This is a genomic window from Ruminococcus difficilis (assembly GCF_016680995.1).
The window spans coordinates 1-170,761 of record NZ_JAEQMG010000035.1 but is presented as its reverse complement, the minus strand read 5'-3'; the positions used below and the strand labels follow the sequence as shown (position 1 = coordinate 170,761).

Annotated in this window: 143 protein-coding genes, 2 tRNA genes, 1 rRNA gene and 1 pseudogene; 71 read left to right on the top strand and 76 right to left on the bottom strand. The window is 50.3% G+C overall.

Translation table 11 applies throughout. The features are described 5' to 3' along the window. The first annotated feature begins 91 nt into the window (after positions 1-91). The 13 genes from JKK62_RS02470 to JKK62_RS02410 all read left to right on the top strand — a co-directional run bounded on the left by JKK62_RS02470 (position 92) and on the right by JKK62_RS02410 (position 10,382). A complete protein-coding gene (locus tag JKK62_RS02470) occupies positions 92-607 on the top strand; it encodes a flavodoxin (RefSeq protein WP_201426818.1) in 516 nt (171 codons plus the stop codon). Between the two features lie 29 nt (positions 608-636). Then, positions 637-1,479 (top strand): aldo/keto reductase, encoded by an 843-nt coding sequence (locus tag JKK62_RS02465; protein ID WP_201426817.1) that lies wholly within the window; start codon positions 637-639, stop codon positions 1,477-1,479. Between the two features lie 104 nt (positions 1,480-1,583). Further along, complete coding sequence (locus JKK62_RS02460) at positions 1,584-2,153, top strand: TetR/AcrR family transcriptional regulator (protein ID WP_201426816.1); 570 nt, start codon at positions 1,584-1,586, stop codon at positions 2,151-2,153. Between the two features lie 63 nt (positions 2,154-2,216). Then, positions 2,217-2,531 carry an aldo/keto reductase gene (locus JKK62_RS02455; protein WP_201426815.1) on the top strand — a complete coding sequence of 105 codons (315 nt, stop codon included), beginning with the start codon at positions 2,217-2,219 and terminating at the stop codon, positions 2,529-2,531. A 67-nt stretch (positions 2,532-2,598) separates the two neighbouring features. Continuing rightward, positions 2,599-3,255, top strand: coding sequence for a DUF4405 domain-containing protein (locus tag JKK62_RS02450; RefSeq protein ID WP_201426814.1), 657 nt, complete (start codon positions 2,599-2,601; stop codon positions 3,253-3,255). Between the two features lie 20 nt (positions 3,256-3,275). Further along, positions 3,276-3,659: a flavodoxin family protein gene (locus JKK62_RS02445; RefSeq protein ID WP_243411729.1), complete on the top strand. Its 384-nt coding sequence runs from the start codon at positions 3,276-3,278 to the stop codon at positions 3,657-3,659. A 165-nt stretch (positions 3,660-3,824) separates the two neighbouring features. Beyond that, complete coding sequence (locus JKK62_RS02440) at positions 3,825-4,376, top strand: DUF3793 family protein (protein ID WP_201426812.1); 552 nt, start codon at positions 3,825-3,827, stop codon at positions 4,374-4,376. A 9-nt stretch (positions 4,377-4,385) separates the two neighbouring features. Beyond that, a complete protein-coding gene (locus JKK62_RS02435) occupies positions 4,386-4,643 on the top strand; it encodes a heavy-metal-associated domain-containing protein (RefSeq protein WP_201426811.1) in 258 nt (85 codons plus the stop codon). A gap of 1 nt (position 4,644) precedes the next feature. Then, a complete protein-coding gene (locus JKK62_RS02430; RefSeq protein WP_201426810.1) occupies positions 4,645-5,346 on the top strand; it encodes an ABC transporter ATP-binding protein in 702 nt (233 codons plus the stop codon). Beyond that, the gene (locus JKK62_RS02425; protein WP_201426809.1) at positions 5,346-7,736 is read left to right on the top strand and encodes an ABC transporter permease; all 2,391 of its coding nucleotides are present in this window, start codon (positions 5,346-5,348) and stop codon (positions 7,734-7,736) included. The genes JKK62_RS02430 and JKK62_RS02425 overlap by 1 nt, the downstream gene beginning before the upstream one ends. A gap of 16 nt (positions 7,737-7,752) precedes the next feature. Next, entirely contained in the window at positions 7,753-8,175 is a 423-nt protein-coding gene (locus JKK62_RS02420; protein WP_201426808.1) for a flavodoxin, read from the top strand. A 338-nt stretch (positions 8,176-8,513) separates the two neighbouring features. Beyond that, entirely contained in the window at positions 8,514-8,756 is a 243-nt protein-coding gene (locus JKK62_RS02415) for a Veg family protein (RefSeq protein WP_201426807.1), read from the top strand. Between the two features lie 225 nt (positions 8,757-8,981). After that, positions 8,982-10,382 (top strand): MATE family efflux transporter, encoded by a 1,401-nt coding sequence (locus tag JKK62_RS02410; protein WP_201426806.1) that lies wholly within the window; start codon positions 8,982-8,984, stop codon positions 10,380-10,382. Positions 10,383-10,921: 539 nt separating this feature from the next. Here JKK62_RS02410 and JKK62_RS02405 read toward each other — a convergent pair. The 14 genes from JKK62_RS02405 to JKK62_RS02340 form a co-directional block, all read right to left on the bottom strand. After that, a complete protein-coding gene (locus tag JKK62_RS02405) occupies positions 10,922-11,698 on the bottom strand; it encodes a protein-ADP-ribose hydrolase (protein ID WP_201426805.1) in 777 nt (258 codons plus the stop codon). After that, positions 11,688-12,446 carry a helix-turn-helix domain-containing protein gene (locus JKK62_RS02400; RefSeq protein WP_201426804.1) on the bottom strand — a complete coding sequence of 253 codons (759 nt, stop codon included), beginning with the start codon at positions 12,444-12,446 and terminating at the stop codon, positions 11,688-11,690. The genes JKK62_RS02405 and JKK62_RS02400 overlap by 11 nt, the downstream gene beginning before the upstream one ends. Before the next feature lie 468 nt (positions 12,447-12,914). Beyond that, complete coding sequence (locus tag JKK62_RS17430; protein WP_243411728.1) at positions 12,915-13,418, bottom strand: cyclophilin-like fold protein; 504 nt, start codon at positions 13,416-13,418, stop codon at positions 12,915-12,917. A 137-nt stretch (positions 13,419-13,555) separates the two neighbouring features. Further along, positions 13,556-14,260: a gamma-glutamyl-gamma-aminobutyrate hydrolase family protein gene (locus JKK62_RS02390; RefSeq protein ID WP_201426803.1), complete on the bottom strand. Its 705-nt coding sequence runs from the start codon at positions 14,258-14,260 to the stop codon at positions 13,556-13,558. Then, complete coding sequence (locus JKK62_RS02385; protein ID WP_243411727.1) at positions 14,257-16,269, bottom strand: NAD(+) synthase; 2,013 nt, start codon at positions 16,267-16,269, stop codon at positions 14,257-14,259. The genes JKK62_RS02390 and JKK62_RS02385 overlap by 4 nt, the downstream gene beginning before the upstream one ends. Positions 16,270-17,009: 740 nt before the next feature. Beyond that, entirely contained in the window at positions 17,010-17,387 is a 378-nt protein-coding gene (locus JKK62_RS02380; RefSeq protein WP_201426827.1) for a TnpV protein, read from the bottom strand. Positions 17,388-17,670: 283 nt separating this feature from the next. After that, positions 17,671-18,177: a GNAT family N-acetyltransferase gene (locus tag JKK62_RS02375; RefSeq protein ID WP_201426802.1), complete on the bottom strand. Its 507-nt coding sequence runs from the start codon at positions 18,175-18,177 to the stop codon at positions 17,671-17,673. Between the two features lie 101 nt (positions 18,178-18,278). Then, on the bottom strand, positions 18,279-18,755 hold the full coding sequence (locus JKK62_RS02370; RefSeq protein WP_201426801.1) for a GNAT family N-acetyltransferase: 477 nt from the start codon (positions 18,753-18,755) through the stop codon (positions 18,279-18,281). Between the two features lie 243 nt (positions 18,756-18,998). Further along, positions 18,999-19,772, bottom strand: coding sequence for an SDR family oxidoreductase (locus JKK62_RS02365; RefSeq protein WP_201426800.1), 774 nt, complete (start codon positions 19,770-19,772; stop codon positions 18,999-19,001). A 5-nt stretch (positions 19,773-19,777) separates the two neighbouring features. After that, the gene (locus JKK62_RS02360) at positions 19,778-20,725 is read right to left on the bottom strand and encodes an L-lactate dehydrogenase (RefSeq protein ID WP_201426799.1); all 948 of its coding nucleotides are present in this window, start codon (positions 20,723-20,725) and stop codon (positions 19,778-19,780) included. 30 nt (positions 20,726-20,755) lie between these two features. Beyond that, positions 20,756-20,926 carry a ferredoxin gene (locus tag JKK62_RS02355; RefSeq protein ID WP_201426798.1) on the bottom strand — a complete coding sequence of 57 codons (171 nt, stop codon included), beginning with the start codon at positions 20,924-20,926 and terminating at the stop codon, positions 20,756-20,758. A gap of 17 nt (positions 20,927-20,943) precedes the next feature. Beyond that, positions 20,944-21,594 (bottom strand): cupin domain-containing protein, encoded by a 651-nt coding sequence (locus JKK62_RS02350; protein ID WP_201426797.1) that lies wholly within the window; start codon positions 21,592-21,594, stop codon positions 20,944-20,946. 1 nt (position 21,595) lies between these two features. Beyond that, positions 21,596-22,282 carry a DUF2249 domain-containing protein gene (locus JKK62_RS02345; protein WP_201426796.1) on the bottom strand — a complete coding sequence of 229 codons (687 nt, stop codon included), beginning with the start codon at positions 22,280-22,282 and terminating at the stop codon, positions 21,596-21,598. A gap of 10 nt (positions 22,283-22,292) precedes the next feature. Continuing rightward, complete coding sequence (locus JKK62_RS02340) at positions 22,293-23,000, bottom strand: 4Fe-4S dicluster domain-containing protein (RefSeq protein WP_201426795.1); 708 nt, start codon at positions 22,998-23,000, stop codon at positions 22,293-22,295. 96 nt (positions 23,001-23,096) lie between these two features. Between JKK62_RS02340 and JKK62_RS02335 the strand changes: the two genes are divergently transcribed. After that, positions 23,097-23,759 (top strand): Crp/Fnr family transcriptional regulator, encoded by a 663-nt coding sequence (locus tag JKK62_RS02335; RefSeq protein ID WP_201426794.1) that lies wholly within the window; start codon positions 23,097-23,099, stop codon positions 23,757-23,759. Between the two features lie 311 nt (positions 23,760-24,070). Next, on the top strand, positions 24,071-24,478 hold the full coding sequence (locus tag JKK62_RS02330; protein ID WP_316618532.1) for a LytR/AlgR family response regulator transcription factor: 408 nt from the start codon (positions 24,071-24,073) through the stop codon (positions 24,476-24,478). Positions 24,479-24,996: 518 nt separating this feature from the next. Here the strand turns inward: JKK62_RS02330 and JKK62_RS02325 are convergent. The 4 genes from JKK62_RS02325 to JKK62_RS02310 all read right to left on the bottom strand — a co-directional run bounded on the left by JKK62_RS02325 (position 24,997) and on the right by JKK62_RS02310 (position 31,589). Next, the gene (locus JKK62_RS02325) at positions 24,997-25,728 is read right to left on the bottom strand and encodes a cohesin domain-containing protein (RefSeq protein WP_201426793.1); all 732 of its coding nucleotides are present in this window, start codon (positions 25,726-25,728) and stop codon (positions 24,997-24,999) included. Further along, complete coding sequence (locus JKK62_RS02320; protein WP_201426792.1) at positions 25,725-30,527, bottom strand: leucine-rich repeat protein; 4,803 nt, start codon at positions 30,525-30,527, stop codon at positions 25,725-25,727. Before JKK62_RS02320 ends, JKK62_RS02325 begins: the two co-directional genes overlap by 4 nt. Positions 30,528-30,969: 442 nt before the next feature. Further along, positions 30,970-31,275 carry a type II toxin-antitoxin system RelE/ParE family toxin gene (locus JKK62_RS02315; RefSeq protein ID WP_201426791.1) on the bottom strand — a complete coding sequence of 102 codons (306 nt, stop codon included), beginning with the start codon at positions 31,273-31,275 and terminating at the stop codon, positions 30,970-30,972. After that, on the bottom strand, positions 31,272-31,589 hold the full coding sequence (locus JKK62_RS02310) for a type II toxin-antitoxin system RelB/DinJ family antitoxin (protein WP_201426790.1): 318 nt from the start codon (positions 31,587-31,589) through the stop codon (positions 31,272-31,274). Before JKK62_RS02310 ends, JKK62_RS02315 begins: the two co-directional genes overlap by 4 nt. 302 nt (positions 31,590-31,891) lie before the next feature. Between JKK62_RS02310 and JKK62_RS02305 the strand changes: the two are divergent. Then, positions 31,892-32,332, top strand: a pseudogene (locus JKK62_RS02305) (manganese catalase family protein); the annotation flags it as partial. A gap of 97 nt (positions 32,333-32,429) precedes the next feature. On the opposite strand, the gene JKK62_RS02300 reads toward JKK62_RS02305, so the two are convergent. After that, a complete protein-coding gene (locus JKK62_RS02300; protein ID WP_201426789.1) occupies positions 32,430-34,856 on the bottom strand; it encodes a dockerin type I repeat-containing protein in 2,427 nt (808 codons plus the stop codon). A gap of 317 nt (positions 34,857-35,173) precedes the next feature. Between JKK62_RS02300 and JKK62_RS02295 the strand changes: the two genes are divergently transcribed. Genes JKK62_RS02295 through JKK62_RS02275 form a run of 6 tightly spaced genes read left to right on the top strand, consistent with a single transcriptional unit; the run spans position 35,174 to position 38,844 of the window. Next, positions 35,174-35,785 carry a GTP pyrophosphokinase gene (locus tag JKK62_RS02295; RefSeq protein WP_243411726.1) on the top strand — a complete coding sequence of 204 codons (612 nt, stop codon included), beginning with the start codon at positions 35,174-35,176 and terminating at the stop codon, positions 35,783-35,785. Further along, a complete protein-coding gene (locus JKK62_RS02290) occupies positions 35,786-36,457 on the top strand; it encodes a response regulator transcription factor (protein ID WP_201426788.1) in 672 nt (223 codons plus the stop codon). Then, positions 36,454-37,704 (top strand): sensor histidine kinase, encoded by a 1,251-nt coding sequence (locus JKK62_RS02285; RefSeq protein ID WP_201426787.1) that lies wholly within the window; start codon positions 36,454-36,456, stop codon positions 37,702-37,704. The genes JKK62_RS02290 and JKK62_RS02285 overlap by 4 nt, the downstream gene beginning before the upstream one ends. After that, positions 37,701-38,186: a hypothetical protein gene (locus tag JKK62_RS02280; protein ID WP_201426786.1), complete on the top strand. Its 486-nt coding sequence runs from the start codon at positions 37,701-37,703 to the stop codon at positions 38,184-38,186. Before JKK62_RS02285 ends, JKK62_RS02280 begins: the two co-directional genes overlap by 4 nt. Next, the gene (locus JKK62_RS17715) at positions 38,183-38,305 is read left to right on the top strand and encodes a hypothetical protein (protein WP_279380591.1); all 123 of its coding nucleotides are present in this window, start codon (positions 38,183-38,185) and stop codon (positions 38,303-38,305) included. The genes JKK62_RS02280 and JKK62_RS17715 overlap by 4 nt, the downstream gene beginning before the upstream one ends. Then, positions 38,302-38,844: a DUF308 domain-containing protein gene (locus JKK62_RS02275; protein ID WP_201426785.1), complete on the top strand. Its 543-nt coding sequence runs from the start codon at positions 38,302-38,304 to the stop codon at positions 38,842-38,844. The genes JKK62_RS17715 and JKK62_RS02275 overlap by 4 nt, the downstream gene beginning before the upstream one ends. Before the next feature lie 49 nt (positions 38,845-38,893). On the opposite strand, the gene JKK62_RS02270 is transcribed toward JKK62_RS02275, so the two are convergent. From JKK62_RS02270 to JKK62_RS02235, 8 genes are all read right to left on the bottom strand, one after another. After that, positions 38,894-40,924, bottom strand: a complete 2,031-nt coding sequence (locus JKK62_RS02270; protein ID WP_201426784.1) for a SpoIIE family protein phosphatase — start codon at positions 40,922-40,924, stop codon at positions 38,894-38,896. Positions 40,925-40,939: 15 nt separating this feature from the next. Beyond that, positions 40,940-42,109 carry an anti-sigma factor antagonist gene (locus JKK62_RS02265; protein WP_201426783.1) on the bottom strand — a complete coding sequence of 390 codons (1,170 nt, stop codon included), beginning with the start codon at positions 42,107-42,109 and terminating at the stop codon, positions 40,940-40,942. Beyond that, positions 42,106-42,672, bottom strand: coding sequence for an HD domain-containing protein (locus tag JKK62_RS02260; RefSeq protein WP_201426782.1), 567 nt, complete (start codon positions 42,670-42,672; stop codon positions 42,106-42,108). The genes JKK62_RS02265 and JKK62_RS02260 overlap by 4 nt, the downstream gene beginning before the upstream one ends. A gap of 151 nt (positions 42,673-42,823) precedes the next feature. Beyond that, positions 42,824-47,029: a type I pullulanase gene (pulA, locus tag JKK62_RS02255; RefSeq protein WP_201426781.1), complete on the bottom strand. Its 4,206-nt coding sequence runs from the start codon at positions 47,027-47,029 to the stop codon at positions 42,824-42,826. Between the two features lie 485 nt (positions 47,030-47,514). Then, positions 47,515-48,606 (bottom strand): ROK family protein, encoded by a 1,092-nt coding sequence (locus JKK62_RS02250; protein WP_201426780.1) that lies wholly within the window; start codon positions 48,604-48,606, stop codon positions 47,515-47,517. A gap of 39 nt (positions 48,607-48,645) precedes the next feature. Beyond that, positions 48,646-49,437, bottom strand: a complete 792-nt coding sequence (locus JKK62_RS02245) for an ABC transporter permease (protein ID WP_201426779.1) — start codon at positions 49,435-49,437, stop codon at positions 48,646-48,648. A gap of 3 nt (positions 49,438-49,440) precedes the next feature. Beyond that, positions 49,441-50,268: an ABC transporter permease gene (locus JKK62_RS02240; protein WP_201426778.1), complete on the bottom strand. Its 828-nt coding sequence runs from the start codon at positions 50,266-50,268 to the stop codon at positions 49,441-49,443. Beyond that, positions 50,265-51,272, bottom strand: a complete 1,008-nt coding sequence (locus JKK62_RS02235; protein WP_201426824.1) for an ABC transporter ATP-binding protein — start codon at positions 51,270-51,272, stop codon at positions 50,265-50,267. Before JKK62_RS02235 ends, JKK62_RS02240 begins: the two co-directional genes overlap by 4 nt. Before the next feature lie 239 nt (positions 51,273-51,511). Between JKK62_RS02235 and JKK62_RS02230 the strand changes: the two genes are divergently transcribed. Together JKK62_RS02230 and JKK62_RS02225 are read left to right on the top strand one after the other, a co-directional pair. Further along, positions 51,512-51,742, top strand: a complete 231-nt coding sequence (locus JKK62_RS02230; RefSeq protein ID WP_201426777.1) for a DUF6514 family protein — start codon at positions 51,512-51,514, stop codon at positions 51,740-51,742. A 49-nt stretch (positions 51,743-51,791) separates the two neighbouring features. Continuing rightward, positions 51,792-52,688, top strand: a complete 897-nt coding sequence (locus tag JKK62_RS02225) for a radical SAM protein (RefSeq protein WP_201426776.1) — start codon at positions 51,792-51,794, stop codon at positions 52,686-52,688. A gap of 230 nt (positions 52,689-52,918) precedes the next feature. On the opposite strand, the gene rny is transcribed toward JKK62_RS02225, so the two are convergent. The 3 genes from rny to JKK62_RS02210 all read right to left on the bottom strand — a co-directional run bounded on the left by rny (position 52,919) and on the right by JKK62_RS02210 (position 57,409). Then, complete coding sequence (rny, locus tag JKK62_RS02220; RefSeq protein WP_201426775.1) at positions 52,919-54,469, bottom strand: ribonuclease Y; 1,551 nt, start codon at positions 54,467-54,469, stop codon at positions 52,919-52,921. A 578-nt stretch (positions 54,470-55,047) separates the two neighbouring features. Next, a complete protein-coding gene (locus JKK62_RS02215; RefSeq protein WP_207752121.1) occupies positions 55,048-56,286 on the bottom strand; it encodes a hypothetical protein in 1,239 nt (412 codons plus the stop codon). 157 nt (positions 56,287-56,443) lie between these two features. Then, complete coding sequence (locus JKK62_RS02210; protein WP_201426773.1) at positions 56,444-57,409, bottom strand: hypothetical protein; 966 nt, start codon at positions 57,407-57,409, stop codon at positions 56,444-56,446. 543 nt (positions 57,410-57,952) lie between these two features. Here JKK62_RS02210 and glgB point away from each other — a divergent pair. The 4 genes from glgB (at position 57,953) to JKK62_RS02190 (ending at position 64,205) form a co-directional block, all read left to right on the top strand. After that, on the top strand, positions 57,953-60,136 hold the full coding sequence (gene glgB, locus JKK62_RS02205; RefSeq protein WP_201426772.1) for a 1,4-alpha-glucan branching protein GlgB: 2,184 nt from the start codon (positions 57,953-57,955) through the stop codon (positions 60,134-60,136). A gap of 120 nt (positions 60,137-60,256) precedes the next feature. After that, positions 60,257-61,453, top strand: a complete 1,197-nt coding sequence (locus JKK62_RS02200; protein WP_201426771.1) for a glucose-1-phosphate adenylyltransferase — start codon at positions 60,257-60,259, stop codon at positions 61,451-61,453. Positions 61,454-61,455: 2 nt separating this feature from the next. Then, on the top strand, positions 61,456-62,568 hold the full coding sequence (gene glgD / locus JKK62_RS02195; RefSeq protein WP_201426770.1) for a glucose-1-phosphate adenylyltransferase subunit GlgD: 1,113 nt from the start codon (positions 61,456-61,458) through the stop codon (positions 62,566-62,568). 209 nt (positions 62,569-62,777) lie between these two features. Beyond that, positions 62,778-64,205: a glycogen synthase gene (locus JKK62_RS02190; RefSeq protein WP_201426769.1), complete on the top strand. Its 1,428-nt coding sequence runs from the start codon at positions 62,778-62,780 to the stop codon at positions 64,203-64,205. 325 nt (positions 64,206-64,530) lie between these two features. Here JKK62_RS02190 and JKK62_RS02185 read toward each other — a convergent pair whose 3' ends face one another. Then, complete coding sequence (locus JKK62_RS02185; RefSeq protein WP_201426768.1) at positions 64,531-65,175, bottom strand: HAD family hydrolase; 645 nt, start codon at positions 65,173-65,175, stop codon at positions 64,531-64,533. 254 nt (positions 65,176-65,429) lie between these two features. Between JKK62_RS02185 and JKK62_RS02180 the strand changes: the two genes are divergently transcribed. From JKK62_RS02180 to JKK62_RS02170, 3 genes are all read left to right on the top strand, one after another. Beyond that, positions 65,430-65,762 (top strand): ArsR/SmtB family transcription factor, encoded by a 333-nt coding sequence (locus JKK62_RS02180; protein ID WP_201426767.1) that lies wholly within the window; start codon positions 65,430-65,432, stop codon positions 65,760-65,762. A gap of 237 nt (positions 65,763-65,999) precedes the next feature. Further along, complete coding sequence (locus JKK62_RS02175) at positions 66,000-68,162, top strand: heavy metal translocating P-type ATPase (protein WP_201426766.1); 2,163 nt, start codon at positions 66,000-66,002, stop codon at positions 68,160-68,162. Between the two features lie 105 nt (positions 68,163-68,267). Continuing rightward, positions 68,268-69,884 (top strand): O-antigen ligase family protein, encoded by a 1,617-nt coding sequence (locus tag JKK62_RS02170; RefSeq protein ID WP_201426765.1) that lies wholly within the window; start codon positions 68,268-68,270, stop codon positions 69,882-69,884. A 410-nt stretch (positions 69,885-70,294) separates the two neighbouring features. On the opposite strand, the gene JKK62_RS02165 is transcribed toward JKK62_RS02170, so the two are convergent. From JKK62_RS02165 to JKK62_RS02120, 10 genes are all read right to left on the bottom strand, one after another. Next, a complete protein-coding gene (locus tag JKK62_RS02165; RefSeq protein WP_201426764.1) occupies positions 70,295-70,510 on the bottom strand; it encodes a DUF896 domain-containing protein in 216 nt (71 codons plus the stop codon). Positions 70,511-70,531: 21 nt separating this feature from the next. Next, positions 70,532-70,942, bottom strand: a complete 411-nt coding sequence (ruvX, locus tag JKK62_RS02160) for a Holliday junction resolvase RuvX (RefSeq protein WP_201426763.1) — start codon at positions 70,940-70,942, stop codon at positions 70,532-70,534. Between the two features lie 113 nt (positions 70,943-71,055). Beyond that, the gene (locus JKK62_RS02155; protein ID WP_201426762.1) at positions 71,056-72,360 is read right to left on the bottom strand and encodes a transglutaminase domain-containing protein; all 1,305 of its coding nucleotides are present in this window, start codon (positions 72,358-72,360) and stop codon (positions 71,056-71,058) included. 43 nt (positions 72,361-72,403) lie between these two features. Continuing rightward, positions 72,404-73,792, bottom strand: coding sequence for a transglutaminase domain-containing protein (locus tag JKK62_RS02150; RefSeq protein ID WP_201426761.1), 1,389 nt, complete (start codon positions 73,790-73,792; stop codon positions 72,404-72,406). Further along, positions 73,792-74,805, bottom strand: coding sequence for a tRNA (adenosine(37)-N6)-threonylcarbamoyltransferase complex transferase subunit TsaD (gene tsaD / locus JKK62_RS02145; RefSeq protein ID WP_201426760.1), 1,014 nt, complete (start codon positions 74,803-74,805; stop codon positions 73,792-73,794). Before tsaD ends, JKK62_RS02150 begins: the two co-directional genes overlap by 1 nt. Before the next feature lie 110 nt (positions 74,806-74,915). Beyond that, entirely contained in the window at positions 74,916-75,371 is a 456-nt protein-coding gene (gene rimI, locus JKK62_RS02140; protein ID WP_201426759.1) for a ribosomal protein S18-alanine N-acetyltransferase, read from the bottom strand. Beyond that, positions 75,368-75,823, bottom strand: a complete 456-nt coding sequence (locus tag JKK62_RS02135; protein ID WP_201426758.1) for an arsenate reductase/protein-tyrosine-phosphatase family protein — start codon at positions 75,821-75,823, stop codon at positions 75,368-75,370. The genes rimI and JKK62_RS02135 overlap by 4 nt, the downstream gene beginning before the upstream one ends. A gap of 200 nt (positions 75,824-76,023) precedes the next feature. Further along, the gene (polA, locus tag JKK62_RS02130; protein WP_201426757.1) at positions 76,024-78,618 is read right to left on the bottom strand and encodes a DNA polymerase I; all 2,595 of its coding nucleotides are present in this window, start codon (positions 78,616-78,618) and stop codon (positions 76,024-76,026) included. Between the two features lie 182 nt (positions 78,619-78,800). Further along, positions 78,801-80,009, bottom strand: a complete 1,209-nt coding sequence (gene alr / locus JKK62_RS02125) for an alanine racemase (RefSeq protein ID WP_243411725.1) — start codon at positions 80,007-80,009, stop codon at positions 78,801-78,803. A 154-nt stretch (positions 80,010-80,163) separates the two neighbouring features. Next, complete coding sequence (locus JKK62_RS02120) at positions 80,164-80,418, bottom strand: hypothetical protein (protein WP_201426756.1); 255 nt, start codon at positions 80,416-80,418, stop codon at positions 80,164-80,166. A gap of 403 nt (positions 80,419-80,821) precedes the next feature. On the opposite strand from JKK62_RS02120, the gene JKK62_RS02115 reads away from it, so the two are divergent. The 5 genes from JKK62_RS02115 (at position 80,822) to nrdG (ending at position 88,105) form a co-directional block, all read left to right on the top strand. Continuing rightward, on the top strand, positions 80,822-81,403 hold the full coding sequence (locus JKK62_RS02115) for a TetR/AcrR family transcriptional regulator (RefSeq protein WP_201426755.1): 582 nt from the start codon (positions 80,822-80,824) through the stop codon (positions 81,401-81,403). A 271-nt stretch (positions 81,404-81,674) separates the two neighbouring features. Continuing rightward, positions 81,675-83,255, top strand: coding sequence for a sodium/proline symporter PutP (gene putP, locus JKK62_RS02110; protein WP_201426754.1), 1,581 nt, complete (start codon positions 81,675-81,677; stop codon positions 83,253-83,255). A gap of 210 nt (positions 83,256-83,465) precedes the next feature. Next, entirely contained in the window at positions 83,466-83,921 is a 456-nt protein-coding gene (locus tag JKK62_RS02105; protein ID WP_201426753.1) for a hypothetical protein, read from the top strand. Positions 83,922-84,989: 1,068 nt separating this feature from the next. Then, positions 84,990-87,344, top strand: a complete 2,355-nt coding sequence (locus tag JKK62_RS02100) for an anaerobic ribonucleoside triphosphate reductase (protein ID WP_201426752.1) — start codon at positions 84,990-84,992, stop codon at positions 87,342-87,344. 239 nt (positions 87,345-87,583) lie between these two features. Further along, on the top strand, positions 87,584-88,105 hold the full coding sequence (gene nrdG, locus JKK62_RS02095) for an anaerobic ribonucleoside-triphosphate reductase activating protein (RefSeq protein WP_201426751.1): 522 nt from the start codon (positions 87,584-87,586) through the stop codon (positions 88,103-88,105). Between the two features lie 166 nt (positions 88,106-88,271). Here the strand turns inward: nrdG and JKK62_RS02090 are convergent, their stop codons facing one another. Then, complete coding sequence (locus tag JKK62_RS02090; protein ID WP_201426750.1) at positions 88,272-88,502, bottom strand: hypothetical protein; 231 nt, start codon at positions 88,500-88,502, stop codon at positions 88,272-88,274. Positions 88,503-88,737: 235 nt separating this feature from the next. Here JKK62_RS02090 and JKK62_RS02085 point away from each other — a divergent pair, with 235 nt between their 5' ends. The 11 genes from JKK62_RS02085 (at position 88,738) to JKK62_RS02035 (ending at position 99,071) form a co-directional block, all read left to right on the top strand. Beyond that, positions 88,738-89,085: a DRTGG domain-containing protein gene (locus JKK62_RS02085; RefSeq protein ID WP_201426749.1), complete on the top strand. Its 348-nt coding sequence runs from the start codon at positions 88,738-88,740 to the stop codon at positions 89,083-89,085. Beyond that, the gene (locus JKK62_RS02080) at positions 89,082-89,507 is read left to right on the top strand and encodes an ATP-binding protein (RefSeq protein ID WP_201426748.1); all 426 of its coding nucleotides are present in this window, start codon (positions 89,082-89,084) and stop codon (positions 89,505-89,507) included. Before JKK62_RS02085 ends, JKK62_RS02080 begins: the two co-directional genes overlap by 4 nt. Positions 89,508-89,779: 272 nt before the next feature. Then, positions 89,780-91,054, top strand: a complete 1,275-nt coding sequence (locus tag JKK62_RS02075) for a [Fe-Fe] hydrogenase large subunit C-terminal domain-containing protein (RefSeq protein WP_201426747.1) — start codon at positions 89,780-89,782, stop codon at positions 91,052-91,054. Further along, entirely contained in the window at positions 91,051-91,419 is a 369-nt protein-coding gene (locus JKK62_RS02070; RefSeq protein ID WP_201426746.1) for a hypothetical protein, read from the top strand. Before JKK62_RS02075 ends, JKK62_RS02070 begins: the two co-directional genes overlap by 4 nt. 233 nt (positions 91,420-91,652) lie before the next feature. Then, on the top strand, positions 91,653-91,985 hold the full coding sequence (locus JKK62_RS02065; RefSeq protein ID WP_201426745.1) for a DRTGG domain-containing protein: 333 nt from the start codon (positions 91,653-91,655) through the stop codon (positions 91,983-91,985). 5 nt (positions 91,986-91,990) lie between these two features. Continuing rightward, positions 91,991-92,710, top strand: coding sequence for a PHP domain-containing protein (locus JKK62_RS02060; protein WP_201426744.1), 720 nt, complete (start codon positions 91,991-91,993; stop codon positions 92,708-92,710). A 1,356-nt stretch (positions 92,711-94,066) separates the two neighbouring features. Beyond that, positions 94,067-94,567, top strand: a complete 501-nt coding sequence (locus JKK62_RS02055; RefSeq protein WP_201426743.1) for an NADH-quinone oxidoreductase subunit NuoE family protein — start codon at positions 94,067-94,069, stop codon at positions 94,565-94,567. Continuing rightward, positions 94,567-95,115, top strand: coding sequence for an ATP-binding protein (locus tag JKK62_RS02050; protein WP_201426742.1), 549 nt, complete (start codon positions 94,567-94,569; stop codon positions 95,113-95,115). The genes JKK62_RS02055 and JKK62_RS02050 overlap by 1 nt, the downstream gene beginning before the upstream one ends. Positions 95,116-95,117: 2 nt before the next feature. Beyond that, complete coding sequence (locus JKK62_RS02045; RefSeq protein ID WP_201426741.1) at positions 95,118-95,489, top strand: (2Fe-2S) ferredoxin domain-containing protein; 372 nt, start codon at positions 95,118-95,120, stop codon at positions 95,487-95,489. Positions 95,490-95,499: 10 nt separating this feature from the next. Next, a complete protein-coding gene (nuoF, locus tag JKK62_RS02040) occupies positions 95,500-97,308 on the top strand; it encodes an NADH-quinone oxidoreductase subunit NuoF (protein WP_201426740.1) in 1,809 nt (602 codons plus the stop codon). A gap of 17 nt (positions 97,309-97,325) precedes the next feature. Next, positions 97,326-99,071, top strand: a complete 1,746-nt coding sequence (locus tag JKK62_RS02035) for an NADH-dependent [FeFe] hydrogenase, group A6 (RefSeq protein WP_201426739.1) — start codon at positions 97,326-97,328, stop codon at positions 99,069-99,071. A gap of 250 nt (positions 99,072-99,321) precedes the next feature. Here JKK62_RS02035 and JKK62_RS02030 read toward each other — a convergent pair whose 3' ends face one another. From JKK62_RS02030 to JKK62_RS01980, 11 genes are all read right to left on the bottom strand, one after another. After that, positions 99,322-99,498, bottom strand: coding sequence for a hypothetical protein (locus JKK62_RS02030; protein ID WP_201426738.1), 177 nt, complete (start codon positions 99,496-99,498; stop codon positions 99,322-99,324). Between the two features lie 832 nt (positions 99,499-100,330). Continuing rightward, positions 100,331-100,702, bottom strand: a complete 372-nt coding sequence (locus JKK62_RS02025; RefSeq protein WP_201426737.1) for a hypothetical protein — start codon at positions 100,700-100,702, stop codon at positions 100,331-100,333. A 957-nt stretch (positions 100,703-101,659) separates the two neighbouring features. Continuing rightward, a complete protein-coding gene (rplL, locus tag JKK62_RS02020; protein ID WP_201426736.1) occupies positions 101,660-102,040 on the bottom strand; it encodes a 50S ribosomal protein L7/L12 in 381 nt (126 codons plus the stop codon). Between the two features lie 136 nt (positions 102,041-102,176). Beyond that, the gene (gene rplJ / locus JKK62_RS02015; protein ID WP_366502847.1) at positions 102,177-102,806 is read right to left on the bottom strand and encodes a 50S ribosomal protein L10; all 630 of its coding nucleotides are present in this window, start codon (positions 102,804-102,806) and stop codon (positions 102,177-102,179) included. Between the two features lie 789 nt (positions 102,807-103,595). Further along, positions 103,596-104,291: a 50S ribosomal protein L1 gene (gene rplA, locus JKK62_RS02010; protein ID WP_201426734.1), complete on the bottom strand. Its 696-nt coding sequence runs from the start codon at positions 104,289-104,291 to the stop codon at positions 103,596-103,598. A 174-nt stretch (positions 104,292-104,465) separates the two neighbouring features. After that, complete coding sequence (gene rplK, locus JKK62_RS02005) at positions 104,466-104,891, bottom strand: 50S ribosomal protein L11 (RefSeq protein WP_201426733.1); 426 nt, start codon at positions 104,889-104,891, stop codon at positions 104,466-104,468. A gap of 340 nt (positions 104,892-105,231) precedes the next feature. Next, complete coding sequence (gene nusG, locus JKK62_RS02000; protein ID WP_201426732.1) at positions 105,232-105,759, bottom strand: transcription termination/antitermination protein NusG; 528 nt, start codon at positions 105,757-105,759, stop codon at positions 105,232-105,234. A gap of 20 nt (positions 105,760-105,779) precedes the next feature. Beyond that, positions 105,780-106,004, bottom strand: coding sequence for a preprotein translocase subunit SecE (gene secE, locus JKK62_RS01995; RefSeq protein ID WP_201426731.1), 225 nt, complete (start codon positions 106,002-106,004; stop codon positions 105,780-105,782). A 12-nt stretch (positions 106,005-106,016) separates the two neighbouring features. Next, complete coding sequence (gene rpmG / locus JKK62_RS01990) at positions 106,017-106,166, bottom strand: 50S ribosomal protein L33 (protein WP_201426730.1); 150 nt, start codon at positions 106,164-106,166, stop codon at positions 106,017-106,019. A gap of 540 nt (positions 106,167-106,706) precedes the next feature. Next, positions 106,707-107,117, bottom strand: coding sequence for a DUF3592 domain-containing protein (locus tag JKK62_RS01985; protein WP_201426729.1), 411 nt, complete (start codon positions 107,115-107,117; stop codon positions 106,707-106,709). A 35-nt stretch (positions 107,118-107,152) separates the two neighbouring features. After that, positions 107,153-107,944, bottom strand: coding sequence for a DUF7674 family protein (locus tag JKK62_RS01980; protein WP_201426728.1), 792 nt, complete (start codon positions 107,942-107,944; stop codon positions 107,153-107,155). Between the two features lie 370 nt (positions 107,945-108,314). On the opposite strand from JKK62_RS01980, the gene murI reads away from it, so the two are divergent. The 6 genes from murI (at position 108,315) to JKK62_RS01950 (ending at position 114,589) form a co-directional block, all read left to right on the top strand. After that, complete coding sequence (murI, locus tag JKK62_RS01975; RefSeq protein WP_201426727.1) at positions 108,315-109,127, top strand: glutamate racemase; 813 nt, start codon at positions 108,315-108,317, stop codon at positions 109,125-109,127. Positions 109,128-109,196: 69 nt separating this feature from the next. Then, the gene (locus JKK62_RS01970; RefSeq protein ID WP_201426726.1) at positions 109,197-109,619 is read left to right on the top strand and encodes a YwiB family protein; all 423 of its coding nucleotides are present in this window, start codon (positions 109,197-109,199) and stop codon (positions 109,617-109,619) included. A 134-nt stretch (positions 109,620-109,753) separates the two neighbouring features. Next, positions 109,754-110,098 carry an endonuclease domain-containing protein gene (locus tag JKK62_RS01965; RefSeq protein WP_243411724.1) on the top strand — a complete coding sequence of 115 codons (345 nt, stop codon included), beginning with the start codon at positions 109,754-109,756 and terminating at the stop codon, positions 110,096-110,098. 159 nt (positions 110,099-110,257) lie between these two features. Next, positions 110,258-111,994, top strand: coding sequence for an arginine--tRNA ligase (argS, locus tag JKK62_RS01960; RefSeq protein WP_201426725.1), 1,737 nt, complete (start codon positions 110,258-110,260; stop codon positions 111,992-111,994). Positions 111,995-112,225: 231 nt separating this feature from the next. Beyond that, positions 112,226-113,005, top strand: a complete 780-nt coding sequence (locus tag JKK62_RS01955) for a lysophospholipid acyltransferase family protein (protein WP_201426724.1) — start codon at positions 112,226-112,228, stop codon at positions 113,003-113,005. A gap of 216 nt (positions 113,006-113,221) precedes the next feature. Beyond that, entirely contained in the window at positions 113,222-114,589 is a 1,368-nt protein-coding gene (locus JKK62_RS01950) for a sensor domain-containing diguanylate cyclase (protein WP_201426723.1), read from the top strand. 473 nt (positions 114,590-115,062) lie between these two features. Here JKK62_RS01950 and JKK62_RS01945 read toward each other — a convergent pair whose 3' ends face one another. Next, positions 115,063-115,581 carry a hypothetical protein gene (locus tag JKK62_RS01945; protein ID WP_201426722.1) on the bottom strand — a complete coding sequence of 173 codons (519 nt, stop codon included), beginning with the start codon at positions 115,579-115,581 and terminating at the stop codon, positions 115,063-115,065. 258 nt (positions 115,582-115,839) lie between these two features. Here JKK62_RS01945 and JKK62_RS01940 point away from each other — a divergent pair, with 258 nt between their 5' ends. The 7 genes from JKK62_RS01940 (at position 115,840) to JKK62_RS01910 (ending at position 126,573) form a co-directional block, all read left to right on the top strand. Beyond that, on the top strand, positions 115,840-116,295 hold the full coding sequence (locus JKK62_RS01940) for a hypothetical protein (protein ID WP_201426721.1): 456 nt from the start codon (positions 115,840-115,842) through the stop codon (positions 116,293-116,295). A 444-nt stretch (positions 116,296-116,739) separates the two neighbouring features. Further along, the gene (locus JKK62_RS01935) at positions 116,740-117,624 is read left to right on the top strand and encodes an AbiJ-NTD4 domain-containing protein (RefSeq protein ID WP_201426720.1); all 885 of its coding nucleotides are present in this window, start codon (positions 116,740-116,742) and stop codon (positions 117,622-117,624) included. Beyond that, positions 117,611-119,254: a site-specific DNA-methyltransferase gene (locus tag JKK62_RS01930; RefSeq protein ID WP_201426719.1), complete on the top strand. Its 1,644-nt coding sequence runs from the start codon at positions 117,611-117,613 to the stop codon at positions 119,252-119,254. The genes JKK62_RS01935 and JKK62_RS01930 overlap by 14 nt, the downstream gene beginning before the upstream one ends. 12 nt (positions 119,255-119,266) lie before the next feature. Continuing rightward, on the top strand, positions 119,267-120,889 hold the full coding sequence (locus JKK62_RS01925; protein WP_201426718.1) for a DUF4435 domain-containing protein: 1,623 nt from the start codon (positions 119,267-119,269) through the stop codon (positions 120,887-120,889). Positions 120,890-120,900: 11 nt separating this feature from the next. Continuing rightward, the gene (locus JKK62_RS01920; protein ID WP_201426717.1) at positions 120,901-123,510 is read left to right on the top strand and encodes a DEAD/DEAH box helicase; all 2,610 of its coding nucleotides are present in this window, start codon (positions 120,901-120,903) and stop codon (positions 123,508-123,510) included. A 589-nt stretch (positions 123,511-124,099) separates the two neighbouring features. Further along, positions 124,100-125,200 carry an AAA family ATPase gene (locus tag JKK62_RS01915; RefSeq protein ID WP_201426716.1) on the top strand — a complete coding sequence of 367 codons (1,101 nt, stop codon included), beginning with the start codon at positions 124,100-124,102 and terminating at the stop codon, positions 125,198-125,200. A 167-nt stretch (positions 125,201-125,367) separates the two neighbouring features. Beyond that, complete coding sequence (locus JKK62_RS01910) at positions 125,368-126,573, top strand: plasmid recombination protein (RefSeq protein WP_201426715.1); 1,206 nt, start codon at positions 125,368-125,370, stop codon at positions 126,571-126,573. Positions 126,574-126,615: 42 nt separating this feature from the next. On the opposite strand, the gene JKK62_RS01905 is transcribed toward JKK62_RS01910, so the two are convergent. Continuing rightward, a complete protein-coding gene (locus JKK62_RS01905; RefSeq protein WP_243411723.1) occupies positions 126,616-127,596 on the bottom strand; it encodes a Fic family protein in 981 nt (326 codons plus the stop codon). A gap of 797 nt (positions 127,597-128,393) precedes the next feature. Here JKK62_RS01905 and JKK62_RS17710 point away from each other — a divergent pair. Beyond that, entirely contained in the window at positions 128,394-128,522 is a 129-nt protein-coding gene (locus JKK62_RS17710; RefSeq protein ID WP_279380590.1) for a hypothetical protein, read from the top strand. A 192-nt stretch (positions 128,523-128,714) separates the two neighbouring features. Beyond that, entirely contained in the window at positions 128,715-129,953 is a 1,239-nt protein-coding gene (locus tag JKK62_RS01900; protein WP_201426714.1) for a tyrosine-type recombinase/integrase, read from the top strand. A 79-nt stretch (positions 129,954-130,032) separates the two neighbouring features. Here the strand turns inward: JKK62_RS01900 and JKK62_RS01895 are convergent. The 3 genes from JKK62_RS01895 to JKK62_RS01885 all read right to left on the bottom strand — a co-directional run bounded on the left by JKK62_RS01895 (position 130,033) and on the right by JKK62_RS01885 (position 131,526). Beyond that, positions 130,033-130,122, bottom strand: a tRNA-Ser gene (locus tag JKK62_RS01895). A gap of 32 nt (positions 130,123-130,154) precedes the next feature. Next, positions 130,155-130,243: transfer RNA gene (locus JKK62_RS01890), tRNA-Ser, on the bottom strand. A gap of 404 nt (positions 130,244-130,647) precedes the next feature. Then, entirely contained in the window at positions 130,648-131,526 is an 879-nt protein-coding gene (locus tag JKK62_RS01885) for a DegV family protein (RefSeq protein WP_201426713.1), read from the bottom strand. Between the two features lie 1,767 nt (positions 131,527-133,293). On the opposite strand from JKK62_RS01885, the gene JKK62_RS01880 reads away from it, so the two are divergent. Next, positions 133,294-134,877 (top strand): C40 family peptidase, encoded by a 1,584-nt coding sequence (locus JKK62_RS01880; protein ID WP_201426712.1) that lies wholly within the window; start codon positions 133,294-133,296, stop codon positions 134,875-134,877. Between the two features lie 1,129 nt (positions 134,878-136,006). Continuing rightward, positions 136,007-137,155 carry a lactaldehyde reductase gene (fucO, locus tag JKK62_RS01875; RefSeq protein ID WP_201426711.1) on the top strand — a complete coding sequence of 383 codons (1,149 nt, stop codon included), beginning with the start codon at positions 136,007-136,009 and terminating at the stop codon, positions 137,153-137,155. 350 nt (positions 137,156-137,505) lie between these two features. Here the strand turns inward: fucO and mscL are convergent, their stop codons facing one another. The 5 genes from mscL to JKK62_RS01850 all read right to left on the bottom strand — a co-directional run bounded on the left by mscL (position 137,506) and on the right by JKK62_RS01850 (position 144,688). Next, positions 137,506-137,928 (bottom strand): large conductance mechanosensitive channel protein MscL, encoded by a 423-nt coding sequence (gene mscL, locus JKK62_RS01870; protein WP_201426710.1) that lies wholly within the window; start codon positions 137,926-137,928, stop codon positions 137,506-137,508. A 226-nt stretch (positions 137,929-138,154) separates the two neighbouring features. After that, positions 138,155-139,378: a tyrosine--tRNA ligase gene (gene tyrS, locus JKK62_RS01865; RefSeq protein ID WP_201426709.1), complete on the bottom strand. Its 1,224-nt coding sequence runs from the start codon at positions 139,376-139,378 to the stop codon at positions 138,155-138,157. A gap of 427 nt (positions 139,379-139,805) precedes the next feature. Continuing rightward, complete coding sequence (locus JKK62_RS01860) at positions 139,806-142,571, bottom strand: FtsK/SpoIIIE family DNA translocase (RefSeq protein WP_243411722.1); 2,766 nt, start codon at positions 142,569-142,571, stop codon at positions 139,806-139,808. A 332-nt stretch (positions 142,572-142,903) separates the two neighbouring features. Continuing rightward, entirely contained in the window at positions 142,904-143,851 is a 948-nt protein-coding gene (locus JKK62_RS01855; protein WP_201426708.1) for an undecaprenyl-diphosphate phosphatase, read from the bottom strand. A gap of 135 nt (positions 143,852-143,986) precedes the next feature. Next, positions 143,987-144,688 (bottom strand): ClpP family protease, encoded by a 702-nt coding sequence (locus JKK62_RS01850; RefSeq protein ID WP_201426707.1) that lies wholly within the window; start codon positions 144,686-144,688, stop codon positions 143,987-143,989. 486 nt (positions 144,689-145,174) lie between these two features. Between JKK62_RS01850 and JKK62_RS01845 the strand changes: the two genes are divergently transcribed. Next, on the top strand, positions 145,175-146,428 hold the full coding sequence (locus tag JKK62_RS01845; protein WP_201426706.1) for a hemolysin family protein: 1,254 nt from the start codon (positions 145,175-145,177) through the stop codon (positions 146,426-146,428). A gap of 402 nt (positions 146,429-146,830) precedes the next feature. Here JKK62_RS01845 and JKK62_RS01840 read toward each other — a convergent pair whose 3' ends face one another. After that, on the bottom strand, positions 146,831-147,439 hold the full coding sequence (locus tag JKK62_RS01840) for a 4'-phosphopantetheinyl transferase family protein (RefSeq protein ID WP_201426705.1): 609 nt from the start codon (positions 147,437-147,439) through the stop codon (positions 146,831-146,833). Between the two features lie 296 nt (positions 147,440-147,735). Between JKK62_RS01840 and JKK62_RS01835 the strand changes: the two genes are divergently transcribed. Then, the gene (locus JKK62_RS01835; RefSeq protein ID WP_201426704.1) at positions 147,736-148,290 is read left to right on the top strand and encodes a DUF6935 domain-containing protein; all 555 of its coding nucleotides are present in this window, start codon (positions 147,736-147,738) and stop codon (positions 148,288-148,290) included. 380 nt (positions 148,291-148,670) lie between these two features. On the opposite strand, the gene JKK62_RS01830 is transcribed toward JKK62_RS01835, so the two are convergent. The 3 genes from JKK62_RS01830 to JKK62_RS01820 form a co-directional block, all read right to left on the bottom strand. Continuing rightward, positions 148,671-150,989, bottom strand: coding sequence for a starch-binding protein (locus JKK62_RS01830; RefSeq protein ID WP_201426703.1), 2,319 nt, complete (start codon positions 150,987-150,989; stop codon positions 148,671-148,673). 365 nt (positions 150,990-151,354) lie between these two features. After that, a complete protein-coding gene (locus JKK62_RS01825) occupies positions 151,355-152,026 on the bottom strand; it encodes a hypothetical protein (RefSeq protein WP_201426702.1) in 672 nt (223 codons plus the stop codon). Positions 152,027-152,201: 175 nt separating this feature from the next. After that, on the bottom strand, positions 152,202-152,879 hold the full coding sequence (locus tag JKK62_RS01820) for a hypothetical protein (protein ID WP_201426701.1): 678 nt from the start codon (positions 152,877-152,879) through the stop codon (positions 152,202-152,204). A gap of 285 nt (positions 152,880-153,164) precedes the next feature. Here JKK62_RS01820 and JKK62_RS01815 point away from each other — a divergent pair, with 285 nt between their 5' ends. Next, positions 153,165-155,519, top strand: coding sequence for an HAD-IC family P-type ATPase (locus JKK62_RS01815; RefSeq protein WP_201426700.1), 2,355 nt, complete (start codon positions 153,165-153,167; stop codon positions 155,517-155,519). Positions 155,520-155,986: 467 nt separating this feature from the next. After that, positions 155,987-156,850: a hypothetical protein gene (locus JKK62_RS01810; RefSeq protein WP_201426699.1), complete on the top strand. Its 864-nt coding sequence runs from the start codon at positions 155,987-155,989 to the stop codon at positions 156,848-156,850. A gap of 318 nt (positions 156,851-157,168) precedes the next feature. Here the strand turns inward: JKK62_RS01810 and JKK62_RS01805 are convergent, their stop codons facing one another. From JKK62_RS01805 to JKK62_RS01785, 5 genes are read right to left on the bottom strand one after another with little or no spacing between them, the layout of a single operon-like run. Continuing rightward, complete coding sequence (locus JKK62_RS01805; RefSeq protein ID WP_201426698.1) at positions 157,169-158,158, bottom strand: alpha/beta hydrolase; 990 nt, start codon at positions 158,156-158,158, stop codon at positions 157,169-157,171. A 40-nt stretch (positions 158,159-158,198) separates the two neighbouring features. Beyond that, complete coding sequence (locus JKK62_RS01800) at positions 158,199-158,894, bottom strand: cyclophilin-like fold protein (RefSeq protein WP_201426697.1); 696 nt, start codon at positions 158,892-158,894, stop codon at positions 158,199-158,201. Between the two features lie 16 nt (positions 158,895-158,910). After that, entirely contained in the window at positions 158,911-159,525 is a 615-nt protein-coding gene (locus JKK62_RS17425; RefSeq protein ID WP_243411721.1) for a cyclophilin-like fold protein, read from the bottom strand. After that, positions 159,461-160,105 carry a sugar O-acetyltransferase gene (locus tag JKK62_RS01790; RefSeq protein ID WP_201426696.1) on the bottom strand — a complete coding sequence of 215 codons (645 nt, stop codon included), beginning with the start codon at positions 160,103-160,105 and terminating at the stop codon, positions 159,461-159,463. Before JKK62_RS01790 ends, JKK62_RS17425 begins: the two co-directional genes overlap by 65 nt. Before the next feature lies 1 nt (position 160,106). Continuing rightward, positions 160,107-161,093, bottom strand: a complete 987-nt coding sequence (locus tag JKK62_RS01785) for an alpha/beta hydrolase (protein WP_366502873.1) — start codon at positions 161,091-161,093, stop codon at positions 160,107-160,109. Positions 161,094-161,286: 193 nt separating this feature from the next. Between JKK62_RS01785 and JKK62_RS01780 the strand changes: the two genes are divergently transcribed. Further along, positions 161,287-162,150: a LysR family transcriptional regulator gene (locus JKK62_RS01780; RefSeq protein WP_201426694.1), complete on the top strand. Its 864-nt coding sequence runs from the start codon at positions 161,287-161,289 to the stop codon at positions 162,148-162,150. 117 nt (positions 162,151-162,267) lie between these two features. Here the strand turns inward: JKK62_RS01780 and JKK62_RS01775 are convergent, their stop codons facing one another. Next, positions 162,268-163,518: a hypothetical protein gene (locus JKK62_RS01775; RefSeq protein ID WP_201426693.1), complete on the bottom strand. Its 1,251-nt coding sequence runs from the start codon at positions 163,516-163,518 to the stop codon at positions 162,268-162,270. Positions 163,519-163,807: 289 nt separating this feature from the next. Between JKK62_RS01775 and JKK62_RS01770 the strand changes: the two genes are divergently transcribed. Together JKK62_RS01770 and JKK62_RS01765 are read left to right on the top strand one after the other, a co-directional pair. Continuing rightward, positions 163,808-165,538 carry a PP2C family protein-serine/threonine phosphatase gene (locus JKK62_RS01770; RefSeq protein ID WP_201426692.1) on the top strand — a complete coding sequence of 577 codons (1,731 nt, stop codon included), beginning with the start codon at positions 163,808-163,810 and terminating at the stop codon, positions 165,536-165,538. 204 nt (positions 165,539-165,742) lie between these two features. Next, a complete protein-coding gene (locus JKK62_RS01765; protein ID WP_201426691.1) occupies positions 165,743-167,071 on the top strand; it encodes a S1C family serine protease in 1,329 nt (442 codons plus the stop codon). Positions 167,072-167,433: 362 nt separating this feature from the next. Here the strand turns inward: JKK62_RS01765 and JKK62_RS01760 are convergent, their stop codons facing one another. From JKK62_RS01760 to rrf, 3 genes are all read right to left on the bottom strand, one after another. Then, complete coding sequence (locus JKK62_RS01760; protein WP_201426690.1) at positions 167,434-168,114, bottom strand: hypothetical protein; 681 nt, start codon at positions 168,112-168,114, stop codon at positions 167,434-167,436. Between the two features lie 193 nt (positions 168,115-168,307). Then, positions 168,308-170,380, bottom strand: coding sequence for a hypothetical protein (locus tag JKK62_RS01755; RefSeq protein ID WP_201426689.1), 2,073 nt, complete (start codon positions 170,378-170,380; stop codon positions 168,308-168,310). A 263-nt stretch (positions 170,381-170,643) separates the two neighbouring features. Then, positions 170,644-170,760 (bottom strand): 5S ribosomal RNA (rrf, locus tag JKK62_RS01750). Position 170,761: the final 1 nt, after the last annotated feature.

Here is a 170,761-nt window from a genome sequence, read left to right as displayed (position 1 = left end):
TGTTGTTTTTTTCCGAAAACCGATTTATAATATAAGCAAGATAAGAAACTAAAGTTGCTAAAATTAATTTCAAGAAATACAGGAGGACAATATGAAGAGTTTAGTAATTTATTATTCCAGACGCGGACAGAACTATGTTAACGGTTCTGTCAAAAACCTTGTCAAAGGTAACGCCGAAATTATCACAGAATTTATTAAAGACGCCATTGACGCCGATGTGTTCGAGGTTGATACCGTCAAGCCGTATGACAAGGATTATATGGTTTGTATTGAGGAAGCAAAAGCGGAGCTGAGAGCAAAGGCTCGTCCCGAACTCAAAGAAATGCTCAACGATATTTCGGAGTACGACAACATCTTCATCGTCGGTCCCAACTGGTGGGGTATCTATCCGATGGCATTATACACCCAGCTCGAGGCCCTTGACTTCACCGGCAAGACCGTCCACTATGTCGTCACGCATGAGGGCTCGGCTCTCGGCGGCGTGCCGAAAACCATATCCGCATCCTGCAAGGGCGCGAAGATCGGCGCAAGCCTCGCCGTTCACGGCGGCAGCGCTTCCGGCTCGGAGAAACAGGTAACAGATTGGGCGACAAAAGCTGTTAGATAATTTGAAAAAAATATAAAGGAGAATGACCGATGGAAACTATTAAACTCAACAACGGAATCGAATGTCCCGTAATCGGGATCGGAACCTTTATGCTCAAGCCTGCGGACGCTCAAAACAGCGTGCGCGAGGCGCTGAAGATGGGCTACTCGCTGGTCGATACGGCGAACGCCTATGTCAACGAGCGTGCGGTGGGTCGCGGCATTAAAGAGAGCGGTCTCAAAAGAGAAGAAGTATTCATCTCCACCAAGCTTTGGCCCAGTGAATACGAGAACGAGAATGCGGTCGATGAAACGCTCGAACGCCTCGGCGTGGACTATGTAGATCTGCTCTATATCCACCAGCCGGCAGGCAACTGGCTCGCAGGCTACCGTCAGCTTGAAAAGGCGTACAAGGAGGGCAAGGCGAAGTCGATCGGTATCTCAAACTTTGAGGGCAAATACATCGACGAATTACAGCACAAATGGGAGATCGCACCCCAGTTCATCCAAGTGGAGGCGCATCCGTATTTTACTCAAAAGGAGCTCAGAAAAGCCCTTGACAAGTACGGCATCAAGCTGATGAGCTGGTATCCGCTCGGTCACGGCGACAAGAGCCTGATGGAAGAGCCGATCTTTGTCAAGCTCGGTGAAAAGTACGGCAAGTCACCCGCTCAGGTCATCCTCCGCTGGCACACGCAGATGGGTTTTGTCGTTATCCCCGGTAGTAAGAATGTTGCGCACATCAAAGATAACCTCGACATTCTCGACTTTACGCTCACCGATGATGAGATGAATGAGATCGCAAAGCTCGATAAGGATACGCGCTACTACCATCGCACCGACGAACAGCTAAACAGCTTCGCGGCATGGCGTCCCGAATTTGAAAGAGTATAACAACAAGGCGTGACGGAATTTCCGCCGCGCCTTTTTGAAAAACGCTTGAAAGATAATTCGGGATTTGTTATTATGTAACTATCGTTGCGATACGGAGGGCTGTTATGATATTAACCGGAAATGAAGATTTAAGAGTGATTAAAACGATCGAAGCCATCAAGAGCACGTTCGAAGCGCTGATCTGCGAAAAGGACTATGAGAAGATCACGGTCAAGGAGCTTTGCGACCGCGCGAAGATCAATAAAAAGACCTTTTATCATTACTATGAAACGCTGGATATGCTGCTTGCGGAAATGCAGGAGGAGCTGTCCGCGGGATTTCTTGAACGCGTGAAGGACTACGCGCTGCCCGACGACCTCGACAAGGTGAACCGCGAGTTCTTCCTCTACGCGTCCGAACAGGGGGTTGCCTACGAAAAAATCACCTGCGGCGGAACATATCACGCGATCCGCGACGAGATGACCGATCAGGTCAACGACGCGGCGTGGAGCAGATCGAAGAAGTATCAGAAGCTCAACGAATATGAAAAGAAGGTCTTGATGGGCTTTATCAACAACGCCGTGCTGAATGCTTACCGCGAGTGGGTGCAGGACGGAAAGAATATCCCGATGGACGAGGTGATCGAGATCACCAACAAGCTCGTTCTCGGCGGCGTAAGAGGATTTTTCAAGTGAGCCGAAACGCTTTTGTATAACGAAATCGGACAATAATCGTTTTTGGAATCGGGGTAGAAAGAAATGAAACTGACGATGTTGGCAGGCTCGGCGAGAGCGGAGACCTATAATCCCGTTCTCGATAAGATCGAGGTTCTGAACGCCGAGCTCAAAAAGCTCGCCGAAAAATACGGCGTTGCAATCGCACAGATTCCAGTTGCGTGGGCGATCGCAAAGGGCACGCTCCCGATCATCGGCGTGACTAAGGAAAAGCACGTGGAGGACGCTGTCAAGGCAGCGAATGTCACGCTGACCGCGGAAGAGGTCGCGCACCTTGAAAAGACAGCCGACACGCTGAACATCAACGCCATTCGCTTCTGGGAAAAGGAAATGAAATAATGATCGAAGAAAGCTCCGTGTTTCTGCACGGAGCTTGCGGTCTATCTTATGAGAAGGTGTGGATCGAATGAAAACGAAAACCATTGTCAAACGGGTCATTGATATAGCGTTAACGGTCACGCTACTGCTTTTGATGGCGTTTCAGGTAACGGAGCAGCTCGCGCACGAGTGGCTGGGCGTTTCGATGTTCGCGCTGACCGTTGTGCATCAAATCTTGAACCGAAGATTTTACACGACGATATTCAAGGGCAAATATAACGCACTGAGAGTATTTCAGCTGATTGTCAATACTCTGCTGTTGTTGTCCTTTGTGTGTACGGCATTATCGGGTATGATGATGAGCCGGTTCGCAACGCCGTTTTTAAACGGGATTTTGCCGTCGTCTATCGTCCGGCAGGGACATCTGGCGATGTCGCACTGGTCGTTCGTGCTGATGGGTCTGCACCTCGGACTGCACTTCGGCATTATGGTTTCAAAGCTGCAAAACAAAACGGCGAGGATCGTCCTCGGGATCGTGATGACGGGCATCTCCGTCTACGGCTTCTATCTGTTCTTCAAGTCTGATATATTGAACTATATGCTGTTCAAAAATCCCTTTGCCTTCCTCGACTATGAAAAGGCATGGTGGCTCGTACTCCTCGAGAATCTCGCAATGCTCCTCGCATGGGGATTCGCGGCGTATCTGCTCTCGCTTTTCCTCAGATCGGTCACAAAAAAAGGATAGGAGAAGATCGGCGCTGTTGTATGCGCTGCGGCTATGAGGGACCGTGCGTGCAGAAGGACGACAACGAGATCGTTCGCCGTACACTTTTGGACACCGATATGGTCGTATTTGCTACGCCGCTGTACTACTACGGTATGTCCGCGCAGCTCAAGACCGTGATCGACCGCTTCTGCGCGTACAATAGCAGCCTGAACAGCAGACATTTGAAGTCAGCGCTGTTGACAGTGGCGTGGAACGCCGACGACCGGACGTTCGATGCGCTCGAAGCGAATTATAAAACCTTAGTCAGATATATCAACTTCAATGACATGGGCATGGTGCTCGGCTGCGGCTGCGGCTCGCCGTCGATGACGAGGCGCAGCGGGTATCCTGAGAAGGCATATCAATTAGGGAGAAAGCTGTAATCGAAAAAAGTGAAAAACAATTGCCGAATCAGTTTGACATGATATTTTGATTGATAGGGCTTGACAAAACAAGAGAAATGTAATAAACTATTAGTTAGCGGCAACTAACCGCTAACTTTTACCGCATGCGGTTAGCGTAAGCTAACTAAGCTTATCGAGGTTCTTATGTCAGAGGAAACAATTGTAAAATACTGCTCGCCTACCTTGGCGGGAATCAAAACGGGCAGTCTGTTCAGCTGTTCCTATAACAGTAAAAACGAGGTATATGCGTTTTTAAGAGAGCTTAATATTTCTTTAAGAAACAAGGGAGTGCGCTTTATGCCGCTCCGTTTCAAAGACAGGAAGGTTCTGATCTACGCTTATCGCCCTTCGCGGTTATTGCCTGATGTTCAAAGCAAAGAAGCGGATGAGCTGCTCTCGCAGCGCGGTTATTGCACGCAGAAATGCGGAAGCTGCCTTGCGCGACTGATAAAGCGGCTCGGCGAGGGCGATGAGTTCCCTCACGAGATCGGGCTGTTTCTGGGGTATCCTGTCGATGACGTCAAAGGGTTTATCGAAAATAAAGCCTGCGGCGCAAAGTGCTCAGGCTGCTGGAAGGTCTACTCAGACGAGAAAAAAGCACAAAAGCTCTTTGAGCAATATAAAAAATGCACCGGTATTTATAAAAAGCAATGGTGCGCCGGCAAGCCGCTCGCAAAATTAGCGGTTGCCGATTAGGAGGTTATGATGATAAAAACAACGCTTATAATCGATGGGATGATGTGCGGTATGTGTGAGAGCCATATCAACGATACGATTCGTCAAAGCTTCAAAATCAAAAAGGTCGCTTCCTCACGCGCAAAGGGAACGACGGAGATCATCAGCGATGAGCCTCTTGACGAAAAGGCCTTGCGTGAAGCGATCGGCAAAACGGGCTATCGGGTTTTGGAGATGAGATCAGAGCCTTATGAGAAGAAGCGTTTTTCGCTCTTCGGGAGAAAATGATATGTCTATCGTACAATTTGAGAACGTAACCAGAACATACACAAGCGGCGACCACGAGCTCAAAGCGCTCGATCAGGTCAGCTTTTCACTGGATGAGGGAAAGTTCGTCGTCATTCTCGGTCCCTCGGGAGCCGGGAAAAGCACGCTGCTCAATCTGCTCGGCGGACTTGACAGCCCGACAGAAGGTAAGATCACCGTAAACGGCAGAGACATCAGCACCCTGTCCGACAACGAGCTTGCCGATTACCGCGCGGCGACGGTCGGGTTTGTCTTTCAGTTTTATAATCTGATCCCTACGCTGACCGTATATGAAAACGTAGAGCTTGTATCGATGATCACGAAGAACGCGCTTGACGCAAAGCAAATGATCGCCGAGGTAGGACTATCCGACCATCTTCACAATTTTCCGTCGGAGCTGTCCGGCGGAGAACAGCAGAGGATCTCTATCGCGCGTGCGCTTGCCAAAAATCCGAAGATCCTACTGTGCGACGAGCCTACGGGCGCTCTCGACTCCGAGACCGGCGTGATGATATTAAAGCTCCTGCTCGGCATGGCGAGAGATTACGGAAAAACGATCGTGATCGTGACGCATAATCAAAGCATCGCAAAAATGGCTGATGTGGTGATCCGTGTAAAAAACGGTAAAATACGCTCGATCAATGAACAGGAAAATCCGCTGAACGCCGACGAGGTGGAATGGTGATGCTGACGCGCAAATTATTTCGAACCGCATGGGGCTACAAGGCGCAGTTCATCTCGATGATCCTGATGATCACGCTCGGCATCGGAATGTTTCTCGGCTTCAATATGGAGTGGAAAACCATCGAGGCCGATACGGGCAAATTCTTTGAGCAGACCAAATATGCCGACTACCGCCTTTATTCGGAAAAAGGCTTTACAAAAGAGGACTTGGATAAGATAAGCGCCATTGAAGGCGTTGACGCGGCGACGCGCTATCTGTCCGTCAATCTTGATATAAAAGGCGAAAAGAATAAAAGTCTTGCGCTTGATGTAAGCGAGAATAACTCCGTCAGCACCTTCCTTGTAACGCAGGGCGCCGAGTATGATAAAAGCGGCGACGGCTTTTGGCTGAGCGATAAATTCGCAGCCGCAAATGATTACCAAATCGGAGACGAGCTTGTGCTCTCATTTCAGGGAACGGTAATCAGCGGCGAGATCGTCGGGCTGATCAAATCAGGCGAGCATATGATCTGCGTCGCAGACAAAAACCAGATGATGCCCGATTACAACACCTACGGCTACGCCTATATCTCCCCCAAAAAGCTGCGCTCGGTTTTAGAGGTAAAGATAAAAAGCGACTTTGCCGATGAGTTGAAACAATCGAATGTTCCCGAGGAATTCATTGACGACAGCCTGACAAAGCTATTTGTTACAGACGAAATGCTGAGCGATGCGGCTGACAAGGTGTTCGCGCAGGTCAATCTGCTCTCAGGCTTATCAAAGGAAGCGCTGGAGGACAAGATTAAAAATGCGCTCGGCAGAACGATCATGGTAACGCCGAAGGACGATCATGTCGTTTACAAGGAGGCTATGGGCGAAGCGGAGGAAGGAAAAACGATGGGCTCTGTATTGCCCGTGCTTTTCCTAGCCATTGCCATTCTCACGATGGTAACGACAATGCACCGCATCGCCACCAAGGAGAAAACACAAATCGGGACGCTGAAGGCTCTCGGCTTTAAAAACCGCAGAATACTTCGTCATTACACCTCTTACGGCTTGTTTATCGGCTTGGTCGGCGCGGGCTTGGGAATCGCGCTCGGCTACGGCGTATGTAAGCTGATTATGAGCGAGGACGGTATGATGGGCACCTACTTTGATATGCCCGATTGGAGCGCGGTAATACCGGGGTTTTGCTATCCGGTGTTGATCGGTACTGTATTACTGCTGACGCTGATCAGTTATCTTTCCGTCAGACAGCAGCTAAAAGGCACCGCCGCCGACGCGCTGCGCCCGTACTCGCCGAAAAAGATGCGTAAAATCTTTTTTGAGCGCTTCCGCTTTTGGAATAAGCTCTCTTTCGGAACAAAGTGGAATATCCGCGATCTCAGCCGTCACAAAAGCCGCTCGGCGATGACCTTGTTCGGCATTGTCGGCTGTATGGTGCTGATGGTAGGCGGCTTGGGGATGCGTGACACCATGTCCGGCTTTTTGGAGCTGCTTGACAAGGATATTTCCAACTACACCACAAAGGTCAATCTCATTGACGACGCTGATCTCAAAAAGTCAAAGGAGCTGTACGAGGAGCTTGGCGGCGACTGGGAAAGCCTGTGCGGAATCAGCATGGGCGGCGATACCGTTACGCTCGATATCATACATAATCCCAATCATATGCTCAACGTCATTGACGAGTACAACAACAGGATCGAGCTGAGCGACGAGGGCGTGTATCTCTGCCTGCGCTTGAAGGATAAAGCCGATATCGGGGATGAAATCGAATTTTCTCCCTATGGTTCAAAGGATACCTTTAAGGCGAAGGTGCTCGGATATAACCGCTCCGTTATGACCGAGAGCGTCACCATGACCGAAGCGCTTGCCGACCGGCTCGGGATCGAATACAGTATTTCCTCTATCTACACAGATAAGAAAACAGACGAGATCAAAAGCTCTGATCTGATTGCGGGCAAGCAGGACAAGACGCAGCTGATGGAGACCTTCAACAGCTTTGTTCAAATCATGGACAGCATGGTGATCATTCTTGTTGTCGCCGCCGTGATCCTCGGCGTGGTTGTTTTATACAATCTCGGTATTATGAGCTATGTAGAGCGTTCACGCGAGCTTGCCACGCTAAAAGTGCTGGGATTCCGAAACAGAACCATCGGAAAGCTCTTGATCTCACAGAACATTTGGCTGACTGTGATCGGTGTGATCATCGGTCTGCCCGCGGGCGTAGGCGTATTGCAGTGGCTGCTCACCGCGCTCGCCGGAGAATACGAGATGAAGCTGATGTTAGGCGCGCTTACTTACAGCGTTTCGATTCTCCTGACCTTCGGCGTGTCGCTGTTGGTCGGCTTAATGGTCGCCGGAAAGAATAAAAAAATAGATATGGTAGAAGCCCTTAAGGGTACAGAATAGAAAGGAAGATGTTTATATGAAAACAGCAATTGTATTTTGGAGCGGAACAGGCAACACCGAAGCGATGGCGCAGTCCGTAGCAGACGGCGCGAAAGCCGCCGGAGCGGAGGTCGCGGTATTCACCTGTGACAGCTTCAACGAAGCGATGATCGACGATTACGATTCCATCGCCTTCGGCTGTCCGTCAATGGGAGCGGAGCAGCTCGAAGAGGATGAATTTGAGCCGATGTTCGGCGCCTGTATTCCGAAGCTCAGCAGCAAGAAAATCGCCCTGTTTGGTTCATACGGCTGGGGCGACGGCGAATGGATGCGCAGCTGGAAAGAAGAATGCGAAAATGCGGGCGCGGTTTTGGTATCGGAACCGGTTATTTGCAACGAGGCTCCCGATGATGAAGCGATCGCCGCGTGCGAAGCACTCGGCAAATCGCTGACGGAATAAGCAAAAAAATTATCTTTTGAGATTTAGTTTTTCAGATAAAGGGAATCAATTGAGCTCTCCCTTCGTACTGTGTATCTTTTTCCTTCTGAGGAAAGCGCGGTCATCGTTATTTGATGATCGCGTTTTTCACAAGCCCATTCGTATGATGTCTGACGATAAATTATGACTGACTGAAAACCACCGGTTTTGGAGTAATTCTAAACCTTAGCGTTTGTAAATGGTTCAATCTTGCTTGAAAAATCCTTTCAAAAGTGCTATAATACTATTACAACGTGTAGCGTATGACCGCGTAAGTCCGGTTGGCGTTACACGTTTTCTGTATTTTTGGAGGAAATAAAATGACACAGCTTGATATGATTAAGAAAAAGGTAAATTATTTGTATTCCGTCTCTCCTCGGATTCGTATCAATGTCAGATTGAACCATCCGAGACTGGAGTTGAAAAATGACGAGGTAGAGATCAAGGGCGTCTATAAAAACATCTTTACCATTGAAGAATACACGACGGGCGTACCGAGGATTCACTCCCTGCAATATGTCGATATTCTGACCGGTAATATCGAAATCGTTGAGAAAAATTGAGCTGCCGTTTGCGTTCTTCTCCCAGCATCTTTTTATACAACCGATCGTCAGAAGAATCTTCAAATTACTGTTCCATAAGGATATGAAAAACAGAAAAGCAGAGTGGAATTAACCGCTTGATTTTTTGATAAACAAATGATATAATCCAGATCAATGTGAGTAGCAAAACTGCGTAAGTCCGACATTTCGGGCTTGCGCAGTTTTCGTTTTTACGGAGGTAATCATATGGAAAATCACTCTTATCTTGCCGAGGAAAAGATCGGCAAGCTCATGCGAAAGTACGCGGTACCGTGTATCATCTCGCTTTTGGTCGGCGCGCTGTATAATATCGTCGATCAAATCTTTATCGCCAACGCCGACTATCTCGGCTCCTACGGCAACGCCGCGAATACGGTCGTTTTTCCGCTGACGGTGATCGCGCTCGGTATCGCCGTGATGATTGGCGACGGCTGCTGTGCCTTTGTCAGCATCTCGCTCGGAGCAAAAAACAGCGGCGACGCAAAACGCAGCGTTGGTAATTCTATCGCGCTCTGTATCGCCGGAAGTCTGTTGTTGACGGCGGTATATCTGATTTTTGCACAGCCGATCCTGACCGCTTTCGGCGGCAGGGTCAACAACGAGACGTTCGAGCTGTCAAAGGAATACTTCTTCTGGATCACGCTCGGGATTCCCTTTTATATGTTCGGTCAGGCGATGAACCCGATCATCCGCGCGGACGGCAGTCCTCGGTTCGCCATGATCTCCACCTTGGCAGGCGCTGTCGCAAACATCATTCTTGATCCGATCTTCATCTTTGTGTTCAAGTGGGGCATGATGGGAGCGGCAGTCGCGACCGTCATCGGTCAGATTATTACCGCAATACTGGCGGTTGTTTATCTGTGCCGCGCAAAACTCATCAAGCCGACATTCGGCGATCTTCGTTTGAAGGGCAACATCGTCAAGCGTACTCTGTCGCTCGGCTTGTGCAGCTTTTTGGCGCAGATCTCACTGGTAGCGGCGATGATGGCAATCAATAATATGATCCGACAGTACGGTTCTATCGATCCGATCTTCTCTCAGGAGCAGTACGCGCAGATACCGATGGCGGTAGTCGGCATCGTCATGAAGTTCTTCCAGATCGTCATCTCCATCGTCATCGGAATGGCGGCGGGCTGTATTCCGATCGTCGGCTTCAATATGGGAGCAAAGCTCTATAGCCGCGTCAAGGCGCTGTTCATAAAGCTGCTGATCGCGGAGGCCTGCGTCGGAGCGGTTGCGCTTTTGATCGTAGAGCTTCTCCCCCATCTCCTGATACAGATATTCGGTGCCGCGAACGAAAGCGCTTACTATACCGAGTTTGCCGTCAAAGCGTTCCGCGTCTACCTGTGCATGATCGTGCTCGCCTGCGTGAACAAGGCGACGTTCATCTTCCTGCAGGCGATGGGCAAAGCGGTGGAATCCACCTTGCTATCCATGGTCCGTGAGATCGTGTTCGGCGTAGGCTTCGCGCTGCTGCTTCCGAGGTTTTTCGGGCTCGACGGCGTATTATATTCCATGCCCGTTTCTGACGTGTTGACTTTTATGATATCTTTGTATTTGATCATCAGAACATACAGACAGCTTGACCCGGATAGTGCTTCATCATGAGTGATATCAGAAGCTCAACAACTATGAAAAGAAGGTCCTGACGGGCTTCATCAACAACGCCGCGCTGAACGCCTACCGCGAATGGGTTCAGGACGGAAAGAAAATCCCGATGGACGAGGTGATCGACATCACCAACAAGCTCGTCCTCGGCTGCGTGAAAGAATTCTTTAAATGAGCTGAGAACCCGGTCAGCCAATTCCGCCTTTTTATGCGTTACATTCTACAGAAAACAACCTCAACAGCATAATAATATGTTAAGTATAAAACGCCGCTGATGTAGTCCAAAGCAGCTCTAAAACGTCCGGATTTCAGCCGTGTCGCGTTTTTGTGAGAAAGTAGGGTAATTTGTGACTTCCTTTTCGGATTTCAAGCAAAAAGTGTTGATAAATAGTGTGGTTTTAGCTCAGAAAGTCAGTGTTTAAGCCATTTTTCATTTAATAAGGCTGTTTGATAATTTCACTTGAAGCTAAACAAAAATGTTAGTCACCGTATCAGCGTTTCTTTATGCAAAAAGGAGCCGGGGTAACCGGCTCCGAAAATCAACAATTCAACAAGTTGCGATAAATCATCAAGTCATCATCCTTGAACACATTGAAGATTACCTTGATATCGCTGCTTGTTGTTTTTTTGTACTCTTTAACAGTTGATACGGCGATCTCAGCCGCCTTATGCTGCGGGAATCCGAACACGCCTGTGGAAATACAACAGAACGCGATGCTCTCACATCCGTTTTCTTCGGCGAGCTTCAAGCAAGAGAGGTAACAGCTTTTCAGCAACTCGCAGTGTTCCTCGGTGAGCCTACCGCTGACGATTGGCCCGACTGTGTGCAAAACATATTGACTCGGCAGGTTGTAGCCGGGCGTAATCTTCGCCTGACCCGTCGGCTCCTCGTGCCCCTGCTCGCTCATGATTTCAAAGCACCGGTATCTCAGAGATAACCCGGCAGCGATGTGCAAGCAATTGTCAATGCAGGAATGTAAGACCCTAAAACAGCCCAAAAGCTGGGCGTTGGCAGCGTTCACAACCGCGTCGCAGGAGAGCGTTGTGATGTCGCCCTGCCATAAATAGAGGTCTTTTTCAACAGGGGTGAGGTCTGATATTTTTGTGATACCCTTTGCTTCGTTTTCAGCTCTGAGATATTCGCTTTCAATTCGTAGATATTCCTCGCTGATAGGCTTCGGCATCCAAATATTCATCAATCCACGAAGCAGATCCTTCTGCCCCTGCTCATCATTCGGGATTCTGTAATGGCTGAGTTGGGAACGATCCTTTTGCAGTTCTTTGATCAACCAGATACGTTGTTCTTCATGCGTCATATAATTTTACTCCTTTTCTCGCCGCGATTTCTTTCAGCTTGGCGAAGTGTTCCCTGTCGGGGATCACACTCCGCGTCTCCCAATTTCCTATTGTGCTTAGCGACACACCGATCATGCGTCCAAAATCTATTTGCTTCATATGATAGTTGCGTCGGATGGCTTTCACGACCTCTCCGAACTCACTTTCGCAGAATTCCTTGTATTCGTCCTTGATCAGCACGGGTGTTTCATTCAGGCTTTTGATGGAAAGACCATTATCGTTTGCCGCCTGTTCAATCTGCTTATAGTATTTCAGTTCGGGAACACAAATGTTTTTCTCCCACCTGGCGACTGCTTCTCCCGTACAGCCGAGTATCCTGCCAAATTGATTTAAGCCGCAGCCGCAAGCTATGCGGATGCTTTTGATCTTCCTGCCGCAGTCAGCTTGGATAAAGCCTTGATAATCGCTGACGAAGTAATCGGGTTCAACATTGAGCATATCCAAATCGATTCCGACTTCTCGCGCTGCTTGCTTGATTGGTTCATAGTATTTACGCAGAGGCTTTGCACGGTCGATCTCCCAATGTTCAAGCGTTTGCCAATCACAACCGATCTTTTCAGCGAACACCTTTGTCACAACGCCATGCGCTAAACGGATCTGCCGTATCTTCTTTCCGCAATCGCGCTCGATAAAGACAGCATATTCATCCGTATAGGTATCAGGGTCATCTATCAGCTTTCTGACATCGAAACCGGCTTCGATTGCCATTCGTTTGATTTTTCGATAGCTCTCACGGCTTGGGCGACGGTTATTTAATTCATCTTCCCATGTACTTTCATTGGAACGGGTAAAGCCTAACCTCTCCGAAAACTGCTCCTGCGTTAATCCGCTTTGAATTCGGATAGTTCGGATACGCTTCCCATATCCGGGCTTGCAAAACTCGGTGTATTCATCCAAGAGAAATGAGCTTTTGATGTTTAAAGCGTGGGCGATTATACTTGCGGATTCATAATGCAGCGCCATATTGTTTCATTCATAATCTTGGATTTTTCCAACCGGGATCCCTGTCGCCGCGCTCAGTTGCCTTCTCGTCATACCGTGTGCCTCACGGTAATGCCGAAGAATATGGCAATAATCCTTTTGCCGTTGTAACGGATTGAAAGTATATATTAAATGTATCAGGCACTTGCCTTGAATGATGTGATAGGTCTGTGTGTGATTAAGTAAGGTATTGCGTTACCGATCCAGCCGCGTATAAGACCAATTGTTGGAGCCATAGAATATAACGATATTGCTCCCTGAGTAGAGAACGATGTCTCCGGCACTTGTGGTGGTCTGTCTATCATTGCGCGGGAGCTTTTCCCCGATCGCGCCGACTTGTTCAAAGCTGCCATACATGGACATCCGGATGGTAAGCGGCTGACCGAAACACAGTTCTCTCAGTGCCTGCACGGATTCATTGTCTTCCCATTCCACCTGCACAGAAGTTTCACCGATTTTCATTTGAAGCATTTGTTCCTGTTCCTCCTTCACTGGCTCGGCAGTTTCCGCCGGACCATCATTCTCTGCCGTCACAGCAGAATCTGCGGTTTCGTCTTTGGAAACCGGTATTTCCTGATCGGATTCGACACCTGATGTTTCTGTCGGATGAGCACCCGGTTGTTCTGCAGGTTCTGCTCCGCAAGCGGGCATACACATGAGCAGACATAAGAGCATCAGGAAAATGATTGATCTTTTCATGGTGCAGTTCTCTCGTCTCTATATGGTTCCTCCAGGCTCAATTCAAACACCGTTTCCTTCGGCAGTGAGACAGAAAATCTGTGATTTTCATTGTCGAACTTATACAGCGTAGTGTGGGAGCCTTGATACATCTTTCATCATTCTGCTGCAGCCTCTATAAAGGCTTTGAGTATTTTCGTACTATTGGGATCTGTCTTCCATGAAAACTCCGGATGCCACTGCACTGCCCACAAAAATCGATTCCCGGACATATAAACCGCTTCGATAATTCCATCCGGTGCTTTAGCCATTACTTTAAGATCGTCTGCCAATGTTTTTACCGCTTGATGATGATAACTGTTCACAGAAAGCGTTTCTGTTTTCAAGCATTGGTATAGCGGTGAATCTTTTTCAATCATTACGTCATGGATTGGAACATCATATGGAGGTTTCTGGTGGTGTTCTATATCCGAAGAATGCTGAATAGGCAAATCCTGATACAACGTCCCTCCCAGAGCAGCATTTATAAACTGGATTCCTCTGCAGATACCAAGCACAGGCTTGTTTGAACTGATCGCTTCATGAAGATAAACTGTCTCCATGTCATCCCTTATTTCACAGCAGGACACAAGCCCATCCATTGGCTCTTCATGGTATAATTTTGGAGAAACATCATGTCCTCCGGTAAACAAAAAACCGTCACACAATCCAGCCAGTCTCTTAATCTCGCCCACATCTGTTGAAAACGGTAATATGATTGGAATACCTCCCGTCTGATGTATTCCCTCCATATAACCCGGAAGCATCCATATACTTTCTTTTTCATCATCCCACAGGGGCATGACGCCTATAATCGGTTTCATCTCATCACATCCTTCAAATCGTCCAGCCACAAGCGCATTGAAGCATCGCTAGGCATTCGCCAATCTCCTCTCGGTGACAGAGAAACGCTCCCCACTTTAGGTCCATCCGGCAAACAGCTTCTTTTAAACTGTTGGGTAAAAAATCTGATATAAAAACGTTCAGCTGCTTTGATTATCTCCTTCCTTTCCAATTCCGGATAAGCACACATCGCGTAAGCTGCAGAACGGGAAGGCTCGAATCCATACCGGAGCGTATAATACAGTAAAAAATCGTTCAGATCATACTTCCCGATCTTTTCCTCAGTCATCTGACTGATTTTTCCTTCATGGCTTGGAGTAAGCTCCGGTGTGATAGGTGTGTCACATATTGCGAAAATCACCCTCCTCAGTTCTTCGCTGCTGCAGAACTGTGCATATGTACGACAGATATACTTTACGAGCGTTTTCGGTACGGAAGCATTCACTGCATACATGGACATATGATCCCCGTTGTATGTACACCAGCCAAGCGCAAGTTCAGAAAGATCTCCCGTACCTACGACCAGCCCGTTTATCATATTGGCTGCATCCATCAGTATATATGTACGCATTCTTGCCTGGGCATTCTCGTATGCAGAATCTCCTTCTCCCTGATAATCCGGGCTGTGTCCGATATCTTTCAGGTGCATCTGAACGCTTTCGCTGATCGGCACTTCGTGCACTTCGTCGGCGATAAGTCGCATCAGCTCTCGTGCATTTTTGTAGGTCAGACCGGATGTGTTTCCTTTGTTTGGCATCGTATACGCTATAATACGAATCTCTGGAACCATACTCCTTGCCTCAGCGCAAACGAGCAGAGCAAGCGTGGAGTCCAGTCCGCCGGATATCCCGATTAGAAGATTATAAATCCCGGTTGCCCTTATCCTTGTTGCCAGACCGTTTGCCTGAATGCGCATGATCTTTCTGCACCTGTCTCTCCTCTCCCGGTCGTCTGACGGTACAAAAGGATTTCTGCTCAGTACGACAGGGAGTTCCTTCAGTATATCCGCCATTTCACTGATCGATGCCTCGCCGTTCCTGAAAGCCCGTATATTTACATTTACTCTTCGATACATGTTCTCGTCGGCGTTCCCAAATGTATTCTGATGTCTTCTGTCGTACATAATACGCACCAGATCAATGGCACCGGTGCTTACGGAAGGGCACAGCGGAAATATATCTTCCTGAAGAACCGTTCCACATTGGCCAATAAGCGTGTGGCCCGAAAAGACAAGATCCGTGCTGCTTTCATCCACCCCTGCAGAGGCATAGACATACGCACAGTAGCATGACCCGCTCTGTTGTTCTACAAGCCTTCTGCGGTATTCTTCCTTGCCGATCAGCTCATCCGAGGCAGACAGATTTGCGATGATGTTTGCCCCTGCAAGACACATGTGTGTGCTCGGTTTATCAGGCACCCAGAGATCCTCACAGATTTCTATACCCAGGACAGCCCCGCTTTCAGGATCCTCTGCAAGAATATCCGTTCCAAAAGGAATATCCTTCCCATGAATTCGTACGGAGCGTTCTGTCAAACCTTTCCCGGAGGAGAACCATCTACCCTCATAGAACTCAGAATAAGAAGGGATATATTGTTTTGGAATGATGGCGCAGACATTGCCTTCGGATATAACGGCCGCGCAGTTATACAGATTGTTTTCAAACCGGATCGGCACCCCGATGATCACAGTAAGGCCTGAATATTCCTGTGTTGCCTCAGCAATCCTGATCATGCCATCCTGGGCTTTCTCCAGAAGCAGTCCGCTTCCAAACAGATCAGCACAAGTATATCCGGTCACAGATAATTCCGGAAAAACAATTAGACCGCATGCAGAGTTTTCTTTGATCAAACGAACGATCTGATTCGTGTTATATTCCACATCTGCAACTTTAAGATCCGGTACTGCTGCAGCTGCGAGAATCAGTTGATTTCTCATGATGACTCCTTTTTTAGTTTTTTGAAATGACCATTCTATTTCCTGCTTCGACATGCTGCTCTCAAGCCCGCATATAACAAAAAGCAGACACAGGCACAATCAGGCGCCTTTGTCTGCTTTCTTATAATATACTCACAAAAGTCAAAATAGTCAATAAACTCTACGCTATTTTCCGCTTCCCACCGCTGCTGATGGTGAGGGAGTCTTCATTATTTCCTCCGCAGTTTCAGCTTCTTCTATTCTCAGGTTTTACCCAACAGTGCCACTTTGGAGCCTTCGGCATAGGTTCATGCTTCAAAAGTGCTTTAATAACACGCCGGTGTGTAAACAGGCAGCAGGCACAAAGTGCCAAAATGACTATCAGAATAATTGTTCCGGGTTTCATTTCTACAGACCTCCTATCTCTCCATACGCGTCAGCGCCTTGTTCAGCAGATATTTGAGCTGGATCAGCTCCTCTTGCGGAAGATCGATACATCTTTGCATTGCCTTCGGAATATCAAGCGCCCTCTCTTTCAATGCTTCACCTTTTTCAGTCAGCGAAAGAAAGAGCCTGCGCTCATTGTTCTCCAGCCTGATACGGTTAATATATCCCTGTTTATCGAGCCGCTTCGAGAGCGGTGCCAGAGTAGTATTCTTTGCTTTTCGTTATGTTTAGTTGCGTTATATGTAAGTATTACTGTTACGACATCAAAATCACAGCCACAACCCGCTGAAAATCAAGACTTTTTTTGCAATCCGGCGCTCTTTCTTTTGGCAAATAGCGGCGGGGATTGCTCCCCGCCGCCCGTTACCTTATGCATAGATCAACTCGTGATTTACGATCTCTATTGCCCTGTCCCGGATGTTGTTCATCCGCTGCACCCACAGCATTTGATCCTGTGCTTTGAGCTGTTCTGTCACGCCCTCACGCTCTGCCATCTGCTCTGTCAGCAGAAGCATTTGCTCCTTCGCCTGTTCGTTGATGTTGGCCAGATAGGTATTTAACTTGCCGCTGGTCAGTAGCTCCGTGTACAGGGCTTTTCGCTCCGTCTTGATGAACCGCAGGTGCCGCTGTCCCCATATCCCGATGGACTTTTCCTCTTCGGCTGGTACTGTCAGGCAGGGATAATAATAGTCGCCCTGCAGCTCATACCACAAACCATTGTCTTTATCAAAAATGTACTTTTCCATTGTGAAATCATCCTGTATAATGGTGTCGTTGATGTATTCGCACATATGCCACAGCTTCCCGATTGCCACACCTTGTTATATCCTGTTATGGGTTTTTCTTGCCCTTGCTTTTGCCCTTATGAGCGGCGCAGGCGTTGTAGAAACGGTGTAACATTTAATAAAGGGATTCGGTGAGCAGATTGCGAAAAATCCTTTGTTTTCAACGGTTTCAGAGGATTTCATTAAAGCCCTATAATCAGCGGCGAATGCCTATGATTTCGGGGATTTCAAATCAGAATTTGAATTACGCTCTAACAAGTGCATACATTTTCATATCAATGATACTGCCACATTTCACAGCGTTACTTTTTAATATTCCTTCGCATTTAAATCCTGCCTTTTCCAACGCTCTGCATGAAGCAGTATTATGTGCAAATGGTTCAGCAAAAATACGAATAATATCCGTATTCTCAAATACATATTGACAGACCTGTTTGATTGCATTTGTCATATATCCATTTCCCCAGTAGGGTTCTCCTATGTAATAACCCATTTCAGCGGTTCTACTATGGATATTATCCTGTCGAAATACACCAATGCTTCCAATCACCTTATCATCAAGTGTTATCGCAAATGCGAATGTACTGTCTTTGTCCGACGATAACATCGTTCGGATAAAATCCTCTGCATCCTGTTCTGTGAATGGATAAGGCAGTCCATCCCTAAGGTTATTCATTATTTTAAGATTATTTAAATTGAATGCGAGATCGGATTTATCTTCGATTCTCCATTTTCTTATAGACAGATTCATGCTTTTCCTCCACAAATTCCGATTTGCGCTACTAAGATTATAGCACGACTTCTCCGATTTGTCTATCAAATAAATAGGCAGCCTCGTGTGAAAGGCTGCCTTCAATCAGATTTTTTTTTGAATAAGAGAACCGTTTCCTCGCCGTTCAGGCGAAACACTTCCGGTGAATACGCAGCGGACACTTTACTCCACAGGTGCTTAGCGGCGAGATTGTTTTCGTTGTACTTGATTTCCCATTGACCGGGATGCTTGTTCAAGATGGCGTTCACAACATCAAAAGCAAGATGCTTTCTGCGATAGGCAGGAAAGACAGTAAACTCCGCCATAGTGTAATCCGGACTCTTTCCGATACAGGAATAAGGATTGAGCATAGCAAATCCTATAAGGGTATCATCATCGTACAATAGATACGCTGTTCTTTTCGGGTGCGAAAAATACTCATCAAAGTGTCCGTAATGATAGTTTCCATGCTCATCCATCGGATCGTCATAGTAATTTGTCATCTCATAAAGATACTTCTGATTGATATTCCAAAGTAAATCTCTGTCTTTTTCAAGAGCAGTAACCAGCCTGATCATTTTCTTATACCTCTGCAAATCCTGATGCTGCTATGATTATAACACGACAACGCCGATTTGTCTATCAGCTAAACTACATAACAAAACAGGCAACCTCATCATGAGGCTGCCTGTGTAAGTACAAAAATATGCGATTGATTACGCTCTGCACAACTTTCTGCATCGTTTGGCGTAAGGTTGGCGTAAATGGCGTAAGTTAGATGGATAACGGAGAAAATAGATGTTATGCTCTATGTTTCCTTATTATACGCAGGTATATCCTCCATCGACGGGCAACATAATACCGTTGACATAAGCTGTCTTGTCGGAAGCAAGGAAGATTGCGGCTGTATCAAGTTCGCCTTCTTCGCCGTAACGCTCGGCAGGAATAACTGTGTCAGCATATGCTTTAAAAGAAGGTGTGTCGAGAGTTTCCTTTGTGAGTGGTGTGTAGAAGTATCCGGGACAGATTGCGTTAACAGTAATACCGTATTTACCCCACTCAGCCGCAAGCGCTCTTGTGAGATTCACTACGCCGCCTTTAGCTGCGTGATACGGAGAAGATCCCGCAATCTTGTTGCCAACCAAGCCATACATTGAAGCGATGTTGATGATCCTGCCGTATTTCTGTGGAATCATCGCCTGCTTTGCAACCTCACGAGCGACCTTGAAAGTACCGAACAAATCGACGTTCACTTCGTTTGCAAACTGTTCGTCCGTGATGTCCTCTGCCGGGGCAATAGCTCCCGTTCCCGCGTTGTTGATCAGAATATCAATTCTTCCAAAACGGTCAAGCGCCTGCTGTACCGCCGCTTTGACAGCTTCGGTATCCGTAATGTCGCATTTGACGGCGAGTGTATCTACGCCGAACTGCTTGTTGATTTCCTTTGCGACAGCTTCTAATTTGTCCTGCCGTCTGGCAAGGGCGACAATGTTCGCTCCCTGATTGGCGAGCGCCTTTGCCATTTGAACTCCCAAGCCTGTTGAACAACCTGTCACAATGGCTGTTCTGCCGTTTAAATCAAAATATCTTTTCACATATCTCACTCCAATACATCGTGTAATACTGCCTTTAAGGTGTCGGCGGATTCCTTAAGAGCCGCCTTTTCTTCGGCATTAAGTTCTATCGGCACAGTACCCTCAACGCCTTGCTTACCTACGATGGCGGGCATACTGAGCGCTACACCGTTAATCTCCTCGGTGTTCTGAATGCTCGAAACAGGAAGGATGGATTTCTCATCTCTGACGATTGCTTCACAGATTCTGCGTACCGACATTGCGATTCCGTAATAGGTCGCTTTTTTCTTTTCGATAATCTCATAGGCGCTGTTCTTTACGCCTTCAGCTATTTCTCTTGTTGCCCTTGTATGGTTGTAATGTCCGCGCATCTCACAGAACTTGTGAAGCGGAACGCCCGAAACATTGGCGCTACTCCAAGCGGCAATCTCGCTGTCGCCGTGTTCGCCGATAATGAAGGCGTGGATACTTCTGCTGTCAACGCCGAGGTGTTCACTGAGCAGATATTTCAGTCTTGCGGTATCAAGTACGGTACCCGAACCGAATACTCTGTTTGACGGAAATCCGCTGAGCTGTTTTGCGACGTAGGTCAGAATATCTACGGGGTTAGCAACAACAAGCAATATTCCGTCTTTGTTGTACTTGGCTATTTCAGGAATAATCGACTTGAAGATCGCAACGTTTTTCTTAACGAGGTCGAGCCTTGTTTCGCCGGGTTTTTGTCCCGCTCCTGCGGTTACGATAACTACCGCAGCGTCGCTGATGTCCTCATATGTGCCTGCGTAAATCTGCATAGGCTTTGAGAACGGAAGTCCATGGCTGATATCGAGAGCTTCTCCCTCAGCTCTGTTCTTATCCGCGTCGATGAGTACGATTTCCGAAAACAGGTGGCTTTCCATAAGCGCAAACGCCGAAGCCGAGCCTACAAATCCACAGCCGATGATAGCGGCTTTTCTGCTGTTCATTTCTACCATAGTTATCTCTCCTTTGAGTTGTGTGTTATTTTATTCTATTTCAATTGCGCCTACAGGACAGCCTTCCGCCGCCTCTGTTGCCGCGTCTATGTTGCTTTCGGTTACATCGCCGAAGCATTCTGCTGATTCGCCGTTCATTCTGAACACGTCAGGTGCAACATCTGTGCAGAACTGACAGCCGATACAATCCTCTCTTTTCATACAAACTCTCATATCAATCACTCCAATGTCATAAGCAGCGCCATCTTGAATTTGCCGTCTGCTTTTACCCAATGCTTACCTCCTGCGGCGAATTTGAAATTCTCGCCTGCCTGAATCGGATGCGCCTTGCCTTCGTAGCCAATAACGCCCTTGCCGTCGAGAGCGAAGATCAGCGCTTCACCGGGCGCGGCGTGTTCGGCAAGTCCCGTGCCTTCGTCGAAGCTCATAATAACAAACTTCATCTTCTCGTTATGAGCGACGTCCATATTGATGATTTTGCCATCCTGATACGGAATAAGCTCTGCTAACTTAAAAACCTCTCCTGCTTTGACCGCGTTATTCATAGTGTTCCTCCTGATAGATATTTCTGTGTAAATTGCCTTTGTGCCTGTTCTCATACCGACAGGTATCTCCGTAGGCGTGAGGAGTGCTTTACCCTCGTTCAATGTCCATACCTGTTTATCGGTAAAGACCTCCATACTGCCCTCGTGAAGAATCAACAGCTTATGATAGTTATAGATCTCTGCGCTGATGTCGGTGTCCTGTGCAAGCGAGAAATATGAGATGTAGTCTTGTCCGCTTGCGTAAACTTCTTTTGAAATGGTGCAGCCTGCTACGGGCTGATTGTCCTCTGCGATACTGAATACCGCGCCTGTCTTTTCGTTCATACTACATTACCTTTACATCGGGATTCTTCTCTCCGAATTTTTCCATAAGCACAGCGGCTATATCCTCACGACTCTTGCCTTTGCGTTCCATATTCTTGATGGTCTTGTATGCGGCGAACAGCGTTGAAGGTCCGATCTCGGAGCTGAAATATCCGATACCCTGATTCCACGCAAACAGCTCAAATACATCGTCGAGCGCTGCGGAATTCAATCCGTGAATGTATGCCTTGACAAGTTCTCTGGTAGCCTGACGCATCCTGCCTGCGCCGACAGCATTTGTAAGCGAGAGGAGCAGTCGGATCTCATACGGCAGATGACGCTTGCCGTCGTTCCAAGTCAGATCCCAGAATTGTACCGCAACCTTGCCGAGTTCCTCGTCAATCAGCGGCATATTGGTAAGAGCCGCGGGGCGCATCGGAATATCGCCGGTATCTTCTTGGTTTTCGCTGCGATAGAAATAAGCGTGAAACTCGTTTTCGTTGACCTGTTCGGTGTGGTGCTCAAACCCTAAGCCTTCCATTACATCATAGAGGGGGATCGGATCAAAGCTCTGGACGATCTCCAAGCCCTCTCCGACAGGGGTATTTATCGCCTGTTTCTTCAAGCCCTGAAAGAAGTTGCCCTGAATACCTCTTACGTCGATTTTCTTGAAATCGGTCGTTTTATCTTTCCAATCTGCGTAGCTCATAGCATCCTCCTTAATCTAATATCTTTCCGTCTCTTGTAATGGTTACGACCTGCCACGAAATGAATTTCCCGCTGTTTTTAAGTGCGTTTTCTGCGGCTCTCTGCAAACCTCCGCAGCAGGGAACTTCCATTCTGACGATCGTAACGCTCTTTATATCATTGTTCTTGATGATCTCGGTCAGCTTTTCGGTGTAGTCCACCATATCGAGCTTCGGACAGCCGATAATTGTGACTTTGCCTTTCATAAAGTCCTCGTGCATATTCGCGTATGCGTAGGCGGTGCAGTCGGCGGCAATCAACAGCTTCGCGCCGTCATAGAAAGGAGCCTGAGTCGGCAGCAGCTTGATTTGAACAGGCCATTGATTGAGCCTTGATACGGGCTTGCCTGTCAGTGCGGGTGCTTCTTCGATCTCCGGCTTATCTAATGTCATAAATCTTGAGCCGGGGCATCCTCTGTTATGTTTATGCTCTGTCATCTTCTTTTCCTCCTGCGCGGCTTTGACCGCTTTTTCGTCATATTCGGGGGCTTCGCGCTCCTCAAATGTAATTGCTCCTGTAGGACAGTTGGGTAAACAATCGCCGAAGCCGTCGCAGAAATTTTCGCGCGTCAGCTTTGCCTTGCCGTTTACCATCTCGATCGCTCCTTCGTGGCACGCATTGGCGCACGCTCCGCAGCCGTTGCATTTTTCTTCATTTATTTTGATAATCTTTCTAATCATGTTCTTCACCTCTTGAGGATAGAATAAACCATTTTTCAGAAAACTTCTGTTGCCACAGCAACATTTTTGTGATATTCTAAGAATGAGGTGATGATCGTGATTACCAACCAAGAATACTTGTATTCCATACGCAAATGCTATCTTTTCGACGGTATTAATGACGAGCAATTACCCGAAGCAATTAAGCTATTGAACGGTCGTATTAAAAAAGTCAAAAAGGATGATTTCATCGTACAGCTCGGTGGTGTTTTGCAAAACGCGGGACTGTTGCTAAAGGGCAAGATTGAAAGCTCCTTTCAGAACGAAAACTATGATCAAATCACGATGCACACTTTCACAGGCGGTTATCTGTTCGGTGAAGCCTTAGTTATCAACGATGCAAAAAACAGCCCTGTACAAGTCAGAGCTGTTGAGGATTGTATTATTCTGTTTGTTGATTTGGCAGCGATTTATCAATCTGATGTTCACTCACCGATTCTTGTTGTTCTTGCTGAGAACCTGATAAAAAGTCTTGCCCGCAAGAATCTTATCCTGAATCAAAAGGTCAGGATACTCAGTCAGAAAAGTCTGCGTGACAGGATACTTATTTATCTCGGCACCTTACCCAAGGATAAGAACGGGTTTGTAAAAATCCCATTCACACAAACCGCACTCGCCGAATACCTCGGCGTAAACCGCAGCGCGCTTTCACGCGAAATCGGCAGGATGCAGAATGAGGAACGGCTGATAGTTGACGGGAGAAGAATGAAATTGTGCTGAAGGCGTCTGTTATCTGACAGCCGCCCACAAAATCCAATCGTGTTTATTCTTTGTTAATGTGCGGTAATATTTTCCCCGCGTAAGGGTATTAAGTTTTCAATCCTTTCCGATTTCTAAGGTTGCAAGATTGCAAGGCTGCAAGTGGGTATACGGGTTTGTAATCTTACTTTATTTTTCAGTACCAAGATTAAAGCCGCCTGGATTGCCAAGACAGCTTTTCTGTATCCTATTCAGTTTTGATTTTTCCGCTAAGGACATCACCCTTCCTGCTCTGTCATATCTCAAATCCTCACGCTAAACACGAGAATGATGTGATCTATCCTACCAACTTCCGCGAAACACATCGATCGGACACGGCATTGAACCGCGGTGGAGAGCGCATCCACTTTCACGGACTTGACCGATCGGATTACTTTTTCCTGTCCGACACGATCATCCGCGTCGAGGCGGCTCACGGCGGCAAGCATAGTATCCTGATCACGACGGAGGGGGCTGTCGAGGTCATGGCAACGATCACCGCGCTGGAGAAAAAAAACAGCCGCTTGTTCCTGCGGTGTCATCAGAGCTATCTCGTCAATCCGCAGTATATCCGGAATATCCGTCGCTTCAAGGTAACGCTGACCGACGGTACCGAGCTGCCGATACCGGAAAAGAAATATACAGCCTTTCGGAATAAGGCGATAGAATTACAAACGGTTATCAATACAAAAGGAATTTGATTAAGATAATGAATTATTACTCTTCAATAAAGCCAGAGCCGCAAAACTGCTCTTGAAGAAGCTGAACGTATCATAAAAAGGCAACACAAAACCACTGCTTGGAGATTATCTACTTTGGCTTATTTATGCGCTTTTTTCAAAAAAATTGTTAAAACAGTTAAAAGTGATGTTCTATGTTCGGTTTCGACTGTTTTAACAGTTTTTTTAAAGAAACGGCTATTTAAAGCCATTTCGTTATTTGTTAAGTATAATCTACCCTATTCTCTATTCCATATCATCAAACATGAAACTGCTGTATCTATGATTGACACGGTAAAAAAGATTACAGACCGCCACAAAAATGCAACGGTCTGCTAGGTTCTGCGGTTAACAGCCGCATGCTCTGGCATACAGCTGTTGACCGAGTAATGATACCTCGGCGTCTCAGTGCAAAAAACTCAAGTATTATCGATACTCTTTATGCGCATGAAACAGCGGGACAGATCGCTCTGTCCCGCTGTCGATATCATGATTCAGTTTTATGATATGGTCTCGCCGATCGGATAAGGTGTTTTCAAATGACACAGATAGTATTGGATCGCTGTCACATCGGTCAGCTCCAGATCACCGCTGCCGTCAACGTCACCGCGCATCAATTCTGCCTTTGTGTATGGAGTCGGGATCTGTGCGATACAGCGTTGAATAAATGTTGCATCGACCGATTCAAGCTCTCCGTTACCGTCAGCATCACCGAGGAAGTAAGGCTTCGGAGGTCCTATCGGTTCCTCACCGATACCGACCATACCGTTGACGGTAGCAAAGGTTTTATTTTGAAGCGTATTGTCAAAGACGTTCTCAGGGTTATAGGTGACGGTTATAGGAGAATCCTCTGCTCCTTCACGGATCCTGAACGTAATTACAGCTACCGTACCGTTATCGGTCTTATTACCGGAATCGCTCGCATACCACGATACTGTAAAAGGATTGACAGTCAGCATTCCTAAAGAAATCGGGGTTTCGAACAAACCTCCGTTATCAACGCTGATCAGTTCCAGATCGTCAGCGGAATATCCTATCGATACGCTGAGCGCGGTGATTCCGGGATTATCGCAGATTTTCAGTTCGATCTGGACGGTTTCTCCGGGATCGCCATACGCCTTTGTCAATTCAAAGCGAGGTTCGCTGTCTGCGTTAACGGTTACGGCAGTAACGGACAGGATGATGAGGAATGACAATATAATTGCAAACAGTCTTTTACTTGCTTTCATCATTTCAGCTCAACCTCCCAACCGTTGATATACTGCTGGAGGATGACCAGATCCTTCATGTTGATATCGCCGTCATCATTAACGTCAGCTGCCCTCTCAACGATATGAACATCCCAGTGGTTAATGAACTGCTGTGTCAATACGATATCCTTCATGTTGATCGCACCGTCGCGGTTGACGTCACCGGGCGTCGGTCTCTGAACGCTGACCGTTCCGTTTTCAATATCAAAGGGAATATTATCCAGCGTACTGTCGACGATGTTATCCGCTTTATAAGATATTCTGACGGTGTAATCGGTTGCTTCGGCATTGATGTCCGCGGTAAAGGTCAGGGTAGCAAACAGTCCGGTACCATCCTCGTCGGCAGAACTCGTCGACAGCCAAGAAATGGTCAGCGGGCTCTTGTAATCCTTTGAGTTGCTCGGCTTTGAAGAAAGCAGATCGGTATAACGGATCTCGGTAAGCGTCAGTTCATCGGGGAAAGCGACATCAATACTCAGCGCAGTGATTCCCGGATTCTTGTCGATATAGATCTTGACCTGAACTTCATCACCGGCTCTGACTGTTTCGTTGGATACGACGAACGATCCTCTCTTTTCGAGGCAGGGAAGAATCTCTGTCCTTGTCGCTTTACACACGCTACAGGTATAAGTCATTTCACCTGTCTCGTGATAGGTCGGCTCTTTGGTGACCGTACCTTCATCCCACTGATGGCCCGGGGATTCTACAACTTCTTCTCTTGTTTCACCGCATTCCGAACAGGTAAATGTCTTAACGCCGTTGTGGGTACAATCAGGCTCAGTGGTGATAACGCCTTCGTTCCAGCTGTGACCGTTTGCGTTGACATATGAATCCACATAACTGTCATTACATCTTGAACAGGTATGCGTTGTGTAGCCCTTTTCTGTGCAGGTAGGAGGCGTCACAACGCTTTCGTAATTGTGTCCGAGGGCGTTGATCGGCTCGGTATAGGTGTGAGTATTATCATGCTTGCATGTGTACGTTCTCACACCTTGTTCCGTACAGGTAGGTTCTTTGGTAACCTTACCTTCATCCCAGTCATGACCGAGGGCTTTGACATATGAATCCACATAACTGTCGCTGCATCTGGAACAGGTATGCGTTGTATATCCCCTTTCGGTGCAGGTAGGAGGCGTAACGACGCTTTCGTAACTGTGTCTGAGGGCGTTGATCGGTTCGGTATAGGTGTGAGTATTATCACGCTTACAGGTGAATGTCTTTACGCCTTGTTCAGTGCAGGTAGGTTCCTTGGTAACCTTACCCTCATCCCAGTCATGTTCAAGAGCAACTACAAAGTCATCATCATAGCTGTCCCCACAGACTGAGCAGGTATATGTCGTAAATCCTCCCTTAGTGCAAGTCGGAGGCGTCACTGAGCTTTCATAATGGTGACCTGTTGCCTTAATATCGGTGAGAATAAGGGAGTCGGATAACTCCGTTCCATCGCTGAACACAGCAAGCGCAGAGTATTTCGTCTTTCCGTCCTCTGTACAGGTTGCCGGGTTTTCGACTTCATTTGTCACCAGACAAGCTACGGTTTCGGTATGATCGTGGTCTCTTTTGCAGACTCGGAAAGCATTAGCTGTTTTCCCGTCCGGACTGAATGTGATAATGCCTGTCGACCAATCATGTCCGAGGACAGGAATAATCTCCTGAGCAACAAGCACCTCGCTACATACTGAGCAGTGACTTCCTTCGGTTAAGCCGGTTTTGGTACACGTCGGCGCCTTAGCAGCGTCTATTACTGATGTGTGTCCGGTCGCGGGAATGATTTCCTGTGCTGTGATAACAGTGCTACAAACAGAACAGTGACTGCCCTCGGTTAAGCCAGTTTCAGTACAAGTCGGAGCTTTGGCTTCATCAATAACAGGAGTGTGTCCGGTTGCTTCAATTGTTTCCGTCTTCGTCTTATGGCAAACGGAGCAGGTATAGGTTCTTATCCCTGTATCCGTGCAGGTTGGTTCTTTTGTAACCTCACCGTCATCCCAATCGTGTGTCCCCATGTCGGTCTTATCTCCGCAAACAGTACAGTATCTCCAATGTGAGTTATCATCAAAGGCATAATATGCTGAGTAATCATGCTCGATCGTTCTTATGTATCCGCAAATATTGCAGATTTCATCACAAGCATTGTCGTATACGTGCTCGGCTTTGTCTGAGATGGCTGTTCCGCAAAGCGTACAGGTATGCCAATGGCTGGTTGCGTCCTTTGTCCAATAACCGTTAAAGTGATGATCGAGCTTACTCGGTTCGGGAGTAGGGATCGCTACTTTGTTAATGTCATAAAATGTGTGATTCTCCGTACCGTCGAACTCATAGTGCGCCGGATAACCTGCTGCACTACAGGATTGCGTCGCAGGATGATAAACGAGGAAATGAGGGGTAATACGATAAGAAGAATTCGAATTCGTCAAATCATATATTTCGTTCCACTCTTCTTCTGTTCCGATGTAGTATACATCATTGAGGTTGGGACATCTGTACCAATAATACCTCCCGCCAACATATTCCAGCGAAGCAGGAAGTGTAATCTCTGTTAATGATTCGCAATCGTTGAAAGCGTTAGGTTCGAGACGCAGTAAAGTATTCGGTAGTGAAACGGATTCAACATTACCCATATATTCAAAAGAATATGATGGTATCTCTGTTATGCCGTCCTCGATAATGATCTTCTTTATGTCGCTGCCAAACGACCTACTGCTGCTATAGTTTTGTTTCATCCACGGTAGGTCTGCTCCGGATGTATATTCAAACAGTTTACCTGTACCGCTTATAGTTAGTATTTCATTCGACTGATCATAATTCCAGTAAGCGTTGTATCCCAGTAGCCCTGACGTATCAGTAGGATATGTGAATTCTCCGCCAAATCTGCTTTTCTGTAGGTAGGAAGTATTACTCAGATAACAATACACATCTGCTTTAACACCGGTAAAGGCGTTGTTAGAAATAGTGCCTGAGAACGAACCCCCGTTGTTTAGCATATAAATGGAAGAAAGATTTGAACAGTATGAAAAAGCATTATCTCCAATGGTGAGATAGTTATATATCCCCAGTGTATTCAAATTCTCGCAATAGTAAAACGCTTTTTCACCTATTGTTACGCTTGAAAACGGAATAACGATTTTCGTCAACGAAGTACAGAAGGAAAATGCGTTTTTCCCAATACTTGCGCCGCTATTGTTTTTTGAGGATAATTCCACGCTCTTTAGAGAAGCACATCCTTCAAATGCTGAATCGCCAACCTTATTTACTTCGGGCATATAAACGTATTCAAGTGAATTACAGCCTGCAAAAGCATTTGCACCAACGGAAGATACCCTTCCCTCAACAATAACCGTTTTTATTGATTCTCTGAAAGAAAACCAAGGAGCTTTTCCGTATGAATAATTACTTATACTATCATAATATGTACTTGTATTTCTTATTGTAAGAGTTCCCGATACATTATCAAATGTCCACGCACACCTACTACCGGTTGTTCCTGATTCTGAGAACAGCGTCACAAAATTCACGCCGTTATTATTCGCGAAGGTTTCTGCTGTGGAGCCATCCTCGCCATACACTGTTGTATTCGGATTAACGGAGTATGCTCCACCTGCGTATTCTTCGTGATTATTAATAATGGTACATTCAGGATTTCTGATGATCAGCTTTTCAAGCTTGTCTGTACGGTTAAACGCAAACAGACCAATGTAATTTACGCTCTCGGGAATATCAAGTTCCGTCAGCTGATCACATCCATCAAAGGCATTGTTTGCAATATACTCCAGTCCATCGGGCAACTCGATAGCCGACAGACTATGCAAATCATCAAAAGCAAGCTGACAGATTATTCTCAAACTGCTCGGTAAACTGACAGAGACGATATTGTCATTACACGCAAACGCATAGTCGGCAACAATCTCTGTTCCTTCCTTGATTTTTAAATCTGAGATCGTGTTCTTTCCGCAAAGCGCTGCTGTCCCTAAATAGAGAACATCATCTTGCCAATTAGCCTCATTGTAATAAAACGGTGTGTTGCTGACAATCGTTTCACCTACATAGGTTAGCTTTGAAGTATCAATATTTATTGTTGAGAGGTTGGAACAATTTCCGAAAGCAAAATTTCCAATATATCGAACCGATGAAGGTATATCGATTGAAGTAAGTCTTTTGCAATTATAAAATGCAAACAATCCAATTTGAATAACCGTATCGGGAATAATAATTTTGGTAATCTTCTGACAGCCATATCGATTATTACCGCCGAAGCAATAATTGCCGATTACTCTTGTGCCGTCTTTTACAACAAACTCACCTGAATAATCCGGTGATACGCCGTACAAGAATTTGCCCATGTATAGGGATCCATCTACCCATTTATCGGTATTATTGGTCAGCGCTGTATTCATAAAAGCATAGTCTTCTACATATTCAATGTTTTCCGACATGACAACAGATTCAAGGTTGATGCAATTGCCAAAAGCATAAAACCCGATTCTCTTAACCGTATCCGGGATCACTACACTCTTCAAATTGGGATTAGGCGTATCGTTCAAAAGGTTATCTCCGATAGCAGTTACGGGATGACCGTCAATATAAGCGGGGATTACCAAATCGGTTGTGCTGAAATCCGCATATGTAACAGTCAGCTCATCGGTTTCGTTATCGATGCTATAACCGATACCGTCTTCTGTCTCTCCGGTGGTGTAGTCTGTAATAGCATTGACAGAAACAATTGTTCCGCTGAAACAACCGATTGTGATAACGAACACTAACAGTAGGGATAATATTCTTTTCATTGCCGTCCCTCCTACAAAAAAAGTGCGCCAACCGAAGCTGACGCACGAAAAACGCTATGCTCCGATGATTGCTGCGACACAATTTCAATACATGCTTTACGTAAGACAAGTATGACTACAGAGCATGCATTTTTACCTTGATAAAAGCAAAAATGCATACTATTATCTTACGTAAATAATATGAAATTATGTCGCACTATAATTCTACCATATTTCGGCAGGTCGTGCAATCCAAAATCCTGTAACGATATTTAGGCAATTTGTACATAGTAGGCTGGTTATCATCAATCAAACCTCCATAGATAAATGCCAACCGACATAGAAAAGCCGATAACCCCTTTGTCATAGCGCAAGGGGTTATCGGGGGTTATTGTGATCATCTCAACCTTTAGAAGCATATGTGAATAGGAGCCACGCAACGCGCAGCTCCTTTGTCTTTTGTCTATTTGAAAATGATATGCATATAGTTTGTTCTCGCGTCACGGATACGGATCACACGAATCACGCTGTCGTCGACTTTGTAAAACGCGATATGCTGATTGATGATCAAGTAACGCAAATCCGTCTCTCTGTCAACTTTTCCGCTCAGTTCAGCTCCGAGCAAAGGGTTCTCCTTTAACAGTGAACAACTCTTGAGTATCTTCTGTGTCACATTCTCAGCTGCTGTCGGGTTTTGGAGATTGTCACGGATATATGCTTTTATCTCTCTGAGGTCAACTCTCGCCTGAGGCGAATAGATCAGCTTCATGTGTTCAACCCAAACTCAGCGAGCATATCTTCTTCCGAGACCCAATCGCTTTCCGATTTGGCGGAATCCTCGCCCGCTTTCAGCTCAGCCATCAAAAGCGCGATTGCCTGTTCTCTGAGCACTTTATCGCCGTCCTTAGTCAAGAGGAACGGTAAACCTCCGACATTCAACGTCTGCTGCAGGAAGGCATTGAAAGCCTCGGTCAAGGTCAAACCGCAGTCAGCTAATATTCCTTCGACTTCCTTTTTGACTTCGGGGTTGATTCTCGCCTGAAAGGTAGACGTCTTGGGTGCACTTGCAACGTTCATACTCATTGTATCTCCCCTTTCTGTTATTCTGTAACTTAGTATAACCGATTTATAGCTGTTTGTCAATACATTGTCACTACAAGTCGAATGTTCACTTCGATATTATATTATTGGGAAATTATCTTATTATCTATACCGCATGTACGCTTACAGTGAACACCTTTGTCTTATGCTTGTCCCTCTCCCCTGCATTACGGATAATTTTGTAATTCTTACGTGTGTAGCAGTATAATTGATAGGTTTTTAGGATTTCAAGCCATTTTAATTCTGAATTCGCATTAAAATCGCTCGTTTTTCTGTATTGAGGGTCTTCGGTAGGCACCGAGGAGCTGAACCATCTGGAGATGATCGGCGCGATCGTCTATCAGCTGACGCGCAACCTCAGTGAGGATGATATCAAAAAGGCAGGGTTCGACGCCTACTTTGTCGACCACACCACCGGTATCTACCCCAATTCGGCGGCAGGCGTACCCTTCGACGCGTTTGCGATCGCCAGCAAGGGTGATCCGATCACCGATCTGCACGAGAGCTTAGCCGCGGAGCAAAAAGCGCGTACCACCTATGACAACATCCTGCGCTTCTGCGACGACCCCGATGTGATCGATCCGATCCGCTTCCTCAGAGCAAGAGAGGTCGTGCATTACCAGCGGTTCGGTGAGAATCTGCGTCTGTTGACCGACAAGCTCGACAGCAAGAACTTCTATGCCTTTAACCCCGCCTTTGATAAACACTGTTTCAAGAAAAAGTAAACACACAGAAAAGCCTGATCCGAAGATCAGGCTTTTTCAATATCACGTTGATTCTTATTTGATGATTCTCAGAGAAGCGTCTACCCTATCGTTTCAATTACGCGATCGGTTCTCCGATTCCCTCGGGCGCTTTCAGATGACTGATATAGCGCTGGATCGCGGTCACATCCATGATCGCGACCGACTCATCCTTATCAACGTCGCAGAGCGCGAGCGCGTCATCCGAGAGAGTGATAAACCCCGCGTTGTGGCGAAGGATCCAGGTAGCGTCGATCATCTCGACCGTACCGTTCATATCCGCGTCGCCCAGGATATTGCTGCCCTCACCGCCGGGGATCACCGTCACGGAATACGCCGTATCGGACGGCATCTCGTTTCGGCTGACAGTGGGAAGAGAAATGATGACCGTATCAGTCGCTTTTGCGTTTACACTTTGATCAAACAGCATCGACGTTTTCGCGTCATAGAGCTCATATTCGCCGATGCTGACGGTAACAGCCGCGGATCGAACAGTGTTCAATCGGATGGAAATGTCCTGATCCGCAGGGATACGGAAGAATCCGCCGTTGTCCGTCTGAGTGAAACCGATCCATTTATCGGCGCTGTTTTTCACAACGCCGTTTTCCACCACAGCGATATCCTTGCCGTCCGCGTCGGTGATACTTCCGTTGAACGCCGTATCATCGGACGCGCTGACATAGACGCGGCGGTAGCCTGCCAGCTGCGCAGGGGTAAGAGCGGTATAATCATCATAGTAGTGATCCTCCGTCTTGAGCCATGAAATAATGATCTCGTTCGCATGGTCGACAGAAAGGTTCGACAAATTACCGATCAGCGTTGCGGCAGCTCTGATCTGATCGTTGTTAGGATTCAGCGCTCTGTGCTCATCACTCTGCCAGATATTGCCGAAGACCAGGTGAGAAAGAAAATGGGTCAACGCAAGGCATGATTCTGTATCGGTCACGCTGTCCAACTCCTCCTGTGTCGCGCCGGAAGCCGTCATCGCGCCTTTCAGTACATCGCCGAGGAATCCGGCAGCGTATCCCTTGACCGTATCAGCGTCGAGAAGCAGGAAGGTGGCGAGTAAAACAGACGCTTTGGCAAAAGCCGCCGCGTTGATACCGGTATTGCCGGAATCATTTCTGGCTGCGACGATTCCCGCAAGTTGCGTTACGATTTGTCTGATCTGTTCCGCGGTAAATTCCTTTTGCCCTTCATCTTTTTTAAGAATATAGTAGGTATACAGCGCCACCGCAAGGTACAAGCTCTTTTCGTTGCCGGTGATCGACGCCGTCATGGCGGCACTCTCATCGCTCGACAGTGATTCATAGTAAGCGATCAGATCCGATAACGGCTGTTCATAGGTTCTCGCGTATTCTTCTCTGCCGCCGGTGATCTGAGTCAGATAGGTACATAATCCCTGCAAATACACCTTCGCGTCGTTCGGGATATAGGAGTTGTTATCATCTACAAGACCGATCGAGCCATTCACGAGACTGAGTCTTTTCGGATGGAAGTATTTGGGGTTAGCAGAAGTGGTGTATTCCGAATAGACAGCCTCGTTGGAGATCGCGAGATTAGCGAGCATCTTATCGTAATTCTCCGCTTGATACAACACGCGGTCGGTGCCATAGCGCGCAAATCCCATATCCACAGGCGCCATTGCGGCGGCAAGATCAGTCTCCAGATAGCCGTTGAAGATACCGGCGTATTTCTCGTTACGCGGATCGTTATCAACATCCGCCGCGCTCGGTGCAGCGCCGGTATAAGCATATAGGTTGTCGGACGTCAGCGCGACGGTATCGCCCAGATATCTCTGAGGATCATCGATCAGCTTTGCCGCGATCAGATCAGCGATCGCAGCGCCGCGGCTGAAGCCGGTCGTCCAGACCTTGATATCACCGCTGATCGCCTTTTCCGCGATATAGTCCTTTGCGAACGCAAGGCACGTTTCGGCGCCGGTATCAAATCCCGCGGCATTACCGTCGGTGCCGAGGACAAAGTTATTGCCCCATTCCGCCTCATAATTGGCACTGCGCGGCAAGATGACCAGAAGCGTATACGGTTTACCGTTCTCGATGATCTGCTTTTGCGCACAGGCTACGCCCATTGTATCCTTGGTGGGCTTGATGGTATAATCATGGTTGTAGGATATCCCGGAAAAACCGGTATCCTCCAAAAACGCGACCGCGTTACGACTCTTGTTCCGATAGCCATCTTCCGTATTGGGCTCTCTGGTACTGCCGGCAGATGCGGTCGCCAGCGCAAAGCTCAGAGTGGCGAGGTGCTCATCATAGTCCCTTCCGGACTTCTTGAAATAATCATCCGTATAGGTATAGACCTCCACATGCTCTTCACCGGAATTAACCTCACCAATACCGGGATGATAATAGAAAGCGCCTTTGTAGTAGGTGCTGTCGGAATCGGGCGCTGCGCCTTCGGCAGAGACGCCGATCATACAAACAGAACCCGCCATGATAACAGAAAGAAAAACCGCAAGGGCTTTTCTCAACATTCTTTTCATCAAATCATCCTGCCTTTCCGAAAACCATCATCCGATCCTTCGTTTGCCGAACAGTCAAGCGGCTCACGGGATCAACGGTCTTTTTCATAAATCTATCAACTAAAATATAACATGATATCAGAATTTTTTCAATATTGCGGTGAATGTTTTTTCACGTTCTTTTGAATTTTTCAACGTCACTCGCGTATGATTAACCGACCGTCGGACATCATTCATTTTTTTCTTGTCTTTTTCGGTATAGATGATATAATAGAAACGGTTAAAATGGGTATCGACTCAAAACCCATCCATAACAAAAATGATAAGGATCGACCAAGATGATGAAACAAGAAGATTTACGATTCTACGGCGAGTTCGCGCCGAAGCTCGAAGAAATTGAACAGCTGTTGATGCGCGAGATTCAGGCAATGCTCGACAGCATCAGCACCGATCCCGAAACAACGCTTGCGGAGCACATCAAATGCCGTGTCAAAAGCGCGGACAGTCTGTGCGAAAAGCTCAGAAGATTTGAGCTGGAAGAAACCGCTGCATGCGCGATCAAAAACCTGTCCGATATCGTGGGCGTTCGCGTCATCACGCACTTTGTCGGTGACATCTATACCGTCCTTGAGCTGATCGAGAAAAACGATCACTGGAAGGTCGTCACCGTCAAGGATTATATCGCCAACGCCAAGCCCAACGGTTACCGCAGCCTGCATGTTCTGCTCAACCTCCCCTTCGGCGTCGGCGGTATCGACACCATCAACGTCGAGATCCAGCTGCGCACGATCGCGATGGACTGCTGGGCAAGTCTGGAGCACCAGCTCAAATACAAGAAGCATATCAAAAACACGGCTCTGATCGTGGACGAGCTCAAGCGCTGTGCCGATGAGATGGCGTCCACCGACCTGTCGATGCAAACGATCAGAGATCTGATCCAAAAGGGGTAAATGATGAAGGTACTTTACGCAGAAGACGAGCGGCAGCTCTCTGTCGCTGTCGTCGAGATCTTAAAAATGGAGGGCTTTGACGTCACGCCCGTCTATGACGGTGAAGAGGCGCTCGAGGCACTGGACAAGGATTACTTTGACGCAGTCGTTCTCGATATCATGATGCCGAAAAAGGATGGTATCGAGGTGCTCGAAGCCATGCGGCAAAACGGCAACCACACCTGTGTGCTGATGCTCACCGCCAAAGCGACGCTCGACGATCGTATCACGGGACTGTCCACGGGCGCGGATGATTATCTCTCTAAGCCCTTCGCGATGAAGGAGTTGGTAGCGCGTCTGCAATCCCTGATCCGCCGCAATAACGACTACCGCCATTCCGTCATCAAATACGCGAACATCGAGCTGAACTCCAACACCTGCGAGTTGAGATCCGACAAGGGCAGTCTGCGGCTGAACAATCCCGAGGCGGAGCTTTTGACCTACCTCGTCCGCAATGTCGGCAGGATCTATTCCGCAGAAGAGATCAACGAGGCGGTCTGGGGCGGCAAAGAAAGCCCCGAGAAGGCGGAGCTGTACCTATACTATCTGAAAAACAAGCTCAGACAGATCCACGCCGACGTCGCCGTCGTCATCGAAGACGATACCTTCGAACTGAAAGAGGAGCTCTCATGAAAAAACTGCGAAGAAAAATCGTACTCGGTGTGTTCATCTCCGCTACCATCGTCTTTGCGCTGACGATCCTGTTCGTCTCGATCTTTTTGAACGCGGAGATCACCCGACGGGCTGACGCCATGACGGAGCTGATCGCCGATAATCAGGGCGAAGTTCCCCCAAAAAGCGAGATCAACAAACCGAGTTTGTTCAACATTTACAGCTATAACGAGGATTCTCCCTTTCGTATGCGTTATTTCGCGGTGAAATACGAAGAAAATGATCATGTGGTCGTCTACGTCGATCACAACGTGTCGATCGACGAGGGAAAAGCTGTCGCTATGGCGGACATCGTGAAAATGTCCAACCTCAAGACCGGAGATTACAACGATTTTCGCTACCGTGTCAGCGATGAAAATGACATGGTCATATTCGTCGACTACACCTATGAGTATAACGCGGTCGATCTGCTGACGCTCATGCTCTCACTGCTGGCGGTCGTCTTTATCGTTCTGATCACCGTGGTGTTCTGGTTCCTGTCGAACCGTATCGTCAAGCCGTTTGAAGAGAACTCGCGCATGCAAAAGCAATTCATCACCGACGCGAGTCATGAGATAAAAACACCGATCGCCATTATCTCCGCTAACGCGGAGGTGCTCGCCTATAAAAACGGCGAAAGCGAATGGCTCAATAATATCACGACTCAGGTAACACGTATCAGTGAGCTTGTCGGAGAGCTGCTCACCCTCAACCGTCTGGAAGAGGTCGATGAGATCTCCGATATCGAAGCGGTCAACCTCAGCGAAATGACAGAGGCGGTCTGCGCTGATTTTGAAGAAGTATTCCGCGCTAAAAATGTTCAGACAAGCTATGAGCTCCAACCCGACGTCACCATCAACGGCAACACCGATCAGCTCAAGCGGCTGGTCTCCGTACTGGTGGAGAACGCGTCTAAGTACGTCACCGATGAAGGGGAATTCCGCGTCAAATTGAATAAGGAACTGCGCCATACAACGCTGAGCATATACAACACCTGCGAGGTCGATCAAGAAGCCGACTACAAGCATCTGTTCGACCGCTTCTACCGTCCCGATTCCTCCCGCACCTCCTCGACCGGCGGTCACGGGATCGGACTGTCCATCGCCAAGCGCATCACCGTCCTGCACGGCGGATCCATCGAGGCGGTACCCTCCGAAGAGGGCTTAACGTTCAATGTCAAACTGTCCAACCGATTAAAAGCCCATCACAAAAAAGGAAGTGAAAAATGATGGGAGCGAAAACCAGACGGCTGGAAAACAATCTGGTAACGCTGGGCACCGGCGTCATTGCTTTCGGTCTGTGGGCTTTCATTAAACTGATATTGACTGTCATACTGCTCGGCAGCGCCTATTATGAGGATACCGGCGAAGAGGATCAGCTCGCTGTCGTCATATTGACATGGGTCGTCGCCATTCTGACCGTACTGGTGTATGTATGGCTGGGGATGTCCGCACGAGCGGAAGGTAAGGGTAAGCACGTAAAGCCCGTCTACCTGTTCTTTGCCGGAGTGATCTGTGTTTACGGCCTTGCGATGATCCTGCTTGAAGCATTCTATCTGATCACTGATTTTATCGATATCGATGATCCGCTCATACTGGTTATCACGATCTTCATCGATGTGACAAGGATGATCTTTTTGATCCAGCTGATCTATTCCTCTGTTGCGCTGAGAAAGATCAGAAAACAGGCAAAACAGGAGGTCAGCGCATGAATTCGGGTTTTCACTTTTATGCCGCGTGGAATTCTGTCGAGTATGACGAAGACAGATTGCGGGGTATCAATGACTTTTGCACGCTGATCAAGCAGCACCGGGGAGGAAACGAAACATGAGTCGATTCCAACGGGTTCGTTCTTTCATCCTCGGCATCCTCTATCTTGTCATTTCCCTGCTATTGCTGTTATTGCCTAAGGATTCCTACGGCGTCATCACGCTCATCATCTCCTTCATGCTTCTCTTCTACAGTATCAGCCAGCTGATCTATTACGTAATGATGGCGCGACATATGGTCGGCGGAAAGATCATCTTGTGTGAAGCGATCATCATCCTTGATTTAGGCTTGTTCATCTACTCGCTCTATGACGACAAATCCCTGACCATCCTGATCTTCCTGTTGATCATCTACGCGTTCAGCGGCTTTGTGGATATCCTCAGAGCGTTTGAAGAAAAAAAGAACGGCTCACGCCACTGGATCCGTAAGCTGGTCATAGGACTCGCCATGGTGATCTTCGCGCTGGCGCTGGTGATCATCGGGCTGATCATGAAGAATACGATCATCCTGAAATACGGCTTCTGTCTGAGTGTTGCCTACGCGGGGATCAGAAAGATCATCACCGCCTTCAAAAAAACAGCGATCGTATATATCCAATAAACTAAAACGCAGGACGTTGCCGAAACGTCCTGCGTTTTTATTGATACTATTAAGTGAACTTCTTCACCATTGTGAAGCGATTGGAGCCATTCTTGTATTCATAGGAGGTTTCATCCATCATCTTTTTGACGAGGAAGATCCCCAGTCCGCCGATCTGTCGTTCCGACGCGCTGAGCGTGGTATCTGGATCGGGCTTTGCCAGCGGATTATACGGGATACCCTGATCGACAAAGGTCAGCGAAACAGAATCATTATTCTTTAAAAGAATAATTTCTGCCTTTCCCCTTTCCTCTCCGTAGGCGTAATTCGCGATATTGACAAAAATCTCTTCGACCGCCAGATCCAGATCCATCAGCGTTTTGAAGGAACACGGAGTATCGCTGAGGTGCTGATGGACAAACTCATTGACCGTGTCCATTTCAGATCTCTCGGCGTCAACAACAAGTCGGGCAGTCTCTTTTCCCTTCAGTTCCAGACAGACAGTCGTCATATCATCGAACTGCGGCGCTTCGCCGACAAATTCGTTGACGCTCCTGATCACGCCCTCGATGATACCCTGCGGACTTTCTTCTTTATACTGATTCAGCGCCTTGAGCATACCGTCAATGGACATCATGTTATTATCTATATCTGTTGCCTCGGGGATACCGTCGGTATACAGGAACAGCTTATCGCCGCGCCCGAGTGTAAATTCAAAATTATGATATTTGACTGTGTCGATCGCGCCGATGACAAATCCGTGACGGGATTTGAGGATCTCGAATTCGCCGTCCTTCCGCATAATGGCAGGATCCTCATGACCGGCATTGGCGCTGATGACCTTGCCGGTTGACAGCTCTATGAAGCCCAGCCACACCGTAACGAACATGTCCTCACGATTGCGCGGACAAACACGCTCGTTGACCAGCTGAAGCGCCTGTGCGGGAGTAAAGCCGCTGTGCTGCGAGATCTCATTGACTAAGATCTTGGTGACCATCATAAACAGCGAGGCGGGAATACCCTTTCCGGATACATCCGCGATCACAACGGCAAGATGATCATCGTCGATCAGGAAGAAATCATAAAAATCACCGCCGACCGCTTTCGCGGGGGTCATGGACGCATAGATATCAAAATCACTGCGGTCGGGGAACGCGGGGAATGTATTCGGCAGAGAATTTGCCTGGATCGCCGTCGCCAGAGAGAGCTCCGTTCCGATACGCTCCTTCTCCGCGGTGGCGGCAGTCAGGTTATCGATGTATTGCAGCATATCCTCCTCCATCTTATCGATCGAGGTCGCTAACACGGAGAGCTCTTCAATATAACTGATATCCGCGCCGAGCTTTTCACCGGGCTTGTTTTCATTCGCAAAACGCTTTGCCTCGCGGATGATCTTGTGGATCGGTCTGACGAACTGCCTGCGGATATATATTGCGGAAATAATAGATGAAAAGAGCATCAACCCCGCCGTGGAGCCGGCGATGATATACAAAAAGGGTCTGCGGGCTTCAACCATACGGTCCATCATACGCTGTATACATAACACGGCGACGGTCTTGCCGTCAGAATCCTTCAGCGGCACCAGCGTCGTGATATGCGGCGGCGCGCCTCTCAGGTTATCGGTACGATAGATCGTGCCATGTTCAAGAGTGCCGTCATACAACTGACGATAGGTTTCCCTATACTCGTCGTTGGTCGTATCATGAACCGAGCCCAATTCCCATTCCGTATAGGGAGCGTCCTTGCCGACACAGTTAAAAACAGATACAAAATGATTATAATCGGTCGTATCCACCTGGATCAGATAGACCAGAGACACATCCATCTTCAGGCAATACGTATCCAAAGCATTCTTCGTGCTTTTGTAGGATGCGTCATCGGCGCCGTTAGCCAGATAATCATCGATTTGATCACCGTCTATCAGCGCTGTAGCGGTATCCGCCATATGATAGGTGGTGTTGTCGTACTCCAACTCAAACGCTTTCGTAAAACTACCGTAACCGATCACCGATACCAGAATACTGAACAACAGCAACAGCAGTACGGTAAAGGTGATGATATTCGCTTCAAAGTTTTTAAACAATTTTTTGAAGACTTTCATAATCGTTCCTTTATATCAAAAAGTCAATGTATCCAGATGATCGACCGCGCGATTGATACGATCACGGCACTCCTCTAACAGCTTTTTGCCTTCCGGTGTATCCTGTTCACCGATACGGATGATCCTGCGCAGTACGCGCAGCAGTCCGATCACAGAGGCTTTCTCCTTGACCTCATTGATCCTGTCCTCATCATCGGTTTCGAGGTACAGCTCCAGAATACGGTGCAGAAGCGGCTTGACCACGCTTTCATCCACCGACAGGAAGTTTTTGAAAACATTCGGATCACAGATACCGAAGCCCTCATACGCGTTATAAATGCACGCCAGCTCATAGATCGGATGACCCGCGCTGAGCGTATCCATATCGATCAGCAGCGCCTCATCCTCATACTGCATGATGTTCTTGATGTGCAGATCGCCGTGCAGCATGGTGCCTGTCTCGGGGATCATCTTGATCAGCGCGCTGAGCTTAGCGAAATGCTGCGGGTCAAAGCTGCTCTTTGCCTCGTCGAGCCACTGACGGGCGACGTCGCTGTGAAGCGGTATCCCAACAGGCGCCTCAGTTTCGTGCAGTGTTTTTGCCAGTTCGACCGTCTGCTGCGCAACAAACTCGATCTGTGTCGGATCCTGCTGAAGCAGCTCGGCAAAGGTCCTTGCGTTGATCAGCTCAAAGATCGAGCCGTATCTCTCCCCTACCTTGACGATCCCGAAGGGGATCGCGGTGGGAATTCCCAGAATAAAAGCCGTGCGGGACATATCATGCTCCGCCTTGATATGATCGAGGGTATCCGCCTCGTTGTACACCTTGACGATGGTATCGTTATCAATACGGTAGATCACGCCGTTAGCGCCCTTACCGATGATCTTTTTACCGGTAACGTCGATACATTTCAGCGCTCTTTCGACCGTCATCATCTCCGTAAAGCCGGTCATCTCCAATATCTCATAGACCTCGGAGCTGACGTTGACCAACGTAACATCCCTATGTTTCTTGAGCAGCTTTAAGATGATCCGCAGACCCGCGCTGCTGATGTATTCCATATCCTCGGCGTCAAGCACCAAATGATCAAAATCCGTTTTCTTGACAATATTATTGATCTCTATTTCGACCGTCGGCGCACGGTGTGAATCGATACGACCATCCAGCCAGATCGTCAAAGTACCATTATTCAGCTCTGATTTCATGTTTGACCTCCAAATATATAATCGATCAAAAGAACATACTCTCGGTATGCAGGGGTTTCGGAAAACTCCGACAATGCGTCGGCAACGGAACGATAATACCATTCCTGTACACTCTTATCCTTTTGATGGAAGAGTTCCCACATCGCGTCGCCGCGCTCTTCAAAAATACGCAATAAAGAACGCGCGTTGGATAACTTGTCAGAGAGCCACATGATCTTGACAGAACGATCCTGATTGGCGCGCAGACGCGTGAGCGACTCTTCTTTTCTCAGTTTCCAGCTATCTTCGCGCGATAACTCCGCGTATTCCTTTTCCGTCTCGCCATGCACGAGCTGCTCCACACGATCGCCGAACTCCCGGCGGATATCGTCAAATGCGGTATCGGTATCCTCGACCGTATCATGGAGCATCATCGCCGCGAGCACCTCGCGATCATTTGTCAGCGTAGAAGCGATCGTCGTCGCTTCGATCGGATGCAAAATATACGGCATTCCGCTTTTTTCACGGATCATCCCTTCGTGTGCGCGCACCGCAAAGATGATCGCTTTTTCTAATAAATCCATTTTATCTCCTAATAATATTCTTATTCATGGATATACTACCATGAAAACCATATTATTGCAAGTGAAATAGGGATAAAATCAGGGAGCAGACCGAAATCTGCTCCCTTTTTTCACATTAATCGATTATTCGGTTTTTAATGATCGGTCAAGATCAATCCCATGCGGTAACGAGATAGTGACCCGAACTGTTCTGCGTACCGTCCATCCAGTAGCCTGCATGGCTGAAGTCGGTGATATCCTCGGTCTGAGCGCCGTTGCCGTTGCTCAGGATGACGCCCGTAGCGCCTTCGGGAACATAGCACTTGAACTGGGTCTGACCCATATCATTGGTAACGGTTTCAGCCATAGCGGAACCAGGCCACTCGCCGTTCAAAGGACCGTTATCGTTCCAAGCGTAAACATAGGCTGTACCCCAACCGAAGTTATCGGTCAGCAGGAAATAAGGCAGATCCTCGTGATGATCATCTCCGCCACCGCCGCCGGTGCCGCCTTCGATATCATAGAAGTCGACCATATAGTGACCTTCGCCGTCCTTATCGGTCATGTAAACGCCGGTAGAGCCGGTGAACGGAATGTCAACAGTCTGCTGTGTGCCGTCGTTGATGATGAAGTTGGTCATACCCTCGGGCATCTCGAAGGTATAGCGCTGCTCGCCGTACTCGTTAGTGTCGAGATAAGTCATCTCAACACCGGGCCATGCTACGGGACCATCGCCGTCGCCCCAGTAATAGATATGGACGTTGCTGAAGCCCTTGTTGTTCGAGAAGATGATGGTTCTGCCGGTATCGTCATCGTCATCATCATCGTCGTCATCGAGTTGAACAGCGCTGAGCGCAGCGTATGCCGCGGCACATGCGTTGTAACCTTCGTCGATATCCTCAACGTCGGCAGCGGGATTCATCGCGGTAGCAGCATAAGCGCTCAGAGCAGCCTGTGCCTGCTGGTAAGCGGCGTTGGAGCCGTACTTGTCAGCCGGATACTTCGCAAACAGCGTATTCAAAGCGGTATACGCGTTAAGGAACTCATCATAAGTGTGCTCGCCTACGGGAGCCTCACCGACGACCTGACCGGTGCGGTTGCCCTTGACCTTCACCTCAGCGAGGTAACGCTGGATGCAGGTAAGGTCAACGGAGGTGACAGAGTCATCCGCGTCAACATCGGCAACGGTCTTCTGATCGTTGGTCAGAGTCGACATACCAGCCAAGGATCTCTGGAGCACGGTAGCGTCCATAACAGTGACATAGCCGTCGCCGTCAACATCACCGTAGATCTGCTTTCCGGGATCGGGAGTGGGCGCGTCACCGGTGTAGAGATAAACCACATTCAGCACGCCGGGCTGATAGAAGCCGGACGCCAGAGCGGGAGTGATATAGTTGCGGTTGAGAGAAGTGTCGGGAGAAGTGGTGTAGGTCTGGTTGGAACGAACGTTGGTAAAGGACTTGGTGACGTCGGGAGCAAGCTTCTCGCCTGTCTCGAGGTCGATATGAGAGGTAACGATAGAGCAGTTGAAGCTGGTGACGTTATCCTTGATCCAAGCCTCGCCGGCAACTTCGTAACCGGGCTCGCCCTGATCCGGAACCTGCGCGTTCGCGTTGGTGTTGTGGAACATGACGTAGCAAGCGGAGGAAGGAACAGTGACAACCAGCCACTTGGAATCGGACTGATCGGGATCGTCGTTCATCTTGGAAGCGTCTCTCTTACCCTGAGTAGCCCATGCGCCCAGAGGCTCGTTGCCCAAATCGTCATAAGCGTAGCAGTTGACCCAAGACCAACCCTTGGCATTGTAATAATGCACCTTGGTGGTGGTGTTGGAGAGCTTGTTGTAATAGAAGTTGAAGGTCGCGGGAGAAGCGGAATTGAATTCGCCTACAGTGTTGCCGGGAACCTTCGTGGTATCGAGCTGATAGCCCTGTACACGAGTCGCGGGGATGGAGAACTTGTCGCCGTCCTTCAAGCGATACTTCATCGGCGCCTTAGCCTGTGTGCCCGTCGCGTTATCAATGAAGTTAACGGTCAGATAAGCGGAGCCGATCTCTCTGGTGTAATAGAACTTAACGGTGATATCCTGACCTGCGACAGCCGTACCATAGGTAGCGTTACCGGAAGCGGTAGACTCGGTGTTGGTCAGGGTATGGTCAAACAGGATGGAAAGATCCTGAGACGCACGCCATGTCTGGTTCTCTTTGTACTCAAACTTCTCGGTCTTAGCCTTGCTGTAGGAGCCGGAAGCGGAATCACGGGTGTAATGCTCAACGGTCAGCTTAGAGGTGCCGAGAGCGGGCTGGCTGTAGTTGCCGAAGGAAGCAGAGTCAACGAGGACCACGCTGCTCCATGCGGGAACGCTGTAGGAACCGGAAGCGGTGCCCAAAGAAGTGGTACCGGCCTTGGTGCCGTTAGCGACAACATTCCAGGAACCGGACAGGCTGATCGACTTCGCGGAATCGGAGTTGTTCAGCGCGACGATGACCTTGTTCCATTCGCCGGACTTGTTGTTGGTGATCTGCCATGCAGTGCAGCCGGAAACGGTGGAAATATTGTTAGCGGTGGTGTCGCCGAAAGCGGAAACAGCCTTACGGATCGCGACAAGGCCTGCATAGTAATCGGAAACCGCCTTATACTTGGAAGCGCGGCTCCAGTTGATCGCGTTCATGTTGTCAGGTGAACGGTAGGAGTTCTGATCGCCGTACTTGGTGCGGCAGAACTCGGTACCCGCTACGGTGAACGGAATACCCTGAGCGGTCAGAGCGGAGGTCAAACCGAGCTTGACCTGACCGAGCACCTTGGCGTCGGTGGTCTCAACGATGTTCTTGTTGGTGTTGTACAGAGTGGGATCGTCCTTACCGGTCTTGAAGCCGGAGGTTCTGTTCGCCGCTAAGATCTTATCAAAGAGCGTGAAGTTATCATGGTTATCGGTGTACTGGATCATCTGCTCGGGCTTAGCGCCGGAGAAATCGGTCGCGGTACCGCCCGCAGCCTTCAGGACCTCGGTAGCGGAGCCGCCGTTGAGGAAGCCGGTACCGGTAGCGGTCTCATGGCTGCCCTTGAGCGCGTCGGAGTAGCCTTCGTTGAAGCCGCCGACTCTGGTCAGAGAAGCGATGTTGCCCTTGTTGACAGCGTTGTTGATACCGATGTCGGAACCGCCTGCCCAAGGCTCGCCGTACATCAGAATACGGGAATCGACCTGGTCAAGAGCGGATCTCCAAGCCTTGACGGAGTTGGTGTCGAAGCAGCCCATCAGGTCGAAACGGAAACCGTCGATATGATACTCATTTGCCCAGTAAAGCAGAGAATCCTGGATATACTGGCGGGTCATTGCCTTCTCGGAAGAGAGAACGTTGCCCAGGCCGGAACCGTTATGATAGGTGTTGCCTGCCATATTGGACATACGATAGAAGTATTTCGGAACTGTCTTGGAGAACGGAGAGCCCTCACGAACGAAGGTATGGTTGTAAACAACGTCCATAACGACGGAGATACCGCGGTCATGCAGCGCCTGAACCAGCATCTTGAACTCCTTGATACGGGTGTTGCCGTCATAAGGATCGGAGGAGTAAGAGCCTTCGGGAACGTTATAGTTCTTGGGATCATAACCCCAGTTGCGCTTGGTCTGGTTATCGGTCTCGTCGATAGACGCAAAGTCCTCGACAGGCATCAGCTGTACGCAGTTGACGTTGTGCTCGACCAGATAGTCAACACAGGAAGCAACAGCGCCTTCGCCGTTGACGGTGGTGTTACCCTCGGTGAACGCGAGATACTTACCGCGATTTTCTTCACTTACGCCGGAAGAAACATCGATGGAGAAATCACGAACGTGGATCTCCCATACGACAGCCTCGCCGGGGTTGTTGAACAGCACGTGGCTGTCCTGATCCCAACCTGCGGGGTCTGTGGAATCGAGGTCAACGACCATGGAACGGTCGCCGTTCGCGCCGACGCCCTTTGCATACGGGTCAACGGTCTCGCTGACAACGCCGTTGCGTGTAACGAGATAGGTGTAATAGGTGTTTTTGAGGTCGCCGGACTTAGTCAGGGACCAGATACCGGTGGTGCTGTCATAAGTCATGGCGGAGGTGCCGAGAACGGCAGCGCCCGACTCAGCGTCGGTACCGGTGGTAAACATTTTTACCATCACAGAGGTAGCTTCGGGAGCCCACACCTTAAAGGTAGTGGCAGACGGCGTATAGGTCGCGCCGAGATTCTTCTCCTTAGCCGCCTGTGCGGCGTAGTTCTCGAGATAGGACTGGTTGGAATAACCGGTGTCGGCCAGATCCGCCTCAGCGGCAGAAGCCGCTACGGTGAATACTGACATCAGCATCAGTACAGCCAGAGCTATGGAGATAATCCTACGAATTTTCATGTAATCCTCTCCTTCATAAAGAATACGTACTATGGATCGGCATGCAAAACCACATACTAATCCAGTTACAACCATTATAGCATAACCTCAAAAATAAATAAATGAAAAACAGAATATTTCGTCACGATGTTTTGCACAATCTTTTTGTCTTATTTTTGTTAATAATGACAAAGAAAGTTTTTGTTTGTACAAAAACGATTGTACCCGAACACCGAAAATGTGATTATGCATATATAATTCTAAAATAGAAATAAGAGGCGTTCCGAAACGAAACACCTCTTCCCTAACCATTTCGTCATTGCAAGGCTTGCAAAAGCCGTGGCAATCTCAACCGCATACATTTTGTCATTGCGAGGCTTCCAAAAGCCGTGGCAATCTCGACCGCATACATTTTGTCATTGCGAGGCTTGCATAAGCCGTGGCAATCTCAACCGCATACATTTTGTCATTGCGAGGCTTGCATAAGCCGTGGCAATCTCAACCGCTTATTGTATCTCGATATCCGTGAACCCTACGCCGAAGCCGGTACCGAGGGTAATGCACACCGATCGATCGACGTCCGCGAAATACAGCGCCGACGCGGTGCTGTCATGCACCAGCCTGACCTTGATATCTCGGTGCAGTTCTCCCGAAAGGTCATCCTCCAACACGGCGGCATAGTCCGGATCGATGACGCAGAGCTTTGCGTAACCGCCGCGCTCGCCGTTCAGCAAGCCGTTGTGCGTGTAGTTGGCGATGCTGATCAGGATCGTATCATCCAACGCCGCGGGATCGGCGGCACGATATGACGCGGCGATCGTGTTGACGATATAGCGGTGCAGCTCAATCGCCTCGCGGCGTTTCTCATCTTCACTGTCAAAATGGCTCTTCATATGCAGGGACGGCAGGCTCTCCTGCGCGGTGAACTCCGCGATCTCGCCGCCGGATTTTTTGATGACCGCGCGCTTGATCCCCGTATGCCCGAAATCCAGCACCAAACATGATGTATCATTCTTCATCAGCTTTTGCGCCAGCCCCATCACGCCGATATAGGTACCGTTATCAAAGAGCATGATGTGGTACGGCTTTTCGCCCGCGCTATCAAAGATCGTCTGGATGTCTTCTTTGAAGCGTCTGCCCATCATCGAACTTGCCAGACCGCCGGTGAGGATGACGGTCTTGAGCGACCGCCAGTATTCCCAACAGGCGTCATCCCAATCGTCACGCGCCAGACGATTTTCCCGCTCCCCTTTTTTGAGCGCCAACAGCAACAGTCCGAGGCGGTTGCCGAATTGCTTGACCACGCGTGCCGCCATCTGACGATAGCGCGCGTCGTCGGACTCGAGCGACTCATTCAAGATCTGCGGCAATCTGTAATCTGGCTCCTCGCTCAGATCGATCCCGTAGCGGCGCGACACGCGTCTGATACAAGCGACGATCGCGGGTGTGGAGAAGATCTCGTTGAATCCCATCCCCTCGATCTCATCTTCGATCCCGTACAAGGGGAGCTTTTTGAGTACCGCGCGGTTGAGCGAACAGCGTGGGGATAAATATTCGGTTTTGTCCTCATCGGAATAACAGATAAACGGATTTTTCATCTATATCAACCTTATTGTACAATACTTGCGAATGTTCCGCTACGAACCCGCGGACTCATATGCCCGCAGTCCCCTGTTCCAGACAAACACGGCGAGCGTGAACAGTACCGTTCCCGCGATCACCGTGCCGCCGATACAGAACAGCGGATTTTTACCGGTCAGAAAGTAACTCGCCGGAAAATACGCGGTAAAGGCGAACGGGATCACATAGGTGATGATCGTCTGCACCGCCTTATTATAGATGGTGACCGGGTATTTGGAGAAGTCATTGACCATATACAGCATATGGATGATATGACCGCTCGCTTTTGTCCAGAACGCGATCGCCGCGGTCATGATCTTCAGCGAGGTGTAGATCAGCGTCGCGAATACGACCGCGACCAACGCCAGCGGTAGCGTGTACCAGTGAAACGGCATATCGAGCTGCGGAACGGAATAGCCGAGCAGCAGGATACAGGACAGCATCTCGCCGAACGCGTCGACGCAGAAGTTTTCCGAAATGACATGGAACAGCGTGTTGATAGGACGCGTCAGGTATTTATCGAATTCGCCCTTGCGGACAATGCGGTATCCCACCATCCACAGGTTATCGGTCAGAAGGTGATCCAGCGACTTCGGGATCAGCGAAAAGCCGTAGATGAACAGGATCTGCGGAAAGGTATAGCCGATCAGCGAAGGGATCTGACTGAAAATGATGCCGAGGAACAGGATCTGGATCGCCTGCGTAATCAGCAGACCGATCGCGCCGAGCAGGAAATCCACCTTGTATTCCATCAGTTTTTTCAGATATTGGACAACAAAAATGCGGTGGAGGCGTAAATATCTTTTCATCTCTCAACCTCCCTGCACCGAAAGGTGCCTGACCGCGCTGTGCCAGATCAGCTTGGTAACGCCGTACATCACGATGACCCAAAAGATCTGCAGCCCGAAGCTCCACAGGATCTGTGACGTCGAATACATCCCCATGTAGATCATCACGGGCGTATACGACAGCGACGCGAACGGCAGGATGTTCAACACCGCCGCCAGTCCCGACGGCATGAACGCGAGCGGGATGATCGCGCCCGACAGGAAGGAAACCAGCGTTTCCTTGATCAGCGTCGTGCCCCACAGATTCTTGAAAAAGAACGCCATGAAGCCGTAGCATACATTAAAATAGAAAGAGATCATGTAAGCCAACAGCAGACTGACGATATATAATAAAAAGTAACCGATCTGAAAACGCACTTCGCCGCAAACGGCATAGCGGTAGATCTCCACGCCGGCTACCATCGGCACAAAGATCATCGAGATCGAGATCAACCGACTGCCCAGCTCCTGAAACAGAAAGCACATCTCAAAGGAACACGGCTTGATCATCCGCATGGCGATGGAGCCGTCGATGATCTCCTCACCTACCGCGAACGCGCCGTCGGAGTAGGTCATGTAGCCCGTCAGAAAGGTGATGAAGATATAGACCACCATATCCTCCATGGTAAAGCCCATGAAGGTTTCGCTGTCGGAGCTGAGAAAGACCGCCTTCCATACAAAGTACATGATGAACGCCGCCATGATCTCGCCGATCAGGTGACAGATAAAATTCGCGCGGTAGGCGATCATCTCCTGCATCCCGGCGCGGGTGAACGGCTTATAGGTACGGAAAAAGCGTTTGATCCGACTCATAGGCTCACCTCACGGCGGTACAGGCGCTTGATGATCTCTTCGATCTCGACGCCCTTGATATTCAGATCCTTGACATGGACGGTCGACAAGGTATAGGAAACGACGTCCTCCACGCTCACCTTGGCGGTATCGAAGCGCACGCGCGCCAAACTGCCGTCACGCTCGGCGCTGAGCTCATCCTCTGTCAAATGAAAGCGGCGGTGATAATCGAGCAGCTTGAAATCGGGCGCGTTGACCAGCTCGAATTCGAGCGTGCGCACATCGCCGAAATTGCGCTTCAACTCCGAAAGCCCGCCGTCAAACACCTTTTTGCCCTTGTCTATCATCACGATACGCTCGCACAACAGCTCGATATCCGCAAGGTCGTGGGTGGTGAGGATCACGGTCGTGCCCTCTTCTTTGTTGATCTTCATGATCGCGTTGCGGATATTATCCTTGACGACGACGTCCAGACCGATGGTCGGCTCGTCCAAAAACAATACCTTCGGTGAATGGAGCAGCGACGCGGCGATATCGGCGCGCATCCGCTGTCCGAGCGACAGGGTACGAACGGGGCTGGTGATAAAGCTGTCGAGCTCGAGCACCTCGTTAAGAAACGCCATGCGCTTTTGATACTGATCGTCCGGCACCTGATAGATCTCTTTTAATACGGCATAGGTCTCCCTGAGCGCCAGATCCCACCACAGCTGTGTACGCTGACCGAATACCACGCCGATCTCGCGCACATAGTTCTTTCGATCCTCCTGCGGGATCTTGCCGTTGATGCGGCACATCCCCGAGGTAGGCATCAGGATACCGGTCAGCATCTTGATGACCGTGCTTTTGCCGGCGCCGTTGGGTCCGATAAAGCCGAGGATCTCACCCTTCGGCACTTCAAACGATATGCCGTCCACCGCCTTGACGATCTCTTTTTTCGGATGAAAAAGGGATTTGACCGATCCTTTCAGTCCGGGCTCCTTGATGATCTTTTTAAATTCTTTCCGCAGATTGTCCGCATAAATCATACTATCCATAATGATCTTCCAATATCATATCAAGAATAAATCTTGTCATATCATAGCATATCGACAGACTGTTTTCAAGCGAAAAAGCGCGAAGAAAAGCGGTTTTTGGTTACAAAACACCTCAATCCGTGTCGATTCCTGTAACGATATTTACACTTTTGTTGAAATGCTTGCAAACACGATAGCGCGGTGCTACAATCACACTGTAATGTGATAATTCTTCACTAAGGAGGTGCCGTGTGATACAATATGATCTGCAAATCGGACATGCGTACAACAGCGAATACGGAGCCTATGTGACATACGGCGTCACAGCATTCAACCGCGGAAAAGTCATCTGTACCATCGAGGATATCTCGTTGGACATGAAAAAGGTCGAACAGTTGGTAAAGTTTTTCAATGAGGAACAGCTCTCCCCCGCTCACCTTGAAGAAGCGATCGAAAACTATTTATATGATTTCACAATATAATTGTATAGTCATACAGATTATGATATAATCATCCTGAGGATGTGTTATCATGAAATGCGATCAATGCCCCAGACATTGTCATACAGAACGCACCGAGGATCATTATGGATTCTGCGGCGTCGGCGAACTGCCGAAGATTGCGCGTGCCGCGCTGCACTTTGACGAAGAACCGCCCATCAGCGGCACCCACGGCGCGGGAACGATCTTTTTCAGCGGATGCAACCTGCGATGTGTGTTCTGCCAGAACTACGATATTTCCGAAGAGCATCAGGGCGTCGTCATCACGCCCTATCAGCTCAGTGAAGAATACCGCAGGCTCGAAGCGCTGGGAGCGGAGAATATCGAATTCGTCACCCCGTCGCACTATATCGACGCGATTTTGGAAAGTCTGACGTATTATCGACCGCGACTGCCGCTCATATGGAACAGCTCGGGATACGACAGCATCGACGCTTTACAACGCCTCGACGGTGTGATCGATATCTACCTACCCGACTTCAAATACAGCGACAACGCGCTGGCAAAGCGGCTGTCAAACTGTGGTGATTATGTCGAGACCGCCATCGCGGCGATCGATGAAATGCTCCGCCAACAGCCTGTAACCGTCATCGAAAACGGCGTCATGAAGCGCGGCGTGATCATCCGCCACCTCGTCCTCCCCTCCCACACCAAGAACAGTATCGGTGTTCTGGAAACGATCGCTCAAAGATGGAATGTTTCAGAGAAAACAGAAAACGGCACACGTGCCCCGGTCAGCCTGATGGCGCAGTATATGCCGGCGGGTAAAGCGGCGGACTATCCCGATATCGACCGCAAGCTGACCAAGCGTGAGTATCATAAAGTGTTAAACAAATTTATGGAGCTTGACCTTGACGGCTTCGCGCAGGAGTTGGATTCGTCGGACAAGAAGTATGTACCGGAGTGGGACTATGGAACTGAAGATTGAAAACTTAAGACTTAAGAATGAATAATGAAAGGCGGGGCACCCGCACCCGAATATAATTGTCCGAGCAAAGCGAGTTACCATCATTATTCAATTTTCAATATTCAATATTCAATTAAAAAAGCACTGCCGAAGCAGTGCTTTTCTGTTTAATGTAGTTTTCTGTCCGCCGTTGAAGTCGTTCCGTTACCGGAAGCCTCACAAAAGGCGGGATCGGATGCAACAGCTTGTTGCTATTTTGCGTAGCCGACAGCGCGGGATTCGCGGATGATGTTGACCTTAATCTGACCCGGATACTCGAGTTCATCTTCGATCTTCTTGCAGATATCTCTCGCAAGAGCGGGCATCGCGTCATCCTTGACCTGCTCGGGCTTGACCATGATACGGATCTCTCGACCCGCCTGGATCGCGTAAGAGGTTTCGACGCCCTTGAAGGAGGACGCGACCTCTTCGAGCTTCTGCAGACGCTTGATGTAATTCTCCAGATTCTCGCGGCGCGCGCCGGGACGAGCCGCTGAGATCGCGTCAGCCGCCTGTACGATACAAGCGACGACCGTCTTTGCCTCAACATCGCCGTGGTGAGCCTGGATCGCGTGGATGACCGCGTCGCTCTCCTTATACTTACGGGCGATATCAACGCCGATCTCGACGTGGCTGCCTTCGATCTCATGATCGAGCGCCTTACCGATATCATGCAGCAGACCGGCTCTCTTGCTCACGGTCGGATCAAGACCGAGCTCAGAGGCGATCATGCCGGAGATATAACAAACCTCCAGGGAATGCATCAACACATTCTGACCGTAGCTGGTACGGTATTTCAGACGACCGAGGATCTTGACGAGCTCGGGATGCAGTCCGTGTACGCCGGCGTCGAGCACCGCGCGTTCACCTGCCTGCTTGATGCTTGCCTCGACCTCACGGCGCGCCTTCTCGACCATTTCCTCGACTCTCGCGGGATGGATACGGCCGTCGGAGATGAGCTTTTCGAGCGCGACGCGAGCGATCTCGCGGCGAACCGGCTCAAAGCAGGAAATGGTGATCGCCTCGGGCGTATCGTCGATGATCAGGTCACAGCCGGTCATCGTTTCGATGGCGCGGATGTTGCGGCCTTCACGACCGATGATGCGACCCTTCATCTCGTCATTCGGCAGCGCGACGACCGATACGGTAGCTTCCGCGACCTGATCGGCAGCGCAGCGCTGGATCGCGAGGGAGATGATATTGCGGGCACGCTTGTCGGATTCATCCTTGAGCTGCTGCTCATACTCCATGATCTTGAGCGATTTCTCTCTGCCCAGCTCACCCTCGAGCTGATCGAGCAGATAGGTCTTCGCCTGATCTACGGTGTAGCCCGAGATCCTCTCGAGCATTTCAAACTGACTCTTCTTGATTGTTTCCGCCTCGGCGAGTCGGCCCTCGGCTTCTTTGATTTTTTTGTTTGCTCTTTCTTCCTTTTTCTCGACATTGTCGATCTTTCGGTCAAGAGTCTCTTCCTTTTGCTGGATACGGCGCTCCTGGCGCTGTACCTCCTTGCGTCGGTCGGCGATCTCCTTATCGTTCTCATTTCTGAGGCGATGGATCTCATCCTTACCTTCAAGGACAGCTTCCTTTTTCTTTGCTTCGGCAGTCTTCATAGCTTCGGTTACGATGCGCTTCGCTTCCTGCTCAGCGCTGCCGATCTCCGCCTCCGCGACCTTCTTTCGGTACGCGTTGCCGATGGCGACGCCGATACCGAGACCGAGGATCAGGGCGACCACTATGAGGATGATGCCTAAAACAGTCATACATGACACCTCCTTGATTTGATTCTTCCTAATCAAACTCAACTCACGGTGCCGTTACTCAGATATTCAGTTTTGTATCACCACTGTCAAAGACAGATTAATAAGGGTTCCGCAAATGTCACTTTTAATATAATGTCACTTAAATAATATGAAATATATGTCAAAGCATAACGCGGGTAACATAACGCGGGTAAAATGGTAATAGGGTAAAATATCTATATATAACGGCTCTCTAAGAGAGTCTAATAAAAAAGGGATGAACCGCAAACGGGTTCAGGGCATAATACTAATATTATACCATGCTTTATGATAATATAATCAAGGTGAAATGTCAAGGATAAATTCGTAAAAAGAACTATATTTCAGGCTCCGCTATTCATCCTGCGGCGCCTTCTTTATGACAGTCGGTATTCGCGGCAGTTTTGTAAGTAGGTACGGCAACAGCAACAACATTTCGATAACCGGGAGCACATATCATTACACAGGCGGCGATAGCAGTAGCTGACAGAACCACACCCGATATCTCTCCTGCCGGCATCATCAAAAAGAAAAGCGGTCCCGGATCGACCGCTTCCCCATTATAACTCTTCCTCAACCTCAGTAAGTGTTTCAAATCTGGGCTCCAACTTTCTGTGCTCCACCCCCGCCTTGATCGCCTCAAAAACGCCGTTGAGCTTGACGGCGTCGCACTCCAGCTGAGCGTCGCAGCACACGGCGTCGATGTTTCTGCCCTCGACAAAGCAATAACCGTTTTTGAGCGTCACCGATATTTGATGTTTGGGCAGTATCAATGCATCATAGCATTGATACTGACGAAGATTATCCCGGATGATCTCCAGCATTTTCTCGGTCGGCTCCCGATCCGCGGTATAAAAGACGCAGATCCCTTCGAGCATTTTTTTGGCGTAAGGCATGTCCATCGGTTTGTTGGGATCCTCTTTGATCTTGACGTCGGTCTTGAAAGAGATATTGGAAAATGCAATGTCCGTGCCATTCCATTTACCGTGGGTGCAGCAGTTTCCCTCATACTGCTCTCCCCCGCCGAAATCCACATACGGCAGCCGTTCACCGCTGTTAAATCTTTCCACGGTCATGATTGTTTTGAGCATCGGCTTGATACGGCTTTCGGCATCCTGATCGAATCTTTTCTTCAGAGCCTTCGGGATCAGACGCTCAGCGAAAAATGATCCCGCAAACACGATCATCCCAAAAAAAGACAGAAGCAAAAACGGCCACGGCGCCGAACCGGCGATCATATCGACCAACGTACAGGAAACCGTTATCCATATCACTGCGTTCAGCTTTCCTAAAACAAATATAAAGATAATAAAGCAAATAAATATCAGGGCAATCAAAATATTTGTTAACGGTATTCTTCCGCCCTGATTAAACGGATAATAACGAACCATGATAAAAGCACATGAATGCAGGATAGCTATGCCGAAGCATTTGATCAAACGATGGTTCTTCATCATGAAAACATTGATATCTGCTTTCTCATGCTTCACCACGATTTTACTGAGCAAATAATCCTCACAGCGCTTGATCCTTCTGTCTGCCGACTCAAGGCTCACCATGACCGGAAAAACAACGCACCATATAACAGGTAAAACAAAGCACATGCCCCAAAGAGGGTGAATATCCGTGCAGAAAACAACAATGAACGGAACAAAGAATCCAAGCAGGACAAGCGGTACGATAAGGACCGCCTTACGCGTTAACCGCTCCTTACGAGCCTCCATCTTACCGATCGTTTGCAACGCTTTCAGATCTTCTTCCGACCATGAGTTATACTCATCAGAAAAAATACTCATCATACCCCCCTCTTTGTTTCTATCCATTTAGTTAATAAAATGCACACTAGATTTAATATACTTACAATTCGGTATTTGTCAGCAAAGATTCAAATTTCGAAAAAAGAAATATTCTACCGCTGACATCAGATCAGTCCTTATTACTGACGTCTGAAAAAAGCTAAAGATTCCTCTGCATCAGTTTCTGTTGGACCCCTGCATCGATACGCTTGAAAATATCATCCAGCTTTTTGGCGTCGATCTTCAGTTGATCGCCGTGCCATACCGCATTGAATGATTCATCTGCCGTAAAAAAGTATCCTGCATCCAACAGAGCGGTGATTTTATTGGCTGTATTCACCGTCACATCATATATCCTGTAATCCTCCAGATTATGTCGGATCATCTCGAGTGTTTTTTTGTTTGGCTTATGTCCGACGATATAGGTCACGCCGATGCCGCAGAATGAATCGGTAGCGTTGACCAGGCCTGCGCTGAAAATCTGACTCTTATCTCGTACCACTTTTCTCTTGAAACTCAGGTTGGAATAAGAAACGGTGATGCCGTTCCATTTTCCCGCCGCATAACAATTCCCCTTGATTTTCTCAGCGTTCTTATCGTCAAAGGGCATATGCTCACGGCACAGAAACTTCTCCGTCGTCATCACGCTCTCCAGCATCGGGCGGATCTTTGCGTCCGCTTCAGACTCAAAGTTCCTGTCGACCTTCTTCTCCAACAGATGGCTAAACAGGAAGGAGCCGATCACCAACAAAACACCTGTCCCGGCAAAGAAGAACAGCAGCCACGGTATATTGCCCGATTTCAAATAAACCGCAAAAAGTATGACTGATAATACAAATATCATTCCATCCACGCCAAGGATCAATATACCGACCAGCGCCAAAAAGCCGAACGGCAGGATAACCCATTCCGGTATATAAAATAACGACATCGTAATATTCAGAACCAAGAGGATCATCCCGGCAAAAAACATCCGGTCAAACAGTGTTCGCATCAATATTTCTTTTTCGGGCTTTTTTTCCCTACTGATGCCGGTCATCAAGAAATCCTCACAGCGCTTGATACGCTTTTCTGTTAAAGCGATAACATTCATCCAGACAAACAAAATTACCGAAGGCAGTAACATCAGTGAAGCAGACATGAGATCCGGTCTTTCGATATTCAAGGTAATTATAATCAAAATGACGGAACATACGATATATGCAACAAAAAACACTATCTTAGAACCGAAGAAACGCTTGACGGAACGTAAACGCTCAATCGATCGAAACGCTTTTTCCCGGTCTTCCGAATACACATTTTCCAGATTCCGATCCATAGTTTACTCCTTAGCGTCAACTGTACAAAATGATCATAATATCAAGTATTCAACGTGTGAATCCTTCCGTATCTCATCGCTTACATCATACCTTTCGAAGCCTTTTATGTCAATAAAATATGAGCGCCAAAACAAAGCCTGTTTTTTTCCGAAGCACCATATTCTTTGTACATAAATAACAAATGATTTTTATTTCATTGTCTATAATGACAACCGAATAGGCAATTTTTATAAAAACTGCACTAAATCTTTGGAGTTTAATTTCCGTTTTTACTTGAAATTGTCAAAAAGGTCTGTTATTATAGAGTTGTATATTTATGTACTAATTCTTACTATAAGGAGAGTCAGATTATGAATTATGTATTAAACGACGAAAGATTCCCTCTTGATTTGTTCCACGGCGGTGACGCGGTACGCATCTATGATTTCCTCGGCGCCCATGATTTTTGGATGGACGGCGTACAGGGAACCATGTTCCGCGTATGGGCTCCCAACGCTCTGAGCGTATCCGTTGTCGGCGACTTTAACGGATGGGATCAAATGGCGAACCACATGCACAAAATTTCCGAAGGCGGCGTTTGGGAAGTTTGGATCCCGAATCTCGGCGAGACGGCGATCTACAAATACTGCGTAGAGACCCCTTGGTTTGAGAAGATCCTCAAGTCTGATCCCTTCGCGTTCCATACCCAGACCCGTCCCGACAATGCTTCTATCATCTATAATTACAACAAGTACGAGTGGAATGACGAGGCTTGGTATAAGTATAAGATGGAGCATAACCACTTCGACAATCCCGTCAACATCTATGAGGTACACGCGGGCTCCTGGCGCAAGTATGCCGACGGCAACACCTTTGATTACAACAAGCTCGCCGATGAGCTGATCCCCTATGTCAAGGAAATGGGCTACACCCACATCGAGTTCATGCCCATGACCGAGTATCCGTTCGACGGCTCGTGGGGCTATCAGGTGACCGGCTATTACGCTCCTACCTCCCGCTACGGTTCCCCCGAAATGTTCATGCACTTCATCGACCAGTGCCATCAGGAAGGCATCGGCGTCATCCTCGACTGGGTACCCGCTCACTTCCCCAAGGACGCGCACGGTCTGGGGCGTTTCGACGGCATCCACTGCTATGAGTATGAGGACAGCCGCAAGGGCGAGCATAAAGAATGGGGCACCTACGTATTCGACTACGCGCGCTACGAGGTCATCTCCTTCTTAGTATCCTCCGCGATGTTCTGGCTGGACAAGTACCATGTCGACGGCATCCGTGTCGACGCGGTCGCTTCCATGCTGTATCTTGACTACAACCGCCGTGACGGCGAGTGGGTAGCCAACAAATACGGCGGTCACGAGCACCTTGAGGCGGTCGAGTTCATCCAGAGACTGAACACCGCTGTTCATCTGCATCATCCGACCGTTATGATGATCGCTGAGGAATCCACCTCCTGGCCGATGGTATCCCGTCCCGTATCCGACGGCGGTCTGGGCTTCGACTACAAGTGGAACATGGGCTGGATGAACGACATGCTGTCCTATATGTCCCTCGATCCGCTGTGGAGACCCTATCATCACAACTCCATCACCTTCTCCTTCCTCTATGCGTTCTCCGAGAACTTCCTGCTGCCGATCTCTCACGATGAGGTCGTATACGGCAAGGGCTCTCTGATCAATAAAATGCCCGGCGATTATGATATGAAGTTCGCGGGCGTCCGCGTATTCATGTCCTACATGATGGCTCACCCCGGCAAGAAGCTCACCTTCATGGGCGCCGAGATCGGTCAGTTCGACGAGTGGAACAGCACCGAAGAGCTGCAGTGGGGTCTGCTTGGATTTGAGAAGCATAAGAAGCTCAATGACTTCTTCCGCGCGCTCAACGAGTTCTACAAGGCGAACAGCTGCATGTATGAGGTCGACTTCACATGGGAGGGCTTCAACTGGATCCATCACGATGACTATCAGCAGAGCGTTATCGCGTTCCGCCGTATCGATAAGGAAGGCAACAACATCATCGTCGTCTGCAACTTCCAGCCCATGTATCGTGAGAACTACGGCATCGGCGTTCCGGATTACGGCGTTTACGCGGAGGTCTTTAACTCCGACGACGAGCAGTACGGCGGTACCGGTAAGACAAACGGCACCGATATTCACACCGTCGACGAAGAGATGCACGGCTTCGATCAGGCGATCTACCTCAACCTGCCTCCGATGAGCGCACTGTATCTCAAGTGTGTCAAGAAGGAAAAGAGCCCCAAGGAGATCAAAGAGGAAGCGAAGATCGCAAGACGCAAGGAAGCCGCCAAGAAAGCAGCCGCTACCCGCGCCGCGAAGAAAGCAGCCGCCGCGAAGAAGGCTGATGACGTCAAGAAGGACGTCGAAAAGAAAAAAGCAGCTACAAAGAAAAAGGTAAAAGAAGCGGCTGAGAAGATCGATGACAAGCTCGACGATATCGATGACAAGATCGAGGATAAGATCGAAGACGCAAAGAAGTCAGCCGCTAAGAAAACCGCAAAGAAAAAAGCAGATAAATGATCCCTGATCATCCATCTGCATAACAGTTATTTCACTGAGCCCCGATCAAGCTCGGGGCTCAGCAACGAAGGCAATCCCGCATGATATACGGTGTATTGACTGAATATTTGGAGGAAACACATGATACCTAAAAAAGAAGTAGTGGCTATGCTGCTTGCAGGCGGTCAAGGCTCTCGCCTCGGCGTTCTGACCAAGAAGATCGCGAAGCCCGCTGTTCCTTTCGGAGGTAAATACAGAATCATCGACTTTCCCCTGTCGAACTGTATCAACTCCGGCATCGAGGCGGTAGGCGTTTTGACCCAGTATCAGCCGCTCGAACTCAACGAATATGTCGGTAACGGTCAGCCGTGGGATCTGGACGGCATCCACTCCGGCGTCACCTGCCTGCAGCCCTACGAGTCCAAGGAAGGCTCCGACTGGTATTCCGGTACCGCTAACGCGATCTATCAGAACATCGGTTTTGTAGACCGCTATGACCCCGATTATATCGTAGTCCTCTCCGGCGACCACATCTATAAGATGGATTACGCCGCTATGGTAGATTACCATAAGGAAAACAACGCCGCCTGCACCATCGCCGCGATGGATGTACCGATGGATGAGGCGTCCCGTTTCGGTATCCTCAATACCAACGAGGACAACACGATCTATGAATTTGAAGAAAAACCCGAGCATCCGAAGAGCACCAACGCCTCCATGGGCATCTATGTATTCACATGGAAGACCGTCAGAAGCTATCTGATCAAGGACGCGCAGAATCCCGATTCACACAACGACTTCGGCAAGGACGTTCTGCCGCTGATGCTCGATTCCGGCGAAAAGATGATCGCCTATCCGTTTGAAGGCTATTGGAAAGACGTCGGTACCATCGACAGCCTTTGGGAAGCGAACATGGATCTGCTCGATCCCAAGGTACAGCTCGACTTAAAGAACATCTACTCCCGCAATCCGATGATGCCGCCGCACCACATCGGCGATACCGGCGAGATCCAGAACTCCATGGTATCCGACGGCTGCAACATCGACGGCAAGCTGGAATTCTCCATCATCTTCCCCGGCGTTATCATCGGCAAGGACGCGGTGATCAACTCCTCGATCCTCTTCCCCGGCGTCGTTATCGAGGACGGCGCTCATGTGGAATTCTCCATCATTGCCGAGAATACCACTATCGGGAAGAACGCCAAGGTCGGCGCCGCTCCCACTGAGATGGAGAACCGCGACGACTGGGGCATCACCGTCGTCGGAAACGGTCTTAAGATCGGCGAGGGCGTAACGGTTCCCTGCAAAGCAATGATCGATCAAGATATGGAGGTGTAAGCATGGCAAGCAACAGAATTTTAGGTCTGATTTTTGCGAATTCAAATGAAAAGAACTTGCCCGAGCTGACCGCTTACCGTACCACCGGCTCCGTTCCTTTCGGCGGAAAGTATCGTCTGATCGACTTCCCGCTCTCCAATATGAGCAACTCCGGTATCAACAATATCGGTATCGTCGCAAAATCCAACTTTATGTCCCTGATGGATCATGTCGGCTCCGGCTCCGCGTGGGATCTCGCCCGCCGCAGAAGCGGTCTGAGCATCCTGCCGCCTTACGGCGAGCACAGCTTCGCGACCTTGGTTGAAACCCTCTTCAACCTGCACGGCTATATCGAGCACGGCGATGAGGATTACATCCTGATCTCCCCCTCCGACTGCGTACATAACATGGATTACGGCAAGGTTCTGGAATTTGCCGAGAAGAACCGTTCCGATATCACCTTTATCTATACCAAGCGTGTCGTCAAGGAGATCACCGACGATTTCCGCTGCATCCTCGATGTGGATGCTGACGGCAAGGTCACAAAGATCATGGCGTCTCCCGTCGATGACTGCGTATGCAACCTCGATATCGGTATCATACTGATGAAGAAAACCGTTCTCATGGCGTTGATCCGTCAGGCGATGAGCGAATCCAAATACAGCTTTGTGCGCGATGTCCTGCAGAATTCTCTCGATCGTCACAGAGTTTACGCGTATGAGCTCAAGGGCTACTGTGAGATCATCGGCTCCGTCAAGGAATACTATGACGCGAACATGAAGATCATGGATCGCGATACCCGCTATAAGCTCTTTGATTACAAGCACCCCATCTACACCAAGGTGCGTGACGACGCTCCCTCACGCTACGGTCTGAACTGCAATGTGAAGGATTCTCTGATCGCGCAGGGCTGTGTCATCAACGGTATCGTCGAGAACTCCATCATCTCGAAGGGCGTTTACATCGGTCACGACGCGGTCATCAAGAACTGTATCATCATGCAGGACTGCATCATCGGCGACAAAGCGCAGCTGATCAACCTTGTCATCGACAAGGACGTCAACGTCAGCCGCGGCTCCAAGCTGCAGGGTACCCGTAACTATCCGATGTATATCGCAAAGCGTTCCATCGTATAAAATATAAGCCTTCCCCTTGAGGGGAAGGTGCTGAACAAAGTGAAGCGGATGAGGTGGAAGCGTTTTCCGTCTTATTCCGTAAAAAGATATAAATTCAGGGTTCCGCCTCATCCGACCTTTTCAACTCATGATGAGTTGAAAAACCCACCTTCCCCTCAAGGAGATGGCTATGGAACACTTATTTTTCTTAACTTACAGGAGGTAACTATATGAAAATCCTTTATTGCGCGAGCGAAGCGAATCCGTTTGCGGGCAGCGGCGGTCTCGCCGACGTAGCAGGTTCTCTGCCCCATACCGTGTGCCGCAAGGGTCATGACTGCCGTATCGTTATGCCGCTGTACGGTACCATCCCCTATGAGCTCAAGTGCCAGATGAACTTCATCACCAACTTTACCGTTCCGGTCGCTTGGAGACATCAGTACTGCGGTCTGTTCTGGGCACGCTGGAACGACTGCACCTACTACTTCATCGACAACGAATACTACTTCAAGAGAGATAAGCTGTATGGCTTCTATGATGACGCCGAAAGATACGCGTTCTTCTCCCGCGCCATCCTCGAGATGCTCCCCTACATCGACTTCCATCCCGATCTCATCCACACCAACGACTGGCAGACAGCGCTGGTACCCGTCTACTACTATCTCTTCTACAGTAAGAATCCGTGGTATTACAACATCAAGTCCCTCTTTACCATCCACAACATCCAGTATCAGGGTAAGTACGGCTGGGAGGTCAACACCGAGTGCGTCGGTATCCCGCCCACAGAGACCAAGATCCTGGAGATGGACGGCAAGCTGAACATGATGAAGGGCGCGATCTTCTGCTCCACCCGCGTCAACACCGTCTCCCCCACCTACGCGCTGGAGATCAAGGATCCTTGGTACAGCTACGGTCTGCATCACGCGCTGAACGCGAATCACTACAAGCTCTGCGGTATCCTCAACGGTATCGATAACGCCAGCTATGATCCCGCGACCGACTATCAGCTCTACTGCAACTACACCAAGGAAGACATGAGCGGTAAGGGCGAGTGTAAGCGCAGATTGCAGGAACGTCTGGGTCTCGAGCAGGCTTGGGATATCCCGATGGTCGCCATGGTCACCCGTATGGTCGCCCACAAGGGTCTTGACCTCGTTCGCGGCGGTCTGCCGGATCTCTTGAACAACAATAAGATGCAGTTCGTCATCCTCGGCTCCGGTGATGAAGAGTACGAGAACTTCTTCCGTGATATGCAGTGGTTCTATCCCGGCAGAGTCGTTACCTGCCACGGATTTGTTCCCGAGCTGGCGCGCAAGATCTACTCCGGCGCGGACATCTTCCTGATGCCCAGTAAGCAGGAGCCCTGTGGTCTGTCTCAGATGATCGCACTGCGCTACGGTACCATTCCGGTCGTCCGCGAGGTCGGCGGCTTGAAGGACAGCGTATTCGACAGCGCCGATAACTACGGCAACGGTTTCACCTTCCGCAACTATGATATCGCCGATATGTGCAACGCGGTCAAGCGCGCACTGTCCGGTATCTATGATAACGAAGGCTGGCATCAGCTGATGTGGCGCGCGATGATGAGCGACAACAGCTGGGAACGCTCCGCTCAGGACTACATCAACGTATACGAAGACACCATGAACTGGCTCTAAGCCGCGGCTTTTTATTCCGCCTATTAAAACGCATTATCTGACTATGCTGTCATCAACGGCGTGTCAAACGTAAATGTTGACTGAAACAATCAAGTAACTATTTCAAACCTCTAAAAACGCCGCTTCGGAATCAAACCGAAGCGGCGTTCTTTTGTATATTATAAAGTGCAAACATTTATGATCAGGGAATATCTGTTTTCAATCGCATTATCACACGGAGCAAAAGAACCGTTTTTTGTAGGGGAGGGTCTTGACCCTCCCGCAACAATTCCGATCGAAGCCACCAAAAATAAAGTAAATCAATCCTTCCGTAACGCTGCGAGCATTAGACACGCGTGTCTAAATACTCCTTCACCTCAAACAGCGACGGCAATACGACCTCCGCCAGTCCCCTGATCTCGTCATCCGGCTGCAAAATATCCGGCACCATGATCGGGTGCATCCCCGCGGCATGGGCGGCACGGATGCCGTTATAGCTGTCCTCGATCACATAGCAATCCCTCGCGTCAGCCCCCAGCCGTTCGGCGGCAGTGAGGAAAATCTCGGGATGGGGCTTACTGTGGCTGACCATATCGCCGCAGACCAGCGTATCGAAATACGGGATCAGATCGACCTTGCCCAAGGATTTGCGCACGCTCACCTCGCGCGTCGAGGACGCGAGCGCGGTACGGATCCCGTTCTCCTTCAACCAATCGAACAGCTCAAACACACCGGGCTTGAGCTCATAATCGGACTTGTTCAGCTCCTTCTGCACATCCTCGCGATAGGCGTAATAATCGAACTCATGCCCCACATATTCAAAGAATATCTCTCTCGTTTTGACGCGGGTCACACCGATGCTGTCCATGCACGCCTTGTGCACCGCGTCCACATCGGTCAGACCGTACTTGGGCGCGAGTTTCTTATACGCTTCGACATACACGCGCTCGGAGTCAAAAATGACGCCGTCCATATCAAAAATCACATACATTCCAACCACTTCCAAATCTAAAGTAGTTCCATTATAACCGAAAAGTCAAAATAATTCAACAAATCTATTGACATATTCTGTTTTGTGGAGTATGATAAAGATAACATATGAATAGTTGTTCATATGTTCAAGCTTTGCAATGAAGTAATCGATCAATTAAGCCTCCCTTTCCTAAGGGAGGTGGCGCTGACACGCGTGTCAAGCGCCGGAGGGTTGCCTTAACCCTTCATAACCCAAAAATAACGGAGGCTCCTATGGCACACGAAGATCATCAGGATATCGTCAGAGAAATCAAAGAGAATATGCCCGACGCCGATACGCTGTTTGAGTTGGCGGACTTTTTCAAGGTGTTCGGCGACTCCACCCGCATCCGCATCATGTGCGCTTTGTTTGAAAAAGAGCTGAGCGTATGCTGTATCGCGGACATCGTCGGCATGGAACAAAGCACCGTTTCGCACCAGCTCCGCGTCCTGCGACAGGAAAATCTGGTCAAGGTGCGGCGCGAGGGAAAGCAAAGCTACTATTCCCTCGAGGATGAGCACATCCAAAAGATCTTTGAGATGGGTCTTGAGCATATATTGGAATGATAAAAGCCTTCCCCTTGAGGGGAAGGTGCTGAGCCACGCGAAGCGGATGAGGTGGAAACATATGATTCTCATCCCGTTAATAAACTAATCGGAAAGGTTTACACCTCATCCGACCAATTTGCCTGATTGGCAAATTGCCCACCTTCCCCTCAAGGGGAAGGCTTGAAAACGGTGGACTCTGTCCACTCTCGATTATACGGGAGGGTCAAGACCCTCCCCTACATAAGGTGACTGAACATGAAACACGAATTTGTACTGGAAGGGCTGCACTGTGCGAACTGTGCGGCGAAAATCGAAGCAAAGCTCGAAAAGCGATACGGTGATGTGCGATTCTCCTTTGCCACCTTGGAGCTGGAGATCCACACCGATGAAAAAGATATCCGCGACGAGGTGCAACAGATCGTCGACGCGATCGAGGACGGTGTGACGGTCGTACCGAAAGCGGAGAACACTCATACAGAGTATCAAGAAAAAAACAGTCACGACTGTCACGACCGTCATGACTGTCACGACGGATGCTGTGATCACGATCACGACCATGACCATCATCATGAGCAGAAGCAAACCGACAAAAAGCAAAACGATGATGAATCCTACGACAAAAGCGGCAAGGTCAAAGTGATCCTGCTGATCATTGCGGCAGTGCTGTTCATCGCGGCGTTCATCCTGCATATCCTCGGCAAGCATGATCTGATCTGCAACATCATCAGCATCATTTCCGCCGTACTCGCGGGCTATGACGTCGTCATCAAAGGCGTCAAATCCATCTTCAAGCGCCGTCTTGATGAAACCACCCTCATGACCGTCGCGGTCATCGCGGCGATGGTGCTGGGTGAATTTGTCGAGGGCGCGGCAGTCATGGTGCTGTTCGGCATCGGTGAGCTGCTCGAGGATAAGGCGGTCGAAAAATCCCGCCGCGATATCCGCAAGCTGGCGGATATCCGACCAGACGTCGCCTATATCTATGAGAACGGCAAAAGCCGTCAGGTCAGCGCCGAGAATGTAGCGATCGGCACCATCCTCGAGATCCCGCCGCACACACGTGTACCGCTGGACGGTATCATCACCGGGGGCAGCACCACCGTTGACGCCTCTTCCCTGACAGGTGAATCGGAGCCCGTCGACGCGACCGTAGGCGTCGAGCTGCTCAGCGGCATGATGAACAACGACAACACCGTGTATCTCAAAACCACCAAGGCATATGCCGACAGCGCGGCGACACGCATCGTCAAGCTCGTCGAGGACAGCTCCAAGAGCAAGGGCAACCATGAGAAGCTGATCACCCGCTTTGCGGCGGTCTACACCCCCGTGATGATCGGACTGTCGCTCGTCATCGCCATCATCCCCTCGCTGATCACCGGTAGCTGGACGGAATGGATCCACAAAGCGCTCGTTTGTCTTGTCGCGTCCTGTCCGTGCTCGATCGTCATCTCCGTACCTCTCTCCTACTACGCCGGAATCGGCGCGGCGAGCAAGGAGGGCGTGCTGATCAAGGGCGGCAGATTCGTCGAAGCGATCGCCGTCGCCAAAGCGTTCGCCTTTGATAAGACCGGCACGATCACCGATAATCAAATTTCTGTTAAAGAAATAAAAGCAACAGACTCATACAGCGCAAACGAGATCGCCGCATTGGCGGCGGCGGCAGAAGCCCGTTCCGCTCACCCGGTGGCGAATGCCCTGCGCACATACTGTAAAGACAACAATATTTCTGTAGAAGAATTAAAAGAGCATCGGGAGATCAGCTCCCACGGCGTGACCGCCCGTCGCGGCAGTGATACGATCACCGTCTGCAAGCGTGAGGGAAAGCCCGGTATCTCGGTACAGCTCAATGATAACGAGATCGGCGTGATCACCCTCAGCGAGCATATCCGCAGTGAAGCGCCCGACGCGCTGCAAGCCTTAAAGGAACTCGGCGTCGAAAAGAACGTCATGCTCTCCGGCGACAAGCAGGAATCCTGCCGGAACGTCGCGCAGGGCTTGGCGCTTGATGAGGTACACGGTGAGCTCCTGCCCGAGGACAAGGTCAAGACCGTTGAGAGGCTGATTGACGACTGCGGCTCCTGCGCCTTTGTCGGCGACGGCATCAACGACGCTCCGGTACTCAGCCGCGCCACCTGCGGCATTGCGATGGGACTCGGCTCCGACGCGGCGATCGAATCCGCCGATATGGTGCTCAGCTCCGAGAACCTCTCTTCTCTCCCCCGCGCTGTACGGCTCGCCCGCAGGACGATCTCCACCGTCAAGGCAAACATCACCTTCTCGCTGATCGTCAAGGCTGTGATCATCATCCTCGCGATCATGAATATCGCGCCGCTGTGGCTGGCGGTATTCTCCGACACCGGCGTTTGCCTGATCTGCGTTTTGAACGCGGTACGCCTGATTCGCCGTAAAACCAAATGATTGTTGACATTCCTACCCTTTTGCGTTACGATTAGGGTAGGAATTATTCTTATAACTCTGCGATCCGCAATTGAATAGGCGGGATCGCCTCAAAGGATATCACATATGAAACAAACGCAATATAACGCGCAAACCCCCGCGCAGAAAGCTCTGCCGAAATACGCCGTCAAGCATTCGCTGGTCAACTATTATCTGGCGCTCATGTTCAGCTTCTTTCCGCTGTTTTTAACAGAACAATACGCGCACGCGAGGCTGGATAAATACTTCTTCTACGTGATCGCAACCGCTATTTTCATCATCTCGACCGGACTGTGCATGTATTTCAGCTACGTCGATGAGATCCGCGCCGATCACAAGGCGGCGTTGCTCACACCGTTTTCGGTGACCGATATCTGTATGCTGTGCTTTCTCGGATTCGCGGTCATCTCCACCTTGATGACAGAACACCCGAATGAGGCGCTGCTCGGTCCGAACCCCTTTGTCAGCGGAGCGATCCACAGCCGCAACAACGGTTTACTGCTCTTGTTCCTGTACACGATGATGTACTTCATCATCACCCGCAACTATGTCAAGAAGGATTATGTCTTTATCATCTATCTGGTGACGTCCTCGATCATCGCCCTGCTGACAGTGCTCAACTTCTTCTACATCGATCCGCTCCATATGCTCGAGGGCTATGACGAGGCGACAATCGCCGACTTCGGCTCCACCCTCGGCAACAAAAATATCATCGCGGCATTCATGTGCATCTTCCTGCCCGCCGCCGTGATGTTCTTTGTGATCTCAGAGAAAAAGCTCGTCCGCATCATTGCCGGTATATCGATCCTGTTCGCCTACACCGGACTGCTGTGCGCGGACTCGACCTCCGACATTCTCGGACTGCTTGTGATCCTGCCGGTGATGGCGATCTTTTCTGCGCGCAGCTTCAATTATCTCAAGCGCTATCTGCTGGCGCTGACGATCCTGTTCGCGTCCGGCAAGGTACTGTGGATCTTCGCGCTGATCATCGGCGATCACAACAAAGGCTTTGAGTTCATGCAGCACTTTTTGATCTATGACAAGCTGATGTTCCTGCCGATCGCGCTATGCTGTCTGCTGTATCTTTTGCTGATGTTCTTTGAGAAGAAGCTCGAGGCGCGTTACCCCACGAAGGCTGTGACGATCACGTTCACCGTATTATTCGTTATCGGAATGATTGCGGCATTGGGCGCGTTCATCTGGTTCAGCTTCATCGACCGTGAGACCGATATCGGCAGCTTCAAAAAGCTGCTTCGGTTCGACGATTACTGGGGCACGCACCGCGGCTTTATGTGGCGCGTCAGCTTTGAAGAATTCACCAAATTCAGGCCGCTGCAGATCCTCTTCGGCACCGGTCCCGACACCGCCTATTATGTCTTAAAGCCGCATTTCGGCGAGCTCTCCTCACGCTTCGGCGACAGCTCCACCGACTGTGCTCACAACGAATTCATCAATTATCTGCTCACGCAAGGCGTGCTCGGACTGACGGCATATCTCGGCGTGATGGGCTCGGTAATCGTCCGCGCGATCAAAACCGCAAAAAAGAATCCGACCGTTCTGATCTTTGTCTGTCCGGTGATCTGCTACCTCGCGCAGTCTGTTGTCAACCTGTACAACCCGATCGTCACGCCGTTCCTTTTCATCTTCCTCTCCCTCACGGAGGCGACAAATCGAAATGTGAAGTATCAAATAACTGAGGAATAATCTATCGTAACGAATACAACAAACGCTCGCAGCTATCATGCCGCGAGCGTTACATTTTGTCAAAAAAGCAAATAATGAGTAGTTGTTTTCCAAGGCTCCCTTTGGGAAAGGAGATTCCCCTGCTAGGGGAAATGTCCGCAATGCGGACAAAAGGGTCTGCTGCCTCCGCTAGGAGGGCTCAAACTGATAAAAAAACTGAGGGATTGTACTAAATTGTTTGAGCGAAGCGAGTATCTCAATTATATAAAGTATCTCCCTACGGTCGGTCAATCAATACAATTCATCCGTCAGCTTGCGCTGACACCTTCCTTTCCCAAAGGAAGGCTTTGATACATTTTTCATTGCTGTCATTATCTAAACCAAAACGCGTCAGCGTTTCCCGCAATTCCTCATTCCTAATTCCTAATTCCTCATTGCTTCTTCATCGCGTCCTTCAGGCTCTTGACGGTGCCGTCGGGATAGGTAACGTCCACGTTATCGAGGCGCTGTTTGAACTGTGCGCGAAAGCCCTTGAGATAGATCGCGTACAGCTCCTTTTGGCGCTTTTGCTCCGCGTCGGTCAATCCTTCTTCCTTTTTCTTCTTCGCGAGCGCGTTGATCTCGGCGATCAGTTCCTGCATTTCCATTTCTGTTATCCTTTCTGTATCTTACTTTTGACTGTCTAAGTAATCCTGCAAGATGATGGATGCCGCTACGGCGTCCACCTTCTGCTTGCGTTTTTTGCCGTATACATTGCCCGCGCTGAGGTAGCTGTGCGCGGTGATGGTGGTGCCGCGTTCATCCTGCATATGATGCGGTACGCCGGTGAGCTCACTCAACCTCGCGGCAAGCTCTCTGGCGCGCAGAGCGCTCTCTCCCTCACTGCCGTCCATATTGCGCGGTAAGCCGACGACTATGATCTGAGCCTTGGTTTCCTTCACCTTTTCGGCGATCTTTTGTATCAGTTTTTCATCGTTATGCTCGGTGATCACGCACAGTGACGACGCCAAAAAGCCGCTCTTGTCCGATACGGCAAGCCCCGTCCTCGCGTGACCGAGATCTACGGATAATGCGATCATAGTTCCTCCTGTTAAGGTTGAGATTATCACGGGATAGATCCCTCATAATGACTATTGATGCGGTTGAGATTGCCACAGCTTATCACACGAGTGTGCTAAACTTCGCATTACTATTAATAGTAATGCAGCTCTACGGCAACGATACGGCTTCTCTCATGCGTGAAGTAACCGATATTGGATTCGTCGACGCTGTAATCACTCAGCGAATTATTCACCGCGTTGATATAAGAGAAGAAATGCTGCGGATAATCCACGAACAGATCGGTGATGACGGTCTGATAATCCAGATCATCTTCCACATAAAAGACGAAGTACTCCTCCTGCCGCTGAGCGGCGGTGAGCATACCGCTCTTCACATCCGCGGCGTCATAATCGCTTAAATGCGGGGTTTTCTGCTTGTAGTAGCCCATGATGTCGTCAGTACATTCGGGGATATAGATATTCATCACGCTGGCGGAGTATTCACCCGTATTGCCGTTGATCTCCTCATCCTCAAGGGAAGTAAACAGCGGAGAGATCGTGTGATCCTCCAACAGATAGTCCTCGTTGACATTACAGTACAAATGACGCGCGTAGGTCTGTTCCTGATCATCCCATGTCGGGTCGACATAATACCATGATTCGTCCAGCTTCACCGCGTTCCAGATGTGCATCTGATCATGGCTCTCACCGATCACGCCGACACATTCGACGCCCAGACCGTTGAGAAGCATCTGAAACGCTCTGACATAGCCCTCACACACCGACACCTTATTGACCAGCGCGCCATAGGCGGTATAAGTATCGGGATTGTTGTTATCCAGGTTGATGGTGTCTACGTCCTTATCATACTCAACGTGGTCGATCAAAAAGTCATGCACCATCACCTCGCGCTCAAAGGCGGACAGGCCGTCGGGTACGGTCGTGTAGAATGCGTTGGCGACCGAATGGATCGCGTTCAGGCGTTTACTGACCTCTTCGGGTGAAAAAGCGGAATAGATCTGGATCGCCGTCATACTCTCATCACTGTAATAGCCCATAGTACCGGTCAACCAAAAGATCTCGGGATGGTCGTCGGTCAGAGCCTTTGACGTCGTGCGCACCTCCGCCTCACTCAAGGAGTAACCGTTCAGCTCGATCCTGGGGATGGGATACCGGTCTTCCGTCGGATCCGGCGAGATATCGTAACAGTTTGCAACGATCTTGTTATAAAGCTGTTTTTCTCCTTCACTCAAAAGCGCGTCATAGGAATAGGTCGAGGTGACCGGCTCATAGCCCTCGCTGTAGGTCAGGTTATCGGGCTTGACCTCCTTATACGGCGTCACTGTCTCAGTTGTCCTTTGAGGAAATTGAACCGTCGGCAGAATGTCCGAAAGACTGCACGAGCACAGACATCCCGTCAATAGGATCAAAAGCAAAATCATCCATTGTTTTTTCATTATCATTCCTACATTTCATTGCTGCACGGCGACGCGGTACAGCTTATCGGTACGGCATTTCAAACACGATCAGCCCGCGGTCATCATAGCTGTAATACACCGCGTCGGCGTCCGTATCCAAGGGAGCATCAGCCAGAACGGTATTCGCCTGATCCATTGCCTGATAATACGGCTGATCGCCGTCAAAGAGCGAATCACACAGCGCCTGAGCCGTGGTATCGGATCCCGCGTTGATCATCAGCGCCGCGGATCTCTTTTCAGCCGCCCGCACGATGCCGTCGCACAGCGCATCGACGTCGGGAGAGGACATCCTGATCCCTTCGCGCAGATAGTAGCAGTAATCGGTCGCGGTACAGGCAGGCGGCAGATAATTATTGATATAGCACTCCAGCAGACCGTATTCATCATCGGTGATCTGCGCATAGGTTTTATCCGTCGTATGATCCAGCGCCATCACCTGATCGGTAATATTCAGATAGACATAAGCGCCCCTGATCTCTTCTTCATCATCCGGATCGTCCCATGTCACATCCGCCATGTACCATTCGCCGTCCAGCTCGACCGCGTTCCACAGATGGAGGGTATCGGTCATCTCGGCGCCGTCCTCTTCAAGTATGGCGGTACCGCTGATACAGACGGTGTCGATACCGAGCTCCGAGCATAGATAATCGAAGCTGTAGGCGTAGCCTTCACATACGGCGACATGATCGACCATCACACCGTACAGATTGAACAGCGACGGATGGGAATCTTCATATTCCGTATCATCGAGTATATTTTCATCATACACACAATGATCGATAATATACTTGTAAACATAAACCTCGCGCTCATACGCGGACAGCTCCTTCGGCATTTCCCGATAGAACGCCGCAAGCGCGTCATCGATCTTATGCATCATCTTCACGACCTGATCGGCAGTGTACTCCGAGTGCAAAACCAGCTCGGTGGTATTTGATGCGGTATCATAATCGATATCAAAAAGGTAATCCATCCAAAAGATCTCTGGATGATCGTCGAACGCCGCGATGATCGCCGCCTCTGCCTCTTTGGGAGAGCAATCCGTACCGTCGAGAATAACAGGGCGCATTTTGTAGGTAGTATCGCCCTCGACCTTCTCATCCGAAAAGCAGTAGCACCCGTCAAGCACCTTGTCATAGATCGTTTTTTGTACGTCCGTTTGCAAGGTCTGATACGAATGGGCGACGTGCTTTGGTTGATAATCCTGCGGGTGGGTGAATTCGACGCGGTTGACGATATGAAAGCCGTACTCGTCATCATGCAAGCCGATCGCGACGTCCCCGCCCGAAAGCGGCAGATCGGTATACCGCGTCACCGGCGCGGATTTTTCCTTTGGCGCTTGGGCGCAGGAGCCGAGCGTCAACAAAAGGAGTACGATGATCGAGGCGGATATTACTTTTATGAATCGCATCAGAATCCCCTCTGATCGATCGGCAGGGTCGCGACGGCGTTAAGGTCGCTTTCGGCGATATTGCCGTCCAGATACTCATAGTAGCTCTGTGAGCCGACCATCGCGCCGTTATCGCCGCAAAGGGATTTTTCGGGCATATAGAGGGTGTATTTACCCTTGCATAAGCGCTCAAGCTCGCGACGGAGCAGTGAGTTCGCCGACACGCCGCCCGCCGTGACGAGGGTCGTATAGCCTAGGTCCTCGGCGGCTTTGAGGAAGTTGTCCGTCAGACATCCGACCACTGCCTTGCGGTAGGAAGCGCAGATATCGGCAACGGGGATCTCCTCCCCTTTTTGTTGTTTGTTATGGATCAGGTTGATCACCGCGGTCTTGAGTCCCGAGAATGAGAAATCATATTCCGCGCCGTCCACATGCGGATGCGGCATCGGGAAAGCGGCGTCATCACCGTTTTCGGCGATCTTGTCGAGCTCCACGCCGCCGGGATACGGGATCCCCATCGCGCGCGCCGCTTTGTCAAACGCCTCGCCTGCCGCGTCATCACGGGTTCTGCCGATCACGCGCATATCGGTATAGCTGAGCACCTCAACGATATGGCTGTGACCGCCTGAGACGACCAAGCACAAAAACGGTGGTTTTAATTCTTTATGTGAAATATAATTCGCCGCGATATGGGAGCGCAGGTGGTGAGTCGGGATCAGCGGCTTGCCTGTCGCCAGTGAAAGACCTTTCGCAAAATTCACACCCACCAACAGCGCGCCGATCAGTCCGGGCGCATAGGTGACGGCGATCGCGTCGATATCATCGAGCGTGCAGTCAGCCGCCTTGACGGCTTCATCCACTACGCCGACGATCGCCTCGGCGTGCCGCCGTGACGCGATCTCGGGGACAACGCCGCCGTATAACTTGTGCTCCTCCACCTGAGAAGCGACGATATTAGAGAGAACGGTTCTGCCGTCCTCCACAACAGCCGCGGCGGTCTCGTCACAGCTGCTTTCTATTGCTAAGATTTTCATAACCATTCAACCTTTCGGGATTCAGAAAAGCCTTCCCCTCGGGGGGAAGGTGGGCTTTTCGGCTCCTGAGAGTCGAAAATCTCGGATGAGGGGACAACCTCTCCGTTTCATCAAGGATTCGGCGCATTACATACGCTAATTGACAGATTCATGATCACCGCGTCTTCTTTTGGCTTTTGATAATACCCCTTGCGTACGCCGATCCGCTCAAAGCCGAGGCTCTCATATAATCGGATGGCGGAAGTATTGCTCTCGCGCACCTCTAAGAAAATGGAATCCAACCCCTCCGCACTTTGTATCGCGGCGGTGATCAGACTGCGCGCGATCCCTTTTCTGCGACAATCGGGATGTACGGCGACCTCAACGATACTGCCCTCATCCAGCACCTGCTCAAAGGCGAGGAATCCGATGATCCTGTCATACTCTACCGCTACCGTACAGCGTGAATCGCTTTTATCGAGCTGAGAGCGCAATGATTCCATCGTCCACGCGCTGTCGCCGAAGCAGAGGTCCAGAAGCGCCTTTACCTGCTCCAAATGCGCAGGCAGCATTTCCGTGATCCTCATAGGGTGGTGATCAGTACCTTGATCGCGCCGACGATGTCATCACGACACTTGCGGTAGGCGTTCAGATCGCCGCCGTAGGGATCGACGATGTCCATCCGCAGATCGTATTTATCATCCACATTCGGCGCGCGGTACAGCACGCGAACAAACTGAGCGGGGATGCCCATCGACTTCAATATCTCGGCGTGCTCCTCCGTCAGACCGACAAAGAGCGCGTACTCGTTCAAATCGACCGAGGGCAAAAAACGTGTTTTGTGCGTCGACAGATCAAGTCCGATCTCGGCGACCGCCTGGATGGCGTTTTGTGAGGCGGGTCGATCGCCGACCGCCGCGAATCCGGCGCTTTCGGCACGCCAGTCCAAGCCTTTTTCTTCCGCAATAGAATTAAAAATCACTTCCGCCATCGGACTGCGGCAAGTGTTGCCGGTACAAACAAATAATACTTTTTTCATATTGATCACCTTTCAGTTTCGCTGTCATTGCGAGGACTCATTATAATCGGGTGCGGGTTGAGGCGTTGTCCAAATCTATGATTTGGTATACAACTCCCATGCAACAGCGCTCCAAGAGCAGATTTATCTGCGATTGGCTTAGCGCCACTGCTGTCCCGCCATTCACCATTCACCGTTCACCGTTCACCATTCACCAATCATCAGCCTTTTGCTTCATACCATGTCTCGCCCATGGATGCTTCGGCGGTGAGGGGAACGCTCAGATGAACCGCGTTCTCCATCTCTTCCTGCAAAAGCATCGCGACCTGCATACTCTCGAACGCGGGCGCTTCGACGATCAATTCATCGTGCACCTGCAAGATCAGGCGTGCCTCTAAGCTCTCGCGCTTCAACCTCTCGTCCACCCTGACCATCGCGATCTTGATGATATCGGCGGCGGTGCCTTGGATGGGCGCGTTACGCGCGACACGCTCGCCGAAGGAGCGGGTATTGAAGTTGGACGCGGCAAGCTCCGGCAGATAACGCCGTCTGCCCTCGAGCGTAGACACATAGCCGTCCGCCTTAGCCTGCTCGATGGTTTTCTTCATATAGCTGTCGATCGCGGAGAATCGCGCCAGATAATTGTCGATATATTTCTGCGCCTCTCGCACGGTAACGCCGATATCCTTCGACAGCGAGAACGCGCCGATTCCGTAGACGATACCGAAGTTGACCGCCTTCGCGCGTGAACGCATCAGCGGCGTGACCTGATCGATCGGCACGCCGAACACCTCGGACGCGGTGACGGTGTGGATATCGATATTGTCGGTGAACGCCTTGCGCATGGTTTCATCACCCGCCATATGGGCGAGCACGCGCAGTTCGATCTGCGAGTAATCCGCGTCGACCAGCACACAGCCGTCCTTCGCCTTGAAGAAGCGGCGGAATTCGCGTCCGCGCTCGGTACGCACGGGGATATTCTGCAAATTCGGCTCGGTGGAGCTGATACGCCCCGTCCGGGTCTCGGTCTGGTTAAAGGACGAATGGATCCGTCCGTCGTCGGCGACCTTGTCGATCAGCGAGTCGCAGTAGGTCGATTTGAGCTTGGCGACCGTGCGGTACTCCAGGATCTTTGAGATGACCGGGTGCAGGGGCAACAGGCTTTCGAGCACTTCGGCGTTCGTCGAATAACCGCTCTTGGTCTTTTTGCGCGGCGGCAGGTTCAAATCCTCAAACAGCGCCTTGGCGAGCTGCTTGGGCGAGTTGATGTTGAACTCGTAGCCCACATCCTCATAGATGGACGCCTGCAGTTCGTCCGCCTCTTTGCCGAGCTGTTCTCCGTAGCCGCGGATCGCCTCGACGTCGACCATAAAGCCGAGATTCTCCATCCGCGCCAATACCCGCGCGAGCGGTATCTCGATCTCGTAGAGCAGTTGATCGTTGGCGATCTCGTGGATATCGTCGGCAAGGCGCTTGCACAAAGCGGGCAGCGCGTGGATGAAGCCTAAGCCCTCTTCCCCGCTCTCAGCCGTCGCGACGGGAATGCTGTACTCGGCGCAGAGCCGTTCGGACTCATAGCTGGACGACGAGGGGCTGAGCAAATAGGCGGCAAGCGAGGTATCAAAGGCGATATCCGCCTCGATCCCCTCACGGTCACAGTAGGCGAAGATCGGCTTGCTGTTGTCCGTATAGAGCTTTTTGCCGCTGCTCAGAACCTTTTTTATTTCTTCTGTGGAATTAACTCGATATAATATTTCTTCTGTAGAAATATAAGCAGTCTTCGGTTGCGATTGCCGCAGGTTTGCACCCTCAGGATGACTATCATTATTTTCTTCAAAAGAAATTTGAACATACAGTTCTTTATTCTCTGAAAGAATTTTATCTACCGTTTCACTGTCGGCGTCGACGACCTTAAACGTCCGCTGTTCATCCTGCTCGACAACCTTGTCCTCCGACAGCTCCAGGTCATACTTCTTGATCAGCGAGAACAGCTCGAGCCGTGCCATCAATCGCGCGGCGGCGGCTTTATCACCCTCGCCGACCAGATAGCGGTCAAGCTCCGTATCGATCGGAGCGGTCAGGCAGATCTCGCCGAGCATACGGCTCATAAAGCAGTTATCCTTGCTCTTCTCGAGCTTCGCCCTCATACCGGGCTTGATGTCCAGCTCGTCAAGGTGGTCATAGATATAGTCGATGTCGCCGTACTTTTGGATCAGCTCGGTCGCGCCCTTGGGTCCGATGCCGGCAACGCCGGGGATGTTATCGGAGCTGTCCCCCTGGATCGCCTTGATCTCAATCAGCTTCTTCGGCTCCACACCGTATTCCTCTTTGACGACGTCGGGCGTATAGAGCATGGTGCCGTTGAGGTTCTTCGATAACCGCACCGAAACACTGTCGTTCACGAGCTGCAGACTGTCGCGGTCACCGGTCGCGATGACGCAGGTGTTGCCGCTGTCGGCACACGCCTTGGAAAGCGTGCCGAGGATATCATCCGCCTCATAGCCCTCGCAGGTGACGAGCTGATAGCCCAGATCGGTCAAGAGCTCCTTGAGCGGCGCCATCTGCATGTGCAGCTCCTCGGGCATACCCTTGCGGTTCGCCTTATACAGATCATACGCCTTGTGGCGAAAGGTCTTTGCCTTGAGGTCAAAGGCGATCGCCACCGCGTCGGGCTTGACGTCCGACCTCATGCGGTCAAACATGGTCAAAAAGCCATAGATCGCGTTCGTGAACTGACCGTCCTTGGTGGTCAGCGGCTTGATGCCGTAGAACGCGCGGTTCAATATACTGTTTCCGTCTACTACTAATAGTTTCATATTGACTCCTCAAAGCCTCCCTTTGGTAAAGGGAGGTGGGTTTTGCAAAGCAAAACTCGGAGGGATTGTATTACTCGCCAATTATCATGGCAACCGAATTAAAATAGTTTCTCGCTTTGCTCGGACAATATTGCAATCCCTCAGTCGCTTTGCGACAGCTCCCTTTACCAAAGGGAGCCTTTTTAGATTTTATACACCACATTCCCTGTGATCCAGTTGGTTCTGTACAATCTGGGGACACGCTTTGATACGGCGCACAACACCTCATAGCTGATGGTATTGCCCCAGCTCGCGATATCCTCCGCGGTCGGCTCACCATCATTGCCGTTACCGAACACGACGACCACATTGCCGACCTGAGCCTCGGGAAAATCGGTGACGTCCAGCATGGTCTGATCCATGCAGATCCGTCCGATGATCGGGCAGTTTTTGCCGAACTTCTTGGTCTTGTCCCATACGAACATATAGCCCTTTTCGGCATACGCGCGTATGTAGCCGTCGGCATATCCGACCGGCACGGTGGCGATACGCATATCATGCGCGGCGGTGAAGGTGCGGCCGTAGCTGACGGTGGTACCCGCCTTGACGGTCTTGACGTGCGAGATCAGGGTTTTAAGCCGCATGGCGGGCTTGAGATCCAACTGATTGCGCATATTCTCCGAGGGTGCGTAACCGTACAGCACGATACCCGCCCTGACCATATCGAGGCGCATGGACGGATAATCCATGATCGCGCCGGAATTGGAGCAGTGACGGATCGCAAATCGAATCCCCTGCTTTTCCAGCTCGTCCACCGTGTGGATGAAGTTCTCATACTGCTTCTTCGTATACGCTTCACCGTTATCACCGTCATCGGCGACCGCGAAGTGCGTGAACACGCCTTCGGGGATGATACGCGGCAGACTGCACGCTTCTTTTATTTCTTCTATAGAATTATTATCTCTCGGAAATTCCTGACACATAAACCCGATACGGCTCATACCGGTGTCGAGCTTGATGTGCGTCTTGACTTCCACGCTGAACTCCTCGCACCAGTGCGACAGCTCCTTGGCGTAGTCGAGGCTGTACACCGCCTGTGAGATATTCTGACGGCTCAGATCACGACAGCGGTTCGCGGGCGTATAGCCGAGGATGAGGATCGGCTCTTCGATCTCGGCTCTGCGCAGCTCCAGCGCCTCATCCAGATTGGACACCGCCAGAAAATCCACCCCCAGCTCATGATAGAGCTTGCAGATCTCCACAGCGCCGTGACCGTAGCCGTCCGCCTTGACGACACAGCAGAGCTTGACGCCCTCGCCGATCGCGTTGCGGATCGCCTCATAATTCTCACGGATCGAATTCATATTGATCTCCGCCCATAACCGGCGGGTAAATATCAGATTGTCTTCCAAAAATGTCACTCCCTCAGAAGCATATATATCGTTATTATAATACAATTTAAGATTAATTACAATATAACAGGAGAAATTTGTGGATGCGGCGGTACGCCCCAATAACAGAGGGATGTTTTTCCGTGGGGCACGGCAAAATAGATATGCTTCGCATTTATACGACATATTTCGGATAGGTTTCGGGAGGAGCAAGCCCCTCCCCTACAGTGAACGTTTCAGCGTATTTGTAGGGGAGCGGCTTGCTGCTCCCGCCGCAGAGCGTTGGTTTATGGATCGCGTCAGTTGAGAAGATGGATGTTTCCGTAGGGATGGTCATTGACCATCCGCATGGCAGAGCGTTGGTTAAAATGTAACGTTCGTTAAGGAACTGTACGTTCTGTAGGGTACGGCGCTTGTCGACGTACCGCATGGCAGAAACGTCGTATTCCTATCTAACGTTTTCGATAACGAAAACGCCCGTCATTCTGCGGACGACCGATAGTCGTCCCTACGGCAAAATGGATTTGCTTCGCGTTGGATAGCGTTTCATGGAAAGGTTTCGGTACGTCGGACACGCGTGTCCAAGCGCCGTACCCTACGAAGAAATTGATTTGCTCCGCATTTAAACGACATATTACGGATATTTTTCGGGAGGGGTCTCCCCGCTGGGGAGGTGCCCGAAGGGCAGAGGGGTGCCGTCTGCGGCTGAGCAACAAGCCCCTCCCTACAGTAAACCTTTCAGCGAATTGAAGGGTACTGTGCAATGCCGCCGTCTTGACAGTCGGCAGACCGTAGTATAGAATATAGTCTATACTGTTACCGGAGTGAAACACATGAGGAAATCCAACAACCAAACCAAAAGCAAGATCGTCTCGGCGGCATGGCAGCTGTTCTACGATCAGGGCTTTGACAACACCACCGTTGACGAGATCATACGCCTGTCCGGCACCTCCAAGGGCTCGTTCTACCACTACTTTGAGAGCAAGGACAGTCTGATCGGCTCCCTCGCCTATCTCTTTGACGAGAAATACGCCGAGCTGGAGCAACAGCTCGATTACGGCAAAAACGCCGTCGACAACATGCTGTTCCTCACACGCGAGCTGTGCATGATGATCGAGAACAACATCGACATCGAACTGCTCTCGCGCCTGTACGCGCAACAGCTGAGTAAGCGCGGGCAGAAGGAGCTGCTCGATCACACCCGCCTGTACTACCGCCTGCTCAAAAAGCTGACGATCCAAGGTCAGGAGCGCGGCGAGATCACGCGGCAAAAGTCCTCGGCGGAGATCGTGCGCCTGTACGCGATCACCGAAAGGGCGCTGCTGTACGACTGGTGTCTGCACGGCGGCGAATACTCGCTGACGGAGTACGCGGGCAGCGTGATGCCGCTGATGCTCAGCGCGATCCGTATTTAAAAAGTTTTTTGTCAACGATTCAGTCTGTTATATAGTCTTGTTAAAAATCAGCTGTATAACAGGCTTTTTCTATATATCATTGCAATTCGTATCAAAATCAGTCTATACTTTATTCTATATTGATTTTCACAATTTAATGTGCTAAGATATACTGGTGTTGTTCCATACAACAGAAACCAGGCGGATGATTCCGCTGTCATTTCGGGAGAACTGAATCCCGATCACGGGAGGAGCAAGCCCCTCCCCTACATTAATTATTGGAGGGAAAAGAATGTCAACCAACACTATTGTCGTTCTTGTTGCGTTTGTTGTATACATGGGCATGATGATCCTCATCGGCGCCTTGAACAGCAAGCAGAGCAACAACGAAGACTACTTCCTCGGCGGTCGCGGACTCGGCTCATGGACTGCGGCGCTCTCAGCGCAGGCGTCCGATATGAGCGGATGGCTGCTGATGGGTCTGCCCGGCGCGATCTATGCTGCCGGTACAGGATCGGCATGGATCGCGATCGGTCTGCTGATCGGTACCGTCCTCAACTGGTTCTTAGTCGCCAGAAGGCTGAGAAAGTACACCATCGTCGCGAACAACTCGCTGACGATCCCCAGCTTCTTTGAGAACCGCTTCCACGATAAGAAGGGCGTGCTCAAGATCGTATCGTCCATTATCATCATCGTATTCTTCGCGGTCTACACCGCCTCGGCATTTGTATCGGGCGCTAAGCTCTTTGCGAATGTATTCGGTACCGGCGCTGACGATAACACCGCTTATGTTGTCGGTCTGGCTGTTGCAGCAGTCGTCATTCTCATCTATACCCTGCTCGGCGGCTTCAAGGCGGTATGCTACACTGACTTTATCCAGGGTCTTTTGATGCTGGTCGCGATCCTCGCTGTTCCGATCATCGCATACATTTCTATCAGCGGCGATCTCCAAGGCGCTCTGTCCGCGAAGGGCGTCGCGGATCCTGCGGGATTCCTAAGCCTGTTCAAGAATGATACCGGCAGCAATCTGACCGTGAAAGAGATCATTCTCGGACCTGCCGGTCTCGGATGGGCACTGGGCTACTTCGGTATGCCGCATATCCTGATTCGCTTCATGGCGATCAAAAGCGATAAAGAGGTCAAGAAGAGCCGCGTTATCGCCATCGTATGGGTCATTCTGTCGCTTGGCGCAGCCTGCTTCCTCGGCGTTGTAGCCAGAGGCTTCCTTAATGAGGATCTCATTGCCAACGGAAAGAAAGAACTTGTATTCATCAAATCGATCCTGCAGATCTTCGACGGCAACATCTTCCTCGTCTTCATCGGCGGCATCTTCCTGTGCGGTATCCTTGCCGCGATCATGTCTACGGCTGACAGCCAGCTGCTGGTCACCGCGTCCGCTGTAAGCGAAGATATGTTCAAGGGCGTTATCAAAAAAGACGCAAGCGAAAAAACCTCTTTGCTCGTCGGCAGAATCGCTGTTGTGGTAGTCGCGATCATCGCGTTTTTCATCGCTCTCAAGCCCAACCCCTCTGTTATGGAGTTGGTCGAATATGCGTGGGGCGGCTTCGGCGCGGCGTTTGGCCCGATCATCCTGCTTTCCCTGTTCTGGAAGCGCTTTAACCTTCCGGGCGCCGTCGCGGGTATGATCGTCGGCTTTGCGAGCACCGTTATTTGGGATTACATCCCGCTGTTTAATATGGTAGATGCTGAAGGCAATGCTATCCGTACTCTCAAACAGCTGACCGGTGTATATTGCCTGGTCGTCGGTTTCGCGCTGGCACTGGTCGTTGCGGTCATCGTGACCCTGATCACCAAGAAGCCCTCCGCCGAGATCGAAGAAGAATTCGACAAAGTCAATACGGTAGAGATCTGAGCCGGTTAACGGTTAACGGTTGATGGCGGACTCCGTCCGCACCTGATCGATCATTGTCACCGCAACGACACGTGCGTCCGCCTCCACGGCAATCTCAACCGAATCATCATCAAGCAAACGCTCCCGATTTCGGGGGCGTTTTTGTATACCTCTATTGATTATCTGCAAAGGTCGTGATATAATGTAACTATCAAAATCGGAGGTGATGTGATGAATACTAACAGTCAAATTCCCAATCACCCAACCAACTACGTTGAGATCGATCCCCGCAACAATCCTGTTCCGTCGGAATTTCGAAAAAGTGCGGACAAGAAAGGGCTCGCCTCCTTGATAATCGGAATCATCCTGCTGTTCTTTCTCACCTTCGGTCAGATTTTACTCTATTTACCTTTTTCGGGATTATTCGATTACATCTTCGGCACCGTACTCGAATTTATGCTTTTAATGTGTCTGTTACTTCCATTTGCTCTTGTGATAGGGATAATCGGCATTGTACTCGGCGCAAAATCCCGCAAAGCTATGCGCATGGGAAACGGTATCGGCAAAGCGGGATTGATCATCTCGATCATTGCCACTGTGATCATCGCGGTATATTTTATTCTGCTCCTAACCATTTTAATCTACACGACATTAACATGGGGACAACATAACGGAATACCCCACTGACTTATATGACAACAAATCAAGCGCATGATCCGCGCCCGAAGCTCGGGGGCGGACTTTTTCATGCTGTTCGCGGTATTATTTGCAGGGGAGCGGCTTTGAGGAGTTGTCCAAATCTTTGATTTGGTTTACAACTCCCATGCAACAGCGCTCCATCGTCGTTACACGCCGTACTCGATAAGCGTATCCGGTTGGTACGCTTTGATCTCGTGTGGCGGCTCCTCCTCTCCCCATAACTCGGGGAGTTATGGGGTCCCCTGTATCTGCGATTGGCTAAGCGCCACTGTGCTGCTCCCGCAGCAGAGCGTTTGTTTAAAATGCAATGATCGTTGAGGGAATGTATGCTTCCGTAGGGATGACCATTGGTCATCCGCAGAATGCCGGGCGTTTCTGTTATCGAAAGCCATAGATAGGAAATCTATGCTTCTACCAAGCGGATGGTCAATGACCATCCCGTAGCGTTACGGAAAAATTGATTTGCTCCGCATATTAATATCATCTTCACAAACGTTTCGGGAGGAGCATTCCTCGGCGGAGACGCCTCCCCCTCTGTCACTTCGTGACGTCTCCCCAACGGGGAGCACCCCTCCCCTACAAATATGCTGAAACTCTTCCTTACAATCATCATTATTCATTCTTCAGTCTTCAATCTTCAGTTTTAAGTACACACGCCCCTCCCCTACATTACGTTCATCTTCCTCTTTCACGCCGCGTTTTTCATCCGCAAATTGCCCGCCGAGCGTCCGATCTCTCTTTTTTCTTAAATCAAATTAACCATGACATGAATTTTACCGATTGTTACAAGAATGAAACTGAACACAAGATATTGTGGTGGGTGATAACCCGCTCACAAGAACTTGTTATAATTCTTTTTTGACAACATTTTACAAAATCTTATCAAATTGCCCAAAGTTTTATTTTTTTCTCGTATAAAATACCGATTGATTTCACGCCGTCTTTCTGCTATATTTAGTCAGGATTTCGCCTGCGGCATAAGATGCGGCAGCAGGCACACCTTTTGTAACAAAAAGATTACAACGAAACCAAAATCGAGAATGTGAAGGAGAAATTATGATCACCAAAATCGTAAAGCGCGACGGACGCGCGGTTGAATTCGACAAAGAAAAGATCACTCAGGCGATCTACAAGGCGGCTCACGCCATCGGCGGCAACGACTATGACAGCGCCGAGGAGCTCGCCGGCAAGGTTATCGAATACTTAGAGGCGGAGGACAACGACAATCCCTCTGTCGAGCACGTACAGGATACCGTTGAGAAGATCCTGATCGAGAACGGTCACGCCAGAACCGCGAAGGAGTTCATCCTCTATCGCGCGGAGCGTACCAGAGTCCGCGAGATGAACACCAAGCTGATGAAGATCTATGAGGATCTGACCTTCAAATCCGCGAAGGATAACGACGTCAAGCGTGAGAACGCCAACATCGACGGCGATACCGCGATGGGCACCATGCTCAAATACGGCTCCGAGGGCGCGAAGGAATTCTATCAGATGTATGTCCTCAACCCCAAGTTCGCCAAGGCGCACCGCGAGGGCGACATCCATATCCATGACCTCGACTTCCTCACCCTCACCACCACCTGCTGCCAGATCGATTTGTTGAAGCTCTTCAAGGACGGCTTTAGCACCGGTCACGGCTTCATCCGTGAACCCAACGATATCTCCACCTACGGCGCGCTCGCCTGCATCGCGATCCAGTCTAACCAGAACGACCAGCACGGCGGTCAGTCCGTACCGAACTTCGATTACAGCATGGCGCCCGGCGTCACCAAGACCTATAACAAGCGTTATCGCGCGAACCTCGCCCGCGGTGCTGAGCTGCTCGCCGACGACGAGAACGCCAAGGAAAACATCGAAGCGATCTGCGCCGCGGCGGAAGCCTCTACCGGCGACCTCGCCAAGCTCGAATCCACCGCTGAGTACGACGCGAAGGAGCTCGAACTGCTGACCGGTCAGTACGGTGAGAAGATCGCCGGAAAATTACAGCGTTTTGCGAAGAAGCACGCGCTTGCCGAGACCGACCGCGCGACCTTCCAGGCGATGGAAGCGGTCGTCCACAACCTCAACACCATGCACTCCCGCGCGGGCGCTCAGGTACCGTTCTCCTCCATCAACTACGGCACCGACACCTCTCCCGAGGGCAGAATGGTCATCAAGAATATCCTGCTCGCGACCGAAAAGGGCCTTGGCAACGGCGAGACCCCGATCTTCCCCGTCCACATCTTCAAGGTCAAGGAGGGCATCAACTACAATCCCGAGGATCCCAACTACGATCTGTTCAAGCTGAGCTTCCGCGTATCGGCTAAACGCCTCTTCCCCAACTATGCGTTCATCGACGCGCCGTACAACCTTGCTTACTACAAGCCCGGTCATCCCGAGACCGAGGTAGCTTACATGGGCTGCCGTACCCGCGTCATCGGCAACCGCCACGATCCTTCCCGCGAGATCACCTACGGCAGAGGCAATTTAAGCTTCACCTCCATCAACCTCCCCCGTCTCGCGATCCTTTCCAACAAAAACATCGACTTCTTCTTTGATCAGCTCGACCGCATGCTCGATCTGTGTATCGACCAGATCCTCGAGCGCTTTGAGATCCAGTGCCAGAAGCACGTGCGCAACTATCCGTTCCTGATGGGTCAGGGCGTATGGATCGACTCCGACAAGCTCTCAATCGACGACGAGGTACGCGAGGTCTTGAAGCACGGCACCCTGTCCATCGGCTTCATCGGCTTGGCGGAAGCGCTGGTAGCTTTGATCGGCAAGCATCACGGCGAGAGCGAAGAGGCTCAGCGTCTGGGCTTGGAGATCGTCTCCTTCATGCGCAAGAAGCTGGATAAGCAGAGCGAAAAGACAGGTCTGAACTTCACCTGCCTCGCGACTCCGGCAGAGGGTCTGTCCGGCAGATTCGTCCGCATCGACAAGGAGCGCTTCGGCTCCATCAAGGGCGTGACCGACCGTGAGTATTACACCAACTCCTTCCATGTCCCGGTCTACTTCCCCATCAACGCTTTCGATAAGATCAAGCTCGAGGCGCCGTATCACGCACTGACCAACGCGGGTCATATCTCCTACATCGAGCTCGACGGCGATCCCTCCGAGAACCTCGAGGCATTCGAGCAGGTCGTTCGCTGCATGAAGGAAGAGGGCATCGGCTACGGCTCGATCAACCATCCTGTCGACCGCGATCCCGTCTGCGGCTATACCGGCATCATCGGCGATTATTGCCCGCAGTGCGGCAGAAAGATCATCAAGAACGGCGCGCAGGTCGAGCGTATTCGCCGTATCACCGGCTATCTTGTCGGTACTCTTGACCGCTTCAACAACGCCAAAAAGGCTGAGGTCAAGGACAGAGTCAAGCACAGTGTGATCGCCGCAGATGACTGCGGCTGTGACCTAGAGGCGGTTTGAAACATTGATTTAGCAGAACGTTGACAGCCTCCCTTTGGTAAAGGGAGGTGGGCTTGCGGACGCGCTTGTCCGCAAGCTCGGAGGGATTGCATCATTGATCGAGCGCAAGCGAGATACCGATATTATTTGGTTGGTCGCTATGCTCTGTTTATACAATCCCTCAGTCGACGTTCGTCGACAGCTCCCTTTCCCAAAGGGAGCCTTTTCATGTCCGATATCAACATACAAAGGAGCAAATCATGTCCGAAACCAAAACACCCCTGCGCCTTGCGGGCGTTGTGAGAGAAAGCATCGTAGACGGTCCCGGCATCCGCATGACGGTCTTTGTACAGGGCTGTCCGCACCACTGCAAGGGCTGTCACAATCAGCATACATGGGACTTTGAGGGCGGTTATCAAAGCTCGGTCGAGCGCGTGCTCGAAGAAGCCGCCAAGGATCCGCTGCTCAAGGGCGTGACCCTGTCGGGCGGCGAACCCTTCTGTCAGGCAGAGGCGCTGACCGTGCTGGCGAAAAGAGCGCACAAGATGGGGCTGAACGTCTTTTGCTACAGCGGCTTCACCTTTGAAAAGCTGATGGCGGATTTTGATACGCACCCCGAATACAAGGCGCTGCTTGAGCAGTGCGACTGGCTGGTGGACGGTCCCTTTATTGAGGAAGAGATGAGCCTGATGCTCCATTTCCGCGGCAGCCGCAACCAGCGCATCTTAGATGTACCGAAGTCCCTCAAAGAGGGTAAGGCGGTGCTGTCGGAATACCACTGATCGCGCGTTATCGTGAAATGACAACAGAACAGAATAAGGTGAAAGAGCGTCGGAAATCCGGCGCTTTTTTTCGGAGAACGGAGAACAGAGAACGGAGAACGGTGGTGGGAAAGCCTGTCGGCTTTTGGATTGATAGTTTTTTCGGAGAACGGTTAACGGTTAATGGTTAACGGTGGTGGGAAACGCTGACGCGTTTTGGATTGATAGTTTTTTGGAGAACGGAGAACAGAGAACGGAGAACGGTGGTGGGAAAGCCTGTCGGCTTTTGGATTGATAGTTTTTTCGGAGAACGGTGGTGGGAAACGCTGACGCGTTTTAGATTGATATAATGACCGTAAAATATAACGTCCGTAACTCTTTGCAAGTCACGGATGTTTTGTCTGTTAATGTATTTCACCGAAATCCATACAAATCAGGTGCGGACGGAGTCCGCCCTTCACCGTTCTCCGTTCTCCATTCTCCGTTCTCCGTTTAGTCATTTTCACCAACATTCTCCCCCACATTTTGCCGCATTTGTCCTGTTGTAAAACGGTGGATTTTGTGATAAAATGAATGTGTATGTAAGATTGATCTACATAATTCTTTTACAGAATAATCATTTCAATACACACATCTTGAAAGGATGGAAAACCATGGTAGTTAAGGATATTATTGACATCTTAGAGGGCGAAGTCATCTGTGAGGGCAACCTCGACGCCGAAATCAAAACCGCCTGCGGTTCCGATATGATGAGCGACGTGCTGGCATTCGTCAAGGATCAGAGCGTTCTGCTGACCGGTCTGGTCAACCCGCAGGTCGTGCGCACCGCCGAGATGATGGACATGGCGTGCATCGTCTTTGTCCGCGGCAAAATGCCCGATCAGGGGATTATCGATCTTGCCGAACAGCGCGACATCACCCTGATCAAGACCCGCTACAGAATGTTTACCGCCTGCGGCAAGCTCTATGAGGGCGGACTTTCCGGAGGTACCGCGGTATGAGCAACATCCATCTTCATTACGAGGTCAGCGGAGAGGACTTCACCCGTGCCGGTGAAGCGTCCGGCTCCGTCAAAAAGCGCCTCAAAGCGCTGGGCTACAACACCGACGCCATCCGCAGAGTCGCGATCGCGATGTACGAGGCGGAGATCAACATGGTCATCCACGCCGAGGGCGGCTTTGTCGACGTCGACATCTTCCCCGATCATGTGAATGTTCTGCTCTCCGACAAGGGACCCGGCATCCCCGACGTCGAAAAGGCGATGCAGGAGGGCTTTTCCACCGCGCCCGATAACGTCCGCAACCTCGGCTTCGGCGCGGGCATGGGTCTGCCGAATATCAAGAAATACACCGACGACATGCGGATCGAGACCGAGATCGGCAAAGGCACGGATTTATATCTGACTGTCAATGTGAAAGAATAAGAGAATTGTTTTGGTTAACGGTTAATGGTTAACAGTTAACGGTGAAGGGAGGACTTGAGGAGTTGTCCAAATCTCTGATTTGGTTTACAATTCCCATGCAACAGCGCTCCAAGAGCGGATTTATTCGCGATTGGCTAAGCGCCACTGCCCGTCCTCACCTGTTTTATAATAATTACAATTCAAGAATCCGTAAGGATTTTCCCACAACCGTTAACCGTTCACCGTTATCCGTTAACCGATAATTGATAACCGAACGAATTACCAGGTAAGCTATGAACAATAATTATTTCCACTCTGTCGTGCTGGACGCGGATCTGTGCTGCGGGTGTACCAACTGCCTCAAGCGCTGTCCCACCGAAGCAATCCGCATCCGTGACGGCAAGGCGCATATCCTCTCCGAGAGGTGCATTGACTGCGGCGAGTGCATTCGCATCTGTCCGCATCATGCCAAACGCGCCCGTTCCAATTCAATAGAAGAGATCAAACCCTTTAAGGTCAAGATCGCCATCCCCGCGCCCGCGCTGTTCGGTCAGTTCAACAACCTCAACGATATCGACATCGTGCTGACAGGTCTGCGCGCCATGGGCTTTGACGTCATTTATGAGGTCAGCCGCGCGGCGGAGCTGGTGAGCGAGGCGACACGCCAACTGATACGGGATAAGAAGCTCCGCTTCCCGATCATCAGCTCGGCATGTCCCGCGATCGTCCGACTGATCAAGATCCGCTTTCCCGAGCTGTGCGGCAACGTCATGCCGCTTTTGGCGCCTATGGAGGTCGCCGCGAGGATGGCGCGCCGTGAGGTGATCGACATCACGGGGCTGAGCGACGACGACATCGGCGTGTTCTTCATCACGCCCTGCCCCGCCAAGGTCACCGAGATCAACAACCCGAACGGCTGTGAGAAAAGCGCTGTCACCGGCGCGATCGCGATCTCGCAGATCTACCCCGAGCTCACCTCCAAGATGGATAAGCTCAAGACCGTAGAGCCGATCGCCCAATCCGGCTTGATCGGCGTAGGCTGGGCGACCTCCGGCGGTGAGGCTGCCGCCATGCTGGGCGACAAATATCTGGCTGCCGACGGCATCGAGAACGTCATCCGCGTCCTCGAGGAGCTGGAGGATGAGCACATCCACGGCGTCGATTTCATCGAGCTCAACGCCTGCTCCGGCGGCTGTGTCGGCGGCGTCTTAGCTGTCGAGAATCCCTATGTCGCGCAGGCGCGTATCCAGAATCTGCGAAAGTATCTGCCCGTTTCTCTCAACCACCTCGACCGCAGGGAGATTGATGGGATGAAATGGGAGAACGAGCTGGAATTCAACGCCGAGAGCTTCCGTCTGTCGGACGACATCATCGAGGCGATGGATATGATGGAGAAGATGGAGGAGATCTGCAAGACCCTGCCCGGACTGGACTGCGGCTCCTGCGGCGCTCCGACCTGCCGCGCGTTGGCGGAGGATATCGTCAAGGGCATCGCCAAGGAGACCGAATGTATCCACAAGCTCAAGGCGAAGATCCAGTCCGTCTACGATCAGCTGGGTAATCTATGAGCGAGAATCAACTGACTCCGCGTGAGCGGGAGTATCTGGACTGCGAGGTGCCGATGGTAGAAAATGGCGCCGCCGCGAAACGGCTCACCGTCGGGATCCTGACCTCACTGGTGCAGTCGGTCGTCACACCCGGCGGCGGCAAGGCTGACCAAAAGCTGTTCCGCACCATCCGCGAGATCCGCTATACCAAATACAAAAAAGCGGTGCTCCGCAAGCTCGACGGCACACCCGAAAAGAATGATGAAAAAATCCTCAAGAAGCTCAACAAAAAGGAATTCGCATTGGGCTCGGACAGCTTCGACCCCGATGAATACACCAGACAGATCTATGAGGAATATATGAAATCACACAATAATGGTGAATGACTAATAGATAATGGTGAATGGTTGATGGTGGGCGTTGCCCACACCCTTTTATTTGTTTCTCTGATTAAGTATTTCTAAAACAAGCACACGTATCCCGACTGTACCCGAAACCCAACACCTCAAAGAGTCGAGAACGTTTCTGTTTTCTGACTTTCTATCAATCAAAAACGCGTCAGCGTTTCCCGACACCATTCACCATTCACTATTCACCATTCACCAAGAAAGGATATATCATGACTGTCAAAGAACTGATCGACCAACTGGAACTAAAGATCCTCGTGGAGGATGACCTTGACCGCTCGGTTGAGGATTGCTATATCGGCGACCTGCTCAGCTGGGTCATGGGCAGAGCGCCCGCCGACAGCGCGTGGCTGACCGTCATGGGCAACATCAACAGTATCGCCGTGGCGACGCTGGCGGATGTGAGCTGTATCATCCTCGTAGAGAATGCCGCCCTCGACGATAACGCGCGTCAGAAGGCGGAGATGCACGGCGTAAACATCCTCACCACCGAGGAAAACGCCTACCGGCTCGCTGTCAAGATCAGCAAGCTGCTCGAAGGATAATTCTTATGCAGAAATATTATTATGACCTGCACCTGCATTCCTGCCTGTCTCCGTGCGGCGATATGGACATGACGCCCAACAACATCGTCAACATGGCAAAGCTGCTCGGGCTGGATGTGATCGCGCTGACCGACCACAACACCTCGCTCAACTGCGAGGCGGCGATCAAGGTCGGCGAGGAGGTCGGCGTACTGGTCATCCCCGGGATGGAGCTGACCACCAGTGAGGATATCCACGCGGTATGCCTCTTCCCCACCCTCGAAAAGGCGCTGGCTTTCTCACAGTATGTCGATGAGAACCGCATCCATATCAAGAACAGAGCGGAGATCTACGGACGACAGGTGCGGATGAACGAAAACGATGAAGAGATCGGTGAGATCGAGGATCTGCTCCTGCCCGGCTCATTCATCGGCATGTATGACGCGTACCGCAAAGCCAAGGAGTTCGGCGGTATCTGCTACCCCGCCCACATCGACCGTGACTCGCTGTCGATCCTCGCCGTACTGGGTGAGATCGACCCCTACTGCGGGTTTCAAACCGCGGAGCTTGCCGACATCTCCAAGCTGGACGAGCTGAAAAAGCAGCACCCCATCCTCGAGCACATGAACATCATCACCTGCTCCGACGCGCATTACCTCGAGAACATGCGCGACGCCGCGAATACCATTGAGCTGCCTGAGCTGACAAGAGAAGCGGTAATTGAATATCTGGACACACAAAGATGACCGTCTTGCGAGAGCAGGGCGGTTATTTTAGTGAGGAGTGAGGAGTGAGGAGTTGTGGTGTAAATGAAACGTCTATCGTAGGGGAGGATATTGTTGCTCCCGTGGTAGAAGAAAAGATAATACGGGGCATTGGTTGAGGATAATAAACGTAACCGTAGGGACGACCATTGGTCGTCCGCAGAATGACGGGCGTTTCCGATATCGAAAGCGTGAGATAGGAATACAATGCCTCTGCCATGCGGATGGTCAATGACCATCCCTACGGAGAAAAAGATGTATTCCGTGTTTGGATGAAATAATATAGGAAACGTTTCGGTATATTTGTAGGGGAGGGTCTTGACCCTCCCGCGGCAGAACGTTGGTCAAGATGCAATGTCCGTTGAGGAGCCGAACGTATTGTAGGGTACGGCATTTTGAGGAGTTGTCCAAATCTATGATTTGGTATACAACTCCCATGCAACAGCGCTCCAAGAGCAGATTTATCTGCGATTGGCTAAGCGCCACTGTATGACGTACCGCAGAATGACGGGCGTTTCCGATATCGAAAGCGTGAGACAGGAATACAATGCCTCTGCCATGCGGACGAGCAATGCTCGTCCCTACGGAGGACAGGAGTTTTGGATTATAAAAGCCTTCCCCTCGGGGAGATTCCCCTGTTAGGGGAAATGGGCAAAGCCCAAAAGGGTTGCCGTTCCTGCAAGGAAAAGGTGGCTCGGCGGATGCCGAGTCGGATGAGGGGCTGAGTAAGTCGAAAGATCATCTTAACAAAGAGAATGAAGCATTTCTGTTATCCTCGGTAGACATACAGCCCCACCGAATCCTGCGTCTATGTGAAAGGTTGTCCCCTCATCCGTCTCCCGTTGGTCGACACCTTCTCCTCGCCGGAAGCGGCTCCCCCCTTGTCCTTCGGACATTCCCCCAACGGGGGTACCCCGAGGGGAAGGCTTTTTTCTCAACTCCTCACTCCTAACTCCTAACTCCTCACTCCTCACTCCTAACTCCTAACTCCCCGTCGCTTTACTGCTTTAAAACTTGCAAAAGTGATGGCGTTTTGCAAGATATTATTCTAATTGGGAAATATAAATGTCCCGATCATCATAAAACAAACCCGTGTCAGATCCTATCAAACATGGTTAGCTTTTGCTAACTTTCTGAGAATGAAAATCCCTGCATTTTTTGCCGATATTTGCACGAAAAATTTGCGTTAATTTATAGACAATCCGACTCAAATGTGGTATGATGGTAGCGTAAGTATGTATAGGTTTTCTATCGATGATGAATCGCAGTTTCGCAAGAGCCTATTTGAATTATTCGCTACAATTCGCTTACAAAGAATTTGTTCAAGGAGGAATTAAGATGCTTAAAAAAATCAGCAGCCTGCCGTTTCAGGGCACACCTGAACAGGAAGCGCAGCTCAAGGAAGTCATCCGGAAGCACAAGGATGATCCCGGCGCTGTGATGCCCGTATTGCAGGAGGCACAGGACATCTACGGCTATCTGCCGCTTGAGGTTCAGCAGATGATCGCGGAGGGTCTGAACGTACCCGTAGACGAGGTGTACGGCGTTGCGACCTTCTACAGCCAGTTTGCGCTCTCCCCCAAGGGTAAGTATAACATCAGCGTATGCCTGGGTACCGCCTGCTATGTCAAGGGCTCCGGCGACGTGCTCAACAGACTTTCCAGTGAGCTGGGCATTGAGGCTGAGGAATGTACCATGGACGGTATGTTCTCGCTGACAGCCTGCCGCTGCATCGGCGCGTGCGGTCTGGCTCCCGTCATGACCGTCAACGACGATGTTTACGGTCGTCTGGTCGCCGACGATGTACCCTCGATCCTCGCGAAATATAAGGAAGCGTAATGAGAGAGCTATCCCTGAACGTCATGGATGTGGCGCAGAACTCGGTGCGAGCCGAGGCGACTGTCGTGCGCATCACCGTGACCGAGAGCGACAAAGACGATCGGCTGACGATCGAGATCGCCGACAACGGCTGCGGCATGACGCAGGAACAGGTACAACAGGTCATCGACCCGTTCTTTACCACGCGTACTACACGCAAGGTCGGGCTGGGAGTCCCGCTGTTCAAGCTCAGCGCTGAACAGACCGGCGGCAGCTTTGACATACAGAGCGAAAAGGGCAAGGGTACCGTTACCACTGCCACGTATGTCAAGTCGCACGTGGACATGACCCCCTTGGGAGATATCAACTCCACCGTCAAGATCCTGATCCAATGCAATCCGGATATCGACTTTGTCTACACCTGCACCACCGATAACGGCAGCTTTACCCTCGACACAAGGGAGCTGCGCGAGGTGCTGGGTGACGTCAGTCTGGACACGCCCGACGTGCTGGAATGGATCGCGGATTATTTAGAAGAAAACACAAAGAGCATATATGGAGGTGCGTAAAAATGAAATCTTTAGCTGAGTTAAAGGCGATCAGAGATAAGGCACAGGCTGAGATGCGGATCCGTCAGGAGAACCCCAACGCTGCCCGCGTACTGGTCGGCATGGCTACCTGCGGTATCGCGGCAGGCGCCAGACCCGTTCTCAACGCCTTTGTAGAGGAGATCGCGAAGCGCGGTCTCAAGGACGTTACCGTGACACAGACAGGCTGCATCGGCATCTGTCAGTATGAGCCGGTCGTCGAGATCGAGATCCCCGGTGAGGAGAAGGTCACCTACGTCAAGATGACGCCCGAAAAGGCTGTCAAGGTCGTCAACGATCATCTCGTCAACCACAATGTCATCACCGAGTACACCATCGGCACTGCCACAAGATAAGGAGGACTAAATGTATCGTTCTAATGTACTTGTTTGCGGCGGTACCGGCTGTACCTCGTCAAACAGCTTACAAATTGCCGAGAAGCTCAAGGAAGAGCTGATCAAGAAGGGCCTCGAAAAGGAAGTCAACGTCATCACCACCGGCTGCTTCGGTCTGTGCGCGTTGGGTCCGATCATGGTCGTATACCCCGAGGGCTCCTTCTATTCGATGGTCAACATCGACGATGTTCCCGAGATCGTGGAGGAGCATCTGAACAAGGGTCGTATCGTTACCCGTCTCTTATATCAGGAGACCGTCGATAACGATTCCATCAAATCTCTGAACAAAACCGCTTTCTATGAGAAGCAGAAGCGTGTCGCGCTGCGCAACTGCGGCGTCATCGACCCCGAGAAGATCGACGACTACATCGCGCAGGACGGTTACGCGGCACTGGGCAAGGTGCTCACCGAGATGACCCCCGAAGAGGTCATCCAGACCATGCTCGATTCCGGTCTGAGAGGCCGCGGCGGCGCGGGCTTCCCCACCGGTCTGAAGTGGAAATTCGCGCGCGGCAACGACGCGGATCAGAAATACGTCTGCTGTAACGCGGATGAGGGCGACCCCGGCGCGTTCATGGATCGTTCCGTCCTCGAGGGCGACCCCCATGTCGTGCTCGAAGCGATGGCGATCGCCGGCTACGCGATCGGCGCTTCTCAGGGCTATATCTACGTAAGAGCGGAGTATCCGATCGCCGTCAAGCGTCTGCAGATCGCGATCGATCAGGCGCATGAATACGGACTCTTAGGTGAAGATATCTTCGGCACCGGCTTCAACTTTGACATCAAGATCCGCTTGGGCGCGGGCGCGTTCGTATGCGGTGAGGAGACCGCTCTGATGACCTCCATCGAAGGTAAGCGCGGCGAGCCCAGACCCCGTCCTCCGTTCCCGGCAGTCAAGGGTCTGTATCAGAAGCCCACTACCCTCAACAACGTTGAGACCTACGCGAACATCCCGCAGATCATCTTAAAAGGCGCGGATTGGTTCGCTTCTATGGGTACCGAAAAGAGCAAGGGTACCAAGGTATTCGCCTTAGGCGGCAAGATCAACCACACCGGTCTGGTCGAGGTCCCGATGGGCACCACGCTGAGAACCATCATCGAAGAGATCGGCGGCGGCATCCCCGGCGGCAAGAAGTTCAAGGCCGCGCAGACGGGCGGTCCCTCCGGCGGCTGTATCCCGGCTCAGCACCTCGACATCGAGATCGATTACGATAACCTGATCGCCATCGGCTCCATGATGGGCTCCGGCGGTCTGATCGTCATGGACGAGACCGACTGTATGGTCGATATCGCCAAGTTCTTCCTCGAGTTCACCGTTGACGAGAGCTGCGGTAAGTGTACGCCCTGCCGTATCGGCACCAAGCGTCTCTTAGAGATGCTCGAAAAGATCACCAAGGGTCAGGGTACCCTCGAGATGCTCGACGAGATGGAGGCGCTGTGCAACTACATCAAGGCGAACTCCCTGTGCGGTCTGGGTCAGACAGCACCCAACCCCGTTCTCTCCACCCTGCACTTCTTCCGTGACGAGTATGTCGCTCATGTCGTGGACAAGAAGTGTCCCGCGGGCGTATGTAAGGATCTGCTCCAGTACACCATCGTCAAGGACAGCTGTATGGGCTGCTCACTGTGCTCCCGCAAGTGCCCCGTCGGCGCGATTTCCGTCACCGACTACATCCCCGAGGGCAAGAAGAGACCCGCCTTTGAAATCGACCATAAGAAGTGTATCAAGTGCGGCGCTTGTATGGATTCTTGTAAGTTCAAGGCTATCGTCAAGGGTTAAGGGAAAGGAGAACCAACATGGAAATGCTTAACATCAAGATCAACGGCAAGGATTATACCGTTGAAAAGAATACAACGATTCTTCAAGCGTGCCATCAGTTCGGTATCAAGATCCCGACCTTGTGCTACCTGAAGGATATCAACGAGATCGGCGCCTGCCGTATGTGTCTGTGCGAGGTCAAGGGCGCGCGTTCCTTAGTCGCCGCCTGCGTCTACCCCATCGACCGTGACGGCACCGAGATCTTCACCAATACACCGCAGATTCGTCAGAATCGCAAGACCACCCTCGAGCTGCTGCTCAGTAACCACGACAAGAAATGTCTGTCCTGCCCCCGCAGCGACAACTGCGAACTGCAGCAGCTGTGTCTGGAATACGGCGTAGATGAAAACAAATACGCCGGCGCCGAGACCCATTATGAAGAAGACCACTCCACCCTGCACCTTGTCCGCAACAACAACAAGTGTATCCTTTGCCGCCGCTGTGTAGCCGCTTGTAAAGAGCAGTTCGTCGGCGTCATCGGCGCGAACAACCGCGGCTTTGATACCGCGATCGGCTGCGCGTTCGACAAGGATCTGGGCGAAGTCAGCTGCGTGAGCTGCGGTCAGTGTACCGTGGTATGCCCCACCGGCGCGCTGGTCGAGAAGGACAACACCGCCGAGGTATTTGAGGCGCTGGCTGATCCGACCAAGCACGTTGTCGTCCACACCGCGCCGTCCATCCGCGCGACCCTGGGCGAGTGCTTCGATATGCCGATCGGCTCTCTTGTCACCGGCAAGATGGTGACCGCGCTGAAAATGCTCGGCTTCGACAAGGTATTCGATACCAACTTCGGTGCTGACCTGACCATCATGGAAGAGGGCACCGAGTTCATCCAGAGAGTGAAGGACGGCGGCACACTGCCGATGATCACCTCCTGCTCACCCGGCTGGGTCAAGTTCTGCGAGCACTATTATCCCGACCTTCTCCCCCATCTGTCCACCTGTAAGTCCCCGCAGCAGATGCAGGGCGCGATGATCAAGAGCTACTACGCCGAGAAGGCAGGCATCGACCCGCGCGACATCGTCGTCGTATCCGTCATGCCCTGCGTCGCGAAGAAGTTCGAGATCACCCGTGACGATCAGGGGCACGACGATATGCAGGATAACGATATCTCCATCTCCACCAGAGAGCTGGCGAAGATGATCAAGACCGCGGGTATTCAGTTCACCGCGCTTGAGGACAGCGATTTTGATCCGCTCATGGCGGTCGGCTCCGGCGCGGGTACTATCTTCGGCGCGACCGGCGGCGTTATGGAAGCGGCGCTGAGAACCGTTGCCGATGTACTCACCGGCGACGATCTCAAGCAGATCGACTACAACGAGGTACGCGGTACCGACGGCATCAAGGAAGCTACCTATGAGGTAGCCGGTATGACCGTCAAGGTCGCTGTTGTCAGCGGTCTGAAGAATGCCGCTGTCATCCTCGACAAGATCAGAGCGGGTGAAGCGGACTATCAGTTCGTCGAGATCATGTGCTGCCCCGGCGGCTGTGTCAACGGCGGCGGTCAGCCCATCCAGCCCGGTCACGTGCGCAACTTCGTCGACCTCAAGGCGCTCAGAGCTAAGGCACTGTATCAGGACGACCTCGATCTGCCGTACAGAAAGAGCCACGACAACCCCGAGATCAAGGCGATCTACGAGGAGTTCCTCGGCGAGCCCGGCTCCCACAAGGCGCATGAGCTGCTGCATACCTCTTACGTCAAGAGAAAGAAGAACTTTGTATAATAGAATTGTAGCGATTCTGATAATACACCGAACGCCCGAGAGCAATCTCGGGCGTTTTGTTACGTCTGATTCTATTTGAATATGTGTAGCATAATAACGAATACATCATATTGTAAGGAAACATTTCAGTATATTTGTAGGGGAGGGTCTCGACCCTCCCGAGGTAGGGCGTCTGTTGAGATGTAACGTCGGTTGAGGAGATGTGCGTTTTGTAGGGGAGCGGCTTGCTGCTCCCGCGGTAGAACGTTGGTCATGATGCAATGTCCGTTGAGGAGCCGAACGTATTGTAGGGTACGGCACTTGACAAAGATACCACCGAAACGCGAAGCAAATCAATTCTGCCGTAGGGACGACCATTGGTCGTCCGCAGAATGACGAGCGTTTCCGATATCGAAAGCGTGAGATAGGAATACAATGCCTCTGCCATGCGGATGGTCAATGACCATCCCTACGGAGAAATAGATATATGCCGTGTTTGGATGAAATAATATAGGAAACGTTTCGGTAAATTTGTAGGGGAGCGGCTTTGAGGAGTTGTCCAAATCTGTGATTTGGTTTACAACTCCCATGCAACAGCGCTCCATCGTCGTTACACGCCGTACTCGATAAGCGTATCCGGTTGGTACGCTTTGATCTCGTGTGGCGGTTCCTCCTCTCCCCATAACTCGGAGAGTTATGGGGTCCTCTGTATCTGCGATTGGCTAAGCGCCACTGCTGCTGCTCCCGCGGTAGGGCGTAGGTTGAGATGTAACGTTGGTTGAGGAGATGTGCGTTTTGTAGGGTACGGGATGTCAGGCACGCGTGTCCAAGCGCCGTCCCCTACGGAATAATAGATCTGCTTCGCGTTTAAATGGCATATAGCGGAAACGTTACGGGAGGGTCGAGACCCTCCCCTACAATAGACGTTTCATTTACACTATAACTCCTAACTCCTAACTCCTAACTCCTAACTCCTAACCCCTAACTCCTCCCTCCTAACTAACAAAATGATCGTTTTCATCGTACAATCTCCCAAAATCCGCTTATCCATGCGGTTTTTCGATGTACGATACCGTAAATTCATATCGTACACGATCGTACCATCGCGATGGTTTACCGTACCGATGTGGGCTAACCCGCACTTCTGAACACCAATGCACGTAATCATACAAACTGCTAATACCTATACAAACACCCATGTGTATCAACAAACTACTTATGCTGTTAACACGATACGGCTTAACATGCCGCGCTGAACGGCTGTCAAACATCTGACAAGCCTACATGATCAACAGGTTTTGATCCTGCTGTTCATCGGTGTAGGCGTGATCGGGCTTGATCTCGGGCTGTTCCGACCATGGGTTGCGGATCACAGCGCCGTTGGGCGCGATATGGTCGATACTGCCCTTGCCGGGGATCGGCACATACTCTCCCCCGTCACCCGGATCAGGAATCGGAATCCCGATAGGGTGGACAGGCATGCCTGTTTGTTCTTGATCATCTACTAACGTTGATCTAACAAGTGAAGGTTCATGCTCACTGTCAGGTGTTCTGCCGACAGGTAACGTATGCTTCTCTGTATGACTGTCTGTATGCTTGGAGTCGGTTTTCGCACCGTGCTCCTCACGCATATGCTTCGGCTGATATTTCATACTATCATCTCCTTGACAATAGTATCTGCCGCTGTTCGCCCTTTACTCCCGCAGGACAAGCGGAAATCATTACCAATATCTTGCGTTTATCAATGACGCTGTCAGCAATTCATGATATAAAACGCCGTACAAAAAACGATAAGCCATCGCGATGGTACGATAAGATACGATAAGGTTTTACGCTATCGTACCGTCAAAAACCGCATGGATAAGCCGCTTTTTGGCATTTGTACGATAGAAACGATCATTTTGTTAGTTAGGAGGGAGGAGTTAGGAGTGAGAAGCGAGGAGTTAGGAGTTGAGTGAAAAGCCTTCCCCTCGGGGGCGCGTGCGCCTTTTTTCGTGTCACTGTAATGTACCGTTAAAAACAAAAAGCCTTCCCCTCGGGGCGAGCGCGCCTTTATCTATCCCACTGTAGCGTACTGCGAAATCAAAAAGCCTTCCCCCCGGGGAGATTCCCCTGTTAGGGGAAATGGGCAAAGCCCAAAAGGGTTGCCGTTCCTGCAAGGAAAAGGTGGCTCGGCGCAAGCCGAGTCGGATGAGGGGCAAACTTGTCCGAACCATCATCTTAACAAAGAGTGTGAGGCATTTTCTCGATCCTCGGTAAACATACAGTCTCACCGAATCCGGCATCAATAGGAAAGGTTGTCCCCTCATCCGTCTCCCGTTGGTCGACACCTTCCCCCCAAGGGGAAGGCTTTTTTGATTCCTCGCTACGTTACATTGACACAGAAAAAGGATGCGCGCATCCCGCACGCGCCCCCTCGGGGTACCCCCGTTGGGGGAATGTCTGCAAAGCGGACAAGGGGGGGAGCCGCTTCCGGCGAGGGGAAGGCTTTTACAATCCAAAACACGAAGTGTTTCCCACTATTCTTCATTCTTCAGTCTTCAATCTTCAGTTTTCAGTCAAACAAAAAAGGGGAGGAAAACTCCTCCCCTATCTGATGGATTGTCAAATTACTTGAGTTCAACCTCAGCGCCGGCAGCCTCGAGCTTCTCCTTGAGAGCCTCAGCGTCTTCCTTGGAAACGCCTTCCTTAACAGCCTTGGGAGCGCCGTCAACAACAGCCTTAGCTTCCTTCAGACCGAGACCGGTTGCCTCACGGACAGCCTTGATAACAGCGATCTTACCGGAGCCCGGGGACTTCAGGATAACGTCAAACTCAGTCTTCTCCTCAGCAGCAGCAGCGCCGTCGCCCGCACCGGGAGCAGCAACTGCAACAGCAGCAGCGGCGGATACGCCGAACTCATCCTCTACAGCGTGTACGAGATCTGCGAGCTCGAGAACTGTGAGGCCTTTTAATTCTTCAATAATAGCAGTAATCTTCTCAGATGCCATTTTTAAATTCCTCCAATTTTAATTAGTAATAGTTATCATTGATGAGAGAGTGCTATGATGCACAGCACCCCTCCGTCACGGACAAAGTCCGTGGACGCGTGCGTCTTTTTCCGACACACGGTAAAGTTAGCTGAAATTATTCAGCAGCAGGAGCCTCAGCCTCAGCGGGAGCCTCAGTTGCTTCCTCAGCAGGAGCGTCAGACGCGTCTGCCTCTGCGGGAGCCGCATCCTCAGCGGGTGCCTTCTTGGCGAGGCACTCCTCTACGCCGCCCTCGTCGACGATCGCCTGGATCGCGCGTGCGAAGGACGCGATGGGAGCCTGGAACGCACCGAGTACGTTCGCGAGCAGAACCTCTCTGGTCGGGAGCTTGGACAGGCTCTCGATGGTCGCCAGATCAACGACCTCGCCATCCAGATAACCACCCTTGATCTCAAAGGTCTTGCTCTTCTTTGCATAGTTCGCCAGAATACGAGCGGCAGCGGCGTAATCCTCGTCGCTGGTAGCCAGAGCGGTAGTACCCGCCAGAGTGGTCTGTAAGCCGGTCAGCTCAGCCTCTTCACATGCACGGGACAGCAGAGTGTTCTTGACGACACTGTACTGAACGCCCGCCTCACGCAGCTCCTTACGAAGCGCGGTATCGTCGGCAACGTTGATACCCTTGTAGTTAACGAGGACGCCGGTCACAGAATTCTTCAGACGTTCTGTCAGCTCAGCTACGATAGCCTGTTTCTGTTCTAAAACCTTAGCGCTTGGCAAAATTTTCACCTCCGTGATTATTGATGCACCGTAACCGTTTCATGAGCGGTTATCGGTGTTTTGCGCTCTTCACCAAAAGAAAATGAAGCGCGCTTCACGCAGTTCATAAAAACAGCCTCTCCCTTGCGAGGAGAGGCGGAAATATCATACGCTTATGATGTCACGCCTCGTTGCTCTTCGCTTCTCTTCAAATAACTCCGCTCAACCATCCCTCTTCGTTGACTGCGTCAACTTCGAGTGACCGTGTTCGCGTTCTTTATTTGAAGGCTCCGAGCCTCGGCGCTTCCGTTTTCCTCGACAGGCGGGTAAACCCATTATATCCTTCGTTCCATTGTCATTGCGAGGCTCGCAAGAGCCGTGGCAATCTCAACAAGAACCCGGACACCTGTTGTCTTTAGAACAGCGATATTTATATCGACTCATAACGAGTTGATACCATTTAAAGCCTCCCTTTTCTAAGGGAGGTGCCCCGAACCTTGTGAGGGGCGGAGGGTTGCCGCAGGGCGGCAGATACACAGCATCTAAAATGCGGTGTAATCAACCCTCAGTCGCAGGACAAGTGTGTCCGCGTCATAGCTCAAATGCGAAGCAAATCTCTGCTTACGTAGGGATGTTCTTCAGCCGGAGACGGCACCCCTCTGTCGCTTTGCGACACCTCCCCTTAGGGGAGATCACATTGGTCATCCGTGTGACAGAAACACTTCTCGCCTAACTAACGTTTTCGATTGATTCAACGCCCGTCATTCTGCGGACGAGCAATGCTCGTCCCTACGGGAACGTATCATATGAATCAAACGATTACGCGCCGAACTTGGTCGGGTTGATGCGCACGGACGGGCCCATGGTAGAGGTGATCGCGCAGCTCTTGATATACTGACCCTTTGCGGCAGCGGGCTTCGCCTTAACGATAGCACCCATGAGAGTCTCGAGGTTCTCCTGGAGCTTCTCGGTGCCGAAGGACGCCTTGCCGATCGGGCAGTGGATGATGTTGGTCTTGTCGAGACGATACTCGATCTTACCGGCTTTCGCTTCCTTGATCGCGCGAGCGATGTCGGGAGTGACGGTACCCGCCTTGGGGTTCGGCATCAAGCCGCGCGGACCGAGGATACGGCCCAGACGACCGACCAGACCCATGCAGTCGGGGGTGGTGATGAGTACATCGAAGTCCATCCAGTTTTCCTGCTGGATCTTCTGTGTCATGTCCTCAGCGCCTACATAATCAGCGCCTGCTTCCTGAGCGAGCTTCTCATTCTCGCCCTTGCAGATCGCGAGAACGCGGATCTTTTTACCGGTACCGTTGGGCAGTACGACTGCGCCGCGTACCTGCTGGTCAGCGTGACGGGAGTCAACGCCCAGCTTAACATGAAGCTCGATGGTCTCGTCAAACTTAGCGGTAGCTGTCTTGACGACAGTATCGACCGCCTCAGTGGTGTCATATAATTTTGCTCTGTCGATCAGCTTAGCCGCGTCGACATATTTCTTACCGTGTTTCATATTGAATCCTCCATATTTAGGTGGTCAAGCGGAGATCTCCTCCCACCCGGATGTAATTTAGTGATCAGTGTTCAGTGATCAGTGTACAGTAATAGAGTACCAAAACTCCGTAAAAATGATCGAAAATCAGTTGAGATTGCCACGGCATAAATGCCTCGCAATGACAATTTAATGTCAGTCGACGACCTCGATACCCATCGAACGAGCGGTACCCATGATCATAGAGGTAGCGGTGTCGATGTTAGCGGCGTTGAGGTCCTTCATCTTCGTCTCAGCGATCTTCGCGCACTGTTCCTTGGTGATCTTAGCGACCTTCTTCTTGTTGGGTTCGCCGGAAGCCTTGTCGATGTTGCAAGCCTTCTTGATCAGGACAGGCGCAGGCGGAGTCTTCGTGATAAATGTGAAAGAACGGTCTGCGTATACGGTGATGACGACGGGAATGATCATTCCGATGTCGTTCTTGGTGCGCTCGTTGAATTCCTTGGTAAAGGAAACGATGTTAACGCCGTGCTGACCCAGCGCGGGGCCGACAGGCGGAGCCGGAGTCGCTTTTCCGGCAGGAATCTGTAACTTGATCAATCCTGTTACTTTCTGTGCCATTATTATTTCCTCCTAAATTCGTGGTCAATGGCGGAGTCATGGATATTTGGCTCCTCCCACAAGGGACACAGTCCCTCATATATAAAGCGCGAGCTTTATAGCCAGTATTCAATAGCCTCCCTTTGGTAAAGGGAGGTGGGTCGGAACTTGTTCCGACTCGGAGGGATTGTATCGATCGCCGATTATCACGGCAACCTATTTATTCGGTGGTCGCTTAACGCGACATTTCTGCAATCCCTCAGTCACCGTTGGTGAAAGCCTCCTCGCCGGAAGCGGCTCCCCCTCTGTCGCTGCGCGACGTCTCCCCAACGGGGAGCACCTTTCCCAAAGGGAGCCAAAATTAATCTTCTAACTTCTCAGCTTGATTCAGCTCGAGTTCTACCGGCGTTTCTCTGCCGAACATCGAGATAGTGACCTTGACGTAGTTCTTGTCGGTGTCAAGCTCGTCTACGATACCGACGAAATCCTCCAGAGGACCGTCGATGATACGAACCTGATCGCCTACATCATAGGAGACCTCGACGACGCGGCTCTCAACGCCCATCTTATAAACCTCAGACTCAGTCAGCGGGACAGGCTTTGAGGACGGGCCGACAAATCCGGTACAGCCGCGGATATTGCGCACGACATACCATGTTTCATCGGTATAGACCATCTTGACAAAGACATAACCCGGAAAGAGCTTGCGCTCGACTTCCTTTGACGAGCCGTCGTCCTTGATCTCGGTGACGATCTCGGTAGGAACCTTGACGTCGGGGATCATATCCTGCAGTCCGCGGTTCTCAACGGTCGTCTGTAAGGTCGAGGCGACTTTATTCTCATAGCCTGAGTAGGTATGGATGACATACCACTTTGCATCTTCAGACATAGTGTTCTCCTAAGCTCAGCTTAATGGGTACCTGTCGCCATGACAAGGTTCAGAAGAGCGTACAGACCTCTGTCCAGTGCATAGATGAACAGACCGGCGATCAGGATCACGGTGATGACGATCAAGAAGTTCTTGGTCGTGGTTTTGGGTGTAGGCCAAGTGATCTTCTTCATCTCGCCGACGCAGGAACGGAAGAATGAGCCGATTCTGGAGAATACATTGGGTTTTTTCTTAGCTTCAGCCATAATAACCTCCGTTTACTTTGTTTCCCTGTGAAGAGTATGCTTCTTGCAGAATCTGCAATACTTGTTCATCTCTAATCTGTCAGGACTGTTCTTTTTGTTTTTCATGGTGTTGTAGTTGCGCTGTTTACATTCAGTGCAAGCCATTGTGATTTTTACTCTCATTTCGGCACCTCCCGTTATATTCGGAAATAGATTTACCGATCCTCACAACAAAATCGGTATAAGCCTCCCTCAAAAAGCTGAAATCACGCGGATTTCAAAGGGGCGCAAAAAAACAAGCCCCTATTCGAGGTAAATAACAGTATAGCACAACACTGTCAACTCGTCAAGGCTTGTTTAGAAAAAATATCCTATTTTTTCGGTTAACGGTTAATGGTGAACGGTTAACGGTTGTGGGAAAGCCTTTCGGCTTTTGGATTGGTAGTTTTTTGGTTAACGGTTAATGGTGAACGGTGAACGGTGAAGGGCGGACTCCGTCCGCACCTGATTTGTATAGTTTCCGGTAAAACACGATGACAAACAAACCGTCCGCACCGGATTTGTATGGATTCCGGTAAAACACGATGATAAACAAACCGTCCGCAATTCAAAAAGAGTTGCGGACGTTATAATTTACGGTCATTATATCAATCCAAAACGCGTCAGCGTTTCCCACCACCGTTAACCGTTAACCGTTAACCGTTAACCATTAACCGTTACCCGTTATCTATTAAATGCTGCGTAGAGGACAGCCAACAGGATCGGTGACAGAAGCATCAGGATCCCGACGAGGAGCAGGATATTGAAGAGCTTGTTGGAGGTGTAACGGTGCTCAAGCGCGACGCTCGGTTTTTTCGGATCATACCAGATGGGGCATTGATCGCCGACCTTGCTCGCGTGCGGGTTGATCGCCGTCGATTTGAGCTGATACTCTACCCCGTCCACCGTATAGGAATAGTACTTCATGGTCGGACGGGCGCCGTTGGAGCCGTATCGATCCGAAATGTGCGTCAGTACACCCTGTGTCTGAGCGGAACAGCGCTTGTTCTTGCGCTTGCCGATCGGCGCGACGATCACCAGAACAATGCCTAAGACAAACAGCGCGAAGCCTATCATAAAGAATACGCGTCCCATAGCGGTACCTCCGTGATTCGGTAGTCAACTCAGGCTCAGCGCTGCATACCCTCCAGCCGCTGTGCCATCGTCTTTTTCTTCTTCTTTTCCTTTTCGGGCTTAACGGTCTTGTTGCGGTATTTCTTTGCGAATTGGAACGCCTTTTTGAGGTCGTCGCCGAGGTATTCCTCGATCTTCGCCTCATCCTCTTCGGGGATACCGTTGAGGATCACGATGGTGATGATAGAGCGGGTGTCGGCATCGCCGTTGGTATACTGGGTGGTCAGGATGTTGCCGAGCTTCTTCAGCTCACCCGCCTTGCCCGTTTTGACCAGCTGATTGACGCGCGGCACGATGCTCGCTCTGGCGAAGGTGACGCCGCGGAACGGATAATAGCAATCCTGCTCGTCACGGATCTCGTCCTTCATATCGGGGAACAGCGTGAGAAAACGCTTAGAGAGGAACACAGGATCGGCGTTGCCGTCATCGTTCTTCTTGGTTTTCTTCGTCTGCTTCACTTTCTTGATGGCGCTCGGCGCGGAGATCGCGTCACAGAAGTCGTTCGCGATGGAGCTCGCTTCCTTCATGGTGTCGTGATCGGGATCGAACATCCACGTCGCGAGGGTCTTCCAGTTGTTATCGGGACCGTCGTCGGTCATCGCGCATTCGCGCAGCAGGGTATGCTGCTTATCCTTATAATAGATGACGGAATACGCCATGGTCTCGGAGGTATACAGCGATACCAGCTCGTTATCGTTATCGGAGGTGATCTTCTGGCGGGTAAAGCCCTGCGGCTTTAACGCCTCTTCCACCTTATCCGAAATATGTCCGAATGCCTGATCCAGCATAGTAATCATTCCTTTTTCATCATTCTGTAGGGGAGGGGCTTGCTCCTCCCGCAAAAAACCGGGCGTGAGCAGAACCTCCGCAATTATAGGTATTATACATGAAACAGCCGAATAATGCAAGCGAAATTTTGTTATTGCATGGGATGACGGTTTGTGGTATTATATATAATGTATAGATATGTGCAATCAGGAAGTGCACAAAGGCTCCCTTTCCTAAGGGAGCTGTCACCGGACACTTGTGTCACGGTGACTGAGGGTTGATACGTTACCGATATCAGGATCACCGCCATAAGCAGGATCCTTACACAGCAACCCTCCGGCACTTCGTGCCACCTCCCTTAGGAAAGGGAGGCTGAAATGAGGTAATCATATGAAGCAATCCCCCATCGGCGTTTTTGACTCGGGACTCGGCGGTCTGACCGCTGTGCGCGAGATACAACAGATCATGCCGCAGGAAGATATCGTCTACTTCGGCGACACGGGACGCGTGCCCTACGGCAGCAAGAGCCGTGAAGCCATCAGCAAATACGCGCTGCAGGACGCCCGTTTCCTCAAAAAGATGGGCGTCAAGATCCTTGTCGCCGCGTGCGGTACCGTCAGCTCGGTAGCGCCCGATCTCAGCGAGGAGCTGGGTCTCCCCTACACAGGCGTCGTCAACCCCACCTGCTTTACCGCGGCACGGGTCACCAGAAACGGCAAGATCGGCGTGATCGGCACCGCCGCCACCATCAACTCTCACAGCTACAAGCGCAGGATCACCGCAAAGCACCCGGAGTTCGAGGTGTTCGAGCAGCATTGTCAGCTCTTTGTCTCCTTTGTGGAGAACGGTCTGGTCGATCCCGACGACGAGCTGGTGCAGCTCATGGTGCGCCGCTACATGGCGCCCTTTAAGGAGAGCGGCGTCGATACCATGATCTTGGGCTGCACCCATTTTCCGCTGCTCGCGGACGCCATCCGTCAGGAGATGGGCGACGGCGTGACCCTGATCGACTCCGGCAAGGAGACCGCGATCTATACGCAGAAGATCCTGCGGGAAGCCGGTCTGCTGCGCGACGATGACCACAAGGGCGAATCGAACTACTATGTCAGCGATACGCCCGCGGACTTTGAGAAATACGCGGCGCTGTTCCTGAACAACAGCCCCCACAACCACGTAGAACACATCAACATCGAGGAATACTGATACCCCCTCGAATCAAACTTCCGCATCTGTCACGAATACCTGAAACCATTTTCATAAAGGAGTAGGAGGATGGAAGAAAGATATATCATCACCGTCATCGGCAAACAGACCGTCGACGGAGAATCGGACAAGATCGAGGTGTTCACCGCCGGCGATATGACCGTCGAGGACGGCAGGATCACGATCACCTACCCCGAATACCCCGAGGATCGCCCCGAGCTGAAAACCGAAACCACCGTCACGCTCGAAAACGGCGTTCTGTCGATCGACCGTCAGGGCGAGATGAGCAGTCATCTGATCTTGGAAAAAGGCAAGCGTCACGAATGTCTGTACAACACCCCGATGGGTCAGATGTTCATCGGCATCTTCACCGACGACATCAAGGTCGATCTGGACGAGCACGGCGGCGCGATCACCGCGGCGTATCAGCTCGATTTCAACCGCACCGTCGTAAGCTATAATGAATTCTATATTTCCGTGAAGGAAAAATAAATAGGCTCCCTTTGGGAAAGGGAGCTGCTGAGCATAGCGAAGCTGAGGGATTGTATGAATGGAGCGGATCGCTCCGCGACCAACCGAATCAGGTGCTTTACATGGATAGAATACACAACAAAGAGAATGTTCACTTGGCAAAAGAATTAAGAAAGAACATGACCAAGGAAGAAAAGCATCTGTGGTATGACTATTTAAAACCGTACAGACAATCCTTTGGGGTTGCTTTTACCAGACAAAAGGTACTGGATCGTTATATTGTCGATTTTTACTGTCCTCGTGCAAAGCTGGTGATCGAGCTCGACGGTTCTCAGCACTATACCGAAAGTGCGGAGAAATATGACGCTGATCGTACAATCTTTTTAAACAGTCTGGGTATTGAAGTTCTGCGATACAGCAACAGAGATATTCAAACCCGATTTCAAGATGTTTGCAATGATATCCATTTTCATGTATCTGCACGCATCAAAGCTCTATAAGAATAAGGTGGTCGCTTACGCGACATTAATACAATCCCTCAGTCACCGCAAGGGTGACAGCTCCCTTTCCCAAAGGGAGCCTTGGGTAACAACTGCGGGACGCATGCGTCCCCTTCCCCTCGAGGGGAAGGCAGAATCATACAGCAAAGGAAAGTGTATATGTCTAAAACTAACACCAATGTCACCGAAAACCTGAGAAAGCAGATCGAAGCCGCAGTTACCGCGGCGATGGAGCAGGGCGCTCTGCCCGCGGGCGAGATCCCGAGCTTCGTCATCGAAGAGCCCGCCGACCGCTCCCACGGCGATATCGCGACCAATGTGGCGATGGCAGGCGCGCGCGTATTCCGCATGGCGCCCGTCAAGGCGGCGCAGATCATTCTGGATCACATCGATCTCGAAAATTCTTTTATCGAAAAATGCGAGATTGCGGGACCCGGCTTCATCAACTTCTTTTTGAGCAAGCGCTATTTTGCTGCCGTACTCCGTGAGATCGAGAACGAGGGCGAGCGCTACGGCGAGAGCGACTACGGTCAGGGCAAGAAGGTCATGGTGGAGTTCGTTTCCGCCAACCCGACCGGCCCCATGCATCTCGGCAACGCCAGAGGCGGCGCGCTGGGCGACTGCCTTGCCGCCGTGCTGGACAAGGCGGGCTATCAGGCATACCGCGAGTTCTATGTCAACGACGCGGGCAACCAGATCGAGAAATTCGCCGCATCATTAGAAGCACGTTATATGCAGTTATTTGATGATAGCTTCGCTTTCCCCGAGGACGGCTATCAGGGCTCGGATATCATCGAGCGCGCCGAGCAGTTCAAAGAGAAATTCGGCGGCAGTCTGACGGCTGTCAGCAGTGAGGAACGCCGTAAGGCGCTGGTCGACTTCGCCCTGCCGCTCAACATCAAGCGGATGCAGGATGACATGGCGAAGTACAAGATCGACTTCGACAACTGGTTCATGGAAAGCACCCTGCACGAAAGCGGCTCTGTCGCCGAGGTCGTGAACACCCTTACCGAAAAGGGGCTGACCTATGAGAAGGACGGCGCGATCTGGTACAAGAACAAGGACATTTGCACCGAGATCCTGCTCAGTCAGGGCAAAAAGCAGGATTATATTGACAAATTAGAATTAAAAGACGATGTTTTGATCCGCTCCAACGGCAATCCCACCTACTTTGCCGCTGACATCGCCTATCACAAGAATAAATTCGACCGCGGCTTTGAGCAGCTGATCAACGTCTGGGGCGCCGACCACCACGGTCATGTCATGCGTCTCAAGGGCGCGATGAACGCCATCGGCTATGACGGCGACAAGCTCGATATCCTGCTCATGCAGTTGGTCAAGCTCGTCCGCGACGGACAGATCGTCACCATGAGTAAGCGTACCGGCAAAGCGATCCAGCTGCGCGATCTGCTCGACGAGGTTCCCGTAGACAGCGCGCGCTTCATCTTCAACACCCGTGAAGCCACCACCCAGATGGACTTTGACCTTGACCTCGCGATCCAGCAGGACAGCCAGAATCCCGTCTACTATGTCCAGTACGCCCACGCGCGTATCTGCTCGATCCTGCGCAATCTGGAGGCGGAGGGCGTATCCGCGCGCTCCTGCACCGACGAGGAACTGTGCCTGCTCGGCGCTCCCGAGGAAGTCGAGCTGATCCACCTGCTCTCAGCCTTTGACAGTGAGATCATCGCCGCCGCGCGCGACTATGACCCCACCAAGATCACCAAGTACGTCACCAACGTCGCGACCTACTTCCACAAGTTCTACAACGCCTGCCGCGTTAAATGTGACGACGAAAAGCTGATGCAGGCGCGTCTGAGCCTGTGCACCGCGACCAAGACCGTCATCAAAAACGTGCTGGATATGTTCAGCATCACCTGTCCCGACAGAATGTGATACTGATTTCTAATTAAACCCTTTAACATCTATTGCGTATAATTCCGTATAGATTCGTTGTTGTCCTTGATAGGCGCCAGCCTATCGGCGTCCTCCGCCTCGCTCTACGAAATTCTCCGCTAATATCTTGTTTAAGCGTTTTATCATAAATCAGTATAAAGGCGCGCCTTTTTAATTACTCTCCCCTACCCCACGCGATTTGTTACCCTGCAGTCAGAAAGAGAACCCGATATGAAGCTCGATTACATTTATTATAAGATCATCCGCGGCTTTGCGCGCGTCATGTTCCTTCCGCCCGCGAAAACGGTGTATGAGGAAGAGCCCGATGAACCCGCGGTATTCGTCTGCAACCATTCCGCGATCCGCGGACCCGTCATGATGACGCTCGACTTCAAGCCCAAGCATCAGTCATGGACGATCAGCTGTGCGCTGGACAGCAAGGAGGCGGTCAACTACGCCTACCATGATGTATTCTTCTCCAACGCCCGCAAATGCAAATGGTTCTGGCGATTTATGGCGCATATCATCGCCAAGGGACTGCCGCCCCTTCTGCGCTACTCGAACACCATCCCCGTCTATCACGACACGAGGATCATCCAGACGTTCAAGCAGAGCATCCGCGCGCTGACCGACGGCGACCATCTGGTGATCTTCGCCGAATCACCCAAGCGGTACTCGGAGTACATCAACGAGCTGCAGCCGGGCTTTGTCGATATCGCGCGCCTGTATTATCGCAAGAGCAAAAAGGCGCTCAAATTCTATCCCGTATATCTGGAGAAGAAAAACGCGATCATCTCCGTCGGCAAGCCGATCGCCTACGATCCGGAGCGTTCGCTCGATGATCAGCGCGATACGCTTGTCCACTACCTGCGCGACAACATCGACCGCCTCGGCAGAGCCCTGCCCGAGCACAAGCCCGTCAACTTCCTCCCGCCCCTCTGGTACACCGCCTACGGTCAGTACGAGGAAGACGCCGCCGGCTATTGGAAGATGATACAAGATAATGAATGAGATAAAAATGGCCACCCGGACAGGTGGTCATTCGTTTTATTGATCCTTTATTTGCAGGGCTGTCATACTCGACAAATAATACAGCAGTCCGCCCGCACAGCGGATCATCACAGTCTGAAAACCGATTTATTATTTTACGATTCAATTGATATTTTTATTGCAACGGCTCACTGTCGATGGTATACTAAAATCATCAACTCTGCAAGGGCGATGATCATGATGAAGAAAGATCGGGCTGACAACAAAAAACGCGTTTTCTCCGGCATATCCCTGCGCGGGCTGCTGGTCTTTATGACGGTCATCGCGATATTGATCGCGTTACTGATCACCTTTTCCGTTTTCCATCTGTCGTCGACCTTCAAGAATCTGAAAAACGCGGCGGAAGAATATATTTCGCTTGAAAAAGCCGCCAATGAGCTGATGGACGCTTCGGACTTCCTGACGGAAAACGCGCAGCGCTTCACCATCGACGGCGACAAGACCTATCTCAACGCGTATTTTACTGAGGCGTTTGAAACCAAACGGCGTGAGGCGGCGGTCGAGACCATGTCCAAGAATCCTGACTGCAAGGACGCGCTCGTCGATTTAAACGCGGCGCTGACCGACTCCAGAGAGCTGATGGATCGCGAATACTATTCTATGAAGCTCGTCGCCGAGGCAAAGGGCTACACCGACTGCCCGGACGTTGTGAATGAGGTCGAGCTGGATCCTGCCGACGCCGCTCTCTCCCCCGAAGACAAAATGCGCCGCGCGTCGGAAACGGTGCTCAGTGAAGCATACTATCAGAAGAAGGACGAGATCCGCGAAAACATGAAGAGCAGCGTCAGCGATATCGAGCTGCTGACCAAAAGCCGTGAACAGGCCGCGCAAAAGGAGCTGAGTATCAGCCTGCAGATCGTAGGACTGATCATCATCCTGCTGGCGATCGGCGAATGCGGACTGGTGTTTTTCGTGACAAAAATCGGCATTTCCCCTATGATGAACGCGGTCGCCCAAATCAAAGACACCGGCATGATCACCGAAAAAGGCGCGAACGAGTTCCGCACTCTGGCGCAGGAATACAACAAGATGTATGCCCAGTATAAAAACGGCGTCAACCAACTGAACTACGATTCCTCTCACGATCAGCTGACAAAGGTCTACAACCGCACCGGCTACGACCTGCTTTTATCCGGCATTGATATGCAGTCCACCTACCTGATCGTGCTGGACGTCGATGATTTTAAGAGCGTCAACGACAACTACGGACATGACATCGGCGATAAGGTACTGAAAAAGGTCGCCTCTACCCTGCTCGACCACTTCCGTTCGGATGATTATGTCTGCCGGATCGGCGGCGATGAATTCGTGGTGTTCATGGTACACGCCGAAAACCGGTTTGAGGAGCTGATCAAAAACAAGGTCGAGCATATCAACACCATGCTTGCCGACACCGCCGACGGTCTGCCTGCCGTTTCCGTCAGCGCGGGTGTTTCGCACGGTTCAAACGCCGCAGAGCCCTCCGAGCTGTTCAATCAGGCGGATAAGGCGATGTACATCACCAAAAGAAAAGGCAAAAAAGGATGCGCGTTCTACACAACATAAATCCAACAGGGTCGGATCAAAAGGATCGTTACTTTTGATCCGGCTTTTTTTGCAACGATTTTCGCTTCTGTCCCCAAAAGCACAAACGCTTTCTCTGCATCGTTCACCGCACGCGTTCGGCGATGACGCTCACGCCGCGGGACACGCGTTTCCGTTCCTCTCGGCTCAACTACATATGCACTGCACAAGAAAAAGGTACCACGCCGATGCGTGATACCTTTTTCTGGCGGAGGACAAGAGATTCGAGATAATCCAAATAGTCTGTCATTTTATTTCAGTTCGGTGCAAGAATCGCGTAATCAAGCCGTTTTCGCGGTATTATCATTTCATATCATTTCAGTTTATTTCACTTTTGCTCATAAAATTATGAGCAAATTATGAGCAAGAATATGATTAAGCACCAACAGTATTACACAATACACATAATTGAGCAAGAAACAGCCAACGCGTTTTGCGTTGGCTGTTTAGAACTATTAGAGAATTAGAGCGTATATTATAGCACTGATAGCTATTGCTATTATTCCAAGAATAATACAAGTCTTACCAACAGATTTTTCTTCATCATTTTCTTTTGACAACAGAATTGCACCGAGGATAAACCCAACAAGAGGAATTAGAAAACTAATGATGTATTGAAATGTATATGAACGCCCATTTTCTTTTTCTTCGTTGTTGTTTATTTCATCATTATCATCATTATAATAGTCAATTTGATAATACTTGCTTTTATCAAAAGCATAACCACAATAGCAACAACTATCATTAGAAAACGGGTTTACTCCTTCACATTTAGGACAAGTTATTTCTTTAGGAAGATGTGCTTGAATAAACGCGTTTTGTTCTTCCTTTTCTTCTTTTGCTTTAACTCTTATCATTTCCCTTATAACATTCATTTCTTCGGGAGTATACAAATCCTGTTGGCTTGACTCAATTAATTCTAAATCATCTTTAGAACATGATTTTAATTCTTCCATCAGTTTTGCTTTGTCCATTATTATCCCTCACTATCAAGCAGATAAAATACAGTAGTATACTAACACAGTCGATTATAAAAATCAAACCATATTTAAAAATTTTCAGGCTAATCTTTTGTTCTTCAATCCCACACTTGACCTTGTGGTCTTCTATATGTTAGGGCATAGCTAAACAAGCACGACGATAAACACCTATATTCATTCAGTGCAGCAGGCAAATGAAGATGCTTGTAATTGTATCGCAAATCTGCTTGAAGCAAGCTAAAAATTGAAATTATGAGCAAGACTATGAGCACGACGAGAGTTCGGATCTTTTTCCGCAAAGAAAAAGTCCCGAAAACGGCTAAAAAAAGCCATTTTCGAGACCTTCAGGGTTTGGCGGAGGACAAGAGATTCGCTCAGTTTGCGGTTCCCGAATCAGCCGTCGCAAGCCGTTGTTTGCTCGGCTTCTTCGACCCCTTCACCTCGTCGTCGTTGGCTGAACTCGATCGGCGTATCCGGTTGGTACGCCTGTACTCGTATCGCAACTCCTCCTCTCCCCAAAAAGCAGGCTTTTCGGGGACCCCATATTCTGTCGCAGTATCGTCCGCCGGACGCGCTCGGTCAAAACGCTCACGCCGCGCCAAACGCGGCTCTCGGCTCGAATCCATACCCACTGCACAAGAAAAAGGTACCACGCCGATGCGTGATACCTTTTTCTGGCGGAGGACAAGAGATTCGAAATACGCCTGAGACGTTTCACCTTGTTCCACCAAGCGTCAAAAAGTCAGGTTTTAAGCCATTTCTTCACATTCACCTTTCATCAGCTTTCACGGCATTTCACCAAAACAAAGGACACATAAAGGACACAGAAAGCTCAAGCAGCACAGCCGCCGTCACCCGACAGCGGCTGTTTTTTGTACCCTTTAAGTGTTCAAGAAGTCAATAAGTACTGTCACCCGTCGAAGAAGGTAATTCCCACAGGATCAACTTGCATCATAGAATACAATATAATAGAAACATACGCCATAATGTAAATGAAAAGAAAGCTCAAGCTCGAATAATACCGTCGTGTTTTGCTGATTGATGTTGAAAAGAGGCTTTTCATTTGGTATAATAATAATTGGATTGTTATACTAAATCATAATAACGGCATAATTATTGAAACATAAAGGTCACAAGGAAGAAGGTAAACAAATGAATTTTTCTGAAGAGTTTGGTTTTGCCCCAGCTAAAGAAATTCAAGTAACAGATCTCGATGCAAAGACCCGCAATAGGTTGTTCAATATATTTCATTCGTCAGTTGAAAGGACCGGACAATCAGGATATATATATGAATACTTATCTGATAAGCTTGGATATGTTATCGGATTTCGTGATTCTGACAAAGTTAAGAAACGTTTCCTAAACCAAACTGATGATTCGAATTGGTATGACGCTTATGATATTATCACGTTCTTCTTCGAGTTGATTTTCCACATGAATGAGTACCAGTTTTTAGAATATTATGGACGAGCTCCTTTTAACACAAAATATTCATTCCTTGAAAATGTCGAAAAACAGATTAATCAGGTATTAGAAGGTGAGAAGTCAGGATACAGAATGGTAAAGTATCGCTTGGTGGCGATAACAGGTGAAGAAGAAATTCAATCTATTAAAGATTCTTTATCTAATCCTTTTGGTGCAGTTAGTACACATATGCAAAAAGCACTGGAATTATATTCAGATAGAGATAATCCCGATTATGTTAACTCAATTAAAGAATCTATTTCGGCTGTAGAATCTATGTGCTGTGTGATTACCGGTGCAAAAGGAAAGCAAGCGACATTAGGGCAAACAATAAAGAAACTTGAAGAAAATGGAGTTACCATACATCCTTCGCAACAGAAAGCCTTTAGTGAGTTGTATGGTTTTACCAATGATGCGGGCGGAATAAGACACGGCAAAAAAGAGTATACAAACATACTATCTGAAGACGCTTTGTATATGCTGGTTACTTGTTCAGCATTCATAAACTATCTAAAAGTCAAATATGAACCATTATTATCAGGGACAGGAGCAGAAAACAATGCCGACGCTTGAATGGATAGGAAAAGATAAGGTGATCAACCACCACCAGAAGGTGCCGTTTATGGTGCTGGAGGAAAAGTATACATATAACGCCGAGAAGAGCGACAACATGATCATCCGCGGGGATAATCTGGAGGCGCTCAAGGCTTTGTTGCCGAAATACGAGGGCAGGATCAAATGTATTTATATCGATCCGCCGTATAACACCGGTAACGAGGGCTGGGTATATAACGATAATGTCAACGACCCGAAGATCAGGAAATGGTTAGGCGAAGTCGTCGGCAAAGAGGGCGAAGATCTCAGTCGTCACGATAAGTGGCTGTGTATGATGTATCCGCGCCTGAAGCTGCTTTATAAGCTGTTATCAAACGATGGCGCAATTTTTATTAGTTTGGATTACCATGAACAGCCTTTCTTAAGAATTATGTTAGACGAAATCTTCGGAGCAAACAACTTCGTTTCAGAGATAGCGTGCGTAAATAAACCATCTGGTCGTTCGGATGATAAGTATATCGCTACTGCACACGAAAGCATAATTATTTATCATAAAACTGATAATTTTGAAATGGGTGGTTTCCCTCCTGACGACAAGATAATAAAGCGATATACAAAGACAGATACAGATAGAAGATTGTATAGAGAGGAAGATCTTCGCAAGAGAGGTTCTCACGATGAACGAAAAGACAGACCTAATCTTTTTTACCCTTTTTTCTATCGTGAAGCTGATATGGATTTAATTATCGGAAATAATGAAGATGCTACTCCAGAAGGGTATATCAAAATTGTTCCAATGAAAAGCCAAAACCTTGAAGGAACATGGAGATGGGGACGAGAAACTGCTCAAGAATTAAAAAAATACATTCATCCCAGATATATGCCAAATAAAGAGCAATGGAGTATCTTTGAGTGGCAGTATTTAGATGAACGCGGTGATGTAAAACCGACTTCAGTATGGGACTATAAAGATGTTAATAGCGAGCGTGGAACAGAAGTATTTAGCAAGTATTTAGGATTCAAAAGTTCTGATTTCCCAAATCCTAAACCAGTAGGGACAATTGAAAGAATAATCCGAATAGCTACAGATAAAGACTCTATCATCCTTGACTCCTTTGCCGGTTCCGGTACAACTGCTCATGCGGTTCTGAATATGAACAAAGCTGACGGTGGCAATCGCAAGTTCATCCTCGTCGAGATGATGGATTATGCCGACAGTATCACTGCTGAGCGTGTGAAGCGTGTGATCGACGGTTACGGTGAGGGTAAGAATGCTGTTGAGGGTACCGGCGGCGACTTCACCTTCTATGATCTTGGACAAGCTCTCTTGTTGTCTGATGGCAATCTGAACGAAGATGTCGAAACGGGTAAGATTCGTGAATATATCTGGTACACCGAGACAAAAACGCCGTTTGCTCCTCCTGATACGGACAACCCGTATTATCTCGGCAAGCACAACGATACCGGATATTACTTCTACTACGAAAAAGAACGCTTGACAACTCTTAACCATGAGTATCTGGCGACCATAGCAGAAAAGGCAGAGAGTTACCTCATCTATGCCGACCTGTGCACGATCCCGGATGAAGAACTGAAACGCTACAATATCATTTTCAAAAAGATACCCAGAGATATCGCAAAGCTGTAAAAAGGAGAAATAATGGCATATACATATTGGTTACCGGACGAAAGCGGAAACAAAGTTGATTATACAACAGAATCTAATTCTGTTATTATTGTTGGCGCTAACGGTGCAGGAAAAAGTAAGCTGGGAGCATGGATTGAACAGAGAGATTTTGCAAAAGTCCATAGAATAGCAGCACAAAGAGGGATTAGTTTCAACAAGAATATTCCATTAAAGAATTATACTGAAGCAGAGAATTTAGTCCTCTTTGGTGAGTCTGACGCTAAGAATCCAAATGTATATAAAAAAGGAAACCGCTGGGGATGGAATGAACATGCAGAGTACACTACAAGAATGATTATTGATTTCGAGTATGTACTTGCGGCTTTATTAGCTATGAATGCCAACGAGGAACATGACTATGTTGTAGCAGTTAAAGAAGCTAAAGTAAACCGTGAGACATATCCAAATCCCCCTACTACGGTAATTGAAAAATTATTTCATATTTGGGATGAAGTACTCCCTCAAAGAAAACTAAGTCTTGAAGACTCTAAGTTTTATTCATCTTTTACTAAAGATGGCGATGAAGTAAAGTACTCTGCAACTGAAATGAGCGACGGCGAGAGATCTGTTTTATACTTGGCTGCTCAAGTGCTTTGTGTGCCCGAGAACAAAATCTTAATTATGGATGAACCTGAATTGCACCTTCATCCATCAATCATGAATCGCCTTTGGAAAGCTTTAGAACAGTATCGGCCAGATTGCCTGTTTATCTATATTACTCACGATCTTCAGTTTGCTTCTATGCACAGTCACGCTGAGAAGATTTGGATTAAAGAGTATGACGGACACAATTGGAAATTGCAAATAATAGAGGGTATAGACTTACCAGAAGAGCTTTTGCTTGAAATCATGGGCAGCAGAAAGAATGTCATATTTGTTGAAGGTGAACGCAACAGTTATGATACTCAGCTTTATTCCGAACTGTATCCGGACTATCATATTGTTCCTTGCGGAAGCTGTACGCAAGTTATTGCCCGAACTAAGGCGTTTAGAAATAATTCAGATCTTCATGAATGCCAAGTCTACGGGATTATTGACCGCGATTATCGATCCGATTATGAAATCGAAAAGTATAAAGAACAAGGAATTTACACTATAGGTGTTGCAGAGGTAGAGAACCTGTTCTTGGTTGAAGAGTTGATAAGGCTGATGGCGAAACAATTTGGTGAAGATGTTGATGTAGCATGGCATAATGTTAAGCAGTATGTTGTAGAAGTCAGATTCAACAATCAGATCAATGGACAGATTTGTGAGAGTGTTGTGTCTGAAATCAAATATCGTCTTTCGAGTGCGGAAATATCAAAAGTGGATGAGAATAAAGCAAAAGAAAGTCTGGAAACAGTGTTATCTTCAATTGATTATGATCAGATAAAGACAACACAAGAGACTAAATTCCAACAAGTTTTAGATGAAGGGGATTACACAAACGTACTCCGAGTGTTTAACCAAAAGAGCTTATCCAAATCAATAGGTCATTTTCTGGGAGTTGACAATAGACAGTACTGTGAAAAAGTAATCAATCTATTGCAAGGAATAAAGCATGATGAAATAGTTTCGGCTTTATCTCCCTATTTACCAACGGAGATCCCGAGGTAACGGAGGAACATATGGAACTAAAAACATATCAAAAGAACGTGTTGGGTGATCTCTCTCGATTCTTAACACTGATGACAGAGAAGAACAGCGCAGCAAAAGCATATCAGACGCTGTGGGAAGAAAAGGGCGTAACTGTTGGATTCAACGGGCTTTCCCCGTACCACTATAATCTGTCTCATGGCGTACCGGATGTTTGCTTCAAAGTACCTACCGGCGGCGGCAAAACCTTTATTGCCGCAAACGCCATCAAAACCATTTATGATGCTATGCCTACCGCTACAACAAAAGCGGTCGTATGGCTGGTACCGTCCGATGCAATTCTGACACAGACATATGCGGCATTAAGTGATCCTCACCACCCTTACCGTCAGAAGATCGACGTTGATTTCGGCGGTGCTGTTGAAGTTTATTCTAAATCACAATTACTTAACGGTCAAAATTTTAATCCGACTTCCATCACCGAACAGCTTTCCGTTTTTGTGCTGAGTTATGATTCGTTCAGAACCAGTAAGAAGGAAGGCAGAAAAGCTTTTCAGGAAAACGGCAATCTTGCTTCCTTTCCTAAGTACATGAAGGATAAGGATATACTCCTTCCTGATACCGATGAAACAGCGCTGATACAGGTTATCCGTTCGCTGAATCCTGTTGTGATCGTTGATGAGAGTCACCATGCAACTTCTAAGCTGAGCGTTGAGATGTTGGAGAATTTTAACCCGTGCTTTGTGCTTGATCTTACCGCTACCCCTAAGAAGAAAAGCAATATTATCTCTTTTGTTGACGCCGCTCAACTCAAGAAAGCAAATATGGTCAAACTGCCGGTTATTGTCTATAATCGGAAGTCGCAGAGTGATGTGTATGGTGACGCGATCCATATTCGGCGAAAGCTGGAGGCACAGGCAAAGGTTGAACAGGCGGAAACAGGCAGATATATTCGTCCGATCGTGCTATTTCAGGCACAGCCGAGAATTGGAACCGAAAGTACCACCTATGATAAGATCAAGAACACGCTGATTGAAGCAGGTATTTCACGGGAAGAGATTGCTATCAAAACCGCGGATAAAGATGAACTGAAGGGAGTCAATCTGCTTTCTTCGGATTGCCCGATCCGCTATATCATTACCGTAAACGCTCTTAAAGAGGGCTGGGATTGTCCCTTTGCTTATGTACTGGCGACAGTTGCCAACCGAACTTCAACAGTTGACGTTGAGCAGATACTCGGACGTGTTCTCCGACTTCCGTATACAAAGAAGAACAAGAGTAATGTCCTTAATATCTCTTATGCTATTACTTCGTCAGCTGACTTCGGTAAGACTCTCGATAACGTAGTAAAGGGATTAAACAGCGCCGGCTTTAGCGAGAAAGACTACCGCGCAAAAGATGTTGACGAGGATGTTTCCGAGCCGGTTGCTCAACCTACGCTGAACTTGTTTGACGAACCGACAGAAGAATTACCCGAAGTTGACACTGAGGAATTGAAACGTAGAATCGAAATAATGCAGCAAGAGCCGGAATCAACCGAAAGCATAGAATCCGATGATATGCTTGCTGCGGCATTAGCACAAAATGAAGCGTATGAAGATATGGTCAGTCGAGCGGAAGAAACGGCGGTCAATAACGCTCCTACGGAGGTGCGAGACAAGATGAATGTATTCAGAATGAATGAAGAATATGCAGAAGAAGCAACTGCTCTTCGCTTTCCGCAGTTTATGATGAAAGTGGGTCCAAGCTTTTTCTCTGATGATGAATATGTTCCACTGAAACTGGAGCATTTAGAAGATGGCTTTACACTCAAAGACAAGGATACTCAGATCGATTTTAGTACCGTGGACGCTGAGATGGCGCGTGTTGACATTGATGATTCTACTGAAGCTGTACCAAAGGTGTGGCAGATCAAGGGTACAGACAGCACCTATTATAAAGAGTGGTTTAACTCACAACCTTCGGAAGTTCGTCTTGCTCATTGTAAAGGCTTAATCAGAAAGCAGATATCGAAAATGAACAGCATCAACGATCGCGAGTTGCTGGATTATATTGATCGTGTTGTAGATAATATGACAGAGGATCAGCTCAGTGATATGGAGCAGTCGCCGTATCCTTATATCAAAAAGGTTGAGGATAAGGTGAAGGCGTTGCTTGCGGCACATCGTATGGATATATTCAACCTCTGGTTGGAACAAGGGAAAATAGAATGTAGAGCGAACTATACCTTGAAATCAACCGTTTCGCCGACCAGTTTCTTCTCTTCTTTCCCTAAATCTTTGTATACCAGCGAAGAGGATGTCAACGATTATGAGCGCAAGGTCGTATGGCAGTTGTCCTCTATGGATAACATCAAATGGTGGCACCGCAACATCTCTCGTCTGGGGTTCCAGATCAATGGAGCAGTGCACGCTTATCCGGATATTATCGCCATGACGGAATCAGGAAAGATCTTGATGATTGAGACGAAGGGCGACCATCTTGATAATGCAGAATCCAAGACAAAAGCGATTATCGGCAGTAAATGGGATGCTTTGTCCGGCGGGCAGTACCGATATTTCATGGTGTTCCAAACTAAATCACCCGACTATCCCGGAGCATATTCGTACGATCGGTTCTTGGAGATAATAGCTGCTCTTTAATTGCTTTGATAACAGGTCATACAAATCAAGCTTGATCATAATGAGTCTCGTGCTATTATTGATATATACAATGTTGTAATAGGTAATATTGAATTTAAAAAGCTTAAAGATTATCAAAAAGGCAAGTATCATACTAAGGTCGGAGATAAACCGGAAATAAAACCCCTTCCAGCAAGATTTAAAGTAAAATAGTATTTACGCACTTAGGAAAAGAAACTGTTTTTTATGAAATCAGTTTCTTTTTTTATCCAAAAATCGCCATAATCGCGTCCTAAGGCAAGGTAAGGACTTTTAGCGCCTTATCCGTGAAAGGTGCTTTAGGACAAAGAAAAACGCTTAAAACCACTCCGAAACGATACAATTCAGAGAGGTTTTAGGCGTTATTTTATTGCGCGTTTTTGGGCAATATAAAACGCCGACCGAGAGGTCGAGCACATTTTCAGGAGGTTAGCTGAATGCCGCGAATGTCAAAGAAACTAAAGTTGGAATGGTCGTTCTTTTTGAATGACAAGGGGCGCAGAGCTTATAACTCTCTGTGTCGCAAATGTGAGCACGACTGCAAACAGAGCTTTCGTGCTATTGTCATCGAATGTCCGCAATATTTATCAAAAAGGAGAAAGAAGTATTGAGACAGAATCAAACTATGGAAGAACAGAAGACAGAACTGGAGCTCGTCAAGGCGAGCGAGATCACGCCGAAGTCAGTGGAATGGCTATGGTACCCGTACATTCCATTCGGCAAGGTCACGCTGTTACAGGGTGATCCGGGCGACGGCAAAAGTCAGCTGATGCTGGCGCTGTCGGCTCTTGCCTCAAAGGGCAAGCCATTTCCTTTTGCCGATGATGAAGAAAAACGCGAACCTATGACGGTCATCTATCAAACGACTGAGGATGACGCAGACGATACCGTAGTCCCTCGCTTTATTGCCTCAAACGGCGACCGGGATAAGCTGTTGTTTATCCGTGAGAATGAAAAAAGCCTCACCTTCGATGATGACCGTATCCGATCAGCTATCGAAAAGTCGGGAGCAAGGCTATTGATCCTCGATCCTCTCAGTTCGTATATCGGCGACGGCTGTTCTCTAAACGCTGCCAATGAAATGCGCAGCAAGTTCAATCACCTGATTGCGGTAGCCAAAGATACGGGTTGCGCCATCGTAATCATCGCACACATGAACAAAATGCGGGAGACTTCTCCCCTCTATCGGACGTCCGGATCGATAGATATTGCCGGCGTCGCTCGTAGTATTCTGGCAATCACAAGAACACCGAACAAGGAAAATTCAAACGAGCGTGTGATGGTTCAGGTGAAATCCAATCTTGCACCGACAGGCTCGGCGATCCTCTTTGAGGTCGGTGAAAAGGGAATCACTTTCATCGACGAGATCAAGATGACAGCGGAGCAAGCCTTTTCCTCAATCGCTCCGAAGCTCGGCAGACCAAGCGCTGAGTGTGAAGCGGCAACGGCCTTCATCTTGGATTTGATGAAAGCCGGTAAGCTGACTGCTACCGCGTGCGAGGGATTTCTGAAAGATAGAGGCTTCAAGAAATCGACGATCAAAAAGGCAAAGAAAAACGCCGGCGTTGTGTCCGTAAAGGAAGGTATGATCTGGTACTGGACTTTGCCGACAGTCGATCAAGATAAGCACAACATAACATCTCATACAGACCCGGATTTCAAAACAAACTGAGCGGAGGGTCAAGGGAGGAAAGCCCTTGCCCACGACATCTTTACAGCAGTGCTGAAAGTGTCATAGTGGGTTATACAGATTCAACGAATCTTGTATAAGGCTACCCATACATGCGCATCTATACAAAATGAATGGAGTGAAATCACATATCTAAAACAAAAATCAATATGAGCTGTGCCAGAGTGCAAACCTATACGGCGGCAAAAATCAGCGCGGCAGAAAAGCATAACGAGAGAAAGAACAGCGATTACAGCAACATCAATGTTGTACCGGAGAGGATTCCGATGAACGTTCATTTCAAGAGTCCCGGGGATAAAACCTATATGCAGATTCTCAAAGATATGGAGGCTGAGGGTAAGGTCTCACGCCGTGGACTGAGAGCTGACGCGGTGCTGTTTGATGAGATCATCTTTGATGTGAACACCATATACTTTGAGGAACGCGGAGGATATGAATACGCAACGAAATTCTTTGCCGAGGCATACCATTATGCCTGTGAAAAATACGGTGAGGAAAATATCATCTCTGCCGTTATGCACGCGGATGAGATCAACAAGGCTGTCAGCGACGAGGTGGGTCATCCGGTATATCACTACCATATGCACCTGATCGCCCTGCCGGTCGTTGAGAAAGAGATTCGCTGGAGTAAGCGGTGCAAAGATCCTGCGTTGGTTGGAACAGTCAAAGAGGTCATCCGGCAGATCAGCCACTCAAAGAAGTGGGAATCTCGCGAGCCGCTATTGACCGAAAGCGGTGAGCCGATCATGCGAAAGAACGGAAAGCCGAAGTTTCGACCGTCCTACAGCATCTTACAGGATGAATTCTTCCGACATATGACCGATCACGGGTTCATGGGCTTTGACCGTGGCAGAGAGGGCAGCACCGCGGAACATCTGACCTCGTTACAATATCAGATCGACAAGGATAAAGAGCGCCTCGCTAAAATCGAAAGCAATATTCAGAAAGCTAAAATAGAATATGAACCTGTAAAGGGTATCTCAAAAACTTTTCAGGAAATTGAAACTGCCGGCAAGAAGAATCCTCTTACCGGCAATTATTCTGTTACAAAGGAAGATTATGGTCAGCTGGTTTCACTCGCCAAGGAAGGGATAACAAGCAGAGTGAAAATCCATGATCTTCGCAAAAAGGAAAAACACTTACAGGATCAAGCGAATCAATACCGAAGTGCTTTCAATCGATTGCAAGAGCGCTATGATAAGCTGACAGAGAAGTGCCGTCCGTTCTTGCGCGGGTTAGAACATTTTCCCGATGTAGTCCAACGATTCATTGAGCATATCAGTTTTCTGCTCAACGAAAAGGAAAAAGAACAACGGCGTCGTTTACCTATAGCAAGAAGTGATCAGGATAGATGACCCCTTCGACCGTACCCTGTACTTATTGACTTCTTGATCTCTTTATCGTTTACGGTATGCCCATGACCTTCCACTGCGGAAGCGGATGATCAATCCCTTTTCTACCATCGTGTTGAGGATTCGATTTGCGGTCGCAACAGAAACATTCAGAAGCTTGCGAACGTCGCTGTTGGTTATCTCACCATTATTATTCAAATAATTCATAACAGTATTTTCCCGAGTAGCCGCTTTTTCCGACTTGCTTTGCTTGACCGTAACAGAACCGTCGATCACCTCGAGCATAGTATCACGGATCGCCTCTAGCATAAAGGTGACGAATACGGTTGAGTCTTCGGCAACATTCGCGACATTGAAGGCACGGTAGTATTCTTCCTGCCTGTCATGTATCATCGACTCGATAGGGAGCCACGCAAAGATCGGATTCCATTTTGACATCAGGAGCGTATGCCATAGTCTGCCGATCCTGCCGTTACCGTCCGCAAAGGGATGGATCAGCTCAAATTCATAGTGGAACACACAACTTTTGATCAAGATATGGCGCGGATTGTTTTTGACCCAGTCAAGCAACTCCGAGACTAATCCGGGGACATACGCCGGAAGTGTACCGACATGAAGCACATTGCCGTGATTATCAACGACGCCGACGGAGCGGGAGCGGAACTCTCCCGATTCATCAACCAAGCCGCGTGTCATTACCTCGTGAGCGAGCAAAAGATTGTCCACGGAGTAAGGATCCAGCGTATCAAGGCGGTCATAGATCTCGTATGCATTCTGCACCTCTGCAATATCCTTCGGCGGCGCAAGGACTCGCTTGCCGGAGATAACAGCGGTGACCTGATCGAGCGTCAAGGTGTTTTGTTCTATCGCCAGAGAGGAATAGATTGTTTTGATACGATTGGTACGGCGCAGCTGCGGCGAATTGTTCAGCTTTGAATGTGTGCTGAGTTGTCCTGTCAGTTCACAAATCTCAGCGACAAGGTTCAGTATCTCGGTCGTAATCTGAAAAGGATATTTCTGCATCATATCACCATCCGGTCATTGATAGATGATATTATACCACTTCATCTATCAAAAATCAATTCATCTATCATTATTTGTTATGATTAATGATAGATGAAGCAATCCGACAATTATTCTTTTTATGGTTTACAAAAAGTTCATAAAGCAAGGATAATCTTCGACAGGGTTCTTAAGACAACAGACCTGCCAATCTGGTATATTATGTGTGGGTTCAAATCGGGACTTATACTAATACATAATAATAAGCAGATAAAAACCTTTAAGCAGACAACCTTCGCGGTCTATCCCCACAATCCCGCGTTGTTGGCATTGTTAGTCTGAGTCTGCTTTTTATCACGAATTAGTATAATTGAATATAGAACGTATTGGCCGCCGTTCAGCTTCCGTTTTGGAACTGTACTCCGGCCTTCTTTTGTTTAAGAAAACTGTCGATTATAGTCCCGATGTGATAACGAACCTCGACAACTGAATATCAACATATCTTCTACCTTCTCTGCGGTGTGTGTAACATGAGAACCACACGAGCTACATGAGCGAACGCTTCAAGAATATGGCACTTTTGAAGCCTTCAGGACTCAGACGGTAAGGGCGCATCCTTTACCGAGGGCGATGACAGCCGCTGAGGACAATGATACTTCCGTCCAGTCACAGTCCGAGCGGATATGCCGTTGGCATAAGCCGTCGCAGGCAATGAGGGCGGCCGCGGGCGATCCCTGCGGTGGTGAAAACCAATGAGGCTGCTGCACAGCCGGAAGATGTATACCAATCCATTACTATTATATTTAACGGAGGATCATTTTATGATCAAAAACTATTTTTGCCTGAACAAAGGCAACCGTCAGATGTTACAGAACATCATTTACTCTATTGTTTTCCAAGGGGAAGGAAACCATGACTGCCAGAATGCGAACCATACCGAAAGCGTATGAAGAAATCAAATTGCTTGACCCTGACACATGCCTGACTTTAAGAGCACTCAGGCGTATGGCAAGTCGCGGGGAGATCCCCGTTATCCGGATTGCATCGAAAAGATTGATCAATCTGGATTTGCTTTTGGATATTCTCTCATGTTATAATAATGATGCTGCTTGAGCTTAGCTTTCAGAAAAGAGGTTAAGCACATGACAATCAGAAAAAGAGTATCCAAGAAAGGCATAACATCCTATCAGTTTCGGGTGAGCCTCGGATACAAAGACGGTCAGCAGATCGTCAAATGTATGACATGGACTCCCGAAAAAGGGATGACATCAAAACATATTAAAAAGGAGGTAACCAGGCAAAGCGTTTTATTTGAAGAACGGTCAATTGCCGAATACCAAAAAGAATTAGAATGTGAAGCAGAACAGCGTATGCGCGAGGAAAACGAAATTGCGTTTGCTAAGGAGCATACCACCTTTAAGGAGATCGCAGAGGAATGGCTGGATTTGCAGCTTGCCAGCAAGAAATACAAGAAGAGCACTTTGACAAAGCTACTGGACTGCAAGGAAAGAACCTATAACGCGATCGGCGATGTATTGGTCAGCAGGCTCACCTATAGGATGGTACAAGCCTTTATCACCTCTTTAGGAAAAAACGGCGTAAATAAGCAAACCGGTAAAGGATTATCCGTCAAAAGCCAAAAATCTTATCTGACCTTTGTCAGTGACGTCATGCTCTATGCAAAACGGTGCGGTATCGTCGATATCAACCCCTGCCGTGATATTGTCTTTACACAGACAGAGAAGAAAGAAAAAGCGATCTATTCTCTCGAAGAAGCAAAAGAGGTACTGTCAGCAATCAATGATAAGGCACCCACATCGTATCGGCTGTTTTTCAATCTTCTGGCATTTTCGGGTATGAGAAAAGGCGAAGCATTAGGCTTAGAGTACAAGGATATCGATTTTGAAAAATCTATCCTGACGATCAACAGAACGTCTAACTATCATCAAGGCTTCGGCACCTATACCGACACTCCGAAAACAAAATCCAGTTATCGCTCGCTGTACATACAGCCTTTTCTTCTGGAACTGATCAAACAGCTTCAAGAGGAACAAAAAGCCGTCGCCGAGAAATGCGGCGATCAGTGGGTGGAGAGCGACAGACTGTTCATCAACTGGTGCGGCAAGCCGTTGAATCCCAATGTCCCCTATAAATGGCTCCAGGACTTTTTGGAATCAGAAAACATTCCCTTCAAGGGCTTACATAGTTTTCGCCATTTTGTAGCAACACAGGCTTTAGCGGACGGTGTAGATGTGAAATCCGTATCGGCTATGCTCGGTCACAGTCAGACCAGCACCACGCTGAATTTCTATGCTCACGCTGTCCAGCAGGCGAACGAAAAGGCGCTGAATCATGTCGCCGCACTGCTCCAAACGGGCTGAATAAAGGACACGGCAAAGGACACGGCGATTTTTAGGCAAAAGAAAGAGCCCGAAATGGCTTAAACAAGCCATTTCGGGCTGGCGGAGGACAAGAGATTCGAACTCTCGCGCCGCGTTAGCGACCTACTCCCTTAGCAGGGGAGCCTCTTCACCACTTGAGTAATCCTCCATGTATGTAAAGTAATTTACGTATTATTTAGTTGGCGGAGAGAAAGGGATTCGAACCCTTGGTCCCTTGCGGGATCACTAGTTTTCAAGACTAGCTCCTTAAACCACTCGGACATCTCTCCGTAAAGCAAGTAAAAGTTTATCACAACCGCGTAAAAATGTCAAGCAGTTTTGCAGAAATAAACACAAGTCTTGCCGACGAAGGGAGATACTTTGTTATAAAACTTTGCAATAATATCAACGTAATAAAAATGAGATACTCGCTTCGCTCGAACATTTTAGTACAATCCCTCACCCGCTCCCGCGGGAGCCTCCTCGCCGGAAGCGGCTCCCCCTCTGTCGCTTTGCGACGTCTCCCCAACGGGGAGCACCATTCCCAAAGGGAGCCTTGAGAGTGACAGCGTGTCGCACGCGACCCCTTTACCAAAGGGAGCCTTGAATAACGGCTTTTCAGAGATCGATCATTACTCATAAACAAACAGGGATAACGGAAACGATCGTCCGCTATCCCCTTTCATTATGTCAATTATCTGAATCGCACCTTGCTGTCGCCGAGGAAGAACAGCGCCAGTGTGCCGGGTCCGACATGGGAACCTGTGACGGGCTCATAGACGACGTTGAGGATCTCCTTCGGCGGCTTCTTCTTATTGAGCAGCTCGATCAGATACTCCGCGTCCTTTTCGCAGTCGGCGTGCGCAATGCCGACGATCTGCTTTTCGGGATCCTTGACCAGCATATTATAGCGCTGCGCGAGCGCGTCGATAGCCTTCTTTCTGCCGATCACCTTAGAGAAGTTGACGATCTCGCCGTTCTCATTGCCCTTGAGGATCGGCTTGACCTGCAGCATGTTGCCGATCACGGCAGCGGAACCGGTGAGTCGACCGGTCTTTTTCAGATACATCAGATCATCCACGGTGAACACCTGATACATACAAGCCTTTTCGTCCTCGAGCTTTTGGTATGTATCATCGATCGTCATGCCCTCGTCACGATAATCGGCGGCTTTCAGCACAAAGATACCCTCGCCCAGTGACGCGCCGAGCGTATCAACGAGCAGGATCTTTCTGTCGGGGTACTTCTCGACCAGCTCCTTCTTCGCGATCTCGGAGCAGTTGAATGAACTGCTGATACCCGACGACATGCTGACAAACAGGATATCCTGACCCTGTGACAGGAACTGTTCAAAGAAATCGACATAGCTCTGGAAATTGATTGCGGAGGTTTTGATGTCCGCGCCGAGCCGCATTGCTTTAAAAAACTTCTTTCCGTCAAAGCCCTCGGTATCCAGACAGGAATACTGCTTGTCACCGATCGTGTAGTGATACGGAATGACCTTGATGTCGCGCTCTCTGACGAGCGCGGAAGGTAAATTAGCGGATGTGTCCGTCAAAATAGTAAAACTCATATGTTCCTCCGAATTTGACGGCATACGCAGTAAGGGTGATCGCTCCGGATCATCGCCCTTTGCAATACGCCATATTACCATTTTATTATACACGAAATTTAGAAAATTTCAATCCACAAAGCAATTTCATATTCTACGGGTACCGAGCCGATACTCTCCCGCCGCAGAAAAGCGGTATCTCAGGGGTAGAAAGACGGCTCTACCGGGAGTAGAACCCAGTATTTATGCGGGATGTAAGTGCATGATATCAGATGATGAATAAGTATGGAAAGAATCGGGAGAGAAACCCACAGGAAACGTTGAAGTGAATTTGTAGGGGAGCGGCTTGCTGCTCCCGCGGCAGGACGTTGGTTAAGAAGCGGTCCGTTGAGGAGATGCGCGTTTCCGTAGGGACGAGCATTGCTCGTCCGTGTAATTGAAACGTTTCTCCCCTATCTCACGATTTCGATATAGTAACAACCGTCATTCTGCGGATGACCGATGGTCATCCCTACGAAAAAAAGGATATGCTTTGCATTTGGGTGGCATGTATCGGATAGATCACGGTACGTCGCAAGCGCCGTACCCTACGGAAATGTTGGATTTGCTCCGCGGTGGGTGACATCGAATGGAGGGGTTACGGGAGGAGCATTCCTCGGCGGAGACGCCTCCCCCTCTGTCACTTCGTGACGTCTCCCCAACGGGGAGCACCCCCGCCCTACGGTAAACGTTGCAGTGAATTTGTAGGGGAGCGGCTTGAGGAGTTGTCCAAATCTGTGATTTGGCATACAACTCCCATGTAACAGCGCTCCATCGTCGTTACACGCCGTACTCGATAAGCGTATCCGGTTGGTACGCTTTGATCTCGTGTGGCGGTTCCTCCTCTCCCCATAACTCGGGAGTTATGGGGTCCTCTGTATCTGCGATTGGCTAAGCGCCACTGCGCTACTCCCGAGGGAGGACGTTGGTTAAGATGCGCTATCCGTTGAGGAAATGTGCCTTTCCGTAGGGACGAGCATTGCTCGTCCGTGTGGCAGAAACGCATTTCCCCTATCTCACGATTTCGATATAGTAACGCCCGGCATTCTCGGACGACCAATGGTCGTCCCTACGGAAGATGTGATTTGCTTCGCATTTAATTGACAGATATCGAAAACGTTACGGGAGGGTCAAGACCCTCCCCTACAGTAATCGTTTCATTTGCTCCGCGATGATGTGGGATGCAACGGAATGATTCGGGTCGTCGAGGGCTCCGACCCCTACAATATGGTTCATTTGCTTCGCCTACAGACATATAACCTCGGCACATTTGTTAATTGGATTATTTTTCTAATATGGAAAATAACGGGACTGAAAACGCATATTGAACAGGAAATTTATAATTTCATAAAAGAATGTTAACAATTGCGTAATAGTTATTTCCGTTTTCGCATAAAAAGGCGTTTATTATTCTTGTTAGGAATTGTCAAAACTTGTCGTGATGGCTCTTTTTTCTCTTTTGAAAATAAAGGTTACAGGCTGTAACCACCCCGAATGTTGACAATTTTTGTTTATTGTGTATACATTTATGAACAGAAATTTAATTTTGTTGTGATTTTAACAACAATTCACCCAAAAGACTTGATATTAGAATAATTCTTGTGTATAATAATGACAGTTTTGTTACCAAGTTATTCAAAAACTGATTCTCGACGAGTCCGAAAACGCCGATTTCAAGCCGTTTTTTCCTAATTATAATAATAAACGCGCATGAGTCACGTTCTCGGATCAACTACTACGGAGGTTTTTATGAAGAAGAAGTTTAAGAAGATCATCTCAATTATTATGGTAGCCGCGGTCATCGCGAGTGTCGTTGTTGTCGGTACGGTTTCATCCTCGGCATCCGGCACAGGCGTTGGTCTGGCGGAATGGGCGCTGAACGCTTACTACTCCAACTGGAGTTACGTATACGGCGGTTCTACCCCCGGCGCTGTTGACTGCTCCGGTCTGATCTATTCATACGCGGGCGGTTATCGCGTAGGCGACGCGCAGACATTCAACTCTGACTATCGTGGTTCGATGTCCGGCGGCATTCCCAATATTCACGGTCTCGGTCTGTATCAGCCCGGTCACGTCGGCGTTTATGTCGGTGACGGTATGGCAGTCGACGCGCGCGGCGACGAGTACGGCGTATGCTACGAGAGCGTATGGAGCCACGGCTGGACCCAGTACTTTAAGGTTCCCGGCGTCTCCTACCCCGACACCGGTTGGGTAGAGTTTGACGGCGACTACTATTATTATGAAGACGGCGAGTATCTCGCGGACACCACCAGAACCATCGACGGCGAAACCTATGTATTCGCTTCTTCCGGTAAGTCCACCAGCTCCCCCTCTTCCTCAGGCTCAAGCTCCTCCTCTTCCTCGAGCTCCTCTTCCTCTTCGAGTGACGATACCAAGTCCTCTTCTCTGAAGAAGGGTTCCACCGGCTCCGAGGTCGAAAAGATGCAGCAGAGACTGGCTGACTTAGGTTACTACACCGGCGTTGTCGACGGCAACTTCGGCGACAGCACAGAGGCCGCGTTCAAGCGCTTCCAGGAGACCGCAGGTCTGTATGTCGACGGTATTGCAGGTTCTGATTTAGCATACCTCTATGCTGACGATGCTCCCGCTTATAAGGCTGAGGAAAAAACTGAAGACAAGGCAGAGGATAAAGAAGAAGAAATCACTTCCGAGAAGGAAGAGATCGCCGATACCGGCGTTCAGGCAGATATTCAGCCTGCTGAGATCACGACAGAAGAAGCGCTCGTTTCCCTGCTCTTCAGCAACGGCGACTACAGCGACGATGTCGCGAAGATCCAGAATCGTCTGATCACCTTGGGTTATCTCAACGGTAATGCCGACGGCGAGTACGGTACCTCTACCGAGACCGCTGTCATGGGCTTCCAGAGCAACAATGATCTGGCTGTGACCGGCGTTGTCGAGCAGGCAACCTACGACAAGCTCTTCTCCGACAGTGCTGTCGCGGCTCCCAAGGCTGACGAGCAGACCACCACTCAGGATGCGGATAAGCCCGCTATGAACGCGGAGGTTCAGCCGCAGTCGAATCTGCCCAAGACCACTACTGAGAATAAGCCGGCTACCGGCTCTGTCAACACCCCCAAGAGCAACAATGCTCCCGAAACCAAGGTTGAGAAAGACACCACCGAGCTTTCCTCCAAGGGCATCGAGGCGGTCGCTGACTCCTCCCCCTTCAAGCGCGGCGCTAACGGCTCCAACTTCGAGTTCCTGATCTGGCTGGCGATCATGATCGTCGTCATGCTGATCACCTTCACGGTCGTTTACGTGATCGAAAAGAAGAAGCAGAAAGCCACTCGCGGCAGACGTTTCCAGTAATCAAATAATGAAGCGGTACGAGAAATCGTACCGCTTTTTTTATGCAATAAATTGCGGAAGAGCTCCCCCTAACGGAAAGCACCCCCGCAGTACAAATGAACGATACAGCGAAATATGTAGGGGTCGGCGCCCTCGACGACCCGCGGCAGGGCGTTGGTCAAGATGTAATATGCGTTGAGGAGCTATACGTTTCCGTAGGGACGAGCAATGCTCGTCCGCACGGCAGAAACATTTCTCTTCTATCTCACGCTTTTGATATAAGAAACGCCAGTCATTCTCGGTACGTCGGACACGCGTGTCCAGTGGTCATCCCTACGGAATCATAGATCTGCTTCGCGTTAGTTGGCATTGAGAAGAAGCGTATCGGGAGGAGCAAGCCCCTCCCCTACAAGGGGGTTCATCTGCTCCGCGTTTAGGTAACATAGATTGGATAGGCAGCGGGATGTCGCAAGCGTCATCCCCTACAATAAACGTTACCGATAATCGTAGGGGTCGACATTTATGACGACCCGCATAGCGAAAATGTTTCTCCCCTATCTCACGCTTTCGATAACAAAAACGCCTGTCATTCTGCGGACGAGGACACGCGTGTCCAGTGGTCATCCCTACGGAATCATGGATTTGCTTCGCGTTAGTTGGCATTGAGAAGAAGCGTATCGGGAGGAGCATTCCTCGGCGGAGACGCCTCCCCCTCTGTCACTTCGTGACGTCTCCCCAACGGGGAGCACCCCTCCCCTACAAGGGGTTTCATCTGCTTCGCGTTAGGGTGACATAGATTGGAATGGTTATGGGACGTCGAGGGCGCCGTCCCCTACAATAGACGTTTCATTTACGCCTAAACTCCTCACTCCTCGCAGTAGCTCTCAGCCAATCAGCGTTCGCAAGTTTGCTCCGCTTCTTGGGAGAGCCTTGCATGGGTGCTGTATGCCAAATCAAAGATTTGGACAGCACCTCAACTCCTCACTCCTCACTCCTCACTCCTCACTCCTAACTCCTAATTCCTCCCTATTCCCTTCTCTTTAGTCCTTTTTCACGAAATTTTTGATTATTTTTCTATACGCGATATGATTGCAATTTCCTTTCTTTCGGCGGTATAATAATAGTGCAAAACTATTTACGGAGGTAAATTATGGCAAACAGAATCATTCTTAACAACACTTCCTACCACGGCAAGGGCGCGATCGCAGAGATCCCCGCTATTGCCAAAACCAAGGGCTTTACCAAGGCTCTTATCGTCACCGATCCCGATCTGATCAAATTTAACGTAGCGCAGAAGGTCACTGCGCTTTTGGACGAATGCGGTCTCCCCTATGACGTTTTCTCTGAGGTCAAGGCAAATCCGACCATCGAGAACGTGCAGGCAGGCGTAGACGCGTTCAAAGCGGCTAAGGCAGACTCCATCATCGCCATCGGCGGCGGCTCCGCAATGGATACCGCTAAGGCGATCGGCGTGATCATCACCAACCCCGAGTTCGCCGACGTCCGCTCCTTAGAGGGTGTTGCGCCCACCAAGAACCACGCGGTTCCCACGATCGCGGTCCCCACCACTGCCGGTACCGCCGCGGAGGTCACCATCAACTACGTCATCACCGATGTACAGAAAGAGCGCAAGTTCGTCTGCGTTGACGAGCATGACATTCCCGAAATCGCGGTTGTCGATCCCGACATGATGAGCAGTATGCCCAAGGGTCTGACCGCTTCCACCGGTATGGACGCGCTGACTCACGCTATCGAGGGCTATACCACTGCCGCGGCATGGGAGATGACCGATATGTTCCATCTCGAGGCGATCCGCCTGATCGCGAAGCATCTGCGCGGCGCTGTCGAGAACAAGCCCGAGGACAGAGAAGGTATGGCGCTGGCACAGTATATCGCCGGTATGGGCTTCTCCAACGTCGGCTTGGGTATCGCGCACAGTATCGCTCACACCCTCGGCGCGCACTATGACACACCGCACGGCGTAGCGTGCGCGATGATGCTGCCGATCGTCATGGAATACAACCAGGATTACACCGGCGAGAAATTCCGTGAGATCGCGCGCGCGATGGGCGTAGAGGGCGTAGACGGCATGTCTCAGGCAGAGTATCGCAAGGCGGCGATCGACGCGGTCAAGCAGCTCTCCAAGGATGTCGGTATCCCCGAGAAGAACGAGAAGGTCAAGGCAGAGGATCTGGAGGTTCTGGCTGCTGACGCGTACGCGGACGCCTGCCGTCCAGGCAATCCCAGAGAGACTAACGTCGAGGATCTGAAAGAGCTGTATAAGAAGATCATGGCGTAAGACAATTAGTAATTAGGAATGAGGAATTAGGAATTAGAAATTAATAATTCATCATAGAACAACTACGTCCGCTTTCCTGATCGATATTCAATCTCCTTTTCTCATCGTTTTCAAACTCCAAAACCATAACACATGATAAAAGCTCCCGGGTCGTAATGACTCGGGAGCTTTGTTATGTAGCGATTCTATTGAGTAGCCTAAGCAACCCTCAGTCAGCGTCAACAAGTTGTCGCTGACAGCCCTCCTCCGCGGAGGCAGCAGACCCCTTTGTCCGCTTTGCGGACATTTCCCCTAACAGGGGAATCTCCTTAGGAAAGGGAGCCTGTAGATAGCATTATGTAGCGTAAGCCTTATTCCTCTTCAGCGGGGATATCGCCGGTACAATGCGGGCACTTGGTCGCGTTGATGTTGACCTCTTCACAGCAGTGCGGGCACAGCTTGGTGGTCGCTTCTTCTTCCTCTTCCTTCTTCTTCTTGCCGATGGTCATCACCTTGTTGATGCCCTTGACCATCAGGAAGATGATCAGCGCCATGATCAGGAAGTTGATGACAGCGGTCAGGAATGCGCCGTAACGGATCTCAACGTCGCCGACCTTCGCGACCAGCTGAGAGAAATCAAGTCCGCCGAAAAGACCTAAGATCGGGGAAATGATATCATTGGTCAGCGAGGTAACGATCGCGCTGAACGCGCCGCCGATGATAACGCCGACTGCCAAATCCATGACATTACCGCGCATGATGAATTCTTTGAATTCGCTCATAAATTTTTTCATGTTCTGCACTCCTTTTTATTCTTTATCGGAATTATCCGATGAAATACAAGCTAAGCCTTCCCCTTGAGGGGAAGGTGTCACCGGTAACTTGTTGACGGTGACGGATGAGGTGGAAGCCTTTCCACTCCATCAGTATTCAACATAGGACAGAAGCGTTTCCACCTCATCCGACCAATTCACCTTTAACGGTGAATTGCCCACCTTCCCCTCAAGGGGAAGGCTATAATTACAATATCACCTTATGGAAGACCTTCTTGCCCTTTTTGATGATCACATGGCCTTTCTCAAAAGCGTCCTTGCCTACCATGTGGAACATATCGGTGATCTTCTCGTCATCCAGCGAGATACCGCCCTGCTTGATCAGGCGTTTGCCCTCGCCCTTAGACGGGATCAGGTTGCATTTGATCAGCAGATCGAGAATCGAGATACCCTCGTCGGTGAAATCATCGTCGGTGATCTCGGTGGTCGGCATGTTATCGGTGTTCGCGCCGCCGCCGAAGAGCGCTCTGGCGCCCTCCTGCGCCTTATTCGCCTCTTCCTCACCGTGGATCATCTTGGTCAGCTCATACGCTAAGATCTCTTTCGCCTTGTTCAGCTGGGAGCCTTCCCACTGCGCCATCTCTTCGATCTGATCGAGCGGCAGGAAGGTCAGCATCTTGAGGCACTTGATGACGTCGGCGTCGTCGACGTTGCGCCAGTACTGATAGAACTCGAATGGCGTGGTCTTGTTCGCGTCGAGCCATACCGCGCCCTTCTGGGTCTTACCCATCTTCTTGCCCTCGGAATTGAGGAGCAGGTTGATGGTCATGGCGTAAGCGTCCTTGCCGAGCTTTTTGCGAATCAGCTCCGTGCCGCCGAGCATATTGCTCCACTGGTCGTCGCCGCCGAACTGCATATTGCAGCCGTATTTCTGATACAGAGCGTAGAAATCGTAGCTCTGCATGATCATGTAGTTGAATTCGAGGAAGGATAAGCCCTTCTCCATGCGCTGCTTGTAGCACTCGGCACGCAGCATGTTGTTGACCGAGAAGCACGCGCCGACCTCACGGAGCAGCCCAACGTAGTTGAGGTCGAGCAGCCAATCGGCGTTGTTGACCATCATCGCCTTGTCATCGGAAAAGTCGATGAACTTGGACATCTGCTCCTTGAAGCAGTCGCAGTTGTGCTGAATAGTCTCCTTGGTCATCATCTGGCGCATATCGGTTCTGCCGGACGGATCGCCGATCATCGCGGTACCGCCGCCGATCAGGGCGATCGGCTTATTGCCCGCGAGCTGTAAGCGCTTCATCAGGCACAGCGCCATAAAGTGACCGACGTGCAGGCTGTCGGCTGTCGGATCGAAGCCGATATAGAACACAGCCTTGCCGTTGTTCACTAAATCTCTGATTTCTTTTTCATCGGTGACCTGCGCAATCAAGCCGCGGGCTACCAGTTCTTCATATACTCCCAAAAGATTTCCTCCTAAACTCAAAACGGTCATTGCGAACCTCGTTCACGAGGTGTGGCAATCTCAACCGAATAGTGTTATATCAATTCTGTAGTATAGTATAGCTTTAATTCATTAAAACGTCAAGACGTTATCGAAAATAGCCTGGCTTTCCTTAGAAACGGAACACAATGTAGGGACGAGCATTGCTCGTCCGCATCGCAAGAACGTTTATTTTCTATCTATGGGCTTTCGATACAAGAAACGTCCGTCATACTACGGATGACCAATGGTCATCCCTACGGAAGCAGGGGATTTGCTTCGCATTTGGGCGACATTAGACGGAAAGGTTACGGGAGGAGCATTCCTCGGCGGAAACGCCTCCCCCTCTGTCACTTCGTGACGTCTCCCCAACGGGGAGCACCCCTCCCCTACAATAGACGTTACTGCATCACCACGGATCATCGTCGTCGGATGTTCCCTCTCCCTCGCCGGCGGTGTCGTCCTCCGGTGAACCGAGCATGTTATTGCGTTCAAGCCAATCGTTCATGGTGATCAGCACCTCACGCGGCTTGGAACCCTGGTGCGGGCCGACAATGCCCATCTGCTCCATGTCGTCGATCATTCTGCCGGCTCTCGCGTAACCAACCTTGAGGCGGCGCTGGAGCATGGAGGTGGACGCCTGTCCGCTTTCGATAACGAACTTGATCGCGTCCTCCATCATGGAGTCGACCTCGGGCGCGTTACCGGGCGACACGCCGTTATCCTTGCCCTTGTTGCCGTTGAGCTCCTCCGCGGCGATCTTGCGGATCTTGTCCTCGATCTCCTTGTTGTACTCGGCGGTATGGGATTTTTTGAGGAAGGCGGTGACGCGGTCGATCTCATCGTCGCGCGTGAAGCAGCACTGGACACGGATGGGCTTCGGCGCGCCGACAGGAGCGTACAGCAGGTCGCCTCGGCCGATCAGCTTCTCAGCGCCGCCGGTATCGAGGATGGTACGTGAGTCGATCTGGGAGCTGACCTTCAGGGCAATTCTTGAAGGGATATTCGCCTTGATCAGACCGGTGATGACGTTGACGGTAGGACGCTGGGTCGCAAGGATCAGGTGCATACCCGCGGCGCGCGCCATCTGCGCCAAGCGGCAGATGCTTTCCTCGACCTCGGAGGGCGCCGCCATCATCAGGTCAGCCAACTCGTCGATGGCGATGACGATGCGGCACATGTGCTCGGTGGGCACCTTCAAGCCGTCGATATCCAGACAGGGCTGTTCCTCCGCCTCGGGATCATAATCGGGCTTTTGCTTTTGTTCTTCTATGTAGGCAAGGTTCTTATCGACCAGCTCATTGAAGCTGTCGATGCCCTTACAGTCATATTCCGAGAAAACACGGTAGCGCTGGAGCATTTCGGAGACAGCCCAGTTGAGCGCGCCCGCCGCCTTTTTCGCGTCGGATACGACGGGTACCAGCAGATGCGGGATACCCTTGTACTTGCTGAATTCAACCATCTTCGGGTCGACCAGCAGGAGCTTGACCTCGTCGGGCGTCGCCTTGAAGAGGATCGACATCAACAGCGCGTTGACGCAGACCGACTTACCGGAACCGGTGGTACCGGCGATCAGCAGGTGGGGCATCTTCGCCAGATCGGTGGTGATGATCTCGCCGGAGATATCTCTGCCCAGTACGCAGTTGAGCTTGCTTTTATGATTGCGGAACTCGTCCGTTTCGACCAGCTCGCGGAGCGTGACCATCGAAGTGACCTTGTTCGGCACCTCGATACCGACCGCCGCCTTGCCGGGGATCGGCGCTTCGATACGCACGCCGTTGGCGGCGAGGTTCAGCGCGATATCATCGGACAGATTCGTGATCTTGCTGATCTTTACGCCGGGCGCGGGCTGCAGCTCATAGCGCGTGACCGACGGTCCGCGGCAGATATCGACGATATTCGCCTTGACGCCGAAGCTGTTGAGGGTCTCGATCAGCTTGGTGGCGTTGTTCTGCATTTCCATATAAGCGCTCTCGCTCTCGCTGTCCACAGCGGGTTCGAGCAGCTTGGTGGACGGATAGACATACTGAGCCTGCTCCGTCTTTTGATTCTGCTTGACCTCGGCGCCGACGCGTCGGGTCTCGCCTTTCAGATCAAAGGTGTCGTCGGTATTGTACTCGTCGACGGTCTCATCCTCCGCGGTACCCGGATCGGGCTGTTTCGCGCCGGCGGACATTTTGCGGGATTTCTTTTTATTGGAGATCCGGCGCGCCACATCGGAGGCGGAAAGTTCCTCGTCGGGCACGACGCCGGAATTCGCGTTGCGGATGATATTGATGATGTCCTGATCCTGCTGTTCCTCGGCGATCTCGACCGCGTCCTTGGCGCGCGGCTTCTTGCCGGGCTTGTCCAGCGGGATATCGATGCGGTCGTTCGACCGTCTGCCGGAACGCGATTCGGGAACGGTATAGTCGGGATAATCGTCCTCCGGTGTGCGATTGCCAAGGCGCTCGAATTCCTCGCGCTCTTCCCTCTCGCGGCGGCGTTCCTCACGGCGCTCATTGCGGTGCTCGTGGATCTGACGCTGTCTTTCACGGGTCCTGGTATAGCCCTTCTTAGCAACGTTGGCGATATCGACCAGCGTCACGCCGAACAACACCATGATCGCGGCGATCAGGATGATGAACGAGGTGATCACAGCGGGAGCCGTCGTGAGCAGCGCGCGCATCGGATAGCCCAACAAAGCACCGATCAGACCGCACAGGCTCTCGAGGGCAAAGGACTTTTGATACGCGGCGCCGAGCGCGGCAAAATATGTATAGCCATCGTTGAAGTCCGTTCTACCGAACAGATAGACCAGTGTGCACACCATCACGACGATGACGGCGGACAGTGCGATCTTGGCGCCCTTATGCGCCATCTGCTTTTCCTTGGCGGTCATGATGCCGAGGTAGATGAACACCAGCGGCACTAAGATCGAGCATACGCCGAATACGCCGAAAAGGAAGCTGCGCATGGTCTTCCAGAACGCGCCGCCGGGGATGATCACCAGCGCCAGCAGCAGTGCGCCGACAGCGCAAAGCAGGATCGCTTTGGTCTGGGGATTCAGCCCGCGTCTGACGGGTTCTTGCTTGGCACTGCGGGAGGATCGCTTTGTGCTGCTTCTCGCAGTGGATTTGGATGTTGATTTTTTGTTTTTGGAGCTTGCTTTGCCTTTGGTGTTTTTGGCAGCCAAATAATCACTCCTGACTTTCCTTGATTTTGGTTTCTGTGTGTAATATATGAAGAAATCTACAGTATCTCTCTTCGGTCGAGCAATTCATGCAATCCCTCCGCCTCGTACCTCGGCACCTCCCTTTACCAAAGGGAGGCTTTTAGTAGGGACGAGCATTGCTCGTCCGCGGATGGTCGATGACCATCCCTACGGTAATATTGATTTGCTTCGCGTTAATAGAACATTGCGACAAACGTTACGAAACGGCGACAAACGCCGACCGCTACGGCAATCGTATTAATATATCGGTTGAGATTGCCACGGCTCTATTGAGCCTCGCAATGACGTTTTCATTATGTCAACGGTGTACCGGAGAAGATGTTGACGCCCTTGCTAAGTTCGATAATGCTGATGACGATCACGGCGATACCGATGACGGCGGTATACACGATGAAAATGATCATCTTATCGGTCTTTAACAGCCATTTAAAGAGCGCGATCGCCAGATAGCCGACGACGGCGGAAACGACCATACCGATGAGAATGGGCACGAGATCCGCCTTGATCGCGTCAAAGCCGCCTTCCAGCGCGTCCTTGCCCTCAAGCACCGCCGCCGCGACGATCGCGGGGGTACCGAGGATAAAGGTATAGTCGAGAGCGGTCTGCTTATCCAGTCCGCGCATCTGACCTGCCGCGAGAGTGGAACCCGAACGGGAGATACCCGGCATCGTCGCAAAGCACTGGGTGATGCCGACGACGATCGCGTCGACCACGTTCAGCGAGGTACGGCCGGTCTCGCCGCCCTTTTTGGCGTGCTTCATCGGAACGGTGCTGTGAGAAACACGGTTGCCGATGAACAGCAGGATGGAGGTGATCAGCAGGCAGATGCCGACGATGATGAAATTCCGCTCACTGTCGGCGATGCCTTCGACAAAGTCCTTGAGCTTCATATCCGTACCGGGAATGGGAATGAACAGCAGGAACAGCGGCAAGAGTCCGATGATCACCATGATGACCATGCGTTTATCATCGCTGAGCTCTTTCCACTTGAACTTACCGGTGAAAATATCGCCGATGATCGAGAAAAACGCCTTGATCAGCCGCCAGATCAGCTTGTGATAGAATACGATGACCGCTGCCAGCGTGCCGATATGTAACATGACATTGAAGAAGAGGTTATTGCCCTCCAGATTGATACCCAAAACGTGTTGGGTGATCGTCAGGTGTCCGCTGCTGGACACGGGCAGGAACTCGGTGAGTCCCTGAACCACACCCTGAATGATCGCTTCGATAATGGTCATAGGTAAAACTCCTTTTTTGGTTAATGGTTAATGGTGAATGGTTAACGGTGAAGGGAGGACTCTGTCCTCACCTGATAAATATAAATACAAAACGCGAAGCGTTTCCAAAAACCGTTAACCGTTAACCGTTCTCCGTTAACCGATATTAATCATTTCATATAACGCGTCGGTCGCGTCGCGCAGGGTGCCGACCGCGTCGATCAGGCCGCAGTCGACCGCCTCTTTTCCCTCGAGCACCGTACCGATATCGGTAGCAAGCTCTCCGGTATTGAGCACCAACTCTCGGTACTTTTCCTCACAAATATGAGAATTCTCTACCGTGAAGCGCATGATGCGATCCTGCATCTTCTGAAAATACCGATAGGTCTGCGGCGCGCCGACCGTCAGCCCCGTGGTGCGCACGGGATGTACCGTCATGGACGCGGTACTGACGATGAAGCTCCTGTCACACGCGACCGCCAGCGGAATACCGATGCTGTGACCGCCGCCGAGCACCAGTGAGACCGAGGGCTTCTTCATCCCCGCGATCATCTCCGCGATCGCGAGCCCCGCCTCCACATCGCCGCCCGAGGTATTGAGCAGGACAAGAAGTCCGTCGATATCCTCATCCTCGTCGATGGCGAGCAGTGAAGGGATCACATGCTCATACTTGGTCGTTTTGTTGGACGGCGGCAGGATATAATGCCCCTCGATCTGACCGATCACGGTCAGACAGTAGATGATATCCTCACCCCGATGGGTGATCACACTGCCCATCGCGGTGACGCTGTCACGCGGCTTTTGATCGGCAGGTTCGCTGTTTTCGTTTTCCTCGGGGATCTCGTTATCGTTCCGCATACAATCACCTCAGTGCTATTATATGTGGGACAAACTAAATCATGTATGAGGCTTTCGTAATTCACCAAGATACAGTATACCATTAACTCGCAAATTCTTCAAGAGAAAAATGATTATATTTCTAAATTGTCATATTAATTAAAAGAGGATAGTGTATGCTTAGTGTATATAAGGCTCCCTTTGGTAAAGGTGCCCCCGTTGGGGGAATGTCCGAAGGACAAGGGGAGATTCCCCTGCTAGGGGAAATGTCCGCAAAGCGGACAAAAGGGTCGGCTGTCTTCGCAGAAGAAGCCGCTTCCGGCGAGGAGGCTGTCTACGAACGGAGACTGAGGGATTGCAATAATTGATCGACCGCGACATTTTATCGCGGAAGAAACAAACAATTAAATTGCTATGATGTTTGGTGATTGATACAATCCCTCCGAGTCAAAACAAGTTTTGACCCACCTCCCTTTACCAAAGGGAGGATTTATACTTGGAGGAACAATGAGCACAAACGCTGTATACGGCGTCGTCATCGCCGTATTGATTCTATTGTCGGGCTTTTTCTCATGTGTGGAGACGGCATATTCCTTTGCCAACACCATCCGTCTGAAATCGCTGATCGACGCCGGCAGTCGGCGTGCCGTACACGCGCTGTGGGTATGCGACAACTTTGATAAAGCCCTGACCGCGATATTGATCGGCAACAATGTCGTCAACCTCGGATGTTCGTCACTGGCGACGATCCTGTGCCTGAACCTGTTCGAGAACTACGGCGCGGCGATCGCGACCGGCGGCACGACGCTGTTGGTGCTGACCTTCGGCGAGGTCATCCCGAAGTGTATCGGCAAGGAAAAGAGCGACGGTATCGTCCTGCACACCGGACTGACCCTCAAGATCTTCACCTACATCCTGACACCGCTGGTATTTCTCTTCACCGGCATCAAAAGTCTGGTGATGAAGATCGGACATATCAAAAAGAACTCCCCCTCCGTGACGGAGGACGAGCTCAAATACATCATCGAAAGCATTGAGGAAGAAGGCATCCTCGAGGAACAGGAAAGCGAGCTGGTGCAGTCGGCGCTGGAATTCGATGAAAAGACCGCGCAGGAGATCCTGACGCCGCGTGTCGACGTCACCGCGATCGACATCAATGATGATAAAAAAGAGATCCACGACCTGATTATTCGCGAGCGCTATTCGCGTATTCCTGTCTATGAGGACGACATCGACAACGTCATCGGCATCCTGCATACGCGCGACTACTTAGAAAAAGTCATCGACGGCGAGGTTGATCTGCGCGCGCTGATCACTCCCGCCCACTTCATCTACAAGAACCTCAAGCTCTCGGATATCCTCAACGATTTTCGCGCCAACCGCCTGCATATCGCGATCGTCACGGACGAATACGGCGGATTTCTCGGCATCGTCACGATGGAGGATCTGCTTGAAGAGATCGTCGGCGATATCTGGGACGAGGACGAGGATGTGGAACACACCTGCACCAAGCTGGGTGAAAACCGCTATCTGGTATCGGGCGATATGGATCTGAACGAACTGTTCGAGCTGTTCGAGATCAAGCCCGATGACGAGATCGAAAGCAACTCCGTCGGCGGCTTCATCGTCGAGCAGTTGGGCGAGCTCCCCATCCGCGGACAGCGCGTCGAATACAAGGATGTGATCTTCACTGTCAAGCGTGTGAAGAACAGGCGTATTATCTCGGCGCTGGCGACTAAGAAAAAGCCGATCAAGGAATAATCGGTTGAGATGGCCACACCCCTTGCGGGGTTCGCAATGACAATACTATCATTGAAACAGAAAGCTCCTTCGTGTGAAGGAGCTTCGAACTGCATAAAGCCTCCCTTTGGTAAAGGGAGGTGGGCTCGCTTGCGAGCTCGGAGGGATTGCATTATTTGACCGACCGAAGGGAGATACTATGTTATGATACTTTGCGATAACATCAAGATATATAATTGAGATACTCGCTTCGCTCAAACAATTTAGTACAATCCCTCACCCGCTCCCGCGGGAGCTCCCTTTACCAAAGGGAGCCTTTTTAGTGACAGCACGTCGCACACGACCCTTTTCCCAAAAACAACTGCTCATATATTGAATTCATGACGGCATAATAAAAGCTCCTTCACACGAAGGAGCTTTTATTTACAGCAGATCTTTTAATTCTAATATGGAAATATCAATTGGGTTATCCCCTATCGGCTCAGCGGAGCAGACGGACAGGCAGTATCCATCCAACGCACTTGTATAAAGCTGAGCACTGAGCGGTAAGGCGGTGGTATCAAAGGCGGTCAGGTCGGTGCTGATCCCTTCACCCGTCATTTTGAGCACCGCTTCCTTGCGCGTCCATATCTCGCAAAAGGCGCTGCACGGATCCTGTGACCCCTTCACATACGCGCGCTCACGGGGATGATAAAACCGATCGGCGATCTTGAGGCGGCTTTCATCGGGGAGCTGCTCGATATCCAAGCCCACCTCCGCGTCATCGGTCGCAATCGCCGCTACCCTGCCGCTGTGAGATACCGAAAAGAACACGTCGCTTTCCACATAAGGCTTGTCGTGCTCGCCGAAAAAGATCGGGCTCTCCCCTATCGCGCGGCGGATCAGCAGTCCTGCCGCGAGCGACAGGAGCTTGTCCTTTTCAAAGCGGTAGCGCGCGATCTTATTCTGCCGATCAGGCGGCAGGAGCGCGACAGAATCTTTGAGTTCTTCTAATTTTAAGTTTTCATCCAAAACAACATACTCGATCTTCATACGTTCATCATACTATAATCCGCCGCAACATGCAAATTTTTATTTACAAACGGCGAATGGGATGGTAAGATTATGGTGATAAGGTTGAGATTGCCACGGCATAAACGCCTCGCAATGACGATTCGAAATTGGTAGAGATTGCCACGGCACAAATGCCTCGCAATGACGATTTGAATTTGGTTGAGATTAGCCACGGCATAAATGCTTCGCAATGACGATTTGAATTTGGTTGAGATTGCCACGGAGTTGACACTCCTCGCAATGACGATTACCGCATAATAAAGGAGGTTTCCGCCATGAGTATATTTGATAACCTGAACGCAACTCCCGCGACGAATGCCGCCAAGCCCGCGGAGGGCAGCTTTACCTTTGTATTCAACGCGCTTCCGGAAAGCGTCGAAGAGATGAAGCACCTGCCCGAGGCGAGCCTTGACACGCCGTATAAGACCGCCGCGCTGACGGTATGCGCCCTGTGCGCTTATGCCGCCGCTCCCGAGATCGGCAGGGAAATGCTCAATTTCCTTAAAGGTCCCGCGCCGCTCTCGCCGTATGAGATCAGCTTTTTGAACGATCGTTTCCGTGACGGAAAGCACATTCCTTTCTCCTATTTTGCCGGGGCTAATCCTGTCAACAACTATACGCCCTCTCAGCCCTTTACTGTAACGGTTTTCTCCAATCCGTACTCGTTCCAAAACGAGGGCTGGGCGACACTGCACCTCAACTCCGGCGGCGCGGATTCACCCCGTCAGATCAAGCTGCGCCTCAAGCCCTCCGAGGGTAAATGGTACTTAAGCGAGCAGATGATCATGGTCGGCGTCCGCGCACCGCAAAAGGATGATCCGTGGGCATGATATGCTTATCCAATCGATTATGAATCGGTTGAGATTGCCACAGTCCCTAAAGGGACTTCGCAATGACTGTTTTTTGAATTCGGTTGAGATTGCCACAGTCCCTGAAGGAACTTCGCAATGACTGTTTTTGAATTCGGTTGAGATCGCCACGGCATAAACGCCTCGCAATGACTGTTAAAATAATGATGATACGTATAAAAGACTCCCTTCGCCTGAGCGAAAGGAGCCTTTTTGGTTTGGTTGAGATTGCCACAGTCCCTGAAGGGACTTCGCAATGACTGTTCGGATCAAGATTAATAGTATCTCCCTTCGGTCGGTCAATTAATGCAATCCCTCCGCCTCGTACCTCGGCACCTCCCTTTACCAAAGGGGAGGCTTTATCAGTGGTATTTATAGAAAGAGCATCGGTATTTGCTGTCGTCCAAACCAAGTCGGGTGTCATAATAGTAGCCCTGATCCTTCACCGCGCCGAGCGGCAGATCAATGGTCTGTTTATTTGAACCGTTGTTGAAGATGATAAAGATATATTTCGATGTCGGAACATTATATTTATAGATCTTTTCACCGTAACTGTTCGTGGTCATATAGGTCATTTTGATACCCGGCCAAGCATTGTTCTTTTCTTTGCCGTGTCCGGCAGTACAGTACGCGTATACATCCGTCCAGCCGACGTTATTGGTAAAGTAAATATCTACCGTATCGCCGGGATAACAAGCGCTGACGACCGCGTTGAAGGCGGTGTAGACGGCGTTGAGTGTGTTATAATCCGCGTTGTTGCGGTACGCCTTCTTCAACGCCTGATACTGGTCATAGGACGCGAGCAGCCAGTATTTGTCGAGCGCGGACTTTGCCTGTGTACGCAGGGTGTTCAGATCCGCGGCGGCAGGCTCGAGTTCGACCTGAGCGCCGACGACTGCGATATCGGTATCGACGCCGACATCGGCTAAATCAAAGTCTTTGCCGGTCGCGGCAATATCCTCGGCGGGGAATCGGCGGATCACGCCCGCCACATAACGCTGGATCATGGTCGCGTCGATGATCGTGACCTCATCATCCGCGTCGACGTCCGCATTCAGCTCGTTGATCGGCGTAGGCAGGGTGATGCCCGCCACAGAGCGCATGATATAGGTCGCGTCTAAGATGGAAACGATACCGTCGTCATCCGCGTCGCCGTAAAGGCGCTCGACCGGCGGCTCGGTGGGAGCTTCTGTCGGAGCCTGTGTAGGCGCTTGGGTCGGAGCCTGTGTGGGCGCCTGCGTCGGCGCGGGAGGATCCGTCGGCTCGACCAGCGGAGAAGTTCTCTGCGGCACGATATAGGTCGCGGACGGGATCACCTTATTGGTATACAGATTGGTGCCTTGGAAGATGGTCGCGTCCCGATAGACCTCGACGATATAGCCCTCGGTCCCTTCACGGGAGGTATCATTGACGCGGTTGCCGTTGACGACGTCACGGATCGCGCCGACGGAGGAATTGTGGATAATGGTCGCCGAGGTGCCGCTGTTGTTGCTGAGATTGTAATTCAAGCTGAATCGGAAATGGGTATGACCGCACAGCAAAACAGCGTTTTTATGATTTTGCAGGATCGCTTTCAGCTGAGCTGTGGCGGCGCATTTATCCTTCAGCGGGATATCATAGATCGGGTTCGGCAGTCTGTCGCCCGCGCCCCAACTGTCGAAATTCGCGTGTTCCATGATAAAGACGTTTTTGCCGTCGTTCTCATAGGCATTCAGCTTGCCGTTCAGCCACGCGAGCTGTTCATCGGTGAACTGGTTGGCGGCGTCCGAGTAAAAGCCGCCCTCCTGTGCCATGAAAAGGAAGTGGTCGCCGGTGTTGGGCTCGGTGATCTCGTAATACGCCTTCTTTGCGTTGACCGCCGCGGCGGTAGAATCCAGACCCGTCATATTGCAGAAATAATCGGAGCTTGTCTTCCAATCCTTCGCGATCTTGTTGCTTTCATCCTCATAGTTCCACAGCTCATGGTTGCCGATCGCCTCATAGATCGGATTGTCATAATCGCTGTCGGCGAGGATACGCAGATAGGTATTCCACTCCTCGGGATAATGCGGATTGCCTCTGCCCTTTTCATCGTTGCGGTGATTGGTGACATGGTCGCCGGTGGTGACGATAAAATCGACGTCACGCGCGGCGGCGGTGCGGAGCGCGTCGGCGAGGTGCTGTTCATCATAGGGATATTTCTGACCCTGCGCGCCCGTCTCGTCGGAGGTGATGTGGATATCGGAATAAGACGCGAAGCTGTACAATAGATCGTCATCCGTCTTATTGGTCGCCTTGTCGATGGGCAACTTGTAATTGAGCGCCGCGTTGGACGCGCTGAGATTGGACGGCTCGCTGCTGCTCTTGAACGCCAGTACACGGGTCGCCTTGGCGGGGATCGCGGTATTCTCGGGCATCGTGAAGGTGCCGGAGCCATTGTTGGCGATACTGAGCTTACAGATCGGCTCAAAGCCGCTGAGCGCCGCACTGTCATCCGCCCAGTACAGGTAGTAGGTACCGCCGGAGGAGCCGTCAACGGTGACCTTGATCGTACCCTGTGCAAAGCCCGCGTCATAGGCGTGTGTGCCCTGCCAGGTGTAGGTGATGGAATTTGTCGCGGCGGCCGCGGTCAGCGGCAGTACACCGCACACCATGATGATCGCCATCAACAACGCTAAAACGGTTGTGGTTTTTCTTTTCATATTCTCAACTCCTGATCCATCCAATTCGGATATATCCTGTGTTTATTGTATCATACAATCCGCGCAAAGGAAAGAGCAAAAAAGTATCTCCCTTCGGTCGAGCAATTCATGCAATCCCTCCGGGCTCGCAAGCGAGCCCACCTCCCTTTACCAAAGGGAGGCTTTGACAGGTTTTTCTACAAAAAAACAGCCGTCTGTCCGACGACTGTTTCGGCGTATCGAAAAGAGTATCTCCCTTCGGTCGATCAATCCATGCAATCCCTCCGGGCTCGCAAGCGAGCCCACCTCCCTTTACCAAAGGGAGGCTTTGACAGGTTTTTCTACAGAAAAAACAGCCGTCTGTCCGACGACTGTTCATCATACGGTTATTGGGCTTCCTGCAGCATCTTCTTTGACTTTGACAAAAACGACAAATACATCACGAACTTGATAAAGGTCACGACCAGTGACGCCAGAAACAGCGCGGTCGAAATGATGTCGGTCGTACCGCCGCGCAGGAAGGTGGAGATAAAGGTGAGGATGAACGAGATCACTTCCGCCGTGATGATCAGCTTGAGCACCGTAGCGCCCTTTTTGTTGACGTCATCCCGTCCGAGCTGATTGGCGATCTGCATCACACCCGCGATAACAAAGATCGTCGCCAATGTCTCGGAAAGCGTCGCCATCGAATAAATGATATTGCTCAAGCCGTTATGGAGGACAATGACCGAGATGATCGAAAAAACGATACTGACGATCAGAAACACAAGCGCCGTCTTGAAATTCTCGTTATCATTCCGCGCGTTGATATAGCCGACCAGATTCAAGATGAACGCGATGATCATCAAAATGCCAAACGCCGCGCCAAACAGGATGGCGCCGATGAATCCGCCCATAGATAAAGCCTCGGAAGAAGCGGACGTCACATCGTCACTCGTGGACAAAAACGCGATAGCACCGGTGACTGCCGCGAAGAACAGACAGATATAGCTGATCAGTTTCAGAATCTCGGCTCTATATATCTTTTTGATTCCTTTTGCCGCATTGGGAAAGCTCATAGTATTCTTCTCCTTTGTTTTCGTATTTTTCATATATTCCAAATTCATTTTTCTTATTGTATCACAGACTTAGCAATTAATAAAGGAAAAATCACAAATTTGTCAAAGAAAAAGCAGCCGCCCTGTGTCGGACGACTGCCAAAGTATCGATTATCAAATCAAATTGATCGGGATCTTAAGACTCGACCAGCATATTCTTCGCCTTCGCGAGAAGGGTCAGGAACATGATGTACTGAATAACGGACAGTACCATAGCGACCGCCAAGAGGATCAACGCGGTAACCGCAATCGCGGTATTGGTCAGCATGAACGAAGAAACGATGCTGAGGATCAGCGAAATACCCGCGATGACGATGATGATCTTCAGGATGTTGGAGCCCTTGGTGCTGACGTCGCCTCTGTTGAGCTGATCAGCCAGCTTGATGATACCGCTGATGATGAAGATGGTCACAAACAGAGTCATCAGATTACCAACGGAAACGCACAGGCTGGAAACAACGGGAGCGGAATTCACAAAGAAGCCGCCGACGACCGGAACGACGATGCCGATGATCAGGCAAACCAAAGCGGACTTGAAGCTGTCCTCATCGTTCTTTGCGTTGATGATACCGACCAGCTGCATAATGAAAGCGATCAGCGCCAGAACACCATACGCAATAAAGAAAATCAAAGCAATGCCCATCTGACCGAGAGCCGCTGCCGCGCCGGCATTACTGCCCTTTGTCAGAAGAGCGGTCGCGCCGCCGGAAATAAAGATCAGACCACCGATGACCGCGCAAACAGTGCCGATCAACTGTAAAATCTGTGCGGTGAAAATTCTCTTCACACCTTTTGCTGCATTAGGAAATCTCATGTAACAATTCTCCTTTTTTGAATATTATTCACTATGTGTTCAGTGAATTTACAAATATTATAGCACAGAAAAACGAAATTGTCACTACTTAATTTATCTTTTTTGTCAATTTTAAATAGTTACAATCACCGTAACTTAAGCAAATAACAGTCGGATGCTCCGTTTCTTGATAATAATCACATTCATTCTATTGACGATATATCATATATTGTGGTATATTTTGTAGGTAGAAATGCATCGGCAAAAAACGATTTCGATCGTCCGAATGATAAAAGGGAGAACGATATGGAAGAAAAACAACAAGCACTCCGAGGGCTAAGCACCGCGGAGGTTGAGCAACGTGTTCGTGACGGCAAGGTCAACATCGCGACGACCGTCAAGACAAAATCCATCAAACGGATCTTCATCGACAACATCTGCACCGTGTTCAACGGGATCAACGTCCTGCTGTTCGTTCTGCTGCTGCTCGTCGGCTCATACAAGAACCTGCTGTTCATCGGCGTCGTGCTGTTCAACACCGTCATCGGTATCGTGCAGGAGATCCGCTCCAAGCAGAGTGTGGACAAGCTCACGATCCTCACCGAAAGTAAGCTGACCGTCCTGCGCGACGGCAAGGAGGTACAGCTGAGCAAGGATGAGCTCGTGCTCGACGACGTCATCCTGCTCACCAGAGGCAATCAGGTGCCCGCCGACTGTATCCTCATCGACGGCGAATGTAACGCGAATGAAAGCCTGCTTACCGGTGAATCCGACCTGATCCCCAAACGACCCGGTGATGAGCTCCTCTCGGGCAGCTTCATCGCAGCGGGCAACTGCTACTGCCGCGTCAACCGCGTCGGCGCCGACAGCTACGCCGCCAAGATCAATAACGAGGCAAAGTATCTCAAAAAGAATAACTCACAGATCCTGCAGTCCTTCAAGACCATTATCAAGATCTGTTCCTTCATCATCTTCCCCGTCGGTATCCTGATGTTTGTGATGAAATATTTCGTACAGCATCAGGAGCTGACCGACACCGTCGTATCCACCGTCGGCGCACTGGTCGGCATGATCCCCGGCGGCATGATCCTGCTCACCTCGGGTGTGCTGGCGGTATCGGTCATCCGCCTCGCGAAGAAGAAGGTGCTGGTCAACGAGATGTACTGTATCGAAACGCTCGCGCGCGTCGACGTCATCTGTCTGGATAAGACCGGTACCCTGACCGCCGAGATCATGAACGTGCATGACGTCATCCCGATCGACTGTGAACGCGACGAGATCATGACGGCACTGTCGTCCATCGCCTCGGTCGACGAGGTCAACGCCACCGCGGAGGCAGTCCACAAATATACCGAGAGCATCGAGCCGCTCTCATGCAGGGGCTTTACCCCCTTCTCGTCCGAAACCAAATGGTCGGGCGGTAACTTTGAAAACGGCAGGACCTATATCATGGGCGCGGCGGAATTTGTGTTTTCTGATAAAGAAAAATACGCGGAAGTATTTCAAGCCATTGCAAACGTACATGATACCGTTCGTATCCTCGTTTTAGCGAGATCCTCCAACCCCATCGAGGACAAAAAGCTCCCCGAGGAACTCCAGCCGATGGCGCTGGTACTGATCAAGGATCAGCTCCGCGACAATGTACAGGATACCGTCAACTACTTTAAGGAACAGGGCGTCACCCTCAAGGTCATCTCCGGCGACAGCGTCAAGACCGTACAGAACATCGCCAAGGACTGCGGTATCGCGGGCGCGGAGAATGCCGTCGATATGTCCACCGTCACCACCGATGAAGAATTAGCTAAGGTCGCCGAGCGCTGTAACGTATTCGGCAGAGTCACACCCGCTCAGAAGAAAAAGCTGTTGATCGCGCTCAAGAAAAAAGGTCACAAAGTCGCGATGACAGGCGACGGCGTCAATGACGTTCTGGCGCTCAAAGAAGCGGACTGCTCCATTGCGATGGCGGCAGGCAGCGAGGCGGCACGCAATGTATCACAACTCGTGCTGGTCAACAACGACTTTGCCGCAATGCCCGACGTCGTTGCGGAAGGCAGAAAGACCATCAATAACATCGAGCGCAGCTCCTCGCTGTATCTGGTCAAGACCATGTACTCGATCATCCTCTCCATCTTCTTCCTGTTCTCGCACCACATCTATCCGTTCGAGCCGATCCAGCTCTCCCTGATCGGCGCGCTGACCGTCGGATTCCCGTCCTTTGTACTGGCATTACAGCCGAACAAGAACATCGTCCGCGGCAACTTTACCTTTAATATCATCACACGCGCGGCGCCCGCGTCGATCTGTATCGCGCTGAACATCATTCTGATCACACTGCTCAGCAACACGCTCGGTATCTCACAGGCGGAGCTCTCCACCATGTCGCTGTACACCACCTCGCTGATCGGACTGCTGCTGATCTTCCGACTGTGTATTCCGTTCAACGCCCTGCGCGGCACGATGCTCGCGCTCAGTACAGCGGGACTGATCCTTGCCATAAGCATATTCGGCAGCTTCTTCAAGATCGTACCGCTCATCCAAAACGCGATGATCCTGCAGATCGCCGCAGCCGTCGGCGTGACCATCCTGTTCAATGTGCTGTACAGCATCGCGGACAAGCAGATCGAAAAGCGCAAGCTCGAACCTCAGAAAGTAACAGCATAGCAGCAACACTACTATCCCCTGTCATATGGCTAATATCATAAAGTTAAGAAATTGTATCTCGCTTAGCTCGATCAATTGATACAATCCCTCAGTCTCCGTTCGGAGACAGCTCCCTTTACCAAAGGGAGCCTCTTAACTCATGGTATTGTGTCACACGGCAGGGGATTTTTCTTTTATGGAAAATAAAATCTTTTTTCAAAAAAATTTGTTTTGTCCCGTTTTTTGTCACACTCTTGTCATACTGCCTTTGTTATACTGTAACCACAGTCAAAGAGAAAAGCCGAGGCACGAAGCCCTCGGATAACGACGGACGAGGACTGAGCTGTGAAGTCGCGTTGAGCGACGGAACAGATCAGACGAGTAGGAGTTATACGAGGATCAGCGTAGTGCAACGAGGCTGGACAGGGAACACAATTAAAACCCGAAACAAAATCTAAATCAACGACTGAATCAAGGAGGTACACAAAATGACTAACAACAGAATGAACAACAACTATAACAGAAACGCTGATTACAATAACGATAACAGAACCACCATCTTCTACGATGACAGCTCCAAGCGCAGAATGAGCGACGAGCGCACAAGACGCAATATCGAAAGACCCACCGAGGAAGCCAGAGCTTATACGCAGTCCAAGAGAAGAAAGCAGAACATCCTGCTCTCATCCGCGGCACTTGCGCTGGTCGCGGCGATCGCGGTAGGCACCATGGCATTCGCCGGTGTGTTCAACCCCAAGACAAAGACCGCCGACACCGCGCCGACAGTCGTCAGCGCGACGGTCGACAAGGGCGCTAACAAGGCTGCGCAGACCGCAAAGCAGGCAACTCCGCAAACAGAAACCAAGCAGAACACCACTGCTGTAAAGCCCGCGCAGAACACCACACAGAATACTGTTCAGAACAAAAGCACCACACAGACAGCTCAGACAAGCAACAAGCAGAACACCAATCAAACTGCTCAAACTCAGCAGACCGCAAAAGAGCAGACCAAGAGCACTCAGAAGAGCGAAGATAAGATCGAGAACGTCAACGGCGAGCGCGTTTACAAGGACACCAAGCGTCAGGCTCCCGAAAAGACCGGTACTCCCGCTCACTACTATGCCAACGGCAAAACGTCCTACGGCTTCAACTGGGATTACAACGCGGACAACTCCAACTTCGTTGTCAAATGCGACTACAACTTCAACCAGCAGCAGTATGACTTCACCTTCTACGGTTCGACTCCCGGTACCTCTCACGTCACCCTGTACTACTACACCTCTGACACCAACAAGGTACCCGTCAACCTGACCGTGACCGTCGACAGCAATCTGAATGTCACTGTCGGCTAAAACACACGATCACACTAACAACACTTTCTCCACATAATTGAATTGTGTTCATCATAAAAACCTCACTTCAGCCAAAGCCATCCTTTACGGGATGGCTTTGGTGTTTCTATGCAAAAACCGACCGGGATGTACCCGATCGGTTGAAGTGTTTTTCGGTTGAGATTGCCATGTCGTAACCCTTTATCATTAATAGCTTGAACAGTGAGATTCTACTCCTATCAAGGGGATTCCCACGGTCGCTTAATCGCTCCCTCGGAATGACAACGAATACGAAAACTGCATTAATCGGCGATTACTCGGAATGACGATTCATAATTGTCAAAAAATCTTATGCAGGAAGTTGTAGAAGCACTGACGCCAGAAAGTTTCATCATGGCCGAAGCCCTCGACATAATCCGTCTGGTTTTTGACGCCCATGTCGTTGAGCTGATCGCGGTAATAGAGCGTGCAGTCGATGTTCCACGGATCCTCGGAACCGACCGTCATATAGAGATAATACGGCATATTCTCCGCTGTCGGCTGAGGGAATTTTTCAAAGACGGGAACATTCCAGAAAGTACCCTTATAATACTCGGTCGGGATCACGCCCGTATCGGGAGCAAACGCGCCGATATAGCCGAACTTATCGAGCCACTGAAAGCCCGTGCAAAGTGACTTTGCGCCGCCCTCAGACATGCCCGCGATCGCGGTATTCTCTCTTCCGGTCTTGACCGCATAGGTCTTTTCGATGAAGGGCATCAGATCGACCGCTGTTTCTTCGATCGCCTTGTCATAGATAAAACGGAGCTCCTCCTCCGACTTGCTCTCCTTATCCGCAAGCTTGTCAGTGTACATATCCATGCCGATGAGGATCTGCGGCACGGTCAAGCCGTCATGCAGCATATTGCCGTAGAGCAGCATCAGATAGGAATCCGTGTCGAGATGGGCGTTGTGATCGCCGCCAAAGCCGTGATACACATAGGTGACGGGATAGCTATTGCTCTCGTCATAGCCCGCGGGGAGCAGGACATTCACCTGCTTATTATCTCCGGCGACGGTCGAGTAATAGGTCACATCCTTTTGCAGGGTGCCGTAATCGACGCCGTCCCGCTTCTCAAACATATTGTCAGGGATATCATAGCGGTTTTCTTCGGCATAGGGATCATACGATTGATCGGCGGTATCGCGGGTCGCCATAGGTGCGGTCGTTTCGCTCGATGCCGTTGTGTTTTCGGTTTCATTTGCAGTCTTGTTTTGGTTGGAGCAAGCGGTCATCAGCATCATGCAGACCAGTAATAACGCCGCCGCTGTCATCATCAGTTTTTTCATGTTGTACCTCCTGTATGATAGGTTAGTTCAGGTGTTACTGTCAGTACGAAAGAGAGATCGTGATATCTCCGTTGGAAAGCAACGCGGTGAGTTCGTCCTGCGATTTGTCGGTGATGTGACCGAGGCGCGTGTACGCCCACGAGTTGGAGCCGTAGAACACGACGATCTGATCGCCCGAATAGAGTACGATATCGCCCGAATGGGTAGTTGTCTGTACATCGTTTCGCGGCAGGCTTGTACCGATGGAGCCGAACTGCTCAAAGCCGCCGTACATCGATAGAGGGATGGTCAGGATCAGATCACGGCAGTATTCCTTCAGCGCCGTGACAGCCTCGTTATCCTCCCACGCGACTGTGACCGGTGTACCGTCAATCGCCATCATCAATACCGGATCCTCCGTCTCAGTCGGCTGCTGTGCTTGTTCCTCGACAGGGAACCGACTGATTATCTCGGAGAGCCGACGCTGGATCAGCGTCACGTCAATCACGGACAACTCATCGTCACCGGAGACGATAGCTGCTTTTCTGTTTTCTTCCGAGATCAGCGGATTCACCCCGACTAAATGTCTTTGAATACGGGTAGCGTCAATGATCGTGATCTCACCGTCGCCGTCCGCGTCGCCATATAGGATCGTGTTTTGTGTTGATAGTGTTTCGTTGGACTCCGCATTGACGCCGACAAATAATACCGACAGCAGCATCATGACTGTTATGGTAATGGTGATCATCTTTTTCATCATCACACCTCCGCTGTTATACAAAACTGATCGCTATGGTTGTATCACCGTTGGCAAGTAACGCGGTGAGCTCCTCCTGCGATTTGTCGGTGATATGCCCGAGGCGCGTATATGCCCACGAGTTGGAGCCGTAGAACACGACGATCTGATCACCCGAATAGAGCATGATATCGCCCGACTGCGCGGTCGTCTGCACATCGTTCTGCGGCAGGCTCGTGCCGATGGAGCCGACCTGCTCAAAGCCGCCGTACATCGACATGGGGATGGTCAGGATCTGATCACGGCAGTATTCCTTGAGCGCCGTGACTGCCTCGTTATCCTCCCATGCGACCGCGACAGGGGTATCCCCTATCTTCATCTCGAGCACCTTTTCCGGCACAGCTTCCTCGACCTGCGGCGGCTGTGTTGCCGGCTGCGGCGCGGCGGTTGCGGGAGGCGCTTGTGTCGCGGGAGCCTGAGTTGCGGCAGCGGTTGCCGGTTGGGTGGGCGCCTCAGTCGCCGCGGTCGGCTGTTGGGTCGCGCTCACGGTGTCCTTAGTTGCCTCTGAGGGAGTGGCATCGTTCGCTTTACCGCACCCCGCCAAGGCTGCTATCATGATGACGCACAACAGTGCGCCGATTATCTTTTTCATATCGTTCACCCCGTGTTTCGATGGTTTTGATGAACTTAGCCGGTACGCCGCCGACTACGGTGTTCGGCCCGACGTCTTTATTGACGACCGCACCCGCCGCGATGACAGCGCCGTCGCCGATCGTGACCCCCGGCAGGATGGTCACATTCGCGCCGATCCATACCTTGCTACCGATCTTGACAGGCTTCGGGAGCAGATTCGCGCGCTTGTCGGGATCCATTTGATGGTTCAGTGTGGCGATCACGGTCTTGGGCCCGATCAAGGTACCGTCGCCGACGGTGATGCCGCCCTGATCCTGGAACTGACACCCTGTGTTGATGAACACATTTTTGCCGAGTGTGGTATTCTTGCCGCAATCCGTGTAGAACGGCGGGAACAGGTACGCGCCCTCGGGAAAGGGCTTTCCCGTCAGCTCTTCCATCAATACGCCGATCTCCTCGGGCGTATGATAGGCATTGTTCAGCTGTGCGGTGATCTTCATCGCCTCGTTGCTGAGCATCGTCATATGCAGATGGACATCACTGCCCGCCTGTACCTCGGCGCCGCTGTCCATGATCCTGATAAATTCCTCTGTATTCATCTTACATCTTCCCGAAGAATTCTTCCATCTTGTCAAAGGGGATGACGTCCACATTGTCGTACAGATCGGTGTGCACCGCGCCGGGAATGATCATCAGCTCTTTGTTGTCGGTATATTGGCTGTTCTTGGTCATATTCTCAAACGCGTCCTTGCCGAAATAGCAGGAATGTGCCTTCTCGCCGTGGATGACCAAAACAGCGGAGCGGATCTCGTTGCTGTATTGCAGGATCGGCTGGTTCATAAAGGACAGGCATCCGACGGTGTTCCAGCCCTCATTGGAATTGAGGGAGCGCTCATGATAGGCTCTGCCCTTGTAATACTCGCTGTAATCCTTGACGAAGAACGGCAGATCCTCGGGCACGGGCAGTTCGACGCAACCGCCGCCGCGGGAATATTCACCCTTTTTGTACTCGGCGGTTCTCAGGTTGTTCAGCGCGATCTTTTTCTCATAGCGCTGTGCTTCACTGTCCTCCGCGTCAAAATAACCGTTGGCGTTGACGCGGGTCATGTCATACATGGTGGACACTACCGTCGCCTTGATGCGCGTATCGAGCGCCGCGACGTTCATCGCCATACCGCCCCATCCGCAAATGCCGATGATACCGATGCGTTCGGGATCGACCTGATCGTGGCAGGATAGGAAATCGACTGCCGCCTGGAAATCCTCGGTGTTGATATCGGGCGAAGCCATGTATCTCGGCATACCGCCGCTCTCACCGGTGAAGGACGGATCGAACGCGATCGTCAGATAACCGCGCTGAGCCATCGTCTGGGCGTAAAGACCCGAGCACTGCTCCTTGACAGCGCCGAACGGACCGCATACCGCGATCGCGGGCAGCTTGCCCTCGGCGTTCTTCGGAATATACAGATCAGCCGCCAAGGTGATGCCGTAACGGTTGATAAAGGTCACCTTGCTGTGATCGACCTTGTCGCTCTGCGGGAAGGTCTTGTCCCATTCCTGTGTCAATTTTAACTCTGCGGTTTTCATCATAATGATCGCTCCTTTTCTTTTTGTTGTCCTTATTATAAGCCATAACAATACAAATAGCAAATACTTATATTAAATAGCTAACCATGCTTTACAAGCATAGTAAAATCATGTATAATGTTCTTATGATAATCATTTGTTGATACACCGGCTCAACAGAGCCTCGCAATAAAAAATGATATGAGGTGAATGGATGGAATTTCGTGTGTTACAATACTTTTTGGCGGTGACCAGAGAGGGCAATATCTCCGCGGCGGCACAATCGCTGCATCTCTCTCAGCCGTCATTATCGCGCCAGCTCAAGGAGCTGGAAGAGGAACTCGGCGTCACCCTGTTCCTCCGCGGCAGAAGGCGGATCGAACTGACCGAAGAAGGACTGATCCTGCGCAAGCGCGCGAGCGAGATGATGCAGCTGATGGAGCTGACCGAGAGCGAGATCAGTGAGGTCAAAAACGATATCTCCGGCAGTCTGAGCATCGGCGCGGGTGAATCACGCTCCATGCGGCGCGTCACGGCGGTGTTCAAGCATCTCAAGGATGAATACCCCAATATCAGGCTGAACGTCGTCAGCGGAGATACCGAGGATCTGCAGGATCGTCTTGACCGCGGGCTGCTCGACTTCGCGCTGATCTTCACCGATTTTGACAAAGAAACCTATCATTATCTGACCTTGGACGAAAAGGAGATCTTCGGCGTGATCATGCGCAAGGACTGTGATCTGGCAGAGAAAGAGGTGATCGCCATCAAGGACTTGTACCACAAACCTCTGATCGTCTCTCGCGCGAACGGATTACAGCTGTTCAACAGCGCACAGGTCAGGCATTTGCAAATCGCCGCCACCTACAACCTGCTTTACAACGCGTCCCTGATGGTGGAGGATGGCATCGGCTGCGCGATATCCTTCGATAAACTGGTGGACACCTCGGAAAGCTCACCGCTGTGTTTCAGACCCCTCTCCCCTGAGATCTCCGTGCGTCCGACGCTGATCTGGAAGCGGGATCAAAAGCTGTCGATCGTCTCTCAGCTATTCATCGACAGGCTGAGCAACAAGTTATAATGCAACAACTTTATTGCCGCGGAGCTATACATGCGTTTTCCGATCTCGCAAAGATTATTTTGAATAGAAAAAGAACTTGCCGTGTGACAAGTTCTTTTTTCTTTATGATATCATTGTTCAGTTACTTTTGAACGGCTCTATCCCCGCCATATGAAGCGGCTCCTTGCGGAACACTTCGTAGTTGATCCCGACGGAGGAAAGCTCCTTGAGGAAAAGCTCGATGAATCGATCCGCCTTGAAGGTCTGCGAGATCGACAATACAAAGTTGTGATTATTACAGAAGATCTCGCAGGAGATATCCGATACCCCCGGCTCCGCGATCGCATACACCGCGTCGATATAGGGATCGGTCGACCCAAAGGAACGGCTGTTGACGTAGGACACCGTAAAGCTCCAGCGCATACTTCCCGCGGACTTCGCGACCGCGCCCAACTTGACCTCCAGCGGGAGCTGACTCAGCTTTTCGTAAGTCAATTTCCTGTTCTTTACCGCCCAAAGAGCATTCTCCGGCTGTGCCTGCAGCATCATCTGACCGCGCGCTACCGTGCACGACTTCATCAGATCATCCAAGGATCTGTTCTTCGGAAAATCCAACTCAACGACATTCGCATACATACGATAGTTATCAAAAGAGCCTAACATCGCCTTGTAGTCGATCGCGACAGCTACGCTGACCGTCTTATCGTTTTCGGGCGCGTACTCTTTGGCGGCTCTCGCCAACAGCACCGCGATCATCGCGTTCGGGCTGCCGTCATAATCCCTGCAATAACAGATCAGCTCCGATTCCGCAATTTTGATACAATGGAGCTGCTGCTCGTTATCCTCTCCGTCATTGACCCGATAAAAATCCCCGATAGGCGATTTGGTGTACATCGGTAGCTTTGCCCCGTCAATATCCAGACCGGCAAAGGGATTGCCTGTCTCGGACTCCCGGATCACATCCCCCGGCAGGCGGATGCCGGCAGGATCAAGCGCGAGACCCGTCTTGCGGCACAGATAAAGATACACCGTACTCTTGATATACGGCATCACGCCCGCGCCGTCGGAGAGCGCGTGAGACATCTCCATCGCCATTCTCGATCCCTCATACTTCCATGCCGTCAAATGGTAATTGGACTGAGGCGAATTAAAGTTGATCGGATCCCATGTGTTGCGCACCGTCATGGGCAGCGGATTAGGCTCGGCGGACAGGTCGTTACCTTCGGCGACCGCCTTGACATAGAAATATGGAAAGCGTACACGAAGCTCCTCCACTACCTCCTGCAGGATCGTGCCGTCGATCGCATCCTTGAGCTCGACGACCACGCTCATGGTGTTGGGATGTTCGGGTGTACTCATGTACAGCATCGGATCATAGAATTCACTCATCTTTGGATCTCCTTTCTGTTTGTTTGATTATACCGTAATGATCGGCTATCGTCAAGGATATTATCGATATACGCCATCGAAAACACGGAGCTTAATTTCATGCCGATATTCAATCAGGCACTTATCTTTGATCTCCCGAAATAGCAGAAAAAACTGTTGCAAATATCCTATATTCCGTATATACTGGTTGAAGCAAATGTTTTTTGGCAAGCTGACGGAAAAGTATTCAAGTAAGACGAACAGCGAAAAAACGCACGATCGCCTTAAGTGACAGATACAGGAGGAAACTATGCCGAAAAAAACAATAAGAGAGATGAGTGATGCTGAGAGAAAGCGTCATTCTCTGGCGAGGAAAGCCTTCAGAAGTACAATCTTGGGCGCGCTTGTACTGGGGTTTGCCGCTTTGATCATCGGACTGGGGATATACACCTACACGCTGATACATCAATACATCACGGAAGCATTCAACCTCTCTAAAAGCGCCGTGGCGATCATGCACGAGATCGTCGACACCGAACCGCTGTCAAAGGATGTTCTCACAGCCTATCGCGAACAATCCGAATCCGAGCGAGAGCAACCGGGCACACCTGAATACCGCGAGCGCTTTGCTCACTTTACCGAACGCGAGGACTATCGATCGATCCACAGGATCCTCAGGGACTTAGCGAACGCGATCGAAGTCGACGCGCTGTATATGGCGATGTACGACCGCGAAACCAACGCGCTGGTATATATCGTAGATCAGGACGAAAATCCCGAAACCGTCGTCATGCCTTGCGAGTGGGATCCGGTCACCAAGGAGGGTTTGGAACACTTTCTTGACTGGGACGGAGAGGGCGAGCTCTATCTGATAGAAAACACGCCCAATTACGGATTGCTGTGCACAAGCGGTATGCCGATCAAAAACGCGGAAGGCGAAACCGTCGCGTTTATTCTCACCGACATATCATTCTCCAACGTTGTGAACGGCATGAGGGAATTTTTGATCCTTTATGTCACTTGTATGCTGCTTCTGATCATCCTCGTCGCTTTTCTGATGGCGCGACACACAAGGAAAACACAGGTGGAACCGATCAACAGCATTACCGAAGCGGCTGAAAACTATGTAAAGGATCGCCTCAACGGTGAAAAGGAGACCGAGCATTTCTCCAAGCTGAATATCAATACCCGCGATGAGATCGAGAATCTGAGCCTGATCATGGCGGATATGGAACACGATCTGAAGGATTATGAAGAACAGATCACCAAGATCACTGCCCATAAACAGCAGATGCTCGCCGAGATGACGCTCGCTACAAAAATACAGAATAATATGCTGCCGAAAACCTTCCCGGCATTTCCCGAGCGGAGGGATTTTGACATTTATGCTTCTATGGATCCCGCAAGGGACGTCGGAGGCGACTTCTACGACTATTTCCTGATCGACGACGATCACCTCTGTGTGACGATCGCCGATGTTTCCGGCAAAGGGATCCCCGCGGCACTGTTTATGATGGCGTCTAAGATCATTCTGGCTAACAGCGCCAAGCTGGGCAAATCCCCCGCGCAGATCCTGACCAACGCCAACGCCACGATCCGCGCCAACAACCAGGAGGATATGTTTATAACGGTATGGCTGGGGATTCTCGAGCTTTCCACCGGCAAGCTGACAGCCGCCAACGCGGGGCACGAATTACCCGCGCTGATGCAGAACAGGAGAGGATTCAGGCTGTTTAAAGACAGTCACGGCTTTGTCCTCGGCGGCATGGATGGTATACAGTATAAGGAATATGAGATCCGGATGAGACCGGGCGCGAAACTATTCCTCTACACAGACGGCGTTCCCGAGGCGACCGACGCCAACGGAGAGTTATTCGGCACAAAACGTATGGTTGCCGCGCTCAACAGCGATCCCTCTGCCTCTCCCGAGCAGATATTGAATCATGTTCGCGCCGCTGTTGATGACTTTGTCAAGGACGCAGAGCAGTTCGACGACTTAACGATGCTATGCATCGAATACAAGGGCGATCGCTCCGAATGATACGATCTAACTACACTCATAATCCATAAAGAAACCATATAGCACACGAGCAGAAGGCACCTGTTATGAGCCTTCTGCTCGTTCATATTTTATTGATTTTTATTTCAAAAAGCGTTAATGTTTCTATCATTAACTGTTCACGTGGAGGGGATAGACTATGGTTGTACAAAAGAAAAGTACAAATAATCCCGAGGAGGAATCACCATGTATAATCACTATTACGACTCATATGACACAAACCCCGAAAACAGAAAAACAGAAGCGACCGGATCTCAGCCGGAAAACAAACAGGAGGTATTCCGGTGGCACTCCTACTATGCGCCGCAGCATACCCCTCACGCAGCGCCTGTGAACGGCTCATCCGCTCCCGAGCCCAAGGTCAAAAAGCAGAAAGGCAGGATGTCGACCGGCGCTGTTGCCGCGCTGCTTGTATTATGCGTCCTGCTCTCAGGCGCCGCGGGCTTCGGCGGCAGCTACCTGTTCTCTCGGATGAATGCGTCATCCGGCGATTCGGCGATCCAGATCAACAAAGCGAATGTCGACAACGTCGTGAAAACATCCGCGGAACAGACAGAAAAAAGTACGAACGAGATCGTCAGCGAGGTCGCCGATTCGGTGGTCGAGATCACCGTTGAGGTCGTGCAGACAGATATGTTCTACGGTGAACAGACAGCTGAGGGCGCAGGCTCCGGCGTGATCATCAGCGAAGACGGCTATATCCTCACCAACAACCATGTCGCGGGCGACGCGTCCAAGATCACCGTAACGCTCCGTTCCGGCGAGAGCTATGACGCTAAGCTGTTCGGCGCCGACGCTGATCTGGACATTGCTCTGATCAAGATCGACGCAAGCGGTCTTTGCGCGGCTCCCGTAGGCGATTCATCCACCGTCAGCGCGGGCGACAAGTCCGTCATCATCGGCAATCCGCTGGGAACCTTGGGCGGCTCCGTAACGGAAGGTATCATCTCCGCTGTAGACCGTGAGCTCGAGATCGACGGCAGGACCATGCACCTGATACAGACGGACGCGGCGGTTAATCCCGGCAACTCCGGAGGCGGTATGTTTAACAGTCAAGGTGAGTTGGTCGGTATCGTGGTCGCGAAATCAGCCGGCGATTCAACCGGCAGCACGATCGATAACATCGGCTTCGTTATCCCGATCAACAACGCGCTGGATATCCTCGGCGACCTCAAGCAGTACGGCTATGTACGCGGCAAAGCGTATACCGGCATGGCTTACAGCGAAGGCAGCAGCGGCGGCATGTACGCACAGTATTTCGGCTACGGCGGCACATCGGACGGCGTATATATCGCCTCGATCAAGTCCGGCTCCAACGCGGCAAAGGCTGGATTCAGCGTAGGCGATCGCGTTATCTCTGTGGACGGCAACGCCGTGAATACCATCAGCGATCTCAAGAAGATCATCACCGATCATTCCGTAGGCGATACCGTCAGCTTTGAGCTCGAGCGCAGCGGTCGCACCGGCACTATCGAACTCACGCTTGAGGAATATGTCCCGACCGCCTCGGCATGATATACTTTGATCAAGACATCATCTCCTTACGATTTTCATAAAGATTTTCCCTTTCAACAGCAGGCAGTCTGCATCACGCAGGCTGCCTGCTTGTTATACCGGTTCATCGATTCACTCGCTGATAATGATATGCGGATAATTGCTTGATCGCTCTGTCAGAAAAACGGTACCGGCTATGTCGACTGTATGATCAGCCCCGATCTCAACGGAAAAAGCAATACAATTCAAAAACCACCGGCTACACGAAATCGAAATAGTCGGTGGTTTTAATTTGGTGATGCTTGTTCGGCAGTCGTCAGACTGCGATGCAAAATCCCCGAAAGTGTTCAGGATGATGCTGTTTTCATGTCGATGCCGGTCGCCTATATTACCAGATCGACCTCATCCTCGCTATCATCGGAATAGATATAATTGCCCTTTCTCTCCTCTAATACCGGTTGAGGCTCCGGGAACTGAAAGCTGAACGCCGTTCCCGCAAAGCCGACCAAATACAGCGCTCTGCTGGCCAGCGTGAGCTTCAGGCTCAGCTCGATATTCGCGTGATATTTGAGCAACAGCACACAATCCATCACAAAGCACACGACAAACAGGACAATCACAACGGACATCAGAACGGTCTCCCGTTTGAGAAGCGTATTTTTCGCCAAATTAGCTCTGGGCATCAGATATCCGAAAATCAGCAACAGCGTGCCGAGCTGGGACAAAAAATAGATTGCGCCATCTAAAACAGACGAAGTATTGCCAAGGCTCAGCATATTGAATATCACGGGCAGGTTGATCAGCTTGACGACAAACAACAGCAGCAGTCCGACCACCATCAACACCGCATGGACAGCCCAGCATCTCTCGTTATGAAATATCGCGAGGATCGACGCGACGGTGATCAACACATATATTCCGATACCGATCAGTCTGCCGACCCTGCTTTGTTCTATGTGGATCGCCAAATACACCTGATAGGCGGTGAACAGCACAAATGACAGCGCGACGATCAGCCTGACCACGATTTGGAATACTTTGTTCTGTAAAAATGATTCTTGCATAAGTTACACTCCTTGATGCAGGTATTCAATAATAAGCGATAGCTAATACTGCATTCTGATTGATAGTTGTAAGAATCGGTGTTTCGCCCGAGGTAATGATGATCCTCCGCGTCAAGCCGTGTGATGTTCACGGTCGCACGCTCATATGCTTCTTTGTTCAGTCATTGATATCCTTTCAGGCATGGTCAGGACGTCAAGCAAAACTTGTATATACGATCAACTTATCTTCCGCTTGCAACGAAACATCGATCTCGGACAGATCGCCGCTGAAAATGACGGTTTCACCGCCGGCCTTTACATAGCCGAGAACCAGTGCGGGACGGTGCTGATCCGAGGCAACAGACGCTTCAAACACGGCGCGTACCAGGTCGTAAGCCGTACACGCGGGAGGGATCTCACGGAAGAAGGACGAGACCTTTTTCAGCTGCGGCTTTCTGCTTTGACCGTTCGGCTGATCCGCCGAATAACGCAGCAAGCCCTTATAGAAGTCATAGATCGACTCCTTCTCCCCCATTTGTGTGATGATATTGCCCGTAAAGCGGTTGCTGATCACCGCTTCGACATGACGGTAGCCCTTAACGATATCATAATGACCCGGATCGGTGATCTCAACGATCGTTTTCACCCTGTTTTCATCATAAGAGGGATTTTTTCGAAGTGTTTCACGGATGAAGTCCTGAATATAGACCAGATACATCAAGGCTGAGGAGTCGGCGTTTTCATCAAGCTCCGTGTCATCGGAGAGGATCAGGATGCTCGTTTCCTCCGGTACGTTGAACAGCAGGCGATCCAAAATTTCAATGGTCTTATCGATATGATACATATCCAGTTCGGCAACCTCTTCCACAAAAGGATAGCGTTTGTATTGATCCATCCGCTTGAGGCTGTCGGCTTCATCGATCACGGTGACCTTCAAGTCGGTTTTCCGATCGGCGCTCTGACATGACAGGTAGGCTTCGTAACAGCTCATGATCTCTTCGATCTTGCTGTTGTGCCCTATCATGATCACGCGTTTACAGTCACTCTGCGGGGGGTTCAGCGCAACCGTACAGCCCGGGTTTTCGCGCTTACACGTTTTGCTGATATCCTTTTGTGTATCCGCCGCAAAACAGAACCAGCTCTCGCCGTTATGGGTGAGCAGGGTGAGCGGTACGGCGTTTTCATGGGTTGCGAGATACTCCCGCATATAGCCGATCTCATCCTCCGTTTGCACATGCTCGGTATAGAATGCCGCTCCCTTGTTGGAGAACAGATCGTCGTATACATACGTCAGCTCCGGCGTGATGGATAACTGAGCCAACAGCTGACCGAGGAATTCTTCTACGTAAAACATCACGATATTGCAGTTCTCGCCGAGATCTTTGGCGTTGATGATCCGCTGAACGATATCATACGTCCACGGATCGGTGATCTCGACGATGATATTCTGATGATGCGCGGCATTGCCTGCCGACACGATATCCGCTGCCTGCATCAGAGCCTTGACAGCCTGAGGATTGCCCTCCTCCGACCGGTTGCCGTCCTCGTCAACTGAATCCGAAGGATCGTTGCACAGGATCATGACAGCCTTCGCCAAATCGATCCTGATATCCTTGAGCTGTGTTTGAGAGAAGATATTGCCTTCGATGACGATAAAGGTCACGTTGCTGCCGAGCTTGTTGTTTCTGAGATACTGCCAGCGAGCAAAAAAGCTCATGGCGTCAGCTTTTTTATAGACAGCCTCATTCTCTTTTTCGATCGTCAGACGGAGTCTGTCCTCGATATCCTTTTTGATCTCATCACTGCCCGATTCAACCAGCGCCACAACAGTTTCCTTGTTATCGCTGTATAGCAGATCGGTGACGATCTCGGACGCCCGCGCGTTCCAATTCAGGATGACAGTGTGATCGGACAAATAAAGCCGCGTATTGCCCGCGCTCGCTTTTTCGATAAAATCATTGACGATATTGGTCAGATAACCGATCACCGCTCCGGTGAAGGTGATCATGCCGATGATGATGACCGCCAGACAGGTCAGGGTCAGCGCGACGCCCGTGGTGCCGATATCCTTGATGACAGCCTCGATACAGCCCGCGTCAAGGATCATCGTCACCGTATAATAGGCGGCGTGGAAGAAATTCATCTGCTCGGTCCCCTGCAAGGAAAGAGAACTGATTATAGCGGCGGATGCAGCAATAAACAGCACGTTGAACAGGATGATCAAAACCAAAACCACACGTTTCGGATGCTTGGCGACCTGAATACTCAGCCATTCTCTGATTTTCATGATACAAACCTCCTACAATGATCGCTGATAATCAAAGAGATAATTCAAGGATTATTGTACATCCTAACATCAAAAAATTCAAGTAATCATCTGTATTTCTTTGTGATCACGTATTTTGTATCTTCGTTAATTGTAATTAAAAAGCCCGCTAAAAGCGGACTGTTGCAATATCAACAGACTGTTGATATTGAAAATCTATATTGGCTCCCACGGTTGCGCCTTACCAAAGCCGAAATTAAAAGAAAAAGAATCTCATTATCAGGTGTTGGCATCTTCCTATTTTCACACTCCGTCGCCAGAGCACTATCTTCGGCACTACAGGGCTTAACTTCCGTGTTCGGGATGGGAACGGGTGGACCCCCTGCGTCATCAACACCAACT

Excerpts from the sequence above, each read along its gene's own strand:
- JKK62_RS02470 (WP_201426818.1), top strand. The coding sequence starts at position 92 with ATGAAGAGTTTAGTAATTTATTATTCCAGACGCGGACAGAACTATGTT.
- JKK62_RS02465 (WP_201426817.1), top strand. The coding sequence starts at position 637 with ATGGAAACTATTAAACTCAACAACGGAATCGAATGTCCCGTAATCGGG.
- JKK62_RS02460 (WP_201426816.1), top strand. The coding sequence starts at position 1,584 with ATGATATTAACCGGAAATGAAGATTTAAGAGTGATTAAAACGATCGAA.
- JKK62_RS02455 (WP_201426815.1), top strand. The coding sequence starts at position 2,217 with ATGAAACTGACGATGTTGGCAGGCTCGGCGAGAGCGGAGACCTATAAT.
- JKK62_RS02450 (WP_201426814.1), top strand. The coding sequence starts at position 2,599 with ATGAAAACGAAAACCATTGTCAAACGGGTCATTGATATAGCGTTAACG.
- JKK62_RS02445 (WP_243411729.1), top strand. The coding sequence starts at position 3,276 with ATGCGCTGCGGCTATGAGGGACCGTGCGTGCAGAAGGACGACAACGAG.
- JKK62_RS02440 (WP_201426812.1), top strand. The coding sequence starts at position 3,825 with ATGTCAGAGGAAACAATTGTAAAATACTGCTCGCCTACCTTGGCGGGA.
- JKK62_RS02435 (WP_201426811.1), top strand. The coding sequence starts at position 4,386 with ATGATAAAAACAACGCTTATAATCGATGGGATGATGTGCGGTATGTGT.
- JKK62_RS02430 (WP_201426810.1), top strand. The coding sequence starts at position 4,645 with ATGTCTATCGTACAATTTGAGAACGTAACCAGAACATACACAAGCGGC.
- JKK62_RS02425 (WP_201426809.1), top strand. The coding sequence starts at position 5,346 with ATGCTGACGCGCAAATTATTTCGAACCGCATGGGGCTACAAGGCGCAG.
- JKK62_RS02420 (WP_201426808.1), top strand. The coding sequence starts at position 7,753 with ATGAAAACAGCAATTGTATTTTGGAGCGGAACAGGCAACACCGAAGCG.
- JKK62_RS02415 (WP_201426807.1), top strand. The coding sequence starts at position 8,514 with ATGACACAGCTTGATATGATTAAGAAAAAGGTAAATTATTTGTATTCC.
- JKK62_RS02410 (WP_201426806.1), top strand. The coding sequence starts at position 8,982 with ATGGAAAATCACTCTTATCTTGCCGAGGAAAAGATCGGCAAGCTCATG.
- JKK62_RS02405 (WP_201426805.1), bottom strand. The coding sequence starts at position 11,698 with ATGACGCATGAAGAACAACGTATCTGGTTGATCAAAGAACTGCAAAAG.
- JKK62_RS02400 (WP_201426804.1), bottom strand. The coding sequence starts at position 12,446 with ATGGCAATCGAAGCCGGTTTCGATGTCAGAAAGCTGATAGATGACCCT.
- JKK62_RS17430 (WP_243411728.1), bottom strand. The coding sequence starts at position 13,418 with ATGAAAAGATCAATCATTTTCCTGATGCTCTTATGTCTGCTCATGTGT.
- JKK62_RS02390 (WP_201426803.1), bottom strand. The coding sequence starts at position 14,260 with ATGAAACCGATTATAGGCGTCATGCCCCTGTGGGATGATGAAAAAGAA.
- JKK62_RS02385 (WP_243411727.1), bottom strand. The coding sequence starts at position 16,269 with ATGTCGAAGCAGGAAATAGAATGGTCATTTCAAAAAACTAAAAAAGGA.
- JKK62_RS02380 (WP_201426827.1), bottom strand. The coding sequence starts at position 17,387 with ATGGAAAAGTACATTTTTGATAAAGACAATGGTTTGTGGTATGAGCTG.
- JKK62_RS02375 (WP_201426802.1), bottom strand. The coding sequence starts at position 18,177 with ATGAATCTGTCTATAAGAAAATGGAGAATCGAAGATAAATCCGATCTC.
- JKK62_RS02370 (WP_201426801.1), bottom strand. The coding sequence starts at position 18,755 with ATGATCAGGCTGGTTACTGCTCTTGAAAAAGACAGAGATTTACTTTGG.
- JKK62_RS02360 (WP_201426799.1), bottom strand. The coding sequence starts at position 20,725 with ATGGTAGAAATGAACAGCAGAAAAGCCGCTATCATCGGCTGTGGATTT.
- JKK62_RS02355 (WP_201426798.1), bottom strand. The coding sequence starts at position 20,926 with ATGAAAAGAGAGGATTGTATCGGCTGTCAGTTCTGCACAGATGTTGCA.
- JKK62_RS02350 (WP_201426797.1), bottom strand. The coding sequence starts at position 21,594 with ATGAACGAAAAGACAGGCGCGGTATTCAGTATCGCAGAGGACAATCAG.
- JKK62_RS02345 (WP_201426796.1), bottom strand. The coding sequence starts at position 22,282 with ATGAGCTACGCAGATTGGAAAGATAAAACGACCGATTTCAAGAAAATC.
- JKK62_RS02340 (WP_201426795.1), bottom strand. The coding sequence starts at position 23,000 with ATGATTAGAAAGATTATCAAAATAAATGAAGAAAAATGCAACGGCTGC.
- JKK62_RS02325 (WP_201426793.1), bottom strand. The coding sequence starts at position 25,728 with ATGATGAAAGCAAGTAAAAGACTGTTTGCAATTATATTGTCATTCCTC.
- JKK62_RS02320 (WP_201426792.1), bottom strand. The coding sequence starts at position 30,527 with ATGAAAAGAATATTATCCCTACTGTTAGTGTTCGTTATCACAATCGGT.
- JKK62_RS02315 (WP_201426791.1), bottom strand. The coding sequence starts at position 31,275 with ATGAAGCTGATCTATTCGCCTCAGGCGAGAGTTGACCTCAGAGAGATA.
- JKK62_RS02310 (WP_201426790.1), bottom strand. The coding sequence starts at position 31,589 with ATGAGTATGAACGTTGCAAGTGCACCCAAGACGTCTACCTTTCAGGCG.
- JKK62_RS02300 (WP_201426789.1), bottom strand. The coding sequence starts at position 34,856 with ATGAAAAGAATGTTGAGAAAAGCCCTTGCGGTTTTTCTTTCTGTTATC.
- JKK62_RS02295 (WP_243411726.1), top strand. The coding sequence starts at position 35,174 with ATGATGAAACAAGAAGATTTACGATTCTACGGCGAGTTCGCGCCGAAG.
- JKK62_RS02290 (WP_201426788.1), top strand. The coding sequence starts at position 35,786 with ATGATGAAGGTACTTTACGCAGAAGACGAGCGGCAGCTCTCTGTCGCT.
- JKK62_RS02285 (WP_201426787.1), top strand. The coding sequence starts at position 36,454 with ATGAAAAAACTGCGAAGAAAAATCGTACTCGGTGTGTTCATCTCCGCT.
- JKK62_RS02280 (WP_201426786.1), top strand. The coding sequence starts at position 37,701 with ATGATGGGAGCGAAAACCAGACGGCTGGAAAACAATCTGGTAACGCTG.
- JKK62_RS17715 (WP_279380591.1), top strand. The coding sequence starts at position 38,183 with ATGAATTCGGGTTTTCACTTTTATGCCGCGTGGAATTCTGTCGAGTAT.
- JKK62_RS02275 (WP_201426785.1), top strand. The coding sequence starts at position 38,302 with ATGAGTCGATTCCAACGGGTTCGTTCTTTCATCCTCGGCATCCTCTAT.
- JKK62_RS02270 (WP_201426784.1), bottom strand. The coding sequence starts at position 40,924 with ATGAAAGTCTTCAAAAAATTGTTTAAAAACTTTGAAGCGAATATCATC.
- JKK62_RS02265 (WP_201426783.1), bottom strand. The coding sequence starts at position 42,109 with ATGAAATCAGAGCTGAATAATGGTACTTTGACGATCTGGCTGGATGGT.
- JKK62_RS02260 (WP_201426782.1), bottom strand. The coding sequence starts at position 42,672 with ATGGATTTATTAGAAAAAGCGATCATCTTTGCGGTGCGCGCACACGAA.
- pulA (WP_201426781.1), bottom strand. The coding sequence starts at position 47,029 with ATGAAAATTCGTAGGATTATCTCCATAGCTCTGGCTGTACTGATGCTG.
- JKK62_RS02250 (WP_201426780.1), bottom strand. The coding sequence starts at position 48,606 with ATGAAAAATCCGTTTATCTGTTATTCCGATGAGGACAAAACCGAATAT.
- JKK62_RS02245 (WP_201426779.1), bottom strand. The coding sequence starts at position 49,437 with ATGAAAAGATATTTACGCCTCCACCGCATTTTTGTTGTCCAATATCTG.
- JKK62_RS02240 (WP_201426778.1), bottom strand. The coding sequence starts at position 50,268 with ATGAGTCGGATCAAACGCTTTTTCCGTACCTATAAGCCGTTCACCCGC.
- JKK62_RS02235 (WP_201426824.1), bottom strand. The coding sequence starts at position 51,272 with ATGATTTATGCGGACAATCTGCGGAAAGAATTTAAAAAGATCATCAAG.
- JKK62_RS02225 (WP_201426776.1), top strand. The coding sequence starts at position 51,792 with ATGAAATGCGATCAATGCCCCAGACATTGTCATACAGAACGCACCGAG.
- rny (WP_201426775.1), bottom strand. The coding sequence starts at position 54,469 with ATGACTGTTTTAGGCATCATCCTCATAGTGGTCGCCCTGATCCTCGGT.
- JKK62_RS02215 (WP_207752121.1), bottom strand. The coding sequence starts at position 56,286 with ATGATGAGTATTTTTTCTGATGAGTATAACTCATGGTCGGAAGAAGAT.
- JKK62_RS02210 (WP_201426773.1), bottom strand. The coding sequence starts at position 57,409 with ATGTTACTGCCTTCGGTAATTTTGTTTGTCTGGATGAATGTTATCGCT.
- glgB (WP_201426772.1), top strand. The coding sequence starts at position 57,953 with ATGAATTATGTATTAAACGACGAAAGATTCCCTCTTGATTTGTTCCAC.
- JKK62_RS02200 (WP_201426771.1), top strand. The coding sequence starts at position 60,257 with ATGATACCTAAAAAAGAAGTAGTGGCTATGCTGCTTGCAGGCGGTCAA.
- glgD (WP_201426770.1), top strand. The coding sequence starts at position 61,456 with ATGGCAAGCAACAGAATTTTAGGTCTGATTTTTGCGAATTCAAATGAA.
- JKK62_RS02190 (WP_201426769.1), top strand. The coding sequence starts at position 62,778 with ATGAAAATCCTTTATTGCGCGAGCGAAGCGAATCCGTTTGCGGGCAGC.
- JKK62_RS02185 (WP_201426768.1), bottom strand. The coding sequence starts at position 65,175 with ATGTATGTGATTTTTGATATGGACGGCGTCATTTTTGACTCCGAGCGC.
- JKK62_RS02180 (WP_201426767.1), top strand. The coding sequence starts at position 65,430 with ATGGCACACGAAGATCATCAGGATATCGTCAGAGAAATCAAAGAGAAT.
- JKK62_RS02175 (WP_201426766.1), top strand. The coding sequence starts at position 66,000 with ATGAAACACGAATTTGTACTGGAAGGGCTGCACTGTGCGAACTGTGCG.
- JKK62_RS02170 (WP_201426765.1), top strand. The coding sequence starts at position 68,268 with ATGAAACAAACGCAATATAACGCGCAAACCCCCGCGCAGAAAGCTCTG.
- JKK62_RS02165 (WP_201426764.1), bottom strand. The coding sequence starts at position 70,510 with ATGGAAATGCAGGAACTGATCGCCGAGATCAACGCGCTCGCGAAGAAG.
- ruvX (WP_201426763.1), bottom strand. The coding sequence starts at position 70,942 with ATGATCGCATTATCCGTAGATCTCGGTCACGCGAGGACGGGGCTTGCC.
- JKK62_RS02155 (WP_201426762.1), bottom strand. The coding sequence starts at position 72,360 with ATGAAAAAACAATGGATGATTTTGCTTTTGATCCTATTGACGGGATGT.
- JKK62_RS02150 (WP_201426761.1), bottom strand. The coding sequence starts at position 73,792 with ATGCGATTCATAAAAGTAATATCCGCCTCGATCATCGTACTCCTTTTG.
- tsaD (WP_201426760.1), bottom strand. The coding sequence starts at position 74,805 with ATGAAAATCTTAGCAATAGAAAGCAGCTGTGACGAGACCGCCGCGGCT.
- rimI (WP_201426759.1), bottom strand. The coding sequence starts at position 75,371 with ATGAGGATCACGGAAATGCTGCCTGCGCATTTGGAGCAGGTAAAGGCG.
- JKK62_RS02135 (WP_201426758.1), bottom strand. The coding sequence starts at position 75,823 with ATGAAAAAAGTATTATTTGTTTGTACCGGCAACACTTGCCGCAGTCCG.
- polA (WP_201426757.1), bottom strand. The coding sequence starts at position 78,618 with ATGAAACTATTAGTAGTAGACGGAAACAGTATATTGAACCGCGCGTTC.
- JKK62_RS02120 (WP_201426756.1), bottom strand. The coding sequence starts at position 80,418 with ATGCGGTACGTCGACAAGCGCCGTACCCTACAGAACGTACAGTTCCTT.
- JKK62_RS02115 (WP_201426755.1), top strand. The coding sequence starts at position 80,822 with ATGAGGAAATCCAACAACCAAACCAAAAGCAAGATCGTCTCGGCGGCA.
- putP (WP_201426754.1), top strand. The coding sequence starts at position 81,675 with ATGTCAACCAACACTATTGTCGTTCTTGTTGCGTTTGTTGTATACATG.
- JKK62_RS02105 (WP_201426753.1), top strand. The coding sequence starts at position 83,466 with ATGAATACTAACAGTCAAATTCCCAATCACCCAACCAACTACGTTGAG.
- JKK62_RS02100 (WP_201426752.1), top strand. The coding sequence starts at position 84,990 with ATGATCACCAAAATCGTAAAGCGCGACGGACGCGCGGTTGAATTCGAC.
- nrdG (WP_201426751.1), top strand. The coding sequence starts at position 87,584 with ATGTCCGAAACCAAAACACCCCTGCGCCTTGCGGGCGTTGTGAGAGAA.
- JKK62_RS02085 (WP_201426749.1), top strand. The coding sequence starts at position 88,738 with ATGGTAGTTAAGGATATTATTGACATCTTAGAGGGCGAAGTCATCTGT.
- JKK62_RS02080 (WP_201426748.1), top strand. The coding sequence starts at position 89,082 with ATGAGCAACATCCATCTTCATTACGAGGTCAGCGGAGAGGACTTCACC.
- JKK62_RS02075 (WP_201426747.1), top strand. The coding sequence starts at position 89,780 with ATGAACAATAATTATTTCCACTCTGTCGTGCTGGACGCGGATCTGTGC.
- JKK62_RS02070 (WP_201426746.1), top strand. The coding sequence starts at position 91,051 with ATGAGCGAGAATCAACTGACTCCGCGTGAGCGGGAGTATCTGGACTGC.
- JKK62_RS02065 (WP_201426745.1), top strand. The coding sequence starts at position 91,653 with ATGACTGTCAAAGAACTGATCGACCAACTGGAACTAAAGATCCTCGTG.
- JKK62_RS02060 (WP_201426744.1), top strand. The coding sequence starts at position 91,991 with ATGCAGAAATATTATTATGACCTGCACCTGCATTCCTGCCTGTCTCCG.
- JKK62_RS02055 (WP_201426743.1), top strand. The coding sequence starts at position 94,067 with ATGCTTAAAAAAATCAGCAGCCTGCCGTTTCAGGGCACACCTGAACAG.
- JKK62_RS02050 (WP_201426742.1), top strand. The coding sequence starts at position 94,567 with ATGAGAGAGCTATCCCTGAACGTCATGGATGTGGCGCAGAACTCGGTG.
- JKK62_RS02045 (WP_201426741.1), top strand. The coding sequence starts at position 95,118 with ATGAAATCTTTAGCTGAGTTAAAGGCGATCAGAGATAAGGCACAGGCT.
- nuoF (WP_201426740.1), top strand. The coding sequence starts at position 95,500 with ATGTATCGTTCTAATGTACTTGTTTGCGGCGGTACCGGCTGTACCTCG.
- JKK62_RS02035 (WP_201426739.1), top strand. The coding sequence starts at position 97,326 with ATGGAAATGCTTAACATCAAGATCAACGGCAAGGATTATACCGTTGAA.
- JKK62_RS02030 (WP_201426738.1), bottom strand. The coding sequence starts at position 99,498 with ATGGCAGAGGCATTGTATTCCTATCTCACGCTTTCGATATCGGAAACG.
- JKK62_RS02025 (WP_201426737.1), bottom strand. The coding sequence starts at position 100,702 with ATGAAATATCAGCCGAAGCATATGCGTGAGGAGCACGGTGCGAAAACC.
- rplL (WP_201426736.1), bottom strand. The coding sequence starts at position 102,040 with ATGGCATCTGAGAAGATTACTGCTATTATTGAAGAATTAAAAGGCCTC.
- rplA (WP_201426734.1), bottom strand. The coding sequence starts at position 104,291 with ATGAAACACGGTAAGAAATATGTCGACGCGGCTAAGCTGATCGACAGA.
- rplK (WP_201426733.1), bottom strand. The coding sequence starts at position 104,891 with ATGGCACAGAAAGTAACAGGATTGATCAAGTTACAGATTCCTGCCGGA.
- nusG (WP_201426732.1), bottom strand. The coding sequence starts at position 105,759 with ATGTCTGAAGATGCAAAGTGGTATGTCATCCATACCTACTCAGGCTAT.
- secE (WP_201426731.1), bottom strand. The coding sequence starts at position 106,004 with ATGGCTGAAGCTAAGAAAAAACCCAATGTATTCTCCAGAATCGGCTCA.
- rpmG (WP_201426730.1), bottom strand. The coding sequence starts at position 106,166 with ATGAGAGTAAAAATCACAATGGCTTGCACTGAATGTAAACAGCGCAAC.
- JKK62_RS01985 (WP_201426729.1), bottom strand. The coding sequence starts at position 107,117 with ATGGGACGCGTATTCTTTATGATAGGCTTCGCGCTGTTTGTCTTAGGC.
- JKK62_RS01980 (WP_201426728.1), bottom strand. The coding sequence starts at position 107,944 with ATGCTGGATCAGGCATTCGGACATATTTCGGATAAGGTGGAAGAGGCG.
- murI (WP_201426727.1), top strand. The coding sequence starts at position 108,315 with ATGAAGCAATCCCCCATCGGCGTTTTTGACTCGGGACTCGGCGGTCTG.
- JKK62_RS01970 (WP_201426726.1), top strand. The coding sequence starts at position 109,197 with ATGGAAGAAAGATATATCATCACCGTCATCGGCAAACAGACCGTCGAC.
- argS (WP_201426725.1), top strand. The coding sequence starts at position 110,258 with ATGTCTAAAACTAACACCAATGTCACCGAAAACCTGAGAAAGCAGATC.
- JKK62_RS01955 (WP_201426724.1), top strand. The coding sequence starts at position 112,226 with ATGAAGCTCGATTACATTTATTATAAGATCATCCGCGGCTTTGCGCGC.
- JKK62_RS01950 (WP_201426723.1), top strand. The coding sequence starts at position 113,222 with ATGATGAAGAAAGATCGGGCTGACAACAAAAAACGCGTTTTCTCCGGC.
- JKK62_RS01945 (WP_201426722.1), bottom strand. The coding sequence starts at position 115,581 with ATGGACAAAGCAAAACTGATGGAAGAATTAAAATCATGTTCTAAAGAT.
- JKK62_RS01940 (WP_201426721.1), top strand. The coding sequence starts at position 115,840 with ATGAGCAAGACTATGAGCACGACGAGAGTTCGGATCTTTTTCCGCAAA.
- JKK62_RS01935 (WP_201426720.1), top strand. The coding sequence starts at position 116,740 with ATGAATTTTTCTGAAGAGTTTGGTTTTGCCCCAGCTAAAGAAATTCAA.
- JKK62_RS01930 (WP_201426719.1), top strand. The coding sequence starts at position 117,611 with ATGCCGACGCTTGAATGGATAGGAAAAGATAAGGTGATCAACCACCAC.
- JKK62_RS01925 (WP_201426718.1), top strand. The coding sequence starts at position 119,267 with ATGGCATATACATATTGGTTACCGGACGAAAGCGGAAACAAAGTTGAT.
- JKK62_RS01920 (WP_201426717.1), top strand. The coding sequence starts at position 120,901 with ATGGAACTAAAAACATATCAAAAGAACGTGTTGGGTGATCTCTCTCGA.
- JKK62_RS01915 (WP_201426716.1), top strand. The coding sequence starts at position 124,100 with ATGTCCGCAATATTTATCAAAAAGGAGAAAGAAGTATTGAGACAGAAT.
- JKK62_RS01910 (WP_201426715.1), top strand. The coding sequence starts at position 125,368 with ATGAGCTGTGCCAGAGTGCAAACCTATACGGCGGCAAAAATCAGCGCG.
- JKK62_RS01905 (WP_243411723.1), bottom strand. The coding sequence starts at position 127,596 with ATGATGCAGAAATATCCTTTTCAGATTACGACCGAGATACTGAACCTT.
- JKK62_RS17710 (WP_279380590.1), top strand. The coding sequence starts at position 128,394 with ATGATCAAAAACTATTTTTGCCTGAACAAAGGCAACCGTCAGATGTTA.
- JKK62_RS01900 (WP_201426714.1), top strand. The coding sequence starts at position 128,715 with ATGACAATCAGAAAAAGAGTATCCAAGAAAGGCATAACATCCTATCAG.
- JKK62_RS01885 (WP_201426713.1), bottom strand. The coding sequence starts at position 131,526 with ATGAGTTTTACTATTTTGACGGACACATCCGCTAATTTACCTTCCGCG.
- JKK62_RS01880 (WP_201426712.1), top strand. The coding sequence starts at position 133,294 with ATGAAGAAGAAGTTTAAGAAGATCATCTCAATTATTATGGTAGCCGCG.
- fucO (WP_201426711.1), top strand. The coding sequence starts at position 136,007 with ATGGCAAACAGAATCATTCTTAACAACACTTCCTACCACGGCAAGGGC.
- mscL (WP_201426710.1), bottom strand. The coding sequence starts at position 137,928 with ATGAAAAAATTTATGAGCGAATTCAAAGAATTCATCATGCGCGGTAAT.
- JKK62_RS01855 (WP_201426708.1), bottom strand. The coding sequence starts at position 143,851 with ATGACCATTATCGAAGCGATCATTCAGGGTGTGGTTCAGGGACTCACC.
- JKK62_RS01850 (WP_201426707.1), bottom strand. The coding sequence starts at position 144,688 with ATGCGGAACGATAACGAGATCCCCGAGGAAAACGAAAACAGCGAACCT.
- JKK62_RS01845 (WP_201426706.1), top strand. The coding sequence starts at position 145,175 with ATGAGCACAAACGCTGTATACGGCGTCGTCATCGCCGTATTGATTCTA.
- JKK62_RS01840 (WP_201426705.1), bottom strand. The coding sequence starts at position 147,439 with ATGAAGATCGAGTATGTTGTTTTGGATGAAAACTTAAAATTAGAAGAA.
- JKK62_RS01835 (WP_201426704.1), top strand. The coding sequence starts at position 147,736 with ATGAGTATATTTGATAACCTGAACGCAACTCCCGCGACGAATGCCGCC.
- JKK62_RS01830 (WP_201426703.1), bottom strand. The coding sequence starts at position 150,989 with ATGAAAAGAAAAACCACAACCGTTTTAGCGTTGTTGATGGCGATCATC.
- JKK62_RS01825 (WP_201426702.1), bottom strand. The coding sequence starts at position 152,026 with ATGAGCTTTCCCAATGCGGCAAAAGGAATCAAAAAGATATATAGAGCC.
- JKK62_RS01820 (WP_201426701.1), bottom strand. The coding sequence starts at position 152,879 with ATGAGATTTCCTAATGCAGCAAAAGGTGTGAAGAGAATTTTCACCGCA.
- JKK62_RS01815 (WP_201426700.1), top strand. The coding sequence starts at position 153,165 with ATGGAAGAAAAACAACAAGCACTCCGAGGGCTAAGCACCGCGGAGGTT.
- JKK62_RS01810 (WP_201426699.1), top strand. The coding sequence starts at position 155,987 with ATGACTAACAACAGAATGAACAACAACTATAACAGAAACGCTGATTAC.
- JKK62_RS01805 (WP_201426698.1), bottom strand. The coding sequence starts at position 158,158 with ATGAAAAAACTGATGATGACAGCGGCGGCGTTATTACTGGTCTGCATG.
- JKK62_RS01800 (WP_201426697.1), bottom strand. The coding sequence starts at position 158,894 with ATGAAAAAGATGATCACCATTACCATAACAGTCATGATGCTGCTGTCG.
- JKK62_RS17425 (WP_243411721.1), bottom strand. The coding sequence starts at position 159,525 with ATGAAAAAGATAATCGGCGCACTGTTGTGCGTCATCATGATAGCAGCC.
- JKK62_RS01790 (WP_201426696.1), bottom strand. The coding sequence starts at position 160,105 with ATGAATACAGAGGAATTTATCAGGATCATGGACAGCGGCGCCGAGGTA.
- JKK62_RS01785 (WP_366502873.1), bottom strand. The coding sequence starts at position 161,093 with ATGAAAACCGCAGAGTTAAAATTGACACAGGAATGGGACAAGACCTTC.
- JKK62_RS01780 (WP_201426694.1), top strand. The coding sequence starts at position 161,287 with ATGGAATTTCGTGTGTTACAATACTTTTTGGCGGTGACCAGAGAGGGC.
- JKK62_RS01775 (WP_201426693.1), bottom strand. The coding sequence starts at position 163,518 with ATGAGTGAATTCTATGATCCGATGCTGTACATGAGTACACCCGAACAT.
- JKK62_RS01770 (WP_201426692.1), top strand. The coding sequence starts at position 163,808 with ATGCCGAAAAAAACAATAAGAGAGATGAGTGATGCTGAGAGAAAGCGT.
- JKK62_RS01765 (WP_201426691.1), top strand. The coding sequence starts at position 165,743 with ATGTATAATCACTATTACGACTCATATGACACAAACCCCGAAAACAGA.
- JKK62_RS01760 (WP_201426690.1), bottom strand. The coding sequence starts at position 168,114 with ATGCAAGAATCATTTTTACAGAACAAAGTATTCCAAATCGTGGTCAGG.
- JKK62_RS01755 (WP_201426689.1), bottom strand. The coding sequence starts at position 170,380 with ATGAAAATCAGAGAATGGCTGAGTATTCAGGTCGCCAAGCATCCGAAA.